Here is a 223052-nt window from a genome sequence, read left to right as displayed (position 1 = left end):
TGCCGAGCGCTGATCCGGAATTTCCTGCCCAATAACACCGCATTTTCGCCACCGCGTGAGCGTTGCGGCGCCGATTCGGCGCGCGATACTATGCGGGTGCGAATCAGCGGAGTTCCCACATGGTTGCGGACAGCGACAGCAACATCGCCTGGCACCGGGTCCAGTTGAAGAAGAACCGCGCCGAGTTGAAGGCGCTCGAGACCGCGCGCTTCACGATGGGTGAGATCGCGTCCTCGAAGCGGAACGGCCAGACCCAGAAGGCGATCGCGGAACTCAAGCGCAAGATCACGCAGTCCGAGCGCGTGATCGCCGACCACGACAAGCGCACCCGCCGTCCGCTTGGCACCGATCTGCAAAGCCTCAGCAATGGCAGCTGGAGCCATTGGGACGCCTATACCAGTCAGCAGCAGCGCAAGACCGGTCAGCGCTCGCCGGGGCGCGGATAGTCAGGCCCACGGCTGTTCAGTTGGGAACGGCTCGCGCCGCCGCCTGTTGTCAGCGATCCCGGATTCGAATCCTGGATTTGGCAATGGAGGTTCGCATGAGTGCCAGCGCCATTCCCGTCTTCAATAGCACACTCCAGACAACGCACATCTGGTTGAACGAAATCGGCGAAGAGACCGGTTTCGACGATCAGCTATCATGGCACGTGCTGGCTGCGGTGTTGCGCGCGGTTCGCGATCGTCTGCCGATCGAACTTGCGGCGCATCTCGGATCGCAGCTGCCGCTCTTGGTTCGCGGCACCTATTATGAGCAGTTCCGTCCGTCCGAACTGCCGAAGCGCGTGCGTTCACTCGATGAGTTTCTGGAGATGGTCGAGCAGGAACTCAGGTACACGCGGTCGGTGGACGCGAAGGCGGCGCTGCGTTCGGTATTCCACGTTCTCTCGCGCCATCTCACGTCCGGTCAAGCGGCCAATGTGAGGGACGCCTTGCCGGCGGAAGTGCGTGCGATGTGGGACGATCCGGCGCCCGCCGGTCGGGCGTGAAACAATCTCCGGAAGGCCGGCGTTGACCAAGTCACGAGCTCAACGCTGTGCAGGAGATGAGATCATGACCGGCAAGATGCCTCCAGTTCCACCGGACAACCAGAGTCACAAGGGAACCGGTGATAACAAGCAGACGCCTGCGGACCAGGCGCCGCATGGGCGGCAGCACGCGCAGAATCCCGATCAGCAGGGCCAGCAGGGCAACATCAAGCAGAACACGACAAATCAGGGTTACCAGCAAGACCGGTGAAGCGAGGCCGGTCGAAGGAGGACGACAGCTCATGTCGACATCCACCAAGACACCGAACACGATTCGCCAGGGCGGCCCGGGCGCCGCGCATGAAAACGCCAAGGCGCCGCTCGAGATCAAGAAGCCGCCGCCCGAGAGTCCGCAGCGCAAGCACAGCAAGATCTCCGGTGGCGGAGGCGAGCACGATATCCATCACACCCATGACCCGGCGGGAAAGGCCGGAGGAGAGTGACGATGAGCAACAAGCAGCCGAAGCTCTACACGCGCACCAACAAGGATCTCCGCGAGAACCCGCTGATCGGCGGATCCAAGGGTGCGACCATGGCCGGGGCATCGCCCGACGATATCGAGGATGCGCTCGGTGAGAACACGATCGAGGGTGACCGCGAGAATGACGTGACTTTCGCAGGCGGCATCGACAAGGATGTCGCACATAGCGGATCGCCCCGCAGAGGCCGGAGGCCATAGATGCAAGGCAGAAAAACCCATGAACAACAAATGCGCATCCTGGAGCGCAAGCCCGATGTTCCGGACGCGCGGGAGCTGGATCGGGCGTTAGACCGCAACGTCGAGGACAACGCGGTTCACCGTGCGCAGCCCGAAGCTCGGCACAGCGAATACCCGGTAAGTCGTGGCGGCCTCAATCAGGAGAGCGACCACAACAAGCACAACGATCCCGGCCAGAGCGGCCACAAGCCGCCGAAGCCGATGCCGGCACAACAGAAGAAGCACTAGATTTTCGGAAGATCACTGCAAGAGGAGACACCCATGCCAGCTGGACACGGCAGCAAGACGCATTTCAGGTCGGGCATGCATGGCAAGAGCGATGGCACCGGCGCCATGGCCGACATTCCCAAGGACAAGATCGGCGACAACATGGTGCTGTCCAACCGCGACAAGAAGCAGCATTCCGATATCCGCGGCATGGACAGCAAGTCGATCCAGACCGAGCAATACCAGGATCATTCCGCCAACCGGCTCGGAAGCGACGACGAAGACTGAGACCTGAGAAAATCGAACTTCGGTCGCGTCCTCCCCGACCGACTCCCTGCGGACCGGCCCTCAGCCGGTCCGATTTTTTGTAGCGACGAGATCGCGTTCCCAACCGAACACGGAGCGGCCGTCGAGATCGGGCGAGACTCCACGCTCGCCGGCGATGTAGGCCTCGACCGACGGCCCCCGCGCGCTGCGTTCGAGCCGCCGCGCCTGGTCGTCGAGCCGCTTGATCGCGTGCATCTCTTCGTCGCGTCCGAGCTTGGCGTTCTGGATCGCGCCCTTGAGCACGCGAATCGTCTCGTCATAGACCTTGATCGGAACGGGGTAGGGATGCCGGTCCTTGCCGCCATGGGCCAGCGAGAAGCGCGCCGGATCCCTGAAACGATAGGGCGCGCCGTGGACGACCTCGGCGACCATTGCCAGCGAGCGCACGGTGCGCGCGCCGACGCCGGGCGTCAGCAGCAGCTCCGGGAAATCGACCGGGCCACGCTCGGCCGCGGCGGCCAGCGTGCCATGCAGGCGACGTGCGAACACGTCCTTGGGCCTGACATCGTGATGTACCGGCATGACGAGATGCGGCAGCATCGCCTGCGCGGGTTCGGGCGTCGTTCCGGTGAGCCGCTGGAATTCGGTGAGGATGCGGTCCGGGCCGAGATCGCTCAGCAGCTCGAGCTGCGCGGTGCGCGAGACATCGGCGCGGTGGTCGGTGAGGTTGACGATCTCGCCTTGCTGGGGGCCGTCGATCGCGCTGTGTGGCGCATCTACAAAGCTCTTCAGTGCTTCCGAATGCCAGTGATAGCGGCGCGCCTGGCGCTTGTCGCCGTTCATGCCCTGCTGCACCACCGTCCATTTGCCGTCGGCGGTGACGAAGAAGCCGTGGAGATAGAGATCGAAGCCGTCCTGCACGGCGGCGCTGTCCACCTTTGCCACGAGGCGGCTGGCGCGGGTGAGTTTCGCGCCGTCGAAGCCGACGCGGTTGCCGAGCTGCAAGAGCTCATCGGGTGTCTTGCGCGAATGCTGGCCGCGGCCGCCGCAGACATAGATGCCGAGCTCGTCCTGGAGCGGGCCGAGCCCGCGCTTCAGCGCGCCGATCACGGAGGTCGTGATGCCGGAGGAATGCCAGTCCATGCCCATCACGGCACCGAACGACTGGAACCAGAATGGATGTGAGAGACGCTGGAGGAACGCATCGCGTCCGTAATGATGCACGATTGCCTGCGTGACGATCGCGCCCAGCGAGGCCATGCGGGTTGCGAGCCAGGGCGGAACCCGGCCGGTGTGCAGGGGAAGGTCGGCGCTGCCGGTACGTCGAGTCATGCGTGCTTCACACTAGCGCAGTTTGGCAACCGTTGCATCAATGGGATGCTGCGTTGCACCAGATGTGGGAGCGAAGCCGGCCTGAAGGCGTTGAGCGGGTTGACGCGATCGCAACGGCAGGGACAGCAATGAACTGGCAGGCTCTCATGGCCGACATCGACAAGATGTTCGGCTGGATACCGTCATGGTTTATCGGCCTCGGCCTCGTTGCCGGCGCAATGCTGCTCGCCCTGTTTGTCTACCGGGTCGCCGTGTGGCTGCTCTGTCGCGCCTTCGGAACCCGCCTGCCTCTCATAGCCGTATTCATCGACCGGACCTCCGGTCCGGCTCAGCTGGCGCTGTGTCTTGCCGCGGTCGCGCTGGTGCTGCCGCTTGCGCCGCTCGACGATACGATCCGAACGCCGCTGATGCGGCTGTTCGTCGTCGCCTTCATCGCACTGATCGGCTGGATCTCGATCCGGATCGTCGACATGAGCTCGGCGCGGTACTTGCAGAATTTCCGCGACGTCACCGAGAATTTCATCGCACGCAAGCACGTCACCCAGGTCCGCGTCTTCAAGCGCGTCACCGATACCATCATCGTCATCATCACCGTCTCCGCCGCGCTGATGACGTTCGATTCTGTGAGGCAATACGGCGTCAGCCTGTTCGCCTCTGCCGGCGCCGCCGGTATCATCGTCGGTCTTGCCGCGCGGCCGCTGCTCAGCAACCTGATCGCCGGCATGCAGATCGCCATCACGCAGCCGATCCGGATCGAGGATGCCGTGATCATCGAGAACGAGTGGGGCTGGGTCGAGGATATCGCCTCGACCTATGTGGTAATCCGGCTGTGGGACTGGCGAAGGATGGTGGTGCCGCTGTCCTACTTCATCGAAAAGCCGTTCCAGAACTGGACGCGCGACACCGCATCCCTGATCGGCGTGATCGGACTGCACGTCGACTATCGCGCCGACGTGCCGCGCATCCGCCGCTGGCTGGAGCAGGCGGTGAAGGAGTCGAAGCTATGGGACGGCGCGGTGGTCAATCTCCAGGTGATCGATGCGGATTCGCGCACCATCGAGCTTCGCGCGCTGGTCAGCGCCAGGAACGCGCCGCAATCCTGGGACCTGCGCTGTGAGATGAGGGAGAAGCTGATCGCGTTCATTCGCGACGAGATGCCGGAAGCGCTGCCACGCGAGCGCGCGATCCTGATCCCCTCGGGGGGAGACGATGACGCCCAGTTCTTGCGGCGTCCGGCCGCACCGGAAAAGATGCGGGCGAACGCCCACAATTGACCGGCGTGCGTCTTCCTTACCGAGCCTTGGGTCGCGCCGCGCCGCCGCGAGCAGGGCGGTGCGCGCAAGGCGCACAGAAGCAGTCCTCATGTTAAAGACCTCACTGCGCGCGGATGTCGGCGGCCTTCAGCACCGGCTCCCACTTGCTCGCCTCGGCGTGCATGTAGGCATCGAAATCCTTGGCGGAGGAGCCGACCGGGGCCGCGCCGATTTTGCCGAGCGTCGACAGCACGTTGGCATCCTGCAGCGCCGCTTTCAGATCGGTCTCGAGCTTTGCGACGATTTCCGGCGGCATCTTTGCAGGGCCAAGCACGCCCCACCACACCGAGACGTCGTAGCCGGGGATGCCTGATTCGGCGATGGTCGGAACGTCAGGCAGCGCCTTGGAGCGCTCGGCCGAGGTGACCGCGAGCGCGCGCACCGGGCCGCCTTCGAGCTGGCCGATCGCTTCGGCGAGCGGATTGATGCTGAGCGGAATCTCGCCGGCGATCACCGCCGTCAGCGCCGGCGCGCCGCCTTTGTAGGGGATGGCGACGATCTTGGTGCCGGACATGTATTTCAGGAGCTCACCGGCGAGATGCGCCGAGGTGCCGTTGCCAGACATGCCGTAGGAGAGCTTGTCCGGCTCCTTCTTCGCAGCAGTGAGGAGATCGCCGAGCGTCTTGTAAGGGCTGTCCTTGGCCACCACGATCGCGAGCGGCGAAGAGGCGACTTCGGTGATCGCGGTAAAATCCTTAAACGTGTCATAGGGCACGCTCGGATAGATGAACTGGTTGAGCGGATGGCCGCTCGCGACCAGGATCAGCGTGTAGCCGTCGGGCGCGGCCTGCGTCAGCGCCTGCGAGGCGACAATGCCGCCGGCGCCGGGCCGATTGTCGATCACCGGCTGCTGGCCCCAGGTCTTCGCCAGTGCCTGGGCGAGCGTGCGCGCGAGCACGTCGACCGCGCCGCCGGCGGCATAGGGCACGAGGATATGCACCGGCTTGCTCGGATAGTTGTCCGCGGCCCGCGCGGCGTTCGCAGCCAGCAGCAGACCGGCGCCCAGCATCACGCCGGCGATCTTCTTGCTCAAACCCATTCCCAGCACTCCTAGAGGGCGTTTGCGCGCGCGGCGGTCTCGAAGCCGTCCGGACGCCGCCCACGGTTTTTGTTGACGAGACCTGATCTTTTGTACGATAGTACAAATCACATGGTACGCAAGCCCACCAGCAAGGAAACGGCCCGCAAGCCGAACATGCGCGAGGCGATTCTCGCCGCGGCGGAAGAGCTGTTCGCCACCAACGGCTTCAATGCCGTCTCGGTGCGCGACATCGCGCAGGCCGCAGGGGCCAACCCCGGCAGCGTGACCTACCATTTCAAGACCAAGGACGGCCTGCTGCTGGAAATCTACCGGCGTCATTGCGGGCCGATGAATCTGCGCCGTTCCGAGCTGCTCGCCGCGGCGAAGCGCGTGCGCGATCTCCAGGACCGGTTGGAGGCGATCGTGCGGGCCTATGTGGTGCCGGCCTTTACGTCGGGCAGCGATCTCGCCGGCGGCGGCGCGCGTTTCACGCGGCTGCGCGCCGTGATGTCGGCCGAAGGCAACGAAGTCGCGCGAAAAATCATCGCGCAGACCTTTGACGACACCAGCCACGCTTTCATCGATGCGATCCACGACAGCCTGCCGCACATTCCGCGCACCGATATCGTCTGGCGCAGCCACTTCCTGCTCGGCGCACTCTATTATTCGCTGGTCACGCCGGACCGCGTCTCGCGCCTGTCGCGCGGCGAGGCTGACGGCAGCGATCCGGCCAACGCGATCGAGCAATTGGTGCAGGCCACGGTCGCCGCGTTCCAGGCGCCGGCGCTCGATCAGGCCGCACCAGCGCGGCGGCGGACTCTCGCAAGCAGCAAGACTTGAAGTAAACGTCCGGTTCGGCGGTTCGCTTGATGACGACAATGTACACGCCCACCATTCCGCCGCCCGATCCGAACACGCGCACGCCGAAGTTCAAGCTGCCGAAGCTGTCCTGCGACTCGCATTGCCACATCTTCGGGCCCGGTGCGAGATATCCTTACGCGCCTGACCGCTCCTACACGCCGCCGGATGCGCCGCTGGAGGATTTCCGTGTGCTGCACGCCAAGCTCGGCGTCGAGCGGGCCGTCATCGTCAATGCCAGCGTGCACGGCACCGACAATACGGTGGCGCTCGATGCGATTGCGCAGAGCAACGGCGCTTATCGTGCGGTTGCCAATATCGACGACACCATTACCGAGCGCGGGCTTCGTGTGCTGCACGAAGGCGGCTTCCGCGGCTGCCGCTTCAATTTCGTCCGTCATCTCGGCGGCGTTCCTGACAAGAGGATATTCAACCGCGTCATCGCGATGGTCGCGCCGCTCGGCTGGCACATCGATTTGCATTTCGATGCGATCGACTTGCCCGAATATGCCGGCATGCTGGCCGAGCTGCCGCTGAGCTACACGATCGACCACATGGGACGGGTGAAGGCGTCCGAAGGGCTCGACCAGTTGCCCTTCAAGATCCTGATCGAGCTGATGCAGCGTGACGAAAAATGCTGGGTCAAGATCTGCGGCTCGGAGCGGGTGTCCTCCGCCGGTCCGCCCTTCACCGATGCCGTGCCGTTCGCGCGAAAAATCGTCGAGACCGCGCCCGACCGCGTCATCTGGGGCACCGACTGGCCGCATCCGAACGTCAAGGTGATGCCGAATGACGGCGACCTCGTCGATCTGATTCCGCTGTTTGCACCCGAGCCGGAGTTCCAGCAGAAGATTCTCGTCGACAATCCCGCGCGCCTGTTCGGGTTCGCTCCATGACCGCAATGGCGATCGACAAGCCGCGGGGGCGCGCCTGGTGGAAGGAGCTCTGGATCCAGGTGCTCATCGCCATGGCGGCCGGCATCACGCTTGGGATCGTCAGCCCCGAGGCGGGCGCCAGGATGCAGCCGCTCGGCGATGCCTTCATCAAGGCGATCCGGATGTTGATCGCGCCGATCATCTTCTGCACCGTCGTGCACGGCATCGCGCACATGGCCGACATGGCGCGGGTCGGGCGCGTCGCGGTCAAGGCGATCATCTATTTCGAGATCATGACCACGATCGCGCTGATCATCGGTCTCGTCGCGGTCAACCTGCTAAAACCCGGCGTCGGCATGAACATCGATCCCGCCAGCATCAATGCCAGCGCGGTCGAGCCTTATGTCAAGCAGACCAGCGTCATCGGCTTCGTGCCGTTCCTGATGAACATCGTACCGGCCACGTTCATCGGCGCCTTTGCGGAAGGAAACATCCTCCAGGTGCTCTTTATTTCCGTGCTGTGCGGTTTTGCGCTGGTGCAGCTCGGCGAACGCGCCGCGCCACTGGTTAGCCTGATCGACATCGCCGCCAAGATGGTGTTCGCGGTTGTCGGCTTCGTGATGTGGGCGGCGCCGATCGGCGCGTTCGGCGCCATCGCGTTCACGGTCGGCAAGTTCGGCGTCGGCTCGCTGGCCTCGCTCGGCAAGCTGCTGGGCGGCTTCTATCTCACTTGCGTGGTCTTCATTGTCATTGCGCTCGGTCCCGTCGCGCGGCTGTGCGGCTTCTCGCTGCTCAAGCTGATCCGCTACATCTGGGAAGAGCTGCTGATCTGCATCGCCACGACATCGTCGGAGACGGTGTTGCCGCGGATGCTGACCAAGCTGGAGAAGGCGGGCTGCGAGAAGAGCGTGGTCGGGCTCGTGATCCCGACCGGCTATTCCTTCAATCTCGACGGCACCTGTCTTTACCTCGCTGCCGCCTCGGTGTTCCTGGCGCAAGCGACCAACACGCCGCTCCGCCTCGCCGAGCAGATCGAGCTCTTGCTGATCCTGCTCGTGACCTCCAAGGGCGCGGCGGGGATCGCGGGCGCGGCCTTCGTCGTGCTGGCGGCGACGTTGTCTGCCACCGGCAGCATCCCGGTGACGAGCGTCGCGCTGGTGCTGGGTATCCATCGCCTGATGTCGCAGGGGCTGACGCCGACCAATCTGATCGGGAACGCGGTTGCGACCATCGCGATTGCGAAATGGGAGGGCGCGCTCGACGGCGACCGCTTGAAGCGCGTGCTCGACGGCGAGGACCAAGCGGCCGCCGCGGCCTGATGAACTTTTGACGCTTGCGAACGAAAGAAGGGAGTTAGTCCCATGAAAACAGGTCTTGTCGTCACCGCCCATCCCGGCGATTTCGTCTGGCGCGCCGGCGGCGCCATCGCGCTGCATGCGAAGAAGGGCTATCGCATGAAGATCGTCTGCATGTCCTTCGGAGAGCGCGGCGAGAGCCAGTTCGCCTGGAAGGAGAAGGGCGCGACGCTGGAATCGGTCAAGGCCGGCCGCAAAGACGAGGCGGAGCGGGCGGCAAAGCTGCTCGGGGCCGAGATCGAGTTCTTCGATTGCGGCGACTATCCGCTGAAGCTCACCGAAGCGCATTTCGACCGCATGGTCGACATCTACCGCGAGCTCAATCCGAGCTTCGTGCTGACGCATGCGCTGGAGGACCCCTATAATTTCGACCATCCGAACGCGGCGCATTTCGCCCAGGAGACCCGGGTGGTCGCGCAGGCGATGGGCCACAAGCCCGGCGCGCAGTACAAATATTCGGCGCCGCCGGTGTTCCTGTTCGAGCCGCACCAGCCGGAGCAGTGCAACTACAAGCCGGACCTGCTGCTCAAGATCGACGAGGTCTGGAAGGAGAAGTATGAGGCGTTCCAGATCCTCGCCGCGCAAAAGCATCTCTGGGGCTATTACGAGCGCGTCGCGCTCAACCGCGGCATCCAGGGCAGCCGCAACACCGGCGTGCCCATGACCTATGGCGAGGCCTATCAGCGCCTGTTCCCGACCGTTGCGGAGGAGTTGGCATGAAACCCGTCGTCGTTCGCAACATCAGGCGTGCCGATCCCGCCGGCATGGCGGAATACGGCGTCTCGACCGTGCACGAGGCCTATGGCCGCATCGGCCTGATGAAGCCTTATCTGCGGCCCGTCTGGGCCGGCGCGTCGATTGCCGGTCCGGCCGTGACCGTGCTGGCGCAGCCCGGCGACAATTGGATGATCCATGTCGCGGTCGAGCAGTGCAGGAAGGGCGACATTCTCGTCGTCGGCTGCACCACCGACAATACTGACGGCATGTTCGGCGAGCTGCTCGCGACCTCGCTGCAGGCACGCGGCGTGCAGGGGTTGATCATCGATGCCGGCTGCCGCGACGTCAAAGCGCTGCACGAGATGAATTTTCCGGTGTGGTCGCGCGCGGTCTCGGCCAAGGGCACGGTCAAGGCGACACTCGGCTCGGTCAACGTCCCCGTGGTCTGCGCCGGCGTCAGCGTCGACCCCGGGGACATCGTCGTCGCCGATGACGACGGCGTCGTTGTGGTGCCGAAGCGCTATGCCGCGGAGGTCGCGGAGAAGGCGAAGAAGCGCAACGCGGACGAAGGCGGCAAGCGGACGCGGCTTGCTTCGGGCGAGCTCGGGCTCGACATGTACGGCATGCGCGAGGCGCTGGCGAAGGCCGGGCTGGTCTATGTCGACAATCCCGAGGATGTTTAAGGCGAACGGCGGAGCGGGCGGATGGATCGTCTCAAGCTGAAGGCCGTGCTCGGCAGTCATCCCCATGTCCAGGCGGTCAAGAGCGGTGCGCTCCGCTCCGGCCTGTTCGACCTCGACTTCATCGAGTACACGCCGACCAATACGGCGTTCAAGCCGATGGTGCGCGAGCAGGCCTTTGACGTGTGCGAGATGGCGATCGTCACCTACCTGATGGCGAAGGCCCACGGCAAGCCGCTGGTGCTGCTGCCGGCGACCATGATGGGCCGTTTCCAGCATTCCTATGCGCTCTACAATCCCGCGCATGGGACCCTCAAGCCGTCCGATCTGGAAGGCAAGCGCGTCGGCATCCGCTCCTTCACGACGACGACGGGGGCCTGGATCAGGGGCATCCTCGCCAACGATTACGGCGTCAATCTCGACAAAATCAAATGGGTGACGTTCGAGGATCCCCATGTCGCCGAATATGTCGACACCACCGAGCGTGCGCCGAAGGACAAGAAGGTCCTGCAGATGCTGCTTGACGGCGAGCTCGACGCCGTCCTTGGTGAGACGTCGAACGATCCCAAGCTGAAGCCGCTCTTCCCCGATCCTGCCGCGGAAGCGGCCAAATGGTATGCGCGCCGTGGCGTCGTGCCGGTCAATCATCTCGTGGTCGTGACCGAGACGCTCGCGAAAGCGCGCCCCGACGTGGTCGCGGGCGTCTATGATCTGCTCAAGCGGAACAAGGAGCAGATGGGGGCTCCGGCTACGCCCGACCTCGTGCCGTTCGGGATCGAGGCTAACAGAAAACCGTTGGAGCTGATCGTCGACTACGCCTTCCAGCAGGCGCTGATCCCGCGCCGCTATGCGGTCGAGGAGCTGTTCGACGCGACGACACGAGGACTGAACTGATGGCGGATCCGAAGCGGTGGCAGATTGGGCTCGTTGGCTATGGCGAGGTCGGCCGGATCCTGGCCGAGGATCTGCGCCAGCAGGACATCAAGGTCTCAGCCTATGACATCAAGCTCGGAGGCGATCAGCACGGTGCACTGACGCAGCATGCGGCGAAGTTCGGCGTGACGCTTGCTGCATCTCACGCCGAGCTGACCGCGAAATCCGATTTCATCATCTCTGCCGTCACGGCAAGCCAGGCCGTTCCGGTTGCGCAAGCCTGCGCGGCCGCGACCAACCAGGGCACCTGGTTCCTCGATTTCAATTCGGCCTCTCCCGGTGCCAAACAGCGCGCCGCGGCGCTGATCGACGGCGCGGCCGGACGTTACGTCGAGGGCGCGGTGATGACCTCGGTGCCGCCGTACCGCATCAAGGTGCCGCTGCTGCTCGGCGGTCCCGGCGCGAGGGAGCTGGAGCCGCTGCTGAATGCGATCGGCTTTGCGGCGAAGGTCGCGAGCGACAAGCTCGGCGTCGCTTCGGCAGTTAAAATGTGCCGCAGCATCATGATCAAGGGCCTCGAGGCCATGGTCATCGAGAGCTTCACCACCGCGCGTGCTTATGGCGTCGAGGATGCGGTGCTGGCTTCGCTGGCGGAAACCTTTCCCGCGATCGATTGGGAGAAGCAGGGCGCCTATTTCTTCCAGCGCGTGATCGAGCACGGCCGCCGCCGCGCCGAGGAGGTGCGGGAGGTTGCCGAGACCGTGCGTGAGGCGGGCCTGACGCCGTGGTCCGCGCAGGGCACGGCCGAGCGTCAGGCCTGGGTGGCCGACCTTGCCGATGAAGGCCTGTTCGGCGCAAAGGGAACGAAGGAATTCGCCCGCAGCGCCGATTGGCGCACCGAGGCGGACCGCATCCTCGCAAAGATCAAGCGCTGACGCTCAGCGCGCGGTCAGCTCAGGATATTGCCGCCGTCGCCACAGCCGGAAATTTCGTCGCGCGCTTGCTCGATCATGTCGATCAGGCTCTTGGCTTTCCGGACGACAGCCGTGGTGCGCGCGGTGCGGAACTCGGCGAGGATCATGCGGATGCACTTGTCGGCGGTATCGAGCGTCCACAGGGCGCGCGCCCTGTCGTCCTGGGTGCGGACCGCCGCGAGATCGAGGCCGGACAGCACCTCACCGATGCCGCTCAATCGCTTGACGGCGGTTTCGGCGGGCGTGCTGGCCCGCATGGAATGGTAATCTGTGCTGCTGAATACGCTGAACATGGTCATGCTTCCGTACTGGACTCGGACCGTCAGTAGGCTTCCTAGTATGGTCCCGGCGGCCCGTTGCGCAATGCGCGCAGCTACGGTCCGGGATTCTACCGGGTGAGGGATTGCAGCCAGGATCGGGTGGCAGCGTTGCGATCAGGGGACGCGTCCCCCGACAATCCTACCGCTGGCGCCCGCGACGGCCGTTCAGGGCCCGGGGCGGAACAAGGTGGGCGGCTGCCGCTCGAACGTCTGCCGGCCGCTCTTGAACCCCATCACGATGTCCGGCAGCTCCGCGACGGCGAAGCGGCTGTCCTTGACGTCGAGCACGATGAGATCGGCGGGATTGCCGACCTTGAGGCCGTAATCGCCAAGGTTCATCAGCCGCGCCGGCAGCTCGGTGACGAGATCGAGGCAGGTATCGAAATCGCCGACCGAGGTGTGCGCGACGTTCGCATAGAAGTTTGCCATCCGCAGCAGCGAGGCATCGCCAAACGGCGTAAAGGGATTGAGCACGTTGTTGGTCGCGACCGAACACAGCACGCCATCGCCGACGAGCTTGTGGGCCAGCGTCAGCCCGCGCGGCGCATTGTGGGTGGCTTCGCGGCCCATGAGATAAAGATCGGTCGCGGGCAGTACGGTGACGGCGACGCCGGCACTTGCCAATTGCGCAGTGGCCGCCTTCAGCTGTTCCGGCGGCAATGCCGAGAGTTTGGTTGCATGCCCGATCGCGACGCGGCCCTGATAGTTGCGCCGTTCGGTCTGCCGGCAGACCTCGTCGAGATGCCACCAGGACGGATCGAGGTCGAAGTCGAGATGGAGGTCGACGTCGACGTCGAATTCCTGCGCGAGGTTGAAGACGCGTTCGAGATGGGCGTTCGGGTCGGTGTCCGTATAGGGACAGCCGCCGACGACCTCACCGCCTGCGCGCAGCGCCTGGATCAGTAACTCCTCGGCTCCGGGATCGTTGGTCAGGCCTTCCTGCGGAAACACGCAGACCGAAAGATCGATCGCCCAGGCATAATCACGCTTCAGCGCCTTCACCGCTTCAAAGCCGCGCAAGCCGATGCGCGGGTCGATCTCGACATGCGTGCGCATGCGCGTCGTGCCGTGCACGATGGCGCGTTCGAGTACCTTGGCGCCGCGCGCGTAGACGTCCTCGACGGTAAAATCCGTCTTCATCCCGGCCACGGCACGAATGGCCTCGGAGACGCTGCCGTGGCCGTGCCCGCAGCGGCCGAGCAGGCAGGCCTTGTCGAGATGGATGTGGCTATCGACGAAGCCGGGCAAGGCGAGACGTCCGGCGACATCGACCTCGAGCGCCTCGCAAGCGAGTTGCGGTTCGATCGCGGCGATGCGGCCGCCCTTCACGCCGATGTCGACGGGCGTTGAGGATGTCCGCAACAACGCGTTACGGAAGACCAGGTCGAAAGCGGGCTGAGTGATCATGGCGTCGGATTCGGGTGCAGAGTAGCGGAAGCTGCGCAAGCCGACAGCTCCAGATTCTGTGCAACTCTGCCATCAAATTGTTCAAAAATGTGCATGCAGTCCAGCGCGCGAATTGTAGAATATGACGCCCAGAGAACCAAGAACCCGCCAAGAGAACCACGATGTCCGCCCCCGTCAAAGCCAACCTCCCAATGACCGATGCCGAGATCGTCGAAGCCTATCTCACGGCGTCGATGATCCCGGATCCCGATGCGGCTGCGGCCTACATGAAGCCGGGCGCGGTGATCACCTTTACCGGCGGGCGCGAGTTCGATCACCCGCGCGGGCCGGCCGCCTTCAATGCCGGGCGCTATCGCTGGGTCAAGAAGAAGATGGACCGCTTCGATGTCTGCCCCGGCGCGGAGGAGACCATCGTCTACAGCGTCGGCACGCTCTATGGCGAGTGGACGGACGGCACGCCGTTCGAGGGCAACCGCTATGTCGACCGCTTCGTCGTCAGGGGCGGGCAGATCGTGAAGATGGACGTCTGGAACGACAGCGCCGAGCGCATCCTGGTTCAGCGCGGGATCGAGGCGTAATCCCTCGGCCAGGATATGTACAAAACGCAATGGCTGATAGACGCAGCCTCGTCTGGCGACTGACGCGTGCCTGGGCTATCACTCCCGCGATCGCGTCTCGCCACGAGTCGACGACCCCTTGAGGAGCCCCCGATGCGTCTTCCCACCGTTGTCCTGGCCCTGACATGCCTTGCCGGCGCAGCTTCAGCCGAAGAGCTCACGGGCACGCTCCAGAAGATCAAGGAGACCAGGAAGATCACCCTGGGCTACCAGGAGGCCTCGGTCCCGTTCAGCTATCTCGATGGCAACCAGAAGCCGGTCGGCTTTGCCATGGACATCTGCCTCAAGATCGTCGACGCCGTGAAGAAGCAGCTCGCCATGCCCGACATCGCTGTCGAGTATCTCGCCGTGACCTCGTCGAACCGCATTCCGCTGATGGTGAACGGCACGCTCGATCTGCATTGTTCGGCGACCACCAACAATGCTGACCGCCAGAAGCAGGTCGCCTTCACCAACACGCATTTCCTCAGCGCGACGCGGTTCGCGGCCAAGAAGGCCGCGGGGATCAACACCATCGACGATCTCAAGGGCAAGGCGGTCACGGCGGTGGCGGGATCGGTCAACCTGAACCAGCTCGCCAAGGTCAATACCGAGCGCAATCTCGGCATCAAGATCATGCCGGCCGTGGATCAGGCGGAAGCCTTCCTGCTGCTCGAGACCGACCGCGCGCAGGCCTACGCGCTCGATGACATCCAGCTCGCGGTCGCCATTGCGCGCTCCAAGGAGCCGGGCCTGTTCATGATCAGTGAGGAGACGTTCTCCAAGCCCGAGCCCTACGGCATCATGCTGCGGCGGGAGGACGCGCCGTTCAAGGGGCTGGCCGATCGCGCAACCGCTGAGCTTTACGCGAGCCCGGAGATCGAGGTTCTCTACAAAAAGTGGCTGCAATCGCCGACGCCGCCGAATGGCCTCAACTATAACGTTCCGATGTCGGCAGCCTTGCGCAACGCCTTCAAGAAGCCGAGTTCGAGCGCCGATCCTGACGTCTACGTGGTGAATTGAGGCGAGGGCTCTGGTGCGCCGCGTGTCGCCGGCCGGCCTGCGGCGTTCGACAACTCCACGGGAGCCGCCACGACGGGTCGCCGTTTCGTGATCCGCACCATGATTGCGAGCTAATAGATAGTCTCCTATCTAAACCGGCGTGACTCCCGCGCAGGCACATATCCATGCAGAGATCGGCCGTCTGATCGCGCGTCTCGGCCGGATCTGGCGGCGCGAGTCGGATTCTGCGCTGTCCGAGCACGGCCTGTCCTATGCGACCGCGATCCCGCTGCTGGTGCTGTCGCGCCAGGGCGAGCATGTCCGCCAGGGCGTGCTGGCGGACGAGCTCGGCATCGAGGGACCGTCGCTGGTGCGCCTGATCGATCTGCTTCAGGCCGAGGGTCTGGTCGAACGCCGGGAAGATCCGTCCGACCGCCGTGCCAAAACGCTCCATCTGACGAAAGCGGGCGCGGCCAAGGTCGAGGAGACCAACCGGGTGCTGCGCCGGGTGCGGGCGAGGCTGCTGCGGGATATCGAGCCCGAGGAACTTGCGACCACTTTCGAGACTCTTCAGCGCATCGAGCAGCGCGCCAGTCGTCTGCAGGATCTCAAGACTAACATCAAGCCTGGCCCAGAGGCGAAATAGCCATGCGCGCGGATGAGCCGTTCCTGGTCCGTCATGCGGACTTCATTTTTGCTCTGAAGACGTTCGCCGCGTCGATGCTGGCGCTCGTCATCGCGCTGGCGATCGACTTGCCGCGGCCCTATTGGGCGATGGCGACGGTCTACATCACCTCGCAGCCGCTGGCGGGCGCGACCAGCTCGAAGGCGTTCTTTCGCGTGATGGGCACGCTGGTGGGTGCGACCATGACGGTGGCGCTGGTCCCGAACCTGATCGACGCGCCCGAGCTGCTGTGCCTCGCGATCGCACTCTGGGTCGGGCTCTGCCTCTATCTGTCGCTGCTTGACGGTACACCGCGCAGCTACGTCTTCATGCTGGCCGGATACACGGTCGCGCTGATCGGCTTTCCGTCAGTGTCCGAGCCGGGCGCGATCTTCGACACCGCCGTGGCGCGTGTCGAAGAGATTTCTCTCGGCATCGTCTGCGCCAGCCTCGTCTCGACCATCGTCTTCCCGCGCAGCGTCGCGCCGGCCGTTGCCCATCGGGTCGACACCTGGCTGTCGGATGCGCAGCGCCTGAGCCAGGTGGTGCTGCTGCGTCAGGGAACGAGCGAAACACGCCGCGGCAAGCGTCTCAAGCTCGCGACCGACATCGTCGAGATCGACACGCTCTCCACCCATCTTGCCTATGACCGGCTGACCGATCGCAATGCCGTGACCGGTCTGGGTGAAATCCGGCTGCGCATGCTGATGCTGCTGCCGGTGATCGCCTCCCTGGAGGATCGACTGGCTGCGCTGGGCGAGGAGACGTTGCGGCGTCAGCCGGAACTGAAGCGCCTGCTGGAGGACCTCGCGCAATGGATCACGAGCGACGTCGGCGCACGGCAGCCGGCCGAGCGCATGCGGGCCATGATCGCGGAGCGGCAGGCGGTGCTCGATGACAGCGCCTCCTGGGAGCGGATCATCACCACCAGTCTGTTGTTGCGGCTGCGCGAGCTGGTCGACCTCTCGGGCGACTGCCGCACGTTGACCGCGGCCATCGCCGACGGCCGCAACGTTTCGACGCTCGATATGGCCTTCCATTCCGAGGCGGGCGCCGCGCCCGTGCGCCACAGGGACCGCGGCCTTGCGCTATGGTCGGCGGCCGGCGCGGCCGCGGCGATCCTGATCTGCTGCGCCTTCTGGATCGGCACCGGCTGGCCGGACGGCGCATCGGCGCCGATGATGGCGGCGGTCGCTTGCTCGTTCTTTGCCGCGCAGGACGAACCGGCGCGCTTCATCCGCAGCTTTGGATTGTGGTCGCTGGTCGCCATCGTCGTCGTCGCAATCTATCTGTTCGCGCTGGTCCCGGCGATTTCCCATCTCGAAGTCCTGATCGTCGCGCTGGCGCCGACATTCCTGCTCTATGGTTTCCTGATCGGTCGTCCCGCCACGGCGGGTACCGGCATGGCGCTCGCGGCGAACACGGCAACCTTGCTCGCCATCCAATCGACCTACAGCGCCGACTTTGCATCCTACGCCAACTCCGCCGTCGCCTTCTTCGTCGGCGTCGTCATTGCCGAACTCGTGACGCGGATCGCGCGCGGCGTCGGCGCGGAGTGGATTGCCAATCGCCTGGTGCTATCGAGCTGGAAGACGATCGCGCTCGCTGCCGAACGGCGGGGGAAGGGTGACCGCGCGCAGTTCGCCGGCCTGATGCTGCACCGGCTTGGATTGCTGGTGCAGCGTATCGCCTTCCTCTCCGAAAGCGATCGCCGCGACGCCGACAGCCTGGTCCAGCTCCGCATCGGGATCAACATCATCGATCTGCGCCGGGCCCGCTACGGCCTCGCGATATCGACCATTTGCGTGATCGACGACATGCTCGATCAGCTTGCCACGGCTTGCCGGACCCATGCGGGCGGCGGGATGCCGACCGAGCTGCTGGCGAGCGTCGACCGGGCACTCGCCCAGGCGGTGAAAGATCCCAACGAGAAAGCGCGCGAGGATGCCCTGGTGGGCCTTGTCGGCATTCGCCGTGGCCTGTTCCCGGACGCGGCGGCCTACCGGCCGCGCGCAGGTGAGAGTGTTGCAGCATGAGATATGTGATCGATATCTACGGCGTGCTGGTGCCGGCGCTGCTGCTGTGGATCATCCTCGCCTACGCGCTGAGTGCCGTGCAGCGCCGCCTCATGCAGCGTTTCGACCTGTACCGGCTGGTCTGGCACCGCGCGCTGTTCGATTTTGCGATTTTCATCTGCCTTCTCGGCGGCGTCGTCTATCTCTCGGAGTATCTCTCATGAAAGGAAATCTTGCCTGGCTTGGCCGCCTCGCGCTGACCCTCGTCGTCGTCGCCGCCGCGCTCGCCGTCGGCCGCGAGCTCTGGGTCTACTACATGGAGTCGCCCTGGACCCGCGACGGCCGCGTCCGTGCCGACGTGGTGCAGGTCGCGCCCGACGTCTCCGGCTTCGTGACCGAGGTGCTGGTCAAGGACAACCAGAAGGTCCGCCGCGGTGACGTGCTGTTCCGGATCGATCGTGAGCGCTTCGCGCTGGCGCTGCGGCAGGCCGATGCGTCGGTCGCTGGCCATCAGGCGACGCTCGACCAGGCCAATGCCGATCTGAAGCGCTACAACGCGCTGACCACCGATGCGGTCTCGCAGCAGAAGCAGGAGCAGGTGCTGGCGACCCAGCTCCAGGCCAAGGCGGCGTTCGACCAGGCCGTCGCCGACCGCGCGGTGGCTCAGCTCAATCTCGATCGCAGCGAGGTCCACGCCTCAGTCAATGGCGTCATTACCAACATGGACTTGCGCCCCGGCGCTTATGTCACGGCGGGGAAGGGCGTGATGGCGTTGGTCGACACCGACACGCTGCACGTCGAAGGCTATTTCGAGGAGACCAAACTCGCGCGTATCCGCATCGGTGACAAGGTGCAGGTCCGCCTGATGGGCGAGAAGACCACCCTGACCGGCCACGTCGAAAGCATCGCCGCCGGCATCGAGGACCGCGACCGCGCCGAAGGCGCGAGCCTGCTCGCCAACGTCAACCCCACCTTCAGCTGGGTTCGCCTGGCCCAGCGCGTGCCGGTGCGCATCGCGCTGGATCCGGTGCCGGATGCGCTGTCGCTGGTTGCCGGCCGCTCGGCGACAGTCGAGGTTTTGAACTAAGGCTGCGCATGATTGCGTTCTCTCTCCGTGTGGGAGAGGGCAGCTCCGCTCGTTGACAGAAGCTCACTTGGTTGGTGACGTCCCGGTAGATCGCTCCCGAATCGACCAAAAGAAAAGGACCGCGCGCGGAACGGCGCGCGCGATTGAAAAACACGGGATGCGATTGCGTGCGTCGCTTTTTCAGGGCTAAGTGATGCGCGCTGCCGGTGAAGCAGCCGCCGCCCTGGAGGAGATCGATGTCAGCGGAAAGACACAAGATCGGTGCAGAAGGCGAGTCTAACATCGACATCGACATCGCATCGCTCCGTGCGCGCTATCGCGACGAGCGCGACCGCCGGCTGCGCAGCGAAGGCAAGGCGCAATATGTCGAAGTGACCGGCGGCCTCGGCCGTTACCTCGACGACCCCTGGGCCGATCCTGGATTTGCGCGTGCGCCCGTCAGCGAACAGACCGAGGTGCTCATCGTCGGCGGCGGCTTCGGCGGTCTGCTCTGCGGCGCGCGCCTGCGCGAAGCCGGCATCGATGATTTTCGTATGGTGGAAAAGGCGGCCGATTTCGGCGGCACCTGGTACTGGAATCGCTATCCGGGAGCTGCCTGCGACACCGAGAGCTACATCTATCTGCCGCTCTTGGAAGAGACCGGCTACATGCCGGTGCGCAAATATGCCCGCGCGCCCGAGATCTACGAGCACTCGCGCCGCATCGGCCGGCACTTCTCGCTTTATGAACGCGCGCTGTTTCAGACCGTGATCTCGCGGATGGAATGGCAGGAGAAGGAGGCATGCTGGTTGGTCGAGACCGATCGCGGCGACCGCATCCGCGCGCGCTTCGTCATTCTCGCCGGCGGGCCGCTGAGCCGTCCGAAGCTGCCGGGCATTGCCGGCATCGAGACCTTCAAGGGCCACAGCTTCCACACCAGCCGCTGGGACTACGCCTACACCGGCGGCACCGCCGAAGGCGGGCTCACCGGCCTTTCTGACAAGCGCGTCGGCATCATCGGCACCGGCGCCACAGCCGTGCAATGCGTGCCGCATCTCGGCCGCGCGGCAAAGGAGCTCTACGTCTTCCAGCGCACGCCCTCGGCGATCGGCGTGCGCGACGACCGGCCGACGGACCAGGCCTGGGCGCAGGGCCTCAAGCCCGGCTGGCAGCGCGAGCGCATGGACAATTTCACCGCGGTCATCTCCGGCGAGCCGTTCGAGCGCGATCTGGTGCAGGACGGCTGGACCGGCCTGCTCGGCGAAATTTTGCTGGCGCCGCGCCGCCAGAAGCAGCCGGTGACCTCGATGGAGGAGGCGTTGAAGGTCATCGAGCAGGCCGACTATCGCAAGATGGAGGAGATCCGCGCCCGCGTCGATGCGATCGTGAAGGATGAGGCGACGGCCTCGGCGCTAAAACCCTGGTACAAGGCCTTCTGCAAGCGGCCGTGCTTCCATGACGAATATCTCGACACGTTCAATCGTCCCAACGTGCATCTGGTCGACACCAACGGGCAGGGCGTCGAGCGCATCACCGAGAATGCCGTCGTGGCTGGCGGCAAGGCCTACGAGCTCGACTGCTTGATCTATGCCAGCGGCTTCGAGGTCGGCACCGACTATGCGCGCCGCATAGGCTTTGAGGTCTACGGCCGGGGCGGCATGAGCCTGTCCGAGCGCTGGCGCGACGGCGTCAAGACGCTGCACGGCTTCTACAGCCGCGGTTTTCCGAACTGTTTCCTGATCGTCACGGTGCAGGCTGGCCAGAGCGCCAACTTCCCGCACATCATCGACGAGCAGTCGCAGCACATCGCCTATGTCATCGGCGAAGCGCGCAAGCGCAAGACGCGCACGCTGGAGCCGACGCTCGCGGCCGAAAACGCCTGGGTCGAGGAGGTCGTCAAGGCCGCGCTCGGCCGCCAGACTTATCTCGCCGAATGCACGCCCGGCTATTACAACAACGAGGGCGTGTTCGATCCGATCGCGGCGAGAAACAGTCAATATTGGCGGGGGCCGGTGGCGTTCCTGCGGCTGCTCGCCAAGTGGCGCAAGGAGGGCAATCTGGACGGGCTGGAATTGACCTCCGAGGTCCCGGCTTGAGCGGCATGATCCCGGCCCCGACGGGCGCCACGCGGCTCTACGTCATCGTCGGCGATCCCATCGCGCAGGTGCGCTCGCCCGCCGGCGTGAGCGCCGCCTTCGCCGCCCGCGGCCACGACGGCATCCTGATGCCCGTTCAGGTCACCCCGCGCGATCTGCCCGATTTCCTCTCGATCGCAACGCGGCTGAAGAATCTCGACGGCATCGTGGTGACCATCCCGCACAAATTCGCCTGCTACCAGGCCTGTGCGAGCGCGACCGAGCGCGCGCAGTTCCTGCGCACGGTCAACCTGATGCGCCGGCGCGCCGATGGTTCATGGCATGGCGACATGGTGGACGGCCTCGGCTTCGTCGGTGCGGCGCGGGCAAGGGGGATCGAGCCGAAGGGGATGCGCGCGCTGCTCGTCGGCGCCGGCGGCGCGGGATCGGCGATCGCGCTGGCGCTGGTCGAGGCCGGCGTGCGCGAGCTTGCCATTCACGATCGCGCGGCGGAGCGCCGTGACGCCCTGATCGGCCGGCTCAATGCGCTCGGCAAGGCGCCGGTGCGGGTCGGCACGAGCGATCCCGCGGGTTTCGATTTTGTCGCCAATGCGACACCGGCGGGGATGAAAGAGGGCGATCCGCTGCCGGTCGATGTCGCGCGGCTCGCGCCGCATTCCTATTGCGGCTGCGTCATCACCAAGCCTGAAATCCCGCCGTTCATCGCGGCGGCCCGCGAGGCGGGCTGCGTGACCGGGACCGGCACCGACATGTACGAGCAGCATCAGGGCATCATGGTGGACTTCCTGCTCCATCGCGGCGTCTAGGACCGGCCCGTTCACCCCGGTGTCAAGGCATCCATTGCGCCGCGTGGGGCTTGAGCGATCCGGGCCGACGTAGGATCATGCCCCCGCGCGAGCCGGTCGCGCGCGTTTGGGAGAGAGGAACGAGAATGACCAAGGGCAGGACCGTTGCGACGGCCATGATCGGCGCGGCTGCGCTGCTTCTCTCTCTGGCGCCGGCCGCCAAAGCCGCACAATGCGGCAGCTCGCCCGCGGGATTTGAGGCCTGGAAGCGCGAGTTCAGCGCGGAGGCGCAAGGCAAGGGCATCGGCCAGACCGCGATCGCGGCGCTGATGCAGGCCAATTATGCCAGCGCCACCATCGCGGCCGACCGTGGCCAGCGCAGCTTTTCGCTGTCGCTCGACCAGTTCCTCGCCAAGCGCGGCGCCACCACCATCGTCGTCAGGGGCCGGCAGCTGAAGCAGTCGCAGGCGGCCTTGTTCGCCTCGATCCAGCAGCGCTATGGCGTCCCGCCGGGGCCCTTGATCGCGATCTGGGGCATGGAGACCGGCTTCGGCAGCCAGCGCGGCAACCAGAACATGCTGTCGTCGATCGCGACCCTGGCCTATGACTGCCGCCGCCCCGAATTCTTCACTGACCAGCTCTATGCCGCGCTGAAGCTGATCGACCGCGGCACGCTGTCGGGCGCCACCCGCGGCTCCATGCATGGCGAGGTCGGGCAGACCCAGTTCATGCCCAAGAACATCCTGGCCTATGGCACCGGCAATCTCGACGTTGCCGCCAACGCGCTGGCCTCGACGGCGAATTTCCTTCGGGCCCATGGCTGGCGTGCGGGAGCCGGTTACCAGCCGGGCGAGCCGAATTTTGCCGCGATCGAGGCCTGGAATGCGGCCGGCGTCTATCAGAAGGCGATCGCCCTGATGGGACGGCAGATCGACGAGGGCGGCGGAGCGGCCGCCTCGCGCTAATCAGATTCGTGTTCTGACGCGTTTTCTTGACGCGTCCATTTGGCGCGAAAGCGCCCTTGTTCAGCAAGGCGTGATGCGCCAGCGCGAGAAAGTTGTTGCCATCAGGAACCGACGGCACGACGTTCGCTTTGATGATCAGGTTCGGGGCTGGGCATGAGGAGACTCAACGATGGCAACCCAGATCGTGATGGACCAGACTGGCGACACGCGCCACGAGTTTGATCCTGGCAATGCCGAAGCGCTGGCGCGAGCCGAACGGCGCTTTCGGGAGCTGACCGGAGCCGGTTTTACCGCCGCTCTCCGGACCGGGCCGGGCGAAGTCACCCGGATCCGATCGTTCGACCCGACCGCGCAGGAAACGTTGTTCTACCCCCGCTTGGTCGGCGGCTGATCTGAGCTGCTCATGATCGCGGCAGTTTGGCTTCGCGCGCCGGCGCGTGCGCGCCTGCATGCGCTGCGCGAACTTTATCGGCGCTTCTTCGGTGAGAACACGCCGGATGCGCGCGGACGCCGGCTTTTGGCCGAATGGTTGTCGCCGGAGCAGCGTACGCAGTTCGAGCAGCACCGGTATTTCGATGTGATCGGCTGCGATACCGGCAAGACCTATCGCATCCATTACGGCACCGCCGCCAATGTCCACGAGATCGACGGCGACGGGCACGCGATGATGGGATGGTGCTTCGTCCCCTCAGGCTTCCTGGTGCCCGGCGACGTCATGCTGGCGCAGAAAATCGCGATCGAGACAGACGAGAGGGGCGCGCTGGCACTCGCCAACCGGTTTCCGCCGGCGACGCATTCGGAGCATTTTTACCGGCGGCCGTTCTAGCGCATGATCCGGAGAAGTGTGTAGCGGTTTTCCGATAAGATCATGCTCAGTCGATAACCTAAAGCGCGATGCGATTAATCTTAATCTCATCGCGCTTTAGCGCGTTTTCAGCAAAGCGCGCGCGTGCGCCGGAAACGCGCGGCGATCCTAGTGCGTGGTGCGGTAGGCATCCAGCGCATGCGCTGCAAAGACGCCGATGCTGCAAAGGACGAGAACGCCGGAGATCAGCTCGATCATAGCTCGTCCTCCCGCAGCGGCTGGGCGACGAGGTGCTGACAGCAGGCGTAGTCGTAGATCAGCTCGATGAAGAATTGCATGGTGGCCGTCCCTGTATTTGTTTTGACAACGAGTTAAGCCGCGATCTGTTTCAGGCGTGTTTCGTCGCATCGGGAAAGGGGTTTCGCGGGGAACCCCGGGCTGGTTTGTGCGGCGCGGAGCCGCTATGTCCCGTTCTGGTCAATCCTTTCAGCCGCGCGCCGGCCGCGGGCGGTGCATCACATTGCGAGGCAAAATCATGGCGCGAGAAATCCCTGCGCAGGTCGAGTGGTTCGACGATCTCAGCGTCGGAATGCGGTTCAAATCCCCGGAGGTCGAGGTCACCGAGGCCGACATCAAGCGCTTTGCCGCCGAGTTCGATCCGCAGCCGATGCATCTCGATCACGAGGCCGCCAAGACGACCCTGTTCAAGGGCCTCGCCGCTTCTGGGTGGCATACCGCGGCGATCGCCATGAACCTTGCGATTCAGACCCGTCCCTTCGGCCCGCATCCGCTGATCGGGGCTGGCGTCGACGGTCTGCGCTGGACCATGCCGGTCCGGCCCAACGATCGCCTGCATCTGGTTGGCGAGGTCATGAGCCTGACCCCGTCGAAGTCGAAGCCGCAGGGAATCGCGCTGGTGAAATGGACCATGTTCAACCAGAACGGCGCGGAGGTTTACACCTTCACCCCGATCGCGATCGTGCCGCGGCGGGCGTAGGGCCGCTCCCGTTCAGCATCGGCCTTGGCCGGACTCGTCAGACCCTTGCGGGCCGCCGGGAGAGGTGGTCATCTCGGCGTGGGGAACACGCTGGAGGCTGACATGAAACGATTGCTTTTCGCGGCCGGAATGCTTGCGGGCATCTTGAGCGCAGCCGCCTTGAGCACAAGACCCGCGCTTGCGCAACAATCCAAGGTCGGAGACTGGACCATCGAGAAGCGCTCGCAGGACGCGCATTGCAATGCGAGCCGCGGCTACAAGGACAAGGATGACGAGAACCGCGACTACGTCATCGTCATCACCTATTCAGACAAGGCGATCGTGATCGTGATGATCTACGACGGCTGGGAATGGGACAAGGTCGGCGAGATCCTGCGGGCCGATGTCGGCACCGACGATGCCGACATCATGAAGAAGGCGAAGTGGGAGGTCATGGACAAGACCACCGTCCGCGGCATCTTCGAATACGACCAGTCGATCATGGACCGGCTCTCGAAGGCGAAGCGCCTCACGCTTGATTTCGAGGACGATGACGACGACAGCATCGAGATGCAGATCCCGCGCGCCGGCGAGGCGCTCGCCGCGCTGAAATTCTGCGAGGAGAACCGGAAGTAGCTGCCACCGGCGATGCAGGAGGAATTTGGCGGCAAGAGAGCGCGCGCCTTGTCCTTCGAGACGACCGCTCCGCGGTCTCCTCAGGATGAGTCTAAGCGGCAGCTGTGCCTGCTGAAACTGCTGCCGCGTACTCCGCCCTCATCCTGAGAGCCCGCCAAAGGCGGGCGTCTCGAAGGATGGCCGCAGGCAAGCCTTCCATATGCGATAGCCTTATCTCCCTTCGGGAGAGGTGATCCGAATTCCCGGCTCGCACGCGGTGAGCCAAAGCTCATTGCGTCTTAGTGACTGGCGGTCTGCACCGGCACCACGCTGCTGCCGCTGCCGTGATGCACTAGTGGCTTCATGCCGGTGACGGTGCGCAGCAGTACGTAGAATACCGGCGTCAGGAACAGGCCGAACACGGTGACGCCGATCATGCCGGAGAACACCGCAACGCCCATGGCGCGCCGCATCTCCGAGCCGGCGCCGGTCGAGAGGACCAGCGGCAAGACGCCCATGATGAACGCCATCGAGGTCATCAGGATCGGGCGCAGCCGCAAGCGGCTGGCCTCGATCGCGGCCCGGATCGGCGTGCGGCCGGCGAATTCGAGCTCGCGCGCGAATTCCACGATCAGGATCGCGTTCTTGGCCGAGAGTCCCACCAGCACGATCAAGCCGATCTGGGTAAAGACGTTGTTGTCGCCCTTGGAGATCCAGACGCCGAACATCGCCGCGAGCAGGCCCATCGGCACGATCATGATGATCGAGAGCGGCAGGGTCAGGCTCTCATAGAGTGCGGCCAGCACCAGGAACACCAAGAGGATCGCCAGCGGGAACACCCAGATGCCGGAATTGCCGGCGATGAACTCCTGATAGGTCAGGTCGGTCCATTCGAAGGCAAAGCCGGGCGGCAGCGTCTCCGCCGCGATCCGCGTCGCCGCCTCCTGCGCCTGGCCCGATGAGAAGCCGGGCGCGGCCGCCGCGTTGATGTCGGAGGACAGGAAGCCGTTGTAGCGGATCGCGCGCTCGGGACCCGCACTCTGGCGGATTGTGAGCAGCGCCGACAACGGCACCATGTCGCCGGAGGACGAACGGACCTTCAACTGCCTGATGTCGTCGGCCCGCGCGCGGAACGGCGCGTCGGCCTGCACGCGGACGGAGTAGGTACGGCCAAATTTGTTGAAGTCGTTGACGTAGTAGGAGCCGAGATAGATCTGGAGCGTGTTGAACACCTCCGTCACGGGCACGCCGAGCTGCAGCGCCTTGGTGCGGTCGATATCGGCGAACAGCTGGGGCACGTTGACCTGGAAGCTCGAGAACACGCCGGCGATCTCCGGCGCCTTCTGCATCGCCGCCATGAACGCCTTGGTCGCCTCGTTCAGGGCGTCATAGCCGAGACCGGCGCGGTCCTCGATCTGCAGCTTGAAGCCGCCGATGGTGCCGAGGCCGTTGACCGGCGGCGGCGGGAACATGGCGATGAAGGCTTCCTGGATGCCGGCATATTTCTTGTTGAGCTCGGCTGCGAGCGCGGGCCCGCTGAGCGAGGGATCCTTGCGCTCGTCGAACGGTTTCAGCGTCGAGAACACGATGCCGGCGTTGGAGGAGTTGGTGAAGCCTGAGATCGACAGGCCCGGGAAGGCCACCGAGCTCTCGACTCCGGGCTGGGTCAGCGCGATGTCGCTCATCTTGCGGATCACCTCTTCGGTGCGGTCGAGGGTGGCGCCATCGGGCAGGCGTGCGAAGCCGACCAGATATTGCTTGTCCTGGCCGGGCACGAAGCCGCTCGGCACCTGCTGGAACAGCAGGGCTGTCACGCCGACCAGCACGACATAGAGGCCCATCACCGCGGCCTTGCCCGAGATCACCTTGGTGACGGTGCCGCTGTAGCTCTCGGAAGAGTAGGTGAACACCCGATTGAAGCCGCGGAAGAACCAGCCGAGGCTCCTTTCCATGATGATCGTCAGCCGGTCCTTCGGCTCGTTGTGGCCCTTGAGCAGCAGGGCGGACAGCGCCGGCGACAACGTCAACGAATTGACGGCGGAGATCACGGTCGAGATCGCGATCGTCAGCGCGAATTGCTTGTAGAACTGTCCGGTGAGGCCGGAGATGAAGGCGAGCGGCACGAACACCGCGATCAGCACCATCGCGATCGCGATGATCGGTCCCGATACCTCCCGCATGGCCTGATAGGTGGCATCGCGCGGCGACAGCCCGCTCTCGATGTTGCGCTCGACGTTCTCGACCACGACGATGGCGTCGTCGACGACAATGCCGATCGCCAGCACGAGGCCGAACAGGCTGAGCGCGTTGATGGAGAAGCCGAACACGTGCATCACCGCAAACGTGCCGACGATCGACACCGGCACCGCCAGCAGCGGGATGATCGAGGCGCGCCAGGTCTGCAGGAACAGGATCACCACCAGCACCACCAGCGCGATTGCCTCCAGCAAGGTGTGGATCACGGCCTCGATCGAGGAGCGCACGAACTGGGTGGGGTCGTAGACGATCTGGTAGGAGACGCCTTCCGGCATGTTCTTCTTGATCTCGGCCATGGTGGCGCGGACGCGATCGGAGATCTCGAGCGCGTTGGAGCCGGGCGCCTGGAAGATCGGGATCGCCACCGCCTGCTTGTTGTCGAGCAGCGAGCGCAGGCCGTATTCGGAGGCGCCGAGCTCGATGCGCGCGACGTCGCGCAGCCGCACCACTTCGCCGCGCGAGCCGGTCTTGACCACGATGTCGCCGAACTGCTCCTCGTTGGCGAGCCGTCCTTCTGCATTGACCGAGAGCTGGAGGTCGATGCCTTTGACGTTGGGGGAGGAGCCGACCACGCCGGCGGCGGCCTCGACATTCTGCGCCTGGATCGCCTTGACGATGTCGCTGGCGGTCAGGCCATGCTCGGCCGCCTTCTGCGGATCGACCCAGACCCGCATCGAATAATCGCCGGCGCCGTAGAGTTGGACGTCGCCGACGCCGTCGATCCGTGCCAGGCGGTCCTTGACGTTGAGCACGGCGTAGTTGCGCAAATACGTCATATCGTAGCGGCCGTTGGGCGACAGCAAATGCACCACCATGGTGAGGTCGGGCGAGGATTTCTTGGTGATGATGCCGAGCTGGCGCACCACCGCCGGCAGGCGCGGCTCGGCCTGCTGCACGCGGTTCTGCACCAATTGCGTCGCCTTGTCGGGGTCGGTGCCGAGGCGGAACGTCACCGTCAGCGTCATCGCGCCGTCGGTCGTGGCCTGGCTCGACATGTAGAGCATGTTCTCGACGCCGTTGATCTGCTCCTCGATCGGCGTCGCGACGGTCTCGGCGATCACCTTGGGATTGGCGCCGGGATAGGTCGCGCGCACCACGACCGAGGGCGGCACGACGTCGGGGTATTCCGAGATCGGCATCGCGAACAGCGAGATCAGCCCTGCGAGGAAGATCAGGACTGAAAGAACGCCGGCGAAAATCGGACGGTCGATGAAGAACTTCGAGAGATTCATGGCTTGCCCCTGGGCAATATCTTGCGGTTCCCCGAAAGCTCCGCCGTCATTCCGGGGCGTGGGCGAAGCCCACGAACCCGGAATCCAGAGGTGAAGTCATCGGAGTTTCGTAACTGTGAGATTCTCAGGTGCGCAATTGCGCACCGTCCTTCGCGCTACGCGCGCCGAGAACACTAGCGTTGCACCACGTCCTGGTTGCTGTGGTTGGAAGCCTGCTGCCCGCGCGCGCCCATCGCCGCGACCTCGGTCTTGAGGAGGGCGCCGGGACGCACGCGCTGCAAACCGTTGACGACGATGCGGTCGCCGGACTTCAGGCCCGAGGTGACGATGCGGAGCCCGTCGACGGCGCCGCCGAGCGTGACCGGCCGATAGACCGCGCGGCTGTCGTCGCCGACCGCCATCACGAACTTCTTGTCCTGGTCGGTGCCGATCGCGCGCTCGTCGATCATCACCAGCGTCTGCTGCTTCGGCTGGCCCATGCGGACGCGGGCGAACTGGCCGGGGATCAGACGCCCGTCCTCGTTCTGGAATACCGCGCGGACGCGGATGGTGCCGCTCTGGCCGTTGACCTGGTTGTCGATCAGCTGGATGTGGCCCTTCGCCGACAGGCCACCCGACGTCGTCATCTCCACCGGGATCTGGTCGAGCTTGCCGCGCTGGCCGGAGGCATCCGCGATCGAGTTCAGCGCGCGCAGCACCACCTCTTCGTCCGCATCGAATGACGCGTAGATCGGATTGACCGAGACCAGCGAAGTCAGCACCGGGGAGGCGGTGCCGGCGGCGACGAGATTGCCGACCGTGACCTCGATCTTGCCGACGCGGCCGTCAACCGGCGCGCGTACCTCGGTGTAGTCGAGATTGAGCTTTGCGGTCTGCAGCGTCGCCTCGGCTGCCTTGACGTTGGCGATGGCCTCGCGATTGGCGTTGTCGCGCTGGTCATAGTCGCGCCGGGTGACCACGGCGTTGCCGACCAGCTGCGCACCGCGCTCGAGCTCGCTCTGGGTGAAGACCACGCGCGCCTTGGCGGCTTCGAGCTGGGCGGCGGCCTTGTCGACCTCGGCCGCGTACGGCGCCGGATCGATCTTGAACAGCACGTCGCCGGCCTTCACCAGCGCACCTTCAGTAAAGTTGGTGGACATGATCGCGCCGGCCACGCGCGGGCGCAGCTCGACGCGTTGGATGGCCTCGAGCCGGCCGGAGAAATCGTCCCAGAGCACGGTCGACTTTGGTTCGATCATCGCCACGGTGACGGATACGGCCTGTTCGGCCGCAGCCGCTGTTGCGGTTGCTTGCGCTGCGTGGAAGTAGTGGCCGGTCGCGATCGAGCCTGCCGCGGCGAGGGCGCCCACGACGGCGACGCCGGCTAGAAGGCGTCGGAAACGGCCGGTACGGCGGGTATTTTGGGAGGGATGCATTTGCGCGCTCCAGATATGTAGTGTTCACTACAGATGTGGAGCTGGATGTCGCAGTGCAAGATACTTATGTACCGTTCACTAAGAAAATTGTAGCCACATACCGCGACAATTGGAAGACGGCGAGAAAAGAAAGCTAGAACAAATAGATAGGATTTGGCGTTAAGCCTCAGGCGGAACGTGAAGTCCGAGGAGACAGGCAATGGGCATGGGACGCCCCCGGGAATTCGATGCCGAGACGGCGTTGGACCAGGCGATGGAAGTGTTTTGGCGCCATGGCTATGAGGGCGCCACGATTGCCCAGCTCACCGAGGCCATGGGCATCAATCCCCCCAGCCTCTATGCCTGCTTCGGCAACAAGGAAGGCCTGCTGAAGGCCGCGCTCGACCGCTACACCAAGCTTCGCAATGTCTGGATGGACGAGGTGGTCGCTGCACCCACCGCCCGTGCCGTCGCCGAGCGGATGCTGATCGGTATCGCCGACAAGCAGACCGATCCCGCCAATCCACCCGGCTGCCTGCTCGTGCAGGGCGGCATCGCCTGCGGCACCGGCTCCGAAAACGTCCCGTTCGAGCTCGCTGCCCGCCGCGCCCAGAACGAGGACCAGCTTCGCGACCGTTTCATCCGCGCCAAAGCAGAAGGCGACCTCAGGGCGAGCGCCGATCCCGCCGCACTCGCGCGCTACGTCTCGGCCGTCGCAGTCGGCATGGGCGTGATGGCGTCCTCGGGCGCGGATCGCGAGGCGCTGCGGCAGGTCGCGAGCGTGGCGGTGCAGGCGGTCGAGGCGCAGTCGGCGCGGGGGGCTTAGGACTTGGGCCAGAGGATGACCTCTGGCCCGTCCGCTCGTAGGGGCGATATCACGGCGGGAAGCTTCATCGTCCGTGACTTCTCGCCGGGTCGATTGTCATCATTTTTTCTTGGCTGATTTCGTTTTCCTGGCAGCTTTCTTTTTGGTCGTCTTCTTCGCGGCTGCTTTCTTCTTTGCGGTCTTCTTCTTTGCGGTCTTCTTGGCAGCCTTCTTTTTCTTCGTTGTCTTCTTTTTTACGGCCTTTTTGGCTGCGTTCTTCTTTGCCGCTGGTCTGTTGCCCGCCGGCGCAGGCTGCGCCACTCCGTTGTTGGCCGACGAAAGCCAGAACCGGAGCTCCGGCGACTTCTCAGCCGCGCCGTCGATGTAATTGTCCTGCCATTGGTCGTCGTCGCGAAGCGGCTTGCCGAACCGATCTGGATATTTGTGCAACCAGTAGCGCCACGCGTAATGATCGTAGACGTCGAGGACATGGCAGGCATATGCCTGCGCCAAACCGCGATGCCCGCGGATAATGACCATGTTCTCGTCGTTGTTGCTCGACGCTCGGTAGCCGAGATTATGTGAGCCGGTGATCACCGTGCAATTGTCGCTGAAGGGATCGATGACCACGATCTTGTTGTGGATGATCGCGTGGCCATATTTGTAGAGTTCTCCTTCCCAGGCCCCGAAGGCGTCGTTCTTTGTCAGCGAACCCGCCGGAATCGCGCGATAGTCGGGGGCACTGCTTGGTTTGGTTTTCGCCGCTTTTGCAGCTCCCTTGGCGCCTTTCTTCTTCGGCTTGCCGGCCTCGCCGATGACCGCGACATGCATGTCCTCACCGTCGCCGTGTTCCGACTCCTTGCCGCGATTCAGCGCGTCACGGAAATTTCCTGCGCGTTGCGTGCTGGTCAATGCGCCGCGCACAAAGAGATCTGGATTTTTCGCGAGCGCCTGGCCCGCCGCGTCGAGGATAGAGTTGTTGCCGGGATCAAAGGCAAGAAACAGCACCGCTTGTTTGGCGCCGTTGACCAGGTCGAACATCCGCCTGACGTCGTTCGGCACCTCCTTGGGAGGGCTCGCCAGTGGTTTCTTGGTGTTGGGCGAGAACATCAACTCGATCGTGGTCTTGCCGTCCTCCAGCCTGATTGGCTGCTTGGCGTTGTTGTTGCGAGCCCATGTTCGCAGGACCTCGCCCTGGAGCGCCTTCTGGTTGCCTGAGGCCTGATCGATGTCTTTCTTCAGCTCGTTCCAGTACTCGATATAGCGTTCCGCGACGAGCTGCGATTCGATGACCAGGGCGTTGTTCGTCTGCGTACAGAGGCCGCTGCTGGTCCAGTTGGTCGATCCGGTCAGGACAGCGGTGGGCTTGGTTGCCTCGGTGAGCACCAAGAACTTGTTGTGAGGAATGCGGCCTTTCTGGACGATGCGGTCGATGACCGGAACGCCGGCCTTCTTCAGGGCCGCACGGTTGTCGGCATCGGCATCTTCGATATCTTGGCCGGTCGTGTCGTCGTGAATCCATTCGTTGCCCAGGATCACGGTGCGGCTTGTCGGGTTGCCCTTGTCGGCGGCCTGCAGACGGACCTCAAGACCTTTGGGATCATCGAGCTCATACAGCGCGGCATTGATCTTGCCGTTCGACTTGTCGGCGCGGTCGAGCAGCAACGTGACGCCCTCGAAGATTTGACCCATCAGGCGTGCACGCAAGGTATCCGCAGGGTTGGTAATGTGCTCCTTGAGGACGTTGATGTCGGCCTTGTCGCCCAGCGCATGAATGACCGACTGGGAAGCAACGATCCCACGATTGAAGTAGGCCTTGAACGGCGGCCTATCCGGAACGAGCGTCACGTCGTTGCTGGTGAGCTCTTCGACGCCGTCGAGCGGCTTGAGCTGCCCTGGCGTGCCGCCCATGGCAACGATGCGATAGCGGTAGGTGTGGCCCCGATGTGCATAGAGGTCCTTCCACCAAAATTTCTGGATCGGCGCTTGCTCTGTGGTCAGGTGGGCATCAACGTCCTGGGATGCAAAGCGCGCGAGCGCTGGTAGCGCGATTTCCACATTCGTGGCCAGGTCGCGCTGATAGACGGCAAAACCGAGACAGTTCGGCAAGCGCTTGTCGAAGGTCCAGGCGACGACCGCGATGTCGTTATTGGCAAATGCAAGGGCGGGCATGAAAATCCTCCAATATCTCTCAGCAGAATAATGGATAGAAGTTTTGCACGACGGCTACTTAAAGACTACATCAATTCGATCGGCTACCTTGGGTTTTTCATCTTCCGGGCCACGCCCCCGGAGCTCGCAGGTCGGTGGCCCTCCGCGGGGATGCCGAGCAGCGGCCGCTCGCCGCGGCCAAGCGCAGCATCGCGAAACGGGCGCTAGAGCTGCCCGCTGGGGCGCCGATGTCGAAGCGGAGGGCGGGATTCGAAACAGCCGTGCCTTCCGAACGGTTAACCGCATCGGCGCGACGGCAAATTCATAATCGGGGAAGCATGCAATTCTGCTCCTGTTTTGCCCGACGTGTCAAACGTCCCTTGTAAACGGAGCCCGCGCTGCGCCGGACGAAATTCATCAACGATTTGTACTGTGCATGGGGTTGTTTTCGCGTTTTTTTGCATGCCCTCGCAACAGAGCCATCGCCGCCGTAGGCCGTATCGACACGGGACCTCCTAAGAGTTTTTACACACAGTTCTGGCACGCTCCGCGCGTCAAGATCCGCAACCTGCATCGTCGCGTCTCATTGTGCGCACAAAAGATGAGGTCTGCGGGCATCGAGGGGGCGTTATCCATGACTGCACTTGCTTCGGACGCCGGTCGCGCCAGGAGTGGGATCGTGCCGATCCTGTTGTGCGTCGTGCCGTTCAGCCAGATTCCGCTCGATGCCTATACGCCCGGCCTGCCGCAGATGGTGGTGGACCTTGCCGCCGATCCCGCCTCGATGCAGAACACCGTCACCGCCTACATGCTCGGCATGAGTCTCGCGCTGGTGCCGGTCGGCATCGCCTCCGATACGCTCGGCCGCCGCAACGTCCTGCTCGCGGGCCTGTCGGTGCTGATCGCCATGAGCATTGCCTGCGCGCTCGCCACCAGCACCTCGCTGCTGCTGGGCTTGCGCTTCCTGCAAGGCATCGGCGGTTGCACCTGTCTCGTGGTTGCCTATGCGGTCGCGGCCGACTGCTATCGCGACCGCGAGCTCACGGCGATCTCCGGCCTGCTCGGCGCTGCCTGGGGCCTCGCGCCCGTGCTTGCGCCGGCCGCCGGCGGCTTCATCGTCGAGCTGACGTCCTGGCGCGGCGTCTTCGTCATCATCGCCATCGCCGCGGCCATCGTCGCCACCATCGTCACGCTGCTGCTGCCCGAAACGCTGCCGGCAGAGCGGCGCGCGCCGTTCGATCCGCGCCGCACCGCCGGCATTCTTCGCGATGCGCTGGTCCGTGCCGGCTTCCTCGCTTTCGTGCTCGTGTTTGCGGCCGCTGCAAGCGCGCAGCTCGCCTTCGGTGTCGTTGCGCCGTTCTTCTACCAGACCGGCCTCGGCTATTCGGCGGCGGTCTACGGCCTGGTCGCGCTCGGCCTCGGCGGGGTCAATCTCGCCGGCGAGCTCGGCTGCGCGCATTTCGCGCGCTTCATGCCGGCTCGCGTGATGGGCTTTGGCGCCTTCGCGCTGTTTCTCGCCGGTGCCGCGGTCTTGACCGCGACTGGCATGGTGTCGGGTCTCGATTTCGCGTCGATCACGATCGGCGGTGCGCTGGTGCTCGGCGGCTGCGGTGTGCTGTGCCCGATGATGTACGGCATGGCGCTCGGCCTGTTCGAACGCGACCACGGCCTGATCGGCGGCCTCATCAGCGCGCTCTGCTATCTCGCGGTGAGCGGCGCCATGGCGATCGCGGCGGTGCTGCCCGAAGCGACGCAGGCGCCGATCGGATGGCTCTATCTCGGTCTCTGCACTGTTGCGGGCACGCTGCTTGTGAGCTCGCTGCCCGCGTCGCGCCAGGCCACACAGAGTTAAGGAAGGAACCCGATCATGACCACCGTCGGTATTCGCGGCACGTTCTTCGATTTCGTCGACGATCCCTGGAAGCACGTCGGCAACGAGCAGGCCGCGGCGCGTTTCCATCAGGACGGCCTCATGGTCGTCACGGACGGCGTCATCAAGGCATTCGGACCTTACGAGAAGGTCGCGGCCGCGCACCCCGGCGTCGCGATGACTGAGATCAAGGACCGGATCATCGTCCCGGGCTTTATCGACGGCCACATCCATCTGCCGCAGACCCGCGTGCTGGGGGCCTATGGCGAGCAGCTGCTGCCGTGGCTCCAGAAGTGGGTTTATCCGGAAGAGCTGAAATATCGGGATCGCAACTACGCGCGCGAGGGCGTGAAGCGTTTCCTCGACGCGCTGCTGGCGTCCGGCACCACCACCTGCCAGGCCTTCACTAGCTCCTCGCCGGTTTCGACCGAGGAATTGTTTGAGGAAGCAGCCCGCCGCAACATGCGCGTCATCGCGGGTCTCACCGGCATCGATCGCAACGCGCCTGCCGATTTCATCGATACCCCGGAGAATTTCTATCGCGATAGCAAGCGGCTGATCGCGCAGTACCATAACAAGGGCCGCAACCTCTACGCCATCACGCCGCGCTTCGCCTTCGGCGCTTCGCCGGAGCTGCTGAAAGCGTGCCAGCGCCTCAAGCATGAGCATCCGGACTGCTGGGTCAACACCCACATCTCCGAGAACCCGGCCGAATGCAGCGGTGTGCTGGTCGAGCATCCGGACTGCCAGGACTATCTCGGCGTTTACGAGAAGTTCGATCTGGTCGGTCCAAAATTCTCCGGCGGCCACGGCGTCTATCTCTCGAACAACGAATTCCGCCGCATGTCGAAGAAGGGCGCCGCGGTGGTGTTCTGCCCGTGCTCGAACCTGTTCCTCGGCAGCGGCCTGTTCCGGCTCGGCCGCGCCACCGATCCGGAGCATCGGGTGAAGATGTCGTTCGGCACCGACGTCGGCGGCGGCAACCGCTTCTCGATGATCTCCGTGCTCGACGACGCCTACAAGGTCGGCATGTGCAACAACACGCTGCTCGACGGCAGCATCGATCCGGCGCGCAAGGACCTTGCCGAAGCGGAGCGCAACAAGCTTTCGCCCTATCGCGGGTTCTGGTCGATCACGCTCGGGGGTGCCGAGGGCCTCTACATCGACGACAAGCTCGGCAATTTCGAGCCCGGCAAGGAGGCTGATTTCGTCGCGCTCGATCCGAACGGCGGGCAAGCCGCGCAAGCATGGCACCAGTCGCTGATCGCTGACGGCGCCGGCCCGCGCACGATGGACGAGGCCGCGAGCATGCTGTTCGCCGTCATGATGGTCGGCGACGATCGCTGCGTCGACGAGACCTGGGTGATGGGCAAGCGCCTCTACAAGAAAAGCTGAAGCGTGCGACAGCGATGAGTGCCTCCCCTGATCCAGCTGGCCAGCCGGTCGCCCTCGTCATCCAGCGCCGCATCGCCGATGACGGTTTTGCCGCGTTCGCGCGGTGGAACGGCGAGGTCGGCGAGGCGCTCAAGGCTTGGCCGGGCTTCCTCGGCCAGGAGGTGGTGCCGCCGCAGCCGCCGGCACATGTCGACTGGGTCACGATCCTGCGCTTCGCAAGCCCGGCCGCCGCACGCGCCTGGCTCCAGAGCGAGGTGCGGGCGAAGCTGATTGGACAGGTGCAGCGCTACTTCGTCGGTTCGGAGGACGTCCACATCCTGCCCGACACCGGCGTTCAGCGCGACAATGCGGTCTCCGCCGTGATCTCCTTCAAGGTCCCGGACGGGCTCGAGGACGCATTCCTCAAATGGCAGCAGCGCATCCAGGCCGCCGAGGCCGAGTTCAAGGGATTTTTGCGCCACAAGGTCGAGCGGCCGATTCCGGGCCTGCATGACGAATGGATCATCATCCTGTCGTTCGACAGTGATGCCAACCTCAATGCGTGGCTCGACTCATCGCTGCGGCAGACGCTGCTCGAGGAAGGCGCGCGTTTCAACGCCGGCATGAGTGTGAAGCGAGCAAGTTACGGCTTCAATTTCTGGTTCCCGGCCGGCAAGACGCAGGTTCCGGAGCAGGGGCCGGGCCTGATCTGGAAGAGCAACCTGATCGTGCTCCTGGTGCTCTATCCAGTGGTCTATCTCTGGGGCACTTTCATCAGCGCGCCGCTGATCGATAGCCACGGCGTGCCGCTCTGGCTGTCGCTGTTCATCGGCAATCTCGTCAGCACCCAGTTGCTCGGCTGGTGGCTCGTGCCCGCCGCCTTCAAGGCACTGGACTGGTGGGTCACACCGAAAGCCGCGCTCGGCCGCCAGATTGCGGGATACGCGCTGCTGGCCACGCTCTATGCGGGGGCGATGGGTCTGTACGCGCTGCTGCTCGCGTGGCATTGGGGGCGGTGAGGCCGCCAGTCGATCGAAGGCAGCTTCCAGACCCGCTGGACATTTGACGACCATGTTCGCCCTGACGTTTCTCGGCACCTCGGCCAGCGTTCCCTCGGCGGAGCGCAACCATCCAGCGCTGCTTGTGGAAGCCGCGGGCAAGCGCATTCTGGTCGATTGCGGCGAAGGCACGCAGCGCCAGCTGCTGCGCAGTGGCGCGGGCTTCCGGCGGCTCGACCGCATCCTGCTGACGCATGGCCATCTCGACCATGTGCTCGGCATTCCCGGCCTGTTCTCGACATTGGGCTTGCGCCAGAGCGCCGATGTGATGACCATTCATGCGGGGCCGGGCACACTCGACATCGTCATCCGCATGCTCGCGGGCCTGTGGGGCGCGGGCAGGGCGCCGATCCCGGTCGAATTCGCGCCGCTGTCCGAAGGCCAAGTTCTTGATGCCGGCGATTTCACCATCGACTGCTTTCCGGTCCGCCACCGCGACACCGACAGTTTTGGTTTTTCCTTCCAGAGCCCCGCACGGCGCCATCTGTTGTCCGACCGCCTCACGGCGCTATGTGTCCCGGATGGGCCGATGCGCGGAGAGCTCGCCGCGGGACGACCGGTGGTGATCGACGGCCGCACGATCGATCCGGAGGACGTACTGGGGCCGCCGAGCGGCGGCCGGAAGCTCGTCGTGATCGGCGACACCGAAACCACCGAGGGGCTGTCCAGACATGTCGCTGATGCCGATCTGCTGGTGATCGAGGCGACGTTCCTTGATCGCGATGCGTCGACCGCGCGGGACTACGGCCATCTCACGGCGACCGAAGCCGCTTTGCTTGCCGCTGCAAACAACGTCAAGCAGCTCGCGCTGGTCCATATGTCCGGGCGCTACGAAGACGAAGAGATATTGGCTGAAGCATCAAGGATATTTCCGAATACGCGGATCGCGGCCGATTTCGATCACATCGTGATTTAACGCCTGCTCAGCTCGTCAGCCCCGACTTGGCGCGATCCGCTCGCCGCACCAGCACGACGTGACCGAGCGCGGCCCTGTAGGCGGGAATGCGCGTGCCCGGCCGGCCTACATCGCCTCCGAGATCAAGCGGTGAAAGAAGGTGGTCGAGGCTGCGAACATCAAGCCGGAGTAGGTGGGAGTCTCAAAGAGCCGATTACCCTGTCGGCTCCTTGTAGCTGCATGTGACGCCAACGGAGCCGTCCTTGTCATGCCTGAGCTCCGGGCTCGAGACGGCGATGGTACGATTGGGGTCCGCAAAAATCTCGCGCATATGGATCATCAGCGCGCTGTCATCCAGCGTCAGCAAACGTCCGGGCGCGAGCGGCCCTTCGGATGCCGCCCGGGCCATGCAGTATCTGAAATCCACGGAGCCATAAGCCGGAAGCGCGGATAATTGCCGGCTGGGCGGATCTGTCGGCCGCTCCACGATCCATTCCACCGACGATCCGAGCGGCCGGATCACGCCCGGCGGCCGGGCGAGAAATGAGCGGAATTCGCCGATGCTCTGGTTCTTGATGAAGAAGAGGACGTCTCCGCTGACCTGAACCGCGAGACCAGCGAAGATCTCGTCGCTGACATTGATCGGCAGATTGTCGATCACCGTGATTGCCTGTGGCGGCTCAGGCACCGCATTCGCTGAAGTGTTGCGCCACCATTCCCACCACGCGAAGTGCTCGGGTTTGTGATTGAGCCAGTGGGCGGTGCCGATCTGAGGGAGGGAAATGTTCGGCAATCCGCCGTCGTGGCCGTCAAGGCCCACCCATAGCAACGCCCTTGGATCGTTCGAGGGGGTGAAAAGGGCGGGGATGGACGGCTGAGCCACTTTTGGCACATTCCATCCGCCCGCTGCGAAGACGATCCGCTCGGGTGGAAGCGAATGGATGAGCGCGCCCGACCAGTTCAACAGCGATTCGAATGGGCCTCCCTGGGCAGAAGGATCGATGCTGCTGAAGGTCGGTTGCCTTGCCCTGAACGGCGAGGAAACCAGCCGTCGCCAGAATTCGTAGAGGCGCGGCTCGGTCTTGGCATCGGGCTTCTGCGGAATGCCGTAGAGATCCAACTGGTCCGGCGTCGCGTCGAGGAGATTGAACCCGTCCGGAACCTCCTCGTAGAAGCCGTAGCTGTCACTCTTGGGCATTTTTCTCTCCCGCGATGACGCCAGAGTTCTCCCACTCGCGCTTGCCGTTGTCGACGAGCTTTGCAAATTTCGGCAGGTAGTCGCAATCCAGGAGAATCTTGCTGGTGATTGCTTCCGCCAGTGTTACGCCTGCCCTGGTGTCCGACGGATAGTGAAGACCGGCGATTTCGCGATTGCGTGCGATCCGATCTGCAAGGAAGACGAGCGATTTGCCGATCGTGGTTCTCTCTGGATCTGCCGGGGTCGGTGCCGCAACGCCGAGCCGCTTCGGCATGATTTCCGTAAGGAGTGCCGCGAAGACATGCGCCTGGGTGGCGTGGCCGCTCGGAAACGATGCGTGTCCGGCATGCTCGATCGGTGACATCAGGGCGGGCGCCACTTGCGTGGGGCGGGGACGATTGAAATGAGCCTTGTAGTGCATCGTGATCAGCGCCGTCAGCGCATCCGCAACGATCAGCATGCGCGATGTCGCCGGGTGCGTTGTCGCCGTCGCGGACACGAGGTGCAGGAACTTGCTGATGAACTCGTCAGCCTCGGTCACGATCTCGTCGATTGCTACAGGGCGCTCGAGGAAGGCCATGTTCCTCAACGTGGCGAGGTCCGCCTGAAGACCTTCGGCCCATGGCGTCATTCCGGCGCCGAGCAATGAAAATCCGCCCAGCCGGTCGAGCCAGTCTGCTCGGCGGGCAAGGTCGGACATCACGACCCAGGAGTACCATCGGGTCGACCAGAGCGAGCCAAAGCTGGTCGCATTGAGCAGGGCGCCGTCGATTTCAGGCATCATTGCGAACCGCTGATCGCTGCGATCGGCGAACATGGCGCCGCCACCCCCGCCGGCACCGCCGTATCCCCCATAGCCGCCATAACCACCGTAACCGCCATAGCCACCGTAGCCACCATAACCGCCGTAACCGCCATATCCGCCTGCCATTTACGCCTCCTCTGTCAAGATTTCCCGGTGCCGCCGTGGGGCTTGCCGCGCCGCAGCGTCGATGCCAGCCGCGCGAGCGCGGCCTCGATGCGCGCCAGGGTGGGCTTCGGCCATGGCGACGTCGCAATCCACGTCAGGTCGAGTTCGCCGGCCGTCATCATCGGCCGCGCAAAGGCCTGCGCATCGTCGAGGCGCTCGCTTTCGACGAGGGCTGCGATGAGAACGCGCAGGTTCGCCTGGTCGCTTGGCAGCCGCCGCGCGACCCGCATCGCGTGATCGACGGCCGCGTCGAGATCATTCATGGCAAAATGGGCTTGAGCCGAGATCATCTCGGCGAACCAGGCGTGCCTGTCGCGCGGCGACAGCCGCAGATTGATCGCCGCATCGGCGAGCGCATCCTCATACCGCTCACAGCGGACATTCACGGCGGCGCGGTATGCGAATGCGAGCGCCAGGTTCGGCGTCAGCTCGATCGCACGATCGAGCTGTTTGAGGGCGCCGGCATGATCGTGCTTGCACTGCGAGAGCGTATAGCCGCCGACGGCGTTGGCGAGCGGATCGGCCGAGTTTCGCTCCAGGGCACGTTCGGCGAGCATCCGCGCGGTGTCGAGTTCGCTCGGAGCGTGAGCGGACCATCCGCGCGCCACACGCTGCATGTGCCAGATGGCGCTGTAAGACAGGGGCGGCGCCCAACCGGAGCTGAGGACATGCGCCCGCTCGAAATTGGTCCGGGCCGTCACGAATGTCGTGTAGTCAGGGCTGAACATCTGGTCGTAGCCGACCAGCGCCAGCTGATAGGCGTCGAGATCGTCAGGTCTCTTCTGCATTGCGCGATGAAGCTCCCGGTCGCGGACTTGGGGCGCCAGCGAGCGTATGACCTCGACGGCGATGCGATCCTGCAGGTCGAAGACGTCGGCGGCCGTTCCGCTGAGACGATCGACACGGACGACCTCGACCGTTTCGGCGGCCACGAGTTCGGTCGAGATCCGGATCTGATCGCCGGCGCGCTGAATGCTTCCATGAAGCAGATACTGCGCGTTGAGATCGCGGCCGATCGCACGCAGATCCAGCGTCTGCGACACTGGAATCATGGTCGATCCGCGGGAAATGACGAGCAGCTCTTTCAGGCTCGACAGGGCCTGGACGACGCTGTCGACGATGCCGATCGTGAATTGAGGCTCCAGCGCCGGCGACAACGCGCGAAAGGGGAGAACGGCAACCGATGGCCGGCTGACGGCAAATCCGGCCAGAGCGAGCGCGGGTGCTGCTGCGGGGGATGGAACTGGCCGTACGATCGTCTCAGGCTGTTGCTGGCGCAGGCCGGCTATCAGGTCCTGTGTCAGCTTGTGCGGCTCGATATCGTAGGCGTCCTCGAGTTGGCGCCAAAGCCGTGCATAGATCGCGAGCGCTGCACCGATGCTTCCGGCGGTGGTGTGGCTCTTGATGAGAACGCGAACGGCCCGCTCGTTCTCGGAATCCAGTCGGTAGATGGCCTTTGCCGCAGCCTCCGCGGTGGCCGTGACGCCCGTCTGGCTCTCATCGGGCAGCAGTCTCGTCAGCGCATCGATCAGCCGTTCGTGGATCAGCGGTCGCGTCTCTGCAAGCCAATCCGAAAATGCGGGGTCGACGCCTTCCAGGTCTTCGAGAATGCCGTCGGTCAGGCGTTCTTGCGCGAGCAGGGTCGGATGCACGACGCCGCGCTCGGCATCCGCGACGATCTCCATCACGTCACACGCGACCTGTTCGACATCGAGGGCCACGTGCATCTGGTCTGCATGGAAGTGCGTGCAGCCGAGCGCCTTCAGCTCGCGCTGAATTTGACTGAGCGTTTGGCGCAGCGAACCTTTCGCGAGCGGGTCTTCCTTCTCGCTCCAGAGCAGGCCGACCAATTTGGTCCGGGGCAACTGACGTGCGGAGCAGAGCATCATATAGCCGAGAAGCGCTTGGGCCTTTCGGCCAAGTCCGATCTCGTGTCCGTCCACCGACGCTGAAAATGCTCCGATGATATTCAGCCTCAGGCGGCCGGTCGCGCGCTCGCTAACCGCCTTATCGCCGTCGACTCCCGACATCTCGACCCATCCCCCGCCGACATCGTCGACTGCTGTGCAGGAGGGCAGGTCCCGGGCGCTTAGGCTTGGTGTAATGCAGTTGATTGGCTCGCCTTGTCCACGAAGCCAATGAGACGTGAGCTCAGGAATACAGCCCGCCGGTTCTTGTGCAATGCGTGAATGGTACATCTGGGGCCGTTACACGGTCAAGGGTTGCCGATTGATCGAAATGCGACCTTGCAGGCGAAATGAAAGAGCTCCTCACTTCGAGCCCATCAGCGTGAAATGAGCGTGAATGCCGGGGGCGCAGCCGCTTGCGCCGTGCGAGCGGCTCGTTGCCTCGTCAGCAATTCGCAGGCGAGGGCGGGGCTTGCTTGTCGCGTCGGCCGGTCTGCCGGGGTCCGTGGCGCATCGGGGCGGTGCCGGACAACCTCCCTGGCTGGTATCGTGTGGCGGCAAGACGCCGATCCTCGCCGCGGGCACATCGCGCATGCGTCCAATTCACGGCCCGTTCACGTTCAGCTTCGCCTCGCCCGCTTATGTTGCGTCTGGAACGAAGGATCGCGCAACTTGGCAAAGGAGAGACGCGTCATGACTGTCCTGCTGAGAAACACCTTCAAGGCCTGGATCGACCGGGCACCGGGCGCGCCGCCCAAGCTGATCATGGTCGGCGACATCAGGGTGCCGACCAACGGCTGGCAGGCTCGGCTGACCAAGCGCTCGCCGCAGGGCATCAATCCCAAGATCCTGATCCTCGATATGAGCGCGCAGCAGCTGAGCGGCGAAGCGCCGGAGGAGATCACCACGATCCCGCTGCGCTACGAGGAAAGTCCGCCGCAGGACGAGTACGGCCAGGTGATGATCGCGCATGGAAGGGGCGAGATCGTCGTCAACATCGGACGCCCGAACTAGTGGGGGCTCGATCCGCCCCCGCGCGCCGCGGTCTCGCGTCCGGGTCGTTAGCCTTACCGGTCAAGGTTGACGCGACGTCGCGCTCACATCGGAGGCCCGATCGCTCTATTTTCAGGGTTCGACAATCACCTGTATTTTGAGAGTACGATGTCCCGTTCCGTTGAATTGATCGTCGAAGGCTATGTGCGGCTGAACGACCGCGATGCGCTCCACGAAATCCTGTCGCATCGGCAGGACCTGCTGCGGCAACTGGTGTCGGTCACAGGCATCGACCCGAGGCAGGCCATCGCCCAGGTCAGCGAGGAGATCACCATCATCGAGGCGGGCCTGGCGACACTCGCGCCGGAATAGGCCGTCTCCGGTCCTTCTGGCGGTCAACAGACCCGTGCACCGCAGCGCTTGCCAGTCCAGAAGCGAGCGGGTAGAACGCTGCCACGCCTGAGCCGTGATGTGCGCCGAACGCGCGTCCGGCCACAGTCGGGCAAATCGGTAAGCAATTGAATTTGTTCGGCTATTCCGTTGGGGAATGGTGTAACGGTAGCACAACAGACTCTGACTCTGTTTGTCTTGGTTCGAATCCAGGTTCCCCAGCCAGTTCCGGCGCATTCCCAGATTGGCGTTTCTCCTGAACTCCGGCTTAGCGGCTCGAAGCCGCCGCTCGCGACGGTTTGCCTCATCTGAGCCCCGTCGGATCGCCGCCAGCTCCATCGTCCTTGGGACACCCAACCCAAAGGAGATCCGAATGCCCTATGTCGATGGCTTCGTGCTGGCCGTGCCGAAGGACAAGATTGAGGCCTACAAGGCGCTGGCGCGAAAGGCTTGCGCGGTGTGGATGGAGCACGGCGCGCTCGATTATGTCGAGTGCATCGGCGACGACGTGCCCTATGGCGAGCTGACCTCGTTTCCGCGCGCGGTGATGGCGAGCGAGGATGAGGTGGTCGTGTTCTCCTGGATCGTCTACCGCGACCGCGAGAGCCGCGATGACATCAACAAGAAGGTGATGGCCGATGAGCGGCTCAAGGGCGGCGAGATGCCGTTCGACGGCAAGCGCATGATCTATGGCGGATTCACGACGCTGCTTCAGGCGCATGCGCCGCAACGAGAGTCCGCCGGTTGATGAGCCGCCGGGCGTCCGCGCCTTTCGGCAGCGCCTCGGCATGTTGGCGCCGTATCGCGCCACGTCATGCCGAGGCGGCATGATTAGCGACGCCTCTTTCGGGGCGACTTGGCAGCCCTAGACTTGGCCGTCTTTGATTTTGCGGTCTTGGATTTTGCGGTCTTGGATCTGCCGGTTTTGGCGACGCGCTTCGTCGGCGCGGGTTGCTGGTTGCCATCGGCATCTGCCGCACTCCATGGAATTTTCGCCGCGATGCGTTTGCTGAAGCCGACGAGGTTGGGTGTCTGGTTGTACTTGAGACGACGAAGCTTGGCCGTGACGAGCTGGCTGAGGCCCTTGAACGACGGATTGATGCCGAGAATTCGCTGCTCGCGCAGGACCTTCGCCACGCAGAACGTGTAGACGCCGTACGATGTGACGCCGTCACGATACTCATAAGACAGCTCCTGCTCCTGGCAAACCTCGAGCAGGATCGGCAGATATGGGCCCTCATGCCCGAGCTCGATCCGCTTTTTGTCGTATTCCCTGTCGGGCTGGGTGCGGAGCGCCATGCTGCGTCCGAGCCGCCGCGTGGCGCCGTTGGTGCCGAGATAGTCGGCGCCATCCTTGCTCTTCTTCAGACTCTTGTTCAGGGGATCGAACTTCCGCGGCACCCACATGCTTTCGGCTCTGATCGACGGATTGCACCGCGCGTATGATCGCCTCGGGCCATGATTTTCGAAACTCGGCGTCGATCTCGGAATGGCCGACGCCGTGAACGCACAGCAATGAAAGTCTTGTGCTCAAATGAACCTCCTCAAAAAATGCAACCTTACATTGCTGGCGGGGCGGACTCAAGCTGCGGCCGTGAGGACAGGCGCGACAGCTTGTCCCGGAAAATGTCGTCTCGGCCGGCGAAGGCCCGTATCCTACATGCCGTGGGCGGGAAGCGGCGAACCCGGCGTCACCGTGGGGTGGTGCATCTCGTGCCGCAGCGACGGCGCCCAAATTGCCCCCCGGTTGCCTTCACGTCTCAGTTGCTAGTTTGACGTTGAACGACGCCAGATAGAATCCGCGCGCCGCCGGCGCGTTTTGCTGCTCCCTCATATGCAGCATCGTGGCACTCCGTTCACCTTGCCGGTGTCCGGTTGGCGTGCCATCCTCGCATTGCCAGGCACAAACAAACGGAAGCGGGCGCCAGTCACGGCTTCCAAAGAACCCTGGTCGGGGAAACCCTTTGGGAGGTCTGATTTCATGAATTTGAAGCACGTCACGGGGCTGCTTTGCGCGGCCGCGATGTCGCTTGCGCTCGCGTCCGTCGCGCAGGCGCAGGAAAAGGTCGTCAAGATCGGCGTGATCATGCCGATGTCCGGCGGCACCGCCTCGATCGGCGCCCACGCCAAAGCGGCGCTCGATGTCGCCACCGACATCATCAACAACGCCCATCCCGAGCTCGGCAACCTGCCGCTGGCTAAGAATGCCGGTCTTGGCGGCCTCGGCGGCGCCCAAGTCGAGGTGGTCATCGCCGACAATCAGGGCAACCCGGCAACGGGTCAGAACCAGGCGCTGCGCCTGATCACGGAAGAGAAGGTGGCCGCGGTGTTCGGTTCCTATCAGTCCGGCGTGACACTGACCTCGAGCGCGATCGCCGAGAAATACGGCGTACCGTTCCTGAACTCGGAGTCGGTTGCCGCCAATCTCACCGAGCGCGGCTTCAAATGGTTCTTCCGGACCACGCCGATCGCGACCGACTTCGCAAAAATCTATGTCGACTTCCTCGCCGACATCAAGGCTCAGGGCGCCAGGACCGACAGCGTCGCGCTGGTGCATGACAACACCGAATACGGCACCTCGGTCGCGAACACGATCGCTGGCGCCTTCAAGGAGAAGGGCCAGCCGATCGCGCTCGACGTCGCCTATCCCGTCAACGCCACCGACGTGCAGGGCCAGGTGCTCCAGCTCAAGGACAAGAAGCCCGACGTCGTCATCATGATCAGCTACACGTCCGACGCGATCCTGTTCGCCAAGACCATGCAGTCGCTCGACTACAAGCCGGCCGTGCTGCTCGCCGATGACGCCGGCTATTCCGATCCGTCCTTCACGAAAGCGGTCGGCAAGATCTCGCAAGGCGTCTTCAACCGCTCATCCTGGGTGGTGGGTCCGTCGGGCTCGCCGTCCGCCATCATCGCCGACATGTACAAGAAGAAGTGCGGCGAGGAGATGGACGACACGGTCGCGCGCCAGATGCAGGGCTTCTTCGTGCTTGCTGACGCCATCGACCGCGCCGGCTCGACCGAGCCTGCCAAGATCCAGGCCGCGCTGAAGGCGACGGACCTGAAGCCCGAGCAGCTCATGATCGGCTACAAGGGCGTAAAGTTCGATGACAAGGGCCAGAACATCTCCGCCTCCGGCGCCATCATCCAGCTTCAGGATGGCGAGAATTATGTCTCGGTGTGGCCGAAGGCGAATGCCGAGAAGACCCCTGTGCTGCCCTACAAGGGCTGGTGAGGTTTTTTAAGGCGGGGCCGCGCGCCCCGCTCTTTTCCGAAATGATTTGATCAGAGCAACACGGCTCATGTCCTTCGTCCTCGTGCAGGTGATCGTCGGCGGGCTTCTGCTTGGCGCCGTCTACGCCCTGTTTTCCTCGGGCCTCACGCTGGTGTGGGGCATGATGAACATCGTCAACTTCGCGCATGGCGATTTCGTCATGCTCGGCATGTACGTTGCCTATGTCGTCTATACCTTGATGGGAGGAGGGCCGATCCTCGGCGCGCCGCTGGCAACCCTGGTGCTCGCGACCGTCGGCGTCTTGGTCTATTTCGCCCTGATCCGCGACATCATGAAGGGGCCGATGTTGGCCCAGATCCTCGGCACATTCGGTCTCGCGCTGCTGCTGCGCTATTCCGTGTTCTGGTGGTTCGGCGCCAACTTCCTGTCGATGCCGCCCAACATCGTCGGCGGCACCTATGCGGTCGCGGGCCTGCGCATCGAGGCCTCGCGGCTGCTGGCCGGCGTCGTCGCGCTGCTGGTGACGCTCGGCCTGCATCTGCTCCTGACTCGCACCTCGCTCGGCTCGAAGATGCTGGCGGTGGCGGAGGATCAGACCGCGGCCCAGCTCATGGGCATCAGGCCCGACACCATGCAGGCGATCGCCTGGGCGATCGCGGCTGGCGCTACGGGGCTTGCCGGCGCGCTGATCGCGAACTTCTTCTACATCGTGCCGACAGTCGGCGAGACGCTCGGTATCGTCGCCTTCGTCACGGTATCGCTCGGCGGTTTCGGCAGCGTGCCGGGCGCGCTCGTCGCGGGCCTTCTGATCGGCGTCATCGAGTCGCTGTCGGGCTATCTGATCGGTGCCGTCTACAAGGATATCGTCGTCTACGTCCTGTTCCTGTCCTTCCTCTGGTTCCGGCCACAGGGCCTGATGGGGAAGATGTGATGCGGCGCTGGGTCTGGCTCTCGGCCGTCGCAGCCTTCGCGATCGCCTATCCGCTGCTGCTGTCCTCGCCGTTCCAGCAGCGGCTCGGCGCCCTGGTGCTGCTCTATGCCATCGCGGCATCCGCCTGGAACATCGTCGGCGGCTATGCCGGGCAGGTGTCGGTAGGACATGTCGTGTTCTTCGGGTGCGGCGCCTACGCCGCGATGGGATCTTACGCCAAATTCGGCCTGTCGCCGCTGTTCGGTATCCCCGGCGGCATCGTGCTGGCGGTCGGGCTCGCCGCGATCGTCGGCGTGCCGACGCTGCGGCTGTCGGGCCATTACTTCAGCATGGCGACGATTGCGGTGGCCGAGACGATGCGGCTGATCGTCACCAACACCGAATGGTTGGGTGCGGCCGTCGGCCTGTCGGGGCCGGCCGTGCCGCGCAACATGTTCGATCTCTCCTTCCTGTCGTCGCTGCCGTACTACTATCTCTTCCTCGCCGTGCTCGTGATCACGCTGCTGATCACCTGGTGGATGACCAACAGCCGCATGGGATTTTACCTACGCGCGATCAAGGATTCCGAGCGCGCCGCGCGCTCGCTCGGCGCGCCTGCCAGCCGTACGAAACTCTACGCCTACATGCTGAGCGCGGCACTGACGAGCGTCGCCGGTGCGCTCTACGCCATGATGTTCGGCTTCGTCGATCCCGAGTCCGGGCTCGGCATCCTGATCTCGGTGAAGATATTGATCATGGCGGCCCTGGGCGGGGCAGGGCTGCTGTTCGGCCCGCTGGTGGGCGCGGCGATCCTGGTGCCGCTGGAGGAAATCTCCAACAGTTGGCTCGGCGGCAAGGGCGCCGGCCTCACCTTCGTGGTCTATGGCGCGATCATCGTGCTGATCGCGCGCTTCCAGCCCGGCGGCCTGCTCAGCCTGCTCACGGGACGAAGCAAGCGCAAGATCGATAAGGGAGCAAGCCATGCTCCTTGAGGCGCGCAGGATCATCAAGGCGTTCGGCAGCTTCAAGGCGGTCGACGATGCCTCCGTGACCTTGGAGCAGGGCGACATTCTCGGCCTGATCGGCCCGAACGGCGCAGGAAAATCGACCTTCTTCAACTGCCTCACCGGCGACCTCAAGACCACCTCGGGTCGCGTGCTGTTCGAGGGGCGCGACATCACCGATCTCACGCCGGAACTGCGCGCCGGGCTCGGGCTCGCCCGCACCTTCCAGGTGCCGCAGACCTTCGAGGACATGACGGTGCTCGAGAACGTCATGATCGGTGCGTTCCTCCGCACCTCACATCGCAAGGAAGCCGAAACGAAAGCGCGCGCCGTGCTGGAGCGCGTCGGCATGAGCCGTCTTGCGGATGCGCCAGCGCGCTCGCTCGGCACGCCGGGCCGCAAGCGGCTGGAGATCGCGCGAGCCCTTGCGACCGAGCCAAAAGTGCTGCTGCTCGACGAGGCCATGGCCGGCCTCAACGCCCATGAAGTGAGGCTCGCCATCGATCTCGTCCGCGACATTCATCGCTCGGGCATCACGCTCGTCATTGTCGAGCACATCATGGAAGTGATCATGTCGCTCGCCAGCCGCGTGATGGTGTTTCACCAGGGCAAGGAGATCGCGCGCGGCTCGCCGCGCGAGGTCACATCCAACCCGGCCGTGATCGCCGCCTATCTCGGCACGCGAGCAGCCAAGGCAGCGGCGGGCCATACGCCGGTCGAGCTGATGGGCGGGCCGGACCTATGAGCGGGGCACTTCTGCGGATCGAGCATCTCGAGGTGCGCTATGGCGACCTCATCGGCGTCTCCGACGTGTCGCTGGAGGTGCCCGAAGGCAGCGTCGTCGCGCTGCTCGGCTCGAATGGCGGCGGCAAGACCACGACGCTGAATGCGATCGTCGGCCTCATCCCCGTGCATTCCGGCAAAATCAGTTTTCGCGGCGAGGACATCGCCGGCCAGAAGGCCTTTGCGATCGTGCGCAAGGGGCTGGCGCTGTCGCCGGAGGGCTGGCGGCTATTCGTGCAACAGAGCGTCGAGAACAATCTGATGCTGGGCGCGACCCCGCTGCACGACAAGTCGCGCCAAGCCGTGCTGCTGGAGCGGGTCTATGAGATCTTTCCCCGGCTGAAGGAGCGCCGCAATCAGCGCGCCGGCACCATGTCCGGGGGCGAACGGCAGATGCTCGCGGTCGGCCGCGCGCTGATGAGCGACCCGAAACTGTTGATGCTGGACGAGCCGTCGCTCGGCCTCGCGCCGGCTGTGGTCGAGTCCATGTACGAAACTTTCGACCGCCTGCATCGCGAGGGGCTGACCATCCTGCTCGCCGAACAATCGATCGAGCTCGCGCTGGAGGTGTCGGACTTCGCCACCGTGCTCCAGGTCGGCAGAAGCGTGCTGTCAGGCACGGCGGCGGCGCTGGCGGAGGATCCGCAGGTGCAGAAGGCCTATCTCGGCGTGGACTGAGCGATCTCAGCCCCAGCGAGGCCGTTACTTGATCTTGTCGTACGCCGCCGCGAAATCGTTCAGCGGCATCGGGATCGCGATGGTCTCCTTGGCCATGTTCTGGAAGGAGACCTTGAGCTGCTTGCCCGACCGCAAGGCGGCGAGCAGGTCGGCTGCGATCGGCGTCGAGGCGTAGCAGCCGCGGTTCTCGCAGGTCTGGAGCTGCAGGTCGAACGTCTTGCCCTCGTCGACCTGGAGCTTGGCGCCGACCGGCAGGTTGATGCCGAGCGGCAATTGCAGCAGCGCGATCGGCGTGCGGGTGTCGGGCGCGATGCGGATGTTGATCAGGACGACGGTCTGGCCGGTCTTGGTCAGCACCGCATTCTGCTCCATCGCGCATTCGAGCGGCGCATCGCGGCTGGCGCTGGTGCAACGCACGATCCAGCCCGGCTGTCCCGGGGCGCCTTCGGCCGGTTGCTGCGTCGGGGCGGAGGCGGGCTGTGCGGCGGCGGCCGGGGCTGCGTTCTTCTTGGCGCCCTGCTGGGCGTACGCGGCGGCGGTCGACAGCAGGACGGCGGCGGCGAGGGCGGCAAGTCTGGATTGCATGAGCATGGCGAAACGGCGTTGGCGTGAACCGAGGGCCTCGCTGTAGCGTCGCAGAGGCCGCGGCGCAAGGCTGCTCACAAAAGGCACCTCACAAGCCTACTCGGCGGCTTCCTTGACGGTGCCGTGCGCTTGCGTCTCGTCGCCCTCGCCGTCAGCCGAACGGCCCCAGCCGGAGAACCAGTTGTTGAGCTCGTCGAGATAGAGATAGACCACAGGCGTCGTGAACAGCGTCAGCGCCTGGCTGACGATCAGGCCGCCGACCATGGCGTAGCCGAGCGGCTGGCGGATCTCGGCGCCGGTGCCATGGCCGAGCATCAGGGGCACGCCGCCGAGCAGGGCCGCCATCGTCGTCATCATGATCGGGCGGAAGCGCAAGAGCGCGGCCTGGCGGATCGATTCGGCGGGCGTCTTGTGTTCGTCGCGTTCGGCGGCGATGGCGAAGTCGACCATCATGATGCCGTTCTTCTTCACGATGCCGATCAGCAGAATGATTCCGATCAAGGCAATGAGGCTGAAATCGAAGCCGGCCGCCATCAGGATCGCGAGCGCACCGACGCCGGCCGAGGGCAGGGTCGACAGAATCGTAATTGGATGGATGTAGCTCTCGTAGAGAATGCCGAGGATCAGATAGACCACGACGAGCGCGGCGAGGATCAGAAGCGGCACGGTGCCGAGCGACTGCTGGAACGCCTGCGCGGTACCCTGGAAGCTCGAATTCAGCGTCGGCGGCGCGCCGAGATCGGCCATCGCCTTCTGCACGGCCTCGGTGGCCTGGCCGAGCGCGACCCCTTGGGCGAGGTTGAAGCTGATCGTGATCGCCGGGAACTGGCCCTGGTGGCTGATCGAGAGCGGGCGGACCGGATCGGTGGTCCAGGTCGCAAAGGTCGACAGCGGCACCTGGTCGCCGGTCAATGGCGATTTGAGATAGAGCTTGTTCAGGCTGTCGAGGCTGCCTTGCAGCTCCGGCAGGATCTCGAGGATCACCTTGTAGGTGTTGAGCTGGGTGAAATACTGTGTCACCTGCCGCTGCCCGAACGCGTCATACAGCGTGTCGTCGATCAGCTGCGGCTGGATGCCGTAGCGCGAGGCGGTGTCGCGGTTGATCTTGAGCTGGACCGTGGTGCCCTGCGTCTGCTGGTCGGTCGCGACGTCGCGCAGCTGCGGCAGCGTCTGCATCTTGGCGAGGATTTTCGGCGCCCAGTCGTTGAGCTCGGCGAGATCGGCGTCCTGCAGGGTGAACTCGAACTGCGTGCGGGTCGGTCGGCCGCCGAGCCGGACGTCCTGCGCCGCCTGCATGTAGAGCCGCGCGCCCTCGATCTTGTCGAACTTCGGACGCAGCCGCGCGATGATCTCCTGGGCAGAAGCCTCACGCTGGTCGCGAGGCTTCAACGTGATGAACAGGTTGCCGTTGTTGCCGGCACGGCCGCTGCCGCCGATGGCCATGGCAATGCTGGCAACGTCGGGGTCGGCCATGATGATCTTGCCGAGCTGCTCCTGGCGCCGGACCATGTCCTTGAAGGAGATGTCCTGCGAGGCTTCGGAGGTCGCGGTGATCAGGCCGACGTCCTGCTGCGGGAAGAAGCCCTTCGGGATCAGCACGAACAGGTAGACCGACAAAGCGAGCGTGGCGAAGAAGATCGTCAGCGTGGTGCGCCGCCAGGCCAGGGCGTGGTCGAGCCCGTATTCGTAGCCGCGCAGCATCGCATCGAAGGCGCGCTCGCTCCACTGGTAGAACTTGCCGTGGGTGACCTCGCCATGGGCGCGCAGGAAGCGCGAGGCCATCATCGGCGTCAGCGTCAGCGACACGAACATCGAGACGAAGATCGTCATCGCCAGCACGACGGCGAATTCGCGGAACAGGCGGCCGATGATGCCGCCCATCAGCAGCAGCGGAATCAGCACCGCGACCAGCGAGATGCTGATCGACACGATGGTAAAGCCGATTTCCTTGGAGCCGCGGAAGGCCGCCGCCATCGGCGATTCGCCTTCCTCGATGTAGCGCGTGATATTTTCCAGCATCACGATGGCATCATCGACGACGAATCCGACAGCGATGGTGAGCGCCATCAGCGACAGATTGTCGAGCGAATAGCCGAACACCCACATCAGGGCGCAGGCGCCCAGCAGCGCCAGCGGAACCGTGACGGTGGGAATGACCGTCGCCCAGAAGCTGCGCAGGAAGACGAAGATGACCATGACTACGAGGGCGATGGTCAGCAGCAGGGTGAACTGGACGTCCTCGACCGCGGCGCGGATCGTGGTGGTGCGATCGCTGATGAGCTCGATCTTGATCGCGGGCGGGATCGCCGCAACCAGGCGGGGCAGGGTCGCCTTGATCCGGTCGACGGTCTCGATGACGTTGGCGCCCGGCTGCTTGAACACCACCAGGAACACGCCGCGTCTGCCGTTGGCCCAGGCGGCCTGCTTGGCGTCTTCGGCGCCGCTGACCGCCTGGCCGATGTCGCGGATGCGCAACGGGCCGCCGTTGCGATAGGCGATGATGACGTCGTTCCAGTCCTTGGACTGGGTCAGCTGGTCGTTGGCGTAGATCGTGTAGGCGCGCTTCTCGCCGTCGATATTGCCCTTGGGGCTGTCGACCGTGGTGATCGCAATCTGGCTGCGCACGTCCTCCATCGACAGGCCCTTGGCAACCAGCTTCGCCGGATCGACCTGAATGCGGATCGAGGGTTTCTGCTGGCCGCCGATGAAGACCTGTGCGACGCCCGAGAGCTGGCTGATCTGCTGGGCGAGCTGGGCGTCCACCGCGTCGCTGACGCTGGTCAAGGGCAGCGTGTCGGAGGTGGCCGACAGCAGCAGGATCGGCGCGTCGGCCGGGTTGACCTTGCGATACGTCGGCGGCGAAGGCAGGTTCTTCGGCAGCTGGCCGCTTGCGGCATTGATCGCGCCCTGCACGTCGTTGGCGGCGCCGTCGATGCTGCGGTTGAGGTCGAACTGGATGGTGATCGAGGCGGTGCCGAGATAACTCGTCGAAGTCATCTGGGCGATGCCGGGAATCTGCGCGAACTGGCGCTCCAGCGGCTGCGCCACAGACGAGGCCATCGTCTCCGGGCTGCCGCCCGGCAAATTGGCGGTGATCTGGATGGTCGGGAAGTCCACCTGCGGCAGCGGCGCGACCGGCAGCAGGGGATAGGCGACGAGACCGACAAAGAGAATGCCGGCCATCAGCAGCGAGGTGCCGATGGGATAACGGATGAAAGGTGCCGAAATCCCGCCCGCGTTCATTCCTGTCGTACCTTGTTCTGGGCCGGATCCGAGCTTGCCACCGCCGTCGAGACGAGGCTCCCGGGCTGCACCTTGAATTGACCGCCGGTGATCACCTGTTGTCCGGGCGTGAGCCCTTCATCGACGACCGAACGTCCGTCGATGGCGTAGCTCACCTTGATCTTGTGCACCTCGGCCTTGTTGTCCTGATTGACGGTATAAGCGTAGAGGCCGTTGGTCGAATGCTGAACCGCGTCATCCGGAACGACGGTCGCATCCTTCAGCGTCCGAACCAAGAGGCGCGTCGAAACCGACTGGCCCGGCCACAGCGTGTGGTCCTTGTTGTCGAACACCGCCTTGAGCCGGATCGTCCCGCTGGTGGTGTCGACCTGGTTGTTGATGACCGCAAGCTTGCCTTCGGCCAGCGTCTTCTTGCCGTCGGTGGTGAAGGCGATCACCTTGAGCGCGCCGGCCTTTTGGCCTTCGCTGATATAGGGCAGCTGGTCTTCCGGCGCGGTGAAGATCACCGAGATCGGCTCGACCTGCGAGATCGTGACGATGCCGGTTTGCGACGAGGCGTTGACGATGTTGCCGATGTCGACCAGGCGCAGGCCGGCGACGCCGGTGATCGGCGACTTGACCTGGGTGTAGTCGAGCTGGGTCTGGGCGTTGGCGATCGCGGCCTCGTCGGCGGCGATCTGGGCGGTGAGCTGAGCGACGGTGGAGCGCTGGGTGTCGGTCTGCTGCCGCGTCGCGAATTCGCCGAGCTTGGTGTAGCGCTGCAGATCGAGATTGGCGTTGGCGAGATTGGCCTCGTCCTGCTGCTTCTTGGCTTTGGCCTGGTCGAGCGCGGCCTGGAACGGGCGGGGATCGATTTCAACCAGCAGATCGCCCTGTTTGACCATCTGGCCTTCGGTGAAGGCGAGCTTGTCGATCTGGCCATCGACCCGGGTCCGGACCTGTACGGTGTTGAAACCCTGAACCGTGCCGAGGCCGGTCAGATAAACCGGGAAGTCGGCTTTCTCGACCGGCGAAACGCTCACCGGAACGGCAGCCTGACGCGGCGGCCCCTTCTGGGCTGTCTGGGTCTTTCCGGCCCCGGGCGAGCCGTATTTCTGCCAACCGTAATACCCCGCGGAGGCCACGGCCGCGATGATCAGAATCCACAGGATCGGCCGGGACTTTTTCATATCGTCTCGTGTCGGCTTCTATGCCCAAGTAAACGAATGATGGGGCAATCGTAGGGTTCCAGCGCGCTTGTATATTACACGCCAAGTTCCAGTGTAAACAGCACTATCCGTTGAGAATCCTAAACAATTGGAAAGCTTTGCACGGCTTACGCAGCACCGCGGCACGTCGGTGTGCAGCGCTGCATTTTCATGGTGCGACCGATCAGCGTGCAAGCTTTGTGCAATGCTCGGAAGTGGTGTGCGCGCGCAGGTGCGACGCGCCGAGCGGCAGCACCAGGCACGCTCAAGAACGGTTCTAAGTCGCGTGCGCGCCGTTTCGGTTGTCAGGAAAATCGGCATCGTCCATATCGGCGCGGCCATAAGGGGAGCGCAGCATGGACGAGCTGAACGGCAAGCTGATCGCGTGTCAGATTCTGATCACGGGGCTGATCGCGCGCGTCGCCAACGAGCAGCGCGATCCCTTGCGCTTCCTCACCGATTTCCGCGACGAGATCAAAGCGGTCGTTGGCGGCGTCAACATCGCCGGCATGGACAACACCGATCGCGTGCGCGCCGTCGCGCAGAAGACCGTCGATGAATTGTTCTCGCTGATGAAGCCGCCGAGCAGTGATTGATGCCGTGAGCGCGATGCTGATCTTCGACGTGTTTTTGCGCACGCTTTAGAACGACTCTAATCTCTGTTTAGAAACGTTTCAATGGACAGTTTGGAATCGTTTTGATCTGGACCTATTCAAGCGTTCTCGCGGCTTGCCCGCATTGACCCGCTATTTTGCCGCCGATACCAACAGCCCATCGTTCATCGAAATGAGCGAGCGAACAGGAAGATGGGGCGTGTTGAATGGGGCAGGTGGTCGCACCGAAATCGTTGCGTTCGGTCGCAGCGTTCAATCCGCTGGATGAGAAATCTGCGGGCATTTCCGGCAAGAAGGTCTCGGCGGTCGCGAGCCTGATCGCGGCGTCGGTGTCGAGCGGCGCGGAAGCGCAGCAGTCGAACCTGCCGCCGGTGACCGTCGACGCGCCGGTCCAGCGTCCGCGTCCGACGGCTTCCAGGCCCTCGCCGGAGCAGGTGCGCGCCCGCAACGCGCTGCGCCGCGCCGCGCAGCGCCAGCAGGCGCAGCAGCAGGCGGCGCCGACCACGCCGACCGGCCCCGCTGACGCCAATCCCTATGCCGATCCGGCCGCGCCGTACAAAGTCGATCGCGTCCAGGCCTCGGGCAAGTTTCCCGAACCGCTGTTGAACACGCCGAAGACCATCACGGTGCTCAGCAAGGAAATCCTCGAGGACAAGAACGCGACGACGCTGAAGGAGATCGGACGCTCGACCGCCGGCGTGACGCTGGGCTCGGGCGAGGGCGGCAACGCGTTCGGCGACCGCTTCTTCATCCGCGGCTTCGACGCGCGCAACGACGTCTTCATCGACGGCATCCGCGATCCCGCGGTCTCGATCCGCGAGAACTTCTTCACCGAGCAGCTCGAGATCTTGCGTGGCCCGGCTTCGTCCTATGCCGGCCGCGGCACCGCCGGCGGCGCCATCAACATCGTCACCAAGCAGGCGACCGACCGCAATTTCCAAAACGCCGAGACGACGTTCGGCACCGACATGACCAAGCGCGTCACGCTCGACGTCAACCAGGTCATCGATCCGACTTTCTCGGTTCGCACGGGCGGGCTGTTCCAGGACGCCAATGTCGCCGGCCGCAACTTCGTCACCGACAATCGCTGGGGCACCTTCATCTCGACCAAGTACGCCCCGACCAACGACATCAAGATCACCACCAACTACGTCCATACCAATCTCAGCGGCTATCCCGATTTCGGCGTGCCCTATTACAAGCAGGGTAACGTGCCGGTCACGGAGGCGGGCGTTCCGCGCGGGACCTGGTACGGCTTTCTCAATCGCGATTTCCAGACCGCGCGGCAGGATTTCGGCACTTTGACGGGCGAATACAAGCCCACCGACAATATCACCCTGACCAGCCGGACCCGCATGGAGCAGTCGACGCTGGAATATATCGGCACGTTGCCGCAGTCGCCCATCACGACCAACCCCGATCCGACGACCTGGAAGTTCACCGCGAGCGCGCAGAGCCGCAACCAGTGGGTTGACGTCATCGCAAACCAGGAAGACGCCACGTTCAAGTTCGATACCGGACCGGTCAGGCACACGGCAGTGACAGGCCTCGAGGTCTCCAACGAGCGCGTCGGGATTGGCCGCTACAACGGGCTTGCGTCCGAAGCGTTCGGCGCAGGGTTCAACAGCAACGGCGCGCTGCCGAACCAGTCGATTTATGCGCCCGGCTACACCTACAGCCCCGGCCCGTTCAACCCGGTGCTGACGGGCGATCCGACCCGTTACAACGTCGACAGCAGGGCGTTCTATGTTCTCGACACGGCCAATTGGGAAGATACGGTCATCCTGAACGGCGGCGTGCGATATGATGGCTATGACCTGACATCGTCGACTGCGGCGAAATCGAGCCGGGTCACTTCGGATTTCGTCAACTACAATGCCGGCATCGTCTACAAGCCCGTTCCGATCGGCAGCCTCTATGCGGCCTACGCAACCTCGACCAATCCGTTCGGCTCCGAGCTCGATGGTACCGCGGCGGACTACGGCGGGGCCGTTCCAGGCGGTGTCATTCTCGGGCCCGAGCGCAACAAGGCCGCCGAAGTCGGCACCAAATGGGAGCTGTTCGACCGCCACCTGCTGCTGACCGGCGCGCTGTTCCAGACCACCAAGGACAACGCGCGTGAAACCGTCGGCACCACGCTGACCTCGGGCGCGGCCTACCGGATCCAGGGCATCGACATCGAGGCCAGCGGCAAGATCACCGATCGCTGGAGCATCTTCGGCGGCATCGTGCTGATGGACTCGAAGGTCACCAAGAGCAACATCGTCGGCAATGTCGGCCTGCCGCTCGCCAACGTCGCCCACCAGTCGTTCAGCTTGCTCACCAAATACAAGTTCGACCGCGACTGGGAAGTCGGCGGGCAGGCGGTGTTCCGCTCCAAGGTCTATGGCGGCACCTTCGGCGCCAACACCGGCACGCTGATCCCGAGCTACTGGCGCTTTGACGCCTTCGTCGAGAAGAAGATCGACCAGCACTGGACCATGAAGCTGTACGCGCAGAACCTCACCAACAAGCTCTATTACGACACACTCTATCGCAGCGCAGCGCCGTTCGTGGCGGTCGCGCCGGGACGGGCGTTCTACATCGTGACATCGGCGAAGTTCTGATCATGTTGACATGCCTGCCTGGCGTTCTCAGCAAGGATGATGTGGCGGATTTCCGCCGCATCATGGACGCCAGCGCATGGGAGGACGGCCGCTCGACCGCAGGCGCACAGTCGGCGATGGTCAAGCGCAACGAGCAATTGCCGCCGGACAGCGAGGTCGCGCGCACGCTCGGCCACCGCATCATCTCGGTGCTGACGTCGAACCCGCGCTTCATCGCGGCGGCCATTCCGCTCCAGATCTTCCCGCCGCTGTTCAACCGCTATGCGGCGGACAGCGGCCATCATTTCGGGCTGCATGTCGACAATGCGATCCGCGGCGACCGGCTGACCGGCCTTCGCATCCGCACCGACGTGTCGGTGACGCTGTTCCTTGCCGAACCGGACGAGTATGATGGTGGCGAACTTGTGATCGAGGACAGCTACGGTTCGCACGAAGTCAAGTTGCGAGCCGGCGACTGTGTGCTCTATCCGTCGACCAGCCTCCATCTGGTCACTCCGGTGACGAGGGGAACGCGGGTTGCGTCTTTCTTCTGGCTTCAGAGCATGATACGGGACGATCAAGCCCGGAGCATGATCTTTGACCTCGACACCGCGATACAGGCGCTGGTGGAACGGCTCGGGCGTGACGATCCCGAAACGGTCAAATTGACGAGTATCTATCACAACCTCATTCGCTACTGGGCCGAAGTATGAAGATCATGTCCTCACCCGCAAGCCTCGCCGCAGCCTTGATGCTGGCGGCCGCCTGGTTCGCATCCCCCGTTTCTGCCCAGACACAGACCGCGCCGGCGCAACCGACGGCTCAGGCGGCTAGCCCGGCTCCGGCCGCTGCACCTGCCGCGCAGGCGCCGGCGGCCTCGACGGCTGCTCCGGCTGCGCAGCCCGCCCCCGTCACTGCGGTTACTCAGAAGGCCGATAACGTGTCCGTCGCCCCGGCGATGAAGGAACTGTCGCCCTGGGTGATGTTCATGTCCGCAGACGTCATCGTAAAGGCGGTGATGATCGGGCTCGCCTTCGCATCGCTGATGACCTGGACCGTCCTCATCGCCAAATCGATCGAGCTGTCGGTCGCATCGAGCAAGCTTCGTTCGGCGCTGAAGAAAATCGCGGAGGCGCGCTCGCTCGCCGAGGCGCAGATGGCGCTCGGCGCCAAGGAAGGCATTTTGCCGTCGTTCCTGGCGGCAGCCCTGCGCGAGGCGCGGATGTCGGCCGGGCTGTCCAGCGATGCCGGCATTAAGGAGCGCGCGGCCTCGAGCTTCCAGGAGATCGTGCGCGCCGAGGCGCGGCGCATCCGCATCGGCATGGGGGTGCTCGCGACGATCGGCTCCACGTCGCCCTTCGTCGGCCTGTTCGGCACGGTCTGGGGCATCATGAACAGCTTCATCGGCATCTCGAAGTCGCAGACCACCAATCTTGCCGTGGTCGCGCCCGGCATCGCCGAGGCGCTGCTCGCCACCGCGATCGGCCTCGTCGCCGCGATCCCCGCGGTCATCATCTACAACCACTTCTCGCGGGTGACGAAGAGCTATCTCGAGCTGGTCAGCCGCGCTTCGGGCGCTGCGGCGCGACTGCTCTCGCGCGATCTCGATCGTAGCCACGGCAGCGCGCATTCGCGCGCGGCGGAGTGAGCCATGGGCGTTTCGCTCGCAGACAATGATACCGACGACGACGATTTCGCGGAAACGCATGACATCAACGTCACGCCGTTCATCGACGTCATCCTGGTGCTGCTGATCATCTTCATGGTCGCAGCTCCGCTCTCGACTGTCGATCTGCCGATCGACCTGCCGACCTCGAGCGCGACGCCGCAGAAGAAGCCGGACAAGCCGACTTATCTCAGCATCAAGCGCGACCTCGGGCTGGCGATCGGAGAGGAGTCCGTCAACCGGGCCGATTTGATCGCGACCCTCGATGGCATGTCCGACATGAGCAAGGACAAATACGTCTTCCTGCGCGCCGATCGCTTCGTGCCTTATGGTGAGTTGATGGGCGTCATGGAGCTGTTGCGCTCCGGCGGCTACACGCGGGTCAAGCTGGTTGCTCTTGAGGGCCCGGGCACGCCGGCAGGGTCGGGTGCCGCTGCCCCTGCGCAGCCATAGGGGACGCCAAGGGACTGGCAAGGGACTGTGATGTCGGACGTCGAACTTGAACCCAGATCATCGCGGCGGCTGTGGATTTTGGCGGCGGTGGTGGCGCTCGCGCTCCATGCCGGCGGGGCCGCGCTTGCGCTCGCCAGCTTGCAGGCCGACGATGGCGAGGAGGGGTTGGGCGCGGCGGGGGCGGAGTTTGCCGTCGAGATGACGTCGCCGCCGGCTCAGGAGTCCGACATGCCACCCGGGCCCACCGACTCCGTGGCACAGGAAGAGCGTCCGGAGCTTCCGGAGCAGAAGGCGGAGAAGCAGGAGACGGAGCTTCCGCAAGATCGGCCGCAGCAGGTCGAGGAGGCTGATCGCATCGTCACCGAGCAGAAGGCGAAGAAGGAGCAGGACGACGATCCGAAGGTGGCGGCCGTCGAGACTCCGGCGATGGAAGCGGCGCAAAAGCAGATCGACATGGAGCGGCAGACTTTCGAAGACGCCACCCGCGAGACCGAGAAGGCGACGGCGCCGGTGCTCGGCATTGGCAAGGACCTCTTGAAGGTGACGGCCGACTGGAACCGCAAGATCAGCGCGCATCTTGCCGCGCACAAGGTCAATCCGGAGGGCAGGGAGCCCAATAACCAGACTGCGAAGGTGAGCTTCTCGCTTAACCGAAGAGGCAACGTGATTTCGGTCGACGTCGTGCAGTCGTCCGGGGACGCGGCTTACGATGCTGCCGCGGTCTCCATGGTCCACAAATCCGATCCGTTCCCGACACCGCCCGCTGCGCTCACCCAGGACCGGTTCGAGCGCACCGTGGACATCATCTTCACGCCGCCGGACGCGAAGAAAAAGAAGAAGACGGCTCAGCGCCAGTAAAGCCTGATTCCGACATAGACCACGACCAAACAGGCGAAGATCAGCGCCACCGGGAGCGGCCGCTTCTGGGTTCCGCCGGCTGCTGCCCCGAAAAAGCTGACCTTCTTCGGCTTCGGTGCCGGGCGCCGGAAGGCGGTAACATTATCCGCGGCCGGCTCTGTCGCGCGGGGCCGGACGTCGGGCGGGATTCCCGCGCCGCCCATCTCGGCATAGTAGGCCCTGTAGATCGCGCCAATCGTGGCCTCAGTGGCCTCGCCCTCGCTCATCTGCGCCACCAGGTTCTTGTAGCTGGCGAGGAACTCCTGGGCCTCGGTAGGCAGCGCGGACGCGCCGTTGAGCTTGGCCATCATCTTCCAGGTGGCAAAATCGGCGCGGGCGCGGGTGTCGGCGCGTCGCGCGATCAGCATATCGGCAGCTTTGACCAAGTCGGCCTCGACCCTTCGGCGTGTGTTCGGATGGCGCTGTTCAACTACGCATTGCCGGTCAGGAAGAGAACAGTCTGAATCACATAACCGGTCAACGTTCGCAGTATTGCTGAAATAACATCAAGATTTAGACCGAACTGCGAGCCCGCGAGCGGCAGCAGGATTAAGAGCCCGATCAGGATCAGCATGCCGAACGGCTCCAGCCGGGCCAGCGGCAAAGCGAGCGGCCGCGGCAGCAGCCCGACCGCGACCCGCCCTCCGTCGAGCGGCGGGATCGGCATCATGTTGAAGACGGCCAGGATGGCGTTGATGACCAGCGCATTCTTCAGGTTGTCGAAGATCCACTGCGCCGCGCCGGCCGGGGCGAAGGGCACGGCGTGGAGGGCGAGAGCCGCCGCCAGCGCCAGCAGGATATTGGTGGCGGGGCCGGCCAGCGCCACCCAAACCATGTCGAGCCGAGGATTGCCAAGCTTGCGGAAATTGACCGGCACCGGCTTGGCATAGCCGAACAGGAACGGCGAATGCGCGAACAGCAGCATCGCCGGCAAGATCAGCGTGCCGAACGGGTCGATATGCCTGATTGGATTGAAGCTGACACGGCCGAGCTGCCAGGCGGTGTTGTCGCCGAGCCGGTGCGCGACGAAGGCATGAGCCGCCTCGTGGAAGGTGATGGCGAGCACCAGCGGCAGCACCCACACCGAAATATCATAGAAGGAAATGTTCACGGCTCGTTTGTCCCGGTTTGCCTGCGCTTGCAGACGACCCGGCCGAACCGGCGGTGCAGCAACGCTTCGGCTCAAGATAGGGTGGCCGGTTCCGAAATGCCACGTTGATCGGCGCCCCGAAGCTGCCGCGCCGTCTGGCAAATTCAAGCCGGAATCGTCCCCTCATATTGCCTCAGGCCGTCATCGAGCTTCAGCCACGACGGTTTCTCGCTCACCCAGATGTGCTCGGTCGGTGCAAAGGCGTTGCGATCGTCGAAAGTCGCGAGCGAAACGCCCGCCAGCGTGCCGTTGCGGCGCCAGGCGAACAGGCGCGTGCCGCAGCGTTTGCAGAACACGCGGTCGATGTTCTCGGACGACGCATAGCGCTCCGTCTCGCCCTCGACGGTGAGCGCGCGTTGATCAAATTGCGCGCGGGCGAAGAACGGCGAGCCCATCGCCTTCTGGCACAAGCGGCAATGACAGATGCGGACGTTAAGCGGCTCGCCCTCCGCCTTGAACCGCACCGCGCCGCACAGGCATCCACCTTCCCGGATCATGGTTCAGGCCACCCGCCATTCGCCGACCTGGCGAGCCATGCTCCAGTTGAGATTGTCGAGATCGCCGTCCATGTTGGAATCCCCGCGTCTGGTGTTGGTGAAGGCCGCCCAGCAGAAGCCGCCGTGGGTGCGCACGGCAATCGTGCTCGTGCCCGGCAGGCTGCCATTGTGCCACCAATTGTCTGATTTGTTGACACAGAAGCCCTTGGCATAGTCCGGACTGTAGCCGGGCGCGGTGGTCATGACCTGGATGGAGCGCGGCCGCAGGATGTTCGCCGGCCGCGTGTAGCCGTCGACATGCATCAAGAACTGGACGAGATCCGATGGCGTCGCGATCCAGCCGCCATGGGAATCCATCCGTCGCACTTTCATGTCGTAGGGGCTCTCGCCCTGGCCGTAATAGGCAACTTCGCCGGCCTGGCGCTGGTCGCGCGTGTTGCCCGCGATGGCCATGTCGGTGACACCGCAGCGCGCCAGCACCTCGGTGCGCACGTGCTCGGCATAGAGCTGGCCGGTGAGCTTCTCGATCACGCGCCCCAGCACGCAATAGCCGAAATTGGAGTAGGCGTAACGCTGGCCCGGCGGCCGGTCCAGCGGCCGGTTGGCGAGCGTCCAGGCGATCAGCTCGGCATGGTCCATCCGCGGATGGGTGAACATGGGATCGCGGTTGTCGTTGCTCCAGCCGCCGCCGGTGTGGGTCAACAGAAGCTCGAGCGTGATCTGCTCGATGCCGGCGGAGTAGGGCGGCTGCCCGTAATCGGTGCCGAGCAGCGCACCCGGGCCGAATACGCGATCCGTCAGCTTGAGGCGGTTCTCCTCGATCAGGCGGAAGATCGTGACCGAGGTGATCATTTTGCTGACGCTGGCGATCCGGAACAGATGCCGCGGCGTCACGCTCTCGTTCCGCTCGCGATCGGCAAGACCGAAGGCATCCTCGTGGATGATCGCGCCGGCATAGCCGATCGCAAAGGACAGCGCCGGCACGTCGTATTTGTCCATGAAGGTGCGCGCGAGCCGCGCCATGGTGCCGCGCTCGGCCGGCGAGGGCGGGCGGATGCTCGGCGGGTTGGGCGCGAGTTGCGCGAGCGTTGTGCGCGACAGCAGTGGCAGCGCGCCTGCGCCGGCTGCAAGCTTCACGAAATCCCGACGACCGAATTGCATTGTCCGCCCCCGCGGCGGCCATGTCTCAATAGGTCGCCCGTCCACCGGAAATATCAAACACCGCGCCGGTGGAGAAGGCACAATCTTCGGATGCGAGCCAGCTCACCATGGCCGCGAGCTCCTCCACCTGCACGAAGCGCCCCTTCGGGATTTTTGACAGCATGAAGTCGATATGCTGCTGCGTCATCTGGTCGAAGATCGCGGTTTTGGCGGCCGCCGGCGTCACCGCATTCACCAGAATGTCATGCGCGGCGAGCTCCTTGCCGAGCGACTTCGTCAGCGCGATCAGGCCGGCCTTGGAGGTCGAATAATGCGCGGCGTTGGGATTGCCTTCCTTGCCGGCGATCGAGGCGATGTTCACGATCCGCCCGTATTTCTGCTTGAGCATGACAGGCACGATCGCCTTGCAGCAGATGAAGGGGCCGTCGAGGTTGATGCGCAGCACCTTGCGCCATTCCTCGAGGTCAGTCTCCCAGACCGGCTTGTTGACGCCGGCAATGCCGGCATTGTTGACGAGGATGTCGATCTTGCCGAAGGCGCCCAGCGTCGCATCGCGCGCCTGCTCGACGGCCGCGGTATCGGTGACGTCGACCTCGAAGACGCGGACGTTGTCGCCGATCTCTTTTGCCGTTTTCTCAGCCAGCGCCGCGTCGAAATCCCAGATCGCGACCTTGGCGCCGGAGGCGACGAAGCGCTCGGCGATGGCGCGGCCAAAGCCCTGCGCGCCGCCGGTGACGACGGCGACGCGGCCGTTGAGATCGATCTTGTTCATTGATCTTTTCCTTCTCGAATCCGGCGGCAGCGGCGGTTTGCTCCCTCGCCCCGCTGTTCGCGGGGAGAGGGTGGGGTGAGGGGTGTCTCCACATGCGCGTGCGGAGATATTGTGCCACGCCCCTGACCCGGATTGCACTGGACGATGCTTCGCATCGCCAGGCGCAATCCGACCTCTCCCCGCAGAAGGGCGGGGAGAGGTTAAGTAATCAGAGCATGTAGCCGCCGTCGACGACGAGGTCGACGCCGGTGGTGAAGGCGCTCTCGTCGCTGCCGAGATAGACTGCCATGGCGGCGATCTCGTCGGCGGTGCCGAGCCGGCCCATCTTCTGGCGGGAAATGAACATCTCCTTGCCCTGGGGCCCCTGCGCGGCGGCGCGGTCGAGCATCGAGGGCGTCTCGACGGTGCCGGGGCAGATCGCGTTGCAGCGGATGCCCTTGGTGATGAAGTCGAGCGCGACCGCGCGCGACAGCAGCGACACCGCCGCCTTGGACGAGCTGTAAACGTAGCGGTTCGCCGGCGGCCTCAAGGCCGCGCAGGACGAGATGTTCACGATGCTGCCGCCGCCGCCCGCGATCATGTCGGGCAGGAAGGCCTTGATGGTCCGGTGCATCGACTTGACGTTGAGGTCGAACGAGAAGTCGAAATCCTCCTCCGAGCACTCCAGGATGGTGCCGTGGTGCACGAAGCCGGCCGCGTTGAGCAGGATGTCGATCTTGCCGATGCGCTTGGCGAAGGCATTGACGTCGGCGGTGTTGCGGACATCGAGCTTTGCGGTCTCGGCGATGCCTTCCTTGGAAAGGCCTGCGATGCCGGCCTCGTTGATGTCGGTGGCGATGACGGTTGCGCCTTCACGCGCGAATGCGATCGCGCATGCGCGCCCGATGCCTGCTGCCGCTGCCGTGACGACGGCACGCTTTCCCTTGAGGCGGTCTGCCATTTTTTCTCCTTGAATTCTTGATGCAATGTTTGCTCCGCCATCATTGCGAGGAGCCCGCGACAAAATTGCAAGGCAATTTTGCGCTGGTGCGACGAAGCAATCCAGGGTCTCTCCGCGGAGAAATTTCTGAATTGCTTCGCGCAATGACGGTGTGGCTGCTAGTGATTATCGCGCGCCACGCCAAAGGTGCCGGCGACGTTCTGGTACCGCGTGGCGATCTCGACGCAGGCGCCGGTCGCGTGCTGGCCGACGGTGTTGCGATAAAGCTCCTGCCAGGGCGTCTGGTTCGGCGGATGCTTGAAGCCGCCATTGGCCTTGAGTTCGGCGTGGCGCTTCTTCAGCTCCTCGTCCGAGATCAGGATGTTGGCGCTGCCCTTGTTGAGGTCGATGCGGACCTTGTCGCCGGTCCTAAGGATCGCAAGACCGCCATTGGCGGCCGCTTCCGGCGAGGCATTCAAGATTGAGGGTGAGCCCGACGTGCCGGACTGGCGGCCGTCGCCGATGCAGGGCAGGGAGTGGATGCCGCGTTTGATCAGGGCCGCCGGCGGCTGCATGTTCACGACCTCGGCTCCTCCAGGGTAGCCGATCGGCCCGGTGCCGCGGATGAACAGCACGCAATGCTCGTCGATGTCGAGCGAGGCATCGTCGATCCGCGCGTGGTAATCCTCGGGACCCTCGAACACGATGGCGCGGCCCTCGAACGCGTTGAGGTCCTTCGGGTTGCTGAGATAGCGGTCGCGGAATTCCTTGGAGATCACTGAGGTCTTCATGATCGCAGAATCGAACAGATTGCCCTTCAGCACCAGGAAGCCGGCGTCCTTGACCAGCGGCTTGTCATAGGCCCAGATCACGTCGTTGTCGGGAGCTGGCGCATTCTTGCAATTCTCGCCGATGCCGCGGCCGTTGACCGTGATGGCGTCTTCATGGATGCGCTTGTGCTTCATCAGCTCGCGCACCACGGCCGGCACGCCGCCGGCGCGGTGGAATTCCTCGCCGAGATAGAAGCCGGCCGGCTGCATGTTGACCAGGAGCGGCACGTCGTGGCCGAATTTCTGCCAGTCGTCGATCGTGAGCTCGACGCCGATATGGCGGGCCAACGCGTTGATGTGGATCGGCGCGTTGGTCGAGCCGCCGATCGCCGAGTTGATCACGATGCAGTTCTCGAACGCCTTGCGGGTCAGGATGTCCGAGGGCTTGAGGTCTTCCCAGACCATCTCGACGATGCGCTTGCCGGTCTCGTAGGCGATCTGGCCGCGCTCGCGGTAGGGGGCGGGGATCGCGGCGCAGCCCGGCAGCGAGAAGCCGAGCGCTTCGGCAAGGCCGTTCATGGTCGAGGCGGTACCCATGGTGTTGCAATGGCCGACCGAGGGCGCCGAGGAGGCCACGATCTCCATGAACTCTTCATAGTCGATCTCGCCGGCGGCGAGCCGCTCGCGCGATTTCCAGACGATGGTGCCGGAGCCGGTGCGCTCGCCATTGTGCCAGCCGTTGAGCATCGGGCCGCCCGACAGCACGATCGCCGGCAGGTTCACGGTCGCCGCCGCCATCATGCAGGCGGGTGTGGTCTTATCGCAGCCGGTGGTCAGCACCACGCCGTCGAGCGGGTAACCATAGAGGATCTCGACCAGGCCGAGATAAGCGAGGTTGCGGTCGAGCGCCGCGGTCGGACGCTTGCCGGTCTCTTGAATGGGGTGGGTCGGGAATTCCATCGCGATGCCGCCGGCCTCGCGGATGCCTTCGCGGACACGGTGGGCGAGCTCGATGTGATGGCGATTGCAGGGAGAGAGGTCGTTGCCGGTTTGCGCAATGCCGATGATCGGCTTGCCGGACTGGAGCTCGGCGCGGGTGAGGCCGTAGTTCAGATAGCGCTCCATATAGAGCGCGGTCATGCCCGGATTATGCGGGTTGTTGAACCATTCCTGCGAGCGGAGGTGGCGGCGCGTGCCGTTACCGGCGGGTGCGTGCCCATTGGTTGGCTTTTTTGTCATTGGTGTCTCCTGCAATGCAAACGCACTGGCGTCCGATTATGGGATCGGCTTGTGCGATGCCCAACGGTGTGGGCGATGGTGGGCCTGCCCGTTGGCGGGTCGTTTCCTCACAAGTTCGATACTAGTCATGGCTAGTTGGTAACGCTACCATTTTGTTCGCCACGCCCACGCCTGATACGGCTGGCCTGTTGTCCGAACGCCGCGCCGACGAGCTTTGCCGCTCGATCACCTTGAAGCCGAGATCGAGCACCGGCTGTTCCGGCCGCCGTCCGTCGATCGCATCGATCAGCATGGTGGCGGCGGTTTTGCCCATCTCATAGCGGTTGGTGCGCACGCTGGTCAGCGTCGGGACGGCGGAGGCCATGAATTCGAGATCGTTGAAGCCGACGATCGCGATCTGCTCGGGCACCGCGATCTCCCGGCGCCGGCATTCGAACAGAACGCCGAGCGCGAGGTCGTCATTGGCGCAGAACACTGCGTCGAGGCCGGGCTCGCGTCCGAGCAGATCGGTGAACAGAGCGCCACCGAGCGTCACCGAGGTCGGTGTCGCCGTCGTGACGACGAGGCGCTGCTCGAACAGGCCGGCGTCCTTCATGGCCGATCCGTATCCGTCGAGCCGCCGCTGCACCCTGGGATCCATACGCGCGCCGACGAAGCCGATCCTGCGGTGGCCTTGCGCGAACAAATGGGCGATCGCCGCGCGGGCTGCATCATAGTGCGAAAAGCCGATCATCATGTCGACCGGGTTGGGCCCGATCTCCATGATTTGCACGATCGGGCAATCGGCGGCCTCCAGCATCGCACGCGATTCCGTGGTCTGGTCGATGCCGGTGACGATCAGCCCGGCCGGCTTCTGCGCCAGGAACAGGCGCAGCAGCTTCTCTTCCTGGAGAATACTGTAGCGGGTGTTGGACAACTGGATCGAGTAGCGGCTGCCTTCGGAGGCGTCATAGATGCCGCGCAGCACGTCCGAGAACACGTTATTAGTGAGAGAGGGGATCAGCACACCGATCACTTCGGTGCGTTGCGAGGCCAGCGCGCGTGCCGCCAGGTTCGGCACGTAGCCGAGCTCCCTGGCTGCGCTCTCGACCCGCGTCCGCTTGGCGAGCGACAGCGCCTCCGGATTCCGGAAGAAGCGGGACGCCGTAATCGGACTGACGCCGGCAAGCTCGGCGACTTCGGCCAGCCGGATTTTGCCTGACTTGGTGCGTTTTCGACCCATTTGCTGCTCTTAGCATAGCCCATGTCGAAACCAAAGGATCGTTGACAGCGCTACCAGCACCGACTAACCAAAGACAAATTGCCAAAACCGCACAAACTGCCGACAATGTCGCCTGCTAGGTTCGGGCTTCGGGTTGGCTAAGTCTGAAAAAACAAGACGGTCGTGGCGCAAAAGGCGTCGTGGACTTTCGAGGAGGGAGCTAGATGTCGTCTGTGCAAATCCGCGACGTGCGGAAATCGTTCGGCAATTTTGAAGTCCTGCACGGCGTGACGATTCCGATCGAGGACGGCCAGTTCGTCGTCCTGGTTGGCCCCTCCGGTTGCGGCAAGTCGACGCTTCTGCGCATGCTCGCCGGCCTCGAGAACATCACCTCCGGCACGATCTCGATCGGCGACCGCGTCGTCAACAATGTCCAGCCCAAGGAGCGGGACATTGCGATGGTGTTCCAGAACTACGCGCTCTATCCGCACATGACGGTCGCCGACAACATGGGCTTCTCGCTGAAGCTGCGGAATGCGAGCTCCGACGAGATCAACAAGCGCGTCAAGCGCGCCGCCGAGATCCTTGCGCTGTCGCCGCTGCTCGATCGCTATCCGCGTCAGCTCTCCGGCGGCCAGCGCCAGCGCGTCGCCATGGGCCGCGCGATCGTGCGCGATCCCCAGGTGTTCCTGTTCGACGAGCCGTTGTCGAACCTCGATGCCAAGCTGCGCGTCGCCATGCGCACCGAGATCAAGGAGCTGCACCAGCGGCTGAAGACGACGACCGTCTACGTCACCCACGACCAGATCGAGGCCATGACCATGGCCGACAAGATCGTCGTCATGCATGACGGCATCGTCGAGCAGATGGGCACGCCGCTCGAGCTCTACGACAAGCCCGACAACCAATTCGTCGCCGGCTTCATCGGCTCGCCGGCGATGAACTTCCTCAAGGGCCATGTCCGCGTCAACGGCGTTGCGACTTTCGAAGGTCCGAACGGCGTCAAGCTGCCGCTCAAGAATGCACCAACCGCGTCCGACGGGCGTCCCGCGGTCTACGGCGTGCGGCCCGAGCATTTCACCATCGCCGATGACGGCGCCGAGGCCGAGATCATCGTGGTCGAGCCGACCGGCTCGGAGACCCAGGTGTTCGCCAAGGTCGGCGGCGAGCAGGTCGTCGCGGTGTTCCGCGAGCGCCACCAGTTCAATCCGGGCGACAAGGTCCGGCTGAAGCCCGATCCGTCGTTGGTTCACCTGTTCGATGATGCGACAGGCAAACGCATGTAGCGACGTGTTGGTGATGTAAGAGCGGCCCAATCAAATATAAAATTCAGGGAGAGAACGATGAGCGATTTCGACAGGCGTAGTTTGCTCAAGGCTGGCCTCGGCGGCGCAGCGCTGCTGGCCGGCCCCGGCATCGTCCCGGTCCGCGCGGCGGAGTGGACCAACACGCCGGAGCCGAACGCGTCCATTCGCGTGTTGCGCTGGAAGCAGTTCATCCAGGCCGAGTTCGATAAGTTCGCCGAGCAGACCAAGAAGTTCTCGGAGAAGACCGGCGTCAAGGTGAAGCTCGAGGCCGAGAGCTGGGAGGACATTCGCCCGAAGGCGGCCGTGGCCGCCAATGTCGGCGCCGGTCCCGACCTCATCATCGGCACGCTCGACGATCCCCACAAGTTCCCGGAGAAGCTGATCGACGTCACCGACGTCGCCGATTACCTCGGCAAGCAATATGGCGGCTGGTATCCGGTCGCCGAGAAGTACGGCAAGAAGGGCAATGGCTGGATCGCGATTCCGCAGGGCGCGACGGGCGGCTGCCTCAACTACCGCATCAGCCATGTGAAGGCCGCCGGCTTCGACGAATTCCCCAAGGACACCGCCGGCTTCCTCAAGCTGTGCCAGGCCCTGAAGAAGAACAACACGCCGGCCGGCTTCGCGCTCGGCCACGCCACGGGCGACGCCAATGGCTGGTGCCAGTGGGCGCTGTGGGCGTTCGGCGGCAAGGTCGTCAATGAGAAGAACGAGGTGGTGATCGATTCGCCCGAGACGATCGCCGCGCTCGAATACGTCAAGCAGCTCTACGAGACGTTCATCCCCGGCGTGCTGTCGTGGAACGATTCGAATAACAACAAGGCGTTCCTCAACGGCGAACTCAGCCTCACCCTGAACGGCATCTCGATCTGGACCGTCGGCAAGACCTCCTCTGATCCCAAGCAGCAGGAGATCGCCAAGGACATGAACCACGCGCCGATGCCGATCGGCCCCGTGGGCGTGCCGACCGAGCAGCAGAACGTGCTGGTCTATTACGGCTACAAGCACTCGAAATATCCGAAGGCGGTCAAGGAATACATCAAGTTCATGATGGACAAGGAGAACTACGACGCCTGGGAGGTCTCCTCGAACGGCTACGTGTCGCCGCCGCTGCCGGCCTACAACGACAACCCGGTGTGGACGTCGGACCCGAAGATCACCCCGTATCGCGACTGCCTGAAGCGCTGCCGCGACAACGGCTATGCCGGCGATCTCGGCTACGCCTCCGCTGCCGTGATGGGCGACTTCGTCGTCGTCGACATGTTCGCGGAAGCGGCCTCGGGCTCGGCGACGCCGAAGCAGGCGGCCGCGCGCGCCGCCGAGCGCGCCAAGCGCTACTACCAGGTCTGATCAACTCCAATCTGCACGGCGTCCGGTTCGCTGGACGCCGTGACCGTTCTTTGAGGGGAGTTCGATATGGCGGTCATCGCCGAACCCGTTGCCGCGCAGCTCAAGCGCGCAAGCCTGTGGACCAGAGCATTCGAGAGCCGGAATTTTCTCGGCGCCATGTTCATGGTGCCGGCGATCGCGATCCTGATCCTGTTTCTGGCTTACCCGCTGGCGCTGGGCTTCTGGCTCGGCATGACCGACACCAAGATCGGTGGGGCCGGGCGCTATATCGGCTTCCAGAATTTCGTCTCGCTGTCCAAGGACTCCGTGTTCTGGCTCTCGGTGTTCAACACCATCTTCTACACGGTGTTCGCGAGCATCGTGAAATTCGCCATCGGCCTTTACCTGGCGCTGCTGCTCAACGAGCGGCTGCCGTTCAAGTCGATGATCCGCGCCATCGTGCTCTTGCCCTTCGTGGTGCCGACGGTGCTCTCGGCGATTGCGTTCTGGTGGATCTACGACAGCCAATTCTCGATCATCTCCTGGGTGCTGATCAAGGCCGGCCTGATCACGCGCTATATCGACTTTCTCGGCGATCCCTGGAATGCGCGCTGGTCGGTCGTCGCGGCCAATATCTGGCGCGGCGTGCCGTTCGTGGCGATCACGCTGCTGGCGGGATTGCAGACGATCTCGCCCTCGCTCTATGAAGCCGCCAATCTCGATGGCGCCACCAACATGCAGAGATTCCGCCACATCACGCTGCCGATGCTGTCGCCGATCATCGCGGTCGTGATGACGTTCTCGGTGCTGATGACCTTCACCGACTTCCAGCTGATCTACACCATCACGCGGGGCGGGCCGATCAACGCCACGCATCTGATGGCGACGCTGTCGTTCCAGCGGGCCATCACCGGCGGCAATCTCGGCGAGGGCGCGGCGATCTCGAATGCGATGATTCCGTTCCTTGTCGCGGCGATCCTGCTCAGCTTCTTCGGGCTTCAGCGCTCCCGCTGGCAGCAAGGCGGGAGGGACTGACTATGACCACGATGGACGACCAAAGCGTCGGAATGGACTATTTGGAAAGTTTTCCGCGGAAGTTTCTCCGCGTTTATCTTCCGCTCGGCCTGATCATCTTCTTCCTGTTGTTCCCGTTCTACTGGATGGCGGTCGCGACGTTCAAGCCAGACGCGGAGATGTACGATTACGAGAAGTACAATCCGTTCTGGATCGTGCATCCGACCCTGGAGCACATCAGCAAGCTGTTCTTCGACACCGACTATCCGCTCTGGATGTGGAACACCGTGATCGTCTCGGTGTCCTCCACCTTCATCTCGCTGTTCGCCAGCGTCTGCGCCGCCTATGCGATCGAGCGTCTGCGCTACAAGGGTTCGCGCTATGTCGGCCTTGCGATCTTCCTCGGCTATCTCGTGCCGCCCTCGATCCTGTTCATTCCGCTGGCGGCGATCGTGTTCCAGCTTGGCCTGTTCGACGGCAATCTGGCGCTGATCCTGACCTATCCGACCTTCCTGATCCCGTTCTGCACCTGGCTGCTGATGGGCTATTTCCGCACCATCCCCTATGAGCTGGAGGAATGTGCGCTGATCGACGGGGCGACGCGGCTTCAGATCCTGCTCAAGATCACGCTGCCTTTGTCGCTGCCGGGGGTGATCTCCGCCGGCATCTTCGCCTTCACGTTGTCCTGGAACGAGTTCATCTACGCCCTAACCTTCATCTCCTCGTCGGAGAACAAGACGATTCCGGTCGGCGCCATCACCGAGCTCGTCAACGGCGACGTCTATCATTGGGGCGCACTGATGGCGGCGGCCCTGACCGGCTCGGTCCCCGTCGTTATCCTTTATTCCTTCTTCGTAGAGTACTATGTGTCGGCGATGACCGGCGCCGTGAAGGAATAGCCAGCGGACTGCCACCGGAGCGCCTCCAGCCTGACGCGCTCCGGCAATAAGAAGGAGTAGGCTCTTGCACATTCTGGTTCTGGGCGCCGCCGGCATGGTCGGCCGCAAATTGTGTGAACGGCTGCTGCGCGACGGCCGGCTCGGCAAGAGTGACATCACCAGATTGACGATGCACGACGTGGTCGAGCCGAAGCAGCCGGAGAAGGCCGGCTTCGCCGTCGAGACCGTGTCGGGCGATTTCGCCGTCCCCGGCGCGGCCGAGAAGCTGATCGCCGGCCGCCCCGACGTGATCTTCCATCTCGCCGCCATCGTCTCGGGCGAGGCCGAGCTCGATTTCGACAAGGGCTACCGCATCAACCTCGACGGCACCCGGATGCTGCTCGACGCTGTCAGGCTCGCCGGCGGCGGCTACAAGCCGCGCGTGGTGTTCACGTCCTCGATCGCCGTGTTCGGCGCGCCGTTCCCGGATGCGATCGGCGACGAGTTCTTCCACACCCCGCTGCTCAGCTACGGCACCCAGAAGGCGATCGGTGAATTGCTGCTCGCCGACTATTCGCGCCGCGGCTTCCTCGACGGCATTGGTATCCGCCTGCCGACCATCTGCATCCGGCCGGGTGCGCCCAACAAGGCGGCATCGGGCTTCTTCTCCAATATCTTGCGCGAGCCGCTGGCCGGCAAGGAAGCAGTCCTCCCGGTCTCCGAGGATGTGCGCCACTGGCACGCCACGCCGCGCTCGGCGGTCGGCTTCCTGCTGCACGCCGGCACCATGGACCTCGCAGCGGTCGGTCCGCGCCGTAATCTCACCATGCCGGGCCTGTCGGCCACGGTCGGCGAGCAGATCGCCGCCTTGAAGCGGGTTGCGGGCGAGAAGGTCGCCGCCCGCATCAAGCGCGAGCCTGATCCCTTCATCGTCGGCATCGTCGGCGGCTGGCCGCGCAATTTCGAGGCGAAGCGGGCGCGCGAGCTCGGCTTCACCACCGAAGAAAAGTCCTTCGACGACATCATTCGCATTCACATCGAAGACGAGCTCGGCGGCAAGTTCGTCGCCTGATCGTATCAGATGAACAGCGTGGATATGGCGATGGCGAGCGTTGCTTGCATCGGTGAATGCATGGTCGAGCTCCGGCAGGCGCAAGGAGGGCATTCCTCCGGATCGTCCACCGGACAGGGCGGCGGCCTGTACTCGCGCGGCTTCGGCGGCGACACCCTGAACACGGCGGTGTACCTCGCGCGGCTCGAGGTCAAGGTCGACTATCTCACCGCGCTCGGCGACGACGCCCTGAGCGACGAGATGATCGCGGCCTGGAATGCGGAGAGCGTCGGCACACGGCGGGTCGTGCGGCTGCCGGGCAAGCTCCCTGGCCTCTACATGATCCAGCTGGACGCCAAGGGCGAGCGCCAGTTCTTCCACTGGCGCGACAGCGCGGCGGCGCGCCAGCTGATGAGCCTGCCGGAGACGGATGAGCTGCTCAACTCGCTGATGAGCTACGACATCGTCTATCTCTCAGCGATCACGCTCTCGATCTACGACTCCTCAGGGCGCGAGCGCCTGTTCGCGGCGATCAAGCGCGCGCGACTGCTCGGCACCCGCTTCGTGTTCGACACGAACTTCCGCGCACGGGGCTGGCCTGACCGCGAGGTCGCGCGCGAGGTGTTTGCCACAGCCTTTGCGGCCGCCGACATCGTGCTGACCTCGACCGAGGATCTGCTCGCGCTCTATCCCGGCGAGAGCCACGAGCAGCTGATGGCGCGGATTCCCACACCCGAACTGGTGTTCCGTCTCGCCGAGCCCGTCAGCGTGCTGCGCTTCCCCGGCGGGACCCAAGAGGTCCGCGCCGAACCAATGACCAAGCCGGTCGTTGATACCACGGCGGCCGGCGACAGCTTTGCCGCGGCCTATATCGCGGCCCGGCTTGCCGGCTCCGAGCCGGTCGAGGCAGCCCAGGCCGGGCATCGTCTCGCCAGCCTCGTGATCTGCTATCCTGGCGCCATCATTCCGGGCTATGCCATGCCGCCGAAGAAGCGGCACCGGCCGGCGACCACGCGCCAGGCCACCAAGTAAAGCGACAAGCGAAACGAAGCCAGGACAAGGCCCACGAGATGCCCACGTCTGCCCAACAGAACCACCTCGTCGCGCTGTTCAGGGACGCGACGGTCATTCCCGTCCTCACCATCGATCGTATCCAGGACGCCGTGCCGCTGGCGCGTGCGCTGGTGGCCGGCGGCGTCCGCACCCTGGAAGTGACGCTGCGCACCCCGATTGCGATCGAGGCGGCGCGGGCGATGATGGCCGAAGTCCCGGAGGCGGTCGTCGGCATCGGCACGATCCTCAATCCCGCCGACTTCACCCGCGTCGAGAAGCTCGGCGTCGCCTTCGGCATCAGCCCGGGCCTGACCCCCGATCTCCTCAAGGCGGCCGCGCACAGCTCATTGCCGTTCGCGCCGGGCATTGCCACGGCGTCCGAGCTGATGATGGCGCTGTCGCACGGCTTCGACGTGGCAAAATTCTTCCCGGCCGAGCAGGCCGGAGGCATCAAGGGCCTGCGCGCCCTCGGCGGGCCGTTCCCGAACGTGCGGTTCTGCCCGACCGGCGGGGTCGGCGAAGCCAATGCGGCGAGTTGGCTCGCCGAGCCCAATGTGGTCGCGGTCGGCGGTTCCTGGCTGTGCCCGACGGCCGAGATCAGGGCCGGAAACTGGGCCGGCATAACTGCCATCTGCCAGCGCACCCTCCAGGCCCTTAAACCTGCGTGAAGTCTTGCCATCCCTGAGCTAAGACTTAGCTCAGGTGAGGAGATCCCAGGGAGAAGAGACCATGACCGCCAGCATCGTCGGATGGGCGCATACGCCGTTCGGCAAGTTCGACACCGAAACCGTCGAAAGCCTCGTCACCCGCGTCGCCAACGAGGCGCTCGCCGATGCCGGCATTTCCGCCAGCGACGTCGACGAGATCGTGCTCGGCCATTTCAACGCGGGCTTCTCGCCGCAGGATTTTACCGCCTCGCTGGTGCTCCAGGCCGACCCGAAGCTGCGCTTCAAGCCGGCGACCCGCGTCGAGAATGCCTGCGCCACCGGCTCGGCAGCCGTGCATCAGGGCCTGCGCGCGATCGCCGCGGGTGCGGCCAAGATCGTGCTGGTCGTCGGCGTTGAGCAGATGACGCGCACGCCCAGCGCCGAGATTGGCAAGAACCTGCTCAAGGCGTCCTACCTGCCCGAGGACGGCGACACGGTCGGCGGCTTTGCCGGCGTATTCGGCAAGATCGCCAGCTCCTACTTCCAGAAATATGGCGACCAGTCCGATGCGCTGGCGCTGATCGCGGCCAAGAACCACAAGAACGGCGTCGCCAATCCGTTCGCCCAGATGCGCAAGGATTTCGGCTTCGAGTTCTGCCGCGCCGAGAGCGAGAAGAACCCCTACGTCGCGGGTCCCCTGAAGCGCACCGACTGCTCGCTGGTGTCCGATGGCGCCGCGGCGCTGGTTTTGGCCGATGCCGAGACCGCCAAGGGCATGAGCAAGTCGATCGGCTTCCGCGCCACCGCGCACGCCCAGGATTTTCTGCCGATGAGTAAGCGCGACATTCTCCAGTTCGAGGGCTGCACGGTCGCCTGGCAACGCGCGCTGGAGAAAGCCGGTGTTGCGCTCACCGATCTCTCCTTCGTCGAGACCCATGACTGCTTCACGGTCGCCGAGCTGATCGAGTACGAAGCGATGGGGCTGACGCCGAAGGGGCAGGGTGCCCGCGCGATCAAGGAGGGCTGGACGCTCAAGGACGGCAAGCTGCCGGTCAATCCGTCCGGCGGCCTGAAAGCCAAGGGCCATCCGATCGGTGCCACCGGCGTCTCCATGCATGTGATGACCGCGATGCAGCTCGCGGGGCAGGCGCCCGAGGGCATGCAGCTCAAGAACGCCAAGCTCGGCGGCATCTTCAACATGGGTGGCGCCGCGGTCGCGAATTACGTTTCGGTGCTCGAGCCATTGAAGTAGGTTCGTGGGATGGGCGAAGGCGCGCAAGCGCCGTGCCCATCTTTCCTTGCGTTAGAGCATGGTGGGCCCGCTTCGCTTGGCCCACACTACGGCTCCTGAGTGATTGGCGAGACGCATCATGAGCAATGACTACGAATCTTCGCTGTCGATGGACGCCCTCAACGAGCGCATCGCGATCCTCGAGGACAATATTCGTCAGCTGATCGAGCAGGCCGCGGCCGCCTCCGGCGAGCAGAACGAGTCGCGCATCGCCGACCGCATCAACCAGCAGAACGAAGAGCTCGACCGGCTCATCAAGATCCGCGAATCCCGCCAGAAGAAATAGCATCCGCACTGCCGCGCATGCGGCCATACGCCGGCCGCCCTTGCGCGCGTGGCGCCGCTGCCGTTAGCTGGACCGACATCGCGGGCCGCTTTCCAGAGCCCGCGCAATCGGGAGCGAACGGATGGGGCCGCTGAAAGGCATCAAGGTAGTCGACATGACCACCGTGCTGATGGGGCCCTATGCGACCCAGATGCTCGGCGACTACGGTGCCGACGTGATCAAGGTGGAATCGCTCGACGGCGATGTCACCCGCCTGATCGGCCCGATGCGGCACGCCGGCATGGGACCGGTGTTCCTCAACACCAACCGCAGCAAGCGCTCGATCTGCTTCGATCTGAAGAAGCCCGCGGGCCGCGAGGCCGTGCTGCGGCTGCTGAAGAACGCCGACGTTCTCGTCTACAATGTCCGTCCACAGGCGATGGCGCGGCTCCAGCTCGGCTACGACGTCGTCTCCGCGATCAATCCGCGCCTCGTCTATGCCGGCGTGTTCGGCTTTGGTCAGGACGGGCCCTATGCGGCAAAGCCCGCCTATGACGATCTGATCCAGGGCGCGACCGCCTTGCCGGCGCTGATGGCGCAGACCGGCGATGGCGTGCCGCGTTACGTTCCGAACGCGCTGGTCGACCGCATCGTCGGCCTCACGGCCGTCGGCGCGATCTGTGCCAGCCTCGTGCACCGCGACCGCACCGGGCGCGGGCAGCGTCTGGACATCCCGATGTTCGAGACCATGGCCGGTTTCGTCATGGGCGACCACATGGGCGGGCTCACCTTTGAGCCGCCGCTCGACAAGGGCGGCTACGCCCGCCACCTCTCGCGCGACCGCAGGCCGTACAAGACGTCGGACGGCTATCTCAGCGTCATCGTCTACAATGACAAGCAGTGGGAGAACTTCTTCAAGGCCACGGGCCGTGACGATCTGCGCGCCGATCCGAAGTTCGCAACCTTCGCGGGGCGCGCCGCCAATATCGATGTCGTCTATGCCGAGCTCGCCCGGATATTCGAGACGCGCACCACGGCGGAGTGGATCGAGCTCTTGACCAAAGCCGACGTGCCCGTGATGCCGATGCATGACCTCGCCTCCATCTTGCACGATGAGCATCTGGAGGCGACCGGCTTTTTCCCCGTGGTCGAGCATCCGACCGAAGGCCCGATCCGCAGCATGAAGGTGACGGCGAGCTGGTCGGAAACGGAGGCCGAACCGGTGCGCCTCGCGCCGCGGCTCAACGAGCATGGCGCCGAGATTCTTCGCGAGATCGGCTACTCGGCTGACGAGATCGCCGGCATGGTCCGCGCCGGCGTCACGCGCTCGGCGCCGGAGTAGGAGGTACCATGAGCTTCATCACCGGCGTCGGCCTCACGCCTTTCGGCAAGCACGAGGGCTCGTCCTCGCTCGACCTGATGAGCAAGGCCGCGCAAGCCGCGCTCGACGATGCCGGGCTCAAGCGCGCCGAGATCGACGGCATCCTCTGCGGCTACTCCACCGTCTCCCCGCACATCATGCTGGCGACCGTCTTCGCCGAGCATTTTGGCATCCGCCCGTCTTACGCCCACGCCGTGCAGGTCGGCGGGGCCACGGGCCTCGCGATGACCATGCTCGGGCATTATCTCGTTGACGCCGGCGTCTGCCGCAACGTGCTCGTCGTCGCCGGCGAGAACCGGCTGACCGGGCAGAGCCGCGACGCCTCGATCCAGGCGCTGGCGCAGGTCGGCCATCCCGATTACGAGGTGCCGCTGGGGCCGACCATCCCTGCCTATTATGGTCTCGTCGCCACGCGCTACATGCACGACTACGGCGTCACCGAGGAAGATCTCGCCGAATTCGCGGTGCTGATGCGCGCCCACGCCTGCACCCATCCCGGCGCGCAATTCCACGATCCCATCACGGTCGCCGACGTCATGGCCTCCAAGCCCGTGGCGATGCCGCTCAAGCTGCTCGACTGCTGCCCGGTCTCCGACGGCGGCGCCGCCTTCGTTATCAGCGGGGAGCGGACCGGCGAGCCTGGGGTGTGCATCCGCGGTTGCGCCCAGGCGCACACCCATCAGCACGTCACGGCTGCGCCAAGCTTAAGCGATCTCGGCGCTGAAATCTCGATCGCGCGCGCCAGGGAGGCCACGGGCCTTGCGATCTCTGACGTGCGCTACGCCGCGATCTACGACAGTTTTACCATCACGCTCGCGATGCTGCTGGAAGACCTCGGCCTTGCCGGCCGGGGTGAGGCGGCCGCGCGGGTGCGGGCTGGCCATTTCAGTCGCGGTGGCGCGATGCCGCTGAACACACATGGCGGTCTGCTCAGCTATGGCCATTGCGGCGTCGGCGGCGCCATGGCGCATCTGGTCGAGGCGCATTTGCAGATGACGGGGCGGGCGGCCAGCCGTCAGGTGCGCGACGCCTCGATCGCGCTCTTGCACGGCGATGGCGGCGTGCTGTCGTCCCATGTCAGCATGTTTCTGGAGCGGGTGCGATGAGGGAGCGTCTTGCCGATTGGACCAAGGGCGAGCAGGCGATCACCTATCAGACCTGCACCGCATGCGGCCATGTGCAGTATTTTCACCGCCCCTTCTGTGAGGCCTGTGGCACGTCCGACCCGCGCGAGGCGCGTGCCAGCGGAAAGGGCAGAGTCTATGCGACCTCGCTGGTCTGCCGCGCCGCCGCGCCCGAGACGCGCGCGCACGTGCCCTACAACATCCTGCTGGTCGATTGCACCGAGGGATTTCGCATGATGGCGCATGGCGACAACGCGCTTGCCATCGGCGACGAGGTCACCGCGAGCTTCAAGCCGTTTGCCGGAAAGCTGGTGCCGTTCTTCACGAGAGAAGGGTAGCGGGATCCGTCATTCGGGGGCGGTCCGGAAGGACCGAGCCTGGAACGGGTATTCTGGGCCTGGCTTGCCAGGGCCGCGCTTTGCGCGGTCCCGGGAGGGCCACCCCGGAATGACGAAAACTCTGAAACGCTTAGCTAGCGCCCGTAGAACAAGATGCTGGCGATGACGAGCATCGCCGTCACCGCCAGCATATGCGCGAGCGCTCCCGAGGCCGCCCCCTTGGTGGCTTCCTTCATGCCGTGTTCTCCCTAGACTTGGGCGTGACTCATCGTTGCGCGGTTGATGCGCAAAGACGGCCAATTGTTTGTACTCGGAACACCCCTTGCGAGTATCCGCCGCGATGTGTCCCCACGCGGCGAATATCGACTGTGCCAAGGTCGATCAGCAATGCGGCGGCATTTTGACTCGATGTTGTTGCTCCCGCGTCTCCGCCAGAATAGAGTTTTGAGGAACCTATTCCGGCAACGACAATAAGCATCAAAAGCTGCAGGAATACTGCAAGGACAAACTCCAAGGAAAAACTCCAAGGAAAAACTCAGGTAAATCATGGCCCGTATCAACTACAGTGACCCGATCAACGCGTCCGACCGTACCCGCGAAATTCTCGACAAGAACCGCAACGCCAACATCTTCCGGATGATGGCGCACTCACCGAGCTACTTCGAGCAATATTGCCGCCTCGGCGGCGCCATCCGCCACAAGGGCGAGCTCGATCCGGTCGTGCGCGAGCTGGCGATCACACGCACCGGCATCTTGTGCGAGGCGCCCTACGAGATCGTCGCGCACAAGCGCATCGGCAAGAATGTCGGCGTCACGGACGAGCAGAACGAGGCGCTCGAGAACTGGCAGGCTGCGACCTGCTTCGACGAGACGCAGCGCGCCGCACTCGCCTTCACCGACGAGATCGTCAGGCTGAAGAAGCCGACGGATGCGACCTTCAAGGCGATCGCCTCGAAGCTGACGCCGGCCGCACTGGTCGAGCTCCAGCTCTCGGTCGGGTTCTACATCATGACGTCAAAGTTTCTGGAGACTTTTGAGATCGATCTCCAGCCCGTCACCGAAGTGGTGGGCTGATCCGCAAGTCGCGGCGAGGGATGCAAATGACGATCGATGAATATGCGGCCTGGGCGGCTGGCGTTGCGAAAGTCGATGAGCATCCGTCCAACGAGCGGCTGTCCTATCTCGGCCTCGGCCTCGCCGGCGAGTCCGGCGAGGTCGCCGACCACATCAAGAAGCTGCTCCGCGACAACTGGCTCGATAAGGCCGGTCTCGTCGAAGAGCTCGGCGATGTGATCTATTACTGGGCCTGCCTGTGCGCGGCGACCGGCCAGCAGCCCTCCGAATTGCTGAAAGCGAGCGCAGCGCGGATCAATCGCCGGCTCAGCGAGGCCGCGAGCCGTTGAGCCGAACCGGCGCGCTCACGTCGACGTCAGGATATCCACCTTGGCATTGGCGACGATCAGGCGGTCGGCCAGCAACTGGGCCAGATTGCGCATGATGCGTTCGCTGGCGCGGGGATGCTGCTTGCGGAAGCGTTCGAAATCCTTCAGCGGCACCTCGAACGCGGTGGCCGCCATATCGGCAAAAACATCAGCCGACCGCGTCGGCTCCAGCAGCGCCATCTCGCCGAAAGCCATGCCGGCGGTCAGTGTCGCCAGCCTGACGCCGTCGGGCAGCGTGACATGCACCGCGCCGCTGCGCAGGAAGAATACGGCGTCGGCAGGATCGCCTGTCGTGATGATCTTCGCGCCCGACGGATAGGTCCGGATCGTGCAGATCGAGGCAAGGTCGGTCAGCTCTTCCTCGCTGAGCCCGGCCAGCAGCGGCTGCTCGGCAAGCTCCGTGGTCTCGTGGAAATCGATCGAGCCGCCATAGCGGTAGACGATCTGGTCTTCGGCCCATTCGATCGCAGTGTCGAGCAAATAGAAGTCGCGGACGTTCTTCAGCTCCGCGGTCCATTCCCGCAAGCTGTCCCATTCCTTGGAGGCGCGCCGGACGCCCGAAATCACGACGGTCACGTTCAGCGCCGCCAGCTCCTCGAACGCCTCGGCCACCAGCCGCGCGCCGGCGCGGGTGGTGGAGGTGACGCGGTGCAGATCGAAGATCACGAATTGCGGCCGCGGCCGGCCCGCGAGCCGGCGCGAGACGTAGTCGACCGCCGAGAGCGACAGCGTGCCGACCAATTCGATGATCCGTACCTCCTGCTCATGCGCGGCGAGGATACCGCGCTCCTGCGGCCGGCGGACGCGCCGCGACGGGCTCCTGCCGATGTCGTAATCGGCGATGATGGCGTTACGCGCATCGTCGCTGCGGTTGAGCATGTGCAGATCGTAATGCGAGGACAGCGCCTCGCAGACCCTGATGCCGCGCACGCTGTTGCCGTGCTTGTCGAGCTTTGGCGAATAGCTGCCGAGCCCGAGGCGGGCAGGGAGGGCGGCCAAGATGCCGCCGCCGACGCCGCTCTTGGCGGGGATACCGATCCGGTAGATCCATTCGCCGGCATAGTCGTACATGCCCGACGACGTCATCACCGACAGCGAGCGCGAGATCGCGTAAGCGCTCAGCACCTGCTCGCCCGAGACCGGGTTGACGCCGCGATTGGCGAGCGTTGCCGCCATCACCGCGATGTCGCGCGCGGTGACCAGCACCGCACATTGCCGGAAATAGACGTCGAGCACGGCGGTGACGTTGTCGGAGATCACCGCGTTGGTCTTGAGCAGATAGCCGATGGCGCGGTTGCGGTCGCCGGTCTGGCTCTCGGAAGCGTAGACCGCCTCATCGACGGCGAGATCGCGTCCGGCAAAGCGGCTGAGGGCGCGGCGGATCTGCTCGAAGGCGTCCGCGCCCTTGCTGTCGTAGATCAGCCCGGTGCAGGCGATCGCGCCGGCATTGACCATTGGGTTGAACGGATGGTTGTCGGAGTTGAGCCGGATCGAGTTGAAGGGATCGCCGGAGGGCTCGACACCGATCGCGCTCTCGACCTTGTTTGCGCCGAGCAGGTCCAGCGCCAGCGCGAACACGAACGGCTTTGACATCGACTGGATGGTGAAGGGCACCCTGGAATCGCCGACCTCGTAGACATGCCCGTCCAGGGTCGCGAGGCTGATGCCGAAATAAGCAGGGTCGGCCTTGCTCAGCTCGGGAATGTAGTCGGCGACCGCGCCCGAGGTCTCCGCCGAGAATTCGTCGAGGCAATTGTCCAGAAACCGCAGCAAAGGCGGCTTCGAACGGGTCCAGGCGGAGGCTGCGGGCGAGAGCGGTTTCATCGCCCACTTGTGCAACGCAATCAGGGCACGCGCAACCCGTCAGGCACGACGGTCTGCCGCCGAACCAGCAGCAGGGCCAGCAAAACTGTGGGCACGAGGATGGCAAGGCCGAGCAGTGTCACCTGCAGCTGCGACAGCGGCATGATCCCGCCGCCCGGCGTCGCCACCACGAAGCCGCCAATCACCAGCAGCACGCGGATCGGCCATTGCAGCGCTCCGGTGCCGCGCAAGTCGCCGACGAACGGCTGGTAGCCCTGGATGCCGCCGCAGATGAACAGCGTGCCGAATGCGGCCAGCGCCATCAGGCCGAGACCGGCGAGATAGGGGCTTGGTCCCTGCAGCACCAGCGCCGGATTGAGCACGAAGAAGAACGGGATGAAGTAGATGATGCTGCCGACCCACATCGATTCCCAGCCCGTCTTCATCGCCGGCGAGCCGGCGATGCCGGCGGCGGCGAAGGAGGCGATCGCGACCGGCGGCGTGATCGAGGACAGCATACCCCAGTAGAAGATGAACATGTGCACCGCCATCCTGTTGAGCCCGAGCTTCTCCAGCGCAGGCGCGACCAGGATGGCGAGGAAAATGTAGCAGGCCGTCGTCGTCAGCCCGAGGCCGAGGATCAGGCTGGTGAGCGCACACATGCCGAGCAGCAGGAACGGGTTGTCGCCGGCAATGTGCAGCAAATCGTTGGCAAGGCTCGACACCACACCGGTCATCGAGAACGCACCGATCAGCAGGCCGCAGCCAGCGAGGATGCCGACGAGCTCGACGAAGGTGCGGCCGTTGACCTCGAGGAATTTGCCGATGGTCGCGAGCGTCCAGCGCGTATCCCTGGAGAAGAACTGGTTGAGCACCAGCAGCAGCGCGGTCGCGTAGAACGGTGCGTGGCTCTCGCGCTTGAAGTAGAGCAGCATCACGATCAAGAGCGCGATGACGAAGACGTAGTACCAGCCGTCCTTGATCGTCTCCTTGATGCGCGGCAGCTCGGCGCGCGGAATCCCCTTCAGCTTGTGGCGCGCGGCATAGGCGTCGACCTGCATGAACAGGCCGACATAATAGAGAGCCGCCGGAATGATCGCGGCGACCGCGACTTCGGCATAACTGACATTGAGGAATTGCGCGATCACGAAGGCGGTCGCGCCCATCACCGGCGGCGCCAGCACCGCGCCGGTCGACGCGCAGGCCTCGATCGCACCGGCATAGGAGGCGCGGAAGCCGCTCTTCTTCATCACAGGAATGGTCATGGTGCCGGCGGTGAGCACGTTGGAGATGATCGAGCCCGACATCATGCCGAGCAGGCCGCTCGCAAAGATGCACACTTTCGCCGCGCCCCCGCGAAAAGTGCCGCACAGTGCGAAGGCGAGATTGATGAAGAATTTGCCAGCGCCGGTCATCATCAGCGCGGTGCCGAACACGAGAAAGCCGATCACGGTGTCGGCAAAGGCCTGGATGGGAATGCCGAGCAGGCTCTCGCCCGATAGCACGTGATAGGCGGTGGCCTGCTCCAGCGTCGATTGCGTGCCGCGGAACGGTCCAAGCCAGCCCGACTCGGCAAACAGCGGATAGACGGTGAAAGGGAGCACGCTGAGCAGCAGGCTCCAGCCGCCGGTGCGGCGCAGCGCCTCCATCAGCATCACCCACATCACGAGGCCCGCGGCGATCACGCTGTTCGGCGCGCCGCCGAACTCCCAGCCGGCCTCCGCGGCCTTGCGCACGTTCGACATCAGCAGCAGCGCCGCGGCGAAGGTCACGACGGAGAAGACGAGGTCGTACCACGGAATGCGGTCGAGCGATGCGCGCTCCGTCCCCGGGAAGATCAGGAACGTGAACGGCAACATCAATGCGATCAGAAGATAAAAATACTCGGTGTTGAGCTGGGTATATCCGACGAAGAAGCGCAGCGAGAATTGCTGGTTGATGCAGAGCAGGATGGTCGCCGCGGTCGCGGCGATCAACGTCCAGCGCCAGGCGCCGCGCAAGCTGCGGACGCGCGTGACCTCCGCTTCCTGCATGTTGGCGGCCGCGCCATGCGGATCGTCGAACACGATCCGCTTGGCCTGTGCTTGCGGGTCGGAAATGGAAGCAGACGACATGATCGACCCCGCGCGTGGGTTGTGAAATGCTAACTAAAGCACAATGGCAATTGGTTGAGTCGGTCGGGCCGCGGGCGGCTTAACCTCTCCCGCAAGCAAGCGGGAGAGGGGGCGCACCGTCTGCGTGGCAACAATCGGGTCCATCCCGCCCTAATCCTCGAACCCGTTCGGCATGCCGGCCTTGGCAAGCGCGGCGGCGCGCGCCTTCATCCAGCCGTCGAGGAACGCCTTGTCATCAGACGGGGGGCTGGACTTGCCGTACTCCGTCCATGCGGCGCCGAGCACCTCCTGGCGCTTGATCAGCTGGTTGTTGTGCGCCTCTTGCCCGTCGCTCCACTGGCCGGCTTCCTTTAGCGCCTTCACCGCGCCGGGATGCACCGGCACCACCCAGTTCTTGGTCTGGCGGTCGGCGGCAAGCCCGCCGGCGCCGGGCGCGGAGTCCTTGTAGGCATCGTAGTTCACGATCATCGCCTTGGTGATCGCATAGACCTGATCGGCCGGTTGCGAGGCGTAGGCGACGAAGATCGGGTAGGGATAGTTGCCGAGCTCGATCGGCTTCTCCGGTGTGATGCCGGCGCCGCACGTGGCTGTCTGCGGGAAGAAGAACGAGCCGACCTTCTGCATCCGCGCCCAGCCGTCCTTGTCCTTGGCCGGCAGCGGCGGCCAGACCAGGCCGCGCGGCGAGGTCTCGGCTTCCTTGGCAGGGCCGGTGATGGTGGTGCCGAACGCGGCATCGGTATCGTTGTTGATCAGGCCCTTCCACATCGCGCCGTAGCTGGCGAACTCGACGATCTTGACGTCCTTCTGCGTCAGCCCGGCGAAGGCGAGCACCGCGAGCGAGTTCTGGTTCAGCGCCGGCGAGCCGACCACGAAGCCGACGCGCTTGCCCCTGAGGTCTTTCAGCTCCTTCACGCCGGTATCGGCGGCAACGCCAAGCGAGCCGCAATTGCAGTCGACGCTCGAGAGCAGGATCTGGAGCGGCTGCGGGCCCCATTCCTTCGCGCCGAACTCGAACACGCCTTCCTGCGCGAAATAGCTGCCGGATCCCATCGCCGACGAGGCCGCACGCTTGGCACGCAGCGGTGCAAGCCGCGCGACGTCGTTGCCGGCGGGGAGCACGCGCACGTCGGTGCCGTATTTGTCCTTCATCATCTTGCCGACCCCGACCGCGATGTTGAAGCCGGCGGTGCCGGTGTCATAGGCGGTGAAGGTCAATGTCGGCGGCAGCTTGATGTCTTCTGCGAATGCATAGCGTGTAGACGCAAACGAAATGCCCGCAACCAAGGCAGGCGCGAGCATGATCAGCCCACGAAGCATGTTTCCCTCCAATGGTCCTCGCTTGCATCGCGAGGAATTTCTTACTTTGTTTGAAACAGGTTTTTATTTGAGACAGATCATGTCACCGCCATCAAGCGATGGCAACGCTGTAGCCCGAAGGTACGAATGAGGCAGACAGAATGTCGCGGAGATAGCGCTGATGCCGTCAACTCGCGACGATCGCGATCGTCTGTCCCTCGGCGACCACGTCGTCGAGCTTGACGAGCAGCGATGTGATCGTGCCGCTCGCGGGCGAGGGCACGGGGATCTCCATCTTCATCGCCTCGACCACCACAACGTCATCGCCATCCGCAACGGTTCCTCCAACTTGCACGGGAGTTGCGCAGATGCGACCGGCGATTTCGGTGACGATCTTAATTTCTGGCATGCCATCGCCTTTTTGTTGTCGTCGCAAAATGCCTGAGGTAGCGTCGTTCACAAAGTGGAATTTAATTCCGCAGAGCGGAACAAACGGTAGGGAACATGGGACGACGATCGGAGCGGTTGAGTAGGCAAGGTGCGCTCGCTGGCGACGCCGGCGAAGGTGATGTCATCCAAGTGGTGTCGCGCGCGTTCGACGTGTTGCGATGCTTCGAGGGCCATGAGGCGCGGCTCGGCAATCTCGAGATTTCGAATCGCTGCGGCCTGCCGCGCTCGACGGTGTCGCGGCTCACGCACACGCTGACGCGGATGGGACAGCTGGTCTATCTGCCGCGCGATCAGAAATATCGCATCGGCCCGAGCGCGGTGGCGATGAGCGCCTCGATGATGAAGGGCGCGCAGCTGCGCAGCATGATCCGCCAGCGACTGCAGGAAGTCGCCGAGCAGCTGCCCGGCACGGTCGGCTTCGTCGTGCCCGACCGCTTCCATCTGGTCTATCTCCAGTTCGCGCGCTCGGCCTCTGCGCTCGGCCTGCACGAGGGCACCGGCAGCCGTATCTCCATGGCATCCACCGCCGCGGGCGCGGCCTACACCGCGGCCTTGGCGCCCGAGGTCAGCGATGCCTTCATCGCCGACATGGAGCGGGAAGCGCCCGAGGCGGCAAAAATCCTCAAGCCCCGCATCGAGGCCAACCGGCAGTCGCTGCGCGAGCGCGGCTATGTCGTGGCCTGCGGCCTGTGGAGCCCGCACATCAACGGCCTCGCGGTGCCGATCTGGTCGCCGCAGTACCAGACCTTCGTCGTCATCACGATCGGACTTCTGTCGGCGATGTACGACGAAGAGCGCCTGCATGCCGAAGTCGCGCCGCCGATGCTTGCGCTCGGCCGCTCGCTCGGCAGCCTGATGGAGGGCGCCGAAGGCGACGTCTTCAACAATCGCATCTCGCGCAAGCCGGTCGCCATGGCCGTGCACAACAATAACAAGCCGATCAATTCGGAGGGAGTGAATGAACTGGAAGCCGGAACTCGACGAGCTCGCCCGGCGCGAAGCCTTCGCGCGGGAGATGGGCGGCGTTGACAAGGTCAAGCGACAGCATGACCAGGGCCGGCTGACTGTTCGGGAGCGTATCGACGGACTGATCGACAAGGGCAGCTTCCACGAGATCGGTGCCGTCGCCGGCATCGGCGAGTACGATTCCGGCGGCGATCTCAAAAAACTGACGCCGGCGAACTGCGTGTTCGGCCGCGCACGCGTCGATGGCCGCACTGTGGTGGTCGTTGGCGACGACTTCACCGTGCGCGGCGGATCGGCCGATGCGTCGATCTCGGCCAAGCCGCTGATGGCGGAGGAGATGGCGCACGACTTCCGCCTGCCCATCATCCGCATCATCGAAGGCTCTGGCGGCGGCGGCTCGGTCAAGACCATCGAGACCAAGGGCGCGGCAAACCTGCCGGGCGGCATTGGCGGCACGCGCTGGTATCGCTTCACGACCGAGAATCTGTCGCGCGTGCCGGTGGTCGCGCTCGGCCTCGGCTCGGTCGCAGGCCTTGGCGCCGCGCGCCTTGCCGCCAGCCACTATTCCATCATGACGCGAAAGTCCGCGATGTTCGTCGCAGGCCCGCCGGTGGTGAAGGCGCTGGGGCAGGACCTCTCCAAGGAGGAGCTCGGCGGCGCCGACATCCAGACCCGCGCCGGCGCGGTCGATCATGCCGTCGATACGGAGGAGGAGGCCTTCGCCTGCGCGCGGCGTTTCCTGTCGTATCTGCCGTCGTCGGTCTACGAGCTGCCGCCGACCTTGCCCTGCGCCGACAACCCCGAACGTAGCGACGAAGCGCTGATGAACGCGGTGCCGCGCAACCGCAAGCAGGTCTACAAGATGCGGCCGATCATCGAGTCCGTCGTCGACAAGGGCTCGTTCTTCGAGGTCGCCAGGAATTTTGGCAAGCCGATCATTGTCGGTCTTGCCCGGCTCGAGGGCAGGGCGGTGATGGTGCTTGCCAGCGACAGCTTTCACTACGGCGGCTCCTGGACCGCGGATGCCTGCCAGAAGGTGGTGCGCTGGGTCGATTTCGCCGAAACCTTCCATCTGCCGATCGTCTATCTCATGGACTGTCCCGGCTTCATGATCGGCCTCGATGCCGAGAAGGCGGCGACCATCCGCCATGGCGTCCGCGCCATGGCCGCGGTCAACCAGACCACCGTGCCCTGGTGCACTGTGATCCTGCGCAACGCCTTCGGCGTCGCCGGCGTGGTGCATCAGCCCGCCGACCGCTTCTCGATCCGCTACGCCTGGCCATCGGCCTATTGGGGCTCGCTGCCGCTCGAAGGCGGTATCGAAGCCGCCTATCGTGCCGACATCGATGCGGCCGAGGACAAGGCGGCGAAGTTGAAGGAGATCGAGGAGCGGCTCAACAAGCTGCGCTCGCCGTTCCGCTCGGCCGAAAAGTTCTGGGTCGAGGAGATCATCGATCCCCGCAAGACGCGTTCGTTGTTGTGCGAGTTCGCGCGCCTCGCCGAGCCGCTGCGAAAAGCAGGACCTCCAGCGAACATGACGATCCGGCCATAGGATTGTCCAGCTGTCGTATGCCAGAAGGCGTTAGAAGCGCAGAAGGCAGACGTTCGTACTCTGCGAGTTAATCATTTCGATCGCAACGTGCAGCATATAATGGTGGAAGAGAACGGCCCACAAATGCAGCCATTTTCGGCCGTGCTTTGGGCCCATTTCAGCCAAACTGCTATTGGTTTCTCATTGCCGGGGCAGGACCAATTTGGAGTCCTGCAATGTTCAAGCAAGTATTTTCTGCGTGTCTCTTCGTTATGGTTAGCTCGATCGCTTCGGAAGCACGACCCTACCGGATTGAACGAGCTCCGGAATGCAACGTGACCATGCCCTGCGATTTCTCGTATTCGCAAACGCGCCGCGAGCGAGTGTCCAGCAGGTACCCGTTACAAGCCTACCGTTCAAAGCTGCTCACAGTGACTGACGCTGGGCGTGGCGCAGCGGCGGTGGAGATCTCTGGCAGCCGCATCGTCGGCGGTCGACCGGCCGGTTGTCCTTCGTCGTTCTGCGGCTGCGGCGCGGCCCTGCGCGTGTTCGGTCGGATCGTGCCGGAGTTGAATCTCGCGTCCAACTGGCTGCGCTTCCCGCGGACGTCGCCGGCGCCAGGAATGGTTGCAGCACGACGCGGCCACGTCTTCGTCCTGGAGCAACACCTCGGGGGAGACATCTGGATGGCGTATGACGCCAACTCAGGCGGTCACGCCACGCGCATCCACGCACGTTCGCTGCGGGGCTATACAATCGTCAATCCGCGCGTCTGAGAAAACGGCAGGGTGCGCGGCCTCCCTCACAGCCGCAGCACCTTGCCGGGGTTCATGATGTTCTGCGGATCGAGCGCACGCTTGATGGTGCGCATGATGTCGAGCTCGGTCTTCGAGCGGTAGTGGCTGAGCTCGTCGAGCTTGTCGATGCCGATGCCGTGCTCCGCGGAGATCGAGCCGCCCATGGAGGTGATGAGATCGTTCACGGCTCGCGTGATGGCGGCGGTGTATTGGTTCAGCGCCTGCTGATCCATCTCCTTCGGCCCCATGAACGAGAAATGCAGGTTGCCGTCGCCGATATGTCCCAAAGGGTAGGGGCGAATGCTCGGGAGGATGTCGAGCACGGCCTCGAGCCCTTTGTCGATGAAATCAGGAATTTTGGAGATCGCCACGGAAACGTCGTAGCTGATCCCCGGGCCCTCGGCCCGCGAGGCCTCGGCGACGCCCTCGCGGATGCGCCACATGTTGCGCGATTGACCGACGGTCTGCGCGATCGCCGCGTCGCGCACGCGGCCGGCCTCGAGCTGGTCGGCAAGGAACTGCTCCATCTTCTCCGACATGCCGTCAGTGCCGTCCTGGCGTGCCCGCGCCGACGACCATTCGAGCAGCAGGTACCATGGCGTGTCCGCTCTTAGGGGATCCTGGGTGCCAGGAATATGGCGCAGCACCATGTCGATGGCGGCACGGCTCATCAGCTCGCAGGAGCCGACATTGTCCTCGGAGGCCGCATGCGCGTCGGACAGTATCTCCAGCGCCGCGCGCGGATCGCGAACGGCCAGCCACGCCGTGCAGACGTCCTTGGGCGCCGGCCACAGCTTGAGCACGGCTTTGGTGATGATGCCGAGCGTGCCTTCGGCGCCCATGAAGAGCTGCTTGAGGTCGTAGCCAGTGTTGTCCTTCTTCAGCGCACGCAACCCGTTCCAGATATCGCCATTGGCCAGCACCACTTCGAGCCCCAGCACGAGGTTGCGGGCATTGCCATAGCGCAGCACCTGCACGCCGCCCGCGTTGGTCGAGAGGTTGCCGCCGATCATGCAGGAGCCCTGGGCGCCGAGGCTGAGCGGCAGGAACCGGTCGTGCGCGGTTGCTGTCTCCTGAAGCGTCTGCAAGACGCAGCCAGCCTCGACCGTCATCGCGTAGCCGACGGGATCGATCTCCAGCACGCGGTTCATGCGGCCGAGCGACAGAACGATGCCGGTATGCGCAGGCCAGGGCGTCGCCCCGCCCATCAGGCCAGTGTTGCCGCCCTGCGGCACGATCGCGATGCCGTGCTCATGGCAAAGCCGGACCACCTTCGACACTTCCTCGGTGCTCGCAGGACGAACAACGGCGCCCGCACCCCCAACCAGCAATCCCCGCCAATCCGTCACGAACGGCTGCTTGCCATGCTCGTCCTCGATCAGGCCTTTCTCGCCCACGATCGCGCGCAACTGGTCGCGCAGCTCGGTGGTGAAGGGGGTGGTCGGAATGGCGGGCACGGACGACGGGAAGGCAGCCGGCATTTGTTTTCCTCTGGCGCATCTTGCTGTGCACTGCGCGCGCGAAGCGCTTGGGCCGCATTGTCCACGTTTGGGCCGCGAAGTCTAACGGCAATATCGGCACGCCGGGACGATGCCCTTCTGATGGAAGCGCCGGGGTCCTGTCGGCGGTTGCGATTGTATTGAACGAGGCCAAGTCGCCGCGACACGTCCTAGAACTTCAGCGTCGTTCGCAAACCGAGGACCGCTGCGTTCTTGAGCGCTTTGCCCGGCGCCGGTCCCAACGGGTCCGTCGCTCCGCCGCCGGGATGGATGATGTATTGGAAATTAGGCTGAAAGGTCCAGCCATCTCGTACCTGATACTGATAGACGGCTGTCAAAAGTGCTTCGAAGCTGCGCGTCGGCCAGGGTGATCCGACCATCGCCCGGTAGTCGGCGTCGAGCGCCTGGGCCCGCTTCGAGACGTGCGCGTAACCTGCCGCAATGCCGAACTTGTCGTCGGGCCGCTTGTCGCTCAGTCCGACGAATTCAAATCCGGCGTCCGCATAGAGATCGATCAGGTTGCGGTCGGCCGGCGCACCCGAAACGCGGGCGAACACGCCGATCCCACGATCGTCGCTCTTCGGCACGCGGTAGAGCTGCTGCTCGAAGACGGCCCATCCTCCGATGTCGCCCGCCAACATGAGGGGGGTACCGCTGCTGGCTGCAGCAGCGAGCGACACGCCATTGCTGGCAAGCTGCAGATCGGAAAATGATCCGAAGTGACGCCACCCACCGAACTTGATCTGGCCGGCCAGATTGGGGTCGCCCTTCCTGTTGTTCCAGGCATACTGGATTTGGCCGAGGAGAAGGGGAGGATCGTTGACGCGGAAATTGACGCCGTATCTGTCGCGCTCTTGCGGATCGCCTGGCCCGGGCCCTGCCTGGTTGCCATCAAACACGCCGCCGAGAACAGATAGCTGATCGGTCATGTTGACCAGCAGGCGGGTGCCCATTGCCGCCAATGGCGGTGAGGGGCCGCCGCTTGGCAAGTCGAGCGATGTGATCGCCGGCCAGCCCATCGAAGCGTTGGTGAAGACGTCGGTGTATTTCGTATTGAAGAACTCGCTGTCCGCGGCGAGCTGACCGAATTTGAGCGACACCTTCTTGTCGCCCCACTGCTTTTCAAAATAAGCTTCGTACAGGCGCGTGGACGGCAGCGCTTCAATGCCGCTGACAACGAAAAAATTGTCGAGGTAGTTGCGCGACAGGCCTTGGCCGTGAATCTGGAACATGTTGGCATGAAAGGTCAGCTTGTCGATGCCGGCAAGCTTCTGCAGATCGACGTCGACCGCCAAATTTAGCCGGCCTTCGTAGATGGCACCTTGCTTGAGGCCGCCCGAGACATTCCCGAGCGTCTCGCCGATGTAAGTCGCGGCAAACTTCACTCCGTATTTTTGAAGGGGGTTCGGCAAGAGCCCCAGCGTCTTTTCTTCAACCGTGCTTTCGCCGGTATCGGGATCGGCGGGCTTGTCCTCGTCCGTCTTTTTGTCCTCCTGTGCGCCAGCATGTGAGCCTGCAAGCAGGCTCGCAAGAGCCGCGGCCTGGATCAGGCACTTAGCTGACTTGGTCAATTCGAAGCGCAAGAAGATGCAGACCCGTAAGATGGCGAGATTGGGCTCGGACCGGGCAACCACCCAAGCGACGTCCCGGGACTGCGAGCAGAATGCAGAATCCATACTATGCACCTGACGGGCTCCCGGCGCATCTAACATTTGTTGATGTTCCGACGAGACGCGGGCCGGGAGGCGGTGGCCGCGACTGCGTCGGCGCGCTGGGCAGGCTGCAGGGCGCCTCGACGTCGACACCCAGATCTTTAACGGCATCCAGAGTCCGGTGCGCAGCAGCGAGGCCATGCTTGAAATCATCTACGAAGCCCACATCAAGCCGGGCTGGCTGATCGCGCCTTATTTTCAGTATGTGGTCCGTCCGTCCGGCGGCATCCCAAATGCGAACGACCCGACCGGGACGTCACGGATCGGCGACGCCGCGGTGTTCGGGGTGACCACCACGCTCAAATACTAGATCCGAGCAGCCCGCCTCAGCTGCTCGCGGCGAGTGCCACCGCAGGTTTCGGCTGCCGCGACAGCGTCAGCACGATCAGCGAGGCGAACACGCAGAGCGCGCCGGCGATGAAGAACGCGGGCAAATAGCTCTGATAGACCGTGCGCGAAAAACCGGCGCCGAACGCGGCGGTGCCGGCGCCGAGCTGGTGGCCGGCGAAGATCCACCCGAACACCAGGTTGGCGCGCTCGGGCCCGAATTTCTGTGCGGTGAGGCGCACCGTCGGCGGCACCGTGGCGATCCAGTCGAGCCCGTAGAACATCGCGAAGACGGAGAGGCCGTAGAACGAGAAATCGCTGAACGGCAGGAAGATCAGCGAGAGTCCGCGCAGGCCGTAGTACCAGAACAAGAGATAGCGGTTGTCATAGCGGTCCGACAGCCAGCCCGACATGATGGTGCCGAAGAAGTCGAAGATGCCCATCGCGGCGAGCAGGCTTGCGGCCTGCACCTGCGGGATGCCGAAATCGAGGCACATCGGAATCAGGTGCACCTGGACGAGGCCGTTGGTCGAAGCGCCGCAAACAAAGAAGGTGGCAAACAGGATCCAGAACGCACTCGATTTCGAGGCATCGCGCAGCGTGCCGAGCGCAACGCCGGTGATCGAGCCATGGCTGAGCGGCGGAGCCGGCAGCGGCGCGGTGCCTTCGTCGCCGAATGGGCGCAGGCCGACATCGCTCGGCCGGTCGCGCATCGCGAGCAGCACGGCGAGGGCGGACACGCTGAGCGCGATGCAGACGAAGCCGAGCGCGAGCCGCCAGCCGTAACGCTCAGTCAGGCTCGCCAGCAGCGGCAGGAACACGAGCTGGCCGGTGGCGACGCTCGCGGTCATGATGCCGACCACGAGGCCGCGCCGCGCCGCGAACCAGCGCGTCGCGATGGTGGCGCCCAGCACCAGCGCGGTCATGCCGGTGCCGATGCCGATCACGACGCCCCACAGCGCAATCAGCTGCCAGACCTCGGTCATGCCGAGCGAGAGCACAAGTGCCGAGACCACGATGAGCTGGGCTGCCAGCGTGACGTTGCGCAGGCCGTAGCGATTGAGCAGGGCAGCCGCGAACGGCGCCATCAGTCCGAACAGGATGAAGCGGATCGACAGTGCGGAGGAGATCTCCGCGGTGCTCCAGCCAAATTCCTTCTGCAGGGGAACGATAAACACACCGGGCGCACCGACCGTGCCGGCGCTGATCAGCGCGGTCAGGAAGGTCACGCCGACCATCACCCAGCCGTAATGGATGTTGCGGCGGCCGAGTGCCGCCGCGAGCCAGTTCGAGATCATTGGGCCTCAATCTTGGTTGGCAGGCTTTGGGAGACCTGCGTCATCGTTGCAGTCTGGCACGGAATAAGGAAGTCTGAAATGACAGACTTCCCTTAATTCAGGACATTTGGTTCAAGCCATCGCCTGTTAGTGCGTCAGCCGTTCCACCGCGATCGCGGTGGCTTCGCCGCCGCCGATGCAGAGCGCGGCGACCCCGCGCTTGAGGTTGTTGGCCTCCAGCGCATGCAGCAGCGTCACGATCAGCCGCGCGCCGGTGGCGCCGATGGGATGGCCGAGCGCGCAAGCGCCGCCGTTGATGTTCAGCTTGTCGCGGGGGATGCCGAGATCGCGCTGCGCCGCCATTGCGACGACCGCAAACGCCTCGTTGATTTCGAACAGGTCGACGTCACCCGCGCTCCAACCGACCTTGTCGAGCAGCTTGCGGATCGCCGGGATCGGCGCGGTGGTGAACCATTGCGGCTCCTGGCTGTGGGTGGCGTGGCGCTTGATCTCGGCGATTGCCGGCAGACCACTGCGGTCCGCGAGCGAACGCTTGGTCAGCACCAGCGCGGCGGCGCCATCGGCATTGGCGGAGGAGGCTGCTGGCGTGATGGTGCCGTTGGCACGGAACGCCGGCTTCAGACCTGGAATCTTGGCTGGGTCGACCTTCAGCGGGTGCTCGTCATTAGCGATGATGCGCGGGCCGGCCTTCTCGGTCAGTGTGATCGGCGCGATTTCGGCCTTGAACGCACCGCCATCGACCGCCTTGCGGGCGCGGCTCAGCGTTTCCATCGCATAGGCGTCCTGGTCCTTGCGCGTGAACTGATAGGCTTCGGCGGTGGCTTCGCCGAAATCGCCCATGGAACGGCCGGTCTCGTAAGCGTCTTCGAGGCCGTCCATCATCATGTGATCGATGATGCGGTCATGGCCGGCGCGATAGCCGCCGCGCGCTTTTTGTAGCAGATAGGGTGCATTGCTCATGCTCTCCATGCCGCCGGAGACGACGATCTCGGCCGAGCCCGCGCGGATGATGTCGTGCGCCAGCATGGTCGCCTTCATGCCGGAGCCGCAGACCTTATTGACGGTGGTGGCGCCGGTGGCATCGGGCAGTCCGGCCGCGCGCGCGGCCTGCCGTGCCGGCGCCTGGCCTTGTCCTGCCGGCAGCACACAGCCCATGAAGACCTCGTCAACTTTCTCGGGTGCGAGCTTCGCGCGTTCCAGTGCCGCGCCGATCACGTGCGAGCCGAGCTTGTGCGCAGCGAGCGGCGACAATTGGCCCATGAAGCGGCCGAGCGGGGTGCGGGCGGCGGAGACGATGACGACGGGATCGGCGGCTTCGGCCATGATGGAGCTCCCTGCGGTGGCTGTGAGATTATGATCATCATATGATGCGTCGCAAAAAATGCAACCGCGCCAAGCATGAGAAATTGTCGTGGTTCGGACGAGATTTGTTCGGTCGATCTCTCGCTGTCATCGCCCGCAAAAGCGGGCGATCCAGTATTCCAGAGACGGCGCGTCTAGAACCGAGGAGCCGCGGCCTACTGGGATGCCCCGGTCAAGCCGGGCCACGACACCTTTGCCGTGGGGGCCACTCACTACCGCGGGAAAGCCTACCGCTTCCGGTTCACAAACGCCTGCATCAGCCGCGTCGGCTCGTCGGTCAGGAACGATTCGCCGAATACCTTCACGCTGAGATTCACCGACTCCGTCAGCGGCAATTCCTCCCATTGCCGCAGGAGCGCCTTCTGCGACCGCAGCGCTTCCGGGCCGCATTCGAGCAGCGCGTGCACGAGGTGCTCGACTTCGGCATCCAGCCCGCCCGCAGGCGCGACCTTGTCCACCAGGCCCCAGGCCAGCGCCGTCGATGCGCCGATGTTTTCCGCGGTCATCACCAGCCAGCGCGCGCGGGCCCAGCCGATCAGGCGGGGCAAGAGCGCGGCGTGGATCACCGAGGGGATGCCGACGCGCACTTCCGGCATGCCGAAATGCGCATCATGCGCCGCGATGCGGAAGTCGCAGGCGGCCGCGACCTCGAGCCCGCCGCCGAGGCACCAGCCGGGCATGCGCGCGATCACGGGGGCAGGGAATTGGCGCACCGCCTCGCAGAGATCGCGCAGGCGGCTGATGAAGGCTTCGGCCGATGTCTGGTCGAGTCTGGCCATCTCCTTGATATCAGCGCCGCCGATCATGCTCCTCTCGCTCTGGCCGCGCAGCACCAGGACGCGGATGCTGCGGTCGGTTGCGAGCTGCTCCAGGCCTTCGCGCACTGCGTTGGTCACGGGCGAGCCCAGAATATTCAGCGAGCCGGCGTTGCAGATCGCGACATGAACGACGCCGCGTCCATCGCGTGTCACGCCGCAGTGATTGTTGAGCATTTCCATCGGGCATCTCGAAGTTTCGTGGACAGGCGCGAGGTGCGCGTCGGCACCACTTCCGGGCCGAAACGTCCTTCTTGTCAAGCGCAGGGCAGAGTTGCCAGTGCGAAGTCCGTCGCATAGTATGACGTACATCATGCAAAGGGGTAGCCATGGCCGAAACTGACCAGCTCGAACTGTTTTCGCCCGCACAGCGGCGCGAGCGCGTAGTGGACTGGCAGGCGCCGGCCCCCGTTGCAAAAGTGGCGATGAGGCTGTCGGGCATGGATGCCATGCTCGGCATCCGCGATGGCCGGCTGCCGCCGCCGCCCTTCGCAAAGCTGATCGGCTTCGTTATGGCCGTGGTCGAGCCGGGCCGGATCATCATGGAACTGGAGCCGCGGGAAGACCTCGAAAACACCATCGGCCTGCTGCACGGCGCGACCGCGGCAGCGCTGATCGACACCGCCATGGGCTGCGCGATTTCGACGCGGCTGGAGGCCGGGCAGTCATCCGTAACGCTCGACCTGAAGCTGACGTTCCTGCGCCCGCTGTCAGTCCGGTCCGGGCTGATCTCGGCCGAAGGCAAGATCATCAAGCTGGGACGCCAGACGAGCTACGCCGAGGGCTTTGTGCGCGACGGCAGGGGCGCACTCGCGGTCCATGCAACTGCAACCTTCTCCATGATCGGCAATGTCTGAACACGAATTAATGCACCGCCTGGTCCATTTCTGTGTTATGAGATGATCTTCGACATTCAATGAGACCCGCATGCGCTACTCCCGGGAACACAAGCAGGAAACCCACGACCGCATCGTGAAGAAGGCCTCCGTGCGGCTGCGCGAAAAGGGCGCCCACGGCATTGGCGTTGCCGACCTCATGAAGGAGGCGGGCCTGACCCATGGCGGCTTCTACGCGCATTTCGACTCGCGTGAGGCGCTGGTGATCGAGGCCTTTGGCTACGCCATGGATCGCTCGATGGAGCACTGGCGCAAGCAGTCCGGTCAGGTCGCGCCGGAGAAGCAGCTCACGCAGATCGTCGAGACCTATCTCTCCGCATTGCACCGCGACAATCCCGGCCATGGCTGCTCGATCCCGGCGCTCGGCGCCGAGATTGCCCGCGAGAGTCCAAAGACGCGAAAGGCATTCGCGAGCAAGCTCGATGAGATGATCGAGATGATGACGGATTTCATCCCGAACCTGCCGCGGAAGGCCGCGCGCAAGCAGGCGATCGCGACGCTGGCCACGATGGCCGGCACCATGCTGCTGGCCCGCATCGCCGGCTCCAGCGAGCTGTCGGACGAGGTGCTGAAGGCCGGCAGGGACAACGCGCTCGAGGGCGCGCGGCGTGAGCCGAAGGTGACGGCGGCGAAGAAGGCGAAGCAGTAAGCCCAGGTGCTATAGGGTTGGCAAAGCGTAGCGTGCCCACCATCTGTCGCCGCCGGAGAAAGATCGTGGGCACGGCGCTTCGCGCCTTAGCCCACCCTACGGGACCTTTACCGTCCCGCAAACAACGTCCGCTCGCGCTCCACGATCTCGCTGATGTAGTCCGCCACCGCCCTGATCCGTGCGAGATCCTTGCTGTCGGCGTGCATCAGCATCCAGAACGTCCGCGTGATCGAAATCTCCTCCGGCAGCACCGCGACAAGCTGCGGATAATCGCTCGCCATGAAATGCGGCAGCACGGCAATGCCGAAGCCGGCGAGAGTGGCGTTGAGCTGCGCGATCAGATTGGCACTCCGCAAACGTGCGGAAATCCGTGGCGACACCTGCGGCAGATAGTCGAGCTCCGGCGTGAACAACAGCTCCTCGATGTAGCCGACGAAGCGGTGCTGCGGCAGCACCTCGCGTGATGCGATGGCGGGAAAGCGGTCGAGATAGGCAGGGGCGGCATACAGCCCGAGGCGGTAGTCCAGCAGCTTGCGGCCGACGATGCGGCCTTCCTTCGGCATGGTCAGGCTGATCGCGATATCCGCCTCGCGCTTGGATAGGCTGAACAGCCGCGCCGTGGCCACAAGTTGCAAATCGAGATCGGGATACCGGTCCGCGAATGGCACCAGCCGCGGCGCCAGGAACGCGGTGCCGAACCCGTCGGGCGCACCGATCCGCACCGTGCCGGTCAGCCGCGCCACCGAGCCGCCGACCTGCTCCTGGTTGGCGACGATGGTGGATTCCATGGCTTCGGCGCTGTCGGCGACCCGCTGTCCGGCCTCGGTGAGGAGATAACCGGTCTTGCGCCGGTCGAACAGCTTTGCCGAGAGGTGCTTCTCCAGCCGGTCGACGCGGCGGATCACGGTGGCGTGGTCGACGCCGAGCTGCTTTGCGGCAGCCGAGACCGAGCCGCCCCGCACGATGGCCAGCACGAAGCGGAAGTCGTCCCAGTCGATAGCGCCTTGATCCAGCATTTTCGCACATCTATGGTGCATTATCTCGGACTTGAATCCCAATAAATGCAGGTCGATAGGATTTGTCAAAGCGTTCAAGCCCTCAAGGAGATCATTCCATGCGTTCAGTCGGACATTTCATCGGTGGCAAGGAAGTGAAGGGCACGTCGGGCCGGACGGCAGACGTCTTCGAGCCGATGACCGGTGACGTCCAGGCGAAGGTGGCGCTGGCATCCAAGGCCGAGGTTCGCGCCGCGGTCGAGAACGCCCGCGCTGCGCAGCCGGAATGGGCTGCGACCAATCCGCAGCGCCGCGCCCGCGTGATGACGAAGTTCGTCGAGTTGGTGCAGCGCGACTACGACAAGCTTGCCGAGCTGCTCGCCCGCGAGCATGGCAAGACCGTTCCCGACGCCAAGGGCGATATCCAGCGCGGGCTCGAGGTCGCGGAATTCGCCTGTGGCATTCCTCATCTGATGAAGGGCGAATACACCGAAGGCGCCGGCCCTGGCATCGACATCTATTCGCTGCGCCAGCCGCTCGGCGTCGTCGCCGGCATCACGCCGTTCAATTTCCCGGCGATGATCCCGATGTGGAAGTTTGCCCCCGCCATCGCCTGCGGCAACGCCTTCATCCTCAAGCCGTCCGAGCGCGATCCCGGCGTGCCGATGAAGCTGGCCGAGCTGATGATCGAGGCGGGCCTGCCGGCCGGCATCCTCAACGTCGTCAACGGCGACAAGGAAGCGGTCGACGCCATCCTCGACGATCCCGACATCAAGGCCGTTGGCTTCGTCGGCTCCACGCCGATCGCGCAGTACATCTACGAGCGCGCAGCCCAGACCGGCAAGCGCTGCCAGTGTTTCGGCGGCGCCAAGAACCACGCCATCATCATGCCCGACGCTGACATGGACCAGGCGGTCGACGCGCTGATCGGCGCGGGCTACGGCTCGGCCGGCGAGCGCTGCATGGCCGTTTCGGTCGCCGTTCCCGTCGGCAAGACCACCGCGGATCGCCTGATGGACAAGCTGATCCCGCGCGTCGAGTCGCTCAAGATCGGCACCTCGATCGATCCGTCGGCCGATTACGGTCCGCTCGTCACGCGCGAGGCGGTCGAGAAGGTCAAGAGCTACATCGATATCGGCATCAAGGAAGGCGCGACGCTCGCCGTCGACGGCCGCGGCTTCAAGATGCAGGGCTACGAGAACGGCTTCTACCTCGGCGGCTCGCTGTTCGACAACGTCACGAAGGACATGCGGATCTACAAGGAAGAGATCTTTGGCCCGGTGCTCTCGGTCGTGCGTGCGCACGATTACAAGGAAGCGCTGGCGCTGCCGTCCGATCACGACTACGGCAACGGCGTTGCCATCTTCACCCGCGACGGCGATGCCGCCCGCGATTTCGCGGCCAAGGTGAACGTCGGCATGGTCGGCATCAACGTGCCGATCCCGGTGCCGATCGCCTATTACACCTTCGGCGGCTGGAAGAAGTCGGGCTTCGGCGATCTCAACCAGCACGGCCCGGACTCGATCCGCTTCTACACCAAGACCAAGACGGTCACCTCGCGCTGGCCGTCCGGCGTCAAGGAAGGCGCGGAGTTCTCGATCCCGACGATGAAGTAACTCAAACAGCGCGAGCTCGACATGCAGTTCGCCCTGAATGAGGATCAGATCGCGGTTCGCGACATGGCGCTGGCGTTTGCGGCGGAGAAGATCGCGCCGCACGCGCTGCGCTGGGACGAGGAGAAGCATTTCCCCGTTGACGTGATGCGCGAGGCAGCAGGCCTCGGCATGGGCGGCATCTACATCCGCGAGGATGTCGGCGGCTCCGCAATGTCGCGGTTCGATGCGGCGCTGATCTTCGAGGCGCTGGCGACGGGTTGCCCGACGACCTCGGCCTTCATCTCCATCCACAACATGGCGAGCTGGATGATCGATGCCTTCGGCAACGACACCCAGCGCCATACATGGCTGCCAAAACTCTGCAGCATGGAGCTGATCGCGAGCTACTGCCTGACCGAGCCGGGTGCCGGCTCCGATGCTGCGGCGCTGCGCACCCGCGCGGTGCGCGATGGCGACCATTACGTCCTCAACGGCCAGAAGCAATTCATCTCGGGTGCCGGCGGCACCGATCTGCTGGTCGCGATGGTCAGAACCGGCGGCGACGGTCCGGGTGGCATCTCGACCCTCGTCATCGACGGCAACACACCGGGCGTCTCCTTCGGCGCCAATGAGCGCAAGATGGGCTGGAACGCGCAGCCGACCCGCGCTGTCGTGTTCGAGAACGCCCGCGTGCCCGTCGCCAACCGGCTGAGCGAGGAGGGCGTCGGCTTCAAGATCGCGATGGCTGGCCTCGACGGCGGCCGCCTCAACATCACGGCCTGCTCGCTCGGCGGCGCGCAGACCGCGCTCGACAAAGCGCGCGCCTACATGAAGGAGCGCAAGGCGTTTGGAAAGCGTCTCGACGAATTCCAGGCGCTGCAATTCCGTCTCGCCGACATGGCGATCGAGCTGGAGGCCGCGCGCACCTTCCTGTGGCGCGCCGCTGCGGCGCTCGACCGCAAGGACACCGACGCCACCATGCTCTGTGCGATGGCCAAGCGCTTCGGCACCGATGTCGGCTTCGAGGTCGCCAACCACGCGCTCCAGCTGCACGGCGGCTACGGCTATCTCAGCGAATACGGCATCGAGAAGATCGTGCGCGATCTGCGCGTGCACCAGATCCTCGAAGGCACCAATGAAATCATGCGGCTCATCGTCGCGCGCAAGCTGATCGAGGGCGCGCGATGAGTTCGGTGGAAGAGGGCGATCTCGTCGCCCGTGTCGAGGGCACGGCCGGCATCATCCGGCTCAACCGTCCCAAGGCGATCAATGCCATCACGCTGGAGATGTTTCGCGATATCGACAAGGCGCTCGACCGTTTCGAGAGCGATCCGGCCGTTGCCGTGATCGTGCTGGAAGGTGCGGGCGAGCGCGGCCTGTGCGCCGGCGGTGACATCCGCGCGCTCTGGGAAAGCGCGAAGGTCAAGGGTGATCTCGGCAAGATCCTGTGGCGGGAGGAGTACATCCTCAACGCCCGGATCAAGAAGTTCCCGAAGCCGTATGTCGCCTTTATGGACGGCATCGTCATGGGCGGCGGCGTCGGGCTCTCCGCCCATGCGAGCCATCGCGTCGTCACCGATCGCACCAAGCTCGCGATGCCCGAGGTCGGGCTCGGCTTCTTCCCTGATGTCGGGGGCACGTGGCTGTTGTCGCGGTCGCCCGGCGAGATCGGGACCTATTTTGGTCTGACCGGCCAGACCATGAACGGCCCCGACGCGATCCACGCGAAATTCGCCGATGCCATGGTCCCGGCCGCAAAGTGGCCGGAGTTGCGCGAGGCGCTGACCAGGGTTCGTCAAGGCGTGAGCGCGGCCGAGGTCACCAAGGTCATCGACGGTTTTGCGACCGGCGAGGCCGCCGGGCCGGTCGCCGCAAAGGAGCCGATCATTGACGCGCTGTTCGGTTTCGATCGCATGGAAGACATTTTTGCGGCGCTCGAGCGCGACGGCTCGGAGTTCGCGCTGGCCACGCTGAAGACGCTGGGCGAGAAATCGCCGCGCGGCATGGCGGTGACGCTGAAGCTGCTGCGGCTGGCGCGCACCGCCTCAAATCTGGAGGAGTGCCTGGTGCGCGAATATCGCGCCGCGCTGGAGGTGTTCCGCAGCGACGACTTTCGCGAAGGCGTGCGCGCCGCCGTGATCGACAAGGACCGCAATCCGAGTTGGTCGCCGCCACGGATCGAGGATGTGACGCCAGAGATGCTGGCGCCGTATTTCGCCGAGATCGGCACTGACGAGCTGAAATTCAACTGACAATGCTATAAGCGGAGGAAACGACAATGGCCACGATCGCATTCATCGGTCTCGGCAACATGGGCGGGCCGATGGCCGCCAATCTGGTCAAGGCGGGCCATAAGGTCGTGGCCTTCGACCTCGTCGAGGCCTCCCGCAATCAGGCCAAGGCCGACGGCGCCGGCATCGCCGACAGCGCATCGGGCGCGGCGAAGGGTGCCGACGTCGTCGTCACCATGCTGCCGGCCGGCAAGCATGTGCTCGGCGTCTGGAACGAGGTCGTCCCTGTCATGACTAAGGGCGCGCTGATCATTGACTCCTCCACCATCGACGTCGAGAGCGCGCGGCAGGCGCATGCGTTGGCCGCCAAGCACGGTGTGCTCTCGGTCGATGCGCCGGTCTCGGGCGGCACCGGCGGCGCCAAGGGCGCGACGCTCACCTTCATGTGCGGCGGCGAGGAGGCCGCGTTTGCAGCGGCCAAGCCTGTGCTGGAGAACATGGGCAAGAAGATCGTGCATTGCGGCGGCGCCGGCGCCGGGCAGGCGGCGAAAATCTGCAACAACATGATCCTCGGCATTTCCATGATCGCGGTGAGCGAGGCCTTCGCGCTCGGCGAAAAACTCGGCCTCTCGCATCAGGCGCTGTTCGACGTGGCCTCGACCTCGTCGGGCCAGTGCTGGTCGCTGACGAGTTATTGCCCGGTTCCTGGCCCGGTGCCGACCTCGCCGGCCAACAACGATTACAAGCCGGGCTTCGCCTCGGCCCTGATGGTGAAGGATCTGACCCTGGCACAGGACGCCGCCAAGGCTGCGGGTGCGGCCACGCCGCTCGGCAAACATGCGCAGGAAATCTATCAGTCTTTCGACGCAGCCGGGCAGGGCGGGGTGGATTTTTCCGGAATTATCAAGCACGTTAGGAGCCTCGCCGGGAAAGCTTGATGACGACATTCCAGGAAGCGCGCGCGTTTCTGCTAGAGCACCGCACGGATTACGAGACGGCGGTCAAAGGCTTCCGCTGGCCCGATCCGGCTCCCTTCAACTGGGCGCTCGACTGGTTCGATGCCGAGCTGGCGGCGAATGCGGACAGCAAGGACCGTCCCGCGCTCTGGATCGTCGATGCCGCGCAGGACAAGCAGACAAAACTGTCCTTTGCGGCGCTCTCGCAGCGCTCCAACCAAGTCGCCAACTTCCTGCGCGCGCAGGGCCTGAGGCGCGGCGATCACCTCCTGCTGCTGCTCGGCAATGTGGTCCCGCTGTGGGAGACCATGCTGGCGGCGATGAAGCTCGGCGTCGTCGTGATTCCCGCGACCACGCTGCTCACTGCCGAGGAGCTGCGCGACCGGCTCGACCGCGGCAAGGCGAAGGCCGTGGTGGCTGCCGAGGACCAGGTCGCGAAGTTCGCAAGCCTCGGTGCCGAGAATGTCGTGCGCATCGTGGTCGGTGCGGCCTCGGATGGCTGGCTCGCCTATGACGAGGCGTCGAAAGCGCCGGAAAGTTTTGTGCCCGACGGCCCGACCAAAGCCGACGACCCGATGCTGCTCTATTTCACCTCGGGCACCACGGCAAAGCCGAAGCTGGTGCGGCACAGCCAACGTAGCTATCCCGTCGGCCATCTCTCGACCATGTACTGGATCGGGCTGAAGCCCGGCGACGTCCATCTCAACATCTCCTCGCCCGGCTGGGCCAAGCACGCCTGGAGCTGCTTCTTCGCGCCGTGGAACGCGGGCGCGACCGTGTTCGTGGTCAACCAGCCGCGCTTCGATGCAAAAGGCCTGCTCGCCACCATTGGCCGCTGCGGCGTCACCACGCTGTGCGCACCGCCGACGGTGTGGCGGCTGTTCATTCAGGAGAACCTGGCCTCGTTCAAGGTGGCCCTTCGCGAAGTCTGCGGCGCCGGCGAGCCGCTCAATCCTGAAGTGATCGAGCAGGTGCAGGCCGCCTGGGGTCTCACCATCCGTGACGGCTACGGCCAGACCGAAACCACCGCGCTCGCCGGCAACTCGCCGGGGCAAAACATCAAGGTCGGCTCGATGGGCCGGCCGCTGCCGGGCTATCGCGTGCAGGTCAGCGATGCCGACGGCCATCCGGCAAGGGAAGGCGAGGTGGCGCTGCTGCTCGGCGCAGATCGTCCCGCCGGCCTGATGCAGGGCTATCAAGGCGACGACGGCAAGCTTTCGGGCGCGGAAGGCGAGCTCTATCGCAGCGGCGACGTGGTATTCGCTGACGAGGACGGCTATCTCACTTTCGTCGGCCGCTCCGACGACGTGTTCAAATCCTCCGACTACCGCATCAGTCCGTTCGAGCTGGAGAGCGTGCTGCTGGAGCACGAGCTCGTCGCTGAAGCTGCCGTGGTGCCAAGCCCGGATCCGATCCGGCTCGCGATCCCCAAGGCCTTCGTGTTGCTGACATCGGGCGCGGAGCGGACGCCGGAGACCGCGCTCTCCATCTTCAGGCACCTGCACGCGCGCCTTGCGCCGTTCAAGCGCATCCGGCGGCTCGAAATCGTCACCGAGCTGCCGAAGACGATCTCTGGCAAAATCCGTCGCGTGCAGCTACGCAGGCTCGAACGCGACGATGATCGCGATGATCCGCTGCGCGGCCGGGAATTCCGCGAGGAGGATTTTCCGGAGCTGGCGAAGACACGGAGCGAGACCTAAGTGAACGAAGTCTGGAAGAAGCCGCCGATCACACTCGAGGCCTATCAGGCCATGGTCGGCAAGGAGGTCGGCGTGTCGTCGTGGCACCTCGTCGACCAACCGCGCATCGACAGCTATGCCGACGTCATCGAGGATCACCAGTTCATCCACGTCGATCCTGAGCGGGCGAAGGAGACGGCGTTCGGCACCACCATCGCGCACGGCTTCCTGACGATGTCGCTGCTGTCGATCATGTCCTACGAGGTGATGCCCGTCATCGCGGGCACCACGATGGGCGTCAATTACGGTTTCGACAAGCTGCGCTTCATCTCCCCGGTGCGCTCGGGCAAGCGCGTCCGCGGCCGTTTCGTGCTGGCGGAAGCCAAGCTGCGCAAGGCCGGCGAGTTGCAGTCCCGCACCAACGTCACCGTGGAAATCGAAGGCGAAGACAAGCCCGCGCTGGTCGCGGACTGGCTCGGGTTGATCTATTTCGCCTGATGCCGTCCGTCGTTGCCGGGCTTGACCCGACAACCCATCGCTGGTCAAAAGCCTGTCAATTTTGATGGATGGCCGGGGCAAGCCCGGCCATGACACCAACATTCGGGAAGCACACTCATGGCAATCAGGTTCGACGGACGCGTCGCCATCGTCACTGGCGCTGGCAATGGCCTCGGCAGGGCGCACGCGCTCGGATTGGCGAGCCGCGGCGCAAAAGTCGTGGTCAACGATTTCGGCGGCGCGCGCGACGGCAGCGGCGGCTCGCTCTCGCCAGCGGAGGCCGTGGTCGAGGAGATCCGCAAGGCCGGCGGCACCGCGATGGCCGACGGCGCGGACGTCTCGAATTTCGAACAGGTCACTGCGATGGTCGAGCGCGCCACCAAAGAGTGGGGCAGTGTCGACCTCTTGTGCGCCAATGCCGGCATCCTGCGCGACAAGTCGTTCGGCAAGATGGAGGTCGCCGATTTCCAGAAGGTGCTCGACGTGCATCTCGTCGGCACCTTCTATTGCTGCAAGGCAGTGTGGGCCGGCATGCGCGACTGCAATTACGGCCGCATCGTGCTGACGACCTCGTCCTCCGGCCTTTACGGCAATTTCGGCCAGGCCAATTACGGCGCGGCCAAGTCCGGCATGGTCGGCCTGATGAATGTGCTCGCGGAAGAAGGCCGCAAGAACGACATCCGCGTCAACATCATCTCGCCGACGGCCGCGACCCGCATGACCGAAGAGCTGCTGCCGCCGCAGGCGCTGCAGCTGATGAAGCCGAACGCGATCACGCCTGCGGTCGAGTACATGCTGAGCGAGGACGCGCCGACCCGCACCATCATGGGCGCCGGCGCCGGCTCCTTCGCCGTGATCAAGATTTTGGAGAGCGAGGGCATCAACCTGCCGGAGTCCGAATGGACGCCGGACGCAGTCGCCGCGCATTTCCAAGAGATCACCGACATGTCGAACGCCAGGGCCTTGCAGGGCGCGTTCGAGCAGACGCAGAAATACGTGGCGCAGGCTGCGGCGCGGGCGGGGATCAAGCTCTGACTGACGTCGCCGTCATCGGGGCCGGTCCCGGCGGGCTGATGGCGGCGGAGGTGCTGACGCAAGGCGGCGCCCGGGTCACCGTCTATGACGGCATGCCGTCTGCGGGCCGAAAATTCCTGATGGCCGGCCGCGGCGGGCTCAATCTCACCCACAGCGAACCGCTGCCGGATTTCCTCGCGCGCTATCGCGAAGCTGCGCCGAAATTGCAGGGGGCGATCGAAGCGTTTCCGCCGGAGGCACTGCGCGCCTGGTGCGCAGCGCTGGGCGAGCCGACCTTCGTCGGCACCAGCGGGCGGGTGTTTCCGAAGGCGTTCAAGGCCTCGCCCTTGCTGCGCGCCTGGCTGCGGCGGCTAGATAGCGCCGGCGTGCGCTTCGCGTTTCGCCATCGCTGGATCGGCTGGGACGGTGAGGGGCGGCTGATCTTTCAGACGCCTGACGGCGCCTCTGCCGTCGTGGCCAAGGCAACCGTGCTGGCACTCGGCGGCGCGAGCTGGCCGCGGCTCGGGTCTGACGGTGGCTGGGTTGATATGCTCGCCGCAAAAGGGGTCGCCATCTCGAAGCTGCGGCCGGCCAATTCCGGCTTCACGGTTGCATGGTCCGGTGTGTTCCGCGACCGTTTCGAGGGCCAGCCGCTCAAGGGCGTGGGGCTGACCATCGGTGGGCATACCGTGCGCGGCGAGGCGATGATCACGCGAAGCGGCATAGAGGGCGGCGCGATCTACGCGCTGTCGGCGGAGCTGCGCGAGGCGGTGCTGGGTCTCGGGAAGGCAACGTTGATCATCGCCTTGAGGCCAGATCTCGATAGCGCCGCACTGACCACGCGCCTGTCAGGCACGCGCGGCAAGCAATCGCTCGCGAATTTCTTGCGTAAGGCAGCGCAATTGTCTCCGGTCGGCATCGGGCTGATGCAGGAGGCGGCCATTGCATCGGGCCGGCAACTGGCCTCGTTCTCGCCGGCCGATCTCGCCCACCTGATCAACGCCATTCCGGTCCAGCTCACCGGCGTCGCCGCGATCGATCGCGCGATCTCGACCGCGGGCGGGATCGCGTTCGACGAGCTCGACGAGCACTTCATGCTGCACAAGCTGCCCGGCACATTCGCCGCCGGCGAGATGCTGGATTGGGAAGCGCCGACTGGCGGTTATCTGCTGCAGGCGTCGTTTGCGACGGGGGCGGCGGCGGGCAGGGGCGCGCTGCGATGGCTGGCCTCGCGCCGATCATGACGTGCCGGTCCTGGTGAGCAGGTCGGTGAGCAGACCGAGCACACCAAAACTCGCTGCGACGGCACAGACGGCGGTCCAGCCGCCATAGCTCCATGCCAGTGACGCTGTTGCCGCGCCGACGCCGCCGCCGATGAAGAACAGTGCGACGAACAGGGCATTGATACGGCCGCGCGCCTCAGGTCGCAGCAAATTGACGGCGCGGCGCCCAAGCGTCTGGTCGGCCGTGATGCCGACATCAAGCAGGATGGTGCCGAGGCTCAACACCAGCAGGGCGGCGATGCGCGACTCCATCACGCCCGCCCAGGTGCAAAGCGCGAGTGAGCCGATGATGCTCAGATGAGCCGCGAAAAACATCGGCCGTGCCCAGCCCTTGTCGCCCCAGCGGCCGGCCAGAGGTGTCGCCGCGGCACCGGCGACGCCGATGAGCGCGAAGGCTGCGATGCCCTTGGCATCCAGGGCGAACGGCGCGTCCGGCAGGCGCAATGCAACCGCGGACCAGAAGGCTGTGAAGGAGGCCATGACCAGGGAGGCTGTCCAAGCCCGCACGCGCAGCACAGGCTCTTCCCTCAGCAGCCCTGGGAACGAGCGGAGCAAGTCGCTGTAGCCGACGCGAGCCGCCGGTTGCAGCGTCGGCAGAAAGCGTGCGAGCGCGCCGGCGAGGAGAGTCATCAGAATGGCTGAGGCGAGATAATAGGCGCGCCAGTTCCAGAGATCGGCAATCAGGCTCGCTGCAGGCCGCGACAACAGGATGCCGATCATCAATCCGCTCATCACCTCGCCGATGGCCTGGCCGCGACGCTCCGGTGCGACCATCGAGGCCACAAGAGGAACCGTCATCTGGATAGCCGCGCAGGACGCGCCGAGAACGAAGGTGGCGAGCAATAGCAACGAGGGTGTCGGCGCCAAGGCCGTTGCCACCGCCGCGAGGATGGCGCAGGCGAGCGTACGCAGGATCAAGCGCCGGTTCTCGATCAGATCGACCAGCGGCACCAGCAACAACAGGCCGAGCGCATAGCCGAGCAGGGTGAGCGTGCTGACGAGGCCGCCTTGAAAGGCCGTCATGGCCAGCGATCGGCCGATCAGGCCCACCAGAATTTGCGGTGCGAATAGATTGGTGACGACGACGCCGGTGGTGATCGCGCCAAGCCAGATCAGGGCTCGCTCGGCGACCTGTTTCGGGGACGCAAGCTTGGTGGTTTCGGAGATGGTCATGGGACCTCGTAGATTGGGATACGTGGTCCTCTTTAAGCGGGAGGTCTAATATGCTACAATTCAATTAAGCCTATAAAGAATATGCGAGCTTCTCATGAATACCCATGATCTCGTCGCGTTTGTCGCGGTGGTCGAGACCGGCTCCATCGTTGCGGCCTCAGCGCGTCTTAACCTCACCCAGCCCGGAGTGACGCGGCGCATCCAGAATCTGGAGGAGATGCTGGGCGCACAGCTTCTGGACCGGCTGTCGAAGCCGCTGAAACCGACGGCTGCGGGCCATGAGGCTTACGAGCAGGGCCGGCGCTTGCTCAGGATGCTGGACGATCTCAAGTCCGGTGTGGCCAGCGACGGCGTGGTTCGCGGCGAGTTCAGGCTCGGCCTCACGCCGTTCCTCTCGGAGGCAGGGCTGAGCGGACCGCTTGATGCAGTGCGCGCCGAATTTCCGGCGCTTGCCGTGCGCGTCGTCTCCGGCTGGTCGCCGAACCAACTCGATCGCGTCTGCCGCAATGAGCTCGACGCCGCCGCGATCTGTCTGCCCGATGGCGCCGCGCCGCCTGCCGATCTCGTCGCCGACGATCTCGGCGCGCAGCCGGTCGTGTTTGTCGTCGCGCGGGACATGAAGATTCCGCGCGTCGTCGGCCTGGAACGGCTGTCGCAGCTATCGTGGGTGATCAACCAGGACGGTTGCGGGTTTCGCGATACGCTGAAGCGAAAGTTCGATGCCGAGCATCTGCCCTTCAGCATCGCCGTCGAGGCGTTGGACAGCGAGCTTCGCCTGTCGCTGGTCTCGCGAGGCCTCGGCGTCGGACTGGTCACGCCGATCGCCCTGAAACGCAGCGCGTTTCGCGACAAACTCAAGCCGGTCATCGCCCGCGACTTCAAACCGGCCGTGCGCGCTTGGATGGTCCATCGCGCGCCGGCCGGCCGGCTGGAGCGGCCGATCAAGCTATTTCGCGACGGGCTCGACCGCGAACTCCAGGCGCTGATCCGCGCTTAGCGGAGCTTCCCGCGCGCCGCCACGGGCAGCGTGCCGATGATCTCTTCGCCGCGCACCATCACCACCTCGTCCATCATGTTGACCACGACGCAGACGTGGTTCGGCACGATGCGGACGACGTCGCCGACGTTCGGCCGCGTGTTGCTGCGCGAGAGGTCGAGGAAGCCGTGCTCCTCGGCGAACTTCGCGATTCTGGCTTCGGGGTGCTCGAGGATCAGGCCGTGTCCGTCGAGGCCGCCGGTGTCGGTCGTCAGCGTCTTCGAGCCGGCATCGAGAATGCCACGCTCGGGCGCTGCGCGGCTCACCACCGTCGAATAGATGTGCAGCGCGCAGTCGTCCCAGGTGGCGGAGCCGGCCGCGACCTGCATGCGGTCGTTATAGATATAGGTGCCGAAGCGGTGCTCGGTGCCGCCCTTGAGTTTGCCGAGGTTCTTCAGGTTCGGCGTGCCGCCGGTGGAGACGATTTTTGCATCCAGCCCATGCGCACGCACGCCGGCCAGCGCCTCGTCGTAGAATTTCTGCGCGTCCGCCCAGCCGGTTTCGGTCGGATAGAGCATGAAGCCGGCGAATACGAGTCCCTTGGACCCGGCGATCTCGCGTGCGAGCGCGATCGCCTCGGCCGGCGTCTCGACACCGGCGCGCTTGCGGCCCGTGTCGCATTCGACCACGACCGAGAGCGGACGGCCGGAGGCCGCGGCAGCCTTGGGCAAACCCGCCACTACCGTCGAATTGTCGGCGGCGACCGTCATGTTGGCCTTCGCCTGCAGCGCGCCGAGCCGCGCCATCTTTTCCTCGCCCAGCAGATTGTAGCTGATCAGGATGTCGTCGATGCCGGCATTGGCCATGATCTCGGCTTCGCCGATCTTCTGGCAGGTGATGCCTTTTGCGCCGGCCGCGACCTGCATCTTGGCAATCGTCGGGTTCTTGTGCGTCTTGATGTGCGGGCGATTGGCGACACCGGCGTCATCGCAGGCTTTCTGGATGCGAGCGATATTGCGCTCGACCCTGTCCATGTCGATGACGGCGCAGGGCGTGCCGTATTCACGGGCGATTTTTGCGGCAAGGGTTGTTGTCATGGGTCAGGCCTGTTCAATCTCTTCGCGAAGCATTTCCAGTTCGAGCCAGCGCTCTTCGGCCGCCGACAATTCGTCATGCGCCTTGGCGATGGCGGCGGAGGTGTCATCGAATTTCTTGCGATCCTTGGCGTAGAGATTGGGATCGTCGAGCACGCGTTGCAGTCTTGCGATATCGGCCTGCAACGTCTCCATCTTCTTCGGCAGCGTTTCCAGCGCATGCTTCTCGTTGAAGCTCAGGCGCCGTTTTGACGCGGCAGCGGGAGCGGCGGACCGTTGCTCCTTCTTCTCGGCCGGCTGCGCCTTTGCCGTCTCGCGCTTCAAATCCGCCCCGCGCTGTGTCAGCATGTCGCTGTAGCCGCCGGCATATTCGGTCCACTTGCCATTGCCTTCGGGCGCGATCACGGAGGTGACGACGCGGTCGAGGAAGTCGCGGTCGTGGCTGATCAGGATGACGGTGCCTTCGTAGTCGCCGAGCATGTCTTCGAGCACGTCGAGCGTTTCCAGGTCGAGGTCGTTGGTTGGCTCGTCCAGCACCAGCAGGTTCGAGGGCTTGGCCAGTGCGCGCGCCAGCATCAGCCGGCCGCGCTCGCCGCCCGAGAGCACTTCAACCGGCGTGCCGCGCTGCTCCTGAGCGAACAGAAAGTCCTTCATGTAGCCGACCACATGCTTCGGCTTGCCGCCGACCATGATCTGGTCGCCGCGGCCGCCAGTCAGCGCCTCGGCAAGCGTGGATTTGGGATCGAGGCTTTCGCGATGCTGATCGAGCGTCGCAATCTCCAGATTGGCGCCAAGCCGCACCGTGCCGGAGTCGGGCTGCGTGCCGCCGGTCAACAGATTGACCAGAGTGGTCTTGCCGGCGCCGTTCGGGCCGATGACGCCGAGCCGGTCGCCGCGCTGGATGCGGGTTGAAAAGTTCTCGACGATCTTGCGCTCGCCATAGGCTTTGGTGATGCCCTTGGCCTCGATCACCAGCTTGCCGGACTGCTCGGCTTCCGCGGCGGCGAGCGTGGCGCTGCCGGCGGTGCCGCGATAGTTGCGCCGCTGATCGCGCAGCGCATGCAGATTGCCGAGCCGCTTGACGTTGCGCTTGCGCCGGCCGGAGACGCCGTGACGGAGCCAGTGCTCCTCGTCGACGATCTTGCGGTCGAGCTTGTGCTGGTCGCGCTCTTCCTCGGCCAGCACCTCGTCGCGCCAGCTCTCGAACGAAGCAAAGCCGCGGTCGATCTGCTTGATCCTGCCGCGGTCGAGCCAGGCGGTCGCGCGCGACAGATTGGTGAGGAAGCGGCGATCATGGCTGATGATCACCAGCGCGCTGCGCCTGGAGTCGAGCTCCTGTTCCAGCCATTCGATGGTGGCGAGGTCGAGATGGTTGGTCGGCTCGTCCAGCAGCAAGATGTCGGGCGAGGGCGCCAGCACATAAGCCAGCGCCGCGCGACGGGCCTCGCCGCCGGAAAGGTTGTGCGGGTTCTCCTCGCCGCCGAGGCCGAGCTGTTCCAGCAGGAAGCGGGCCTGGTGCTGGTCGTCACCGGGCGCGAGCCCGGACTGGACATAAGCAAGCGTGGTCTTGTGGTCGCCGAAATCCGGCTCCTGCGGCAGATAGCGGACCGTGGCGCCGGGCTGCACGAAGCGCGTGCCGCCGTCGGGCTCGACGAGACCGGCCGCGATTCTGAGCAGTGTGGATTTGCCGGAGCCGTTGCGGCCGATCAGGCAGACGCGCTCTGATGGTGCGACATTGAGCTCGACGCCTGACAGCAGCGGCGTGCCGCCGAAGGTCAGCCTGATGTCTTTCAGTTGGATCAGCGGCGGCGCCATGACTAGCCCTGGCTCGTGGCGGCCTGGTCAGCCCGTCGTCGCTGGATCCGGCGCAGCGTCTGGTCGAGCGCCGAGAGGAAGGTCGAGCGGTCGCGCGGCGCGAACGATCGCGGGCCGCCGGTGACTTCGCCGGCCGAGCGCAGATCCGTCATCAGGTTGCGCACCGCCAGCGTCATCCCGATCGACTCCTCCGTGAACGGCTTTCCGTTCGGCGCGATCACCTCAGCGCCCGCCTTGACGCAGCGGCTCGCCAGCGGAATATCCGAGGTCACGACGACGTCGCCCGGCCGGACGCGTTCCGCGATCCAGTCGTCGGCTGCGTCCATGCCGGGACCAGCGGCGATGCGCTCGATCAGTGGATCCTGTGGCACGCGGATAAAATTGCCGGCGACCACGCTCACGGGCACGCCGTGCCGGAGCGCCACGCGATAGATCTCGTCCTTCACCGGACAGGCGTCGGCGTCGACATAGATGCGGATGGGGGTGTCAGTCATTCGCGGCGTGGTACTCCATTCGGACACCAAAGGCGAGGGGATTGACCCTGGTTCCTCAGGGCCTACGATCGGCCCGAAACAACGAGAATTTGGGAAGGTCACCCCCATGCCGAACCGGCTCGAAACCTGGCGTGTCGAGGCCTACAACACCGCCAAACAATCCGAAAACAAGATGCACGACGACATGGTGGCGCGCCGCTTCGGCTTTTCCGGCGGGCTGGTGCCTGGCGTCGACGTCTTCGCGTACATGATGCATGTGCCGGTGGCGCGTTGGGGCCGCGATTTCCTGGAGCGCGGGCTGGTCGAGGCCCGGTTCGTCAAGCCGGTTTATGACGGCGAGATGGCCGATGTCGACGCCACCGAGCATAACGGCCTGCTGACGATCGAGGTGTTCAGCCGCACCGAGCTTTGCGCCACCGGGACGGCCTCGCTGCCGGCGGGAGCGCCAGCGGTTTCGCTGAGCGACTATGTCGAGGTCGCGGCGGTTGCCGAACGCAAGCCGGTCAGCCCCGCGACGTTCGAAATGGGCAAATGGCTCGGCACGACGCCGCGCAGCTGGGCCGGTCAGGATGCGACCGACTATCTCGCCGACATCAGGGAAACCGATCCCATCTTCGTGCGCGGGGGGCTCGGCCATCCCGGCCTGATCCAGCGCGTGATGAACCGCGTCCTCGTCGACAACACCATTCTGGGCCCGTGGATTCATGTCGGCAGCCGCATGCAGCTCTTGTCAGCCGCGCGCGCCGGCGACGAGATCACCGCGCGGGCGAAGGTGATCGCGAACTACGAAAAGAAGGGCCACCGCTTCGTCGAGCTCGACGCGCTGGTCGTCGCCAATGGCGCGACCCCGATCGCGCATTGTCAGCACATCGCGATCTACCAGCCTCGCGAGCAGGCGGCGGCGTAGGATGGGAAGGCCAAGTCTGCCGCTTCAAAATCGGTGTCATGCCCCGCGAAGGCGGGGCATCCAGTACGCCGCGGCCCATCGGTCGATCACTACTGCCTCGGAGTACTGGATCACCCGCCTTCGCGGGTGATGACACTGGAAGGCCGGGAGGTAGCGAGCGCTACCCCTTACGCCGCTTTCCTCTTCGCCTCCTGAATCGCTCGCCACACCCGCTCCGGCGTCAGCGGCATGTCGATATGCTTGATGCCGTAGTCCGAGAGTGCGTCGAGCACCGCGTTCACCACCGTGGACAGGCTGCCCGCGCAGCCGGCTTCGCCGCAGCCCTTGCTGCCGAGCGGATTGGTCGTGGCCGGCACCGGGTGATCGCCGACCGTCATGGACGGCACGTCTCCAGCGCGCGGCAGCGCGTAGTCCATCAGCGAGCCCGTGATCGGCTGGCCGCTGTCGTCGTAGCGGACGTGCTCCATCAGCGCCTGGCCGATGCCCTGGACGACGCCGCCGTGGAGCTGGCCCGCGACCAGCATCGGGTTGACCACCGTGCCGAAATCGTTGACCGCGCTGTAGCGCACGATCTCCACCACGCCGGTCTCCGGGTCGATCTCCACTTCAGCAACGTGGCAGCCGTTCGGGAAGGCCGACGGCACCGGCTCGCTGGTGTGATCGACGTCGAGGCTATCAGGCACGCCGTCCGGCACCTTGCCGTCATGCAGCTTCCTGGCGAGCTCCATGATGTCGATGCTGCGGTCCGTGCCGGCGATGGTGAAGCTGCCGCGTTCGAATTCGATGTCGGCCTCGGAGGCCTCCAGCATATGCGCGGCGGCGCGCTTGCCCTTCTCGATCACGAGCTTCGATGCCTCCACGATTGCCATGCCGCTCGCGGTGATCGAGCGCGAGCCGCCGGTGCCGTTGCCGGCATGGACGATGTCACTGTCGCCCTGCACCAGTTTGATGCTTTCGAAGGGGACGCCGAGCTGCGCGCACAGCACCTGCGCGAACGGCGTGGCATGGCCCTGGCCGTAATCCAGCGTGCCGGTGATGAGCTGCACGGTACCGTCAGGATCGAACACGATCTTGCCGAGCTCGGGGCTCGGCGGCGCAGTGACCTCGAGATAGGAACCGACTGCGATGCCGCGCAGCTTGCCCGCCTTCTTGCTTTCCTTCTTGCGCTTGGCGAAATTCTCGTGGTCGGAGATCTCGAGCGCCTTGTTGAACACGGCCTGGAAGTCGCCGCTGTCATAGGTGACGCCGGAGGAGGCCGCAAACGGCATCTGGTTCGGCTTGATGAAGTTGCGCTTGCGCAAGGTCAGGCGGTTGATGCCCATCTCGTCGGCGGCGCGGTCGATCAGCCGCTCCATGTAATAGTTCGCCTCGGGGCGGCCGGCGCCGCGATAGGCGCCCATCAGCGTGGTGTTGGTCAGCACCGTCTTGATGTCGACCGTCATCAGCGGAGTGCGGTAGACACTGGAGAAGTTCTTGCCGGTGTTGAGCGAGAGCGGGCTTGGCGCCACGCCGGTGATGTAAGCGCCGAGATTGCCGTAGCCTTCGAGCTTCGCCGCGAGGAAATGCCCCTCGGCGTCGAGCGCGAGCTCGGCATGGATCTTCTGCGCGCGGCCATGGCTGTCGGAGAGGAAGCTGGTCGAGCGCTCGTCGAGCCACTTCACCGGCCGTCCCAGCGCCCTGGCGGCGTACAGGATGCACATGTATTCGGGGTAGTTGATGTTCTTCATGCCGAAGGAGCCGCCGACATTGGCGGTGAGGATGCGCACCTTCTCCTTCGGCACGTTCAGGTTCTTGGCGAGATTGGCGCGGTTGCCCGCGACGCCCTGTGTCGGCACCTGGAGCGTGTAGCGCTCGCTGGTCTTGTCATAGGAGGCGAGCCCCACGCGCGGCTCCATCGAGACCACCGCGACGCGGGTGTTCTCGATGTCGATCCTGGTGACATGGGCGGCGCTGGCGAAGGCCGCATTCACCTTCTCCGTGTCCCCATAATGGTAGTCGAGCGCGACATTGTTCGGGATGTGGTCATAGAGCTGCGGCGCGCCGGGCTTGGCGGCTTCCGCAGGATCCGTCACCGCCGGCAGCGGCTCGATGTCGAGTTCTACGGCTTCGGCTGCATCGCGTGCCTGGGCCAGCGTCTCCGCCACCACGAAGGCGACGGGATCGCCGACGAAGCGGACCTTGTCGGTCGCCAGCGGCTGGCGGTTGGTCTGGAGAAGGGGCGAGCCGTCGCGGCTCTTCAGCGGCAGGCCACAGGTGAAGGGGCCGTAACCGGCGGCATCGAGGTCCTTGCCGGTCCACACGCCCAGCACGCCCGGCATCGCCCTGGCGGCATCGATGCCGATGCCGCGGAGGATGCCATGGGCGTGGGTGGAGCGGACGATCACGGCATAGACCTGGCCGGGCAGGTTGAAATCGTCGGTGTAGCGGCCCTTGCCGCGCACCAGCGTGTCGTCCTCCTTGCGCCGGACCGGCTGTCCGACGCCGTATTTTTGCAGTGCAATAGCGTTTTCGAGCGTGGAGGATTTGGTGTGTTCTTGCATGGAAATGACCTGAAAAGCCGGCATTTGCGCATTTTCGCGGCAGCGGGGGACCGGATTCCTTTCAGATAACCCACGACCCCGTTCACGACAACGCACGAATGGGCATGGTCCCATGTGATGCGTTGTTGCGCAGTCCTGCCGCGCTGCTAATGTTTCAGGCGAAAAATCAATTCCAGACCGGCCCCCTTGGGCCGCGGAAAGACAGTTTGTATGAATGACCACACGCGGCTCCGCGACGGCCATGTGCCGCACGGTGAGCTGGAGGGGTCGATGGCGGCGGTGGCATTGGCCACCGAACCTGTCGTCGCCGCGCAAGCCGCCGGAACCGGCGTCTATGCGGCGCTGGACCTCGGCACCAACAATTGCAGGCTGCTGATCGCCTGTCCGACCCACGACGGCTTTCGCGTGGTCGATTCCTTCTCGCGCATCATCCGGCTCGGCGAGGGCGTCTCGGCGACGGGGAGCATCAGCGAGGCCGCGATCGAGCGCGCCATTGCCGCGCTCAGCATCTGCCGCGACAAGATCAATCTGCGGAAAGCGCGCCGGCTACGACTGATCGCGACCGAAGCGTGCCGCGCCGCCTCCAACGCCGAAGGCTTCCGCAGCCGCGTCGCGGCCGAGACCGGCATCGAGCTCGAGGTGATCGACCGCGAGACCGAGGCGGCCCTCGCCGTGCTCGGCTGCTCGCCGCTGGTCGACCCCAAGGGCAGGGGCGCGATCCTGTTCGACATCGGTGGCGGCTCGACCGAGCTGGTGCGGATCGAGCGCGATCCGCAAAATCCGGAGCCGCGCATCAAAGCCTGGATGTCGATCCCACTGGGCGTCGTCACGCTCGCCGAGCAGTTCGGCGGCCGCGACGTGACGCCGGAGATCTATGCCGCGATGGAGCGGGAGGTCGCACACCACGTCGCGCCGTTCGCCGAGGAGCACGGCCAGGAGCTTGCCGACATGCATCTGCTCGGCACCTCAGGGACGGTGACGACGCTCGCCGGCATCCATCTCAATCTTGCGCGATACGACCGCCGCCGCATCGATAGCATCTGGATGAACGATGCCGACATCACTGCCACCATCAACAAGCTGCTCGGCATGAGTTACGAGGAGCGTGCGAACAACAGCTGCATCAGCGTCGAGCGCGCCGATCTCGTGCTGGCCGGCTGCGCCATCCTCGATGCTATCCGCCATGCCTTCCCGCTGCCGCGCCTGCGCGTCGCCGACCGGGGCCTGCGCGAAGGCATGCTGGTCGAGATGATGCGCGAGGACGGCGCGCTCAGGAGCTGGTGAGATGGCCAAGGACACCACCGGCCGCTTGCACGTCCAGGTCAAGACCAAGGTCAAGACCGGCGGCAAGCGCAAGCTGTCGTCGAAGCTCTGGCTCGAGCGGCAGCTCAACGACCCCTATGTCGCCAAGGCCAAGGCCGCGGGCTATCGCTCGCGCGCTGCGTTCAAGCTGCTGGAGATCGACGACAAGTTCCGGCTGCTGAAATCAGGCATGGCCGTGGTCGATCTCGGCGCCGCGCCCGGCGGCTGGAGCCAGATCGCCGCAAAGCGCGTCGGCTCGGTGGACGGCAAGGGCAAGGTCGTCGCGATCGACCTGCTGGAAATGCCCGAGATTCCCGGCGTCGACTTCGCGCAGCTCGACTTCATGGACAATGATGCGCCCGACAAGCTCACCGCCATGCTCGGCGGCGGCGCCGACGTCGTGATGTCCGACATGGCCGCCAACACCACAGGCCATCGCAAGACCGACCAGCTCCGCATCGTCGGCCTGGTCGAGACCGCTGCGGCATTCGCCTGCGACGTGCTCAAGCCCGGCGGGGCGTTCCTGGCAAAAACCTTCCAGAGTGGGGCCGACGCCGACCTGCTCGCCCAGCTCAAGCGCGATTTTGCCGCCGTGCGCCATGTGAAGCCCGCCGCGAGCCGACAGGATTCCTCGGAGCGATATGTGCTCGCAACCGGATTTCGTGGCGGGACGGGCGCAGAGTAGCGCCACCCATGCCGCTACGAGGCGCTACCCGCGCACACGCAGGTAGATTGACGACGGAAAATGGCCCGTCGTGTTGGGCACGTTCAAACCATTGACGTCCGGAATCGGAGAATATTCCGGGAAGACGTCCTTCATGACGTCCTGCGCGTCGTAGTGGAGCATGCTGAGGCAGAACAGGATCTCCAGCCGGTCATTGTTGGTGAGTAGGGCCTGGAGCACGGCCGTCTCGGCGCCCTGAAACAATCCGTCCAGGAGATCGCGCTGAAACGAATAGGGGAAATAGATGTCGTGAATGTGGATCACGCAGCCTGGCTTGATGCGGGGAATGACCTCGAGATAGAGGTGGGTGACGTCGCCGACCGGCCGGACCACATGCGAGGTGTCGATGAACAGAAAATCTCCGTCGCCGAGCTGATCGAACGTCGCGAGGTCGACGTCCTCCACCTTGCTGGTCACCAGCTCGACGCCTGACGCGCTCCTCAGGTAGTCGCTGGGGTAGGGCTCGATGCAGGTGAGCCGTCCCTTGTGTCCCTCGGCGGCGTTCATCGCCAGCGCCCTCGCAGAGCAGTGGGTCGACACGCCAGATCCGACCTCGATCATGCGCTTCGGTTTGAGCCAGCGCAGCACGCCGTGCAGGGCTTGCGCCTCGACGTAGCCGAAGCCCGGGCCGAAGCCCTTGGCGGCGCCTTCCTTGTAGGTGCTGTTGCCGCGGCATTCGGGCTCGAACGGCTTGACGATCTCCTGCAAGCGCGACGCCTGCCGGGCGATGTCGGCATCGATTCCGGTCATCGGCGACCGCTTCGCCCATTTGTCCTTGGTTCGCTCCAGTTCGCGAACGTCGGCGACCGGTGTGTAATAGTGGTTCGGCAGCACGACGAGGCCACCGCTCAGCGCCACCCGATGCACCTTCATGAAGGTCGACTTGATGATGTCCCTGGACAGCCTGTTCACGCGCAACATCCCCACGCCATTCGAGTGGCCACCCTCTATCACGCTAAATACGACAGTTTGATGCAGCATGTGATTGATATGATATTTCACGGCGGCAATATCGACATTTGACCTGGGACGTACGGGAATCTACCTGGTTTTGCCGTGTCCGGCCGCCGCGAGCGAACAAGCGCAGCTCTCATCTGAATCCGGCATAATGTTATATTATCATAATCCTGTAGCGATCGGGGATGAAGATGCTGTTCGCCACAATCTCGGCGGGCAATCCTGATTTTGGGGAATGGCATGCGCATCTCGAACAAGTCCGGCCGCCCAGCGGGCCGGCAACATCGTCGCGTTGTTCTGGCCGCTCTGGCTGCCACAGCCCTAAGCGTGGGCGAGGTGCGGACCGCCGCCGCCGATGCCACGATTTCGATCGATGCGAGATCGACGCTTGCGCAAGGCGACGGCAACAGCAACGTTCTGCCCATCCTCAAGGACATCTTCCAGAGCGGCAATGCACCGGATCCGAGCCTGCAGCTGATCGAGGACTATACGGCGACCGCTGTCAACGGCGAGCTTCATCTCGAAAGCTCGACCGCAGGCTCGCCGGCGAAGCCGTTGGGACTGGGCGTCACGCTCTGTCGGATCACGCTGAACTAACGCGCTTTAAGCGGCCCGAAGGGGTGGCAGACGATTAAGAGGGCGATGGCCCTCGGGCCATCGCTCTTCTCGTTCCTGCCTTGCTCACCCGAGCCGCTGATCCCGGACGTCCTGCGTATCCTCGGTGGCGGCCTTGACCGCCGCCTGGGCCGCGCCTTTGCCGGCGCCTTTGCGGCTCGCGATCTCCACCGCCTTGCGGCCGGAGATTTCGTGGCCGGCGTCAGCGGGCATCTGCCAGAAGAACCAGCTCGATGCCGCCGAGGTCAGCGCCACCACGACGAAGGCCGGCGCGAACACGGTGGCGTTGAGCTCGCTGACATGGCTGAGCCACATCGTCGTCTCCACCGAGGCGGCGCCGACCGCAACGCCGGCGGAGACCGCGAGCTGCTGGTTGACGCTGACCAGCGTGGTGGCCCGGCTCATCTGCGCGGCTTCGACGTCGGCATAGGCGACCGTGTTGATCGCGGTGAACTCCAGTGAGCGGAAGAAGCCGCCGACCACCAGGATCACCATGATGATCAGCAGCGGCGTCGTCACCGTGAACAGTGCGCAGACGCCGAGGAAAAACGCGCTGATGATCGCATTCGCGGTCATCAAGTTGCGGAAGCCGAAGGCGCGGATGATGCGGCCTGCCAACGTCTTCATCCCCATCGCGCCGAGCGAGGAGGCGAAGGTGACAAGGCCGGAATGGAACGGCGACAGGCCGAAGCCGATCTGCATCAGCAGCGGAAGCAGGAAGGGCAGCGCGCCGATACCGAGCCGGAACATGAAGCCGCCGAGGATCGCCGCGCGCAGTGTCGGCAGGCTCAGGAGCGAAAAATCCAGCACCGGCGATCCGGTGCGCCGCGCGTGGATGACGTAGAGCGTCATCGAGATCGCGCCGCCCGCGACCAGCGCTGCGACCGTGCTCCAGGGCAGCAGGTTGAGCCCGGCGACCGACAGGCCAAATGCGATGCCGGCAAGGCCGAGTCCTGCGAGCACCATGCCGTAGAGATCGAACGGTTCCTGCGTCTCGCTCTTGATGGGGTCGATGAAGCGCAACGCCATGAAGATGCCGAGCAGCCCGATCGGGATGTTGATCAGGAAGATCCAGTGCCACGAGGCGTAAGTGGTGATGAAGCCGCCGAGCGGCGGGCCGATCACGGGGCCGATCAGGGCCGGGATCGTCACCCAGGCCATGGCGTTGACCAGCGCGCTCTTGTCGACCGAGCGCAGCAGCACGAGGCGTCCGACCGGCGTCATCATCGCCCCGCCCATGCCCTGCAGGATGCGTGCGAACACGAAATCGGTGACCGAGCCGGACAGCGCGCAGCCGACCGAGCCGACCATGAACACGCCGACTGCGATCGCGAACACCATCCGTGCGCCGAACCGGTCGGCGGTCCAGCCGCTCGCCGGGATGAACACCGCGAGCGACAGGAGATAGGAGGTGATCGCGAGCTTCAGCGTCAGCGGGCTGGTGCCGATATCCGCCGCGATCGCCGGCAGCGAGGTCGCGATGACGGTCGAATCCATGTTCTCCATAAAGAGAGCAGTGGCCACGATCAGCGGAATGACGCGTTGCTTGTCGACCATGACGGATTGGTAATGAAAATCAGAGGGAAGGGCGAGATTTGCGGCTTATCACTGTCGCTTGGCCAGGACCATTGCGCATCGACGCATAGCACCTAAATGCTTTGCTCCTTCGTCATTCCGGGGCGCGCCACTTGGCGCGAGCCCGGAATCCATTGGGCCCTAGAAACCGCTGTGGGATGGATTCCGGGCTCGCGACTTCGTCGCGCCCCGGAATGACAGCCGGTGGGCGGCCGGGCGACCCGCCGAATCGCCCTAAAAAGCCTGTGCATGGCTGGCCAGCGGTCCGATTTGCTTTGATTCGTCGCGCGGCCGTGCTATCGACCCGCGTCAACCCCACCGATGGGCTCCGATTCTCAAGGCGATGCCGCAAGGTACGCCGAGGGCGGCGCTCATCCATAGCTATTTGCGGCAGGGCCGCGGAAGGAGTTGGCAGATGGCCACGGTGCAACAAGGCATTCGCGAAGCCCTCACGTTCGACGACGTGCTGTTGAAGCCGGGCCTGTCGGACGTCATGCCGGGCGAGGTCGACATCCGCTCCCGCGTCACCCGCGCCATTCCACTCAACATCCCGATCATGGCCTCGGCCATGGATACCGTCACCGAAGCCCGCATGGCGATCGCCATGGCGCAGGCCGGCGGCCTCGGCGTCATCCACCGCAATTTCGATCCCGAAGGGCAGGCCGCCCAGGTGCGGCAGGTCAAGCGCTACGAATCGGGCATGGTGGTGAACCCGCTCACCATCAGCCCCGAGGCCACGCTCGACGACGCGCTCAAGCTGATGAGCGATCACGGCATCTCCGGCATTCCCGTCGTCACCGGCGCCGGCAAGAATACGCCGGGCAAGCTGGTCGGCATTCTCACCAACCGCGACGTGCGCTTTGCCACCGACCGCCGGCAAAAAGTCTCCGAGCTGATGACGCATGAGAACCTCGTCACGGTGCGCGAGAATGTCAGCCAGGACGAAGCGCGGCGGATGCTGCACAAGCACCGCATCGAGAAGCTGCTGGTGGTCGACGACCAGTATCGCTGCGTCGGCCTGGTGACCGTGAAGGACATGGAGAAGGCGGTCGCTCATCCGCTCGCTTGCAAGGACGCGCAGGGGCGCCTGCGCGTCGCCGCCGCCACCACGGTCGGCGACACCGGTTTCGAGCGCACCGAACGGCTGATCGATGCCGGCGTCGACCTCGTCGTGGTCGATACCGCGCACGGCCATTCCCGCCACGTGCTGCATGCGGTGAACCGCATCAAGCGCCTCTCCAACTCGGTGCAGGTGGTTGCCGGCAACATCGCGACCACCGACGGCGCGCAGGCGCTGATCGATGCGGGCGCTGATTGCATCAAGGTCGGCATCGGCCCGGGCTCGATCTGCACCACGCGCATCGTCGCCGGCGTCGGCGTTCCCCAGCTCACCGCGATCATGGATGCGGTCGAGGCTGCCAAGAAGGCCGACATCCCCGTCATCGCCGACGGCGGCATCAAGTTCTCCGGCGATCTCGCCAAGGCGCTCGCCGCCGGTGCCGACATCGCCATGGTCGGCTCGCTGCTCGCCGGCACCGACGAGACGCCCGGCGAAGTGTTCTTGTGGCAGGGCCGTTCCTACAAGGCCTATCGCGGCATGGGCTCGGTCGGCGCGATGGCGCGCGGATCGGCCGACCGCTACTTCCAGCAGGACATCAAGGACTCGCTCAAGCTCGTGCCTGAAGGCATTGAGGGCCAGGTGCCCTACAAAGGCCCGGTCGGCAATGTCATGCACCAGCTCGCCGGCGGCTTGCGCGCCGCCATGGGCTATGTCGGCGCCAAGGACATGAAGGAACTGCACGAGAAGGCGCAGTTCGTCCGCATCACCGGCGCGGGCCTGCGCGAAAGCCACGTCCACGACGTCACCATCACGCGCGAAGCGCCGAACTATCCGGGCGGGGGCTAGTCGCGCACCGTCATTACCGGACGGTGCGAAGCGTCGGATCGGCCCGACCGTCGCAATCCGCCGCGCTCATGCTGCGCGGACGGCCTCCAGGAACTTCCCGACCTCGAGCTTGAGCCGGCTCGAATCGGTGGCGAGCAATTGCGCCGCGGACAGCACCTGCGACGAGGCCGAGCCGGTCGCATTGGCGCCTTGCCGCACATCGCTGATGTTGGCGGAGACCTGCTGGGTGCCGTGCGCCGCCTGCTGCACGTTTCGCGCAATCTCCTGGGTAGCTGCGCCCTGTTCCTCGACGGCAGCGGCGATCGTCGAGGAGATTTCCGACAGTCTCTCGATCGTATCGCTGATCGTCCTGATGGCGCCGACGGATTCCTGCGTCGCCGTCTGAACGCTTCCGATCTGCTGATGGATTTCCTCGGTCGCCTGCGCGGTCTGCTGCGCCAGCGCCTTCACCTCCGAAGCCACCACCGCGAAGCCGCGCCCGGCATCGCCGGCGCGCGCGGCCTCGATGGTGGCGTTCAGCGCCAGCAGATTGGTCTGGCCTGCGATCGAGTTGATGAGCGCGATGACGTCGCCGATCCGGCTTGCCGCCTGCGATAATTCGCCGACGCGGTCGTTGGTGCGGCGGGCCTGCTGGACGGCATCGCCGGCCACGCGCGCGGATTCCTGGACCTGCCGGCTGATCTCGTTGACCGACGATGTGAGCTCCTCGGTCGCTGAGGCGACCGACTGCACATTCGCGGATGCCTCCTCGGATGCAGCCGCGACTGCCGTCGTCAGCGTCTGCGAGCGATCGGCTGTCGTGTTCAAGGTGCCGGCCGAACTTTCAAGCTCGGTCGCGGCCGACGACACCGTGCTCACGATCTCGCCGATCACGGTCTCGAAGTCGCGCGTGATCTCGTGGACGCGGCGGCCGCGCTCGATCTGCGCTTCGGCGTTGCGGGCGGCCTCCTCGTCGGCGAGCTTCTTCGCAATCAGCGCATCCTTGAAGATCTGTAGCGCGTTGGCCATGGTGCCGATCTCGTCCCTGCGATGCCCGTCGGGGATTGCAACGTCGAGTTCGCGATCGGCAAGCCGCAGCGTTACGCCGGTCAGCCGCACCAGCGGGCTGATCACCTGGCGCATCACCGCGATCACCACGGCGGCCGAGGCGATCAGCACGACCAGCAGGGCCGCGAGGGCCCAGGTCAGCCGCATCTGCGCCTGTGCAATCGCAGCGTCGTTGGCGCCGTGCGCATAGGTCAAGGCGGCGTCGCGCAGACCCAGCACGCTGTTCAGGACACGACCGATCCAGCCGGGCCACTCGGCCTCGCCGACCGGGCAGGGGCGGCCCTCGCGCGCTGCTGCGACAACCTCCCGGAACCGCGGCTCCGCTTCGGTGATCAGCGTCGCGCGGACCTGGTCAAAGACGCTCACCAGCGCTGGCGCATCGCCGGTATTGTGAACGCCTTGCTCGATCTGCTTCCAGATCAAGGCGACCTGACCGGTCAACTCGGTCACGTCGACGCGCTGGGCCGGCGACAGAGGCTGATTGCGGGCGAACAGGCCGAGCACGGCGGCACGCGCACCATTGGTGGCGCGCATCGCTTGTGCGCTTTGCGCCAGCTCCGCCGATGGCAGGAGATTCTCGATGTCGCTGCCGGTCCGCGACAGGTCGATCAAGGCATCGCTTGTCGCCGCAGTGAGCGCATCGACAGCGCGTGCGAGTCCATCCACGATGGCCGTCTGGGTGTCGGCAGGACGCTGCGGCTTGGGCAGAATCACCGCCCGACGCGCGGTGCTGCGGGTTTGCTGCAACACCTGTTCGGCCGCCTCGATCGATCTGGCCGGCAGCTCCGCTGCGTGAATGGCCGCCTTGGCCGCGCCGATGGCCGCATCCGTGTTGGCTATGGCCTTGTCGAGGGCCGACAGCTTGTCCGGCGTGGCCGGGTCGGCCGGGGTTGCGGCCGCGAACCAGGCGGTGCGTTCGGCTGGAATGAGGCTGTTGGCCTTCATCACCAGCTCGAAGGCGGTCAGAGAGCGCGCGGCGGCCTCGCGCTTGCGCAGGTCGCCCCATCCGCCCCAGGCAACCGCTCCGGCGAAGGCCACGGCGAGCAGGCTCGTGATCAGATTGCCCGCCAGCACGCGCCAGCGCAGGCTGATGCCGCCCTTCGTTCGGTTGTCGGACGAACGTTCGGGCAGCAAGGAAACGTCCGGCATCGAATGGGCTCTTCGGTCGTGGGATGGCCGGCGCAACCTATCTCGCAATCGCAACCAAACCCCTAATAAATCATGAGTATTCATTGTAAGAGTTTGCCTGGGCGCCGCGCTTCTCCTAAATGGCCTCCAGGATCCCATCAGGAGGAAGCCAACATGTCCCAAGCCAAGCGCATCGTTCTCGCCGCGCGTCCCATTGGCGAGCCAAAGCCGTCCGATTTTCGCCTGGAGGAATTCGCGGTGCCAACGCCCGGCGCGGGCGAAGTGCTGCTGCGCACGATCTGGCTGTCGCTCGATCCCTATATGCGCGGGCGCATGAGCGAGGGGCCGTCCTACGCTGCACCGGTGCCGGTCGGCGGCGTGATGGAAGGCGAGGCGGTGAGCGAGGTCGCGGCCTCCAACAATCCTGACTTCGCCAAGGGCGACATCGTCCGTGCACGGACCGGCTGGCAGACGCACGCGATCTCGAACGGCAAGGGCCTGATCCAGGTCGATCCGAAGCTCGGGCCGATCTCGACTTCGATTGGCGTGCTCGGCATGCCCGGCATGACGGCGTATACGGGCCTGCTCGACATCGGCAAGCCGCAAGCCGGCGAGACCGTCGTCGTTGCCGGCGCCTCCGGCGCGGTCGGTTCGGCCGTCGGCCAGATCGCGAAGATCAAGGGCGCGCGTGCGGTCGGCATCGCCGGCGGCAAGGACAAGTGCGATTACGTCGTCAAGGAACTCGGCTTCGATGCCTGCGTCGATCACCGCGATCCTGATCTTGCCGCGAAGCTGAAGGAGGCCTGCCCGAAAGGCATCGACGTCTACTTCGAGAATGTCGGCGGCGCCGTGTTCGAGGCGGTGTTCCCGCTGCTCAATCCGTTCGCGCGCGTGCCGGTCTGCGGCCTGATCGCGCATTACAACGACACCGAGGCCAAGCCGCCGAAATGGGCGGCGTCGATGATGCGCAACATCCTCACCAAGCGGCTGACCTTCCGCGGCTTCATTGTCTCGGATTTCGCCGCCCGTCACGGCGACTTCCTGCGCGACATGTCGGCCTGGGTCCGCGACGGCAAGCTGAAGTACAAGGAGTTCGTCACCGAGGGCCTGGAGAGCGCGCCGGGCGCGTTCATTGGCCTGCTCAAGGGCGCCAATTTCGGCAAGCAGCTGGTGCGGGTGGGGTCGGACAAGCTGTAGTTGTTACACCGGCGTCACACACCTGACATCAACGGTTAACAAAGCGTAACCGATTTGCAACACCTGCCCGCAAAAGCGGGCAGGTGTGACCATCGGTTCATTGACGTCAGGACGAAGGCACTGAATCATCGCGCATATTTTAGGTGTTGCGATGTTAGAGATCAGTGTTTTCTGCGTAATCCTGCTGGCTGCCGGCTATTGGGTGGCGATGTTCGTCATGGGCCGCCATGACGACGTGATCCACGGCAAGTTCGTGCATAGCGAGGAGGAGGGCGATTTCAGCCGGCCTGCGATGCCGGTGCCACCGCCGCCATTCCCGAAGCGTCCGGTCAAGCCTGCCAGGGTCGCGAACGATCGGGCTGCGAGCGACGCGGCGGCGAAGCCAGTGACCAGCGAGGCACTGCAATCGCTGCTAGCTGCGATCCAGCAGGATCTCAAGAGCGTCGCTTGAGGCGTAGGCCTAAGCCTTGGCTATGGACTTACAAAACCGGCGGCGCCATTTGACTGTGGCTACGTCCGCTTTGCTCTTATAGCGACCAAATTCGCGCGGCGGCGAAGTACGTCGCGCGGGTGAACGACGGAAGTTGCGTGCCTATTCAATCACCTCGTCGGCAGTCGCCAACAGTGATGGCGATAGAGTGAGGCCAAGCGCCTTCGCGGTCTTCAGGTTCAGAGCCAATTTGAACCGCGTAGGCTGTTCAACCGGTATATCTGCGGGCTTTTCGCCTCTCAGTATCTTGTCAACGTCGGCCGCCGCGCGGCGGAAGAAATCGGGGAAATCCTGTCCGTATGACAGCAGGAGACCGTGGGGGACCATCTCCGCGATGAACGACAGCGCCGGTAATCTGTGTGCCAGAGCTGATGAACCAATACGTGTCCGCTCATTAAACAGCATCGATCCCGCTCCCAAGATGACTCCGTCGGCGCGATCGCCAGCGATTTTGGAGAACGCAGGCTCAATGTCATCGGGCGTCGATACCTCGGCTGCCCACAACGAAATGCCAAGCGCTTCGGCGGCAGCCTGATTGGCTTTGACGGCGCGCTTTGCGAACGGATCGGTCGTATCCACCAAAAGCGCGACACGCGACAAGCGCGGAACCGCTTCCTTCAACAATGCCAGGCGTTTTCCGCTCAGGTCGATTGCCATGAGGGAAAGACCGGTGGCATTGCCGCCGGGCCGCGCGAGACTCTCGACAAGACCGCTACCGACCGGGTCAGATACAATGACAAATACAATCGGAATGGTGCTGGTGGCCTGTTTGGCCTCCTTTGCGCCCAACGCAGTCACCGCGACGATCGCATCGATTTTGTCCGTGACAAGCTCGCGTGCAAGCGCGCGAAACCGTTCGGGCTGCTCGGCGGGAAACCGATGCAGGAACTCAACGTTCTTGCCTTCGACATAGCAGAGATCGCTGAACGCCTTGGTTAGGACATCCAAGTAGACCTTCTCTTCATCCGCATTACTGGCGTGCCAGAGGATACCAACCCTGTTGATCCTTGCGCTCGCTACGTTCTGCTGCGCGCGCGCCAGGAAAGGCCAAGCGACCCCCGCTGCCGTAATCCCGATGAATTTCCGACGTTCCATAGCACCCCGATCCGATACCAACTTAGCATCCGTCATGGAATTCGGGAAAGGTTCGGAGCTCCGAATGGGTCATTTTCGATGGTTTCAGCGGAGATTGCCGGCTGCGGATGACAGGCTTGCGAGAAACTGCATCGCCTTCGTCCAACTCGCATCCATCCGGCTACGGCTGGCTGCCCATTATGAGTGGACGCCCTAGTGCTCGCCGCCCATCTGGGCGAACAGCTCTTCAATATCGATATCGACCTGGCCCGCCGCGCGGACGTGGCGGACTTCAAAACTGTCGGGCCGGAAGCGGTATTCGACGAGCCCGGTCTCCTTGATCGCGATCTTGTCCTGGCGCGCATCGTTGATCTTGAAGCCGGCCGACGGCGCCCAGATGTGCCGGGTATGGCGGAAGCTGAAGTCGCGGCGCTGGTGGACGTGGCCGCTGGCGATCAGGCGCAGATCGACACGCGCAAACATCTCGATCAGCCGCGCGCGAGCCGGCTGCGGCACGTAGCGGATCGAGGTCTCCGGTATTTCAGGATCGTCGGGCAGGTGGAGAAACACCGGCTTGTGCAGGAACAGCGCGATCGGCCTGCCGTTCACGCGCGCGATCTCCGCGGCAAGCCAGTCGAACTGCTCGGCCTCGAAGGCGAGCCCCGAATTCATCACCAGCGAGTTGAGGCCGATGAAGCGCCAGCCGGCGGCTTCGAACGACCAATGGTCTTCGCCGATGATGTCGCAGAATTGCCGGCGGTGCGCCTCGGTGACCGGCGGCTTCGGCGCCGGCCCGATCGCGGTCGGATTGTCGCCGATGTCGTGATTGCCGGGCAGATAGCGGCAGGCGACGGGCAGGGCGGCGTGCAGGCTCCTCGCGAATTCGACGTCGTCGCGGCTGCTCGGCCCGTCGAAGGAGACATCGCCGGTGTTCACGACGAGATCGGGCCTGTCAGCGGCGATGTGCTCGCTCACGCGGTGAAAGTTGGCGATCAGGCCGGGAAAGCGCCGGCCAAGATGCGTGTCGGAAATCTGGGTGAGACGAAATTCGGACATGCGACGAGCATACAGATCGTCCCGCGTCGAAACGATGACGGCGCGCGCATGCATCGCAACGAACAAAGTTTGAAACGCGCGTCGGCCCTCTCTCGTCTGCAGGGCCTATTGGCCGTCGAAGCAAATCCGCCCGACGGATTTGCCCTCGCGGTCCCTGAGCCCGAACGGACAGCGCAGGCGCTCGAGCGCCTTGCCGGCATCTTCATTGCCGAGCGCGGCGGCCCGCTGGTAATGGGCGATCGCGGCCTTGGCATCCTTCTCGCCGGCCCGGCCGGCTTCGGCATAGGCACCAAGCCGTTCCAGCGCATCGGCGTGATCGAGCGCGGCGGCCTTTTCGAACAGCGCCTTGGCCGCGACATCGTCCTTCGGGCCGCCATCGCCGTCCTGGGTCATCAAGCCCAGCTGGTACATGGCCTCGGGCGAATTCGCCTCGACGGCCCTGGCGTACCATTTGCGCGCCAGCGCGAAATCCGCTTTCACGCCGACACCGGCGCCGTAGAGCGAGCCGAGATTGATCATGCCTTCGATGTCGCCGGCATTCGCCGCCTTCTCGATCAGCGTTCGTCCCTCGGCGATGTTCTTCGCGACGCCGTTGCCGTTGATCAGGAGCACGCCGAGGCCGGCCATGGCAGACGAGCTGCCGGCGTCGGCCGCCTTGCGATAGGCATTGGCGGCCGCAGCGGGCTGCCCGGCAAACTCATAGGCGCGGCCGAGCTCCATCCAGATCCGGCGCGGGGCATCGGGCGCCGCAGCGGCCGCCTTGCAGGCTTTCAGCGCGGCACCGATGTCGGCATCGGCGGTCTCTTTGTTGCCTTTCACGTCGGCAGGTCTGTCCGGGTCGGTGGGATGCGCCGCGAGCCGGTCGCAGGTGGCGATGTCGGCCGGCGCGGCGACGGCCGGCGGACACAGAGTGCGGCAAAGCACTGCGGCGAGGACAAGCGCGGCGAGGGTGCAATATTTCGTTCGGAGCATGGTCAGATACGCGAAAAAGCCTTAACAACCAGCGGTTGGTCGCGGAATCGGGAACAGCGGTTCAACTCGCTGATTGTCAGCAACAGAAGTCGCGGCTAATGACGGTCCGCGGCCCTCCGCTCTACGGGAAAGTTCCGATGTCCATCCAAATGGTCCTGCTGCCTGTGTTCGTGCAGGTCGGCCTTACCTTCGCACTTCTGATCGGCATGGTCTTCGCCCGCCGCAAGGCGCTGGTCTCGGGCGAGACCAAGATCCGCGACATTGCGCTCGGCGAGCCGAACTGGCCCACGGGCGCCACACAAATCGCCAATTGCTACCGCAACCAGTTCGAGCTGCCGGTGCTGCTCTACATCCTGATCGCGCTGGCGCTGCCTTTGCGCCATGCCGATCTCTTCATCGTGCTGATGTCCTGGGTGTTCGTGGTGACGCGCTTTGTCCATGCCGGGGTTTTCGTCTCCTCGAACGATCTCGGCCGGCGCTCCACGATCTGGCTGGCCGGCGTGTTGGTGCTGCTGGCGATGTGGATCTATTTCGCACTCAAAATGCTGTTGCTGATCTGACTCTTAGGAGTCCGATTTCATCTGAAAGATTCAAATGACTCCCGCCGCCCGGCTGTCCGCAGCCATCGAACTGATCGACACTATCGAGAAAGACCGCGTGCCCGCGGCCAAGGCGCTGAAGGAGTGGGGCACCGCGCACCGCTTTGCCGGTTCCGGCGACCGCGCCGCGATCGCCGGCCTCGTCTGGGACGTGCTGCGCCGCTATGCCTCGAGCGCCTTTCTGATGGACGCGGACACCGCGCGTGCCAGGCTGATCGGCATGCTCCGCCTCGAGCGCGACATGGACGTGGCGACGATGGCTGCGATGTTCGATGGCAGTCGGTTTGCGCCGGCGCCGCTGACCGAGGCCGAGCAGGCGGCGTTGGCCTCGCGGTCCCTGAAGGATGCGCCGGCTGCGGTGGCCGGCGATTATCCCGAATGGCTCGACCCGCATTTGGCAAAGGTGTTCGGCGAGGACCGCGCCGCGGAGGCCGCCGCGATGGCGAGCCGGGCCCCGCTCGATCTGCGCGTCAACACGCTAAAATCCAATCGCGACAAGGTGCTGCGCGCGCTGGCTCATCTTCACCCAAAGCCTGCGCCGTGGTCGGCAACGGGCCTGCGCATCGAGCTTTCGGCCGATGCGCGCAACCCCGGCATCCAGGCGGAAGAGGATTTCATCAAGGGCGGCGTTGAAGTTCAGGATGAGGGATCGCAGCTTGCGGCCCAGTTCACCGCGGCAAAACCCGGCGAACAGGTGATCGATCTCTGCGCCGGCGCTGGCGGCAAGACGCTGGCGCTCGCCGCCCTGATGCAGGGCAAGGGCCGGCTGATCGCGACCGACCGCGACAAGCGCCAGCTCGCCCCGATCCATGAACGGCTGTCGCGCGCCGGCGTCCACAATGCTGATGTCCGCACTCCCAAGGGCGAGGCCGATCCGCTCTCCGACATCCACGCCTCGGCCGATCTCGTCGTGATCGACGCGCCCTGCACGGGAACCGGAACCTGGCGCCGCAACCCCGACGCCAAATGGCGCATGCGCCCCGGTGCGCTGGAGATCCGCCTGCGCGACCAGGCCGAGGTGCTCGCGCGCGCGGTTCCCCTGGTGAAGCCCGGTGGTCGCATCGCCTACATCACCTGTTCGGTGCTGGCGGAAGAGAACGGCGAGCAGGTGAGAGCGTTCGTGGCGCGCCACCCGGAATTCTCGGTGGTGCCGCCGGAGCAGACCGCCGGCGTGCTCTGGGACAAGGCCGAGGCCTTTGCGGACGCCGCGCTGCAATCGGCGGAGGGTTGGCTGATGACGCCGCGGCGGACGGGCACGGACGGGTTCTTCGTGTCGGTGCTGCGGAAGATGGGCTAACCAGACATCGCCGTCATTTCGGGGCGGCACGAAGGGCGAGCCCAGAATCCATCGCGCGGCAGCCTCTGCGGTTCCACGGATTCCGGGCTCTCGCTTCGCGAACCCCGGAATGACAACGGCCAAAAAACAAAAGCCCCGCAGACCGGATCCCGGTCGCGGGGCCTTCTTTTTCTAGCGTTCTGCCGGTACGTCCGCGGTCAGAACGGTGCGCTGGCGATTAGCCGACGCGGAGATTGTCAGCCGAGGACTTGCCGCTGCGACGATCGGCGACGATGTCGAACGAGACCTTCTGACCCTCGTTGAGGGAGGAGAGGCCAGCGCGCTCGACGGCGCTGATGTGCACGAACACGTCCTTCTGGCCGTCGTCCGGCTGGATGAAACCATAACCCTTTTGGGTGTTGAACCACTTCACGGTGCCCATAGCCATGGGGAATTTCCTTCAGTTAGTTAGAGACAGTACGCACGCGGACCGGTACGCACCACTGCGCCCATAGTCCCTGATGAGTCGATGTTTTGGAGAAGTCATCTGAAGCGTGCGCGCCTGTCTTAGACGAGGCGAAGCGGCCCAGTCGTTCGGCCAAGTATCGATGATCACAATATAGCGAGAATTTGGGGCCAGTTCAAGGCACCACCCGTCGTTCGGCACGTCGCGCCGTTTTGCTATTTTGCGGTGCAACTTGGCCAGCCTCGCGCCTCTCAATCGACGATGAAGAGCGTTGCCCCCACCGCCGTCGAGGACCGGTGCGCGGCATCGCCAAAGTCCGAGACCTGGTAGCTCATTCCGGCCGTCAGCTTGAACTTGCGCCCGTCGCGCAGCTCGGAATCGAGCTCGCCCTTCAGCACGTAGAGCACGTGGCCGCGGTCGCACCAGTGATCGGCGAGATAGCCCGGCGAATATTCGACCATCCGCACGCGCAAGTCTCCGATATTGAGCGTCCGCCATTTGGCTTCGCCGGTCTCGCCCGGGTGCACGGTGGCCTCGACCTTGCTCCAGTCGGTGACGGTGAAGGGGGAGGTCGGAAGTTTCATGGGGGGGGCCTGTCTCGGTGCTGGCGGCGCCTTGTTACCGGATGGTTTCGCCGCAGTCGTCATCTTTGAGCGTGCGTCGGTGCGCAATCGGCCGGCACCTCAATCCTGCTTGCGATGACGACCCAGACCAACAGGGCGGCGGCACTGATTCCGGCGCCCAGCATGCAGACACCGCTCCAGCCGGCCATAGCATACACCATCGTCGATGCGATGCCGCCAACCGCGCTGCCGATCGAGTAGAACACCATGTAGCCCCCGACCAGCCGGCTTGCCGCATCGGGGCGCGCCGCTACGATCAGGCTCTGGCTGGTCACATGCACCGCCTGGAGCCCGAGATCCAGCATGATCACTCCGGCGAGGACGAACCAGAGCGAGGTGTGCAGGCAGGCGATCGCGGCCCAGGCGGTCAGCATCAACAGCAGCGACAGACCGGTGGTGCGCTGGGCCCATCCGAGATCGGCAAGCGGCCCGGCATTGCGCGCCGCGAGTGCTCCGGCGAATCCGGCGATCCCGAGCAGTCCGATCGCGGTGTGCGACAGTGCGAAAGGCGGCGCCGAGAGCGGGAGCACGATCGAGGTCCAGAACACGTTGAGATCAGCGAAGATCAGAAACGCAAACAGCGCGCGCTCCCGCAGGATCGATTCCTCGACGAACAGCGCCGCCGTCGAGCGCAACAGCGACAAATACGACGAGCCCGCCATCGTGGGTTGCAGTCCGCGGGGCAGGGCACGCAGCAGCAATAGAGCCATCGCGAGCATGAGGCCCGCCGAAACCAGATAGACCGTCCGCCAGCCGCCGATATCGGCCAGCGCGCCCGAGGCGGCCCGTGCCAGCAGGATCCCGCCGACGACACCGCTGGTGACGGTCCCGATGGCGCGGCCGCGGCCGTCCGGGGTCGCGAGCGTCGCGGCAAAGGCAACGAGGACCTGAACGACCACGGCAAGTACGCCGACCAGCGTCAGTCCGATGAGCAGCACCGCGGCATGTGATGCAGTGCCGACGATCACGAGACCGACTGCCGACAGTGCGATCTGGCCGGCGATCAGGCGGCGCCGATCCCGAAGATCGCCGAGCGGTACGATCAGGATCAGGCCGAGCGCGTAGCCGATCTGCGTGAATGTCACCACCATGCCGATCGCGGCGGGCGCGATGTCGAGGTCCTGCGCCATGGCATCGAGCAGCGGCTGCGCGAAGTAGATGTTGGCGACGCTCAGGCCGCAGGTCAGCGCGAATAACAGCGCCATCGGGGGAGAGAGCCCGTGCCCGATCACGTCATCGGCTTTTAGCCCCGGGGTCGCTGTATCGTCCCTTGTCATTGTCGTCTCCGGCGCATTTTCAACTAGTCCTAAAATAAGACCAGTTGCGTCAGATGCTGTCTAGTCTTATTTTAGGACCAGTTGAACGGGGGATGGCGAATGAAGCGGACCGGTTTTTCCGAGGCTGAATGCCCGGTGGCGCGCGCGCTGGACGCAATCGGCGACTGGTGGTCGCTCCTGATCGTGCGCGACGCCTTCGACGGGGTCCGCCGGTTCGGCGATTTCCAGAAGAACCTCGGCATTGCCAAGAGCATGCTCAGCGCGCGTCTGCACAAGCTGGTGGAGCTCGACGTGCTCGAGCTGCTTCCAGCCTCGGATGGAAGCGCTTATCAGGAATACGCGTTGACGAAACGGGGACGGGATCTGTTTCCTGTCATCGTCGGTTTGCGCCAATGGGGCGAGGCACATCTTTACAGGCGCGGCGAGGCGCATTCGGACTTGGTGGACGAGACAGGCCAGCCGGTCGGGCAGCTCGTGCTGCCGTCGCGGACTGGTCGGCCGCTGACGTGGTCGGATACGAAGGTCCGGAAAGCCGGCGCGCGCAAGCGCTGATGTCGCTCGCCGCTCACTGAGGTCAGTGCGGCAGATGGTTCGCCGATCCCTGCACGATCAGCCCGGCGTCGTTCACCCGGAGATATTCGCAGATCCGCTTGCCCCGCTCGTTCTCGTAGAACACCACGACGCTGTCCGGGCTGACGAATAGATCGATCAGCGTGAAATGCAGGTTCGGGATCAGCCCGAGCGCCTTGCCCCAATAGGCGCGCAAACTCTCCTTGCCGCGCACGGTGCCGCTGGCGTCGAATCCCAGGAGCGGGATGCGGTCCGAGGTCATCACGGCGGCCTCCTCATAGAGCGCGAGCACGCGCTCGAGATCGTGCGCGTTCCAGGCTTCGACCCAGGTCCGGCCCAGCGCGGCAAGCGTTGCGGGTTGATGATGCTGTGACATGGCGTTCTCCGACATGGCGTCCTCCCTGATCGGCCCCCTCTTGTTGGCGAGTCATATTAGGTCAATAATGCTTACCTATTTCCATTTGTCCATGCCCAAAGAAGCATGTGGGCGCGCGAGCCGCGCGGTTGCGGGCCGTCGCGCCGTCGCGTATCTGCTTGCCATGACAGCAGCACAGAACGACCGCTCCGCGTCGACGCCCTCGGTGGCCTCGGCGCACGACAAGATTCTCATCGTCGACTTCGGCAGCCAGGTGACGCAGCTGATCGCGCGTCGCGTCCGCGAGGACGGCGTCTATTGCGAGATCGTCCCCTTCAACAAGGCCGAAACCGCCTTTAACGAGATGAAGCCGAAGGCGGTGATCCTCTCCGGCGGTCCCGAATCGGTACATGAAGCCGGCTCGCCGCGCGCGCCGCAGGCGATCTTCGATTCAGGCGTGCCGGTGATGGGCATCTGCTACGGCCAGATGACCATGGCGGCCCAGCTCGGCGGCGAGGTCGAGGGCGGCCATCACCGCGAATTCGGCCGCGCCGACGTCGAGGTGAAGGCGCCGAGCCAGCTGTTCGAGGACGTCTGGTCGCCGGGCGGCAAGAACCAAGTGTGGATGAGCCATGGCGACCGGATCACCAGGATGCCGCCGGGCTTCTCCGTCGCCGGCACCTCGCCGAACGCGCCCTTCGCGATCATCCAGGACGAGACGCGCAAATATTACGGCCTGATGTTCCATCCCGAAGTGGTGCACACGCCCGACGGCGCGAAACTCATCCGCAACTTCGTGCGCAAGATCGCCGGCCTCTCAGGCGACTGGACCATGCGCGCCTTCCGCGAGGAGGAGATCGCAAAAATCCGCCAGCAGGTCGGCAGTCGCAAGGTGATCTGCGGCCTCTCTGGCGGCGTAGATTCAGCTGTCGCGGCCGTGCTGATCCACGAAGCGATCGGCGACCAGCTCACTTGCGTGTTCGTCGATCACGGCCTGCTGCGTCTCGACGAAGCCAAGACCGTGGTCGACCTGTTCCGCCACCACTACAACATCCCGCTCGTGCACGTGGATGCCTCAAAACAGTTTTTGGGCGAGCTCGAAGGCGTTACCGATCCTGAAACCAAGCGCAAGACCATCGGCCGCCTCTTCATCGAGGTGTTCGAGGCTGAAGCCAAGAAGATCGGCGGCGCCGACTTCCTGGCACAAGGTACGCTGTATCCCGATGTGATCGAGAGCGTCTCCTTCACCGGCGGCCCTTCGGTGACGATCAAGTCGCACCACAATGTCGGCGGACTGCCCGAGCGCATGAACATGAAACTTGTCGAGCCCCTGCGCGAGCTGTTCAAGGACGAGGTCCGCAAGCTAGGGCGCGAGCTTGGCCTCCCCGAAATCTTCGTCGGCCGCCACCCATTCCCGGGCCCGGGCCTCGCCATCCGCTGCCCCGGCGAGATCACCCGCGACAAGCTCGACATCCTGCGGAAAGCGGACGCCGTCTACATCGACCAGATCCGCAAGCACGGCCTCTACGATGAGATCTGGCAGGCCTTTGCGGTGCTGCTCCCGGTCAAGACGGTCGGCGTCATGGGCGATGGCCGCACTTACGATTATGTGGTCGGCCTGCGCGCCGTCACCTCCACTGACGGCATGACCGCGGACTTCTACCAGTTCGACATGAAGTTCCTGGGCGAGACCGCCACGCGCATCATCAACGAGGTGAAGGGCGTGAACCGGGTGGTGTACGACGTGACGAGCAAGCCGCCAGGGACGATTGAGTGGGAGTGAACTCTCTCATTGTGCATGGACTTGCATGTTAACTTCGCAGGTAAGCTTGGTAGTGATCGTCGCGGCTTAAATCGATTTGCCCCGATAGGCCGTCGAACCATAGTGATAAAGCATCGGCCGAGCAGTAAAGACGGCCAAGGTCCCAACACCTTGGTGCTATTTTGATTGGTCTACCGTCTGGTTCGCTAGAATAGCGGAACGTTATCGACTGAGGATCAACCGAAGCCAATTCGGAGATGCAGGCCAGAGCGAAGTCAGACACGTAACTTGTCTCATCGTCTAAATCGTGAGCTGTTTCTCGAAAAGCCGTTAGTAGCACGCCAAGATCATGCCCCGCCCGTCTGGGGACCAGGCCGCCAGCATACTGAATGTGCCATTTCAGCGCGACTTCGATTGCGTGACGAAGATTAAACAAGGCTGGGAAAATCAGGCCGCGAGCTTCCTGCGGCTCTTGCAATGCCGCCTCTAGCAGGATTTGGCTTGCGCGAAAGTAGCCCTCCCAGATGCGACAGGTTCGCCAAGAGCCATCGAATGTGAATTCTACTCCCTTAGATTCGTCCTGCGCAGGCGCGATCAAGCTAGTGTCGGGATCGTTCAGGAAAGCTTCGCAATTCATTGTCTCCACCTCTTCGCGCTTGGGCATCTTCGGTTCCCCTTAATGTTTGGCAAAATGGTGAGCCAAGTCGTGGATGCGACGACGAGGTTTCGGAGAGCATCTTGCGTCTGCCGTGCTATCTCGCAAGGGGGAGCCATGCGCGAAATCCGGCTCTCGTGGAAACGGCCATCGATAGGCGTCCGAAGCTCGATGTGTGGGACCTGCGGCTCGCCAACGGCATGGCGCCGATCCCGCCGGATTATGACGGCCCGACCAATATTTTCGATTTCCTCGTCGCGCAGAAGAAGCAGGGCGAGCATGGCAAGGCGTTTGCCTACAAGACCGTCAACACCGACGTGCTGGCCTGGATCATCAGGCGCGCCAGCGGCATGACGCTATCGGACCTGCTCTCCGAGCGCATCTGGCAGCCGATGGGCGCGGAGGACGACGCGCATTATCACGTCGACCGTATCGGCACCGAGAGCGGCGGCGGCCTGTCGACCACGCTTCGCGATCTCGCCCGCTTCGGCGAGACCATGCGCAATCACGGCCGCTTCAACGGCCGCCAGATCGTGCTTGAACCGTGGTTGAGGACGTCGCGCGCGGCGGCGATCCCGAAAAGTTCAAGCCGGCCGGCTACACCGCCTTGCCCGGCGCATCCTACCGCAATCAATGGTGGGTCACGCACAATGCCCATGGTGCCTATGGCGCGCGGCGTCCACGGCCAGCGCATCTACATCGATCCCAAGTGCGAAATGGTGATCGCGCGCTACGCCTCGCACCCGGTCGCGGGCAACGTCGCCAACGATCCCGTGACGCTGCCGGCCTATATGGCGCTGGCGAAGGAGCTGATGGCGGGCGGGTAGGCTGTGCCATACACGCGCTGTCATCGCCCGATTTAATCGGGCGATCCAGTATTCCAGAGAAGATCGTGATTGAACCGAGCGGCCGCGGCGTACTGGGTCGCCCGGTCGAGCCGGGCGACGACAGGTGCCAAACCGCAAGATCGGTCGAGCATCCCACCGCCATCCGCGCCTAACTGCATCCGCCACGGAGCAAGAACGATGACGGCGGCGCTGCAAAACTATCGGGAGCGGATGCGGCGGGTGCTGGACCATATCGACCGGCATCTCGACGCTGATCTGGACCTGGACAGTTTGAGTGCTGTTGCAGCCTTCTCGAAGTTTCATTTCCACCGGCAGTTTACGGCGACCTTCGGGCTGTCCGTGCTTCGCTATGTCCAGCTCGCCCGTCTGAAGCGCGCTTCGCACAGGCTTGCCTACATCGACGCCCAAAGCGTCACGGAGATCGCGATGGATGCCGGTTACGACGCACCGGACGCCTTCGCCCGCGCCTTTCGGCAACGGTTCGGGCAATCGCCGTCGTCGTTCCGCAACTCTCCCGACTGGGAGCCGTGGCTTGCGGCCTTCGGGCCACTCGACAATGCGAGGAGCAAGCTCATGCAGAGAACTTTCACCACCAACGACGTCACCATCCGCGATGTGCCACCCACGAAAGTGGCGATCATGGAGCATCGCGGCGACCCGGCAACGCTTCCCGCCACCATTCAGCGGTTCATCGCGTGGCGCAGGGCAGCGAACCTGCACCCCAGCACAAGCCCGACCTTCAACGTCTGGCGGTCCGAGCGGCGCCCCTCGCGGCCCGCCGATTACAGCGTGGACCTCTGCGTCGGCACCGATCAGCCGATCGCAGCGAATGGCGAAGCGATCAAGGCCGGCGAGATCCCCGGCGGGCGCTGCGCCGTGCTGCGCGTCATCGGCTACACCGATAATCTGGAGCCCGCCGCGCTCTATCTTTACCGCGACTGGCTCCCGGCCAGCGGCGAGGAGACGCGCGACTTCCCGATCTATTGCCAGCGGCTGAGCTTCTTCCCGGAGGTGCCGGAGCACGAGGCGATCGCGGAGCTGTTCCTGCCGTTGAAGTAGCGCGAGGGGTAGGGCGGATTGGCCGGGCTGCGCGAAACGCAGTTCGCCCGGCGTAATTCGCCTCACGAATCCCGTTTATATCAGGATTGACTTATATTAGCATAAGCCGATATTAATCCTGGCAAATGGCAAGGAGGCTCGCAATGGAGATCGACGTCGCCAGGGTCTTGGGGCTCGTCACGCGTTCGGTTCGCAATTTCGAGAAAGACGGCAAGGCGGCGAGTGCAGTGACGCTCACGCGGCTGTACGACACCAGCGTCGACGATCTCTGGGACGCCGTGACGAGCCGGGAGCGCATTCCGCGCTGGTTCCTGCCGGTGGAGGGAGGCCTCGAGCTCGGCGGCAAGTACCAGCTCAAGGGCAATGCCGGCGGCACCATCACGGCCTGCACGCCGCCGACCCATTTTGCCGCGACCTGGGAATTCGGCGGCGCGGTGAGCTGGATCGACGTCACGCTGGCGGGGGAGAGAGACGAGGCGCGTCTGACGCTGGAGCACACCGCGATCATCGAGGATCACTGGAATCAGTTCGGTCCGGGCGCGGTGGGGATCGGCTGGGACCTCGCCCTTGCGGGGCTCGAACGATATGTTGTCACCGGGGCATCGGTGGACCATGAGACGGCCGAGGCATGGATGGGCTCTCCAGCCGGCAAGGACTTCATGACGACGTCAGGCGAACATTGGCGCGCGGCGCATGTCGCGAGTGGGATCGATCCGACTGAGGCGCAGCAGCGCTCGGACCGCACCATCGCCTTCTATCGCGGTGAGATGCCGCCTGACACAGCCCATCCGGGCACAGGCAGCTGATGCACGCCTTCGAGGTCCTCGCCGATCCCGTGCGCCGCCGCATCCTCGAGCTGCTGGTATCAGGCGAAATGGCGTCCGGCGAAGTCGTCGAGGCGATCGGATCCGAGTTCGGGATCACCCAGGCGGCCGTGTCGCAGCACCTCAAGGTGCTGCGCGAGAGCGGCTTTGCCAGCGTCCGCGCCGAGGCGCAACGGCGGCTCTATTCGGTCGATATTGCCGGCCTTCGGGCGGTCGATGCATGGATCGGTCAGTTCCGCAATTTCTGGGAGCCGAAGCTCGATGCGCTGGCGACCGAGATCGCCCGCGGCAAACGGGAGCGCCGCAACGCGCCGGTGACGAAACGGAGCGGGAAGAGGGCGTGAGCGTGATCAGGCGCGCAGGTAGATTGGTCCTACGAGCCCCGCGACATCTTCTCATACTTCTTCACCAGCCGCTCCCGCTTGAGCCGCGACAGCCGCTGGATCCAGAACCTGCCGTCGAGCTGGTCGATCTCGTGCTGGTGACAGACGGCGAGCAAGCCGTCGGACTCCTCGCTGTGCATGTTGCCGTCAAGGTCCTGATAGCTGATCCGCACCCGCGCGTGGCGCTGCACCTCGTCACTGACGCCGGGCATCGAAACGCTGCCTTCGCGGTGCATGAGCATCTCGGGCGAGGCCCACGCGATCTCGGGATTGACATAGGTGCGCGCGCCATCCTTGGCGTCGAGCTCGAGCACGACGACGCGCAGGGGCACGCCGATATGCGGCGCGGTGATGCCGATGCCGGGCGCGGCGCGCATCGTGTCGCGCAGGTCCGCCGCAAGCTCGCGCAAGCCGTGGTCGAAGGCCGTGACGGGGCGAGCCGGCATCTGGAGACGGCGGTCGGGATAGCGGATGATGGGGCGGATTGTCATGGTGCAAATTTGCTGTTCACTCGCCCGAATACGGCGTGCCGTCCTTGTGCAGGAATCTTCCATCGGCGGCCGGGCTCATCATATCGACGTCCGAACAGGTGATGAGGTCATCCCGTGAGCGCGAGCCGACCTCGAGATAGACGGCAACCGCATCCGAGCGGTTGATCATGTGATGGCCGTTGCCGCTGCCTTTCGGGAACGCGGCGCAGTCGCCCGCGCGCAGCACAGTTTCGCCGTCGTCCTCGATCAGCACCACTTCACCCTCGAGCACATAGACGAATTCGTCCTCGTGCGAATGCCAGTGCCGCTGGCTCGACCAATTGCCCGGCGGCAGGCGCATCAGGTTGACACCGAAATCGGACAGGCCCCCGGCATTGCCGAGCCGCTTGCGGATACGATCGGCGCAAGGGGCATCGAAGGGCGCGGGATAGCCCGAGCCCTTGCGCTCGGGAACGGCGGCGACGTCGATCTTTGGCATGTGAAGGGTCCGTCCAAAATCAGCGGATTGAACGCGCAACCGCTCGGCGAGCGTGCGCCGTGGTCGGCGGGCGTCCAAACGGGATGCGGCTATGCTGGCGGGATGATGACATCATGCCGGTGTTTTGCCCGACGTGTCAAATTGCGGCCTGGCATCTCAAGGTGGCGGCATCGCAATTGATACGGCCTCGTAAGTCATTGATCCCGCTGGGCCCGTCTACTGTGCATGGGGTTGTTTTCGAGATTTGATGTGCGAGCCCAAAAAAATCACGAGGCAAGGGAACCCCCTCGCAAAAAACCACGCTACGCTGTCGGCCCGCACGGTTCCCATTCGTCTTCCACCCAGACAGACCTGACGGGAGACCAAAATGAACGCTTCTTCCTATCGCTGGGTGATCGTCGCCGCCGGCGGCCTGCTCGGCTGTGTCGCGATCGGCGGCATGTTCTCGCTGCCGGTGTTCCTGCAGCCGATCGCAAAGGACACCGGCTGGTCGGTGACCGGTATCTCCAGCGCGATGACGATCGGCTTTCTGGCGATGGCCTGCACCAGCATGGCCTGGGGTACGCTGACGGACAAGTTCGGACCGCTGCCGGTGGTGCTGACGGGGTCGACCGTGCTGGCGCTCAGCCTGTTCGCGGCGAGCCACGCGACGTCACTGATCGCGTTCCAGTTCGTCTTCGGCCTTCTGGTCGGCGCCTCCTGCGCGGCGATCTTCGCGCCGATGATGGCGACCGTCACCGGCTGGTTCGAAACCCACCGCAGCCTTGCCGTGTCGCTGGTCTCGGTCGGCATGGGCATGGCGCCGATGACGATGTCGCCGCTGGCCGCCTGGCTCGTTTCCAGCCACGACTGGCGCACCTCGATGCAGATCGTGGCGCTCGTGGTCGGCGCCATCATGATCCCGGTCTCGCTGCTGGTGCGCCGTCCGCCCGCGCTCGCTAACGCGGCGGCTGCGCCATCGGGCGAGGGCGCGCCGCAAGCCGAAATGTCGATGAGCGAGGCGCTGCGCTCGCCGCAATTCCTGATCCTGATCGCGACCAATTTCTTCTGCTGCGCCACTCATTCCGGCCCGATCATCCACACTGTGTCCTATGCCGTGAGCTGCGGCATCCCGCTGATCGCGGCGGTGACGATCTACAGCGTCGAAGGTTTTGCCGGCATGGGCGGCCGCATCGCCTTCGGCCTGATGGGCGATCGCTTCGGCGCCAAGCGCGTGCTGGTCTCGGGCCTGCTGCTCCAGGCGTTCGGCGCGCTCGCTTACGCCTTCGCGCATCAACTTACGACGTTCTATGCGGTCGGTGCCGTCTTCGGCTTCATCTATGCCGGCACGATGCCGCTCTATGCCGTGCTGGTGCGCGAAAACTTTCCGCTGCGTATGATGGGCACGGTGATCGGCGGCACCGCGATGGCCGGCAGCCTCGGCATGGCGACCGGCCCGCTCGCCGGCGGCCTGATCTACGACGCGTTTTCCAGCTACGCTTGGCTCTACATCGTCTCCTGGGCGATGGGCCTCGGCGCTTTCCTGATGGCGATGACGTTCCGGCCTTTTGCCAAGCCGCAAGGGCAGGTGGCGCCGGCCGCGGCGTGAGTGCCCGGCCCGAGGCGCAGCGCTACAGCTGCGCCTCGATCGCAGCCTTGTCGATCACCGACCAGACGTGCCGGATCTTGGCATCGCTGCATTCGTAGAACACGTTCTCGCAGAACGAGACGCGCCTGCCGTTCACGGGGAGACCTAGGAATGTTCCGAGCGGGGTGCAGTAGAACTTCAGCCGGGCGGCGATGCGGGGCGGATCGGAGATCAGCAGCTCGATGTCGAAATAGAGATCCGGAATCTCGCGAAAATCTTTCTCCAGCATCGCGCGATAGCCGGACAGCCCGAGAGGCTCCGCGTTGTGGGTGACGTCGTCATGGACGAATTGCCCGAGCGCGGGCCAATCCTGCCGGTTCAGACAGGCGATGTAGTTGCCGTAGGCGTTGGCGAGATCGTCTCGTGTCATGGCGAAGCTCCGGTGGCTCGGACCACAACGCGGCATCGGCGAAAACGGGTCGCCGCTCAAAGCGGCTTTTCGAAGAAAAGATCCGGATAGGGATCGTCGTTGAAGCGCGGAATCTCGCGCCAGCCGGTGCTGCGATAGAGCTGGCCCGCTTCGGGAAGTGCGCTATTGGTGTCGAGCCGCAGCAGCGCGATGCCGAGCTCGCGTGCGGCATCTTCAGTCGCGTCCATCAGGCGCCGGCCGAGCCGCAATCCGCGCGCCGTGGGGGCGACCCAGAGGCGCTTGATCTCGGCGTAGCCGTGATCGGTCCCCTTTAGGCCGACGCAGCCGATCGGCAGCGTGTCCGACCTCGCGACGATGAAGGTGCCGCGCGGGCGGCGCATGTCTTTGGCGTCCGGGTCTCTCGAAAGAGAAACGTCAAAACCCTGTTTGAAGCGGCGGCCGAGCTCGGCATAGTATTCGCCGAGGCAGTAGCGCGCTTCCTCACTCTGCGGATCCATCTCGTCCAGCGTGACGCGCTGGTGCGTCAATGCGGAGGCGATCAGGTCCATCGCCGCCAGCAGCGCCTCGCGTTGCGGATGTTGGGCCAGAATGCCCTCGGCCTGCGCGTTGGACAGCGCCTCATAAGCTGCGAATTCGCGCCGGCCGGCCCGCGTCAGCCTGGCCACGCGGCGGCGGGCATCGTCCACATGCGCCGTCGTCTCGATCACTCCCTCGTCCTCGAGGCTGCGCAGCAGCCGGCTCATCAGGCCGGAATCGAGGCCGAGATAGTCGCGGATCTCGGCCACGTCGGAACGCCCGTGCCCGATCGCATTGAGCACGCGCGCCGCGCCCAGCGGCCGTCCACGCCCGAGGAACGATGTATCGAGCGCGCCGACGGCGGAGGTGACGGCGCGGTTGAAGCGGCGGACGCGGGCGACCGGGTCGAGCATGATCTCTGACTTTAGTCAGGTATCTTGCGGAGTCAATCGAGCTCGACCGAGCGAACGGAACCTCGACGCGAGTGAGCGTTGCTCGTTTCGACAACCGTGGATTACGTTCCGGGGTCGTTCTGTCCGGGCCATATGAGGGATAATATCGGCCGCTGTGAGCCCTCAAGGAAGCCCGAAAGAACGCGAATGAAATCCCTGAAATCCGGCGCCGCTGCGTCGCGCAAACAGGCCAAGCTTTCCCGCACCTACGCTCCGGTCGACCTGTCGCCAGTCGAGTGGCAACGCCAATTGCGCCGCGAGTTCGGACGCGAGCAATCCTTCCTCCTGGAAAATCTCGGCAATGATCCGTTCTTTTCCGAATTCCGCGTCTCCAATCCGAAATCCAGGTCGAGCTATCGCGTGGCTATTCGCGGGCTTGGACCCGGCGGCAATTTCTGCTCGTGCCCGGACTACGCCACGAACGAGCTTGGGACCTGCAAGCATCTGGAATTCACTCTCGCCCGGCTCGGGAGCAAGCGGGGCGCCAAGGCAGCGTTCGCTCGTGGATACCGGCCGTCATTTTCCGAGCTCTATCTGCGCAATCAGGGCAGACGCAGCGTGCATTTTCGCGCCGGAACCGACTGCCCGGCCGATATCGTCGAGGCTTCCGCGGTGCTGTTCGATCTGGAGCATGACGGGATGCTGAGGGATGACCATTTCGGCGCGCTCGACGAATTCATCGACTTGGTGTCGAAGAGTGGTCACGAACTGCGCGCTTATGACGACGCACTCGACTTCATCGCGGGGGTGCGGGACACCGAGCATCGGGCGGAAAAGCTGCAGCGGCTGTTTCCGCGGGGCAGCGCCGATTCCAGGCTGAAGGGCCTGCTGAAGATACCGCTCTACCCATATCAGGCTGAGGGCGCATTGTTTGCGGTGCGGGCCGGCCGCGCATTGATCGGCGACGACATGGGACTGGGCAAGACGATCCAGGCGATTGCAGCGACGGAAATACTCGCCCGACATTTCGGGGTGTCGAGAGTCATGGTGATCTGCCCGACCTCGCTCAAATACCAGTGGCAGAGCGAAATTGCGCGATTCTCGGGGCGGAAAGACAGGCGCGGCGCGCGCGTCATCAGTGGCGGTCGAGTGCAGCGGGAAAGGGACTATGCGCTCGACGACTTCTGCAAGATCACCAACTACGAGAAGCTCCAGCCGGATCTCGACCTGATCACCGCATGGTCACCCGAACTGGTCATCGTCGACGAGGCCCAGCGCGTCAAGAACTGGAATACGGTTGCGGCGCGGGCGCTGAAGCGCATCGATAGCACCTATGCGATCGTGTTGACCGGGACCCCACTGGAGAACAAGCTCGAAGAGCTGATCTCCATCGTACAGTTTGTCGATCAACATCGACTCGGTCCGACCTGGAAACTCCTGCACGAGCATCAGGCCAAGGATGAAGGGGGGCGCATCACCGGTTATCGGGGCCTGGACAAGATCGGCGAAACCCTGGAGCCGATTCTAATTCGGCGGCGAAAGTGGGAGGTGCTTCGGCAATTGCCGAGCCGGACCGACCAGAACGTGCTCGTGCCGATGACGGTACCGCAGATGGACTTGCACAGGGAAAACGCAGACACGGTTGCGAAGATCGTGCAGCGCTGGCGCAAGACCAAGTTCCTGTCGGACAAGGATCAGCGGCGATTGACCTGCGCCCTTCAGAACATGCGGATGTCCTGCAACAGCACCTATTTGCTGGATCGGGAGACTGACCACGGCGTCAAGTCCGACGAACTGGCTGCGCTGCTCGATCAGTTGTTTGCCGAGCCGGGCGCCAAGGCCGTGGTGTTTTCGCAGTGGACGCGGTCGCACGAGATTGTGATCCGTCGCCTGGAGGCCCGCGGCATCGGCTATGTCAGCTTCCATGGTGGCGTGCCGTCGGAGAAGCGACCCGAGCTGGTTCAGCGTTTTCGGGACGATCCGGCTTGCCGCGTGTTCCTGTCGACGGACGCTGGCAGTACGGGACTCAATCTGCAGCACGCCTCGACGCTGGTGAACATGGATCTGCCGTGGAATCCCGCCGTGCTCGAGCAGCGCATCGCGCGCATCCACCGCCTCGGTCAGGCGCGGCCGGTTCAGATTGTCAACTTCATCGCGAAAGGTACGATCGAAGAGGGCATGCTTTCCGTCCTGGCCTTCAAGCGCGCGTTGTCCGAAGGCATTCTCGACGGCGGCAGCAACGAGGTCTCTCTGGGAGGTTCACGGCTCAGCCGCTTCTTGAAGGATGTGGAGAACGTGACCGGAAGCATGGGAGCCGGCGAGGCCGTGACGGCCGCGGAGGAGGCCGGGCAGATCGAGAGTGCCGGCAATACTGCATCGGTGGGCGGCGAGCCCGCGTCCGCGGCGCCATCGGGGGAGGAATCCGTGGCCCCACCGCGCGATTCATCCTCCGATCCCTGGCAAGCGCTGGTGCAGATCGGCGCGCAATTGGTCGGTGCCATCGTTGCGGCAGATGGCACCGGCATGACGGGGCATCCCTGGATCGAGCGCGACCCGACAACGGGTCGGCAGAACCTGAAGATTCCGCTTCCGCCTCCGGAGACCGCTAGGCGGCTGGCCGATATGCTCGGCGTGCTGGCCGACCGTCTGCGCGGCTGATGCGCGGAGATCATGCTCGAACCATGACCCAAACGTGACGTCGATCGTCCCAATCTCGTCGCGCTTTAGGTTTCGGGCCGGATCAGCTTGATGTCCTGGTCGGCCGCCCAGCCGGCGACGTCCTCGCGCTTCAGCGCTGTCGCCATCAGATCCGGAAACTGGTCCGGCGTGCAGGCAAAGACAGGAATGCCGAGGCTGGCGACTCTTGTCGATAGCGCGGGGGCGTAGGAGGGACGACAACGCCAAACCCGACTACCTCGAATTCATCCGCGATTCCCAACACGGCTTCGTCTCGATGACGCTGCCGCCCACGGGCGGCACCGAGCTCGGCCTGAAGCTGAAATGACAGCGTCGCCGGCGCGAAAGGCGTCGGGAACGATGAACACTTCGTCGGCACGGCCGTAGCCGCCATCCGGTACTTCCTCGATCAGCACCATCGTGTGCGGCCGCGCCGCATCGCCGAAATACTCGGCAAACAGCGCGGTGAGGCGGTGCACGATCTCGGCCTTCTGGCTTCGCGACAGCGCGGCTTGCGGAATCTTGATGTTGGCGAAGGGCATGATGGGTCTCTCCGTGTGATGCGTCAGACCACGCCGCCATTGGCACGGATGATCTGGCCGTTGACCCAGCCGCTGTCGCGGCCGGCGAGGAAGGCGACGATTCCTGCGATGTCGTCGGGCTGGCCGAGCCGGCCGAACGGGTTCATGCGGCGATCGCGCGCACCTGCTGCTCGCTCTTGCCCTCCAGGAACAGCCGCGTCTCGACCGGTCCGGGCGCCACCGCGTTGACGGTGATGCGCCGGCTGCCGAGCTCCTTGGCGAGGATGTGAGTCATGGCTTCGACCGCGGCCTTGGTCGCGGCGTAGACGCCGTAGCCGGGCTGATAGAGGCCGATGACGCTGGAGGAGAAGCTGACGATGCGGCCGCCCTCGCGCAGCCGCCGCGCCGCTTCGCGCAAGGCGCGGAACACGCTGTCAAGATTGATCGACATCTGCCGCGCAAACGCTTCGTCGCTCACCTCGGCCAGCGGGCCGAGCTCCATTACGCCGGCATTGTTGACGAGGATGTCGACGCCGCCGAAGGCTTGCTCGGCCGCATCGAACAGCCGCGCCGGCGTTGCCGGATCGGCCAGATCGGCCTGCACGGCGATGGCGCGTCCGCCGGCGGCTTCGATCTCGGCCACGAGTGCGTCGGCGGCATCGCGGCCGCTGGCATAGTTGATCGCAAGGGCGATTCCGTCCTGCGCCAGCCGGCCGGCAATCGCGGCGCCGATGCCGCGGGAGCCGCCCGTGACGATGGCGGCACGTTGATGTTGGTTGGTCATGGCGGGTCTCCTGAACGCTATGATCCGAGAATAGCCGGTCGCCGTGACCGGATAATCGCCCCGGACTTGCCATCACCTGTCGGCTGTGGTGAACAATCGCCATGGACCGCTTTGACGCCATGCGCCTGTTCGTCCGCCTGGTCGAGCGGCAGAGCTTTACGGCTGCGGCTGCCGACCTCGGCATTCCCCGCTCGACGGCGAGCGAGGTCTTGCGCGGCCTCGAGGCACGCCTCGGCACGCGCCTCTTGGAGCGAACGACGCGGCACGTCACGCCGACGCTCGACGGTGAGGACTATTACCGCCGCTGCGTCGCCATCCTCGCCGAGGTCGAAGAGGCGGAAGCCGCGATGCGCGACGCGCAGCCGCGCGGCCTGCTCCGCATCGACGCGCATCCCCTGCTGACCCGCACCTTCATCCTGCCGCATCTGCCGGAATTTCTGGCGCGCTATCCGCAGCTCGACTTGCAGATCGGGCAGGGCGATCGGCTGGTCGATCTCGTGCGTGAAGGTATCGATTGCGTGATCCGGTCGGGCGAGCCCGGCGACAGCGGCATGATCCAGCGCCGCCTCGGCACCATCGCGGAGATCACGGTGGCAAGCCCGGCCTACATTGCGAGCCACGGCGTGCCCGCGACGCTGGATGCGCTCGACGGACATCAGATGGTCGCCTTCGTCTCCTCACGCACTGGCGACGTGCTGCCGCTGGAATTTTCCGTCGCGGGCGCGCTGCGCCACGTCGTGCTGCCGAGCCGGGTGCGCGCGAACAATTCCGACACGATGGCCGATCTCGCACGGCTCGGCTTCGGCCTCGCGCAGGCGCCGCGTTATCGTTTCGCGGAGGATCTCGCCAGCGGTGCGCTGGTCGAGGTGCTCGCCGATTATCCGCCATCGCCGACGCCGCTGTCGGCGCTCTATCCGCAAAACCGCCAGCTTGCGCTGCGCCTGCGCGTCTTCCTCGACTGGATATCGGGCATCTTTGCCGCGGCGAAGCTGTGAGCTAGAAATGGTGCACGCCGAGCGCCGAGAAGGCGCCGTCGTGGATGTCGTGGCCGTCGCCGGGCTGGCCGAGAAAGCCGAGATGCAGCGTCAGCGGCGATAGTGCCGCCATCGGCACTGCGCCGGCGGTGTCGAGCCCGCCGATATCGACATCGTGTGGCGCGGCGCCTTCGTGGGGCGAGGCCAACGGCGTGCTCACGATATCCGTGACCAGCGCATTGAACAGGTCGGGGCCGTGCGCGTCATGCTGCGCATCGCCGCCGACGGAATGCAGCAGGCCGCCGACCAGGCCGGTGACGCTGTCGGTGAGCTGGCCGATCGTTCCCGTGATCGTGGACGTTAGTTGCGTCACGGTCGTGGTCAGGCTGTCCAGCGTGTGCGACACAGCCGCCAGCGACGTGTCGACCAGGTCAGTGATCGTGCTGCCGAGCTCGTGCAGGGACGACACCGGATCGATGGTGGCGGACGCTGTGACGTCGGTATGCGCAGAGGTGGCGCTGCTTGCCGGGAGATGATCAGCCGCGGCGGGCGCGAGGGGCGTCATGGCGTGACTGTCGGCCGGAACAGAGGCGCTGGCCGGGCTGTCCGTCGTGGCGGCGATATCGGCGGTTGCGCCGGCATGCGAGGCGCCGCCAGTCGTCGCATCCGTATGAACCGGGGTCTCGCCGGTCGGCGCCGCGCCCGCATCGGCATGGTGGTCGCCGGAAACGGGTTGACGATCGGCTGGTGTTGCGTCCGGGGGCACTGGATCGGCGTGTGCCGGCGGCAAATCCGTAGGCACCGGCTGCGCAGCGTTGCCGGCGTGGTTTCCAGATGCCTCGGCCTCCTTCAGGAAGGCGACCAGCGCGGTCATGAACGCGACCGTCTCTTCCGTCGTGATGTGGCGCGCAATCTCCGCTCTGTCGGCGCGACGGTTGTTGTGCTCGGATGCAGCCATCGGCTTCTCCTCAGCGTTCGCGGAAGGCACGGGTCAGCTCGTCGCGGAGCGGACCAAGCAGATATTCGAACAGGGTGCGTGGCCGCGTCGGCACGATCACCTCTGCCGGCATGCCGGATTGCAGTTCGATGCGCGATTTCTTGACGTCTTCCGGCTCCAGCGAGACTTCGACGGCGTAGTAGCCGGGCCCGCCGGACTTGTCGTTTGTGACGCGGTCGGCCGAGACCGTCCGCACCGTGCCGTAGAGGCGGGGGCGCTCGACATAATTGACCCCGGTGAGCCGGATCTCGGCGCGGCGGCCAACGGTGACATCGTTGATGTCGGACAGCTTGAGCTGCGCATCCACGATCAGCGGATTGTCCGATGGCACGATGTCCATGAGCTTGGCGCCGGGCTGGATCACGCCGCCTTCGGTGAACACGTCGAGCCCGACCACCGAGCCGGTCGCAGGAGCCCTGATCTGCGTGCGTGTCACCACGTCGGTCGCGGCATCGATCTTCGGCGCAAGCTCGGCGAGCTTGTTCTCGGTGGAGCGGAGTTGGTCGGTGATCTCGCTCATCCGGGTGCGCTCGGCCCTGGCGATCTCGGCCTCGTTCTGCGCGATCTGCTGCTGCATGCCGGCGATATTGGCGCGCTGTGCGCCGATATCGGCCTGCAGCTTGGCGTCCTCGCGTTGCAAGGCCAGGATCCGCGTCTTCGGCGTATAGCCCTGTTCGTACAAATGCTGTGCGCCGTTCATCTCGTCGGCGAGCAACTCACGTTGCTTCTCGGTGCCGGTGAGCTGCGCCTGGGTGCCGCCGATCTGGGCGGTCAGCTCGGCGATCTTGCCCTTGAGCACGGCGGTCTCCGCCTCGAACTGATGCTTCCGCGCCGCCATCATCGCGATCTCGTTGGCCATCGCCTGGCGCAGCGCAGGTTTTGCATCCTTCGGATCGACGCCGAAGTCCGGCGCAGATCGGCCGTCGCGTTCGGCAATCAGCCGTGCCTCCGCGGCGCGCGAGGCATCGCGATCGGCGACCAGCACGTCAAGCTTGGCGCGGGGATCGCTGTCGTCGAGCGTGGCGAGAAGCTGGCCTTGCTGGACGTGAACGCCTTCGCGGACCAGGAGCTGGCGGATGACGCCGCCATACGGGTGCTGCACGCTCTGGCGCCGCCCCTCGACCTGGAGATTGCCGCTGGCGATAGCAGCCCCGGAGATCGGGGCAAGCGTCCCCCACAGCGTCATGGCGGACGCGAACGCGCCGACCACGATGGCGCCGACGAGTGCGGGACGTCCCGGCCGGGCATAATAGGCGCGTTCGCGGTCGGCGATGTAGGTCGATCCGAGCGTGCTCATGATGCAGCCGCCCGTGCTGCAGCCTGCTGCTGCAAGGCCTGATAGACCTCGCCGGGTGGGCCGAGCATGTCGAGCATGCCGCTGCGCAGCACCATCATGATGTCGACGACGTCGAGAATCGTGGTGCGGTGGGTGATGACGATCACCGCCGCGCCGCCGGCCTTGGCGTTGAGCAGTGCGGCCTTCAGCGCCTCTTCGCCGGGCGCATCGAGATTGGCGTTGGGCTCGTCCAGCACCAGCAGCGGCGGATGGCCTAGGAGGGCGCGCGCAAGGCCCAGGCGCTGGCGCTGGCCGCCGGAAAGGCCAACGCCGCCGACGCCGAGCCGGGTATCGTATTGTCGGGGCAGGTCAAGCACCATGTCGTGGATGCCGGCGCGGATCGCAGCGTCGATGATCTCGTCGGTCGAGGCATCGCCGAAGCGCGCGATGTTCTCACGGACGGTGCCGGCGAACAGGCCGACATCCTGCGGCAGATAGCCGACATGGCGGCCGAACTCGACGGGATCCCAGTGATTGTAGTCGAGCCCGCCGAAGCGCAGCCGTCCCGCGGCCGGCGCCATCGCACCGACAAGCAGCCGGGCCAGCGTGCTCTTGCCCGAGCCGCTCGGGCCGACGATGCCGAGCGCCTGGCCACCCGCGAGCTCGAAGGACACGCCTTTCAGCACGGGCTCGGGCCGCGACGGCAGTTCGCAGACGAGCTCGCGCACCTCAACGGTATTGCGCTGCTTCGGCACGATGGTTTGCGGCACGGTCACGTCGACGGTGGCGAGCAAGTCGCGCACCTGTGCATAGGCATCGCGCGCGCCGATGAACTGCTTCCAGGTGCCGACGGCCTGCTCGACCGGCACCAGCGCCCGGCCCATGACGATGCTGGCGGCGAAAATCGTCGCGGGCGTGATGGCATGGTCGATCGCGAGCCAGGCGCCGGTGCCGAGCATCAGGGATTGCAGCAGCAGACGGAAGAAGCGGATCGACGACGTCATCACCGCATTCTTGTCGCTGGCGACCGCCTGCTGCACCAGCATCGCCGAACGCTGGCTCTGCCAGTTGCGCTCGACCGCCGGCTGCATGCCCATGGCGCGGATCACGTCGGCATGGCGCAGCACATTCTCGGTGAAGACGTAGGACTGGTTGCCGGACGCCTCGGCCTGCTTCATCGGCGAGCGGGTCAGGATTTCGTTGACGCCGGCGAGTCCGAGCAGCAGCAATGCGCCGATGGTGGCGACGAGGCCGAGCAGGGGATGGATGAAGAACAGCAGCAGGAGATAGATCGGAATCCACGGCAAGTCGAATGCGAAATAGATGCCCGAGCCCGTCACGAAGGTGCGGAATTGGTCGAGGTCGCGCAGCTGCTGCGCGCCGCGCGATGCGCCGCGCTCGGCCGATCGCACCACCAGCGCCTCGAACACGCGCGTCGACAGCTCCATATCGAGCCGGATGCCGCAGCGGATCAGGATCCAGGCGCGCACGGCATCGAGGCCGGCCATGGTCAAGAGCGCGATCGCGAGGATGAGGGTGAGAAGAACGAGCGTCGAGATGTTCTCGTTGAGCAGGACGCGGTTATAGACCTGCATCAGATAGAGCGGCGAAGAGAGATAGAGCAGGTTGATCGCGCTCGAGAACAATCCTGCCCAGAGGAAGTGCGGCCAGAGCTTCTTGAGCGCCTCGCGGACATCGTCACTGCGACGATAGGGCGGCTCTGCCGCCTCATCCGCGACCGTCAACAGTGCTGACGCCATCTGAATGTCCTTACGGTTTGAAAAGAATTGGCGCCGGGACGCTGGCGGGCTTACGCGTGGCGTGGCGTGGGGCCTCAGCCCCACGCCACATATCTGTCATCTGGAAATCGGCTCAGACCAAGCCGTGAAGAAGGCCACCGACATCGAGATGGCCGACGTCTGCGCTGAGACCCACCGCGGTCGGCGCGGAGATCGAGGCGTCGATGCCACCGGTTCCCGCAAGGCCTGAGGTGGAGACGTCAACGCTGGGGTTGGTTTCGATCAGCGCGCCCACATCGAGCGTGTGCGACAGATCCACCGAGCCGCTGGCGCCGGCCGTCACACTTCCACCTGCATCAGCGCTGCCTGACAGCGCGCCCGTTGCTGTTCCAAGCAGACCATCGACAGTGCCGAGCAGGTTTCCGAGAAGAGCCATGTGAACTCCTTTGGGTTGGCAGTTGAGATCGCGACAGAAGCGTCGCTGCCCAAGAAGTCGCCTCGCCCGCCAAAGGTTGCGGACTCACATGCGGCCATTTGGTGCTGATTTTTTGGGCGAGGAACTTCGTATGGAAGGGCGTGCGAAGAGTTCAAGAACGCACGGCGCAGTATGGGCCACCCCTCTTTGTGAGTTGTGCTTGTGCCGCGGACGCCTACCATGCGCTCGCTCCCGCCACGGGACGCACATCGATCAGGAGGCGACATGAGCGGACAGGGACGCAAATTGAAGGGATCGGACCTGTTTGTCGCGGCTCTGGAGAACGAAGGCGTCGATCGCATCTTCGGCGTCCCCGGCGAGGAAAATCTCGACTTCGTCGAATCGCTCCGAACCTCCAGGATCGAACTGATCCTGACCCGCCACGAGCAGGCTGCGGCCTTTATGGCGGCGACGCATGGACGGCTCACCGGCAAGCCCGGCGTGTGCCTCTCCACGCTCGGCCCGGGCGCGCTCAATCTGTCCACCGGTGCCGCCTACGCGCATCTCGGCGCGATGCCGATGATCCTGATCACCGGCCAGAAACCGATCATGAGCAGCCGGCAGGCGCGCTTCCAGATCGTGGACGTGGTGGCGACCATGAAGCCGCTGACAAAGCTGTCGCGGCAGATCGTCAGCGCCTCCTCGATCCCGACCGTGGTGCGCGATGCCTTTCGCGTGGCTATGGAGGAGCGGCCGGGGCCGGTGCATCTCGAACTGCCCGAGGACATCGCGGCGGATGAAGTATCCTCTGTCCCCGCGATCCCCGTGCATCCGATCGAGATCCCGGTCGCCCACCGCGCCGCGCTCGACCGCGCCGCCGGGATGATCTTGGCCGCAGAGCGCCCATTGGTGATGATGGGGGCGGCGACGAGCCGGCCGCGCGCGACCCACGGCATCGCCAGCTTCGTGCGGCGGACCGGCATTCCGTTCTTCACCACGCAGATGGGGAAGGGCACCGTGCCCGGCGGCACCAATCTCTATATGGGCACCGCCGCGCTGTCCGAGCGCGACTATGTTCACGACGCCATCGACGCAGCCGATCTGATTGTCGCGATCGGCCACGATCCGATCGAGAAGCCACCCTTCATCATGGGTCCCTCGGACCCGAAAGTCATTCACGTCAGCTACACGCCGGCAAGCGTGGAGCAGGTGTATTTTCCCGATGCGGAAGTCGTCGGCGACGTCGGTCCGAGCCTGGAGATCCTGGCCGACCGGCTCGAGGGCAAGCTGCCGCAGGCGGCGGCGCTGTTGCCGCTGCGCGAGGAGATCCTCAATCGCATCGCCGACCGCGCCACCGAGGCACGCTGGCCGCCGACGCCGCAGCGCATCGTGCACGACATCCGCGAGGTCATCCCCGAGAACGGCATCGTCGCGCTCGATAACGGCATGTACAAGATTTGGTTCGCGCGCAATTACCGCACCCGCGTCGCCAACACGCTGCTGCTCGACAACGCGCTGGCGACCATGGGCGCCGGCCTGCCGTCGGCGATGATGGCCGCCATGCTCTATCCCGACCGCCGCGTGCTCGCGGTCGCCGGCGACGGCGGCTTCATGATGAACAGCCAGGAGATGGAGACCGCCGTCCGCCTCAAGCTCAATCTGGTCGTGCTGGTGCTCGAGGACCACGCCTACGGCATGATCCGCTGGAAGCAGGCCGTCGATCATTTTGCCGATTACGGCATGACCTTCGGCAATCCGGATTTCGTCCTCTACGCCAGGGCCTACGGCGCCAAGGGACACCGGATCGCGGACATCGACAGCTTTGCTCCGACGCTCGACGCCGCATTCAAGGAGGGCGGCGTGCATTTGGTCGTCATCCCGATCGACTATTCGGAGAACGTGCGGGTGCTGGTCGACGAATTGCAGGCGCGGCAGAAATAAGCGCCCCAGATCGCTGGACTGCCGCGAGGATCATACCAGCCATTCCTTGATATATATCGTGACGCGATATATTGCGGGCACGAGACATCCTTCCGACAAGAGCAAACATGCGTCAGACCCTGGACATCACCGGCGGGCTCCCGCGCCATCGCGGCAAGCCCGGAGACTTCACCGCCGACCGCCGTGTGCTGATCCTGATCGGTATGGCCCTGCTGGTCGGCAGCTTGGGCGCCGGGGCGGCATGGGTGCTGCTGAAGCTGATCGCGCTTGTCACCAATTTGGTCTGGTTCGGCCATGTCAGTACCGAGAACGTCTCGCTGGCGAATGCGCATCCGGGACTTTGGATGGTGCTGGCGCCGGCGCTGGGCGGCCTCGTGATCGGCCTGATGGCGCGGTTCGGGTCGGAGAAGATCCGGGGCCACGGCATCCCCGAGGCGATCGAGGCGATCCTGATCGGCGGCAGCCGGATGCAGCCGAAAGTCGCGATCCTGAAGCCGCTGTCCTCGGCGGTGTCGATCGGGAGCGGCGGCCCGTTCGGCGCCGAGGGGCCGATCATCATGACCGGCGGCGCGATCGGATCGATCTTCGCGCAATGCTTTCACCTCACCGCGGCCGAGCGCAAGACGCTGCTGGTCGCAGGCGCAGCCGCCGGCATGACGGCGATCTTCGGCACGCCGATTGCGGCCGTCCTGCTCGCGGTCGAGCTATTGCTGTTCGAATGGAAGCCGCGCAGCTTCCTGCCTGTGGTGACCGGCGCCGTGATCTCGGCGGCGTGGCGTCCGCTGCTGTTCGGGACAGGGCCGTTGTTTCCGTTCGCCGAGCGGCCGGACCTGCCCTGGTGGGGCCTTGCGGCTGCGATCGGCGTCGGCATCGTTGCCGGCCTGCAATCCGGACTGATGACGCGGCTGCTCTACGCGATCGAGGACCTGTTCGACCGCCTGCCGGTGCACTGGATGTGGTGGCCGATGCTCGGCGGCTTGATCGTCGGCCTCGGCGGGCTCATCGATCCGCGCGCGCTCGGCGTCGGTTACGACGTCATCGCCGACCTGCTCTCCGGTCACATGGTGCGCGACGAGGCGATCCGCCTGCTGCTGGTGAAATCCGCGATCTGGGTGATCGCCCTGGGCTCAGGCACGTCGGGCGGCGTGCTGGCGCCGCTGCTCATCCTCGGCGGCACCGCCGGCTGGATGGAGGGGCTGGTGCTGCCCGGTGGGGCCTCGTTCTGGGCGCTGGTCGGCATGGCCGCGATGATGGGCGGCACGATGCGCTCGCCGCTGACCGGCGTGATGTTCGCGATCGAGCTCACCGGCAACATCGACATGCTGCTGCCGCTGCTCGCCGCGACCGGCGCGGCCCACGCCGTCACCGTGCTGCTGCTGAAGCGCTCGATCCTGACCGAGAAGATCGCGCGCCGCGGCCAGCACATCACACGCGAATACGCGATCGATCCGTTCGAGCTGCTGCGCGCCGCCGATGTCATGGTGACTGACGTTGACACGCTGCCGGTCGACCTGCCCATCGACGAAGCGGTCGCGTTCTTCACCTCGGACCAGCGCCGTCACAAATCCTATCCCGTCGTCGCCGCCGACGGACGGCTCACCGGCATGGTGACCCGCGCCGACGTGCTGCGCTGGCGCACCGAAGGCGACCATCAGGCCGCGACGCTCGACGACGTCGTCTCCGACACCTCGGCGGTGGTGGCTCATCCCGACGACGTGCTGGGCAGGGTCGCCGATCTCATGGTCGCCTCCGATCTCGGCCGCCTGCCGGTGGTCGATCGCACTACCCATCGTGTCGTGGGCCTGGTTGCGCGCAAGGATTTGCTGCGAATTCGCGCGGTCGTGAACGCGCAGGAGGAGGACCGCAGCGCATATTTCCTGCGCGAAAAGGCGCTTGTGCCGGAGGCGCGGATCGCGGAAGGTCAGCCGCTCTGAACCCCAGCACCGACAGGAATGAACATGACACGTGTTCGCTGCGTTACCGAGATGGGCATGGGCGTCGACGTCCACGGCAGGGACGCCACCAAGGCGGCGAAGCGGGCGGTGTCCGATGCCATCAGGCATTCCAGCCTCGGCTTTTTCCGGATGATCGGCAAGACCGCAAACGACATGTTCGTGGATGTCACGATCGGCGTCCCCAACCCCGAGGCGGTCGACAAGGAAGCCGTTGCAAAGGAGCTTCCCTACGGCACCGTGACCGTTACCGCGGTCAAGGGCGGCCTGGAGATCCCCTCGGCCACGGAAGTGGCCAATGATCCCATCCTCATTGCCAACGCTGCCGTCATCGTCAGCTTCGACAAGGACTAGAGGCAGTGTCCGATGGCGATGACACGCTGCTGGATCGCCCGATCTGGAGCGCGTTGACGACGCGCCAGAAACATCTGGCGGAAGGCGGTCCGCGGGCCCTGCGCTATCCCCAGGACATGACGCCGTTCGCCGACATGGTCGACATGTCCGCGGCAAGCTTTGCCGCCCTCGGCGAGCTCATGTCGGCTTCGCAAGTCGCCGCGCTGTTCACGCCGGATCCGGTCGACGTGCCCGCCGGCTTCAAGGTTGTGCTCGCCGAGACCGGCGAGCAGATGATCGGCTCGCCCGCCGACAGCCCGCTGCGCGATGTCGAGATCGTCACGCTTGGGGCCGCCGACGTGCCCGCCATGATGGCGCTGACCGCGCTGACCAAGCCCGGCCCGTTCGCGCTGCGGACGCACGAGCTCGGCACCTTCCTCGGCATCCGTGCCGGTGGCGAGCTGGTCGCGATGACGGGCGAGCGGATGAAGCCGGGAAAGTTCGTCGAGATGACCGCCGTCTGCGTCCACCCCGACTATCGCGGGCGCGGCTACGCGCAGGCGCTGCTTGCGGCCGTCGCGCGCCGGATCGAGGCGCGCGGCGAAATTCCGTTCCTGCACGTGTTTTCCAGTAACGCGTCCGCCATCGCGCTCTATCAGCGGCAAGGCATGCGCATTCGCCGCCGCCTGCATGTCACCGCGCTGATGAAGCAGGAGTGACGACGTCAGGTCCTGTAGTCGACGAGCAGCGCGCTCGAGGAGGAGGAGTTGCTGCTGCCGCTGGCGCTGTACGAGGTCGACTGGCTGGTCGCGCTCTGGAGCATCGCGAGCAACTCCTTCATCAGGTCCTCGGCGCTGGCCGATGACGAGCTCGACGATGAGGTGGAATCGGTGCTGCCCGTGCTCGATGAGTCGTCGCTCGCGTCCGGCGGCGGAGGCGGGCCGCCGGCACCATTGGCCCGGTCCGAGAACGTGTTGGCGAACACGTTCTTGAGTTCGCTGGCCTGGTCGCTGGTCAGCTTGCCGCTCGACACTTCGCTCTGGATGAGGTCATCGATCTTGGACTGCATCTCATCGGGCGAGGGTGGCGAGGAGGAGCTGGAGCTGGATGCGCCGCTCTTGAGCGCAGAATCGATGTCGTCGAGCGCGGAGGAGAGCGCCGATTCGTCGCTCGAGCTGATGGTGCCCGCCGAGACTTCCTTGGTGAGCTCGCTCTTGAGGCGGTCGAGCGGGGAATAGGAAGTGGTGGAGGTTGCGGAGATCGAGGTCATTGCCGGTCGCCCTTGATGATGTTGAAAACACGCGGAAACATGGGTGTGAGGCTAAAGGTCGCGCGCTTAACGAGGTCTTGCCGCGAGGATTGTAGCGGTTTTCGTTGTGTTGCTCGCGGCGGGATGAACACGCGGCGAAACAAAAATGTCGATGTGGCCTGCGCGGACCCGACCGTGGAAGGGTGGCTTCCCCGCGGCCGATTTGACGCTATATCCATCGCAACCAATTCAGGGGGGCTGCAATTCATGGACACCAGGCCAATCGATTTTTCCGCCGTGCGGACGGCGATGCAACGCTACGTCGATCAGGAGATCGTCCCGGGCGCGTCCTGGGCGGTGCTGCGCGGCCGCGAAGTCGTGGACCAGCAATGCGTCGGCTTTGCTGATCGTGAGGCGAACACGGCGCTTCGGACCGACCACATTTTTCGCGCGTTCTCCAACACCAAGATCTTCGTGACCTGCGCGATCATGCTGCTGATGGAAGAGGGGCGCATCGGGCTCGATGACGCCGTCGAGACATTCCTGCCGCAGCTCGCCAACCGCAAGGTCTTGAAGCAGGGCGCGGCAAGCCTTGCCGATGTCGAGCCGGCCAACACCCCGATCACGATCCGCCAGCTCCTGACCCACACCTCCGGCCTCAGCTACGGCATCTTCGATCCGGGCACGGTGCTGTTCAAGGGCTACAACGGGGCGGGCGTGCTCAACCCGCTGACGCCGCTCGCCGACATGATCGACAAGCTTGCCGATCTGCCGCTGTCCTATCAGCCCGGCACGAGCTGGGAATATTCGGTCGCCACCGACGTGCTCGGCCATGTCGTGGAGGTCGTCTCGGGCAAACCCCTCGATGCCTTCCTCAACGTGCGCATCTTCGAGCCGCTCGGCATGACCGATACCGACTTCTACGTGCCGGAGGCGCAGCAGGGCCGGCTGGTCGCGCTCTACAACGGCGCTGATGTGCTCGATCCCATGAAGCCGGGCCTGACCCGCGCCGACCATCTGCCTTATCCGTACGCCTATCGGCGGCCGTTCCCGCGGTTATCGGGCGGCGGCGGTCTGGTTTCGACCTTGCCGGACATGCTCGCTCTGGTGCGCGCGCTGTTGCCCGGGTCGGATGCGTTGCTCAAGCCGGACACGTTGCGGCTTATGATGACGAACCAGCTGCCATCGGGGCAGACGATCCGCTTCGCCAATCTAGGGCCGATTCCCGGCAAGGGATTTGGCCTCGGCGGCGCCGTCACCTTCGCGCCGACGCCGTTCGATCCGCCGAATTCGACCGGCGAATTCCAGTGGGGCGGGCTTGCCGGCACCCATTGGTGGATCTGCCCCGAGGCCAATACCGCCGGCGTGCTGATGACGCAGCGTTATATGGGATTCTGGAATCCGTTCTTCTTCGAGTTCAAGCGCCTCGCTTATCAGGCCGTCGGCGGCTGACCGCGAATCGGTATCACGTGCCCAACTATCTCGGTCTCGACGGATTTCGCTTCGGCTGGGTCGCCGCCTGGATCGATGAGCGCGGCGCTCACGGCTTCGATTATGCGCCGGACCTGACGCGCTTGCTCGCGATGCCGCATGCGCGGGCGATGATCGACATGCCGATCGGGTTGAATCCGAGCGGCTATCGCCTGTGCGATCTGCGCGCCCGTGAACTGGTCGGCCCTGCCGTGTTTCTCGGCGCGCGCCGCGACCTCTGGACGTTTGCCGACATGGCAGCAGCCAATCGCCACTACTGGGAGCGCGAAGGCGAGGGCAGGGGCGTCTCGGTGCAGCTCTGGAACATCAGGGACAAGATCAGGGACCTCGACGCGATCATGACGCCGGCGCGGCAGGCGACGATCGGCGAAGCCCATCCGGAACTGATTTTCTGGAATCTGGCCGGCCGCGTGCGGCTTGCGACCAAGACGTCGGCGGAAGGCCGCGGACAGCGCATCGCGCTGCTGGCGCAACGCGGCTTCACCCGCCTGCCGCAATGGCTGACGCTGCGTCATGGCACCGGCATCGGCCGTGACGACCTGATCGATGCCTGTGCCTGTGCGGTCGCTGCACGCGACAGCACGCAGTGTGTCGGCGGGGAGGAGATCGATCCGCGCGGATTGCGGATGGAGATCAATTATTGAAGCGGTACGCGGCACAATCATCGATCGGGAAAAAGCGGCAATTTATTTCAGGTGCATGGGAACTGCCAATGGTTGGCGCGCGTTCCTCGTGCGGATCGAATACAGAGAAGCTTGTGCGATGAATGATGCCAGTCAGTTCGCGACCGCGATGCTCGCGCTCGTCTTCATCGGAGCCTTGCTCGTGACCGGACAGCTCTTCATCGAGCAGCGCGCACAGCGCGACGCGGTGTACATCACCAGCCATTTGCTGCGGCCATAATGATCGGCGTCGCCGCCCGGACTTGCGCCGTTCGATGGCTCGCCTAGATTAGGCGGCAACTCACGAACGCCGCCCGGGGTCCTAATGTCCGATCTGTCCGCCTTTCCCATCACCAAACGCTGGCCGGCCAAGCATCCCGAGCTGCTCCAGCTTTATTCGCTGCCGACGCCGAACGGCGTCAAGGTTTCGATCATGCTGGAGGAGATCGGCCTGCCTTACGAAGTCCATCTCGTCGATTTCGGCAAGGACGACCAGAAGACGCCTGAATTCCTTTCGCTCAATCCGAACGGCAAGATTCCGGCGATCCTCGATCCCAACGGTCCCGGCGGCAGGCCGCTGCCGCTGTTCGAGTCCGGCGCGATCCTGCAATATCTCGCGGAGAAGACCGGCAAGCTTTTGCCGGAAGATGCAGCGCGGCGTTACCAGACGCTCGCGTGGGTGCATTTCCAGATGGGCGGCATCGGACCGATGTTCGGTCAGGTCGGCTTCTTCCACAAATTCGCCGACAAGGATTTTGAGGACAAGCGGCCGCTGGAGCGCTACGTGAACGAGTCGAAGCGCCTGCTTGGCGTGATGGAGACGCATCTTACGGGCCGGCAATGGTTCATGGATGACTACAGCATCGCCGACATCTCGATGCTCGGCTGGGTGCGCAATCTCATCGGCTTCTACGGCGCCGGCGATCTCGTCGAGTTCACTCAGTTCAGGTCGGTCGGTGCCTGGCTCGAACGGGGCCTCGCGCGCCCCGCCGTGCAGCGCGGGCTGAACATTCCGCCGCGACCGTAAGGCTAGAACAAGCGCCCGCCGTTCGGCACGGGCTTGCTCGGCTGCACCAGCACGACCTTGCCGTCGGCATCGGGGAAGCCGAGCGTCAGCACCTCGGAAACAACAGGTCCGATCTGGCGCGGCGGGAAATTGACGACTGCCGCGACTTGTTGCCCCACCAGCGTCTCGAGCGGATGGTTCTCGGTGATCTGCGCCGAGCTCTTGCGCACACCGATCGTGGGGCCGAAGTCGATCCACAGTCGAAAGGCCGGCTTGCGTGCCTCCGGGAACGGTTTGGCTTCTATGATGGTGCCGACACGGATATCGACCGCCAGGAAGCTGGTGAAGTCGATGGTCGGCAAGGCGGCCGCAGCGGGATCGTGGGTGACGTGCATAAGGTGTCCGTTCGGAAGGTTGGCGTCGTTCGCAATATTGTGGCGCGACGCGGAGTTTCGTACAACGCTTGGGGACGTAAAACGCCCCGGGGACCACGATATGACGCATGCGCGGGGAAACGTCTTGCCCAACATCATCTATGGCATCAAGAACTGCGACACCATGAAGAAGGCGCGCGCCTGGCTCGACACCCATGGCGTCGCCTATGAATTCCACGACTACAAGGCAGCAGGCGTCGAGAAGGACAAGCTCAAGCAGTGGAGCGACAAGGTCGGCTGGGAGACGCTGCTCAATCGCGCCGGCACGACCTTCAAGAAGCTGCCCGATGCCGACAAGGAAGGCCTCACCGAGCAGAAGGCGCTGGCCTTGATGCTAGCGCAACCATCAATGATTAAGCGGCCGGTGCTGGAAGCCGGCGGCAAGCTGCTGGTTGGCTTCAAGCCGGATATCTATGCCAAAGAAGTCAAGGCCAAATAGAAGGTCAAGTAGATCAGTGCCCGCACTGGGCGTCAGTTCAGTTCGATGATCTCGTTGGCGATGCCGGGACCCGACTGGTCGGCGAACTCGACCACGTCGGCCGCTGCGATGCGGCCGGGGGCGCGATGAAACAGGTCGCGGTCGATCACCGCGCGCTGCTTCGGACGCGGCAGCGCGTCATTTCCGCGCATCAGATTCTTGATCTCGAAGCCGCCGTCCTCGCAGAACGTTTTGAGCGAGGCGATGACGTGGCGGACCTTGCCGTCGGTTTGGAACGGCAGCAGCAGGCGTTCATAGGCGACGACGCGGCCATAGATGTCGTCGACATCAGCAACGCTGTAGACCGGAAGTCCGCGCGCCACGCATTCGTAATAGACCGGCATCACGAACGGCACGAGCCGCGGCCCGATATACTCATCCAGCGCAACGCCCTTGCCGGTGTGTCCATAGGCGCGCGAGATGCGCGTGCCCTCGCTCTGGATGATCAGGCGCGGCGTCGGCGCCGAGATGTCTACCGTATAATAGATCAGGTCGGACAGCTCTTCCTCGATCCTGGCGGGCTGATACTCAGAGATCGCCGGCGCCGTCTGCTCGCGCGCATAGAGCCGCAGCCATGTGTTCAGCAGATCACGCTGCCTGATCGACTTGACGACGGAGGGAGCGGCGCTTGCGAAATCCAAGACAATATTCCCGGCATGTCAAAACCCGCGCATGATAGCGGCTGGGGGAAAATTTTTGATGAAGGCTGGCGCGGGGAACGAAACACCGTTAACGACGGCTTGATGACCGGAGCTTTCGCGAACCGGGAGGCCGGGCAGGCGGCATCGAAACATCTCCGACTAAGGGAGCATTTGTATCCCCGGCCGGAGGCCTGATCTGCTCAGCTTTCCGCCTTGCCTAACCCCCGTCACCTCCGGCATATTCCGCGCCCGGAGGCGGCGTTCCGGACGGGCTCCAAGGCCTCCGGAAGGCCGAGCAAACGAAGTAAACAAGGACAGCCGCGACCAGCGCGTCGTGCGGGCAGGGGGAAATCTGTTTGGCCGATGAGTTCATTCTCGAAACGGAAGGCTTGACCAAGGAGTTCGCGGGCTTCTTCGCCGTCCGCGACGTTGCGCTCAAGGTTCGCCGTGGGAGCATTCACGCGTTGATCGGCCCGAACGGTGCCGGCAAGACGACGTGCTTCAATCTTCTGACCAAGTTCCTGAAGCCGTCAGCCGGGAAAATCCTGTACAAGGGCCAGGACATCACCGCGATGGCGCCGGCCGACGTGGCCCGCATGGGGCTGGTTCGCTCGTTCCAGATCTCGGCGGTGTTTCCGCATCTCACCGCGCTGGAGAATGTCCGTGTCGCGCTCCAGCGCCAGCACGGCTCTTCGTTCGATTTCTGGCGTTCCAAGTCCGTGCTCAACCGCTTCAACGACCGCGCGCGCGAGCTGTTGAACGATGTCGGTCTCAGCGAGTTCGCCAACACGCCCGCCGTCGAGATGCCCTATGGGCGCAAGCGCGCACTAGAGATCGCAACCACGCTCGCACTCGACCCCGAGATGATGCTGCTGGACGAGCCGATGGCCGGCATGGGCCATGAGGACATCGACAAGATCGCGGCGCTGATCAAGCGCATCTCCGCGAAATACACCATCCTGATGGTCGAGCATAATCTGAGCGTCGTCGCCAATCTCTCCGACATCATCACCGTGCTGACGCGCGGGCAGGTGCTCGCGCAGGGCCATTACGCCGAACTGACTAAGGACGAGCGCGTCAAGGAAGCCTATCTGGGAGCCGGTCATGCCTGAGACTGTGATGGCTGAAGCACCGGCGAAGGCCGCCAACGGCGGGACCATCCTTCAGGTCCGCAACCTCGAAGCCTGGTACGGCGAGTCCCACATCCTGCACGGGATCAACTTCGACGTGAATGCGGGCGAGGTCGTCACCCTGCTCGGGCGCAACGGCGCCGGCAAGACCACCACGCTGAAGTCGATCATGGGCATCATCGGCAAGCGTGCCGGCTCGGTGAAGTTCAACAACCAGGACATCATCCGCGCGACCTCCGACAAGATCGCGCGCATGGGCATCGCGTTCTGTCCGGAGGAGCGGGGGATATTCTCCAGCCTGGACGTGCGGGAGAATTTGCTGCTGCCGCCGGTGGTCCGCGCGGGCGGACTGCCGCTCGAGCAGATCTTCGACCTGTTCCCGAACCTGAAGGAGCGGCTCAACAGCCAGGGCACCAAGCTGTCCGGCGGCGAGCAGCAGATGCTGGCGATCGCGCGCATCCTGCGCACCGGCGCGAGCTTCTTGATGCTGGACGAGCCGACCGAAGGCCTTGCGCCGGTCATCATCCAGCAGATCGGCCATACCATCGCGCGGCTCAAGAAGGAGGGCTTCACCATCCTCCTCGTCGAGCAGAACTTCCGCTTCGCATCCACCGTCGCCGACCGCTATTACGTGGTCGAACACGGCAAGATCATTGACGGATTTTCCAACGCGGAGCTTGCCGCCAACATGGACAAGCTCCACACCTATCTCGGCGTCTAAAACGGCCAGGAGCAGACTTGGCCAATCGACAATTTTGGCCAAGAGACAATTCACGAGGGAAGTCACATGAAAAAGTCGATTGCATCGTTTCTGATCGGCACGGCGCTGGCCGTGACTACCGCCGGCGCGGCTTTCGCACAGGACAAGACCGTCAAGATCGGTGCGCTGTCTGACCAGTCCGGCCTCTACGCCGACCTCGGCGGACCGGGCTCGACCCTCGCCGCACAGATGGCGGTTGAAGATTCCGGCCTGGCCGCCAAGGGCTGGAAGATCGACATCATCTCCGGCGACCACCAGAACAAGCCCGACATCGGCACCGCGATCGCGCGGCAGTGGTTCGACGTCGACAAGGTCGACGTCATCGTCGACGTGCCGAATTCCGGCGTGGCGCTCGCCGTCAACAACGTCGTCAAGGAGAAGAACGGCGTCTACATCAACTCGGGCGCGGCGACCTCGGACCTCACCAACGCGCAGTGCTCGCCCAACACCGTGCACTGGACCTATGACACCTACATGCTGGCCCACACCACCGGCCAGGCGCTGGTGAAGGCAGGTGGCGACACCTGGTTCTTCTTGACCGCGGACTACGCCTTCGGCGCGGCGCTCGAGCGCGACACCACGGCCGTGGTCGTTGCCAATGGCGGTAAGGTGGTCGGCGGCGTCAAGCACCCGCTCAACACGCCGGACTTCTCCTCCTTCCTGCTGCAGGCGCAGGCCTCCAAGGCCAAGATCATCGGCCTCGCCAACGCTGGCGGCGACACCACCAACTCGATCAAGCAGGCCGCCGAGTTCGGTATCGTCAAGGGCGGCCAGAAGCTCGCCGCGCTGCTCCTGTTCCTCACCGACGTCAAGGCGATCGGCCTGGAGACCGCGCAGGGCCTCAACTTCACCGAGACCTTCTACTGGGACATGGACGACAAGACCCGCGCGTTCTCCAAGCGCTTCGCCGACAAGATGAAGAACCATGCGCCGCCCACCATGGTGCAGGCCGGCGTCTATGCGGGCCTGCGTCACTACTTCAAGGCGCTGGACGCGCTCGGCGGCAATCCGCATGACGGCGTCAAGGTCGTCGAGAAGATGAAGTTGATGCCGACCGAGGACGATCTGTTCGGCAAGGGCGCGATTCAGCCCAACGGCCGCACCATCCACAACGCCTATCTGTTCGAGGTGAAGAAGCCCTCGGAGTCCAAGGGACCGTGGGACTTCTACAAGCTGGTCGGCACGGTCTCGGGCGACCAGGCCTTCACGCCGCTGTCAGAAAGCAAGTGCGCGCTGCTCAAGAAGTAAGATTCGACAGCCCGGCGGCAACCAGCCGGCGGGCGTCTACTTAAGGAACGCCGAAGGGACCGGGTGCGGGATCGATGCAGGCTCTTTACGCTCAGCTACTGGTGGGACTGATCAACGGCTCGTTCTACGCGCTGCTCAGTCTCGGGCTTGCCGTGATCTTCGGCATGCTCAACATCATCAATTTCGCCCACGGTGCGCTCTACATGATGGGCGCCTTCGTCGCCTATTTCCTGCTCAACCTCGGCGGCATCAATTACTGGTGGGCGCTCTTGCTGGCGCCTGTCATCGTCGGCATCTTCGGCATGATCCTGGAACGGACCATGCTGCAATGGCTGACCGGGCTCGATCACCTCTACGGCCTGCTGCTGACCTTCGGTATCGCGCTGATCGTGCAGGGCGTGTTCCAGAACTATTTCGGCTCCTCCGGTCTGCCTTACGCCATTCCGGACCAGCTCAAGGGCGGCATGAATCTCGGATTCATGTTCTTGCCCGTCTATCGCGGCTGGGTCGTCATCTTCTCGCTGGTCGTATGTATCGCGACCTGGTTCCTGATCGAGAAGACGCGGCTCGGCGCCTACCTGCGCGCTGCCACCGAAAATCCGACGCTGGTGCGTGCCTTCGGCATCAACGTGCCCCGCATGATCACGCTGACCTACGGGCTCGGCGTTGGCCTTGCCGCGCTCGCCGGCGTGCTCTCGGCGCCGATCAACCAGGTGCGGCCGCTGATGGGCGCCGACCTCATCATCGTCGTGTTCGCCGTGGTGGTGATCGGCGGCATGGGATCGATCATGGGCTCGATCATCACCGGCTTCGCGCTCGGCGTGATCGAGGGCCTGACCAAGTATTTCTACCCCGAGGCCTCCAACACCGTCGTGTTTGTGCTGATGGTGCTGGTGCTCTTGGTGAAGCCAACTGGATTGACGGGAAGGGCGGCCTGAGATGACAGCCTTGACGGATGATACGCTGCCGGTGACGCCGCGGGCGGTGCGTGACGAGATGATCGTATTCGCGGTGATGGCGCTGCTGCTGGCCTCAGTGCCGTTCACGGGGGTCTATCCGTTCTTCGTGATGCAGGCGCTGTGCTTCGCGCTGCTGGCCTGCGCCTTCAACCTGCTGGTCGGCTATGGCGGCCTGCTGTCGTTCGGCCACGCGATGTTCCTGGGCACCGCCGGCTATTGCAGCGCGCATGCGCTCAAAGTGTGGGGGCTGCCGCCCGAGCTCGGCATCCTCGTCGGCATTGCCGCGGCCTTCGGCCTGTCGATCATCACCGGCTACATCTCGATCCGCCGCCAGGGCATCTATTTCTCGATGATCACGCTGGCGCTGTCGCAGCTGTTGTACTTCATCTATCTCCAGGCGCCGTTTACCCACGGCGAGGACGGCATCCAGGGCATCCCGCAGGGGCACATGTTCGGGGTGTTCGATCTCTCCAAGCCGACGGTGTTGTATTACGTCGTCCTGGTCGGCTTCCTCGCCGGCTTCCTCTTGATCTTCCGGATCATCAACTCGCCGTTCGGCGAAGTCCTGAAGGCGATCCGTGAGAATGAGCCGCGGGCGATCTCGCTCGGCTATCGCACCGACCAGTACAAGTTCCTGGCCTTCATTCTGTCGGGCACGCTGGCCGGATTTGCCGGATCGCTGAAGGTGTTCGTGGCGCAGAACGCCTCGCTCACCGACGTGCACTGGTCGATGTCCGGCGAGGTCGTGCTGATGACGCTGGTCGGCGGTCTCGGCACCGTGTTCGGCCCCGTGGTCGGTGCCTTCGTGATCATCGCCATGCAGCAATATCTGGCGGGCTTCGGCCAGTGGGTGACGGTGATCCAGGGCTCGATCTTCGTGATCTGCGTGCTCACCTTCCGCCGCGGCGTCATCGGCGAAATCGCGCATTACTTCCGGCGCTCGCTCTAAATCATTGATAAAATTCAATTTACCAATGCGTGAAAGCGGTGGATGATCCGGCTTTGCGGGCGTGAGATGACACGCGCGCGAGGCGGAAATGGTCTATGACAGTTTTGTGACGGCTCGTTTGAGCCGGGCCATTTCCAACCGGTAGCCTATCCCATGATGCGATGGTTTCGCGCTTTTCTGCCCAAGGAAGAACGGTTCTTCGACCTGTTTGACCGCCATGCCCAGACTGTGATCCAGGGTTCGATCGCGCTCCAGGGCATGCTCAACGGAGGCGAGGAGACGCCGGTCTATTGCCAACGCGTCAACCAGTTCGAGAACGATGCCGACAACATCACCCGGGAGGTGCTGACGGCGGTGCGCCGCACCTTCATCACCCCCTTCGACCGCGGCGACATCAAGAACCTCATCACCTCGATGGACGACGCCATCGACCAGATGCAGCAGACCGCCAAGGCGGTGATGCTGTTCGAGGTCCGCAGCTTCGAGCCTCCCATGCGCGAGATCGGCGGGCTTCTGATCGAATGCGCCAACCTGGTCGGTCGCGCGCTGCCGCTGATGCAGTCGATCGGCCCGAACGTCGCCATGCTGACCGCGATCACGGAAGAGCTGGGCAAGCTCGAAGGTCGGGTCGACGATCTCCACGACATCGGCCTGAAGGAGCTGTTCCTCAAGCATCGCGACGGCAACGCGATGGATTTCGTCGTCGGCGCAGAGATCTACGACCACCTCGAGAAGGTGGCCGATCGTTTCGACGACGTCGCGAACGAGATCAACAGCATCGTCATCGAGCAGGTCTAGCGCATGATCCGGAAAAGTGTGCAGCGGTTTTCCTTCGCGACAAACGCGGAACGCGTTTGCGCGGAGATCATGCGCAAGCTTTAAGGCAGGGCCGCCGTGGATGCCGCGTTGGATCTTCCCGTCCTGGTCGGACTGATCGCCGTCGCGCTGCTGTTCGACTTCCTGAACGGCCTGCACGATGCCGCCAATTCGATCGCAACGATCGTTTCGACCCGCGTGCTGCGACCGCAATTCGCAGTGTTCTGGGCTGCTTTCTTCAATTTCGTCGCCTTCACGGTGTTCGGCCTGCATGTCGCCCAGACCATCGGCACCGGCATCATCGATCCCTCGATCGTCGATGCCCAGGTGATCTTCGCCGCGCTCATCGGTGCCATCGTCTGGAATCTCGTGACCTGGGCGCTCGGCATCCCGTCCTCGTCCTCGCATGCGCTGATCGGTGGCCTCGTCGGCGGCGGCATGGCCAAGGCCGGGATCTCGGCCGCAGTGTGGAGCGGTCTCTCCAAGGCCGTGCTGGCCATCGTGCTGTCGCCGCTGGTCGGCTTCCTGCTCGCGATGATGCTCGTGGCGATCGTGTCCTGGCTCTCGATGCGTTCGACGCCGTTCGCGGTCGATCGCGCCTTCCGCATCCTGCAATTCGCCTCCGCCTCGCTCTATTCGCTGGGCCATGGCGGTAACGACGCGCAGAAGACCATGGGCATCATCGCCGTGCTGCTCTATTCGCAAGGCCATCTCGGCAATGAATTCTCGGTGCCGTTCTGGGTGGTGCTGTCGTGCCAGGCGGCGATGGCGCTGGGCACGCTGATGGGCGGCTGGCGCATCGTCCGCACCATGGGCCTGCGCATCACAAAGCTGACGCCGATGCAGGGCTTCTGCGCCGAGACCGGGGGCGCGGCAACCCTGTTCATGGCGACCTTCCTCGGCGTGCCCGTCTCGACCACCCACACAATTACCGGCGCCATCGTCGGCGTCGGCGCGGCCCGCCGGGTCTCGGCGGTGCGCTGGAACGTCGCAAGCTCGATCGTCTATGCCTGGGTGATCACCATCCCGGCCTCGGCCATCGTGGCTGCGCTGACCTGGTGGGCAGTCCAGATATTCAAGTGACGAGCTTCAGCCCGACGATGCCGGCGACGATCAGTCCGATGCTGGCGAGGCGGAACGCCGTGGCGGGCTCGCCGAACAGGATGATGCCGAGCGTCGCCGTGCCGACCGCACCGATCCCGGTCCAGACCGCATAGGCGGTTCCGACAGGCAGAGACTTCAGAGCAAGTCCGAGGAGGATAACGCTCCCGGCCATGGCCGCGAGCGTGACGACTGATGGAACAAGCCTGGTGAATCCCTCGGTGTATTTCAGGCCGATCGCCCAGGTGATTTCGAGAAGACCGGCGACGAACAGGATGCTCCAGGCCATGACGGCCCTCCATTCAAGGCAGGGTCGTCCCCGCGGCTGATATGCTGGTGGAGAGGAGGGCCGTCCCTCCCCAAACGGCGATATGGGGCTGGCCGCAGGAGGCCGCAATCACCAAATCAGGCTTGATCCGGCCCATTTTCCCTGCCAAACGCTCCCGCCATGTCCGACATTGCCGCCACCACAGCCGAATCGCCGGCCCGTTCCCCGCTTGCCGCTGAAGTGGCGCGGCGGCGGACCTTTGCGATCATCTCGCATCCTGACGCCGGCAAGACCACGCTGACCGAGAAGCTGCTGCTGTTCGGCGGCGCCATCAATCTCGCCGGCCAGGTCAAGGCCAAGGGCGAGCGGCGCAACACCCGTTCGGACTGGATGAAGATCGAGCGCGAGCGCGGCATCTCGGTCGTGACCTCGGTCATGACCTTCGAGTTCGAAGGCCTCGTGTTCAACCTGCTGGATACGCCGGGCCACGAGGACTTTTCGGAAGACACCTATCGGACGCTGACGGCGGTGGACTCCGCGGTCATGGTGATCGACGCCGCCAAGGGCATCGAGGCGCGCACGCGAAAACTGTTCGAGGTGTGCCGCCTGCGCGACATCCCGATCATCACCTTCATCAACAAGATGGACCGCGAAAGCCGCGACGTGTTCGAGCTGCTCGACGAGATCGAGAAGACGCTGGCGCTCGACACCACGCCGATGACCTGGCCGGTCGGCCGCGGCCGCGACTTCCTCGGCACCTATGACGTCGTCAGCGGCGGCGTGCGCCTGCTCGAAGGCGGCGGCGCCAAAACCGGCGCGGCCCAGCAGATCGAGATCGAGGAGCTCGCCAAGCTCAACGCCAATCTCGATGTGTCCGCGGTCAAGGACGAGCTCGAGCTCGTCACCGAAGCCTCGAAACCGTTCGAGCTGGAAGCATTTCGCGAGGGCCATCTGACGCCGGTCTATTTCGGCAGCGCGCTGCGCAATTTCGGCGTCGGCGATCTGCTCGAGGGCCTCGGCAAGTTCGCGCCCGAGCCGCGCGCACAGGACAGCGACCAGCGCAAGGTCGAAGCGACCGATCCGCGCATGAGCGCCTTCGTGTTCAAGATCCAGGCCAACATGGATCCGAACCACCGCGACCGCATCGCGTTCGCGCGCCTCTGCTCCGGAAAACTCAGCCGCGGCATGAAGGCCAAGCTGGTGCGCACCGGCAAGAGCATGCCGCTGTCGAGCCCGCAATTCTTCTTCGCGCAGGACCGCTCTGTCGCCGATGAAGCCTTTGCCGGCGACGTCGTCGGCATTCCCAACCACGGTACACTGCGCATCGGCGATACCTTGACCGAGGGCGAAGATTTCAACTTCGTCGGCGTGCCGAGCTTTGCGCCGGAAATCGTCCGCCGCGTCCGTCTCACCGACGCGATGAAGGCGAAGAAGCTGAAGGAAGCGCTCCAGCAGATGTCGGAAGAGGGCGTGGTCCAGGTGTTCCGCCCGCGCGACGGTGCACCGGCGCTGGTCGGCGTCGTCGGCGCGCTCCAGCTCGACGTGCTGAAGGCCCGGCTCGATGCGGAATATTCGCTGCCGGTCGAGTTCGAGGTCAGCGAGTTCCAGCTTGCACGCTGGGTCTCCTCGGAGGACCGCAAGAAGCTCGACACGTTCATCGCCGCCAACACCTCCAGCATCGCGGACGACGTCGACGGCGATCCGGTGTATCTCGCCCGCAACGAATTCTATCTCGGCTACACCAGGGAACGCGCCGAGGGCATCCAGTTCACCAACGTCAAGGACGTCAAGAAGAAGGGGTAGGGCCGTTCCGCCCACCGCTGCGCGGCCAACCATTCCGCTGTCATGCCCCGGCTTTGCCGGGGCATCCAGTACGCCGCGGCGGCTCGATTCCGTCATGTCCGTCTCGGAATACTGGGTCGCCGGGTCAAGCCGGGCGACGACAGCGTGCTTGAGCGCGAGCATGTGAACGCGCGCGGCCTTGACGCTTTCAGCGGCAATGCCACGTTGGTCTACGTGACATCGCGAGCTCGCATAATGATGTGGCGCGGCATCCTCATCTTTCTCCTGCTGACGATATCGACCGTCGCCGCCAATGCGCAGCGTCGCCAGATCAATCCCATCCCGTTCGCACACGAGCCGTGCAGCGTGCTCGACAACCGCCCGTGCACGCCGTCCTATTGCAGCCCGCTCGAGCCCGGGCCCTGCATTCCCGAGATCGACTATCCCTACGGCCAGAATTTGCAGCTGACGATCGAGAGCGTCCCGTCGGAGGCCGACCGCGCCAAATATCAAAAGCCCGATCACGATCTCAATACGATCGGCGACCTCTTCGCCGAACTGCGCACCTGTTGGTCGCCGCCGTCGGACAAAGCCCGCGCAGGCATGCAGATGTCGGTCCGTTTCAGCTTCAACAAGGCGGGCAGCCTGATCGGCCCGCCCCGCCTGACTTACGCGACCGCCGGCGTTCCCGCGGACACGCGAACGACCTATCTCAACGCGATCAATTCATCGCTGAAAGCTTGTCTGCCCCTGAAATTCACCAGCGGGCTCGGCGGCGCCCTGGCCGGGCGGCCGATCGCGATCCGCTATGTCGACAATCGGGAGCTCGGCAAGTAGCGCGTCAGTTGCGAGCGGCGGCCAATCGATGATACGCCATGGGCGGGGGCGCTGGACGAGGGGAGGATGTCGTGGGTCTGCTGGTCATGGTCCTGGGGCTGGTGCTGTTTTTCGTGGCCCATATTTTCACGACGAAACGCGACGCACGCGCGCAGGCGATCGCGAGGCTCGGCGAGGGGACCTACAAGATCCTCTATTCCGTGGTCTCTCTTGCGGGACTTGCGCTGATCGTCTGGGGCTTTGCGCACTATCGTGCGACCGGCTGGATCGACGTCTGGTATCCGCCGAAGGCGCTCAAGCACATCACGCTGGCCTTGATGCTGCCCGCCGTCATCCTGGTGGTCGCCTCCTATGTGCGCGGCCGCATCTACGCAACGCTGAAGCATCCGATGCTGGCCGGCATCAAGCTGTGGGCGGCCGCGCATCTGCTCGCCAATGGCGATCTCGGCTCGATCATCCTGTTCGGCTCGTTCCTGGGCTGGGCGGTGTATGACCGTATTTCGCTCAAGCATCGCAAGGACGCCGGGGCGCCGCCGATCCCGGTGGGCGGCGTCACCAACGATCTGATCGCAGTCGCCGTCGGTGTCGTGGCCTATCTGGCGCTGGCCTTTGCGTTCCATCCCGTGGTGATCGGTGTTCCCGTCGTGGGGGTATAGCCGATCGGCACAAGACAGGACCCTGAGGTCCGTGCCCGGAAGATAACAGAAACAACAAGCCGAGTCGTTCCGATGGACTGGTCGCAATGTCAGATCCCGCCGATGCGCCTCGAGGCGCGCTTTGGCGATCGGGTGGTGCCGGCGTTCTGTGATCGTCCGGCGGACCTGTGGACGATGATCCGGGAGGCCTGTGCGCGCAATGCCGATGGCGAAGCGCTGATCTGCGGCGAGATCCGGCTGAGCTGGCGGCAGGCGGTCGAGCAGGCCGCGCGGATTGCGGCGGGCTTCCGCAAGCTGGGCCTTAAGCGCGGCGATCGTGTCGCCATCCTGCTCGGCAACCGCATCGAGTTTCCGCTCCTGCTGTTCGCCGCCGCGCATGAGGGGCTGGTCACGGTGCTGCTCAGCACGCGCCAGCAGAAGCCGGAGATCGCCTACGTCCTCTCCGATTGCGGCGCCAAAATCCTGATCCATGAAGCGGGGCTCGCCGAGCGCCTGCCCGATGCGGGCGATGTGCCCGACGTCATCCACCGCATCGCAATCGACCACGATCCGGCTTTGTCGGGTTTCGCCGCGCTGGCGGACAATCCGCCGGCTCCCGCGCCGGTCGAGGTCGGCGAGGAGGACACCGCGATGATCCTCTACACCTCGGGCACCACAGGCAAGCCGAAGGGCGCGATGCTCGCCCATTGCAACGTCGTGCATTCCTCGATGGTGTTCGTGTCCTGCCTGGAATTGACGCAAGCGGACCGTTCGATCGCGGCGGTGCCGCTCGGCCATGTCACCGGCGTCGTCGCCAACATCACGACCATGATCCGCTGCGGCGGTGCGCTGATCATCATGCCGGAGTTCAGGGCGGCCGACTATCTCAAGCTGGCTGCGCGCGAGCGCGTCACCTACACGGTGATGGTGCCGGCGATGTACAATCTGTGCCTGCTCCAGCCGGATTTCGACAGCTACGACCTGTCGAGCTGGCGCATCGGCGGCTTCGGCGGCGCGCCGATGCCGGTCGCAACCATCGAGAAGCTCAAGGCGGCGATCCCCGGCCTGAAGCTTGCGAACTGCTACGGCGCGACCGAGACGACATCGCCCTCGACCATCATGCCGGGCGAGCTGACCGCGAGCCACATCGACAGCGTCGGCCTGCCGTGTCCGGGCGCATGCATTCTCGCGATGGGATCGGATGGGCGCGAGCTGCCGCATGGCGAGACCGGCGAACTCTGGATCCAGAGCGCCTCCGTCATCAAGGGCTACTGGAACAACCCGAAGGCGACGGCGGAAAGCTTCACTGGCGGATTCTGGCATTCCGGCGATCTCGGCTCGGTCGACGCTGAGGGCTTCGTCCGCGTGTTCGACCGCCAGAAGGACATGATCAACCGCGGCGGGCTGAAGATCTATTCGGCCGAAGTCGAGTCCGTGCTGGCCGGCCACCCCGCGGTGGTCGAGAGCGCGATCATCGCAAAGCCATGCCCGGTGCTGGGCGAGCGCGTCCACGCGGTCGTGGTGACGCGTGTCCCGGTCGGCAGCGAGGATTTGCGCGCGTGGTGCGCCGAGCGGCTGTCCGACTACAAGGTGCCGGAAACGATGGCGATCACGCCTGAGCCGTTACCGCGCAACGCCAATGGCAAGGTGCTGAAGCGGCAGCTACGGGAGCTACTGGGCACCTGAGCCGGACAGGTCGTCCGGGGTCTTCCGGGTGGTTAACGCCTTGATCGGGCTCGCTTTGCCTTGCCACCGCCATATCGTTAGGGTACCTCGCCGCCACACGGGGACGGGATTCCTGACGCGGACGCCTTGGCGCGCGCACCCGGACGGGCATGGGATTAGCATAAGTGTCTGAATTATTTGACGAAGTCGACGAGGAAGTACGTCGCGAACAGCTCAAGAAGCTGTGGGATAAATATTCGATCTACTTCATCGCCCTGATGGTGCTGATCGTTGCCGCCGTCGGCGGCTGGCGCGGCTATCAATATCTGGAGGCCAAAAAGGCCGCCGAGGCCGGCGCCGCCTTCGACAAGGCCGCCGAGCTGTCCGACCAGAACAAGCACGCTGAGGCCGAGGCCGCCTTCACCGAGCTCGCTGCCAAGGCGCCGTCGGGCTATCGCACCCTGGCGCGGCTGCGTGCGGCCGCCGAGGCCGCTAGCCGCGATCCCAAGGCCGCCGCCAAGATGTATGACGACATTGCTGTCGACCGCAGTGTGGATGGCGAGTGGCAGGATCTGGCGAAGATCCGTGCCGCGGGCCTGCTGCTCGACACTGCCTCCTATGCCGACATGCAGCAGCGGTTGGAGGCTTCGGCCACCCCCAACTCCACTTTCCGCCACAGCGCCCGCGAGATGCTGGCGCTGTCGGCCTGGCGCAACAACGACGCCACCGCGGCGCGCAAATGGCTCGACGTCATCGCCGAGGACGGCGAAACGCCGCCCGGCCTGCGCTCGCGTGCCGAGGCGCTTCAGGCTCTGCTGCCGCCCGTCGCCAAAAGCTGATCAAGAGCTGGACCAACGGGCCCTCTGACGTAGACGAGATACAAGATGCGCCGCACGCCACGCTTGATCGCAGCCGCCGTCCTGATCGCCTTCACCGGCGTCCTGGGCGGCTGTTCGAGCTTCGATCCAAGCGATATGCTCGACTTCCTCGACACCAAGAAGAAGCTGCCGGGCGACCGTAAGCCGGTGTTCCCGGAAGGGGTGCCGGGTCTCGAGCAGGGCGTGCCGAAGGAGATGTACAAGGGCGCCCAGCAGCAGCCCGATCCGAACGCGGGGGCGGTTGCCGCTTTGCCCGCGGAGCCGCCGCCCGAACCGGCCAAGCCGGCGAAGGGCGCGAAGGCGAAGAAGACCAGGCAGCCCGCCGCCGCGGCCGCTACACCGGCCGAGGCGCCTGCCGCTGAGGTCGATGGCGAGGCCCAGCCGGAGGCCGCGCCGCCCACGACCGCTCCGCCGTCCAAGCACAAGATCGTGCGCAAACGCACCACCGCGCCGCCGCCGGATCAGCCCGTCCAGGAGGCGCAACCGACCCAGACCACGCAGCAGCAGTCGCAGGGCGCTTTCCCGGCGCCGCTGCCGAGCGGCAGTTTTTCGCGCTGATCTCTTCATACATTGACAGGCGCAGCCCCGGCAGCGCACGAATGACCGATGCCCTTCACGATCGCCATCATCGGCCGGCCCAATGTCGGCAAATCGACGCTGTTCAACCGCCTGGTTGGGCAGAAGCTCGCGCTGGTCGATGACCTGCCCGGCGTCACCCGCGACCGCCGCGAGGGCGAGGCGAGACTCGGCGATCTCGAATTTACTATCATCGATACCGCCGGCCTTGACGAGGGCGCCAAGGGCTCGCTGACCGCGCGCATGCAGGAGCAGACCGAGGCCGCGATCGCCCAGGCCGACGCGCTGTTCTTCGTGATCGATGCCCGCATCGGCCTCACGCCCACCGATCGCGCCTTCGCCGATTTCGCCCGCAGGGCCAACAAGCCAGTACTGCTCGTTGCCAACAAGAGCGAGGGCAAGCACGGCGATGCCGGCGCGATGGAAGCGTTCGCGCTCGGTCTTGGCGATCCCATCCAAGTCTCGGCCGAGCACGGCGAAGGCATGGGCGAACTTTACGACGCGCTCGCCAAGCTGATGCCGGAGCCCGTCGAGGAGGAAGAGGACGACGACGCGCCGCTGTCCGAGGAAGAGGCCGCGATGCGCCCGATCCGGGTCGCCATCGTCGGCCGGCCCAATGCCGGCAAGTCGACGCTGATCAACCATCTGCTCGGCGAGGAGCGCCTGCTGACAAGCCCGGAGGCCGGCACGACGCGCGATTCCATCGCGGTCGAGATCAACTGGAAGGGCCGCGAGTTTCGCGTATTCGATACCGCGGGTCTTCGCCGGCGCTCGCGCATCGAGGAGAAGCTGGAAAAGCTCTCGGTCGCAGACGCGCTGCGCGCGGTGCGATTTGCCGAGGTCGTCGTGCTGATGATGGACACGCAGAACCGCTTTGAGGAGCAGGATCTGCGCATCGCCGATCTGATCGAGCGCGAGGGAAGGGCGGTCGTGCTCGCCGTCAACAAATGGGATTTGATGGAGACCAAGGGCGGCGGCGCCATTTCGAGCCTGCGCCGCGACGCCGACCACTGGCTGCCACAGGTCAAGGGCGTACCGATCGTTGCCGTCTCGGGCCTGATGGGCGAGGGTATCGACCGCCTGATGCAGGCGATCCAGGATGCCTATGCGGTCTGGAACAGGCGCGTGCCGACCTCGGCGCTCAATCGCTGGTTCGAGCAGGCGGTCCAGGCCAATCCGCCGCCGGCGGTCTCCGGCCGCCGGCTGAAGCTGAACTACATTACCCAGAACAAGGCGCGCCCGCCGAGCTTCGTGCTGTTCTGCTCGCGCGCCGACGCGGTGCCGCAGTCCTATTTGCGCTATCTGACCAATTCCATGCGCGAGACCTTCGAGCTGCCGGGCACGCCGGTGCGCATCACCCTGCGCGAGAAGGCCAATCCCTTCGCGCACAAGCGCAAGCGGCCGTCATGAGCGATGGCGCCGGCGAGGCGATGGCGCAGGGCACTGCGCCGGTCCGGCGCGGCGCGGTGGCCTTCATCTTCGTCACCATCCTGCTCGACATGATCGCGATCGGCGTGATCATGCCGGTCCTGCCCAAGCTGATCGAGGGCTTCGTCGATAACGATACCGCGCATGCGGCCCGCATCTTCGGCCTGTTTGGCACCGCCTGGGCGCTGATGCAGTTCGTGTTCTCGCCGGTGTTAGGGGCGCTGTCGGATCGCTTTGGACGGCGGCCGGTGGTGCTGCTGTCGAATTTCGGCCTTGCCGCCGACTATGTGCTGATGGCGCTGGCGCCATCCCTGCTGTGGCTGTTCATCGGCCGCGTCATCTCCGGCATCACCTCGGCCAGCGTCTCGACCGCGTTCGCCTATATCGCCGACATCACGCCGCCGGAGCGGCGTGCGGCGATCTTCGGCAGGATTGGGGCTGCCTTCGGCGCCGGCTTCATCCTGGGCCCGGCGCTCGGCGGCCTGCTCGGCGATCTCGATCCGCGGCTGCCGTTCTGGGCGTCGGCGGCTCTGAGCCTTGCCAATGCACTCTATGGGCTATTCGTGCTGCCGGAGTCCCTGGCGCCCGAGAAGCGCGCGCCGTTCCACTGGAGGAGCGCCAATCCGGTCGGGGCGCTGCATCTGCTGCGGTCCAACGCGGCGCTGGCCGCGTTGTCGGTCGTCAACTTCATCGCGCAGGTCGCCCATGTCGTGCTGCCCTCGACCTTCGTGCTCTATGCGACCTATCGCTACGGCTGGGATTCCAAGACGGTGGGGCTGACGCTCGCGATGGTCGGCATCTGCGCCATGGTGGTGCAGGGGCTCGCCATCGGTCCGATCGTGCGTGCGCTCGGCGAGCGCAATGCACTGTTGCTCGGCTTGTGCTGTGGCGCACTCGGCTTTGTGGTCTTGGGCGCTGCCCCGACCGGACCGCTATCCTGGCTCGGCATTCCCATTCTGGCGCTATGGGGCATCTCTGGCGCCGCGTCGCAATCGCTGATGACGCGGTTGGTCGCGCTCGATCAGCAGGGCCAATTGCAGGGCGCGACCGCGAGCGTGCAGAGCGTGTCGCAGCTGGTCGGCCCGTTCCTGTTCACGCTGACGTTTTCCTATTTCATCGGCGCCAGCGCGCCGCTGCATCTGCCGGGCGCGCCGTTCCTGCTCGCGGCGGTGCTGATGGTGGTTTGCGTGGCGATCGCGGTGAGGACGCTGGCTGCAACGAAGACAGCTTGATTGCCCGTTATGGCCGGGCTTGTCCCGGCCATCCACGTCGTTTGTCTGCGGCAAACGTGGATGCCCGGGACGAGCCCCGGGCATGACGTCGTTGAGGCTGTGCGTGACCGACTATCCGCTTACTTCTTTACCAGCGGGCACTCGCTATCCTTGAGCGGCTTGGCCGCGTCCTCCGGCGCGATCGTGGCGATCTGCTTGTAGTAGTCCCAGGGTCCCTTCGACTCCTCGGGCTTTTTCACCTCGAACAGATAGGCCGGAATGAGACGGCGTCCGTCGGCGCGCAGCGGGCCCTTGCCGAACAGCGGATCGTCGGTCGGCAGCTCCTTCATCTTGGCGACGACCTTGGCGCCATCATGCGGATTGCCGCCGAGCGCGTCCATCGCCTTGAGATAGTGAAGGACCATCGCATAGTTGCCGGCCTGCGTCATGGACGGCATCGCATTCTTGCTGGCCAGCGCCGCGAAGCGCTTCGACCAGGCGCGGGTCTGATCGTTCATGTCCCAGTAGAAGGACTCGGTGAAGGTCAGGCCCTGAGCGGTCTTGAGGCCGAGCGAATGCACGTCGTTGATGAACAGCAGCAGCGCGGCGAGCTTCTGGCCACCGGCAACGATGCCGAATTCGGCCGCCTGCTTGATCGAGTTGGTGGTGTCGCCGCCGGCATTGGCGAGCCCGACCACTTTGGCCTTGGACGATTGCGCCTGCAGCAGGAACGACGAGAAATCCGCAGTGTTGATCGGATGCTTGACGCTGCCGAGCACCTTGCCGCCATTGGCGGTGACGACCGCCGAGGTGTCGCGCTCCAGCGCATGACCGAAGGCGTAGTCGGAGGTGAGGAAGAACCAGGTGTCGCCGCCGGCTTTGGTCAGCGCCTTGCCGGTGCCGTTGGCCAGCATGTAGGTGTCGTAGGTATAGGAGACCGTGTTCGGCGTGCAGGCCTTGCCGGTCAGATCGGCGGAAGCTGCGCCCGAATTCAGCAGCACCGAATTCTTTTCCTTGACCAGATTGCTCACCGCCAGCGCGACGCCGGAGTTCGGCGTATCCGCAATGGCATCGACCTTCTCGTTGTCGATCCACTGCCGGGCGATGTTGACGCCGACGTCGGGCTTGTTCTGGTGATCGCCGCTCAGCACGTCGATCTTCCAGCCCTTCTTGAGCAGGCCGGAATCCTCGACCGCCATCTTGATGGCCACCACGGAGTTCGGACCGCCGATATCGGCATAGAGGCTCGACATGTCATTGAGGACGCCGATCTTGACGGTCTTGTCCTGTCCTTTGTCCTGGGCAGAGGCGGATGTGGCAAAACCGAAAGCGGCGCAGGCGAGCAGGGCCGCAGAGCGGCGCGCGAACGTCGTCATGAAAGATTCCCTCCGTTGTCAAATATGCGGACGGCTCTCTTGCGGAGCCTTGGTCCGGCTGTGGCTCTACCGTGTCCTACGGCCGGCGGCAATGCACCTAAAGCCGGAGGACGCTGCGTCGTAGCGTCATCCGTCCGTTAACTTTTGGACAAAATGCGTTGAGACGCTATGTGAGCGCGTCCGACAATCGGGGGAGGCGCCTCAGTCGATCAGGCCGGCGGCCGGAAGCTCATCAGGCTGCGGGCCTTGTAGTCGTAGAACTTACCGGTCTCGGTCCAGTCCGGGGCGCATAACGGCACGATGAATTCGGCCACCTGCTCGGGTGTATCGAGCGTTGCTGGATCTTCGCCCGGCATCAAGATGGCGCGCATGCGGGTGCGGACCGGGCCGGGGTTGAACAGGTTTACGCGCAGAGGCGTGTTCGCGGTCTCCTGCGCCCAGGCGCGCGCCAGCGTCTCCAGCGCGGCCTTGGAGGCGGCGTAGGGGCTGACATAAGCGGTCGCCTTGTTGGCGGCGCCCGAGGTGATGAACACGGCACGGCCGGCATCGGATTTCCTCAGCAGCGGCTCCATGCAGCGGATCAGCTGGAAGTTCGCGGAGACGTTCACGGCCATCACGTCGTTGAAGGTCTTGAGCTCGATATGGCCGATCGGCGAGGACGGGCCGAGCACGCCGGCATTGCCGACGAGGATGTCGAGCTTGCCGTAGCGCTCGTGCAGGCCGGCGCCAAGCCGCGCGATGCCGTCGGAGTCAGTGAGGTTGAGCGGCACCAGCGTGGCGCTGCCGCCGCCTTTCCGGATCTCGTCGTCGAGCTCTTCCAGCCCGCCCTGCGTGCGCGCGGTGGCAACGATATGCGCGCCGGCCTTCGCCAGCGCGAGGGCCGTGGCAAAACCGATGCCGCGCGAGGCGCCGGTGACGAGAGCGATGCGGTCAGCGAGTGGCTTGGTCATGGCCGGGTTTTACAGCCGTGGACGGCTGGAGCAAGCCCCACCACGCCGTCATTCCGGGATGGCGCGAACGGGACCGCGAAGCCGCCCGGAGCACCAGACCCGGAATCTCGAGATCCTCAGGTGCGCAATTGCGCACCATAGTTCGATGCTGCGCATCGCCCCAGGATGGCGCCTTCGGCGTCAGCTCGCCTCGGCCAGCAGCGACAGCTGCCGCGGCTGCGGCTCGGTCTGGGTCTGGTCGGTGAGATGGGTCGGATAGGCGCCCGTGAAGCAGTGGTCCGAGAATTTCGGATTGGCGGGGTCGCGCCCGGGTTCGCCCATGGCGCGGTACATGCCGTCGATCGACAGGAAGGCGAGCGAGTCGGCGCCGATGAGCTCGCGCATCTCCTCCAGCGAATGCGTCGCGGCCAAAAGGCCGCCGCGGTCGGGCAGGTCGATGCCGTAATAATCGGGATAGAGGATCGGCGGCGAAGCGAGGCGGAAGTGCACCTCCTTGGCGCCGGCATCGCGCATCATGCGCACGATCTTCTTCGAGGTGGTGCCGCGCACCAGCGAATCGTCGATCAGGATGATGCGCTTGCCTTCGATCGCAGTGCGATTGGCCGAATGCTTCATGCGCACGCCGGATTCGCGGATCGCTTGGGTCGGTTGGATGAAGGTGCGGCCGACATAATGGTTGCGGATGATGCCGAGCTCGAACGGCACGCCGGAATGCTGGCTGTAGCCGACCGCGGCGGGCACGCCGGAATCCGGCACCGGCACCACGACGTCGATCGGCACGTGGCTCTCGCGCGCCAGCTGCGCGCCGAAGGCCTTGCGCACCTCGTAGACGGAGCGACCGTGGACGATGGAATCCGGTCGGGAGAAATAGATGTATTCGAAGATGCAGGGGCGCGGCGCCATCGGCGGGAACGGCTTGTGGATGTCCTGGCCGTTCTCGTCGAACACGATGACTTCGCCCGGCTCGATGTCACGGATGAAGCGTGCGCCGATGATGTCGAGCGCACACGTCTCCGAGGTCAGGATCGGGCAGCCGTCGAGCTCGCCGAGCACCAAGGGGCGGATGCCGCGCGGGTCGCGCGCGCCGACCAGCTTCTTGTTGGTCAGCGAGACCAGCGCATAGGCGCCCTCGATCTCGCGCAGCGCGTCGATATAGCGCTCGATGAAGCGGGCGCGCCTGGAGCGTGCGACCAGGTGCAGGATCACCTCGGTGTCGGTGGTCGACTGCATCATCGCGCCGTGCTTCACGAGCTCGCGGCGCAGCGTCAGGCCGTTGGTGAGATTGCCGTTATGGGCAACCGCAAGGCCGCCGGCATTGAGCTCGGCGAACAGCGGCTGCACGTTGCGCAGGATGGTGGCGCCGGTGGTGGAGTAGCGGACATGGCCGACCGCCATGTTGCCGGGCAGGCGGTCGATTACCTCGCGGCGGGAGAAGGTGTCGCCGACGAGGCCGAGCCGGCGTTCCGAGTGGAAGCGGCTGCCGTCGTAGGAGACGATGCCGGCGGCCTCCTGGCCGCGGTGCTGGAGGGCGTGGAGGCCGAGCGCGGTGATGGCGGCTGCATCCGGGTGGCCGTAGATGCCGAAAACGCCGCATTCCTCGCGCAGCGTGTCTCCCTCCAGGTCGTCCTGTAGCTCGATCGCGGCTGGGCCAGAGGGCCTGTTCAAGTCGAGATCAAGCTGGGCGTCCTGGTCAGGGTGTCGCATCTCGTCCGCGCCTCTCTGTTGGCTCGATGGCCTCTTGGCCCAATCAACGTGCCGCAGGTTTCTCGATCAGCTTCTTCAGGCTGTCACGAGCCGGTTTGCTGTAGCCGTCGCCGCTGCCCGAAGGCGGCTGCTCGGAATCAGCTTGATCATCATCTGGTTTGTTTTTCTTGAATCTCTTCAAGATGGTGTTTTCGGGGTCGTCCGGCAAGAGCGCCATCAGCCAATCTCCGGTTCCCTGGAGCACCACGCGGGATTTGGCTCCCGTGACCCAGTCCGGGCGCTGCTTGTCCGGCACCAGCCAGGTGAAGAACAGGAACGCGACCACCACGATCAAAAGCCCGCGAGCGAGGCCAAACAGGAAGCCCAAGGTGCGGTCGAGCGCGCCGATCCGCGAATCCAGGATCATGTCGGAGATCCGGACCGTGATCACGGACACGATGACCAGGGTGCCGACGAACACGCCGGCAACCACCACCACGCTCGCGACCGTGTCGTTGTTGAAATAGGTCTTGGCGGTCGGCAGCAGCTTCGGGAACGAGTAGAGCGTCACGATCGCCGCCGTAGCCCAGGCCGCGATCGAGAGAATTTCGCGCATGAAGCCGCGGACCATGGCGAGCAGGCCCGAGACCAGCATCACACCGAGCAGGATCAGGTCGAGGAGTGTTACTGGCATCGGCTGGTCTGGTCCGCTCGTACGTCGAAGGTGCTCTAGCCGAATCGGTGTTTGGCCGTGGCCCTAAGTGAGGACCAGACGGCGTTCCCGGCAAGGCCGCAACCACGCAATCCCATGCTGCTTTTGTGACGGCTGTATAGCGGCGAGGGCGAAGGACGTCACCTCCGCCTAGCCCTCTCCGCGGCGGAATCTTGCCGGTGTGGCATTTTTCTCTGCCGATCCGCTGGATTCGCCCCGGCGTGAGCCGCGGGCGGCGATCTCGGCCACCAGGGTCGTCAGGCTGTTGATCGCATTGAGCGCGAGCCCGGCGTCGCCACCTGCCTCGCCACGGGCCGATTCGGGCAGCACGGCGCGCTGAAAGCCGAGTTTTGCGGCTTCCTTCAGCCGGGCCGGGGTCTGCGCCACCGGGCGCACCACGCCGGACAGCGAGATCTCGCCGAAATAGACCGCATCGGTGGGTAACTGCGCATTAACCAGGGACGACACCAGAGCCGCCGCGGCAGCGAGATCGGCCGCCGGTTCATGGATGCGCAGGCCGCCGGCGACGTTCAGATAGACGTCGTGGCCCGACAGCTTGACCCCGCAATGGGCCTCCAGCACCGCCAGCACCATCGACAACCGGCTCGGGTCCCAGCCGACCACGGCCCGGCGCGGGGTGCCGAGCGAGGTCGGCGCCACCAGCGCCTGCAATTCGACCAGGACGGGCCGCGTGCCCTCGATGCCCGCGAAGACTGCGGTGCCTGGGGTGCCGAGATCGCGCTCGGACAGGAACAGTTCCGAAGGGTTGGTGACCTCGCGCAGGCCAAGGCCCGTCATCTCGAACACGCCGATCTCGTCGGTCGGGCCGAAGCGGTTTTTCACGGCCCGCAGGATGCGGAATTGCTGCGAGCCTTCGCCCTCGAACGACAGCACGGCGTCGACCATGTGCTCGACCACGCGGGGGCCGGCGATCTGGCCGTCCTTGGTGACGTGGCCGACCAGGATGATGGCGGCGCCGGTCTTCTTGGCAAAACGAATGAGTGCCTGCGCCGAGGCGCGCACCTGGGTGACGGTGCCGGGCGCGGATTCCACGGTGTCGGTCCACATGGTCTGGATCGAGTCGATCACGATCAGCCGGGGGACGGCGCCTTCCGACAGCGTCGAGACGATGTCCTCGACCGAAGTTTCGGCGGCGAGCTGCACCGGCGCATCCGACAGGCCGAGCCGCTCGGCGCGCAGCCGCACCTGCGCGATCGCCTCTTCGCCGGAGATGTAGACGATGCGGTGGCCGGCACGCGCGAGCAGGCTGGTCGCCTGCGTCAGCAGCGTCGATTTGCCGATGCCGGGATCGCCGCCGACCAGCAGCACCGAGCCGCGGACGAAGCCGCCGCCGGTGACGCGGTCGAACTCGGTCATGCCGGACGAGAGGCGCGGGGCGTCCTGGGTCTTTCCCGACAGGCTCTCCAGCGCAAACGTCCGGCCCTTGCGCCTGGAGCGGATCGAGACTGGCACGCTGCCGGTCGTGTCCTCCTCGGCAAGCGTATTCCATTCGCCGCAGGACTCGCACTTGCCTTGCCAGCGGTTATAGGCCGCGCCGCAGTTCTGGCAGACGAAGGAAAGGGTGGATTTGGCCATGGGGACAGTGAGTCGATGGGATCGACTCTACTCATAGCACGGAATGAAGCGGCGCGACGGCCGCGCCTAGGAACGCGGCTTCCAAACCGGCGTTCAATATCGAAATCTGGAGCATCTCATGAAACATTCAATTCTCGCAGCTGCCGCGGTGGCGATCGCCGTGGCGGCCTTCGGCATGTCCACACCCGCGGCCGCCCAAGACCGTTACTGCCTTCAGGGCCGAATTTGGGGCTATCCCGGCAATTGTCAGTTCGCCAGCTATGCGCAGTGCATGGCGAGCGCATCGGGAACCAATGCCTATTGCGGCATCAATCCGCGCTATGCTTATGCGCGCCGTTGGAGAGGATACCGGTGACCGATGGCGGCATTTGGCCTGGGCCGTATACCCACGCCCAAACGATCGGGCGCGATTTTGATACTAAGCGACCCCTGCGATGTTCAGGCCGCGCGAGAGGCTCGTCATGAGCAGAAGCTCCATTCCGATCGGAACCGTCGCTGTCGTACCCTTGGCCGCCATGGCTGCAGGCTTCGGCGACGCCCATCCCCCTTGAGCCCGACCAAATTCGTCTAGGAGGTCGGGCTGCTGGCTCGGCTTGCCCCTCCGCAAACCGGAAATCGCTGACGAGGTTCTGGCCGCCGGTCCATATGCGCGTGGCCCTCGGCGAAACGACTCCAGGCGCGCCAGCCGGCGGCGCGCCAGCCTTCTTGCTCGGCGCGTACACTCATAGGCGCTGCGACGGTTAGCTGCTGACTCGATTTGCTCTTGATCAAGTTCAGCAGCGTCGCCGCCACGATCATCATCAGGACGCCAGCAACGCTGAGTGCGATCTGCATCGCCAGCCCTTCCGAGACATCGAGCAGCGCCAGGACGCTGGCGAGCGTAAGCAGAACGCCGAGGCAGTAGATCGGCAACGAGTTCTTGCCACAGAGAATCGCACCGCGCATCACTGGCGCCGTCAACCCTCGCCGATTGGGAGGCACCAAGCATGCCGCCAAAATCGCAAGGGCCAAAAAATGCAATAGCCGGAATGGATCGAGATTTGATTTATCCATGGGATAAAACAGTTTCAGCAGCGCCTGCGGGACCATCCCGTCCAATAGTTTGATCCTCCAGCTCAATGCGATGATTAGGCTGAACACCAGATAGAGAGCGGCAGGCGCAAGCGCCGTGCGTGACGTCACCCATGGCTGCACTCTCTCGCCTTCGATCGTCCACCACGCGCCAAGTACAACAAGCAGCTGCCAGGCCAGAGGGTTGAAGGCCCAGTGGCCGCTCGGCCACGCCGGTATCGTCCAGCCGAATACATGCACCAGGGCATAAAGCGCCAGCGAGGCGCCGAGCATCACATTCGGCACTCGCAGCAGCAGCCACAGCAGCGGCGCGAATAAGAGATGAAGAAGCACGAAGATCGGCAACACGTCGGTATTTACCGGACAGTATTGCAGGATTGCCGCGTGCATGAGCGTCGCGCCTGGCTGGTCCAACAGAATGCGCGTATTGCTCTCGTCGGCAAGACGGTCCCCGCCTGCGAGGTAAACCAGGATCGCACAGGAGAGCGTGAGCAGCAGAAATGCGGCATAAATATCCCAACTTCGCCGCAGCGTCCGCCTCAGCAGGCCGGGCCAGCCCTCGGAGCGCCATATCTTGCCGTAGGCCAGTGCGCAGGTCACACCCGAGACGAACATGAACACTTCCGCGGCATCGCTGAAGCCGTAGTTCCGCAGCGTCAGCCAACTTCCGATGTTGTTGGGAACATGGTCGAGAAAGATGCACCAGAGCGCGATGCCGCGGCAGGCATCAATTCGCAGATCGCGACCGGAGCCTTTCAGCTTCGGCTGCGCGTTTGCCAATGGCTTCGGGGTGGCAATTCGATCATGCATCTGATTGCCCCGTCCGGCGTGCGAGCCGTCTCCAAGAGGAACGATCAAGAGCGACAGAAGCCCGGCTCTCTACGGCTATGAAAAGTACGCGATAACCGCGAGAGCAAAATCGGCGCTGAAATCCGGTGCGAGTGCGATGAGAAGCCCGGCACCGGTAGCAGGGCCGACAATGGCAGCAGCAATTTTGGGCATCATCATTTTTGCAATCCCCTCTGAACCTGTTGGGAAAGCCAATGCCGAGAAAAACATCCGACCACACCGCGAATCATAACAACGCGGCAGTCTGGAGTTGATTCACGCCGAACCGAGCCATGACGCGATTGCGATAACGATCGTAAGGTGGCGCTTGGCAGAAACTCTTGGCGGTGAGGCGGGTCGTGAAGGAGCATCGTTCAACCGGCACAGCTTGTAAATCAGCCCGAGGTCCACATTGAGAGATCCCTTGGTCCTATGATCAAGGTATCGCACGCTCTCGGCTTGCTCTGACGTCCACATCATAGGCAATGTCACCATTGCGCACAGGCCAAGGGAGGCCGACTCGCGCAGACCCCTTGTGGTCCGCACTCGCTTTTCTTGCTGTTGTATTGCGTGACACGACGCCCTTTAGCTCCCTGAGTGCCTGGCGGAACCGCTGATCGGGTCAGGGATAGGCGGTTCGGGGGCCAATCCTCGGCCACCTTCGTGTCGCCAAAGACCTGAAGGTGGGTGTATGATTTCTAAATTGGATCTCCGTGCAGGATAACGGAGAGCTTTTTATGAAGGTCCTGATTGTTGACGATCACGCATTGATTCGCGAGGCCTTGCACTCTGTTCTGAAGCAACTGAACCGAGAGGCAGTCATTTTTCAAGCTTCGAACAGCCAGCAGGCAATGTGCATCGTCGAGGAACATCCGGACATCAGCTTCATTCTGCTTGATATCAATTTGCCCGATCGAGATGGTTTTTCTGTTCTCCGCGAACTGCGTCAGCGCTATGCGACCATTGCTATCGTCATTCTCTCGTCATCGGACGATCAAGACACAGTCAAGCGCGCTTTCAAACTTGGTGCTCTGGGTTTCATCCCGAAAACCACCGAACGTGAGGTTATACTCAACGCTATCAAGTTGGTGTTCTCTGGCGGCGTTTACATTCCCTCACAAATGCTGGAAGAAACGAGGAGTCTTCGGCTTATAGCTGAGCCAGCGACGCGCGACTCTTTCAAGGGCATCGGGTTGACCGATCGACAGATTGAGGTGCTTGCGCTCCTCATGAAGGGAAGAAGCAACAAGGTCATTGCCAAGACACTCAATATGGCAGTACCGACAGTGAAGAACCACATCACGGCCGTTCTCAAGGCGCTCGGTGTAGCGAGTCGTGCCGAAGCGATAATAAAGGTAGGAAAAATGGGCTGGGAGTTGCCGCCAAAATCTGAATCATAAAATTGCCCCGGCGTCCGCTCCTATCCTCCATGATCCCTAAAGAGTTCGTGCATAACGGCGCGGAGCCGCATTGGCTCAACAGGCTTGTGCAGCAAAATAATCCCTTCTCGTTGGCGTCACGTAACGGTTCAGCTGCCGTATCGCCGCTGATCAGAATAGCTGGAATTGAGGAATCGAACGCCGCATTGATTTGTTCAATTGCGCGGATTCCGATCTTTCCGTTCGCAAGATGATAGTCCGAGATTATAAGATCGGGGCGTTCTTGGCGCTGAGCAACTCGCATAAGTGCAGCTTCGTCGGATCCGGCGGTAAGGACGGAGTATCCCCAATTGCCGAGCAATCCGCCCGTTCCCTCCTTCACCATTGGAGCGTCAGCAATAACTAGAATGCGCTTCCCTTCGGCTGCGAAGGCTCCGGGGTACGGGGAGTCAACGGGTACGGTGGACGTGACACATTCATCGACCATCGGAAGCTCGATCGCGAAGCGCGAACCTCGCCCCACTCTCGAAGCTAAGTCGATTTGATGGTCGAGAAGGAGGCGCAGCCTGTCAACAATGGCAAGGCCAAGCCCCAGGCCGCCGGACCGGTTCCGCTCTTGGGCGGGAACTTGATAGAACTCGCCAAAGATGTTCTGCTTCTGATCCTCAGGAATGCCGGGGCCGGTATCCCACACTTCGATGCGCAACCTTTCGCCGCGCCGACGGCATCCGACGATGATCCCGCCCTGCAACGTATAGCGGACGGCATTGGATACCAGATTGAGCAGTATGCGTTCGAGCAGCATGGCGTCGCTCCGCACCCAGGCGTTACTTCGCCTGATGCGTAGCTCCAGGCCTTTTTCTCGCGTCGCCTGATCAAAGGTCGTCTCAATTTTTTGCAGCAGGTGCGCGATTGGAAATTCGGTAATTTTCGGAGTAAGCATCCCGGCATCGAGCCTGGAGATATCCAGGAGCGAATTGAACATTTCATCCATTTCTTTGCGCGCTGCATCGACCCGTTCGATCGTCTTTGTCCTCTCCCTCGAATTGAGCGGCGTGCGCAGCTGGGCAACGAACAAGCCCAGTGCATGTAACGGTTGCCGCAAATCATGGCTTGCCATGGCAAGAAAGCGTGATTTTGCGGCGTTGGCGAGCTCCAGTTCTTGCGTGCGTTCTGCGACGTTGTGCTCGAGTCCGATCTGTGCGCGGCGCAGACTTTCCTCCGCTTTCTTGCGTGCCTCCACGTCGGCGCTGAGCAAGAGACTTGGAACGGTAATACTGATCAAGAACATCAGCACCAGCAGGAACGAAGAATTGAGATTTCCGCTCGTGAAGGGGCCGCCGCCCATGAGCGTCCCCCAAATCGTGGTGCCCGCAAGCACCAGCGCGACCGTTGCGGTGTCGCGCGGACCGCGGCGCAGTGCCGCCCATAACATTGGCAAGATCGCAAGAAAACCTAGCGGATCTCGGCCTGGCGTTTGCTCGATCAGGGGGCTGAAGGCAATTAGGCCAAGTACCGCCGCTGTCGCGAGCACGCCGACCGTCTCCAAAAACTCATTGCGGCTGAAAGCATAATGGTGGCCTGCTGCCCAAAGCACAATAACCGGGGCAATCACCAGCGCGCCGGTCACATCTCCCAGCCACCATGTGATCCAGGCGTCGGCGAAATTCTTGGGTTCGATGTACCCGACGGTTGCGAGGCTCGTTAGTCCAATGCTTGCGCTGATCGGCGTCGCGATTACGACGCAAATCAGAGCAAACTTTGCGACAGAATTTGGCGTTGAAAATGTGTTACGGCCGCCCGACCACCGATTGATGAGATAAGCGCCGACAATCGCTTCGAGAGAGTTGCCGGTTGCAATAGCAACTGAGGTGGCAACCGAGCCGGCCGTCGTGGCATTGGCGACCATCGCCGCTGTAAAAATTGCGGGCCAAATCCGATATCCCCGCAACAGCACCGCCGCCAGCGCGACGCCCGTCGGCGGCCAAATTGGCGTTGCGCTGGGATGAATAGAGGCGAGGGCAAGGCCGCCTTTTGCCAGGGCGAAATAGATCGCTCCAATTGCGACCAGATCCCCGGCATAGCTAATGCTTCGGCAGGAACTTGCCTCCGGAATCAAAAATCGTGGATCGGACATCGTTAACACTTTGACTTGGCAATAAGGTCGTCCACCATGGCTGACTTTTTGCGTGGCCGCAGAAGCCTACGTGGTCGAAAGTACCTCGCGAACAAACCAGTGTCTGCGACCGGACGCGTGCCGCGCCGGAACTTCGATGAGCGGTAGTGGACCGCACGCGCAACACGGCGATTACCTCGGAGCGCGCTGAAAGATGTCAGGGTGGGCTGGCTAATGCGTTGAGGACTGCGCCAGCTCCGTTCTAAAAATTCCTCAAGTCAGACAAGAGACGACCTGATCGAAGGCAAAGGATGAGCCGATGAACGGCAAACTCAATTCACGACTTTGTAAGCGTAAGTACGGTTGGCACAACCAGTGCATCCTGAATCTCAACGATACAAGCTCTGCGCTTCGGCACCGCCCACCGTCGATCTTATCGAGCCAGCATTCATTCACGCGCTCTCTGCCAGTTGATGCAGCAAATCGTGTCAGTTCACATGAAACGAGGCGCAGGAAAATCGGCTTGTGACTCCGGTCGCGACAGCGACGCGGCAACTATGCCGTCCCCTGCTACGACGAGAGCGGGGCGAGACATTTAGCCGCAATTGTGCGCCTTACCGCGGCGATCCGATTTGCTTCAGCCCGTAGCTTTATCGCGCTCGCAAAGAGGTCGAACGGTCCTTCAACAGGATCAGACAATGTCGTCGTGTGGCGACGCCCTGCGACAGGCTTGCGGGAAACGACGTTATCCCCGTCCAACTCGCATCTTCCGGCTATCGCTCGCCGCGCGTTATGAGTCCACCTCCTCGCCCTGGGTCTTCCTATCGAGGCGCTTGCCGATCTCCCGCAGAAATTCGGTGAGGCCCTCATCGGCCGTCACATCGTCAGGCGCAGCGATTGGCGTAATGCCCCAGTTCGCCAGGACGGCCGCCTGCACGGGGTTGTGCCGCGCCACGAAGGCGAAGGATTTCGGCCGGTCGTGGCGGTGCCCGGAATCTTCCCATGTCTGCCAGATCCGGTGCAGCAGAAGCCGGATATTCGGATCCGACATGCTGTATCCGATGAACAGGAGGGTGCTGGCGAGCGCGTCGGCGCGAAAGCAGACGTCGAGCGGCGAATCGAATGCGAGCCGATTGAGGAAGTCGGTCTCGGTCAGAACCAGCGAGGCGTCATCGTCGAAGTCGCCGTGGTATTTGATGATGTGGGTGACTCCGGCAGGAGCGCTCGCGATCTCCTTGGCGTTGCTGATCTTGGCATAGGGCTTGCCGAGCACATCGAATGCCGTTTCCAGATTGCGGTCGTAATTCGTCGTGTAGATGATGGGAAAATCGAGCTCGACGATCAGCTTGTGAAGCTGCGACGCTGCGATCTTCTCCGGATCGACCCGCCAGTTGCGGTCGAGCCAGCTGCGGAGCGGGCCAATGCCGCCGCGCTTCAGCCGGTAATACTCCGCCAGCATCTGATAGCCGCCGTGCATGCCGTCGATGACGCCGGGTTCGAGGCCGAGATCATCAAGCAGGTGGTCGATGAGCGACTGCCAGGACGGCAGGCCAACGGCCATCGAAACCCCCGCACCGACGAACAGAATTGCGCGCCGCTGCCGTATTGCACCGGCCAGCACGTCGTATGTCGGCCGCTCGTCTGCGAGTTCTCTGCTCCGGTCGTCCATCCAGGACAAATGAGCGGATGCGCTGCGGGTTCCTGCGTGGGGCCGATCGGTTCAGTCGCTCGGCACTCGGCACCTCCGCAGAGCGGGAGCCTCACGCCTGCGTGGCGTTCCACAGCATCGAGAGCCCGGCTGCGATCATGATCGCGTCCATCAACAGGCGGAACACGTCCGCCTTCAGATGCAGCACGAAGCGTTTTGCGATGAAGGCGCCGGCCATCAGCGAGGCTCCTGCGATCAGGCCCTTGATGAAGACCTGCTGCGTCAACGCGCCGAAGCGCTCGAAGGTCACGGACTTCGCGAAATAAAGCCCGAGCGAGGAGGCGGCCTCGGTCGCGAGGAAGGCGCCCTTGGACAGGCCGTAGAACAGGAACAGCGGCACGCTCAGCGGGCCGGTCGAGACCACGATGCCGGTGAGATAGCCGATGACGGCGCCGCCGGTCGCCAGATGCCAGAGATTGGCCTTGAGATCGTGCCGCGCCAGGGCGTGCCGCACCGGCACCATCGCGATCAGGAAGATGCCGATGGCGAGATCGACGGCGTGTGCAGGCAGCGCCAGCAGCGTCCGCGCGCCGAGCACTGCGGCCGGAATGCCCGTTACGGAATAGGCGGCGCAGCCCCGCCAGTCGACCTCGCGCCACCAGGCCAAAATGCGCGAAAAGTTCGCCAGCACGGAGGCGACCGCCATGATCGGCACGGCTTCCTTCGGTCCATAGGCCGAGATGAGCACCGGCATCAGCATGATCGACGAGCCGGTGCCGACGATGCCCGAGATGGTGCCGGCGATGAGGCCGACGGTGAGGACGAAGAGGAAGGCCAAGGGCGGAGCTCCAGGAATCGGAGCAGTCTAGCCGGAGGAGGGGGATGCGTGAATGGCGGCGTTCTTGTTCCGCTATCGACCCTCTCGTGTCCCGGACGCGCTGCAGCGTGCAACGCTGCCGCGCAGAGCCGGGACCCAGCAAGCCACACAGTCAGCTGCTGCATAGGTCCCGGCTCTGCAGCCATCACGCCGGACGATGCTTCGCATCGCCGGGAGTGCTGCGCTGAGTCCGGGATATTGCCAACCCGTCATTGCGAGCGCAGCGAAGCAATCCAGGCTCCCTCCGAGGCAAGGCTCTGGATTGCTTCGTCGCGAAGCGCTCCTCGCAATGACGGAAGATGCGCAGGCCGTCAGCCTTGCTCGTCCATCACCCGCAGCTTCTCGACCCGGCGGCGGAAATCCTCGTCGGTGGAGAATTCGGCGGACAAATAGGAGGAGACGAGGTCGACCGCGAGCCAGGCACCAACGATCTGCGCGCCGATGCACATGACATTCACATCATCATGCTCGACGCTCTGATGCGCGGAATGCACGTCGTGGCAGACCGCGGCGCGGATGCCCTTCATCTTGTTGGCGGCGATCGAGGCGCCGACGCCGGTGCCGCACACCATGATGCCGCGTGCAGCCTCGCCCGAGGTCACCTTCTGGGCGACCGCACGGGCGATGTCGGGAAAATCCACCGGCTTGTCGTCATAGGAGCCGACGTCGAGGACGTCGTGGCCAAGCTTGCGGATGTGGTCGATGACGGTCTGCTTGAGCGGCCAGCCGGCGTGGTCGGATCCGATGACGAGACGCATGTGATGTCCTTCTTAATTTGCATTGACCGTGACAGCCGAAGAGCGGCTGTCACGGTTTCTCTGTGGTTCAGCTACGCATCTCGGGCGGCAGATCGACGCCGTGGAATTTCTTGTAGATCGCGTTGAGCTTGCCGTTCTTGACGTTTTCGGTGATCCAGGCATTGAGCTTGTCCATCAGGCGCTGCTCACCCTTTTTCAGGCCGATGGCGAGGTCGAAGGTTGCCAGCGGAATCCGGGACTCGAACACGCGCGATGGGTTCTTCACGCCGATCTGGTTGATGATCGTCGCGGACGAGGCGACGCAATCGACCTGGCCGGAGACGGCTGCCGTCACCATGGTGGCGTCGTCATCGTAGCGGGCGATCTTGAGGCCCTTGTCCTTCATGTTGGACAGGGTGGTGTCCTGCGTCGTGCCGCGCGAGACGCCGATCGGCTTATCCTTCAGGTCGGACCAGTCCTTCACGGACGACGATTTCAGGCAGCCTACGTCGGATTGCAGGGTCGCGTAGCGCTTGGTGAAGTCGATCACCTTGGCGCGCTCGGCCGTCACCGACAGGGTCGAGATGATGATGTCGGCCTTCCCGGTGAGGACGTTCGGGATACGGGTCGCGCCGGTGGTCTGGACGAATTCGAGCTCGAGACCCCAGTCCTTGGCGAGCAGCTGCGCCACTTCGACATCCGAGCCGGTCGGCTTCATGCTGCTATCCATCATGCCCGAGGGCGGGATGGCGAGATCGGTCGAAATCCGGATCTTCTTGGCCTGGGTGATGTCGTCGAGCAGATCGGCCGATGCCGGCGTGGCCGCGACCATGACGAGTCCCAGCAGCGCGGCGGCGGTGCCCAGCAGTGTCTTGGTTGTCATCCCTAGTTCTCCTCTCCTGTTATGATTTTAGGTTTCCAGTGCCCACAAATTGCGTGAGCTCGGGGGTCGTCGGCGATGTCAGGATCGACGCAGGTCCGGTCTCGTGGACCTTGCCGCGATGCATGAAGACGATCCGGTCGGCGATGCCTTTGGCAAAGCCCATTTCGTGGGTGACCATCACCATGGTCATGCCGTCTGCCGCGAGCTGCTCGATCACCTTCAGCACTTCGGCGGTGAGCTCGGGATCGAGCGCCGAGGTGACCTCGTCGAACAGCATCACCTTCGGCTGCATCGCGAGCGAACGTGCGATCGCGGCGCGCTGCTGCTGGCCGCCCGAAAGCTGTTCGGGATAGGCGTGCAGCTTCTCCTCGAGCCCGACCTGCGCCAGCACTTTTCGCGCGAGCTCCTTGGCCTGCGAGGAGGTCATGCCCTTCACCGCGCAGGGCGCGAGCGTGATGTTTTGCTCGATCGTGAGGTGGGGAAACAGATTGTAGCTCTGGAAGACGATGCCGACGTCCTGGCGCAGTGCGCGCAAGTTCACGTCGGGACGGTCGACGCGGTGCCCGCACACGACGATCTCGCCGCTGTCGACCTTCTCGAACCGGTCGATGCAGCGCAGAGCCGTGCTCTTGCCGGAGCCGGAGCGGCCGATCAGCGCCAGCACCTCGCCGCGCTGGACGGCAAAGGAGACGCCATCGAGCACCCGGAGCGGGCCAAAGCTCTTTTGCACGTCGCGGAGCGACACAATCGGTTCGGAGGAAGGATTTTGCTGCATGTCAGGCTGGCGCGAGGTTGGACCTGCCACGCCCCATCCGCCGTTCCAGCCTTTGGCTGAACAGGGAGAGGGGATAGCACATGGCGAAATAGGTGAGGGCGATGATGGCGTAGATGGCGAACGGCTCGAACAGCGAGTTGTTGACGATCTGGCCCGAGCGCATCAGCTCGACGAAGCCGACCACCGAGGCGAGCGAGGTGTTCTTGATGATCTGAACCATGAAGCCGACGGTCGGGGGCGTCGCGATGCGGATTGCCTGCGGCAGGATCACCTTCATCATGCGCTGCGTCCGGCTCAGTGCCAGGCCTTCGGCAGCTTCCCATTGCGGCTTCGGCACCGATTGGATGCAGCCGCGCCAGATCTCGCCGAGATAGGCGGCGACATAGAGCGTCAGCGAGGCCCCGGCGGCGGTGAGTGGCGAAACCTTGAGGCCGATGGCGGCGAGGCCGAAATAGCCGAGGAACAAGATGACGAGCAGCGGCGTGCCCTGGACCAGCTGGACATAGATGGCGCTGGCGATCCGCACCGCTTTGAGTGGTGAGATCCGCGCCAGCGCGATCACGAAGCCGACGATGCCGCCGCCGATGAGCGCGATCACCGACAGGCCCATGGTCCACAATGCGCCCTGGCCGAGGAACATCAGATGATTGATGTTGAGATGTCCGCCCATGCTCATCTCACAACGGCGTGCCGAGCCGGCGCCGGCGCGGAAACAGCACGAGGCCAAGGCCCCAGAAGCCGGCACGCATCACCAGCGACAGGATGACGTAGAGCACGGCCACAATGATGTAGGTCTCGAACGCCCGGTAAGTGTCCGACTGGATGTAGTTGGCGACCGCGGTGAGCTCTTCCGCCGAGATCTGCGAGCAGACCGAGGAGGCCAGCATCAACAGCACGAACTGGCTGGTCAGCGCCGGATAGACCTTCTCGATCGCCGGCAGCAGGATGATGTGCCAATAGATCTGAAGGCGCGACAAAGCGAGCCCTTCGGCGGCCTCGATCTGGCCGCGCGGGATCGCCTCGAAGCCGGCGCGCATGATCTCGGCGGTGTAGGCACCGACATTGATGGTCAGCGCAGCCACCGCCACCGTGAAGGCGGAGAATTTCAAACCCAGGCAGGCAAGACCGAAATAGACCAGAAAGATTTGCACCAGCAGCGGTGTGTTGCGGATGGTCTCGACATAAACCGTGCAGGCAACGGCGATCAGCCGTTTGTGCGTGCCGCGCCCGACCGCGGCGAGCGTGCCGAGCAGGGCGCCCAGCACCGTGGCGAACGCAGCAAGCTCCAGCGTGAGGGCGGCACCGGCCAGAAAGCTCGGCCAACGCTCCAGCACCGCGGGAAAGTCGAGTTGGAGGCTCATCGCCGTCAGGTCAGCCGGTGGTCTGGTTGGTCATGCGGTCATAGACGCGGAACAGCGCCTGGTTGCCATTGTTGCCTTCGCCATGGGCACGCGCGTCGACGTATTGGCTGGTGACGAGCGCGGTGCCGGGCAGCGGCACGTTCAGCGCCTGGGCCTGCTCCTGCACCAGGCGGAGGTCCTTGAGTTGCAGATCGATCCGGAAGCCGGCGGAGACGTCGCCCGCGATCATCGCGGGGCCGAGCTTGTCGAGCATCCAGGAGGCCGCGGAGCCACCGAGCAACACTTTGCGCAGCAGGTTGAGATCGAGGCCAGAGGCACGACCGAACGCGAGCGCCTCGCAGATCGCCTGGATGTTGATGCCACAGATCAGCTGATTGCAAAGCTTGACGGTCTGGCCGGCGCCGGATGCGCCAACATGGGTGATGGTCGTGCCCATTGCGCGGAAGAACGGCTCGGCCTGGGCGAAGGCGGCTGCATCGCCGCCGGCCATGATCGAGAGCGCGGCGTTCTTCGCGCCGACCGGTCCACCCGAGACGGGCGCATCGATGAAGCTGACGCCGGTCTTTTGCAGATCGGCATGGATGCGGCGGACCGCGACCGGCGAGATCGTGCTCATGTCGACGATCAGCTTGCCTGCTGGCGGCGACTTCAGGAGGCCGTGCTCGCCATAGATGGTCGCCTCGACATGGGGCGTATCGGGCAGCATGGTGATGACGATGTCGGCGCCTTGCGCGGCATCGGCGGGGCTCGTGGCGCGCCTCGCGCCTTCCTTGACGCTATCGGACAGGGCGGCTTCGTTGAGATCGAAAGCGCGCACGACGTGGCCGGCCACCAGCAGATTGCGCACCATCTCGCGGCCCATTGTGCCGATGCCGATGAATCCCACAATGCCCTTGTCGTTCCGTCCCATGTCATCAGTCCGTTTCTTGGTTAGTCAGCGATCGGCGTGAGACGCTGGTCTTGTCGATGTCGCCGACGATGGCCCGCCTGCGGTACTCGTCGCCGATGGCAAAATGCTTGCGCAGCGTCGCGTCCGCACGCTCCGGATCGCGTTCGATGATCGCCTCGAAGATGCGCCGGTGATCGTCGATCAGATAATTCTTCATCGATGGGAAAGCCTGCACCAGTTCGCGGCGGCTGCGATGCGAATGCGTCAGCAGGCCCGCCATCGAGCTGTGCAGCACCGTCAGCGTCTCCGAATGCGAGGCTACGACGATGGCGCGGTGGAATTCGAAATCGGCCATGCCCCCTGCATCCGGCTCGTCGATCGTCTCGCCGATCTTGGCGAGCGCGCGCTGGAGGCGTTCGAAATCGGCAATGTTGGCGCGCTCGCAGGTGAGGCGGATCGCCTGGCATTCGATCGCGACGCGCGCCTGCATGACGTCGTCGAGCATGTCCGCCTGCTGGGCCAGCGCAAAGGTGAAGAAGTCATTCAGCACCGAGACATCAGGGCGGGTCACGACGGTGCCGATGCGGTCGCGGATCTCGACGATCCCAAGCACGGTGAGGGCGCGCAGAGCCTCGCGGACGATCGGCCGGCTGACCCCGAGAAGCGTCGCCAGCTCGCGCTCGGAAATCAGGCGGTCACCGGGCTTGAGCGAGCCCGCGAGCAGGCGCTCGCGCAGGAAGGCGAACACTTTCTCGAAGCCTTTTTCGCCTTCGGCGGCTCGCTTGAGCTCCATCCCCGTCCCGGTTTGGTCTGATCTTGGTCATGCCAGTATGCTGACCAAGAGGCGAAGGTCAAGAGGGCGAAGATCGAGCTGACCGAGGGAGGGATTCTTCGCGCGGCGTGTGCCAAGCCATTGAATCGGCTCGTGCCGGCTACTGTGCATGGGGTTGTTTTCGTATTTTGTTGGGCCGCCCTAAGACCCCGCACGGTCCGCACGCTCACTTGCGCGGGAAGGGCCGAAGAATTTGTGGTGAGGGCCGTTACCGCAACACCACCCACGCCGGCGCGTGATCGCTCGCGCCATCTTCGCCGCGGACCGTCTTGTCGACGCCGGCCTTGGCGAGGCGCGGGGCGAGGGCAGGGCTGAGCAGCAGATGATCGAGCCGCAGGCCCGCATCGCGCGGCCAGCGGTTCCGCTTGTAGTCCCAGAAGGTATAGATGCGCTCGTCCGGATGCAGCTCGCGGATCGCGTCGCACCAGCCGTGTGCGACGAGCGAGGCAAAGGCCGCGCGGCTCTTCGGCTGGATCAGCGCATCCTTGTCCCATGAGCGCGTCGGATAGATGTCGATCTCGGTGGGCGCGACGTTGTAGTCGCCGGCGAGCACCACGGGCAGATCCTGCTTGATGAGGGTCTTGGCGTGGCGCTTGAGCCGCGCGAACCAGTCGAGCTTGTAGTCGAATTTCGGCCCCGGCTGCGGATTGCCGTTGGGAAGGTAGATGCTGGCGACGATGATGCCGCGCACGGCGGCCTCAATGTAGCGCGCTTCGCGATCTTCAGGCTTACCCGGCAGGCGGTCGCGGGTTAGCACAGGCTCGACGTTGCGGGCGAGGATGGCGACGCCGTTCCAGGTCTTCTGTCCGCGCCACACCGCACCATAGCCGGCCTTTTCGATCGCGGCCGCCGGAAATTCGCCATCACTTGCCTTCAACTCCTGAAGCGCGACGACATCAGGCTTCGCTGTGCGCAGCCAGGCCAGCAGATTGGGCAGGCGGCGGTTGATGTTGTTGATGTTGAATGTCGCAATCTTCATGTAGAGCTACCGGCTCCTGCCGCCCCATACCGGAGATACAATGTCCAAGTTGAGCTTTGCCGCCATCGTCGCCGCTGTCGCGTTCTCCGGTGTCGCTTCGGCACAATCGTCCGATCCGCGCGGTGCGTGCAAGGCGGACTATGACAAATTCTGCGCCGGCATCGCGCCGGGCGGCGGCATCGTCGCATGCCTCAATGGCAAGCGCGATCAGCTCAGCGCCACCTGCAAGGCGGCACTGGACAACAGGAAGAAGAAGTAAGCGGCCGATAGATCAGCTCGGCAGCGGTGGCGGATTTGCCGGCTGCTCGACCCGAGGCGGTGAGGGCGGCTGTTCGGCCGCCTCCGCCTGCGCCGGCTTTGCCAGCGGCTCCGCCACGTTGCCGCCCTTGTAGACTCGGGCGTAGCGGCGGCCGAGGCTGGTCAGCACCTCATAGCCGATCGTGCCGAAATGATGCGCGAGCTCGTCGACGGTAATGCCTTCGCCGAGCAGGCTGACCATATGCCCGCGTCGCGCCGCGTTCGGCGGCAGATCGGTGATGTCGATCGCGATCAAGTCCATGGAGACGCGGCCCGCGACGGGGCAGCGTTTGCCTGCGACGACCACCTCGGCGCCGCGGGTGCCGTCGTTCGAGCTGGCGGCGCGGAAATAGCCGTCGGCATAGCCGACCGCGATGATCGCCAGTTTGGTCGGCCGCCGTGCGCTCCAGGTGCCGCCATAGCCGACGGTGTCGCCGCGCTCGACATTGCGGACCTGCACGATGCGCGCCTTGAGGTCGACCACCTGCTGCATCGGATTGTCGGCCTCCGGCGTCGGATTGACGCCGTACAGCGCCGCGCCCGGCCGTACCAGGTCGAACTGGAAGGGCGCGCCCAGGAAGATGCCGGAGGAATTGGCGAGGGAGGCCGGCACGCCGGAGAATTCGCTGGCGATGGCGCGGAAGGAAGCGAGCTGTTTCGCGTTCACCGGGCTGTTGAGCTGCTCGGCCGAGACCAGATGGCTCATCACCAGCGTGATGCCATGATCGCCGGCATTGATGCGGGGGATGATGGCCTGCGCCTCCGACAGCGTCAGCCCGAGCCGGTTCATGCCGGTGTCGATGTGAATCGCGGCGCCGCCGGACCAGCCGGTGCGGCGGCAGAACACGTCCCACTCGGCGAGCTCGTTGAGATCGCCGATCACCGGCCGGCAGTTGATCCTGGCATAGTGCTCGCCGGTGTTCTGGAAATAGCCGCCGAGCACGTAGAGCGCGGCCTCCGGCACGGCACCACGCACCTTGCGGGCTTCCTCGATGGTGGCGACGAAAAAGGTCTTGCAGCCGGCCTTGTTCAGCGCCCGCGCGACTTGCTCGGCGCCGCAGCCATAGGCATCGGCCTTGATCACCGCCGAACATTCGGCCGGCACCGCCGTCTTCTCGAGCTTGCGCCAGTTGGCGATGATCGCGTCGAGGTCGACGGTGAGCACGCCGCCGAAGCTGGCGAGCGCGGCAGCCTGATTGGCCTCCGCGGAGAGAAGGCCGGATTGCGGGATCAGTTTCGGGTCGGACGCCATCGTCATGGCGCCGTTTTACGCAAGAGGGCGTTTCTGTTCAAGGAACTCAGTAATCGCTGCGATCCGGGATCTGGCCGTCATGCGCGAGGTCGCCGAAGCGCGTGACCGAGGCGTCGAAGTGCAGCTCGACCGTGCCGGTCGGACCATGGCGCTGCTTGCCGATGATGACTTCGGCGCGCCCCGCCGTACGCTCCATATCGGCTTGCCATTTGGCGTGTTCCTCGGTGCCGGGGCGCGGCTCCTTCATCGCGAGGTAATATTCCTCGCGGAACACGAACAGCACGACGTCGGCGTCCTGCTCGATCGAGCCCGATTCACGCAAGTCGGAGAGCTGCGGCCGCTTGTCGTCGCGCGATTCCACCTGGCGCGAGAGCTGCGACAGTGCAATCACGGGAACGTTGAGCTCCTTGGCCAGCGCCTTCAGGCTGGTGGTGATCTCGGTGATTTCCTGCACGCGGCTGTCGCTGGCGCGCTTGCCCGAGCCGGACAAGAGCTGGATGTAGTCGATCACGAGGAGATCGAGCCCCTTCTGCCGCTTCAGCCGGCGCGCCCGCGCCATCAGCTGCGCGATCGAAAGGCCGCCGGTCGCGTCGACATAGAACGGCAGCGACTGCAGCTCGATGGAGACTTGGCGGATCTTCTCGAAATCGGCTTCCGTGATGCCGCCGCGACGGATGTGGGAGGAGGGGATGCCGGTGCGCTCCGCCACGATACGGGTGGCGAGCTGGTCGGCCGACATTTCGCAGGAGAAGAAGCCGATCACGCCGCCATTGGCGGCCTTCATGGTGCCGTCGGCCTGGAGTTCGCCCACATAGGCCTGTGCGACGTTGTAGGCGATATTGGTCGCCAGCGACGTCTTGCCCATGCCGGGGCGGCCCGCAACGATGATGAGGTCGGACTGCTGCAAGCCGCCCATCTTGGTGTCGAGGTCGCGCAGGCCGGTGGAGATGCCCGACAGCTTTCCGTCGCGCTGGAATGCTTTCGCCGCGAGATCGACCGCGACCGTCAGCGCCTGCGAGAATTTCTGGAAGCCGCCGTCATAGCGGCCGGATTCAGCGAGCTCGTAAAGCTTTCGCTCGGCATCCTCGATCTGCGCGCGGGGCTGGAAATCGACTGGCGCATCATAGGCGACATTGACCATGTCCTCGCCGATCCCGATCAGATCGCGCCTGAGCGACAGGTCGTAGACGGTGCGGCCATAGTCCTGGGCATTGATGATGGTGGTCGCTTCGGCGGCGAGGCGCGCCAGATATTGCCCGATGGTCATGCCGCCGACATCGGTGTCGGCGGGCAGGAACGTCTTCAGCGTCACGGGCGTCGCGATCTTGCCCATCCGGATCAGGCTGCCGGCGGTCTCATAGATGGTCTGATGCAGCGGCTCGAAGAAATGCTTCGGCTCCAGGAAGTCGGAGACGCGGTAGAAGGCATCGTTGTTGACCAGGATCGCGCCCAGAAGGCTCTGTTCCGCCTCGATATTGTGCGGTGCGCTCCGATAGGCGGGAGTTCCGGGCTCGGGCGCGAGTTTGAGAACGTTCGAATCAGTCAGGGCCATGGTCGAGCGATAGCAATTTTCTGGGGCGGATGCGGGGCCGGGATAAAGCGCCGCCTCCGGCCGAAGCGGAAGTAAAAGCTCGCCGCTATCAACCGATCTTAAAAGCGGTGGATGATTAGCGGCCGCAGCATGCGCCGTGCTTGACTGATTTTTGTGGAACTCCGCCCGTCCCGGAGGCGGCCGCGACCATGCCGCGGAAAAATCCTGAAATCATGAACCTTATGGATTGGGGCGCAGACGTATCGAGAAGCACGCGGAAAAGCGCATGCTGGGAGCTCTCGGGTCGGTTTCAGACCAGCAGGAGGTAGACCAGCGCTACCAGGGCCGCTCCGACGCCGGTGGCGATCAGGGCGTAATCGGTGCGGAGGTCGTCCTGCACGTCGAATGAGGTTTGGGTCTCTTTGCTCATGGCGCCGGTCTAAGCCAGAGCCGACCAGACCAATGTGAAGCAGATCACATCTCCCCGGATTCTTTCGGGGCATGTCCGGAACGGGCAGACGGGCAGGGGGTTGTCTCCCGCAACCCGCCAATAAGGGAACGAGGCAGCTATGCGGCCAGAACGGCAGCACCATCGGTGGCGAAGCGAGGCCGGTACCCGGCTTTGGCTGTCAGGCCTGATTGCCGCGATGCAGCACGCCGAACGCCCGGAGATCCGCCGCCAGCCGGTCGCACCCGAGGTCATTGTGGAACTGCGGGCGCAGTTGGCATTGACTGCGTCTTTCCGGTCCTCCCCGATCTCGACCCTGCGTCACTAAGACTTATTCACCAGCCAGTTTCAGCCTGGGCTTGGCGCCGCCTTCGAGCGCCCGCAGCCGGGCTTCCTCGCGCGCGATGTAGTCGCGGGTCATCGGCACCACGCCTTGGCGCTTGGTCAGCTGGATCTGGAAATTCATCATGGCCTGCTTGCGGAAGGTCATCTCGCAGGCTGCGAGATAAAACTCCCACATCAGCGCGAAGCGCTCGTCGTAGAGCTGCACGGCCTCCTCGCGCCGCGCCATGAAGCGCTCCCGCCAGGCCTTCAGGGTCTCGGCATAATGCAGGCGCAGGATCTCGATATCGCAGACCAGGAGGCCCGCGCGTTCGATCGCCGGCAGCACCTCGGACAATGCGGGGATGTAGCCGCCGGGAAAGATGTACTTGGCGATCCACGGATTGGTCGAATCCGGTCCCTGCGAGCGGCCGATCGAGTGCAGCAGCATGACGCCGTCTTCGCTCAGCAGTTTGGCGCAGCGGCGGAAGTAGGTGTCGTAGAACCTCGCTCCGACATGCTCGAACATGCCGACAGAGACAATGCGGTCGAACGGCCCGTCAATGTCGCGATAGTCCTCGAGCAGGAATCTGGCCGATCCACTCAGGCCCTTTTCGGCGGCACGTGAATTGGCGACCTGCAACTGCTCTGTTGATAGCGTGATACCGGTGACGTCAGTGCCGGCGATCTCGGCGAGGTAGAGCCCGAGCCCGCCCCAGCCGCAACCGATGTCGAGCACGCGTTGGCCGCTTCCAACTAGCAGCTTTGCTGCGATGTGCCGCTTCTTGGCGAGCTGTGCATCGTCGAGCGTGGTCTCCGGCGTCTCGAAATAGGCGCAGCTGTATTGCTTGTCGGCATCGAGGAAGAGCGAATAGAGCCTGGCGTCGAGATCGTAGTGATGGGCGACGTTGCGGCGCGAGCGCGAGCGCGGATTGAATTGCTTGAGGTGCCGCGTCAGATACCGCAGATGCCACCACGGCTTTGCCCACTGCGGCAACGGGTCGGGTTGATCGAGCAGGATGGCGAGGGCATCAGCTATGGTGCCGCGCTCGACGACGAACTCGCCGTCCATATAGGCCTCGCCGAGCCCGAGCTCGGGATTGATGAAGATTTTCCGCTCGGCGTCCGCGGTGACGAAGCGTACCGCGACCGGCTCGCCGGAGCCATCGCCGACGGTGAATCTGGATCCGCTGGCGCTGGTCACCGTCATCGACCCGCGCCGGATGAATTGAGACAGGAATCTACGCAACAATCGGTCCATCGACACCTTCCTCTCGAGCCAACCCGAAGAGATGCGACCAACCCGGCTTTCACATCTGACGCTCAGGTCCCGCTCTGGTTCCTATGCGTTTGCATGTAAATGTAAGGAAGATGTTCCTGCCCCGCTATTGCACGGTATTCAAAGCCGATATTCCAAAATCGCTTAATCACATCCTTGCGCGCGGAGCCTGCTTCCATTCGCGGCTCAATCCGCTAAAAGGTGACCCGCCGCCGCGCCGGACGCTGGCTGCACCTCTCGGAATTCAATGGAGATGATGGGAATGTCGAGCCGAGCGCTCAGCCTCGCGACGGTAGTGCTTCTGATCGGCTTCGGCGCGGCCGATGCCGTTCTTGCGCAGGCGACGAACCTCGAGGCCGGCAAAAGCCCCTCCCAGATTTTCGCGCAGACCTGCAATGCGTGCCACAAAAGCCCGCGCGGACTGTTGAAGTCCGTGGCGCCGGGCTCGCTGCCGGGCTTCCTGCGCCAGCACTACACCACCAGCTCGGACATGGCGGGCATCCTCGCCTCCTACCTCGTCTCCAACGGTGCGACCGACGCCCGCTATCAGGCCAAGGACGGCAAGAAGGGCAGCGCCAAGGAGAAGGAAGCCAACACCGCGCCCGGCCAGTCCCCTGAGCATCAGGGTCGTCGCCAGCACTCGCAGGAAGCTGCCAAGCCTGAAGGCGAGGGTGCGGCGGCCGCGACCGAAGGTGCGCGCCAAAAGCGCGCGGCACGGCCGGCCGAGGAGGGCGTGAAGCCCGAGGGCCAGGCAGCGCCTGAGGGACGCAAAGGCAAGCGTCGTGGCAAGCCCGGCACCGAGGAAGCGCCGAAGGTCGATGCCGCGCCGGCCACGGAAGAGAAGAAGAGCGAGCCGAAAGCCGAGTCCAAGCCCGAGAGTGCCAAGGTCGAGCCCGAGGCCAAGCCAGAGACCAGGCCCGACACCAGCAAGGCTCCCGAGAGGCCCGCTGAGGCCAAGCCGGACAGCAGCGCCAAGGTCGAGCCGCGCGGCAGCGAGGCTCCGGCGCTGCGGCCTGATCCGGTGCCGCAGGTGACGCCGGCTCCACCGGCAGCCGCTGCGAAGCCCACCGAGCCGGCCGCGCCGGTCGCGAGCTCTGAACCTGCGGCCAGACCGCAGGAAGCGGCGCCGCCCGCAACAGCTGCGGCTCCGCCGCCGGCGGAATCCTCAGGTCCGCCTGCACCGCCGATCTCGCGGTAACAGCCCCCGTTTTCCGATCGACCTGTGGAGGCCGCGCTCCGGCGCGGCTTCGGTGTCGTCTTGACCGCCATTAGAGTAACACTCTAGAGTATGGCTCCAGGAGGCGCGATGACCGCGAGCGTGCGTGACGATCTGTTGGCGGCCGGGCTTGCCGTGTTCGACCGCGTCGGCTTCGAAGCTGCGACGGTGGCGGCGATCCGCGCCAAGGCGCGCACGTCGAACGGCAGCTTCTTTCACGTCTTCGGATCGAAGAAGGAGCTCGCCGGAGCACTGTTCCTGGAGGTGCTCAGGCACTATCACGCCGCAATGCTCGCCGCGCTCGATCCGGCCCCGGATGCCGAGCAGGGGATCGATCGCCTGATCCGGTCGCATCTCGACTGGGTGGTCACCAGCCGGCGCGAAGCGCGCTACCTCTTCGAGATATCGCGCAGCGAATGGGGCGAGGACATGCGCGAGGCCCAGCGCGCGCAGAATGCGCGGCTCGCCGAAGGCATCGAGCGTTGGCGCGCGCCGCTGGTTGCCGGTGGCGAGCTATTGCCGATGACGCCGGTGATGTTCGTCAGCCAGCTCATCGGGCCGGCGCAGATCCTTTGCCGCGCCTTCCTGTCGGGGCGCGACCGCGCCGATCCCCGCGCTGAGGCCAGGACGCTTGTAGCCTGCGCCATCCGTGCGCTGGTGCCGCCCGAGCGCATCAACCAGGACTAAGGAGAGGCCTCATGCGAGCCGAAGCAGATCCCGAATTTGAGCCGATCGCCGAACGCATCCACGCCAATGTCGGCCGGCAGGGTTTTATGAACCTGGTCGGCGCCGAGCTGTCCGAATTGTCGCGCGGTACCTGCACGATCTCCGTGGACCGCCGGCCGGAGTTGCTCCAGCAGCATGGCTTCTTTCACGGCGGCGTCACCGCCTTCCTGGTCGACAACGCCACGACGATCGCGGCCGCCACCTGGCGTGGCCAGCCGGCGCTGACGGCGGAATACAAGCTCAATCTATTGTCGCCCGCAGTGGGCGAGAAGTTGATCTGTCGGGCCAGGGTGATCAAGCCGGGCCGCCAGGTCTCCGTGGTCGCCGCCGACGTGTTCTGTGTCAGCGAGGGTGTCGAGAAACATACGGCAACGGCACTCGCCTCGATCGCGATGCTGAGCGAGGACGTCACCAAAGCAAAAAGCCCGGCCGCCTGAGGCAACCGGGCTTTTGATCGTGTTCGTCATTCCGGGATGGCGCGTAAGCGCCAGACCCGGAATCTCGAGATTCTCAGGTGCATAGTTCGGTCCTGCGGACCGCCCCGGAATGACGGCAGATTTGCTTACTTCTCTTCTTCCGCAGCCGGGGCCGGCTCGACCTCGTCGTGCTGGGCTTCCGGATCGAAGAACTCGCCGGCGGCGGCAATCGCCTCGGCGGCCGCGTCGCGGTCCTCGTTGCGGGTGGAGATGTCCTCGCCACGGTTGATGCGCTCGGCCTCGTCCTGGCTGCGCGCCACAGTGACGGTGATCTCGACTTCGACTTCGGGATGGACGGCAACGGTGATCGCGTGCTTGCCGATGGTCTTGATCGGGGCATCGAGCTGGACCTGCGGCCGGGACAGCGAAACGCCGTCGGCTTCGAACGCCATGACGATGTCACGCACGTTGACCGACCCGAACAGCTGACCAGCTTCCGAGGCCTGACGAATCACGATGATGTTCTTGCCCTGGATCTTCTCGGCGACCTTGGACGCCTCGGCCTTGGATTCGAGGTTGCGGGCCTCGAGCTCGGCTTTCATGCCGTCGTACTTGGCGCGGTTGTCGGCGGTGGCGCGCAGCGCCTTGCCGCGCTTGAGCAGGAAATTGCGGGCATAGCCGTCGCGAACCTTCACGACTTCGCCCATCTGGCCGAGCTTGTTGACGCGTTCCAGCAGAATGACTTCCATATTCGTTCTCCTTTGAAGTGTTGAGTGGTTGGATTTTCGGATTTGAACTTAAGGGGTCGGCAGCGGCGGCGGCTGCCGCGTGCGCATGAAGCGCTCACGGAAGCCAAACACGGCGTCGGCAAGGCCGAGGATCACCATCGCGATGACGGGCCAGCCGAACACGACGACGACGATGTAGGTCGAGCCGAGCCAGAAGGTGCGGCTCTTCAGCGCCAATGTCAGCGTATGCAGCACGGCAAAGCCGGTGAGCGCGTAGCCCATCATCAGTGCGGCCGCGCTGATCTGCGCGACGATCGCGAGCAGCCCGCCGGTGAAGCAGAAGGCCAGCGCGACACAGAGCCCGACCAGCGTCATCGGCGGCAGCTCCGCCGTCATCATGTCAGGCCAGGGACGGCGCAGTCGGCCCGACGTCGCCGTCACCTTGGCGCTGAGCCAGAGGTTGAGCGTGAGCGTCATCATCGCGACGATGGTGGCAGCAGCCGGTGCGATGCGTACCAGTGCGTCGATGAACTGGCCGGCTTCGCCTGACGTTTGCGGATCGGCGGCACGGAGCAAGCGCATCAGGCCGCGCCGCAGCGTGCCGATGATAGTGTCGGCATCAGCGCCGAGCGTGAGCAGGGCCGCGATCGTGGTCAGCGCGGCGAAGCCCGCGATCCACAGCAGGAGGCGGCCGACCGGATACCATTCGAGCTCAGGCTCGGCCTGCGGCGCAGTGGCGCCGTCCCGTGTGACGGGGGTCACCGGCCGGCTGAGCAGGACGAGGTGGCCGAGCCACCAGGCGGGCAGCGCGACCGTGACGGCAAAGGCAATGCAGTAGGGCAAGCCGAACAAAGCGCCGAGACCGGCCGCCGCGGCGATGCCGCCAAGGCTTGCGCATAGCGGCCCCCAGCCGATCGCGGCGACCATCAGCGGCAGCGGTGCGAGATAGAACAGGACGAGCGAGATCAGCGCGCCCGAAACGATCGAGGCGAACGTCAGGGCCGACGCAGCGCCGGCGATCAGGGCTATCAGTCCAAAAGTCATCATCAGCTGTCCCGCTCCCTTCGAGCGGTTAGAGGCGTCTTGCCCCAACCATCGGCGACCGGACGACCCGGAAGCCTTATGAAACTAAAGTGCGGCCGGCGGCGATATCGCCGCCGGCCGAATTCGTCTTAGCGAATGACGTAGGGCAGCAGGCCCAGGAACCGCGCGCGCTTGATGGCGCGGGCGAGCTCACGCTGCTTCTTCGCGGACACCGCAGTGATGCGGCTCGGCACGATCTTGCCGCGCTCGGAGACGTAACGCATCAGGAGCTTGGAGTCCTTATAATCGATCTTCGGAGCATTGGCGCCCGTGAACGGGCAGCTCTTGCGACGACGAAAAAACGGGCGGCGTGCACCAGCTTCAGCCATTGTTCTTACTCCCCATCCGTCGTGGTGGTGGTTTCAGCGTCTTCGCGCGGACGACGCGGGCCGCGATCACCGCGGAAGCCGCCGCCTTCACGATCGCCGCCACGGAAACCGCCCTCGCGGTCGCCACGGAAGCCGCCTTCGCGCTCGCCGCGGAAGCCGCCGCCGCGGTCATCACGCTCGCGATCTCGGTCGGCCTTGCGCATCATCGCAGACGGGCCTTCCTCGAGCTCCTCGACGCGGACGCTGAGATAGCGGATCACGTCTTCGCTGATGCGCTCCTGGCGCTCGATCTCGGCGATCGCCGCGGACGGCGCGTCGATGTTGAGCAGCACGAAGTGCGCCTTGCGGTTCTTGTTCATGCGGTAGGTGAGGGAGCGAACGCCCCAATTCTCGGTCTTGGTGACTTTGCCGCCGAGACCCTCGACGATTCCGGTCATCTGCGCAGTCAGCTCTTCGACCTGCTGCGTGCTCGCGTCCTGACGCGCGAGAAAAACATGCTCATAGAGAGCCATGGTGGTCCTTTCCTCATGTTGGCGCATCGCCCGGCGTCAAGCCCTTAAGAGACCTTCGGAAAGGACTCTGGGATGAAGCTCAGAAGGCGGAAACACGGGACGACGGGCCGACTGGCCCTGCCACACCAAAATCACGAATGATTTGCTGAGACCGTCCGTTCAGCTCCCGGCCGGGGTCTGCGGATGGCGCGCTTATACGGATTTTGGCCGGCTTTGCAAGGTTTGAGGCCGGGTTTTCGGCCGGGAATGGTTCCGGTGCCGAGGGGGCAAACCCCGATCTTCCAATCCCCCTCACGCCGCTTGAACTATTTGTTTGTATATCATACAAACAAGTCAACAAGGGGTCCCGGATGGCGGAAAAATCGGTCCATGAACCGCTTGGGGCGGCTGGCGATCCCAAGCATGCCGCGCGGGCAACCCGCTCGGCCGGCCGCAAGATGCGGTCGCTTCTGCTGGACGCGGCGAGCCCGCTGTTCCGGGAACGGGGGCTATCGGGCACGGCCATCACCGACATCGCGGCCGCCGCGGACGCATTCCCGAGCCAGATCACCTACTACTTCCGCACCAAGGAAGCGCTGTTCGTCGAATGCGCCTGCCGCGACCTGCTGTACCTCGCGCGTGCGACCGAACAGGCGGCGCTGAAGGCGCGCACGCCGCGCGAGTACACCCACGCGCTGGCCGAGACCGTGACAGCGAGCGATTCGATTGCCTTCTTCGCCGAAGCCCTGACACTGACGCGGCGCCGTCAGGATCTCGCGCCGCTGGTCGAGCGCACCATCGAGCGTCTGCACGCCGAAGGCGCGCGTGCCTATGCGAGTCAGGTCGAGCGGCATGGCTGGCGCTCCCTACGTGCGCCCGACGAAAGCTCGCGGCGATTTTGGGCCGTCGCCATCGGCGTGATTCTGGAAGGCTACGCCATGGGGCGTTCGCCCGAGGCGCTCTGCACCGAGATGCTGCGTGTGCTCGGCGAGCAGGCGAAATCCGCAGGCGACACTGCGCGCCTGCGTCTCGTCGACGAGCGCGATGTACACAGCAATTCGAACGAGGAGGGTTAGGCCATGACCGCGCTCCGCATGCGTGCCCGCGATTTCCTGACCGACGATCAACTCGCCGACGTGCGTCAGCGCGTGACGTGGAAAGGTGTCGCGCTGATCGCCCACGCCTGGGCGCTCATCATCGGTGCGATCGCGCTGGTGGCGTGGTGGCCCAATCCGCTGACCTACATCTTCGCCGTCGCGATCATCGGCTCGCGCCAGCTGGGCCTTGCGATCCTCATGCATGACGGAGCGCATGGCTGTCTGTCCGCCGACGAGAAGACCAATCTGGCGCTGAGCCAATGGCTCTGCGCTTATCCTCTGTTCGCGGAGACGCGCAGCTATCGGCGCTATCATCTTCAGCATCACGCCCGCACACAGCAGGAGGACGATCCTGACCTCGTGCTGTCGGCGCCGTTTCCGATCACCAGGCTAAGCTACCGCCGCAAGTTCATTCGCGACATCACCGGGCAGACCGGCTACCAGCAGCGCAAGGCGCAACTGCTCAACGCGCTCGGTCCGAAGGATTGGCCGTGGCGCCAGCGCGCCGCGCATTTCCGGGAGAAACTCGGCCCGCAATGCCTCGTCAACGCGGCGATGTTCGCAAGCCTTGCGGCCGCCGGCGTGTGGTGGGCCTATCCGCTGCTATGGCTGGTGCCGCTGCTGACCTGGATGATGGTCATCACGCGCATCCGCAACATCGCCGAGCATGCCGTCGTGCCCGACAGCAGCGATCCCTTGCGCAACACCCGCACCACACATGCCAATTTTCTCGAGCGCCTGTTCATCGCGCCGTACTACGTGAACTACCACCTCGAGCATCATCTCTTGTTCTACGTGCCCTGCTACAATCTGCCGAAGGTGCATCGCCTGCTCAGCGCGAGCCGGCATGCCGGTCGTATGGAGGTGCAGCCCGGTTACGCAGCGGTGCTGCGGCTTGCGACCGCGAAGCCCGATCGGGATGACCGTCCCGGCCAGCTGGCGAACAGCGCGCGCCGCGCCCGGGCAGGGGCGGCGGTCGACGCCAACCAGACCAATGGTGGATTCTAGGGGGCTGCATCCCCAGGTGAATGCCGGCCGAAGTTCCTATCTTGGCTTGACACTCCGGCCCCGGACAGTGTCTACGGCCCCCTTTGGAGCGTGATCCGGAACCATGGCCTAACGCCGTGCGTAGTCGGCTGCCGGTTCTCGCAGGGATCACGCCCGGCAAGCAGGGAGCGCCGATGACGGCAGCATTCACATTTCCGGGGCAGGGATCTCAGGCGGTCGGTATGGGCAAGGCCCTGGCCGACGCCTTTCCGGCGGCGCGCGCCGTGTTCGACGAGGTCGATGCGGCACTTGGGGAGAAGTTGACCGCAACCATCTGGGATGGGCCGGCGGAAACCCTCCAGCTCACCGAGAAGGCCCAGCCGGCGCTGATGGCGGTATCGATTGCCACGCTGCGCGTGCTCGAGGCCGAAGCCGGGTTTTCCGTGGGGCGGGATGCGGCCTTCGTCGCCGGCCACTCGCTCGGTGAATATTCGGCGCTGGCCGCGGCCGGCAGCCTGACGGTTTCCGACACCGCGCGGCTGCTTCGCATCCGCGGTCTCGCGATGCAAAAAGCCGTTCCGGTCGGCGTCGGCGCGATGGCCGCGCTGCTTGGCCTCGACTATGAAGCCGCCGTGCAAGTCGCGAGCGAGGCGGCGCAGGGCCAGGTCTGCCAGGCCGCCAACGACAATGGCGGCGGCCAGGTGGTGGTCTCCGGCGACAAGGCTGCGGTCGATCGCGCCGTCGAGATCGCCAAGACCAAGGGCGCCAAGCGCGCGATGCTCTTGCCGGTGTCCGCACCGTTCCATTGCAAGCTGATGCAGCCCGCCGCCGATGCCATGGCCGAGGCGCTGTCGAAGGTCACGATCAAGGCGCCGGCCGCGCCGCTGGTGTCGAACGTGCTGGCGAGCGCCATCACTGATCCCGACGAAATCCGCCGCCGCCTGATCGAGCAGGTCACCGGCACGGTGCGCTGGCGCGAGTCGGTTGCCTATATGGCGGAGCAGGGCGTCACGCGCTTCTTGGAGATCGGCGCGGGCAAGGTGCTGACCGGACTCGTCAAGCGCATTGCGGATGGTGCTGTCGGCGTGGCTGTCGGTGGTCCGAACGACATTGTCGCCGCCAAGGACGCATTGGCCGCTGCGAAGCAGGGCTAGAGGAGTTTTTCAATGTTCGACCTGACTGGTAAAAAGGCGCTCGTCACCGGCGCGACCGGCGGCATCGGCGGCGCCATCGCGCAGGCGCTGCATGCGCAGGGCGCCGCCGTTGCGATTTCGGGGACGCGCAAGGACGTGCTGGACGAGCTTGCCGGCAAGCTCGGCGAGCGCACCCATGTGCTGCCCTGCAATCTCTCCAAGGCCGACGAGGTCGAGGCCTTGGTGCCCGCCGCGGAAGCCGCGATGGGGCAGGTCGACATCCTCATCGCCAATGCCGGCATCACCCGCGACAATCTGTTCGTGCAGCTTCGCGACGAGGATTGGGAGGAGGTCATCAACGTCAATCTGACCGCGACCTTCCGCCTGGCGCGCGCCGCGACCAAATTGATGATGCGCAAGCGCTTCGGCCGCATCATCGCCATCACCTCGGTGGTCGGCGTCACCGGCAATCCCGGACAGGGCAATTACACCGCGTCCAAGGCGGGTCTGATCGGCATGATCAAGACCTTGGGGGCCGAATACGCCAAGCGCGGCGTCACCGCGAACTGCATCGCGCCCGGCTTCATCAAGACGCCGATGACGGATGCGCTCAACGACAAGCAGCGCGAGACGATTCTGACCAAGGTTCCGGCCGCCCGCCTGGGCACGCCCGAGGACATCGCGGCGGCCGCCGTCTACCTGAGTTCGAACGAAGCGGCCTACGTCACCGGACAAACCATCCACGTCAACGGTGGCATGGCCATGATCTGACGTCTTCCTTCCGCAACTGCCCACATAGGCGGTGCGGGATGCGGCAAACGGCCGTTTCCGGAGCGAAATGAGGCTTGTAGTCAAGGCAGTTGAAGTATGGTAACCGGACCTTCAACGGATGGGCAAAGAACGCCATTGCAGGTTTTTGAAACCCTGTATATTGGCGATGCGGTGCCTTGGCCGTCGTTCGCCGGGCCCTGCATCGGTTTGGATGGGGCCAAATCAAAGTTCGTAAGCGAAGGCAGTAACACGACCACGACGGCTCGTATCGTCCCGGGGGGTCGGGTCTACAGGGAACAACACGAGGTTAAGCAATGAGTGACATTGGCGAGCGGGTTAAGAAGATCGTGGTCGAACACCTTGGTGTTGAGCCCGAGAAGGTTGTCGACAACGCGAGCTTCATCGACGACCTCGGCGCCGACAGTCTGGACACCGTCGAGCTGGTGATGGCGTTCGAAGAAGAATTTGGTTGCGAGATTCCGGACGACGCCGCGGAGACGATTCTCACCGTCGGCGACGCCACGAAGTTTCTCGAGAAGAACGCGAAGAGCTAAGGCTCTTCATTTTTCGCGGGGACAACATTGAAACCGGACGGGCCGCTTGCCAGCGGTCAGCCGGTTTCTTGTTATTGGCCGTGAATCTTTCGATGCGGAGTTTTCGGATATGAGGCGGGTTGTCGTTACAGGTCTTGGCATGGTGTCGCCGCTCGGCTGCGGCGTCGAGCCGACCTGGAAACGCATCCTCAACGGCGAAAGCGGTGCGCGCAAGATCGAGAGCTTCGACGTCTCCGATCTGCAGACCAAATACGCCTGCACCGTCGTGCGCGGCGACGGGTCAAACGACACTTTCAATCCCGATATCTGGATGGAGCCGAAGGACCAGCGCAAGGTCGACGACTTCATCATCTTTGGAATGGCCGCGGCCGGTCAGGCGCTCGATGATGCCAACTGGCATCCCGAGACCGAAGAGGACAAATGCGCGACCGGCACCATGATCGGCTCCGGCATCGGCGGCCTCAACGGCATTGCCGACACCGCGATCCTCTTGAAGGAGCGCGGACCGCGCCGGGTGTCGCCGTTCTTCATTCCCGGCCGCCTGATCAACCTCGCCTCCGGCTACGTCTCGATCGCGCACGGGCTGAAAGGGCCGAATCATTCGGTGGTCACGGCCTGCTCGACCGGTGCACATGCGGTCGGCGACGCCGCCCGCCTGATCGCACTCGGCGATGCCGACGTCATGGTTGCCGGCGGCGCCGAGTCGCCGATCAGCCGCATCGGCATTGCCGGCTTCAACGCCGCGCGTGCGCTGTCGACCGGCTTCAACGATACGCCCGAGAAGGCCTCGCGTCCCTACGACAAGGAGCGGGACGGTTTTGTGATGGGCGAGGGCGCCGGCGTGCTGGTGCTCGAGGAGCTCGAGCACGCGCAACGCCGTGGCGCCAGAATCTACGCCGAGGTGATCGGCTACGGCCTTTCGGGTGATGCCTATCACATTACTTCGCCGTCGCCCGATGGCGATGGCGGCTTCCGCAGCATGTCGGCGGCGCTCAAGCGGGCCGGCCTGTCGCCGTCCGATCTCGACTACATCAACGCGCACGGCACCTCGACGCCGCTCGGCGACGAGATCGAACTCGGCGCGGTCGAGCGGCTGCTCGGCAACGCCGCCTCCAAGATCGCGATGTCCTCGACCAAATCGTCGACCGGCCATCTGCTCGGTGCGGCCGGCGCGATCGAAGCGATCTTCGCCATTCTTGCGATTCGCGATAATGTCGTGCCGCCGACGATCAATCTGGACAATCCATCGGTCGAGACCGCGATCGACCTCGTCCCGCACAAGGCGAAGCAGCGCGAGGTCAACGTCGCGTTGTCGAATTCTTTCGGTTTTGGCGGTACCAACGCGTCGGTGATCGTCCGGCGCCTGGTCCAATAGTTTGTGGTTGCGACGAATCCACCGTTTTGCCGTATTCGGCGATAGTCATGGAAGCGGGCGCGTGCATTTGGCAGGGCAAGCGATTGTCAGGCTGCGATTGAACCGGCAGGATTCAGGTTGCTTCGATGAGTGAAAGGCCGCCCATTTCGCCCCGGAGCCCGCGGGCAGCGCTGGAGCCCGAGCAGGTCCCGCCGCCGCCGAAGCGATCGGAGCGCGCGCGCAATCCGTTCGTGGTCGTCGGCAATGCCATCATCACCCTGTTGCTGCTCGCCATGCTCGGCGCCGGCGGCGTCTATTACTATGGCCGGCAGGTGCTCGAGGCGCCGGGGCCGCTGAAGGAAGACAAGATCGTCAACATCCCGCAGCGTGCAGGCAAGCGCGACATCGCCGAGACGCTGAACCGGGAAGGCGTGACCGACGTCAATCCATGGATTTTCATCGCGAGCGTGGCCGCGCTGAAGGCGAGCTCCGACCTGAAGCCGGGTGAGTATTCGTTCCAGAAGAACGCCTCCTTGCGCGACGTCATCGCCACCATTGTCGAGGGCAAGGTGGTGCAGCATTCGGTCACGATTCCCGAGGGCCTGACCTCGGAACAGATCGTGGCGCGGCTGTCCGACAACGACATCTTCAGCGGCAGCGTGCGCGAGCTGCCGCGCGAAGGCACGCTGCTGCCCGAGACCTACAAATTCCCGCGCGGCACCACGCGCGAGCAGGTGATCCAGCGCATGCAGCAGGCGCACAAGCGCGTGCTGGCCGAGATCTGGGAGCGCCGCAGCCAGGACATTCCGGTCAAGACGCCGGAGCAGCTGGTGACGCTGGCCTCGATCGTCGAAAAGGAGACCGGCAAGCCTGACGAGCGCAGCCGTGTTGCCGCGGTCTTCGTCAATCGGCTGAAGCAGCGGATCAAGCTGCAGTCCGACCCCACGATCATCTACGGCCTCGTCGGCGGCAAGGGCACGCTCGGCCGTCCGATCAAGCGCAGCGAGATCACGCAGCCCTCGCCCTACAACACCTATGTGATCGAGGGCCTGCCCCCGGGCCCGATCTCCAACCCCGGCCGCGCCTCGCTGGAGGCCGCCGCCAACCCGGCCCGCACCCGCGACCTCTATTTCGTCGCCGACGGCACCGGCGGGCATGCGTTTACCGAGACCTACGACGCGCACCAGAAGAACGTCGCGAAGCTGCGCGCGATGGAGAAGCAGATCCAGAACGACACGGTCGAGCCGGCCGAAGATGCGCCGCCGCCGGCCGCCGCCGCGCCGGCCGCTGGCGACACGCCCACCGCGACGACCCCCGCGCGACCCAACCAGCAGAAAAAGCCGCCGGCGCGGCCGGCGGGTCCGCCAGCGGCCCGGCAGGGCGCGGTGCAGCCCTCGCCGCCGGTGGTCCAGCGCTAGGCGGGGCTGCAGGTCCGCTACGGGACTTTGCGGATTCCACTTCGCTGCAAAATAGTCTTAAGATTCGCGTGGCTTGATGCCGCGCGAATCCCGCGTTTCCGGAGAAATTGACCTGATGGCGCTGTCGTCCATGACCGGCTTTGCGAGATGCCACGGCGCGAGCGGGCCGTATACGTTCGAATGGGAATTGAAGTCGGTCAACGCCAAGGGCTTTGATCTCAGGGTGCGACTGCCGCAGGGGTTCGATGAGCTCGAGGCTCATGCCAAGAAGCGCGCCGGCGAGCTGTTGTCCCGCGGCACCGTCTACGCCAACCTCAATGTCAAGCGCGCCAATGCCGCCGCATCGGTCCGCATCAACGAGGACGTGCTCAATGCGGTCCTCAAGGCCGCCGCGCTGATCTCCGGCAAGATCGACGCCGTGGCGCCGAGCATCGACGGCCTGCTCGCGATCAAGGGCGTCGTCGAGGTCGCCGAGCCCGAGGGCGACGAGGAGGAGGACAAGGTCGCGCGCGCCGCGGCGGCCGCGGCGTTCGACAAGGCGCTCGACGAGCTCATCGCGATGCGCAAGCGCGAGGGCACCTCGCTCGGGCAGATCCTGACCCAGCGCGTCGACGAGATCGAAGCGCTCGCGAAACAGGCCGAGGCCGCGCCAGGCCGCAAGCCGGAGGCGATCAGGGCGAGGCTTGCCGAGCAGATCGCGGCGCTGCTCGACACCTCCGACCGTTTCGATGCCGACCGCCTGATGCAGGAGGCGATCCTGATCGCGACCAAGGCCGACATCCGCGAAGAGCTCGACCGCATCGCCTCGCACGTCGCGCAGGCGCGCGAGCTGATCGGCAAGGGCGGCCCGATCGGCCGCAAGCTCGACTTCCTGGCGCAGGAGTTTCATCGCGAGGTCAACACCTGCTGCTCGAAGTCGAACGACATCGAGCTGACCAATACCGGGCTCGCCATGAAGAACGTGGTGGAGCAGTTCCGTGAACAGGTCCAGAATCTGGAGTGATCGATGAAGACTGGCGGTCATGGGACTGACGGGGTCGAACGGCG

Annotated in this window: 219 protein-coding genes, 1 tRNA gene and 5 pseudogenes (2 of these 225 only partly in view); 136 read left to right on the top strand and 89 right to left on the bottom strand. The window is 64.5% G+C overall.

What is annotated here, in order from left to right; all coding sequences use genetic code 11:
* From JJB99_RS22900 to JJB99_RS22865, 8 genes are all read left to right on the top strand, one after another.
* On the top strand, positions 1 to 13 hold the 3' portion of the coding sequence (locus tag JJB99_RS22900) for a ferredoxin--NADP reductase (protein ID WP_011086612.1). It extends 761 nt beyond the left edge of the window; 13 of the gene's 774 nt are visible here — the last part of the coding sequence; the start codon falls outside the window, past its left edge; the stop codon is at positions 11 to 13.
* Positions 14 to 119: 106 nt separating this feature from the next.
* On the top strand, positions 120 to 446 hold the full coding sequence (locus JJB99_RS22895; RefSeq protein WP_200494567.1) for a hypothetical protein: 327 nt from the start codon (positions 120 to 122) through the stop codon (positions 444 to 446).
* 95 nt (positions 447 to 541) lie between these two features.
* Complete coding sequence (locus tag JJB99_RS22890; RefSeq protein ID WP_200494566.1) at positions 542 to 988, top strand: DUF2267 domain-containing protein; 447 nt, start codon at positions 542 to 544, stop codon at positions 986 to 988.
* A 64-nt stretch (positions 989 to 1052) separates the two neighbouring features.
* Entirely contained in the window at positions 1053 to 1238 is a 186-nt protein-coding gene (locus JJB99_RS22885) for a hypothetical protein (RefSeq protein WP_200494565.1), read from the top strand.
* A 31-nt stretch (positions 1239 to 1269) separates the two neighbouring features.
* Positions 1270 to 1470 (top strand): hypothetical protein, encoded by a 201-nt coding sequence (locus JJB99_RS22880; RefSeq protein ID WP_200494564.1) that lies wholly within the window; start codon positions 1270 to 1272, stop codon positions 1468 to 1470.
* A 2-nt stretch (positions 1471 to 1472) separates the two neighbouring features.
* Positions 1473 to 1706, top strand: coding sequence for a hypothetical protein (locus tag JJB99_RS22875; RefSeq protein ID WP_200494563.1), 234 nt, complete (start codon positions 1473 to 1475; stop codon positions 1704 to 1706).
* 30 nt (positions 1707 to 1736) lie between these two features.
* A complete protein-coding gene (locus JJB99_RS22870) occupies positions 1737 to 1973 on the top strand; it encodes a hypothetical protein (protein ID WP_246774945.1) in 237 nt (78 codons plus the stop codon).
* Between the two features lie 33 nt (positions 1974 to 2006).
* Complete coding sequence (locus tag JJB99_RS22865; RefSeq protein ID WP_200494561.1) at positions 2007 to 2240, top strand: hypothetical protein; 234 nt, start codon at positions 2007 to 2009, stop codon at positions 2238 to 2240.
* 60 nt (positions 2241 to 2300) lie between these two features.
* Here the strand turns inward: JJB99_RS22865 and JJB99_RS22860 are convergent, their stop codons facing one another.
* Complete coding sequence (locus JJB99_RS22860; RefSeq protein ID WP_200494560.1) at positions 2301 to 3551, bottom strand: DUF763 domain-containing protein; 1251 nt, start codon at positions 3549 to 3551, stop codon at positions 2301 to 2303.
* Positions 3552 to 3679: 128 nt separating this feature from the next.
* Here JJB99_RS22860 and JJB99_RS22855 point away from each other — a divergent pair, with 128 nt between their 5' ends.
* A complete protein-coding gene (locus JJB99_RS22855; RefSeq protein ID WP_200494559.1) occupies positions 3680 to 4825 on the top strand; it encodes a mechanosensitive ion channel family protein in 1146 nt (381 codons plus the stop codon).
* A 100-nt stretch (positions 4826 to 4925) separates the two neighbouring features.
* Here the strand turns inward: JJB99_RS22855 and JJB99_RS22850 are convergent, their stop codons facing one another.
* The gene (locus JJB99_RS22850; RefSeq protein WP_200494558.1) at positions 4926 to 5903 is read right to left on the bottom strand and encodes a tripartite tricarboxylate transporter substrate binding protein; all 978 of its coding nucleotides are present in this window, start codon (positions 5901 to 5903) and stop codon (positions 4926 to 4928) included.
* Positions 5904 to 6014: 111 nt separating this feature from the next.
* Between JJB99_RS22850 and JJB99_RS22845 the strand changes: the two genes are divergently transcribed.
* Genes JJB99_RS22845 through JJB99_RS22815 form a run of 7 tightly spaced genes read left to right on the top strand, consistent with a single transcriptional unit; the run spans position 6015 to position 12178 of the window.
* Positions 6015 to 6725 carry a TetR/AcrR family transcriptional regulator gene (locus tag JJB99_RS22845; RefSeq protein WP_200494557.1) on the top strand — a complete coding sequence of 237 codons (711 nt, stop codon included), beginning with the start codon at positions 6015 to 6017 and terminating at the stop codon, positions 6723 to 6725.
* Between the two features lie 29 nt (positions 6726 to 6754).
* Positions 6755 to 7639, top strand: coding sequence for an amidohydrolase family protein (locus tag JJB99_RS22840; protein ID WP_200500255.1), 885 nt, complete (start codon positions 6755 to 6757; stop codon positions 7637 to 7639).
* Positions 7636 to 8937, top strand: a complete 1302-nt coding sequence (gene dctA / locus JJB99_RS22835) for a C4-dicarboxylate transporter DctA (RefSeq protein WP_200494556.1) — start codon at positions 7636 to 7638, stop codon at positions 8935 to 8937. Before JJB99_RS22840 ends, dctA begins: the two co-directional genes overlap by 4 nt.
* Before the next feature lie 42 nt (positions 8938 to 8979).
* Positions 8980 to 9693, top strand: coding sequence for a PIG-L deacetylase family protein (locus JJB99_RS22830; RefSeq protein WP_011086622.1), 714 nt, complete (start codon positions 8980 to 8982; stop codon positions 9691 to 9693).
* Positions 9690 to 10373 (top strand): 4-carboxy-4-hydroxy-2-oxoadipate aldolase/oxaloacetate decarboxylase, encoded by a 684-nt coding sequence (locus JJB99_RS22825; protein WP_200494555.1) that lies wholly within the window; start codon positions 9690 to 9692, stop codon positions 10371 to 10373. Before JJB99_RS22830 ends, JJB99_RS22825 begins: the two co-directional genes overlap by 4 nt.
* A gap of 21 nt (positions 10374 to 10394) precedes the next feature.
* Entirely contained in the window at positions 10395 to 11264 is an 870-nt protein-coding gene (locus JJB99_RS22820) for an ABC transporter substrate-binding protein (protein WP_200494554.1), read from the top strand.
* Positions 11264 to 12178, top strand: a complete 915-nt coding sequence (locus tag JJB99_RS22815; protein ID WP_433995726.1) for a DUF1932 domain-containing protein — start codon at positions 11264 to 11266, stop codon at positions 12176 to 12178. Before JJB99_RS22820 ends, JJB99_RS22815 begins: the two co-directional genes overlap by 1 nt.
* 14 nt (positions 12179 to 12192) lie before the next feature.
* On the opposite strand, the gene JJB99_RS22810 is transcribed toward JJB99_RS22815, so the two are convergent.
* Together JJB99_RS22810 and JJB99_RS22805 are read right to left on the bottom strand one after the other, a co-directional pair.
* Positions 12193 to 12510 carry a hypothetical protein gene (locus JJB99_RS22810; protein ID WP_200500253.1) on the bottom strand — a complete coding sequence of 106 codons (318 nt, stop codon included), beginning with the start codon at positions 12508 to 12510 and terminating at the stop codon, positions 12193 to 12195.
* A 192-nt stretch (positions 12511 to 12702) separates the two neighbouring features.
* Entirely contained in the window at positions 12703 to 13944 is a 1242-nt protein-coding gene (locus JJB99_RS22805; protein ID WP_200494553.1) for an amidohydrolase family protein, read from the bottom strand.
* A gap of 161 nt (positions 13945 to 14105) precedes the next feature.
* Between JJB99_RS22805 and JJB99_RS22800 the strand changes: the two genes are divergently transcribed.
* From JJB99_RS22800 to JJB99_RS22740, 13 genes are all read left to right on the top strand, one after another.
* Entirely contained in the window at positions 14106 to 14522 is a 417-nt protein-coding gene (locus JJB99_RS22800) for a nuclear transport factor 2 family protein (RefSeq protein WP_200494552.1), read from the top strand.
* A 132-nt stretch (positions 14523 to 14654) separates the two neighbouring features.
* Positions 14655 to 15563, top strand: coding sequence for an amino acid ABC transporter substrate-binding protein (locus JJB99_RS22795; protein ID WP_200494551.1), 909 nt, complete (start codon positions 14655 to 14657; stop codon positions 15561 to 15563).
* A 139-nt stretch (positions 15564 to 15702) separates the two neighbouring features.
* A complete protein-coding gene (locus tag JJB99_RS22790; protein ID WP_200494550.1) occupies positions 15703 to 16188 on the top strand; it encodes a MarR family winged helix-turn-helix transcriptional regulator in 486 nt (161 codons plus the stop codon).
* Positions 16189 to 16190: 2 nt separating this feature from the next.
* Positions 16191 to 18242: an FUSC family protein gene (locus JJB99_RS22785; RefSeq protein WP_200494549.1), complete on the top strand. Its 2052-nt coding sequence runs from the start codon at positions 16191 to 16193 to the stop codon at positions 18240 to 18242.
* Positions 18239 to 18445 (top strand): DUF1656 domain-containing protein, encoded by a 207-nt coding sequence (locus JJB99_RS22780; protein WP_200494548.1) that lies wholly within the window; start codon positions 18239 to 18241, stop codon positions 18443 to 18445. Before JJB99_RS22785 ends, JJB99_RS22780 begins: the two co-directional genes overlap by 4 nt.
* Complete coding sequence (locus JJB99_RS22775; protein WP_200494547.1) at positions 18442 to 19308, top strand: efflux RND transporter periplasmic adaptor subunit; 867 nt, start codon at positions 18442 to 18444, stop codon at positions 19306 to 19308. Before JJB99_RS22780 ends, JJB99_RS22775 begins: the two co-directional genes overlap by 4 nt.
* A gap of 236 nt (positions 19309 to 19544) precedes the next feature.
* A complete protein-coding gene (locus tag JJB99_RS22770; protein ID WP_200494546.1) occupies positions 19545 to 21383 on the top strand; it encodes a flavin-containing monooxygenase in 1839 nt (612 codons plus the stop codon).
* 5 nt (positions 21384 to 21388) lie between these two features.
* Positions 21389 to 22189, top strand: coding sequence for a shikimate dehydrogenase family protein (locus JJB99_RS22765; RefSeq protein ID WP_200500252.1), 801 nt, complete (start codon positions 21389 to 21391; stop codon positions 22187 to 22189).
* Between the two features lie 125 nt (positions 22190 to 22314).
* A complete protein-coding gene (locus tag JJB99_RS22760) occupies positions 22315 to 23133 on the top strand; it encodes a lytic murein transglycosylase (protein ID WP_200494545.1) in 819 nt (272 codons plus the stop codon).
* A gap of 169 nt (positions 23134 to 23302) precedes the next feature.
* On the top strand, positions 23303 to 23524 hold the full coding sequence (locus tag JJB99_RS22755) for a hypothetical protein (protein WP_007592399.1): 222 nt from the start codon (positions 23303 to 23305) through the stop codon (positions 23522 to 23524).
* 12 nt (positions 23525 to 23536) lie between these two features.
* Positions 23537 to 23959, top strand: a complete 423-nt coding sequence (locus JJB99_RS22750) for a hypothetical protein (RefSeq protein ID WP_200494544.1) — start codon at positions 23537 to 23539, stop codon at positions 23957 to 23959.
* Positions 23960 to 24473: 514 nt separating this feature from the next.
* The gene (locus JJB99_RS22745; RefSeq protein ID WP_200494543.1) at positions 24474 to 24935 is read left to right on the top strand and encodes a MaoC family dehydratase; all 462 of its coding nucleotides are present in this window, start codon (positions 24474 to 24476) and stop codon (positions 24933 to 24935) included.
* Positions 24936 to 25037: 102 nt separating this feature from the next.
* The gene (locus JJB99_RS22740) at positions 25038 to 25550 is read left to right on the top strand and encodes a hypothetical protein (protein WP_200494542.1); all 513 of its coding nucleotides are present in this window, start codon (positions 25038 to 25040) and stop codon (positions 25548 to 25550) included.
* A 278-nt stretch (positions 25551 to 25828) separates the two neighbouring features.
* Here JJB99_RS22740 and JJB99_RS22735 read toward each other — a convergent pair whose 3' ends face one another.
* Complete coding sequence (locus tag JJB99_RS22735; RefSeq protein WP_200494541.1) at positions 25829 to 29017, bottom strand: efflux RND transporter permease subunit; 3189 nt, start codon at positions 29015 to 29017, stop codon at positions 25829 to 25831.
* Positions 29018 to 29190: 173 nt separating this feature from the next.
* Complete coding sequence (locus JJB99_RS22730; protein ID WP_200494540.1) at positions 29191 to 30432, bottom strand: efflux RND transporter periplasmic adaptor subunit; 1242 nt, start codon at positions 30430 to 30432, stop codon at positions 29191 to 29193.
* A 199-nt stretch (positions 30433 to 30631) separates the two neighbouring features.
* Here JJB99_RS22730 and JJB99_RS22725 point away from each other — a divergent pair, with 199 nt between their 5' ends.
* A complete protein-coding gene (locus JJB99_RS22725; RefSeq protein ID WP_200494539.1) occupies positions 30632 to 31237 on the top strand; it encodes a TetR/AcrR family transcriptional regulator in 606 nt (201 codons plus the stop codon).
* Positions 31238 to 31336: 99 nt separating this feature from the next.
* On the opposite strand, the gene JJB99_RS22720 is transcribed toward JJB99_RS22725, so the two are convergent.
* On the bottom strand, positions 31337 to 33388 hold the full coding sequence (locus tag JJB99_RS22720; RefSeq protein ID WP_200494538.1) for a phospholipase D-like domain-containing protein: 2052 nt from the start codon (positions 33386 to 33388) through the stop codon (positions 31337 to 31339).
* A gap of 613 nt (positions 33389 to 34001) precedes the next feature.
* Between JJB99_RS22720 and JJB99_RS22715 the strand changes: the two genes are divergently transcribed.
* From JJB99_RS22715 to rnz, 4 genes are read left to right on the top strand one after another with little or no spacing between them, the layout of a single operon-like run.
* Positions 34002 to 35219 (top strand): multidrug effflux MFS transporter, encoded by a 1218-nt coding sequence (locus tag JJB99_RS22715; protein WP_200494537.1) that lies wholly within the window; start codon positions 34002 to 34004, stop codon positions 35217 to 35219.
* 15 nt (positions 35220 to 35234) lie between these two features.
* Complete coding sequence (gene guaD / locus JJB99_RS22710; RefSeq protein WP_200494536.1) at positions 35235 to 36632, top strand: guanine deaminase; 1398 nt, start codon at positions 35235 to 35237, stop codon at positions 36630 to 36632.
* Between the two features lie 14 nt (positions 36633 to 36646).
* Entirely contained in the window at positions 36647 to 37630 is a 984-nt protein-coding gene (locus JJB99_RS22705; RefSeq protein ID WP_200494535.1) for an antibiotic biosynthesis monooxygenase, read from the top strand.
* Positions 37631 to 37682: 52 nt separating this feature from the next.
* Positions 37683 to 38585, top strand: coding sequence for a ribonuclease Z (rnz, locus tag JJB99_RS22700; RefSeq protein ID WP_200494534.1), 903 nt, complete (start codon positions 37683 to 37685; stop codon positions 38583 to 38585).
* A 193-nt stretch (positions 38586 to 38778) separates the two neighbouring features.
* Here the strand turns inward: rnz and JJB99_RS22695 are convergent, their stop codons facing one another.
* Genes JJB99_RS22695 through JJB99_RS22685 form a run of 3 tightly spaced genes read right to left on the bottom strand, consistent with a single transcriptional unit; the run spans position 38779 to position 42930 of the window.
* Positions 38779 to 39762 (bottom strand): G1 family glutamic endopeptidase, encoded by a 984-nt coding sequence (locus JJB99_RS22695; protein ID WP_200494533.1) that lies wholly within the window; start codon positions 39760 to 39762, stop codon positions 38779 to 38781.
* Positions 39749 to 40693, bottom strand: coding sequence for a phosphatase PAP2 family protein (locus tag JJB99_RS22690; RefSeq protein ID WP_200494532.1), 945 nt, complete (start codon positions 40691 to 40693; stop codon positions 39749 to 39751). The genes JJB99_RS22695 and JJB99_RS22690 overlap by 14 nt, the downstream gene beginning before the upstream one ends.
* A 14-nt stretch (positions 40694 to 40707) precedes the next feature.
* Positions 40708 to 42930 carry a BTAD domain-containing putative transcriptional regulator gene (locus JJB99_RS22685; RefSeq protein ID WP_200494531.1) on the bottom strand — a complete coding sequence of 741 codons (2223 nt, stop codon included), beginning with the start codon at positions 42928 to 42930 and terminating at the stop codon, positions 40708 to 40710.
* 402 nt (positions 42931 to 43332) lie between these two features.
* Here JJB99_RS22685 and JJB99_RS22680 point away from each other — a divergent pair, with 402 nt between their 5' ends.
* The 4 genes from JJB99_RS22680 to JJB99_RS22665 all read left to right on the top strand — a co-directional run bounded on the left by JJB99_RS22680 (position 43333) and on the right by JJB99_RS22665 (position 44770).
* Complete coding sequence (locus JJB99_RS22680) at positions 43333 to 43653, top strand: hypothetical protein (protein WP_200494530.1); 321 nt, start codon at positions 43333 to 43335, stop codon at positions 43651 to 43653.
* Positions 43654 to 43800: 147 nt separating this feature from the next.
* Positions 43801 to 44004, top strand: a complete 204-nt coding sequence (locus tag JJB99_RS22675) for a hypothetical protein (RefSeq protein ID WP_200494529.1) — start codon at positions 43801 to 43803, stop codon at positions 44002 to 44004.
* Between the two features lie 169 nt (positions 44005 to 44173).
* Positions 44174 to 44247: transfer RNA gene (locus JJB99_RS22670), tRNA-Gln, on the top strand.
* Between the two features lie 148 nt (positions 44248 to 44395).
* A complete protein-coding gene (locus JJB99_RS22665; RefSeq protein ID WP_200494528.1) occupies positions 44396 to 44770 on the top strand; it encodes a DUF1428 domain-containing protein in 375 nt (124 codons plus the stop codon).
* 83 nt (positions 44771 to 44853) lie between these two features.
* Here JJB99_RS22665 and JJB99_RS22660 read toward each other — a convergent pair whose 3' ends face one another.
* Positions 44854 to 45429 (bottom strand): hypothetical protein, encoded by a 576-nt coding sequence (locus tag JJB99_RS22660; protein ID WP_200494527.1) that lies wholly within the window; start codon positions 45427 to 45429, stop codon positions 44854 to 44856.
* Positions 45430 to 46003: 574 nt separating this feature from the next.
* On the opposite strand from JJB99_RS22660, the gene JJB99_RS22655 reads away from it, so the two are divergent.
* The 5 genes from JJB99_RS22655 to JJB99_RS22635 all read left to right on the top strand — a co-directional run bounded on the left by JJB99_RS22655 (position 46004) and on the right by JJB99_RS22635 (position 50632).
* Positions 46004 to 47257, top strand: coding sequence for an ABC transporter substrate-binding protein (locus JJB99_RS22655; protein ID WP_200494526.1), 1254 nt, complete (start codon positions 46004 to 46006; stop codon positions 47255 to 47257).
* A gap of 67 nt (positions 47258 to 47324) precedes the next feature.
* Entirely contained in the window at positions 47325 to 48188 is an 864-nt protein-coding gene (locus JJB99_RS22650) for a branched-chain amino acid ABC transporter permease (protein WP_200494525.1), read from the top strand.
* On the top strand, positions 48188 to 49159 hold the full coding sequence (locus tag JJB99_RS22645) for a branched-chain amino acid ABC transporter permease (RefSeq protein ID WP_200494524.1): 972 nt from the start codon (positions 48188 to 48190) through the stop codon (positions 49157 to 49159). Before JJB99_RS22650 ends, JJB99_RS22645 begins: the two co-directional genes overlap by 1 nt.
* Positions 49149 to 49916, top strand: a complete 768-nt coding sequence (locus JJB99_RS22640) for an ABC transporter ATP-binding protein (RefSeq protein ID WP_200494523.1) — start codon at positions 49149 to 49151, stop codon at positions 49914 to 49916. Before JJB99_RS22645 ends, JJB99_RS22640 begins: the two co-directional genes overlap by 11 nt.
* The gene (locus JJB99_RS22635; RefSeq protein WP_200494522.1) at positions 49913 to 50632 is read left to right on the top strand and encodes an ABC transporter ATP-binding protein; all 720 of its coding nucleotides are present in this window, start codon (positions 49913 to 49915) and stop codon (positions 50630 to 50632) included. Before JJB99_RS22640 ends, JJB99_RS22635 begins: the two co-directional genes overlap by 4 nt.
* Positions 50633 to 50656: 24 nt before the next feature.
* Here the strand turns inward: JJB99_RS22635 and JJB99_RS22630 are convergent, their stop codons facing one another.
* The 3 genes from JJB99_RS22630 to JJB99_RS22620 all read right to left on the bottom strand — a co-directional run bounded on the left by JJB99_RS22630 (position 50657) and on the right by JJB99_RS22620 (position 55629).
* On the bottom strand, positions 50657 to 51223 hold the full coding sequence (locus JJB99_RS22630; protein ID WP_200494521.1) for an invasion associated locus B family protein: 567 nt from the start codon (positions 51221 to 51223) through the stop codon (positions 50657 to 50659).
* A 90-nt stretch (positions 51224 to 51313) separates the two neighbouring features.
* Positions 51314 to 54460 carry a multidrug efflux RND transporter permease subunit gene (locus JJB99_RS22625; RefSeq protein WP_200494520.1) on the bottom strand — a complete coding sequence of 1049 codons (3147 nt, stop codon included), beginning with the start codon at positions 54458 to 54460 and terminating at the stop codon, positions 51314 to 51316.
* The gene (locus JJB99_RS22620; RefSeq protein ID WP_200494519.1) at positions 54457 to 55629 is read right to left on the bottom strand and encodes an efflux RND transporter periplasmic adaptor subunit; all 1173 of its coding nucleotides are present in this window, start codon (positions 55627 to 55629) and stop codon (positions 54457 to 54459) included. Before JJB99_RS22620 ends, JJB99_RS22625 begins: the two co-directional genes overlap by 4 nt.
* Positions 55630 to 56003: 374 nt before the next feature.
* Here JJB99_RS22620 and JJB99_RS22615 point away from each other — a divergent pair, with 374 nt between their 5' ends.
* The 6 genes from JJB99_RS22615 to JJB99_RS22590 all read left to right on the top strand — a co-directional run bounded on the left by JJB99_RS22615 (position 56004) and on the right by JJB99_RS22590 (position 61823).
* Entirely contained in the window at positions 56004 to 56243 is a 240-nt protein-coding gene (locus JJB99_RS22615; RefSeq protein WP_200494518.1) for a hypothetical protein, read from the top strand.
* 224 nt (positions 56244 to 56467) lie between these two features.
* The gene (locus JJB99_RS22610; protein WP_200494517.1) at positions 56468 to 58867 is read left to right on the top strand and encodes a TonB-dependent receptor; all 2400 of its coding nucleotides are present in this window, start codon (positions 56468 to 56470) and stop codon (positions 58865 to 58867) included.
* Between the two features lie 2 nt (positions 58868 to 58869).
* Positions 58870 to 59559, top strand: a complete 690-nt coding sequence (locus tag JJB99_RS22605) for a Fe2+-dependent dioxygenase (RefSeq protein ID WP_200494516.1) — start codon at positions 58870 to 58872, stop codon at positions 59557 to 59559.
* Positions 59556 to 60494 (top strand): tonB-system energizer ExbB, encoded by a 939-nt coding sequence (exbB, locus tag JJB99_RS22600; protein ID WP_200494515.1) that lies wholly within the window; start codon positions 59556 to 59558, stop codon positions 60492 to 60494. Before JJB99_RS22605 ends, exbB begins: the two co-directional genes overlap by 4 nt.
* A 3-nt stretch (positions 60495 to 60497) precedes the next feature.
* Positions 60498 to 60965, top strand: a complete 468-nt coding sequence (gene exbD, locus JJB99_RS22595) for a TonB system transport protein ExbD (RefSeq protein WP_200494514.1) — start codon at positions 60498 to 60500, stop codon at positions 60963 to 60965.
* Positions 60966 to 60995: 30 nt separating this feature from the next.
* Positions 60996 to 61823: a TonB family protein gene (locus JJB99_RS22590; protein WP_200494513.1), complete on the top strand. Its 828-nt coding sequence runs from the start codon at positions 60996 to 60998 to the stop codon at positions 61821 to 61823.
* Here the strand turns inward: JJB99_RS22590 and JJB99_RS22585 are convergent.
* The 8 genes from JJB99_RS22585 to JJB99_RS22550 all read right to left on the bottom strand — a co-directional run bounded on the left by JJB99_RS22585 (position 61811) and on the right by JJB99_RS22550 (position 69592).
* Positions 61811 to 62230: a hypothetical protein gene (locus JJB99_RS22585; RefSeq protein ID WP_200500251.1), complete on the bottom strand. Its 420-nt coding sequence runs from the start codon at positions 62228 to 62230 to the stop codon at positions 61811 to 61813. The two genes, JJB99_RS22590 and JJB99_RS22585, sit on opposite strands and share 13 nt — an antisense overlap.
* A 62-nt stretch (positions 62231 to 62292) precedes the next feature.
* Positions 62293 to 62973, bottom strand: a complete 681-nt coding sequence (locus JJB99_RS22580; RefSeq protein WP_200500250.1) for a site-2 protease family protein — start codon at positions 62971 to 62973, stop codon at positions 62293 to 62295.
* Positions 62974 to 63116: 143 nt separating this feature from the next.
* A complete protein-coding gene (locus tag JJB99_RS22575; protein WP_200494512.1) occupies positions 63117 to 63509 on the bottom strand; it encodes a GFA family protein in 393 nt (130 codons plus the stop codon).
* Positions 63510 to 63512: 3 nt separating this feature from the next.
* Complete coding sequence (locus JJB99_RS22570; RefSeq protein ID WP_200494511.1) at positions 63513 to 64670, bottom strand: serine hydrolase domain-containing protein; 1158 nt, start codon at positions 64668 to 64670, stop codon at positions 63513 to 63515.
* A gap of 25 nt (positions 64671 to 64695) precedes the next feature.
* On the bottom strand, positions 64696 to 65442 hold the full coding sequence (locus JJB99_RS22565; RefSeq protein ID WP_200494510.1) for an SDR family NAD(P)-dependent oxidoreductase: 747 nt from the start codon (positions 65440 to 65442) through the stop codon (positions 64696 to 64698).
* A gap of 208 nt (positions 65443 to 65650) precedes the next feature.
* On the bottom strand, positions 65651 to 66382 hold the full coding sequence (locus JJB99_RS22560) for an SDR family oxidoreductase (protein ID WP_200494509.1): 732 nt from the start codon (positions 66380 to 66382) through the stop codon (positions 65651 to 65653).
* A 158-nt stretch (positions 66383 to 66540) separates the two neighbouring features.
* Entirely contained in the window at positions 66541 to 68370 is a 1830-nt protein-coding gene (locus JJB99_RS22555; RefSeq protein ID WP_200494508.1) for an IlvD/Edd family dehydratase, read from the bottom strand.
* A 121-nt stretch (positions 68371 to 68491) separates the two neighbouring features.
* Entirely contained in the window at positions 68492 to 69592 is a 1101-nt protein-coding gene (locus JJB99_RS22550) for a LacI family DNA-binding transcriptional regulator (protein WP_200494507.1), read from the bottom strand.
* A gap of 203 nt (positions 69593 to 69795) precedes the next feature.
* On the opposite strand from JJB99_RS22550, the gene JJB99_RS22545 reads away from it, so the two are divergent.
* From JJB99_RS22545 to JJB99_RS22490, 12 genes are all read left to right on the top strand, one after another.
* Positions 69796 to 70857 carry an ABC transporter ATP-binding protein gene (locus JJB99_RS22545; RefSeq protein WP_200494506.1) on the top strand — a complete coding sequence of 354 codons (1062 nt, stop codon included), beginning with the start codon at positions 69796 to 69798 and terminating at the stop codon, positions 70855 to 70857.
* 57 nt (positions 70858 to 70914) lie between these two features.
* Complete coding sequence (locus JJB99_RS22540; RefSeq protein WP_200494505.1) at positions 70915 to 72228, top strand: ABC transporter substrate-binding protein; 1314 nt, start codon at positions 70915 to 70917, stop codon at positions 72226 to 72228.
* Positions 72229 to 72294: 66 nt separating this feature from the next.
* Positions 72295 to 73242 (top strand): carbohydrate ABC transporter permease, encoded by a 948-nt coding sequence (locus JJB99_RS22535; RefSeq protein WP_200494504.1) that lies wholly within the window; start codon positions 72295 to 72297, stop codon positions 73240 to 73242.
* A gap of 2 nt (positions 73243 to 73244) precedes the next feature.
* Positions 73245 to 74120, top strand: a complete 876-nt coding sequence (locus tag JJB99_RS22530) for a carbohydrate ABC transporter permease (RefSeq protein ID WP_200494503.1) — start codon at positions 73245 to 73247, stop codon at positions 74118 to 74120.
* 64 nt (positions 74121 to 74184) lie between these two features.
* A complete protein-coding gene (denD, locus tag JJB99_RS22525; RefSeq protein ID WP_200494502.1) occupies positions 74185 to 75171 on the top strand; it encodes a D-erythronate dehydrogenase in 987 nt (328 codons plus the stop codon).
* Between the two features lie 30 nt (positions 75172 to 75201).
* Positions 75202 to 76182 (top strand): sugar kinase, encoded by a 981-nt coding sequence (locus JJB99_RS22520; RefSeq protein WP_200494501.1) that lies wholly within the window; start codon positions 75202 to 75204, stop codon positions 76180 to 76182.
* A gap of 38 nt (positions 76183 to 76220) precedes the next feature.
* Positions 76221 to 76871 carry a bifunctional 4-hydroxy-2-oxoglutarate aldolase/2-dehydro-3-deoxy-phosphogluconate aldolase gene (eda, locus tag JJB99_RS22515; protein WP_200494500.1) on the top strand — a complete coding sequence of 217 codons (651 nt, stop codon included), beginning with the start codon at positions 76221 to 76223 and terminating at the stop codon, positions 76869 to 76871.
* A gap of 61 nt (positions 76872 to 76932) precedes the next feature.
* The gene (locus JJB99_RS22510) at positions 76933 to 78102 is read left to right on the top strand and encodes an acetyl-CoA acetyltransferase (protein WP_200494499.1); all 1170 of its coding nucleotides are present in this window, start codon (positions 76933 to 76935) and stop codon (positions 78100 to 78102) included.
* Positions 78103 to 78220: 118 nt separating this feature from the next.
* Positions 78221 to 78427, top strand: coding sequence for a hypothetical protein (locus JJB99_RS22505; protein ID WP_200494498.1), 207 nt, complete (start codon positions 78221 to 78223; stop codon positions 78425 to 78427).
* Between the two features lie 121 nt (positions 78428 to 78548).
* On the top strand, positions 78549 to 79748 hold the full coding sequence (locus JJB99_RS22500) for a CaiB/BaiF CoA transferase family protein (protein WP_200494497.1): 1200 nt from the start codon (positions 78549 to 78551) through the stop codon (positions 79746 to 79748).
* Positions 79749 to 79756: 8 nt separating this feature from the next.
* Positions 79757 to 80893, top strand: a complete 1137-nt coding sequence (locus JJB99_RS22495; protein ID WP_200494496.1) for a thiolase family protein — start codon at positions 79757 to 79759, stop codon at positions 80891 to 80893.
* A complete protein-coding gene (locus JJB99_RS22490; protein WP_200494495.1) occupies positions 80890 to 81249 on the top strand; it encodes a Zn-ribbon domain-containing OB-fold protein in 360 nt (119 codons plus the stop codon). Before JJB99_RS22495 ends, JJB99_RS22490 begins: the two co-directional genes overlap by 4 nt.
* A 265-nt stretch (positions 81250 to 81514) precedes the next feature.
* Here JJB99_RS22490 and JJB99_RS22485 read toward each other — a convergent pair whose 3' ends face one another.
* Positions 81515 to 81763 (bottom strand): hypothetical protein, encoded by a 249-nt coding sequence (locus JJB99_RS22485; protein ID WP_200494494.1) that lies wholly within the window; start codon positions 81761 to 81763, stop codon positions 81515 to 81517.
* Positions 81764 to 81795: 32 nt separating this feature from the next.
* Here JJB99_RS22485 and JJB99_RS22480 point away from each other — a divergent pair, with 32 nt between their 5' ends.
* Complete coding sequence (locus JJB99_RS22480; protein WP_200494493.1) at positions 81796 to 82323, top strand: carboxymuconolactone decarboxylase family protein; 528 nt, start codon at positions 81796 to 81798, stop codon at positions 82321 to 82323.
* Between the two features lie 26 nt (positions 82324 to 82349).
* The gene (locus JJB99_RS22475) at positions 82350 to 82652 is read left to right on the top strand and encodes a nucleoside triphosphate pyrophosphohydrolase family protein (RefSeq protein ID WP_200494492.1); all 303 of its coding nucleotides are present in this window, start codon (positions 82350 to 82352) and stop codon (positions 82650 to 82652) included.
* Between the two features lie 15 nt (positions 82653 to 82667).
* Here the strand turns inward: JJB99_RS22475 and glsA are convergent, their stop codons facing one another.
* From glsA to JJB99_RS22455, 4 genes are all read right to left on the bottom strand, one after another.
* Positions 82668 to 84515 carry a glutaminase A gene (gene glsA, locus JJB99_RS22470; RefSeq protein ID WP_200494491.1) on the bottom strand — a complete coding sequence of 616 codons (1848 nt, stop codon included), beginning with the start codon at positions 84513 to 84515 and terminating at the stop codon, positions 82668 to 82670.
* Positions 84516 to 84535: 20 nt separating this feature from the next.
* On the bottom strand, positions 84536 to 86608 hold the full coding sequence (locus tag JJB99_RS22465) for a TRAP transporter permease (RefSeq protein ID WP_200494490.1): 2073 nt from the start codon (positions 86606 to 86608) through the stop codon (positions 84536 to 84538).
* A 150-nt stretch (positions 86609 to 86758) separates the two neighbouring features.
* Positions 86759 to 87925: a TAXI family TRAP transporter solute-binding subunit gene (locus tag JJB99_RS22460; RefSeq protein WP_200494489.1), complete on the bottom strand. Its 1167-nt coding sequence runs from the start codon at positions 87923 to 87925 to the stop codon at positions 86759 to 86761.
* Positions 87926 to 88091: 166 nt separating this feature from the next.
* Entirely contained in the window at positions 88092 to 88313 is a 222-nt protein-coding gene (locus JJB99_RS22455; RefSeq protein ID WP_200494488.1) for an acetyl-CoA carboxylase biotin carboxyl carrier protein subunit, read from the bottom strand.
* A gap of 95 nt (positions 88314 to 88408) precedes the next feature.
* On the opposite strand from JJB99_RS22455, the gene JJB99_RS22450 reads away from it, so the two are divergent.
* The 3 genes from JJB99_RS22450 (at position 88409) to JJB99_RS22440 (ending at position 91627) form a co-directional block, all read left to right on the top strand.
* Entirely contained in the window at positions 88409 to 89383 is a 975-nt protein-coding gene (locus JJB99_RS22450; RefSeq protein ID WP_200494487.1) for an IclR family transcriptional regulator, read from the top strand.
* A complete protein-coding gene (locus tag JJB99_RS22445) occupies positions 89313 to 90872 on the top strand; it encodes an acyl-CoA carboxylase subunit beta (protein ID WP_200494486.1) in 1560 nt (519 codons plus the stop codon). Before JJB99_RS22450 ends, JJB99_RS22445 begins: the two co-directional genes overlap by 71 nt.
* A 215-nt stretch (positions 90873 to 91087) precedes the next feature.
* Positions 91088 to 91627 (top strand): hypothetical protein, encoded by a 540-nt coding sequence (locus JJB99_RS22440; RefSeq protein ID WP_200494485.1) that lies wholly within the window; start codon positions 91088 to 91090, stop codon positions 91625 to 91627.
* Between the two features lie 26 nt (positions 91628 to 91653).
* On the opposite strand, the gene JJB99_RS22435 is transcribed toward JJB99_RS22440, so the two are convergent.
* Both JJB99_RS22435 and JJB99_RS22430 read right to left on the bottom strand, forming a co-directional pair.
* Positions 91654 to 93129, bottom strand: a complete 1476-nt coding sequence (locus tag JJB99_RS22435) for an FAD-binding oxidoreductase (protein WP_200494484.1) — start codon at positions 93127 to 93129, stop codon at positions 91654 to 91656.
* A gap of 188 nt (positions 93130 to 93317) precedes the next feature.
* Positions 93318 to 94823, bottom strand: a complete 1506-nt coding sequence (locus tag JJB99_RS22430) for a carbohydrate porin (RefSeq protein ID WP_246774944.1) — start codon at positions 94821 to 94823, stop codon at positions 93318 to 93320.
* 157 nt (positions 94824 to 94980) lie between these two features.
* Between JJB99_RS22430 and JJB99_RS22425 the strand changes: the two genes are divergently transcribed.
* Complete coding sequence (locus JJB99_RS22425) at positions 94981 to 95169, top strand: carbohydrate porin (RefSeq protein WP_246774943.1); 189 nt, start codon at positions 94981 to 94983, stop codon at positions 95167 to 95169.
* Between the two features lie 16 nt (positions 95170 to 95185).
* Here the strand turns inward: JJB99_RS22425 and JJB99_RS22420 are convergent, their stop codons facing one another.
* The 3 genes from JJB99_RS22420 to JJB99_RS22410 form a co-directional block, all read right to left on the bottom strand.
* Positions 95186 to 96484 carry an MFS transporter gene (locus JJB99_RS22420; RefSeq protein WP_200494483.1) on the bottom strand — a complete coding sequence of 433 codons (1299 nt, stop codon included), beginning with the start codon at positions 96482 to 96484 and terminating at the stop codon, positions 95186 to 95188.
* Between the two features lie 126 nt (positions 96485 to 96610).
* A complete protein-coding gene (locus JJB99_RS22415; RefSeq protein ID WP_200494482.1) occupies positions 96611 to 97807 on the bottom strand; it encodes an acetyl-CoA C-acyltransferase in 1197 nt (398 codons plus the stop codon).
* 266 nt (positions 97808 to 98073) lie between these two features.
* Positions 98074 to 98844 carry an enoyl-CoA hydratase gene (locus JJB99_RS22410; RefSeq protein WP_200494481.1) on the bottom strand — a complete coding sequence of 257 codons (771 nt, stop codon included), beginning with the start codon at positions 98842 to 98844 and terminating at the stop codon, positions 98074 to 98076.
* A gap of 146 nt (positions 98845 to 98990) precedes the next feature.
* Between JJB99_RS22410 and JJB99_RS22405 the strand changes: the two genes are divergently transcribed.
* Positions 98991 to 99518, top strand: coding sequence for a PaaI family thioesterase (locus JJB99_RS22405; protein WP_200494480.1), 528 nt, complete (start codon positions 98991 to 98993; stop codon positions 99516 to 99518).
* A gap of 70 nt (positions 99519 to 99588) precedes the next feature.
* Positions 99589 to 100206 carry a TetR/AcrR family transcriptional regulator gene (locus JJB99_RS22400; RefSeq protein ID WP_200494479.1) on the top strand — a complete coding sequence of 206 codons (618 nt, stop codon included), beginning with the start codon at positions 99589 to 99591 and terminating at the stop codon, positions 100204 to 100206.
* A 107-nt stretch (positions 100207 to 100313) separates the two neighbouring features.
* Here JJB99_RS22400 and JJB99_RS22395 read toward each other — a convergent pair whose 3' ends face one another.
* Complete coding sequence (locus JJB99_RS22395) at positions 100314 to 101222, bottom strand: LysR family transcriptional regulator (protein ID WP_200494478.1); 909 nt, start codon at positions 101220 to 101222, stop codon at positions 100314 to 100316.
* A 98-nt stretch (positions 101223 to 101320) separates the two neighbouring features.
* Between JJB99_RS22395 and JJB99_RS22390 the strand changes: the two genes are divergently transcribed.
* The 8 genes from JJB99_RS22390 to JJB99_RS22355 all read left to right on the top strand — a co-directional run bounded on the left by JJB99_RS22390 (position 101321) and on the right by JJB99_RS22355 (position 110418).
* The gene (locus tag JJB99_RS22390; RefSeq protein ID WP_200494477.1) at positions 101321 to 102817 is read left to right on the top strand and encodes a CoA-acylating methylmalonate-semialdehyde dehydrogenase; all 1497 of its coding nucleotides are present in this window, start codon (positions 101321 to 101323) and stop codon (positions 102815 to 102817) included.
* Positions 102818 to 102838: 21 nt separating this feature from the next.
* On the top strand, positions 102839 to 103984 hold the full coding sequence (locus JJB99_RS22385; protein ID WP_200494476.1) for an isobutyryl-CoA dehydrogenase: 1146 nt from the start codon (positions 102839 to 102841) through the stop codon (positions 103982 to 103984).
* Positions 103981 to 105048 (top strand): enoyl-CoA hydratase/isomerase family protein, encoded by a 1068-nt coding sequence (locus tag JJB99_RS22380; protein WP_200494475.1) that lies wholly within the window; start codon positions 103981 to 103983, stop codon positions 105046 to 105048. The genes JJB99_RS22385 and JJB99_RS22380 overlap by 4 nt, the downstream gene beginning before the upstream one ends.
* A 26-nt stretch (positions 105049 to 105074) precedes the next feature.
* Positions 105075 to 105965, top strand: a complete 891-nt coding sequence (mmsB, locus tag JJB99_RS22375) for a 3-hydroxyisobutyrate dehydrogenase (RefSeq protein WP_200494474.1) — start codon at positions 105075 to 105077, stop codon at positions 105963 to 105965.
* Positions 105965 to 107683 (top strand): AMP-binding protein, encoded by a 1719-nt coding sequence (locus JJB99_RS22370; RefSeq protein ID WP_200494473.1) that lies wholly within the window; start codon positions 105965 to 105967, stop codon positions 107681 to 107683. The genes mmsB and JJB99_RS22370 overlap by 1 nt, the downstream gene beginning before the upstream one ends.
* Positions 107684 to 108160 carry a MaoC family dehydratase gene (locus JJB99_RS22365; RefSeq protein ID WP_200494472.1) on the top strand — a complete coding sequence of 159 codons (477 nt, stop codon included), beginning with the start codon at positions 107684 to 107686 and terminating at the stop codon, positions 108158 to 108160.
* A gap of 117 nt (positions 108161 to 108277) precedes the next feature.
* Positions 108278 to 109195 carry an SDR family NAD(P)-dependent oxidoreductase gene (locus tag JJB99_RS22360; protein ID WP_200494471.1) on the top strand — a complete coding sequence of 306 codons (918 nt, stop codon included), beginning with the start codon at positions 108278 to 108280 and terminating at the stop codon, positions 109193 to 109195.
* Positions 109196 to 109233: 38 nt separating this feature from the next.
* The gene (locus JJB99_RS22355; RefSeq protein ID WP_246774942.1) at positions 109234 to 110418 is read left to right on the top strand and encodes a TIGR03862 family flavoprotein; all 1185 of its coding nucleotides are present in this window, start codon (positions 109234 to 109236) and stop codon (positions 110416 to 110418) included.
* Here JJB99_RS22355 and JJB99_RS22350 read toward each other — a convergent pair.
* A complete protein-coding gene (locus JJB99_RS22350; protein WP_200494470.1) occupies positions 110413 to 111630 on the bottom strand; it encodes an MFS transporter in 1218 nt (405 codons plus the stop codon). The genes JJB99_RS22355 and JJB99_RS22350 overlap by 6 nt on opposite strands.
* 94 nt (positions 111631 to 111724) lie before the next feature.
* Between JJB99_RS22350 and JJB99_RS22345 the strand changes: the two genes are divergently transcribed.
* Positions 111725 to 112627: a LysR family transcriptional regulator gene (locus JJB99_RS22345; protein WP_200494469.1), complete on the top strand. Its 903-nt coding sequence runs from the start codon at positions 111725 to 111727 to the stop codon at positions 112625 to 112627.
* On the opposite strand, the gene JJB99_RS22340 is transcribed toward JJB99_RS22345, so the two are convergent.
* The 3 genes from JJB99_RS22340 to JJB99_RS22330 are packed head-to-tail and all read right to left on the bottom strand — an operon-like array spanning position 112624 to position 116009.
* Positions 112624 to 113703, bottom strand: a complete 1080-nt coding sequence (locus JJB99_RS22340) for a D-TA family PLP-dependent enzyme (protein ID WP_200494468.1) — start codon at positions 113701 to 113703, stop codon at positions 112624 to 112626. The two genes, JJB99_RS22345 and JJB99_RS22340, sit on opposite strands and share 4 nt — an antisense overlap.
* A 3-nt stretch (positions 113704 to 113706) precedes the next feature.
* Positions 113707 to 115515 carry an ABC-F family ATP-binding cassette domain-containing protein gene (locus tag JJB99_RS22335; protein WP_200494467.1) on the bottom strand — a complete coding sequence of 603 codons (1809 nt, stop codon included), beginning with the start codon at positions 115513 to 115515 and terminating at the stop codon, positions 113707 to 113709.
* Positions 115516 to 115517: 2 nt separating this feature from the next.
* Complete coding sequence (locus tag JJB99_RS22330; protein WP_200494466.1) at positions 115518 to 116009, bottom strand: YaiI/YqxD family protein; 492 nt, start codon at positions 116007 to 116009, stop codon at positions 115518 to 115520.
* Between the two features lie 106 nt (positions 116010 to 116115).
* Between JJB99_RS22330 and JJB99_RS22325 the strand changes: the two genes are divergently transcribed.
* A complete protein-coding gene (locus JJB99_RS22325) occupies positions 116116 to 116916 on the top strand; it encodes a hypothetical protein (protein ID WP_200494465.1) in 801 nt (266 codons plus the stop codon).
* Between the two features lie 167 nt (positions 116917 to 117083).
* Here the strand turns inward: JJB99_RS22325 and JJB99_RS22320 are convergent, their stop codons facing one another.
* On the bottom strand, positions 117084 to 119456 hold the full coding sequence (locus JJB99_RS22320; RefSeq protein ID WP_200494464.1) for a xanthine dehydrogenase family protein molybdopterin-binding subunit: 2373 nt from the start codon (positions 119454 to 119456) through the stop codon (positions 117084 to 117086).
* Positions 119457 to 119666: 210 nt separating this feature from the next.
* Here JJB99_RS22320 and JJB99_RS22315 point away from each other — a divergent pair, with 210 nt between their 5' ends.
* The gene (locus tag JJB99_RS22315) at positions 119667 to 120740 is read left to right on the top strand and encodes a Ppx/GppA phosphatase family protein (protein ID WP_200494463.1); all 1074 of its coding nucleotides are present in this window, start codon (positions 119667 to 119669) and stop codon (positions 120738 to 120740) included.
* Position 120741: 1 nt separating this feature from the next.
* Positions 120742 to 121443, top strand: a complete 702-nt coding sequence (locus JJB99_RS22310) for an RlmE family RNA methyltransferase (RefSeq protein ID WP_200494462.1) — start codon at positions 120742 to 120744, stop codon at positions 121441 to 121443.
* Positions 121444 to 121467: 24 nt separating this feature from the next.
* Here the strand turns inward: JJB99_RS22310 and JJB99_RS22305 are convergent, their stop codons facing one another.
* Complete coding sequence (locus JJB99_RS22305; protein WP_200494461.1) at positions 121468 to 122394, bottom strand: class I SAM-dependent methyltransferase; 927 nt, start codon at positions 122392 to 122394, stop codon at positions 121468 to 121470.
* A gap of 285 nt (positions 122395 to 122679) precedes the next feature.
* On the opposite strand from JJB99_RS22305, the gene JJB99_RS22300 reads away from it, so the two are divergent.
* On the top strand, positions 122680 to 123036 hold the full coding sequence (locus JJB99_RS22300) for a hypothetical protein (RefSeq protein ID WP_200494460.1): 357 nt from the start codon (positions 122680 to 122682) through the stop codon (positions 123034 to 123036).
* Between the two features lie 84 nt (positions 123037 to 123120).
* Here the strand turns inward: JJB99_RS22300 and JJB99_RS22295 are convergent, their stop codons facing one another.
* On the bottom strand, positions 123121 to 124611 hold the full coding sequence (locus tag JJB99_RS22295; protein ID WP_200494459.1) for an MFS transporter: 1491 nt from the start codon (positions 124609 to 124611) through the stop codon (positions 123121 to 123123).
* A 433-nt stretch (positions 124612 to 125044) separates the two neighbouring features.
* Here JJB99_RS22295 and guaB point away from each other — a divergent pair, with 433 nt between their 5' ends.
* On the top strand, positions 125045 to 126535 hold the full coding sequence (gene guaB, locus JJB99_RS22290; protein ID WP_200494458.1) for an IMP dehydrogenase: 1491 nt from the start codon (positions 125045 to 125047) through the stop codon (positions 126533 to 126535).
* 66 nt (positions 126536 to 126601) lie between these two features.
* Here guaB and JJB99_RS22285 read toward each other — a convergent pair whose 3' ends face one another.
* Positions 126602 to 128731, bottom strand: coding sequence for a methyl-accepting chemotaxis protein (locus tag JJB99_RS22285; RefSeq protein WP_200500247.1), 2130 nt, complete (start codon positions 128729 to 128731; stop codon positions 126602 to 126604).
* Positions 128732 to 128884: 153 nt separating this feature from the next.
* Between JJB99_RS22285 and JJB99_RS22280 the strand changes: the two genes are divergently transcribed.
* Both JJB99_RS22280 and JJB99_RS22275 read left to right on the top strand, forming a co-directional pair.
* Positions 128885 to 129907: an NADP-dependent oxidoreductase gene (locus tag JJB99_RS22280; protein WP_200494457.1), complete on the top strand. Its 1023-nt coding sequence runs from the start codon at positions 128885 to 128887 to the stop codon at positions 129905 to 129907.
* A gap of 151 nt (positions 129908 to 130058) precedes the next feature.
* Positions 130059 to 130358 carry a hypothetical protein gene (locus tag JJB99_RS22275; protein ID WP_200494456.1) on the top strand — a complete coding sequence of 100 codons (300 nt, stop codon included), beginning with the start codon at positions 130059 to 130061 and terminating at the stop codon, positions 130356 to 130358.
* Between the two features lie 141 nt (positions 130359 to 130499).
* Here the strand turns inward: JJB99_RS22275 and JJB99_RS22270 are convergent, their stop codons facing one another.
* Complete coding sequence (locus JJB99_RS22270; RefSeq protein WP_200494455.1) at positions 130500 to 131492, bottom strand: ABC transporter substrate-binding protein; 993 nt, start codon at positions 131490 to 131492, stop codon at positions 130500 to 130502.
* Between the two features lie 106 nt (positions 131493 to 131598).
* On the opposite strand from JJB99_RS22270, the pseudogene JJB99_RS22265 reads away from it, so the two are divergent.
* A pseudogene (locus JJB99_RS22265) lies at positions 131599 to 131688 on the top strand (IS5/IS1182 family transposase); the annotation flags it as partial.
* On the opposite strand, the gene JJB99_RS22260 reads toward JJB99_RS22265, so the two are convergent.
* Together JJB99_RS22260 and JJB99_RS22255 are read right to left on the bottom strand one after the other, a co-directional pair.
* Complete coding sequence (locus JJB99_RS22260; protein ID WP_200494454.1) at positions 131685 to 132527, bottom strand: metallophosphoesterase family protein; 843 nt, start codon at positions 132525 to 132527, stop codon at positions 131685 to 131687. The pseudogene JJB99_RS22265 and the gene JJB99_RS22260 overlap by 4 nt on opposite strands.
* A gap of 105 nt (positions 132528 to 132632) precedes the next feature.
* Positions 132633 to 133499, bottom strand: a complete 867-nt coding sequence (locus JJB99_RS22255; protein ID WP_200494453.1) for a tetratricopeptide repeat protein — start codon at positions 133497 to 133499, stop codon at positions 132633 to 132635.
* 137 nt (positions 133500 to 133636) lie between these two features.
* Here JJB99_RS22255 and JJB99_RS22250 point away from each other — a divergent pair, with 137 nt between their 5' ends.
* A complete protein-coding gene (locus JJB99_RS22250; RefSeq protein WP_200494452.1) occupies positions 133637 to 134059 on the top strand; it encodes an MAPEG family protein in 423 nt (140 codons plus the stop codon).
* 34 nt (positions 134060 to 134093) lie between these two features.
* On the top strand, positions 134094 to 135395 hold the full coding sequence (locus tag JJB99_RS22245) for an RsmB/NOP family class I SAM-dependent RNA methyltransferase (RefSeq protein ID WP_200494451.1): 1302 nt from the start codon (positions 134094 to 134096) through the stop codon (positions 135393 to 135395).
* 217 nt (positions 135396 to 135612) lie between these two features.
* On the opposite strand, the gene JJB99_RS22240 is transcribed toward JJB99_RS22245, so the two are convergent.
* The 3 genes from JJB99_RS22240 to JJB99_RS22230 all read right to left on the bottom strand — a co-directional run bounded on the left by JJB99_RS22240 (position 135613) and on the right by JJB99_RS22230 (position 137740).
* The gene (locus JJB99_RS22240; RefSeq protein ID WP_008141931.1) at positions 135613 to 135822 is read right to left on the bottom strand and encodes a cold-shock protein; all 210 of its coding nucleotides are present in this window, start codon (positions 135820 to 135822) and stop codon (positions 135613 to 135615) included.
* A 269-nt stretch (positions 135823 to 136091) separates the two neighbouring features.
* Positions 136092 to 136424, bottom strand: a complete 333-nt coding sequence (locus tag JJB99_RS22235) for a DHCW motif cupin fold protein (protein WP_200494450.1) — start codon at positions 136422 to 136424, stop codon at positions 136092 to 136094.
* Positions 136425 to 136483: 59 nt separating this feature from the next.
* A complete protein-coding gene (locus JJB99_RS22230) occupies positions 136484 to 137740 on the bottom strand; it encodes an MFS transporter (protein WP_200494449.1) in 1257 nt (418 codons plus the stop codon).
* Positions 137741 to 137839: 99 nt separating this feature from the next.
* On the opposite strand from JJB99_RS22230, the gene JJB99_RS22225 reads away from it, so the two are divergent.
* Positions 137840 to 138292 (top strand): winged helix-turn-helix transcriptional regulator, encoded by a 453-nt coding sequence (locus JJB99_RS22225; RefSeq protein ID WP_200494448.1) that lies wholly within the window; start codon positions 137840 to 137842, stop codon positions 138290 to 138292.
* A 22-nt stretch (positions 138293 to 138314) separates the two neighbouring features.
* Here JJB99_RS22225 and JJB99_RS22220 read toward each other — a convergent pair whose 3' ends face one another.
* Positions 138315 to 138686 carry a nuclear transport factor 2 family protein gene (locus tag JJB99_RS22220; RefSeq protein ID WP_200500246.1) on the bottom strand — a complete coding sequence of 124 codons (372 nt, stop codon included), beginning with the start codon at positions 138684 to 138686 and terminating at the stop codon, positions 138315 to 138317.
* Positions 138687 to 138849: 163 nt separating this feature from the next.
* Between JJB99_RS22220 and guaA the strand changes: the two genes are divergently transcribed.
* Positions 138850 to 140448, top strand: a complete 1599-nt coding sequence (gene guaA, locus JJB99_RS22215) for a glutamine-hydrolyzing GMP synthase (RefSeq protein ID WP_200494447.1) — start codon at positions 138850 to 138852, stop codon at positions 140446 to 140448.
* 28 nt (positions 140449 to 140476) lie between these two features.
* Here guaA and JJB99_RS22210 read toward each other — a convergent pair whose 3' ends face one another.
* Complete coding sequence (locus JJB99_RS22210) at positions 140477 to 141091, bottom strand: hypothetical protein (RefSeq protein WP_200494446.1); 615 nt, start codon at positions 141089 to 141091, stop codon at positions 140477 to 140479.
* A 164-nt stretch (positions 141092 to 141255) separates the two neighbouring features.
* On the opposite strand from JJB99_RS22210, the pseudogene JJB99_RS22205 reads away from it, so the two are divergent.
* The 4 genes and pseudogenes from JJB99_RS22205 to JJB99_RS22190 form a co-directional block, all read left to right on the top strand.
* Positions 141256 to 141909, top strand: a pseudogene (locus JJB99_RS22205) (serine hydrolase domain-containing protein); the annotation flags it as partial.
* A gap of 198 nt (positions 141910 to 142107) precedes the next feature.
* The gene (locus JJB99_RS22200; RefSeq protein ID WP_200494445.1) at positions 142108 to 142989 is read left to right on the top strand and encodes an AraC family transcriptional regulator; all 882 of its coding nucleotides are present in this window, start codon (positions 142108 to 142110) and stop codon (positions 142987 to 142989) included.
* Between the two features lie 143 nt (positions 142990 to 143132).
* Positions 143133 to 143795: an SRPBCC family protein gene (locus JJB99_RS22195; RefSeq protein WP_200494444.1), complete on the top strand. Its 663-nt coding sequence runs from the start codon at positions 143133 to 143135 to the stop codon at positions 143793 to 143795.
* Entirely contained in the window at positions 143795 to 144157 is a 363-nt protein-coding gene (locus tag JJB99_RS22190) for an ArsR/SmtB family transcription factor (protein ID WP_200494443.1), read from the top strand. Before JJB99_RS22195 ends, JJB99_RS22190 begins: the two co-directional genes overlap by 1 nt.
* A gap of 29 nt (positions 144158 to 144186) precedes the next feature.
* Here the strand turns inward: JJB99_RS22190 and JJB99_RS22185 are convergent, their stop codons facing one another.
* Together JJB99_RS22185 and JJB99_RS22180 are read right to left on the bottom strand one after the other, a co-directional pair.
* Complete coding sequence (locus JJB99_RS22185) at positions 144187 to 144687, bottom strand: peptide deformylase (RefSeq protein ID WP_200494442.1); 501 nt, start codon at positions 144685 to 144687, stop codon at positions 144187 to 144189.
* 16 nt (positions 144688 to 144703) lie between these two features.
* Positions 144704 to 145165: a cupin domain-containing protein gene (locus JJB99_RS22180; protein WP_200494441.1), complete on the bottom strand. Its 462-nt coding sequence runs from the start codon at positions 145163 to 145165 to the stop codon at positions 144704 to 144706.
* Between the two features lie 367 nt (positions 145166 to 145532).
* Between JJB99_RS22180 and JJB99_RS22175 the strand changes: the two genes are divergently transcribed.
* Positions 145533 to 146753 carry an MFS transporter gene (locus tag JJB99_RS22175; protein ID WP_200494440.1) on the top strand — a complete coding sequence of 407 codons (1221 nt, stop codon included), beginning with the start codon at positions 145533 to 145535 and terminating at the stop codon, positions 146751 to 146753.
* 22 nt (positions 146754 to 146775) lie between these two features.
* Here the strand turns inward: JJB99_RS22175 and JJB99_RS22170 are convergent, their stop codons facing one another.
* Together JJB99_RS22170 and JJB99_RS22165 are read right to left on the bottom strand one after the other, a co-directional pair.
* Positions 146776 to 147162 carry an ester cyclase gene (locus tag JJB99_RS22170; RefSeq protein WP_200494439.1) on the bottom strand — a complete coding sequence of 129 codons (387 nt, stop codon included), beginning with the start codon at positions 147160 to 147162 and terminating at the stop codon, positions 146776 to 146778.
* Positions 147163 to 147218: 56 nt separating this feature from the next.
* Positions 147219 to 148091 (bottom strand): bifunctional helix-turn-helix transcriptional regulator/GNAT family N-acetyltransferase, encoded by an 873-nt coding sequence (locus JJB99_RS22165; protein WP_200494438.1) that lies wholly within the window; start codon positions 148089 to 148091, stop codon positions 147219 to 147221.
* A gap of 288 nt (positions 148092 to 148379) precedes the next feature.
* Between JJB99_RS22165 and JJB99_RS22160 the strand changes: the two genes are divergently transcribed.
* Positions 148380 to 150728 carry a DEAD/DEAH box helicase gene (locus JJB99_RS22160; protein WP_246774940.1) on the top strand — a complete coding sequence of 783 codons (2349 nt, stop codon included), beginning with the start codon at positions 148380 to 148382 and terminating at the stop codon, positions 150726 to 150728.
* A gap of 356 nt (positions 150729 to 151084) precedes the next feature.
* Here the strand turns inward: JJB99_RS22160 and JJB99_RS22155 are convergent.
* Together JJB99_RS22155 and JJB99_RS22150 are read right to left on the bottom strand one after the other, a co-directional pair.
* Positions 151085 to 151288: pseudogene (locus JJB99_RS22155) on the bottom strand (tautomerase family protein); the annotation flags it as partial.
* Between the two features lie 23 nt (positions 151289 to 151311).
* Positions 151312 to 152051 (bottom strand): annotated as a pseudogene (locus JJB99_RS22150) (SDR family oxidoreductase).
* A gap of 101 nt (positions 152052 to 152152) precedes the next feature.
* On the opposite strand from JJB99_RS22150, the gene JJB99_RS22145 reads away from it, so the two are divergent.
* A complete protein-coding gene (locus tag JJB99_RS22145; RefSeq protein WP_200494435.1) occupies positions 152153 to 153046 on the top strand; it encodes a LysR family transcriptional regulator in 894 nt (297 codons plus the stop codon).
* Between the two features lies 1 nt (position 153047).
* Here the strand turns inward: JJB99_RS22145 and JJB99_RS22140 are convergent, their stop codons facing one another.
* From JJB99_RS22140 to JJB99_RS22125, 4 genes are all read right to left on the bottom strand, one after another.
* Positions 153048 to 153983: a hypothetical protein gene (locus JJB99_RS22140; protein ID WP_200494434.1), complete on the bottom strand. Its 936-nt coding sequence runs from the start codon at positions 153981 to 153983 to the stop codon at positions 153048 to 153050.
* A gap of 10 nt (positions 153984 to 153993) precedes the next feature.
* The gene (locus JJB99_RS22135; protein WP_200494433.1) at positions 153994 to 155319 is read right to left on the bottom strand and encodes an HlyD family type I secretion periplasmic adaptor subunit; all 1326 of its coding nucleotides are present in this window, start codon (positions 155317 to 155319) and stop codon (positions 153994 to 153996) included.
* Positions 155316 to 157058, bottom strand: a complete 1743-nt coding sequence (locus JJB99_RS22130) for a type I secretion system permease/ATPase (RefSeq protein WP_200494432.1) — start codon at positions 157056 to 157058, stop codon at positions 155316 to 155318. The genes JJB99_RS22135 and JJB99_RS22130 overlap by 4 nt, the downstream gene beginning before the upstream one ends.
* A gap of 112 nt (positions 157059 to 157170) precedes the next feature.
* Entirely contained in the window at positions 157171 to 157473 is a 303-nt protein-coding gene (locus JJB99_RS22125; RefSeq protein ID WP_200494431.1) for a hypothetical protein, read from the bottom strand.
* 264 nt (positions 157474 to 157737) lie between these two features.
* Here JJB99_RS22125 and JJB99_RS22120 point away from each other — a divergent pair, with 264 nt between their 5' ends.
* The 4 genes from JJB99_RS22120 to JJB99_RS22105 all read left to right on the top strand — a co-directional run bounded on the left by JJB99_RS22120 (position 157738) and on the right by JJB99_RS22105 (position 162397).
* The gene (locus JJB99_RS22120; protein WP_200494430.1) at positions 157738 to 159393 is read left to right on the top strand and encodes an acetolactate synthase large subunit; all 1656 of its coding nucleotides are present in this window, start codon (positions 157738 to 157740) and stop codon (positions 159391 to 159393) included.
* A gap of 107 nt (positions 159394 to 159500) precedes the next feature.
* Positions 159501 to 161327, top strand: a complete 1827-nt coding sequence (locus JJB99_RS22115; RefSeq protein WP_200494429.1) for a chloride channel protein — start codon at positions 159501 to 159503, stop codon at positions 161325 to 161327.
* Positions 161328 to 161351: 24 nt separating this feature from the next.
* Positions 161352 to 161699: a Lin0512 family protein gene (locus JJB99_RS22110; protein ID WP_018646107.1), complete on the top strand. Its 348-nt coding sequence runs from the start codon at positions 161352 to 161354 to the stop codon at positions 161697 to 161699.
* A 5-nt stretch (positions 161700 to 161704) separates the two neighbouring features.
* Positions 161705 to 162397, top strand: a complete 693-nt coding sequence (locus tag JJB99_RS22105) for a GNAT family N-acetyltransferase (protein WP_200494428.1) — start codon at positions 161705 to 161707, stop codon at positions 162395 to 162397.
* A 5-nt stretch (positions 162398 to 162402) separates the two neighbouring features.
* Here JJB99_RS22105 and JJB99_RS22100 read toward each other — a convergent pair whose 3' ends face one another.
* Positions 162403 to 162948, bottom strand: coding sequence for a hypothetical protein (locus JJB99_RS22100; protein WP_200494427.1), 546 nt, complete (start codon positions 162946 to 162948; stop codon positions 162403 to 162405).
* Positions 162949 to 163194: 246 nt separating this feature from the next.
* On the opposite strand from JJB99_RS22100, the gene JJB99_RS22095 reads away from it, so the two are divergent.
* Both JJB99_RS22095 and JJB99_RS22090 read left to right on the top strand, forming a co-directional pair.
* The gene (locus tag JJB99_RS22095; protein WP_200494426.1) at positions 163195 to 164379 is read left to right on the top strand and encodes a serine hydrolase domain-containing protein; all 1185 of its coding nucleotides are present in this window, start codon (positions 163195 to 163197) and stop codon (positions 164377 to 164379) included.
* 17 nt (positions 164380 to 164396) lie between these two features.
* Positions 164397 to 165062, top strand: coding sequence for a DUF429 domain-containing protein (locus tag JJB99_RS22090; RefSeq protein ID WP_200494425.1), 666 nt, complete (start codon positions 164397 to 164399; stop codon positions 165060 to 165062).
* Here JJB99_RS22090 and JJB99_RS22085 read toward each other — a convergent pair.
* The gene (locus tag JJB99_RS22085; RefSeq protein WP_200494424.1) at positions 165052 to 165306 is read right to left on the bottom strand and encodes a hypothetical protein; all 255 of its coding nucleotides are present in this window, start codon (positions 165304 to 165306) and stop codon (positions 165052 to 165054) included. The two genes, JJB99_RS22090 and JJB99_RS22085, sit on opposite strands and share 11 nt — an antisense overlap.
* Positions 165307 to 165405: 99 nt before the next feature.
* On the opposite strand from JJB99_RS22085, the gene JJB99_RS22080 reads away from it, so the two are divergent.
* Positions 165406 to 166107, top strand: a complete 702-nt coding sequence (locus JJB99_RS22080; protein ID WP_200494423.1) for a glutathione S-transferase family protein — start codon at positions 165406 to 165408, stop codon at positions 166105 to 166107.
* A 2-nt stretch (positions 166108 to 166109) separates the two neighbouring features.
* Here the strand turns inward: JJB99_RS22080 and JJB99_RS22075 are convergent, their stop codons facing one another.
* Complete coding sequence (locus tag JJB99_RS22075; protein ID WP_200494422.1) at positions 166110 to 166481, bottom strand: tRNA-binding protein; 372 nt, start codon at positions 166479 to 166481, stop codon at positions 166110 to 166112.
* Between the two features lie 124 nt (positions 166482 to 166605).
* Between JJB99_RS22075 and JJB99_RS22070 the strand changes: the two genes are divergently transcribed.
* Positions 166606 to 166959, top strand: a complete 354-nt coding sequence (locus JJB99_RS22070; RefSeq protein WP_200494421.1) for an ArsC family reductase — start codon at positions 166606 to 166608, stop codon at positions 166957 to 166959.
* A 32-nt stretch (positions 166960 to 166991) separates the two neighbouring features.
* Here the strand turns inward: JJB99_RS22070 and JJB99_RS22065 are convergent, their stop codons facing one another.
* On the bottom strand, positions 166992 to 167639 hold the full coding sequence (locus tag JJB99_RS22065) for a PAS domain-containing protein (RefSeq protein WP_200494420.1): 648 nt from the start codon (positions 167637 to 167639) through the stop codon (positions 166992 to 166994).
* 356 nt (positions 167640 to 167995) lie between these two features.
* Between JJB99_RS22065 and JJB99_RS22060 the strand changes: the two genes are divergently transcribed.
* From JJB99_RS22060 to JJB99_RS22030, 7 genes are all read left to right on the top strand, one after another.
* Positions 167996 to 168751, top strand: a complete 756-nt coding sequence (locus JJB99_RS22060) for an ABC transporter ATP-binding protein (RefSeq protein ID WP_027557526.1) — start codon at positions 167996 to 167998, stop codon at positions 168749 to 168751.
* Positions 168744 to 169490 carry an ABC transporter ATP-binding protein gene (locus JJB99_RS22055; protein ID WP_200494419.1) on the top strand — a complete coding sequence of 249 codons (747 nt, stop codon included), beginning with the start codon at positions 168744 to 168746 and terminating at the stop codon, positions 169488 to 169490. Before JJB99_RS22060 ends, JJB99_RS22055 begins: the two co-directional genes overlap by 8 nt.
* A 66-nt stretch (positions 169491 to 169556) precedes the next feature.
* Positions 169557 to 170777, top strand: coding sequence for an ABC transporter substrate-binding protein (locus JJB99_RS22050; RefSeq protein WP_200494418.1), 1221 nt, complete (start codon positions 169557 to 169559; stop codon positions 170775 to 170777).
* 74 nt (positions 170778 to 170851) lie between these two features.
* Positions 170852 to 171715, top strand: coding sequence for a branched-chain amino acid ABC transporter permease (locus tag JJB99_RS22045; RefSeq protein ID WP_200494417.1), 864 nt, complete (start codon positions 170852 to 170854; stop codon positions 171713 to 171715).
* A gap of 1 nt (position 171716) precedes the next feature.
* Positions 171717 to 172685 (top strand): branched-chain amino acid ABC transporter permease, encoded by a 969-nt coding sequence (locus JJB99_RS22040; RefSeq protein WP_200494416.1) that lies wholly within the window; start codon positions 171717 to 171719, stop codon positions 172683 to 172685.
* Positions 172686 to 172838: 153 nt separating this feature from the next.
* Positions 172839 to 173483: a DUF47 domain-containing protein gene (locus JJB99_RS22035; protein WP_200494415.1), complete on the top strand. Its 645-nt coding sequence runs from the start codon at positions 172839 to 172841 to the stop codon at positions 173481 to 173483.
* 96 nt (positions 173484 to 173579) lie between these two features.
* Complete coding sequence (locus JJB99_RS22030; RefSeq protein ID WP_200494414.1) at positions 173580 to 174584, top strand: inorganic phosphate transporter; 1005 nt, start codon at positions 173580 to 173582, stop codon at positions 174582 to 174584.
* Here JJB99_RS22030 and sugE read toward each other — a convergent pair.
* Positions 174577 to 174891 (bottom strand): quaternary ammonium compound efflux SMR transporter SugE, encoded by a 315-nt coding sequence (gene sugE / locus JJB99_RS22025; RefSeq protein WP_200494413.1) that lies wholly within the window; start codon positions 174889 to 174891, stop codon positions 174577 to 174579. The two genes, JJB99_RS22030 and sugE, sit on opposite strands and share 8 nt — an antisense overlap.
* A 159-nt stretch (positions 174892 to 175050) precedes the next feature.
* Between sugE and JJB99_RS22020 the strand changes: the two genes are divergently transcribed.
* The 8 genes from JJB99_RS22020 to JJB99_RS21985 all read left to right on the top strand — a co-directional run bounded on the left by JJB99_RS22020 (position 175051) and on the right by JJB99_RS21985 (position 183903).
* On the top strand, positions 175051 to 176673 hold the full coding sequence (locus tag JJB99_RS22020; RefSeq protein ID WP_200494412.1) for a peptide chain release factor 3: 1623 nt from the start codon (positions 175051 to 175053) through the stop codon (positions 176671 to 176673).
* Between the two features lie 237 nt (positions 176674 to 176910).
* On the top strand, positions 176911 to 177489 hold the full coding sequence (locus tag JJB99_RS22015; RefSeq protein WP_200500245.1) for a hypothetical protein: 579 nt from the start codon (positions 176911 to 176913) through the stop codon (positions 177487 to 177489).
* Between the two features lie 71 nt (positions 177490 to 177560).
* Positions 177561 to 178145 (top strand): NnrU family protein, encoded by a 585-nt coding sequence (locus JJB99_RS22010; RefSeq protein WP_200494411.1) that lies wholly within the window; start codon positions 177561 to 177563, stop codon positions 178143 to 178145.
* 72 nt (positions 178146 to 178217) lie between these two features.
* Complete coding sequence (locus tag JJB99_RS22005) at positions 178218 to 179810, top strand: class I adenylate-forming enzyme family protein (protein ID WP_200494410.1); 1593 nt, start codon at positions 178218 to 178220, stop codon at positions 179808 to 179810.
* A gap of 164 nt (positions 179811 to 179974) precedes the next feature.
* Positions 179975 to 180628 (top strand): tetratricopeptide repeat protein, encoded by a 654-nt coding sequence (locus tag JJB99_RS22000; RefSeq protein ID WP_200494409.1) that lies wholly within the window; start codon positions 179975 to 179977, stop codon positions 180626 to 180628.
* Positions 180629 to 180673: 45 nt separating this feature from the next.
* Positions 180674 to 181225, top strand: coding sequence for a hypothetical protein (locus tag JJB99_RS21995; RefSeq protein ID WP_200494408.1), 552 nt, complete (start codon positions 180674 to 180676; stop codon positions 181223 to 181225).
* Positions 181226 to 181273: 48 nt separating this feature from the next.
* Entirely contained in the window at positions 181274 to 182653 is a 1380-nt protein-coding gene (gene der, locus JJB99_RS21990; protein ID WP_200494407.1) for a ribosome biogenesis GTPase Der, read from the top strand.
* Positions 182650 to 183903 carry a TCR/Tet family MFS transporter gene (locus JJB99_RS21985; RefSeq protein WP_200494406.1) on the top strand — a complete coding sequence of 418 codons (1254 nt, stop codon included), beginning with the start codon at positions 182650 to 182652 and terminating at the stop codon, positions 183901 to 183903. The genes der and JJB99_RS21985 overlap by 4 nt, the downstream gene beginning before the upstream one ends.
* 119 nt (positions 183904 to 184022) lie before the next feature.
* On the opposite strand, the gene JJB99_RS21980 is transcribed toward JJB99_RS21985, so the two are convergent.
* From JJB99_RS21980 to radA, 5 genes are all read right to left on the bottom strand, one after another.
* The gene (locus JJB99_RS21980) at positions 184023 to 185258 is read right to left on the bottom strand and encodes an ABC transporter substrate-binding protein (RefSeq protein ID WP_200494405.1); all 1236 of its coding nucleotides are present in this window, start codon (positions 185256 to 185258) and stop codon (positions 184023 to 184025) included.
* Between the two features lie 209 nt (positions 185259 to 185467).
* On the bottom strand, positions 185468 to 186208 hold the full coding sequence (locus JJB99_RS21975; RefSeq protein WP_200494404.1) for an SDR family NAD(P)-dependent oxidoreductase: 741 nt from the start codon (positions 186206 to 186208) through the stop codon (positions 185468 to 185470).
* A 180-nt stretch (positions 186209 to 186388) separates the two neighbouring features.
* Positions 186389 to 187912, bottom strand: a complete 1524-nt coding sequence (gene purF / locus JJB99_RS21970; protein WP_200494403.1) for an amidophosphoribosyltransferase — start codon at positions 187910 to 187912, stop codon at positions 186389 to 186391.
* Positions 187913 to 187955: 43 nt separating this feature from the next.
* Entirely contained in the window at positions 187956 to 188585 is a 630-nt protein-coding gene (locus JJB99_RS21965) for a CvpA family protein (RefSeq protein WP_200494402.1), read from the bottom strand.
* A 168-nt stretch (positions 188586 to 188753) separates the two neighbouring features.
* Positions 188754 to 190199 (bottom strand): DNA repair protein RadA, encoded by a 1446-nt coding sequence (gene radA / locus JJB99_RS21960; protein WP_200494401.1) that lies wholly within the window; start codon positions 190197 to 190199, stop codon positions 188754 to 188756.
* A 118-nt stretch (positions 190200 to 190317) separates the two neighbouring features.
* On the opposite strand from radA, the gene JJB99_RS21955 reads away from it, so the two are divergent.
* Positions 190318 to 190554: a DUF3551 domain-containing protein gene (locus JJB99_RS21955; RefSeq protein WP_200494400.1), complete on the top strand. Its 237-nt coding sequence runs from the start codon at positions 190318 to 190320 to the stop codon at positions 190552 to 190554.
* A gap of 212 nt (positions 190555 to 190766) precedes the next feature.
* Here JJB99_RS21955 and JJB99_RS21950 read toward each other — a convergent pair whose 3' ends face one another.
* Together JJB99_RS21950 and JJB99_RS21945 are read right to left on the bottom strand one after the other, a co-directional pair.
* Positions 190767 to 192080 (bottom strand): OpgC domain-containing protein, encoded by a 1314-nt coding sequence (locus JJB99_RS21950; protein ID WP_200494399.1) that lies wholly within the window; start codon positions 192078 to 192080, stop codon positions 190767 to 190769.
* A gap of 75 nt (positions 192081 to 192155) precedes the next feature.
* Complete coding sequence (locus JJB99_RS21945; RefSeq protein ID WP_200494398.1) at positions 192156 to 192329, bottom strand: hypothetical protein; 174 nt, start codon at positions 192327 to 192329, stop codon at positions 192156 to 192158.
* Positions 192330 to 192835: 506 nt separating this feature from the next.
* Between JJB99_RS21945 and JJB99_RS21940 the strand changes: the two genes are divergently transcribed.
* Positions 192836 to 193498 carry a response regulator gene (locus JJB99_RS21940; protein ID WP_200494397.1) on the top strand — a complete coding sequence of 221 codons (663 nt, stop codon included), beginning with the start codon at positions 192836 to 192838 and terminating at the stop codon, positions 193496 to 193498.
* Here JJB99_RS21940 and JJB99_RS21935 read toward each other — a convergent pair.
* Positions 193410 to 195614, bottom strand: a complete 2205-nt coding sequence (locus JJB99_RS21935) for an MASE1 domain-containing protein (protein ID WP_200494396.1) — start codon at positions 195612 to 195614, stop codon at positions 193410 to 193412. The genes JJB99_RS21940 and JJB99_RS21935 overlap by 89 nt on opposite strands.
* A gap of 597 nt (positions 195615 to 196211) precedes the next feature.
* Between JJB99_RS21935 and JJB99_RS21930 the strand changes: the two are divergent.
* Positions 196212 to 196393: pseudogene (locus tag JJB99_RS21930) on the top strand (IS5/IS1182 family transposase); the annotation flags it as partial.
* On the opposite strand, the gene JJB99_RS21925 reads toward JJB99_RS21930, so the two are convergent.
* The 10 genes from JJB99_RS21925 to JJB99_RS21880 all read right to left on the bottom strand — a co-directional run bounded on the left by JJB99_RS21925 (position 196384) and on the right by JJB99_RS21880 (position 204574).
* Positions 196384 to 197262, bottom strand: a complete 879-nt coding sequence (locus tag JJB99_RS21925) for an SIR2 family NAD-dependent protein deacylase (protein ID WP_200494395.1) — start codon at positions 197260 to 197262, stop codon at positions 196384 to 196386. The pseudogene JJB99_RS21930 and the gene JJB99_RS21925 sit on opposite strands and share 10 nt — an antisense overlap.
* 91 nt (positions 197263 to 197353) lie before the next feature.
* On the bottom strand, positions 197354 to 198079 hold the full coding sequence (locus JJB99_RS21920) for a sulfite exporter TauE/SafE family protein (protein ID WP_200494394.1): 726 nt from the start codon (positions 198077 to 198079) through the stop codon (positions 197354 to 197356).
* A gap of 350 nt (positions 198080 to 198429) precedes the next feature.
* A complete protein-coding gene (gene rpiB, locus JJB99_RS21915) occupies positions 198430 to 198876 on the bottom strand; it encodes a ribose 5-phosphate isomerase B (RefSeq protein WP_200494393.1) in 447 nt (148 codons plus the stop codon).
* 67 nt (positions 198877 to 198943) lie between these two features.
* A complete protein-coding gene (locus JJB99_RS21910; protein ID WP_200494392.1) occupies positions 198944 to 199738 on the bottom strand; it encodes a transporter substrate-binding domain-containing protein in 795 nt (264 codons plus the stop codon).
* Between the two features lie 19 nt (positions 199739 to 199757).
* Entirely contained in the window at positions 199758 to 200513 is a 756-nt protein-coding gene (locus JJB99_RS21905) for an amino acid ABC transporter ATP-binding protein (protein ID WP_200494391.1), read from the bottom strand.
* Between the two features lies 1 nt (position 200514).
* Positions 200515 to 201183 carry an amino acid ABC transporter permease gene (locus tag JJB99_RS21900; protein ID WP_200494390.1) on the bottom strand — a complete coding sequence of 223 codons (669 nt, stop codon included), beginning with the start codon at positions 201181 to 201183 and terminating at the stop codon, positions 200515 to 200517.
* Positions 201184 to 201190: 7 nt separating this feature from the next.
* On the bottom strand, positions 201191 to 201874 hold the full coding sequence (locus JJB99_RS21895) for an amino acid ABC transporter permease (protein ID WP_200494389.1): 684 nt from the start codon (positions 201872 to 201874) through the stop codon (positions 201191 to 201193).
* Positions 201875 to 201884: 10 nt separating this feature from the next.
* A complete protein-coding gene (locus JJB99_RS21890) occupies positions 201885 to 202784 on the bottom strand; it encodes an NAD(P)-dependent oxidoreductase (protein WP_200494388.1) in 900 nt (299 codons plus the stop codon).
* Between the two features lie 4 nt (positions 202785 to 202788).
* Positions 202789 to 203556, bottom strand: coding sequence for a FadR/GntR family transcriptional regulator (locus tag JJB99_RS21885; RefSeq protein ID WP_200494387.1), 768 nt, complete (start codon positions 203554 to 203556; stop codon positions 202789 to 202791).
* Positions 203557 to 203803: 247 nt separating this feature from the next.
* Entirely contained in the window at positions 203804 to 204574 is a 771-nt protein-coding gene (locus tag JJB99_RS21880) for an exodeoxyribonuclease III (protein WP_200494386.1), read from the bottom strand.
* Positions 204575 to 204614: 40 nt separating this feature from the next.
* Between JJB99_RS21880 and JJB99_RS21875 the strand changes: the two genes are divergently transcribed.
* Complete coding sequence (locus JJB99_RS21875) at positions 204615 to 204833, top strand: hypothetical protein (RefSeq protein ID WP_200494385.1); 219 nt, start codon at positions 204615 to 204617, stop codon at positions 204831 to 204833.
* A 12-nt stretch (positions 204834 to 204845) separates the two neighbouring features.
* Here JJB99_RS21875 and alr read toward each other — a convergent pair whose 3' ends face one another.
* The 3 genes from alr to JJB99_RS21860 form a co-directional block, all read right to left on the bottom strand.
* Positions 204846 to 206123, bottom strand: a complete 1278-nt coding sequence (alr, locus tag JJB99_RS21870; protein ID WP_200500244.1) for an alanine racemase — start codon at positions 206121 to 206123, stop codon at positions 204846 to 204848.
* A gap of 46 nt (positions 206124 to 206169) precedes the next feature.
* Positions 206170 to 207675, bottom strand: coding sequence for a replicative DNA helicase (locus JJB99_RS21865; RefSeq protein WP_200494384.1), 1506 nt, complete (start codon positions 207673 to 207675; stop codon positions 206170 to 206172).
* A gap of 758 nt (positions 207676 to 208433) precedes the next feature.
* Positions 208434 to 209684 (bottom strand): SAM-dependent methyltransferase, encoded by a 1251-nt coding sequence (locus JJB99_RS21860; RefSeq protein WP_200494383.1) that lies wholly within the window; start codon positions 209682 to 209684, stop codon positions 208434 to 208436.
* 280 nt (positions 209685 to 209964) lie between these two features.
* On the opposite strand from JJB99_RS21860, the gene JJB99_RS21855 reads away from it, so the two are divergent.
* The 3 genes from JJB99_RS21855 to JJB99_RS21845 all read left to right on the top strand — a co-directional run bounded on the left by JJB99_RS21855 (position 209965) and on the right by JJB99_RS21845 (position 212081).
* Positions 209965 to 210900 carry a hypothetical protein gene (locus JJB99_RS21855; protein ID WP_200494382.1) on the top strand — a complete coding sequence of 312 codons (936 nt, stop codon included), beginning with the start codon at positions 209965 to 209967 and terminating at the stop codon, positions 210898 to 210900.
* Between the two features lie 108 nt (positions 210901 to 211008).
* Complete coding sequence (locus JJB99_RS21850; RefSeq protein ID WP_200494381.1) at positions 211009 to 211605, top strand: TetR/AcrR family transcriptional regulator; 597 nt, start codon at positions 211009 to 211011, stop codon at positions 211603 to 211605.
* 11 nt (positions 211606 to 211616) lie between these two features.
* On the top strand, positions 211617 to 212081 hold the full coding sequence (locus tag JJB99_RS21845) for a PaaI family thioesterase (RefSeq protein ID WP_200494380.1): 465 nt from the start codon (positions 211617 to 211619) through the stop codon (positions 212079 to 212081).
* Positions 212082 to 212206: 125 nt separating this feature from the next.
* Here the strand turns inward: JJB99_RS21845 and rplI are convergent, their stop codons facing one another.
* The 4 genes from rplI to rpsF form a co-directional block, all read right to left on the bottom strand.
* Entirely contained in the window at positions 212207 to 212809 is a 603-nt protein-coding gene (gene rplI, locus JJB99_RS21840; RefSeq protein ID WP_200494379.1) for a 50S ribosomal protein L9, read from the bottom strand.
* A 48-nt stretch (positions 212810 to 212857) separates the two neighbouring features.
* The gene (locus JJB99_RS21835; protein ID WP_200494378.1) at positions 212858 to 213835 is read right to left on the bottom strand and encodes a hypothetical protein; all 978 of its coding nucleotides are present in this window, start codon (positions 213833 to 213835) and stop codon (positions 212858 to 212860) included.
* A 125-nt stretch (positions 213836 to 213960) separates the two neighbouring features.
* Positions 213961 to 214200: a 30S ribosomal protein S18 gene (gene rpsR, locus JJB99_RS21830; protein WP_007592020.1), complete on the bottom strand. Its 240-nt coding sequence runs from the start codon at positions 214198 to 214200 to the stop codon at positions 213961 to 213963.
* 5 nt (positions 214201 to 214205) lie between these two features.
* Positions 214206 to 214712: a 30S ribosomal protein S6 gene (gene rpsF / locus JJB99_RS21825; protein ID WP_200494377.1), complete on the bottom strand. Its 507-nt coding sequence runs from the start codon at positions 214710 to 214712 to the stop codon at positions 214206 to 214208.
* A gap of 350 nt (positions 214713 to 215062) precedes the next feature.
* Between rpsF and JJB99_RS21820 the strand changes: the two genes are divergently transcribed.
* The 9 genes from JJB99_RS21820 to gmk form a co-directional block, all read left to right on the top strand.
* Positions 215063 to 215767 carry a TetR/AcrR family transcriptional regulator C-terminal domain-containing protein gene (locus tag JJB99_RS21820; protein ID WP_200494376.1) on the top strand — a complete coding sequence of 235 codons (705 nt, stop codon included), beginning with the start codon at positions 215063 to 215065 and terminating at the stop codon, positions 215765 to 215767.
* Positions 215768 to 215770: 3 nt separating this feature from the next.
* Complete coding sequence (locus JJB99_RS21815) at positions 215771 to 216796, top strand: fatty acid desaturase family protein (protein ID WP_200494375.1); 1026 nt, start codon at positions 215771 to 215773, stop codon at positions 216794 to 216796.
* 173 nt (positions 216797 to 216969) lie between these two features.
* A complete protein-coding gene (fabD, locus tag JJB99_RS21810; RefSeq protein WP_200494374.1) occupies positions 216970 to 217929 on the top strand; it encodes an ACP S-malonyltransferase in 960 nt (319 codons plus the stop codon).
* A gap of 12 nt (positions 217930 to 217941) precedes the next feature.
* A complete protein-coding gene (fabG, locus tag JJB99_RS21805) occupies positions 217942 to 218679 on the top strand; it encodes a 3-oxoacyl-[acyl-carrier-protein] reductase (protein WP_200494373.1) in 738 nt (245 codons plus the stop codon).
* Positions 218680 to 218993: 314 nt separating this feature from the next.
* A complete protein-coding gene (locus tag JJB99_RS21800) occupies positions 218994 to 219233 on the top strand; it encodes an acyl carrier protein (RefSeq protein ID WP_008551805.1) in 240 nt (79 codons plus the stop codon).
* Between the two features lie 109 nt (positions 219234 to 219342).
* Positions 219343 to 220608: a beta-ketoacyl-ACP synthase II gene (gene fabF / locus JJB99_RS21795; RefSeq protein WP_200494372.1), complete on the top strand. Its 1266-nt coding sequence runs from the start codon at positions 219343 to 219345 to the stop codon at positions 220606 to 220608.
* Positions 220609 to 220733: 125 nt separating this feature from the next.
* Positions 220734 to 222005 (top strand): endolytic transglycosylase MltG, encoded by a 1272-nt coding sequence (gene mltG / locus JJB99_RS21790; protein WP_200494371.1) that lies wholly within the window; start codon positions 220734 to 220736, stop codon positions 222003 to 222005.
* A gap of 115 nt (positions 222006 to 222120) precedes the next feature.
* Entirely contained in the window at positions 222121 to 223008 is an 888-nt protein-coding gene (locus JJB99_RS21785; RefSeq protein WP_200494370.1) for a YicC/YloC family endoribonuclease, read from the top strand.
* A gap of 3 nt (positions 223009 to 223011) precedes the next feature.
* Positions 223012 to 223052, top strand: partial view of a guanylate kinase gene (gene gmk, locus JJB99_RS21780; protein WP_200494369.1) — the beginning only. Its footprint extends 619 nt past the window's final position; the window shows 41 of its 660 coding nt (coding positions 1-41); it begins with the start codon at positions 223012 to 223014; the stop codon falls past the right edge of the window.

It is taken from the genome of Bradyrhizobium diazoefficiens (assembly GCF_016616235.1).
GTDB lineage: Bacteria > Pseudomonadota > Alphaproteobacteria > Rhizobiales > Xanthobacteraceae > Bradyrhizobium > Bradyrhizobium diazoefficiens_H.
The sequence above is the reverse complement of the archived record's forward strand: the minus strand, read 5'-3'. Positions and strand labels throughout refer to the sequence as shown.

Excerpts from the sequence above, each read along its gene's own strand:
- fabD (WP_200494374.1), top strand. The coding sequence starts at position 216,970 with ATGACGGCAGCATTCACATTTCCGGGGCAGGGATCTCAGGCGGTCGGT.
- JJB99_RS22085 (WP_200494424.1), bottom strand. The coding sequence starts at position 165,306 with ATGGCTGGTGATGTACACCGCGTCGCGCTGTGCGCGCTGCTCGATGAA.
- JJB99_RS22665 (WP_200494528.1), top strand. The coding sequence starts at position 44,396 with ATGCCCTATGTCGATGGCTTCGTGCTGGCCGTGCCGAAGGACAAGATT.
- JJB99_RS22330 (WP_200494466.1), bottom strand. The coding sequence starts at position 116,009 with ATGACTGACACCCCCATCCGCATCTATGTCGACGCCGACGCCTGTCCG.
- JJB99_RS22510 (WP_200494499.1), top strand. The coding sequence starts at position 76,933 with ATGACCGCCAGCATCGTCGGATGGGCGCATACGCCGTTCGGCAAGTTC.
- JJB99_RS22780 (WP_200494548.1), top strand. The coding sequence starts at position 18,239 with ATGAGATATGTGATCGATATCTACGGCGTGCTGGTGCCGGCGCTGCTG.
- JJB99_RS22680 (WP_200494530.1), top strand. The coding sequence starts at position 43,333 with ATGACTGTCCTGCTGAGAAACACCTTCAAGGCCTGGATCGACCGGGCA.
- JJB99_RS22210 (WP_200494446.1), bottom strand. The coding sequence starts at position 141,091 with ATGCCCAAGCGCGAAGAGGTGGAGACAATGAATTGCGAAGCTTTCCTG.
- JJB99_RS22195 (WP_200494444.1), top strand. The coding sequence starts at position 143,133 with ATGGAGATCGACGTCGCCAGGGTCTTGGGGCTCGTCACGCGTTCGGTT.
- JJB99_RS22255 (WP_200494453.1), bottom strand. The coding sequence starts at position 133,499 with ATGCTCCGAACGAAATATTGCACCCTCGCCGCGCTTGTCCTCGCCGCA.
- JJB99_RS22385 (WP_200494476.1), top strand. The coding sequence starts at position 102,839 with ATGCAGTTCGCCCTGAATGAGGATCAGATCGCGGTTCGCGACATGGCG.
- JJB99_RS21950 (WP_200494399.1), bottom strand. The coding sequence starts at position 192,080 with ATGCATGATCGAATTGCCACCCCGAAGCCATTGGCAAACGCGCAGCCG.
- JJB99_RS22050 (WP_200494418.1), top strand. The coding sequence starts at position 169,557 with ATGAAAAAGTCGATTGCATCGTTTCTGATCGGCACGGCGCTGGCCGTG.
- JJB99_RS22245 (WP_200494451.1), top strand. The coding sequence starts at position 134,094 with ATGACTCCCGCCGCCCGGCTGTCCGCAGCCATCGAACTGATCGACACT.
- JJB99_RS22400 (WP_200494479.1), top strand. The coding sequence starts at position 99,589 with ATGCGCTACTCCCGGGAACACAAGCAGGAAACCCACGACCGCATCGTG.
- rpiB (WP_200494393.1), bottom strand. The coding sequence starts at position 198,876 with ATGCGTCTCGTCATCGGATCCGACCACGCCGGCTGGCCGCTCAAGCAG.
- JJB99_RS22590 (WP_200494513.1), top strand. The coding sequence starts at position 60,996 with ATGTCGGACGTCGAACTTGAACCCAGATCATCGCGGCGGCTGTGGATT.
- JJB99_RS22335 (WP_200494467.1), bottom strand. The coding sequence starts at position 115,515 with ATGGCGCCGCCGCTGATCCAACTGAAAGACATCAGGCTGACCTTCGGC.
- JJB99_RS22310 (WP_200494462.1), top strand. The coding sequence starts at position 120,742 with ATGGCCAAGGACACCACCGGCCGCTTGCACGTCCAGGTCAAGACCAAG.
- JJB99_RS22635 (WP_200494522.1), top strand. The coding sequence starts at position 49,913 with ATGAGCGGGGCACTTCTGCGGATCGAGCATCTCGAGGTGCGCTATGGC.
- JJB99_RS21890 (WP_200494388.1), bottom strand. The coding sequence starts at position 202,784 with ATGGGACGGAACGACAAGGGCATTGTGGGATTCATCGGCATCGGCACA.
- JJB99_RS22490 (WP_200494495.1), top strand. The coding sequence starts at position 80,890 with ATGAGGGAGCGTCTTGCCGATTGGACCAAGGGCGAGCAGGCGATCACC.
- JJB99_RS22345 (WP_200494469.1), top strand. The coding sequence starts at position 111,725 with ATGAATACCCATGATCTCGTCGCGTTTGTCGCGGTGGTCGAGACCGGC.
- JJB99_RS22270 (WP_200494455.1), bottom strand. The coding sequence starts at position 131,492 with ATGGAACGTCGGAAATTCATCGGGATTACGGCAGCGGGGGTCGCTTGG.
- JJB99_RS22440 (WP_200494485.1), top strand. The coding sequence starts at position 91,088 with ATGTTCAAGCAAGTATTTTCTGCGTGTCTCTTCGTTATGGTTAGCTCG.
- JJB99_RS22410 (WP_200494481.1), bottom strand. The coding sequence starts at position 98,844 with ATGGAAATGCTCAACAATCACTGCGGCGTGACACGCGATGGACGCGGC.
- JJB99_RS22125 (WP_200494431.1), bottom strand. The coding sequence starts at position 157,473 with ATGGCTCTTCTCGGAAACCTGCTCGGCACTGTCGATGGTCTGCTTGGA.
- JJB99_RS22825 (WP_200494555.1), top strand. The coding sequence starts at position 9,690 with ATGAAACCCGTCGTCGTTCGCAACATCAGGCGTGCCGATCCCGCCGGC.
- JJB99_RS22725 (WP_200494539.1), top strand. The coding sequence starts at position 30,632 with ATGGGCATGGGACGCCCCCGGGAATTCGATGCCGAGACGGCGTTGGAC.
- JJB99_RS22715 (WP_200494537.1), top strand. The coding sequence starts at position 34,002 with ATGACTGCACTTGCTTCGGACGCCGGTCGCGCCAGGAGTGGGATCGTG.
- JJB99_RS22080 (WP_200494423.1), top strand. The coding sequence starts at position 165,406 with ATGTCCGATCTGTCCGCCTTTCCCATCACCAAACGCTGGCCGGCCAAG.
- JJB99_RS22460 (WP_200494489.1), bottom strand. The coding sequence starts at position 87,925 with ATGCTTCGTGGGCTGATCATGCTCGCGCCTGCCTTGGTTGCGGGCATT.
- JJB99_RS22655 (WP_200494526.1), top strand. The coding sequence starts at position 46,004 with ATGAATTTGAAGCACGTCACGGGGCTGCTTTGCGCGGCCGCGATGTCG.
- JJB99_RS22325 (WP_200494465.1), top strand. The coding sequence starts at position 116,116 with ATGCCGAACCGGCTCGAAACCTGGCGTGTCGAGGCCTACAACACCGCC.
- JJB99_RS22420 (WP_200494483.1), bottom strand. The coding sequence starts at position 96,484 with ATGATCTCGAACTGGCTCGCGGCGGCACTCGGCCGCCGCAACATCCAT.
- JJB99_RS22315 (WP_200494463.1), top strand. The coding sequence starts at position 119,667 with ATGAATGACCACACGCGGCTCCGCGACGGCCATGTGCCGCACGGTGAG.
- JJB99_RS22875 (WP_200494563.1), top strand. The coding sequence starts at position 1,473 with ATGAGCAACAAGCAGCCGAAGCTCTACACGCGCACCAACAAGGATCTC.
- JJB99_RS22620 (WP_200494519.1), bottom strand. The coding sequence starts at position 55,629 with ATGAAAAAGTCCCGGCCGATCCTGTGGATTCTGATCATCGCGGCCGTG.
- mltG (WP_200494371.1), top strand. The coding sequence starts at position 220,734 with ATGAGTGAAAGGCCGCCCATTTCGCCCCGGAGCCCGCGGGCAGCGCTG.
- JJB99_RS22075 (WP_200494422.1), bottom strand. The coding sequence starts at position 166,481 with ATGCACGTCACCCACGATCCCGCTGCGGCCGCCTTGCCGACCATCGAC.
- JJB99_RS22530 (WP_200494503.1), top strand. The coding sequence starts at position 73,245 with ATGACCACGATGGACGACCAAAGCGTCGGAATGGACTATTTGGAAAGT.
- JJB99_RS22100 (WP_200494427.1), bottom strand. The coding sequence starts at position 162,948 with ATGACCTCGATCTCCGCAACCTCCACCACTTCCTATTCCCCGCTCGAC.
- JJB99_RS22760 (WP_200494545.1), top strand. The coding sequence starts at position 22,315 with ATGACCAAGGGCAGGACCGTTGCGACGGCCATGATCGGCGCGGCTGCG.
- radA (WP_200494401.1), bottom strand. The coding sequence starts at position 190,199 with ATGGCCAAATCCACCCTTTCCTTCGTCTGCCAGAACTGCGGCGCGGCC.
- JJB99_RS22180 (WP_200494441.1), bottom strand. The coding sequence starts at position 145,165 with ATGCCAAAGATCGACGTCGCCGCCGTTCCCGAGCGCAAGGGCTCGGGC.
- JJB99_RS22520 (WP_200494501.1), top strand. The coding sequence starts at position 75,202 with ATGGCGAGCGTTGCTTGCATCGGTGAATGCATGGTCGAGCTCCGGCAG.
- JJB99_RS21940 (WP_200494397.1), top strand. The coding sequence starts at position 192,836 with ATGAAGGTCCTGATTGTTGACGATCACGCATTGATTCGCGAGGCCTTG.
- JJB99_RS22815 (WP_433995726.1), top strand. The coding sequence starts at position 11,264 with ATGGCGGATCCGAAGCGGTGGCAGATTGGGCTCGTTGGCTATGGCGAG.
- JJB99_RS22560 (WP_200494509.1), bottom strand. The coding sequence starts at position 66,382 with ATGGCAGACCGCCTCAAGGGAAAGCGTGCCGTCGTCACGGCAGCGGCA.
- JJB99_RS22845 (WP_200494557.1), top strand. The coding sequence starts at position 6,015 with ATGGTACGCAAGCCCACCAGCAAGGAAACGGCCCGCAAGCCGAACATG.
- rpsR (WP_007592020.1), bottom strand. The coding sequence starts at position 214,200 with ATGGCTGAAGCTGGTGCACGCCGCCCGTTTTTTCGTCGTCGCAAGAGC.
- JJB99_RS22005 (WP_200494410.1), top strand. The coding sequence starts at position 178,218 with ATGGACTGGTCGCAATGTCAGATCCCGCCGATGCGCCTCGAGGCGCGC.
- alr (WP_200500244.1), bottom strand. The coding sequence starts at position 206,123 with ATGGCGTCCGACCCGAAACTGATCCCGCAATCCGGCCTTCTCTCCGCG.
- JJB99_RS22895 (WP_200494567.1), top strand. The coding sequence starts at position 120 with ATGGTTGCGGACAGCGACAGCAACATCGCCTGGCACCGGGTCCAGTTG.
- JJB99_RS21900 (WP_200494390.1), bottom strand. The coding sequence starts at position 201,183 with ATGGGCGGACATCTCAACATCAATCATCTGATGTTCCTCGGCCAGGGC.
- JJB99_RS21860 (WP_200494383.1), bottom strand. The coding sequence starts at position 209,684 with ATGGACCGATTGTTGCGTAGATTCCTGTCTCAATTCATCCGGCGCGGG.
- JJB99_RS22840 (WP_200500255.1), top strand. The coding sequence starts at position 6,755 with ATGACGACAATGTACACGCCCACCATTCCGCCGCCCGATCCGAACACG.
- JJB99_RS22035 (WP_200494415.1), top strand. The coding sequence starts at position 172,839 with ATGATGCGATGGTTTCGCGCTTTTCTGCCCAAGGAAGAACGGTTCTTC.
- guaD (WP_200494536.1), top strand. The coding sequence starts at position 35,235 with ATGACCACCGTCGGTATTCGCGGCACGTTCTTCGATTTCGTCGACGAT.
- JJB99_RS22610 (WP_200494517.1), top strand. The coding sequence starts at position 56,468 with ATGGGGCAGGTGGTCGCACCGAAATCGTTGCGTTCGGTCGCAGCGTTC.
- JJB99_RS21955 (WP_200494400.1), top strand. The coding sequence starts at position 190,318 with ATGAAACATTCAATTCTCGCAGCTGCCGCGGTGGCGATCGCCGTGGCG.
- JJB99_RS22225 (WP_200494448.1), top strand. The coding sequence starts at position 137,840 with ATGAAGCGGACCGGTTTTTCCGAGGCTGAATGCCCGGTGGCGCGCGCG.
- JJB99_RS22235 (WP_200494450.1), bottom strand. The coding sequence starts at position 136,424 with ATGAAACTTCCGACCTCCCCCTTCACCGTCACCGACTGGAGCAAGGTC.
- exbD (WP_200494514.1), top strand. The coding sequence starts at position 60,498 with ATGGGCGTTTCGCTCGCAGACAATGATACCGACGACGACGATTTCGCG.
- JJB99_RS22390 (WP_200494477.1), top strand. The coding sequence starts at position 101,321 with ATGCGTTCAGTCGGACATTTCATCGGTGGCAAGGAAGTGAAGGGCACG.
- JJB99_RS22605 (WP_200494516.1), top strand. The coding sequence starts at position 58,870 with ATGTTGACATGCCTGCCTGGCGTTCTCAGCAAGGATGATGTGGCGGAT.
- guaA (WP_200494447.1), top strand. The coding sequence starts at position 138,850 with ATGACAGCAGCACAGAACGACCGCTCCGCGTCGACGCCCTCGGTGGCC.
- JJB99_RS22675 (WP_200494529.1), top strand. The coding sequence starts at position 43,801 with ATGTCCCGTTCCGTTGAATTGATCGTCGAAGGCTATGTGCGGCTGAAC.
- JJB99_RS22650 (WP_200494525.1), top strand. The coding sequence starts at position 47,325 with ATGTCCTTCGTCCTCGTGCAGGTGATCGTCGGCGGGCTTCTGCTTGGC.
- JJB99_RS21925 (WP_200494395.1), bottom strand. The coding sequence starts at position 197,262 with ATGGACGACCGGAGCAGAGAACTCGCAGACGAGCGGCCGACATACGAC.
- JJB99_RS22755 (WP_007592399.1), top strand. The coding sequence starts at position 23,303 with ATGGCAACCCAGATCGTGATGGACCAGACTGGCGACACGCGCCACGAG.
- JJB99_RS22380 (WP_200494475.1), top strand. The coding sequence starts at position 103,981 with ATGAGTTCGGTGGAAGAGGGCGATCTCGTCGCCCGTGTCGAGGGCACG.
- JJB99_RS22285 (WP_200500247.1), bottom strand. The coding sequence starts at position 128,731 with ATGCCGGACGTTTCCTTGCTGCCCGAACGTTCGTCCGACAACCGAACG.
- JJB99_RS22850 (WP_200494558.1), bottom strand. The coding sequence starts at position 5,903 with ATGGGTTTGAGCAAGAAGATCGCCGGCGTGATGCTGGGCGCCGGTCTG.
- exbB (WP_200494515.1), top strand. The coding sequence starts at position 59,556 with ATGAAGATCATGTCCTCACCCGCAAGCCTCGCCGCAGCCTTGATGCTG.
- JJB99_RS22015 (WP_200500245.1), top strand. The coding sequence starts at position 176,911 with ATGTGGCGCGGCATCCTCATCTTTCTCCTGCTGACGATATCGACCGTC.
- JJB99_RS22320 (WP_200494464.1), bottom strand. The coding sequence starts at position 119,456 with ATGCAAGAACACACCAAATCCTCCACGCTCGAAAACGCTATTGCACTG.
- JJB99_RS21835 (WP_200494378.1), bottom strand. The coding sequence starts at position 213,835 with ATGATGACTTTTGGACTGATAGCCCTGATCGCCGGCGCTGCGTCGGCC.
- JJB99_RS22110 (WP_018646107.1), top strand. The coding sequence starts at position 161,352 with ATGACACGTGTTCGCTGCGTTACCGAGATGGGCATGGGCGTCGACGTC.
- JJB99_RS21855 (WP_200494382.1), top strand. The coding sequence starts at position 209,965 with ATGTCGAGCCGAGCGCTCAGCCTCGCGACGGTAGTGCTTCTGATCGGC.
- JJB99_RS22350 (WP_200494470.1), bottom strand. The coding sequence starts at position 111,630 with ATGACCATCTCCGAAACCACCAAGCTTGCGTCCCCGAAACAGGTCGCC.
- JJB99_RS22275 (WP_200494456.1), top strand. The coding sequence starts at position 130,059 with ATGTTAGAGATCAGTGTTTTCTGCGTAATCCTGCTGGCTGCCGGCTAT.
- JJB99_RS22660 (WP_200494527.1), bottom strand. The coding sequence starts at position 45,429 with ATGTGGGTGCCGCGGAAGTTCGATCCCCTGAACAAGAGTCTGAAGAAG.
- JJB99_RS22585 (WP_200500251.1), bottom strand. The coding sequence starts at position 62,230 with ATGCTGATCGCGCGACGCGCCGACACCCGCGCCCGCGCCGATTTTGCC.
- JJB99_RS22500 (WP_200494497.1), top strand. The coding sequence starts at position 78,549 with ATGGGGCCGCTGAAAGGCATCAAGGTAGTCGACATGACCACCGTGCTG.
- JJB99_RS21885 (WP_200494387.1), bottom strand. The coding sequence starts at position 203,556 with ATGGAGCTCAAGCGAGCCGCCGAAGGCGAAAAAGGCTTCGAGAAAGTG.
- JJB99_RS22230 (WP_200494449.1), bottom strand. The coding sequence starts at position 137,740 with ATGACAAGGGACGATACAGCGACCCCGGGGCTAAAAGCCGATGACGTG.
- JJB99_RS22445 (WP_200494486.1), top strand. The coding sequence starts at position 89,313 with ATGAACTGGAAGCCGGAACTCGACGAGCTCGCCCGGCGCGAAGCCTTC.
- JJB99_RS22855 (WP_200494559.1), top strand. The coding sequence starts at position 3,680 with ATGAACTGGCAGGCTCTCATGGCCGACATCGACAAGATGTTCGGCTGG.
- JJB99_RS22545 (WP_200494506.1), top strand. The coding sequence starts at position 69,796 with ATGTCGTCTGTGCAAATCCGCGACGTGCGGAAATCGTTCGGCAATTTT.
- JJB99_RS22240 (WP_008141931.1), bottom strand. The coding sequence starts at position 135,822 with ATGGCTATGGGCACCGTGAAGTGGTTCAACACCCAAAAGGGTTATGGT.
- JJB99_RS22690 (WP_200494532.1), bottom strand. The coding sequence starts at position 40,693 with ATGGCAGGCGGATATGGCGGTTACGGCGGTTATGGTGGCTACGGTGGC.
- JJB99_RS21800 (WP_008551805.1), top strand. The coding sequence starts at position 218,994 with ATGAGTGACATTGGCGAGCGGGTTAAGAAGATCGTGGTCGAACACCTT.
- JJB99_RS22705 (WP_200494535.1), top strand. The coding sequence starts at position 36,647 with ATGAGTGCCTCCCCTGATCCAGCTGGCCAGCCGGTCGCCCTCGTCATC.
- JJB99_RS22865 (WP_200494561.1), top strand. The coding sequence starts at position 2,007 with ATGCCAGCTGGACACGGCAGCAAGACGCATTTCAGGTCGGGCATGCAT.
- purF (WP_200494403.1), bottom strand. The coding sequence starts at position 187,912 with ATGCGACACCCTGACCAGGACGCCCAGCTTGATCTCGACTTGAACAGG.
- JJB99_RS21985 (WP_200494406.1), top strand. The coding sequence starts at position 182,650 with ATGAGCGATGGCGCCGGCGAGGCGATGGCGCAGGGCACTGCGCCGGTC.
- JJB99_RS22820 (WP_200494554.1), top strand. The coding sequence starts at position 10,395 with ATGGATCGTCTCAAGCTGAAGGCCGTGCTCGGCAGTCATCCCCATGTC.
- JJB99_RS22735 (WP_200494541.1), bottom strand. The coding sequence starts at position 29,017 with ATGAATCTCTCGAAGTTCTTCATCGACCGTCCGATTTTCGCCGGCGTT.
- JJB99_RS22730 (WP_200494540.1), bottom strand. The coding sequence starts at position 30,432 with ATGCATCCCTCCCAAAATACCCGCCGTACCGGCCGTTTCCGACGCCTT.
- JJB99_RS22540 (WP_200494505.1), top strand. The coding sequence starts at position 70,915 with ATGAGCGATTTCGACAGGCGTAGTTTGCTCAAGGCTGGCCTCGGCGGC.
- JJB99_RS22430 (WP_246774944.1), bottom strand. The coding sequence starts at position 94,823 with ATGGATTCTGCATTCTGCTCGCAGTCCCGGGACGTCGCTTGGGTGGTT.
- JJB99_RS22640 (WP_200494523.1), top strand. The coding sequence starts at position 49,149 with ATGCTCCTTGAGGCGCGCAGGATCATCAAGGCGTTCGGCAGCTTCAAG.
- JJB99_RS22095 (WP_200494426.1), top strand. The coding sequence starts at position 163,195 with ATGGACACCAGGCCAATCGATTTTTCCGCCGTGCGGACGGCGATGCAA.
- JJB99_RS22115 (WP_200494429.1), top strand. The coding sequence starts at position 159,501 with ATGCGTCAGACCCTGGACATCACCGGCGGGCTCCCGCGCCATCGCGGC.
- JJB99_RS22040 (WP_200494416.1), top strand. The coding sequence starts at position 171,717 with ATGACAGCCTTGACGGATGATACGCTGCCGGTGACGCCGCGGGCGGTG.
- JJB99_RS22685 (WP_200494531.1), bottom strand. The coding sequence starts at position 42,930 with ATGTACCATTCACGCATTGCACAAGAACCGGCGGGCTGTATTCCTGAG.
- JJB99_RS22625 (WP_200494520.1), bottom strand. The coding sequence starts at position 54,460 with ATGAACGCGGGCGGGATTTCGGCACCTTTCATCCGTTATCCCATCGGC.
- JJB99_RS22795 (WP_200494551.1), top strand. The coding sequence starts at position 14,655 with ATGCGTCTTCCCACCGTTGTCCTGGCCCTGACATGCCTTGCCGGCGCA.
- glsA (WP_200494491.1), bottom strand. The coding sequence starts at position 84,515 with ATGAAACCGCTCTCGCCCGCAGCCTCCGCCTGGACCCGTTCGAAGCCG.
- JJB99_RS22405 (WP_200494480.1), top strand. The coding sequence starts at position 98,991 with ATGGCCGAAACTGACCAGCTCGAACTGTTTTCGCCCGCACAGCGGCGC.
- JJB99_RS22805 (WP_200494553.1), bottom strand. The coding sequence starts at position 13,944 with ATGATCACTCAGCCCGCTTTCGACCTGGTCTTCCGTAACGCGTTGTTG.
- JJB99_RS22175 (WP_200494440.1), top strand. The coding sequence starts at position 145,533 with ATGAACGCTTCTTCCTATCGCTGGGTGATCGTCGCCGCCGGCGGCCTG.
- JJB99_RS22280 (WP_200494457.1), top strand. The coding sequence starts at position 128,885 with ATGTCCCAAGCCAAGCGCATCGTTCTCGCCGCGCGTCCCATTGGCGAG.
- JJB99_RS22355 (WP_246774942.1), top strand. The coding sequence starts at position 109,234 with ATGGCGGCGGAGGTGCTGACGCAAGGCGGCGCCCGGGTCACCGTCTAT.
- JJB99_RS22535 (WP_200494504.1), top strand. The coding sequence starts at position 72,295 with ATGGCGGTCATCGCCGAACCCGTTGCCGCGCAGCTCAAGCGCGCAAGC.
- JJB99_RS22475 (WP_200494492.1), top strand. The coding sequence starts at position 82,350 with ATGACGATCGATGAATATGCGGCCTGGGCGGCTGGCGTTGCGAAAGTC.
- JJB99_RS22140 (WP_200494434.1), bottom strand. The coding sequence starts at position 153,983 with ATGGCTGCATCCGAGCACAACAACCGTCGCGCCGACAGAGCGGAGATT.
- JJB99_RS22550 (WP_200494507.1), bottom strand. The coding sequence starts at position 69,592 with ATGGGTCGAAAACGCACCAAGTCAGGCAAAATCCGGCTGGCCGAAGTC.
- JJB99_RS21905 (WP_200494391.1), bottom strand. The coding sequence starts at position 200,513 with ATGCAGCAAAATCCTTCCTCCGAACCGATTGTGTCGCTCCGCGACGTG.
- JJB99_RS22455 (WP_200494488.1), bottom strand. The coding sequence starts at position 88,313 with ATGCCAGAAATTAAGATCGTCACCGAAATCGCCGGTCGCATCTGCGCA.
- JJB99_RS21895 (WP_200494389.1), bottom strand. The coding sequence starts at position 201,874 with ATGAGCCTCCAACTCGACTTTCCCGCGGTGCTGGAGCGTTGGCCGAGC.
- JJB99_RS22395 (WP_200494478.1), bottom strand. The coding sequence starts at position 101,222 with ATGCTGGATCAAGGCGCTATCGACTGGGACGACTTCCGCTTCGTGCTG.
- dctA (WP_200494556.1), top strand. The coding sequence starts at position 7,636 with ATGACCGCAATGGCGATCGACAAGCCGCGGGGGCGCGCCTGGTGGAAG.
- JJB99_RS22775 (WP_200494547.1), top strand. The coding sequence starts at position 18,442 with ATGAAAGGAAATCTTGCCTGGCTTGGCCGCCTCGCGCTGACCCTCGTC.
- JJB99_RS22720 (WP_200494538.1), bottom strand. The coding sequence starts at position 33,388 with ATGCCCGCCCTTGCATTTGCCAATAACGACATCGCGGTCGTCGCCTGG.
- JJB99_RS22745 (WP_200494543.1), top strand. The coding sequence starts at position 24,474 with ATGGCGCGAGAAATCCCTGCGCAGGTCGAGTGGTTCGACGATCTCAGC.
- JJB99_RS22450 (WP_200494487.1), top strand. The coding sequence starts at position 88,409 with ATGGGACGACGATCGGAGCGGTTGAGTAGGCAAGGTGCGCTCGCTGGC.
- rnz (WP_200494534.1), top strand. The coding sequence starts at position 37,683 with ATGTTCGCCCTGACGTTTCTCGGCACCTCGGCCAGCGTTCCCTCGGCG.
- JJB99_RS22555 (WP_200494508.1), bottom strand. The coding sequence starts at position 68,370 with ATGACAAAAAAGCCAACCAATGGGCACGCACCCGCCGGTAACGGCACG.
- JJB99_RS22465 (WP_200494490.1), bottom strand. The coding sequence starts at position 86,608 with ATGTCGTCTGCTTCCATTTCCGACCCGCAAGCACAGGCCAAGCGGATC.
- sugE (WP_200494413.1), bottom strand. The coding sequence starts at position 174,891 with ATGGCCTGGAGCATCCTGTTCGTCGCCGGTCTTCTCGAAATCACCTGG.
- JJB99_RS21850 (WP_200494381.1), top strand. The coding sequence starts at position 211,009 with ATGACCGCGAGCGTGCGTGACGATCTGTTGGCGGCCGGGCTTGCCGTG.
- JJB99_RS22300 (WP_200494460.1), top strand. The coding sequence starts at position 122,680 with ATGCGCATCTCGAACAAGTCCGGCCGCCCAGCGGGCCGGCAACATCGT.
- JJB99_RS22785 (WP_200494549.1), top strand. The coding sequence starts at position 16,191 with ATGCGCGCGGATGAGCCGTTCCTGGTCCGTCATGCGGACTTCATTTTT.
- JJB99_RS21935 (WP_200494396.1), bottom strand. The coding sequence starts at position 195,614 with ATGTCCGATCCACGATTTTTGATTCCGGAGGCAAGTTCCTGCCGAAGC.
- JJB99_RS22750 (WP_200494544.1), top strand. The coding sequence starts at position 23,537 with ATGATCGCGGCAGTTTGGCTTCGCGCGCCGGCGCGTGCGCGCCTGCAT.
- JJB99_RS22740 (WP_200494542.1), top strand. The coding sequence starts at position 25,038 with ATGAAACGATTGCTTTTCGCGGCCGGAATGCTTGCGGGCATCTTGAGC.
- JJB99_RS22340 (WP_200494468.1), bottom strand. The coding sequence starts at position 113,703 with ATGACAACAACCCTTGCCGCAAAAATCGCCCGTGAATACGGCACGCCC.
- JJB99_RS22185 (WP_200494442.1), bottom strand. The coding sequence starts at position 144,687 with ATGACAATCCGCCCCATCATCCGCTATCCCGACCGCCGTCTCCAGATG.
- JJB99_RS22890 (WP_200494566.1), top strand. The coding sequence starts at position 542 with ATGAGTGCCAGCGCCATTCCCGTCTTCAATAGCACACTCCAGACAACG.
- JJB99_RS21995 (WP_200494408.1), top strand. The coding sequence starts at position 180,674 with ATGCGCCGCACGCCACGCTTGATCGCAGCCGCCGTCCTGATCGCCTTC.
- JJB99_RS22765 (WP_200500252.1), top strand. The coding sequence starts at position 21,389 with ATGATCCCGGCCCCGACGGGCGCCACGCGGCTCTACGTCATCGTCGGC.
- JJB99_RS22260 (WP_200494454.1), bottom strand. The coding sequence starts at position 132,527 with ATGTCCGAATTTCGTCTCACCCAGATTTCCGACACGCATCTTGGCCGG.
- JJB99_RS21785 (WP_200494370.1), top strand. The coding sequence starts at position 222,121 with ATGGCGCTGTCGTCCATGACCGGCTTTGCGAGATGCCACGGCGCGAGC.
- JJB99_RS21815 (WP_200494375.1), top strand. The coding sequence starts at position 215,771 with ATGACCGCGCTCCGCATGCGTGCCCGCGATTTCCTGACCGACGATCAA.
- JJB99_RS22145 (WP_200494435.1), top strand. The coding sequence starts at position 152,153 with ATGGACCGCTTTGACGCCATGCGCCTGTTCGTCCGCCTGGTCGAGCGG.
- JJB99_RS22220 (WP_200500246.1), bottom strand. The coding sequence starts at position 138,686 with ATGTCACAGCATCATCAACCCGCAACGCTTGCCGCGCTGGGCCGGACC.
- fabF (WP_200494372.1), top strand. The coding sequence starts at position 219,343 with ATGAGGCGGGTTGTCGTTACAGGTCTTGGCATGGTGTCGCCGCTCGGC.
- JJB99_RS21875 (WP_200494385.1), top strand. The coding sequence starts at position 204,615 with ATGTCCAAGTTGAGCTTTGCCGCCATCGTCGCCGCTGTCGCGTTCTCC.
- JJB99_RS22575 (WP_200494512.1), bottom strand. The coding sequence starts at position 63,509 with ATGATCCGGGAAGGTGGATGCCTGTGCGGCGCGGTGCGGTTCAAGGCG.
- JJB99_RS22130 (WP_200494432.1), bottom strand. The coding sequence starts at position 157,058 with ATGGCGTCAGCACTGTTGACGGTCGCGGATGAGGCGGCAGAGCCGCCC.
- JJB99_RS21880 (WP_200494386.1), bottom strand. The coding sequence starts at position 204,574 with ATGAAGATTGCGACATTCAACATCAACAACATCAACCGCCGCCTGCCC.
- JJB99_RS22435 (WP_200494484.1), bottom strand. The coding sequence starts at position 93,129 with ATGCCGGCTGCCTTCCCGTCGTCCGTGCCCGCCATTCCGACCACCCCC.
- eda (WP_200494500.1), top strand. The coding sequence starts at position 76,221 with ATGCCCACGTCTGCCCAACAGAACCACCTCGTCGCGCTGTTCAGGGAC.
- JJB99_RS21980 (WP_200494405.1), bottom strand. The coding sequence starts at position 185,258 with ATGACGACGTTCGCGCGCCGCTCTGCGGCCCTGCTCGCCTGCGCCGCT.
- JJB99_RS22870 (WP_246774945.1), top strand. The coding sequence starts at position 1,737 with ATGCGCATCCTGGAGCGCAAGCCCGATGTTCCGGACGCGCGGGAGCTG.
- JJB99_RS22055 (WP_200494419.1), top strand. The coding sequence starts at position 168,744 with ATGCCTGAGACTGTGATGGCTGAAGCACCGGCGAAGGCCGCCAACGGC.
- JJB99_RS22770 (WP_200494546.1), top strand. The coding sequence starts at position 19,545 with ATGTCAGCGGAAAGACACAAGATCGGTGCAGAAGGCGAGTCTAACATC.
- JJB99_RS22135 (WP_200494433.1), bottom strand. The coding sequence starts at position 155,319 with ATGAGCACGCTCGGATCGACCTACATCGCCGACCGCGAACGCGCCTAT.
- guaB (WP_200494458.1), top strand. The coding sequence starts at position 125,045 with ATGGCCACGGTGCAACAAGGCATTCGCGAAGCCCTCACGTTCGACGAC.
- JJB99_RS22565 (WP_200494510.1), bottom strand. The coding sequence starts at position 65,442 with ATGAACAAGATCGATCTCAACGGCCGCGTCGCCGTCGTCACCGGCGGC.
- JJB99_RS22800 (WP_200494552.1), top strand. The coding sequence starts at position 14,106 with ATGTCCGCCCCCGTCAAAGCCAACCTCCCAATGACCGATGCCGAGATC.
- JJB99_RS22360 (WP_200494471.1), top strand. The coding sequence starts at position 108,278 with ATGGCAATCAGGTTCGACGGACGCGTCGCCATCGTCACTGGCGCTGGC.
- JJB99_RS21845 (WP_200494380.1), top strand. The coding sequence starts at position 211,617 with ATGCGAGCCGAAGCAGATCCCGAATTTGAGCCGATCGCCGAACGCATC.
- JJB99_RS22630 (WP_200494521.1), bottom strand. The coding sequence starts at position 51,223 with ATGCTCATGCAATCCAGACTTGCCGCCCTCGCCGCCGCCGTCCTGCTG.
- JJB99_RS22165 (WP_200494438.1), bottom strand. The coding sequence starts at position 148,091 with ATGCTCGACCCGGTCGCCCGCGTCCGCCGCTTCAACCGCGCCGTCACC.
- JJB99_RS22200 (WP_200494445.1), top strand. The coding sequence starts at position 142,108 with ATGACGGCGGCGCTGCAAAACTATCGGGAGCGGATGCGGCGGGTGCTG.
- JJB99_RS21945 (WP_200494398.1), bottom strand. The coding sequence starts at position 192,329 with ATGTTTTTCTCGGCATTGGCTTTCCCAACAGGTTCAGAGGGGATTGCA.
- rplI (WP_200494379.1), bottom strand. The coding sequence starts at position 212,809 with ATGGAAGTCATTCTGCTGGAACGCGTCAACAAGCTCGGCCAGATGGGC.
- JJB99_RS22570 (WP_200494511.1), bottom strand. The coding sequence starts at position 64,670 with ATGCAATTCGGTCGTCGGGATTTCGTGAAGCTTGCAGCCGGCGCAGGC.
- rpsF (WP_200494377.1), bottom strand. The coding sequence starts at position 214,712 with ATGGCTCTCTATGAGCATGTTTTTCTCGCGCGTCAGGACGCGAGCACG.
- fabG (WP_200494373.1), top strand. The coding sequence starts at position 217,942 with ATGTTCGACCTGACTGGTAAAAAGGCGCTCGTCACCGGCGCGACCGGC.
- JJB99_RS22020 (WP_200494412.1), top strand. The coding sequence starts at position 175,051 with ATGTCCGACATTGCCGCCACCACAGCCGAATCGCCGGCCCGTTCCCCG.
- JJB99_RS22120 (WP_200494430.1), top strand. The coding sequence starts at position 157,738 with ATGAGCGGACAGGGACGCAAATTGAAGGGATCGGACCTGTTTGTCGCG.
- JJB99_RS22415 (WP_200494482.1), bottom strand. The coding sequence starts at position 97,807 with ATGGCCGAAGCCGCCGATCCCGTCGTCATCGTCTCCGCCGCCCGCACC.
- JJB99_RS21975 (WP_200494404.1), bottom strand. The coding sequence starts at position 186,208 with ATGACCAAGCCACTCGCTGACCGCATCGCTCTCGTCACCGGCGCCTCG.
- JJB99_RS22860 (WP_200494560.1), bottom strand. The coding sequence starts at position 3,551 with ATGACTCGACGTACCGGCAGCGCCGACCTTCCCCTGCACACCGGCCGG.
- JJB99_RS22250 (WP_200494452.1), top strand. The coding sequence starts at position 133,637 with ATGTCCATCCAAATGGTCCTGCTGCCTGTGTTCGTGCAGGTCGGCCTT.
- JJB99_RS22880 (WP_200494564.1), top strand. The coding sequence starts at position 1,270 with ATGTCGACATCCACCAAGACACCGAACACGATTCGCCAGGGCGGCCCG.
- JJB99_RS22505 (WP_200494498.1), top strand. The coding sequence starts at position 78,221 with ATGAGCAATGACTACGAATCTTCGCTGTCGATGGACGCCCTCAACGAG.
- JJB99_RS21965 (WP_200494402.1), bottom strand. The coding sequence starts at position 188,585 with ATGCCAGTAACACTCCTCGACCTGATCCTGCTCGGTGTGATGCTGGTC.
- JJB99_RS22830 (WP_011086622.1), top strand. The coding sequence starts at position 8,980 with ATGAAAACAGGTCTTGTCGTCACCGCCCATCCCGGCGATTTCGTCTGG.
- JJB99_RS22045 (WP_200494417.1), top strand. The coding sequence starts at position 170,852 with ATGCAGGCTCTTTACGCTCAGCTACTGGTGGGACTGATCAACGGCTCG.
- JJB99_RS22885 (WP_200494565.1), top strand. The coding sequence starts at position 1,053 with ATGACCGGCAAGATGCCTCCAGTTCCACCGGACAACCAGAGTCACAAG.
- JJB99_RS21865 (WP_200494384.1), bottom strand. The coding sequence starts at position 207,675 with ATGGCCCTGACTGATTCGAACGTTCTCAAACTCGCGCCCGAGCCCGGA.
- JJB99_RS22495 (WP_200494496.1), top strand. The coding sequence starts at position 79,757 with ATGAGCTTCATCACCGGCGTCGGCCTCACGCCTTTCGGCAAGCACGAG.
- JJB99_RS22370 (WP_200494473.1), top strand. The coding sequence starts at position 105,965 with ATGACGACATTCCAGGAAGCGCGCGCGTTTCTGCTAGAGCACCGCACG.
- JJB99_RS22695 (WP_200494533.1), bottom strand. The coding sequence starts at position 39,762 with ATGCCCAAGAGTGACAGCTACGGCTTCTACGAGGAGGTTCCGGACGGG.
- der (WP_200494407.1), top strand. The coding sequence starts at position 181,274 with ATGCCCTTCACGATCGCCATCATCGGCCGGCCCAATGTCGGCAAATCG.
- JJB99_RS21910 (WP_200494392.1), bottom strand. The coding sequence starts at position 199,738 with ATGACAACCAAGACACTGCTGGGCACCGCCGCCGCGCTGCTGGGACTC.
- mmsB (WP_200494474.1), top strand. The coding sequence starts at position 105,075 with ATGGCCACGATCGCATTCATCGGTCTCGGCAACATGGGCGGGCCGATG.
- JJB99_RS21820 (WP_200494376.1), top strand. The coding sequence starts at position 215,063 with ATGGCGGAAAAATCGGTCCATGAACCGCTTGGGGCGGCTGGCGATCCC.
- JJB99_RS22480 (WP_200494493.1), top strand. The coding sequence starts at position 81,796 with ATGGCCCGTATCAACTACAGTGACCCGATCAACGCGTCCGACCGTACC.
- JJB99_RS22645 (WP_200494524.1), top strand. The coding sequence starts at position 48,188 with ATGCGGCGCTGGGTCTGGCTCTCGGCCGTCGCAGCCTTCGCGATCGCC.
- JJB99_RS22810 (WP_200500253.1), bottom strand. The coding sequence starts at position 12,510 with ATGTTCAGCGTATTCAGCAGCACAGATTACCATTCCATGCGGGCCAGC.
- JJB99_RS22615 (WP_200494518.1), top strand. The coding sequence starts at position 56,004 with ATGGACGAGCTGAACGGCAAGCTGATCGCGTGTCAGATTCTGATCACG.
- JJB99_RS22295 (WP_200494459.1), bottom strand. The coding sequence starts at position 124,611 with ATGGTCGACAAGCAACGCGTCATTCCGCTGATCGTGGCCACTGCTCTC.
- JJB99_RS22190 (WP_200494443.1), top strand. The coding sequence starts at position 143,795 with ATGCACGCCTTCGAGGTCCTCGCCGATCCCGTGCGCCGCCGCATCCTC.
- JJB99_RS22170 (WP_200494439.1), bottom strand. The coding sequence starts at position 147,162 with ATGACACGAGACGATCTCGCCAACGCCTACGGCAACTACATCGCCTGT.